Below are 230,686 nucleotides of genomic sequence, written 5' to 3'. Positions count from 1 at the left end.
TAGACAGCATCAATATCTGGGTTTTCAATAACCTCACCGGCATCTGATGTCCAAAAAGGCACATTATGCCGTTTGGCATAGTCTTTTGCTTTTTCGGAGTTACGACGCATAACCATGGTCACTTCAAATCCTTCGGTCATTTGATACGCTGGCACACTTTTCTTTTCTGTAACATCTCCACAGCCAATTACGCCCCAGCGTATGGTTGATTTATTGAAAAAAATATGGGATTCTGTATTCATAGACTAAAAGTACAGAATCCCATAAAATAGAAATAGGCCAAATTAAAAATTAATGGTTGCCCCTATTAAAAAGTTTATCCCTGCCTGTGGATAAAATCCGTTACCTTCAATAGTGGTAATGGTTCCGGGGTTGGAAAAATCATCATCATAGGTAAAAAAGTATCCGTTTGATACAATGTCCGCATCAAGAATATTGTTTACCAAACCAGAAAGCACAATACTTTTAACAAACGAGTTTGTTTCAATAACATACTGAACATTGAAGTCTGTCTGCCAATAACTCTCCAGAATTGAGGCTTCAGAGTCTATATTCCCCATATATTGTTTGCCCACAAATTTTGATAACAGGGATAATTGAAGGTTTTCGTTTGGCAGAAATGAAAGGATATTCCCAGCCACTACATTGGGTGAATATGCGATATTTGTGTTTCCTAAATCCTGAAGAGTTCCATCTCTTTGAAATACAAAATCAATATTTCTATTGTCACTCAATGCAATATTGGGCCGTAAACTGAACTTATCTCCCAATGTAATAGTCGCATCAATCTCCAAGCCCAAACGATAGCTATCTCCAACGTTGGCCCTGAGTGGTGCACCCACATCATTTAGTTCTCCGGTAAGTACCAATTGGTCTTGGTAGCGCATGTAATATAGATTGGTATTTAACTGAAAATCTGGAGAAACATAACGCCATCCCAACTCAAAATCATTCAATCTTTCTGGTTTGGGATTTCCGTTTTCGTAGTCATTCCGGTTGGGTTCCCTATTTGCTACGGCATAGGAAAAATAGAAGTTATTATTAGGATTCATGTTAAAAGTAACACCTGCTTTAGGGTTAAAAAAGTTAAAGGTGTCGTCCACCAAACCGGTATCTTCACCATTGGCTTCATACCCCACGCTCCTATATTGCATATCTGCAAATATGGACCATTTACCATCTAATTTGTAATTGGCCTTAACATAGCCGTTGAAATCCGTTCTCGTAGAATTATCATCGTAATATCTGTCGCCAATAACGCCAGAGTTTGCAAACTGAGTCCAAATTACTTCTCCAAAATGGTCACCTTTATATACATTATACCCACCACCAATAATTAAATCCAAATTTTCCTTCTGGTGATTTAGTGATAGTACGGTTCCATAAAAATCATTGACCAACCATCTTCTTCGGATTAAATCTGTGGTGTTTATCTCTTCTCCGTCAATTGCAAAAGGTTCATATCCATAGGTTTCAAAATCATCATCCTCTCGGAACTGCTCAAAATACCCACGACCTCTTGTATAGTGTAAAGCTATATTGGAGCTCCATGTTGAACTGATTTTCTCATTCCAATGCAACTGAAAATGATCTTGTTTATAGTTGTCCTCTTCTCTATCATAAAATTGGGTAGCTCCATTTTCATCAGTATAGATTCCTGCAGGGTTGAAAGTTCTGTTGGTCCTTAACGTTTCTGCATCAATTCCAAACCAAGATTGGTAGGTGACCTCATGACCACCAAACAATAATGCTTTTATCAATGTATTTTCATCCTTGTACGCTCCTTGAAGAAAATACGATTCCAGTTCTGATGAAGCCCTATCAATATATCCATCAGAGGTAATTCTTGATAGTCTTCCTGAGATTTCAACATGGTCATTAAGCAGGCCTGTGCTAAATTTTAGGTTATTCCTTAAGGTGTTGAAGCTTCCAACGGATGAAGAAATTCTTGCATAGGCTTCATTTGAAAAAGCATCGGTCAATAGATTTAAACTGGCGCCAAAAGCACTGGCACCATTTGTAGATGTGCCAACTCCGCGTTGTAATTGCAAACTTTCGGTAGATGAAGCAAAATCTGGCATATTTACCCAAAAAGTTCCTTGTGATTCAGCATCGTTGTAGGGAACACCATTTATGGTAACGTTAACCCTTGTTGCGTCACTACCACGCACACGAATACTCGTGTAACCAATCCCCGCTCCAGCATCTGATGTTGTAACCACACCAGGTAAAAAGTTCATTAAAACCGGGATGTCCTGACCTAGGTTTCTGGGAGCGATTTCGTCCTTGTCCAAATTGGAAAAGGTAATGGGAAACTCCTTTGTTACCCGAATAGCTTGAACCAACACCTCGTCCAATACAATTTTTTTGCCTTGCAGCGAATCTGTTGGTTTTTCTTGAGCACTTCCAATAAGTGCCAGCCCACAAAGGGCAAAAGTTGTGAATATAGTTTTCATTCGTAAAAATGTTACGAATAAAAGGGGCTATTATTCTTGTTAAAAATTGATTTTTGTTTCAAAAGAAACATAGAAATTCCAAGTGCGCTACGCGCAATCCCTTGGCAGCATTACCCGCCCAGGTTCATTGGGTATAATCTCAGCCTTATTTAAAAAGCACCCCTTTGAGATGGGGCAAATGTAGTTTGCCCTATTCGTTTTTCATAACAAAAAATCAGTTTTTTTAACTTTTGATAAACACCGTAATCCATGTAGGAACTCGTATATAATTGAGTAATACTTTTTTATGTACCCCAAATCAAACAACAGATTTACATTAAAAATCGTAGTCAGCTATCTAGTTTTAGGTTTATTGGCACTTTTGGCGGGCATTTTTATCTATTCCCAATTCAAAAACTACACTTCTTCCCAAAACATAGGGGAAGACAATTTAAAGCTATTGAAAACCAATGCGTTGTTTGCCGAGCTTTATGAAGCAGAAAATTTGTCAAAGCTTGCCACACAGAGCAACAAAACAAAAAATCTTCAGGCCTATGCACGAAAAGTAGACTCCATGGCCAGTATTATAGATACTTTAAAACTATTGACCAGTAATGATAACCAGACCAACAAATTAGATAGTATCCAGAAGTTGTTGCTTCAAAAAGTCTATAACAGTGCCGAACTAAGAAAGTTAAAAGTCCAAAACAGAAATAGTACTTCCATTGATTCGCTACTGAAGACATTTCATAAAATGGAAGTGGATATGGGAAGAATTACCCCTGAAACTTTTGTCCCAAATTTTAATACCCTGCCCTTGGAAACTCAAAAGTCCATTCAAGAATATGTGGCATTCCTCAATAAAAACATCCCTTCAGAATCAGGCAAAAATACTGATTCAAACACTTTAGATTCCATTTTGCAAGTATCCAAATCCTTTTTACAAGAGGCTAAAACAGAAAACCTTAGAATTGAACGCTCCGTAGTTCAAAAGGAACTCGAAATCTATAGAACTGATCTTGAGTTATCACAGAAATTAAGAAGTATAATCTCCTCTCTGGAAAAAGAGATCATACTAAATGCCTATCGGGACAATTTCAACAAACAACAAATCTTAAGAAAAAGCATTTGGTTGGCTGGTGGGGCTGTCTTCCTTGGTCTTCTGGTTGTAATCATCTTTACCTTTTTAATATCAAAGGACTTTTGGCGAATACAGGAGTACCGAAAACAATTGGAAAAAGAGAAAAAATATTCCGAATCCCTTTTAAAGAGCAGGGAACAATTAATTTCAACCGTAAGTCATGATTTAAAGACCCCGTTGAATACAGTCAGTGGCTACGCCGAACTGATGGAGCACAGCGGCCTTAATAACAAACAGCTGACCTATTTAAAAAAAGTGAAATCAGCTTCAGGCTATATGGAAAGCTTGGCGAACGATTTATTGGACTTTTCAAAATTGGAGGTTGGGAAAATTACCATTGAGAAAGTGCCTTTTGTGCTTTATAACCTAATTATTGAAGTTACTTCGCATTTTAAGGAAGTACATTCAAATAAGAGTATTGACCTTATTTTTGAAGTGTCCGAAGTACTAAAAAAACCTATTCTAAGCGACCCTTTTAGAATACGCCAAATACTTACCAATCTAATTGGAAATGCTTTTAAATTCACCTATAAGGGTTTTGTGAAAATAAGCGCTTTTGTAGAAGACAAAGAACACAAACCATATATCAAAATACAGGTGATTGACTCCGGTATTGGAATTGAAATTAAAAACCAGGAGCTTATATTTCAAGAATTTACACAAGCCGAAGATTCAACAGAAAAAAAATATGGGGGTTATGGCTTAGGGCTAACCATCTCCAAAAAACTGACCAAATTATTGGGTGGCACCTTGACTCTGGAAAGTAAGAAAAATAAAGGAAGTACTTTTAAACTTTCATTGCCCTTGGAATTTTCAAATATGCCAATTCCTCTGCAAAATCCATCCATTGATCATTTTAAGCATCAATTATCTGTACTCATTTTTGATGACGATGAAACCATGCTGGAACTGCTCAAGGAAGTCTTGGAGATACACCAAATTACCACTCATACTTTCTCATGTTTCACAGCTTTTGAAAAAACTGCTGATATTTACTATGATATTGTGCTGACCGATATTCAAATGCCAAAAGTAGGTGGGTTCGAGGTACTCCATAAACTAAAAAATGGCGACTTTTCACATTACAAAAATCAGCCGATATTAGCCATGACAGGCCAAAAAGTACTGGGCAAAAGCAAATATCTCTCTGCCGGATTTGTAGAAGTGCTCCAAAAACCTTTTTCCAATAAGCACCTCTTAGATACACTAGCTCATTTTGTAGACTTTTTGCCCGATGCGAACCGGGAAACTGTTACAATTCCAAAAAATAGTTCTTCTGAGTTTAGCACGGATACGGTTGCTTCTTTTGTAGAAAACCCCGAAGCTTTGCGAAGTGTTTTGGAAAGTTTTTTAGAAGAAACCGCAAGGAATATGACATCGCTTTCAGATGGAATAAAAAATAACATTTATAGTGAAGTAAGAAACATTTCGCACAGAATGCTTCCTATGTTTAGGCAACTAAATGTTAGCAAGGCGATTCCAATCTTAGAAAAATTTGAACACATTGCTCCCAATGCTATTGACAAAAAGGATTTTGAATTCCTAAAACATACCGTTTCAAATCTGGAAAAAGAAATTCATGTTTATTTGACTAAACTTCCAGTTGATATTGATTGATTTTGTTATAGAGTGTTTTCCTGGTTATCTGAAGCAATTTGGCTGCCTTACTTTTGTTGAAGTTTGTTTGTTTTAAAGCTTTGATAATTTTTTCTTTCTCATAATTGGATTTAGAAAACTTGGATTCTGATGATACTTCAGAAGTCATACCCAATGTTTTGGGAATTGAACTTCGCATTACCAGATCTCCATCTGAAAACAGTACTGCTCTTTTTATCATATTTTTTAATTCCCTAAGGTTTCCCGGCCATGAATAGTTATGGAAAATTTGTTTTACTTCTTCGGAAAAATCGACGACATTTTTGCTCAGTTCCTTGTTTGCTTTGTCCAAAAAGTAATTGGCAAAGAGCATTAAATCTTCTATCCGTTCCTGTAATGATGGTATCTCAATAGAAAATTCATTCAATCTATGATACAAATCTTCCCTGAACGTTCCTTCCGCAACGGCCTCCAATAGGTTCTCGTTGGTTGCAACAACAATGCGCACATCTACCGAAATCTCCTTTGTTCCTCCAACACGTTTAATTTTTCGTTCTTGTAGGGCTCTAAGCAATTGCACTTGATTTTCGTAAGAGAGATTTCCAATTTCATCTAAAAAAAGAGTGCCTCCATTTGCAGCCTCAAAATGACCTTCTTTATCTTCAACAGCACCCGTAAAACTACCTTTCAGATGCCCAAAGAATTCACTTGTCGCAATCTCTTTTGGTATGGCTCCACAATCCACGGCTACAAAATTATGATTATTTCGATTGCTCTTTTCATGAATAGCTTTGGCAGTAACTTCCTTTCCGGTTCCGCTTTCGCCACTTATTAAAACCGACATATTGGTTGGGGCCACCAAATCAATATATTGTTGCAACTTTTTGGAAACTTCACTGAAACCAACCAAACTATTGGTTTGATCGTTATTTTTAGTTGACCTATCTTTTTGGGGTTCCAAGTCACCCATCTTCCGTTTTACCGCAGGATTCAAGGCATTTTTAATGATTGAAAGAATATTCTCCGGGGTAAAGGGCTTTGAAATATAGTCAAAGGCGCCTTTTTTCATTGCATCAACAGCAGATTTTACCTCAGCATAGCCTGTCATTAAAACTACTTGGGTTTTTGGAGACTTTTCCTTTATATGCGCTAAAAACGAAATTCCATCACCCTTAGGAAGCCTTACATCTGAAAGAATTATATCAAAAAAAGAGGTGCTAAGTTGTTCCTTGGCTTCCTTGATGGTATAACTTATGGAAATATCAAAATTATGCTTGGTCAAAAAGCTCTGGAGCATTTGACAAAAAGCGGTGTCATCCTCAATGATTAAGATTTTGGGCATATCTCAGTATCTAATATACGATACTGAACCAGGATGAGACTTCAAGTGCATTGTAAAATTATCATAAAAAAGAGAGGCCCGCGAACACAGACCTCTCTTCAACCAAACTAACCTAACACGATTTAAAATATGTGTTATATCTCTATCCAGTTTCCTTCAGCATCGGCATATAAGGTACCAGTGGTGCCATCTTCTAATGACACCTCCAATTTGTACTGGTTTGATTCATTTTTATAAGCTTTATCCACAGTTGCCGTTGGATAATCCTTTGCCACAGCACTGGAAATAGCTTCTGGAAGATCGGAAACACTTATTTCCTCAAAATCTTGTACTTCTGTTACTATTGTAGTTTCATCTACTGGTAATTCAGCAGTTTCTTCTTGGGCGAATGCTGTTACACCAACAAAGGATAATACAGTTGCAAAAATCAATTTTCTCATGGTATTCTATTTTAAAATTAAACTTGCTTATCCTTATGAAAATTCGATGCCATTATTTAAATTAATTTTAAATCATTGAAAATCAATTTTTTATGAATTATTACAAATACGGATATTGTGTATTTGTGTGTAAAAGTGAATTTGATTGTATACTTTTTATACAAAAAAGGCTGCCTAAGCAGCCTTTTCACTTTGCCAACATCCAAAATCTTTCTATGGAGCAAAAAGATTTAGATTGATATTGACATAAATGGACAACACCCGGTTAGTGTACGCATAGCATCATCCAAATTATTTTTGTTGCTTCCCTTTATATTTCTTATTCGAATAACATGTCACCAAAAAAATTGATATGAGAAAGGATAGAATACTTACAAGCAAGATTATTTTATAAATCATTTTCTTTATTTCTATTTATTGGACACAACTTTTATTTTTTGGTCACAAAAAAAGGTCGCACTATGTGCGACCTTTTACCAAATCAACCAACCAAAAAAATCTAGGCAACCACACCTAGATGTGCTTTACTATTTTTAAAAAACGAATCACGTCTTTGGTGTTCCGCTTTATTGATAAGACACGGTTTTATTTCTTTGGTCACATTTAAAATTAAAAAAGACCGCAATTGCGGTCTTTTTTAATTTATTTGGTTTTGTTTTTAAGCCTGGTGTGTTGGTTTTAAAAGATCGTTTACCGTTTTAACCGGATTGAACGTTACCAAAGGAACTTCTACAAAAATTGTGTTCCAAAAAGCCATGGCACCATTCCAAAGACCTGGAAGCTCTAAAGCTTTAAGCTCTTTCCCTTCTTTGGTTTTTTCTGTGATAAAGCCCTGCTTAGCATCTACAAAATCCAGTAGATTATACTTTTCCCCTTTATAGTTTCTTATACCACAAATTAAATCGACCGGGTTAAAATGAGTTGAATTTTTTAAGGTTGCCGCTTGTTGTTCATGAGACAAGTCTATTTGTGCAGATTCGATAATCTGAAGTGAAACATTCCCATCCGCATCACTTATCCAAAATGGGCCTCCTCCTGGCTCACCCTCATTTTTTACCATTCCACAAACTCGAATAGGTCTATTTATGCTGTCTTTTAGTATTGAAAGTTGTTCTTCTAAACTTTTGGAAGCATAGCTTCCGGAAAAACGAACGTTCAGTTCGTTTTCAAGAAAGATTTTTATTTCTTCAATCTGTTGGGAAGAAACACTGTCGCTTTCAAGTGTTTTTGCATATTCAAACGCTTTGGTTTGGGCTTTCAACAATACTCCTGCCAACATTTTTTTACTATTGGCAACAGTTTCCAAATTTTCATCGATTACAACATTATCAATATTCTTGATGAAAATAACATCTGCATCCTGATCATTTAAGTTCTCAATCAATGCTCCATGGCCTCCAGGTCTAAAAAGAATGGAGCCATCACTATTTTTAAAGGGATTGTTCTCCATATCCACAGCAATGGTGTCTGTAGATGGTTTTTGATTTGAATATGAAATTTTAAACTCCGTATTGGTAGCTTTAGCAACATTTGGACTTACCGCCAAATGTTCTCTTCTGAACATTTCATCGTGTTGTTCTGATATTGTAAAATGAAGGTTTGCCTCTCCATCTGTTTTGGCATATAGTGCAGCTTCCTTCAAATGTTCTTGAAAAGGTGTTGCACTTGTAGAGCTATATTTATGGAAGGGCAGCAATCCTTTTGGATAGAAACCAAAATTTAATCCATCTGACATTAACATTTCCTGCACAAAAAGATAGGCTTCCTCATCCTTATTTTTAGCTTTTCCCGAAATCCTGTCCATAATTAATTTATAGAAAGGCAATCTGGACATGTTTTCTGTAAACCGTTTAACAGCCTTGTCCCCTGTACGATAAATATACTCCGAAAGTGTTTCTTTTGAAGAGTCATAAGCATCCAAAAAATTAAACATAGCTTTGAACATTCTGGAGGCTGCTCCTGAGGCCGGTACAAACTTCAACAACTCCAATCCACCTCGGAAATTTTCAAAATACTGGATTATTTCATTTTGCTCCTCATTGGAAAATCTCAAGATTCCATCTGAAACTACAGCTGCTTTTACCAGCTTTACAAATGGGATTCCTGCTTTGAATGTTTCAATTTGAGCTGCTACTTTTTCTTTTGAAATTCCTTTTTCTTCAAGTTGTTCCAAATCTTTTTGACTTAGGTCAATCATGTCTTTTTAAGAAGTTTATCAATATGTTTAACTGCGGTTTTGAGCCTTGTCCTTTTATCTCCTTTCAAGATAACAAAATTCCGATTGTACTTTTCCAAAGTGTTTTGAAAATATTCGAACATTTGTTCCCTTTCGTTGGGTTTGTCCCTAAGGTCATCTGCTTCCCATGGAGTATCTATATAGGTCAAGAAATATAAATCGTAAGTGTTCTTTAAAGCATATTTTTCCAAAACTGGATCGCAATGACCAATATAGTATGCCTCGGAATATACTTTGGTTTCCAACAAATCAGTATCACAAATAAGCACATCTGTTGCCTTTTTGGTCAGGTCATTTTCCAGCTTAATTTGACCTTCTGCAATGGGCAACAAATCTTTTGGCTCACAAGTTTTTCGCTCATTGTTCCATTTGTTCTGCAAATATTCACGGGCATATTCAGGTACCCACACAGTATTATATTGTCTTGCCAATTGTTCGGAGAGTGTAGTTTTGCCCGTAGATTCCGGACCAAAAAGAACTACTTTAATAAGGTCTGAGGGCTCTTGCCCAAATTTTTCTTCCATGCTTTATAACCGTAAATAGCAATGAGGGTTAGCAAAAAATATAGCAAAGAGCTAAAAATAAGTCCTTTATACCAATATAAAGGTACAGTTATGATATCGCCTATAATCCAGTATACCCAGTTTTCTAATTTTTTCTTTGCCATTAACCACATACCCACAAAAAAGATAGCTGTGGTAAGCGTATCAACATAGGCGGTCCATGTATCAAACTTGTCAAAAACAAAATACACAAATGACACAAAAGCAATTGCTCCAATGAACAATACAATGGACCATTTTTTCTCTTTAGAAGTGGTTTTTGTAATAGGTACAAAATGGGTTTCGTCCACTTTTCGGGTCCATAGATACCATCCTATAATACTCATAATAAAATAATATGCATTAATCAGCATATCTCCCAAAAGTCCAAACACCAAAAGAATATAAACAAAAATTCCAGTGCCTATTATTCCAGTAGGGAAGACCAAAATATTTTCGCGTTTTGAATACCATACGCTAAGAAGTCCAAAAACAACTCCTATCATTTCCAAAACAATAAGGTGCGTTGGAACACCTTCGTATTGAGCAAAAATCCAATCAAAAATGTGGCTCATATTCGCTTCGGTCCGATTTAACCAATTTCATATACAACAACCCTTTATCCATCAACTCAAAGGCAGCTTCAATCTCGGTGTTCAATACTTGCATAACCTGATTATATTCTCCAAATACTTGGGTGCTTAAGGGATTTTCCAAAACAGTGAGATTAGAGGCTCTGAGCTTTTTAATGAAATTGATGATATGTTCTTCAAAATCATCTTGTAAGGGCGAAAAGGTAAGTTCAACAGATATATTCATGGGCCAGTAGAAATTTTCAAGGCAAAGCTACTAAAAAGCGAGCTGTCACCTACCCATTAATTTAAGTGCATAAGCACAGGTAAATCCTTCAAATTCCAAAAACTCCACATCGTAATGGGATTTCTTTCCTTCATAGAGAATTTCTGCCACGGTTCTCTTGTCGTCAAACGTAAAATCCATGACATGTATGTGCCTCAAAAAACTGAGTCCTTTTTGGGCATAAATTTTATAAAGTGATTCTTTTGCGCCCCAAACCATCGTCAATTTTCTTATTATGGCATCTGTATTGGCCAAGGTTCTATACTCTTGTATCGGAGTGAACTTATAGGCAATTCGAAGGATTTTGTCCCGTTGCATTTCAATATCAATTCCTACCTCATCGGTTTCACTTACAATAATGCCCGTAAAATTGTGCGAATGGGTTATGGAAATATGGTTTCCATCCTTTAAATGTGGTTTACCGGCGGCATCATAAAACAAATCACTATCTGAATATCCCGCTTCGGCCATCAAATGTCTTATACTTAAGAACGCCCTCCTGTGAGCCTCTGATTTCATGCCCTCCATTCGATTTTGACAATGCGATGTGAGCATAATACCTTCGGCGAGTTGATCCTCAGGTTCCGTAACCTTCCAAATATATACGGAAGTAGTGGGTGAAACTGTTATGGTTTTGTAAATGGGCACGACTAAAAGTTAAGTAATTTGTACCTTTGCTGACTATTAAAGCGAAGCTACAAAAGTAAATTAACAAAAAGATATGAGCACTAAAACAATTCCTTATGTACCATTTAAGGTTAAGGATATTTCCCTAGCTGATTGGGGAAGAAAAGAAATTGAACTTGCTGAAGCAGAAATGCCTGGCCTTATGGCATTGCGAAAGGAGTACAAGAATGAACAACCCCTTAAAGGTACTCGAATAGCAGGATGCCTACATATGACCATCCAAACTGCGGTTTTGATTGAAACTCTTGTGGAACTGGGTGCGGATGTAACCTGGAGTTCATGTAATATTTTCTCCACACAAGATCATGCTGCCGCTGCAATAGCCGCTGCGGGAATTCCCGTATATGCGTGGAAAGGAATGAATGAAGAGGAGTTTGACTGGTGTATTGAACAAACTTTGTTCTTTGGTGAAGACAGACAACCCTTAAACATGATTTTGGATGATGGTGGAGATTTGACCAATATGGTTCTAGATCAATATCCTGAATTAGCGGCAGGTATCAAAGGACTTTCTGAAGAAACAACAACCGGAGTGCACCGTTTGTACGAAAGAGTAAAAAACGGAACGCTCCCCATGCCAGCCATCAATGTAAACGACTCTGTTACCAAGTCTAAGTTTGATAACAAGTACGGTTGCAAAGAAAGTGCGGTTGATGCAATACGCCGAGCTACGGATACCATGTTAGCAGGAAAAAAAGTTGTTGTTGCCGGATATGGAGATGTTGGAAAGGGAACTGCAGCTTCTTTTAGAGGTGCCGGTTCCATCGTAACCGTTACTGAAATTGACCCGATTTGTGCATTACAAGCATGTATGGATGGTTATGAAGTAAAGAAACTGGAAACTGTTATTGGCAAAGCCGATGTAATTATTACAACAACAGGAAATAAGGATATTATTCGCGAAGAACACTTCCGTGCCTTAAAGGACAAAGCCATTGTCTGTAATATTGGTCATTTTGATAATGAAATTGATATGGCTTGGTTGAATGGTCAATATGGCCATACGAAGGATGAGATTAAGCCGCAAGTAGATAAATACACTGTTGAAGGCAAGGATATTATCATTTTGGCCGAAGGTCGATTGGTAAACCTCGGGTGTGCTACCGGACATCCTAGTTTTGTGATGAGTAATTCGTTCACTAATCAAACCTTGGCCCAAATAGAACTTTGGAACAACAGTGACAAGTATGGCAATGATGTATATATGCTTCCAAAACATTTGGATGAAAAGGTTGCTAAATTGCACTTGGAACGTTTAGGCGCCGAGCTTACTGAGCTTAAGCCAGATCAAGCCGAATATATTGGTGTAACTGTAGAAGGTCCATATAAACCAGAATATTATAGATACTAAATCTAAATTTGAATGTTTTGGAAAATAAACCCTCACTTATTGTGAGGGTTTATTTTTTGGGGCGATATTTACGTTACTGACAATTGCCATGAATATCATTTTAACTGGAGCTACTGGAACATTAGGTTCTCAAATCCTCTTTTCTTTGCTGGAAAGTAGGTTTGAGCATTTAGAATCCATATCCCTCATTGTCCGCAAAAAAAATACAACTACTCCAGAAGAAAGGATTTCCAAAATGCTGGGCAGTGAGATTTTACCAGAATTTCTAAAAAAGAAAAAAGAAGCAATCCACCGAAAAGTTAGAGTCGTCAATGCAGAAAATATTTTAAGACCTAATACTTTTTTGGACAGTACCAAGAAATATCACTTCATTCATTCTGCTGGGTTTGTAAACTTATCCATTGACCCAAACAGTAAAGAAGAAATATTTAAAGAAAATCTAACGCTGACGCAAAATATCTTTAAAGTATATACCCCATATCTTGCAAAGTTCATTTACATCAGCACCGCATTTTCAATAGGAAAATTGGGCGGTCTTCTTAAAGACAATTACGTTTCTGAAAAGCAGGCATTATATCGAAACTTCTACGAAGCATCCAAGCACGCTGCCGAAAAATATTTGGTAAAAGCAGGTAAAACTTCAGCCATTCCCATACAGATTTTAAGACCAAGTGTATTGGGAGGGAACATTTTTGACAAGCCCAATTTCTTTATTTCAAAATATATGGTCTTTTACTTGTTTGCCAAGTTTTTTCATAAGAGCACTTCATCAGATACAGTAAGGATACAGGCAAACACCGATAGTAAGCTCAATATCATACCAACGGATTATGCCGCAAAAGTAATTGCCAAAGTATTTGACACCCATATTTCTCAATTAAATATTGTTCATTCAACTGGGACAAATATTTTTAATGGCATTACCAAAATCTTGGAAACCGTCAATTTTAAAAGCTTTAAATTGACCCAAGAACTTATGGATACCGCTTCAGAATTTGAGAGTTCTTTAGAGCAGTTTTATTATGAGACAATAGGTGTTCATTTAACACCTTACCTAACTTCAATACCCCAAGAATGGGACACTACGCTTTTAGAAAGTATTTTACCTTTGCCAAAATACAATCTTGAAGAGTATCTGGTAGCTACAGTAGAATTTGCCAAAAGCAATGGGTTTAAGAATCAGCGTTGGTAAAGATTATCGTTTAAGATCAATCTTATTTTCTTAGTTTTAAATGGCATTTTAAACTGTATTATTTTGGCACAAAATTCGAATCAAGACATTAATTATTTCGCGCCACAGTTTGATGAAATTGAAAATTATATCAAACAAAGGGATAAAATTAATCCAAAGGTTTCTAAAGTAGATGTGGCCTGGCATTTGGATCATAGCTTAAAGACCATCAATAGCGTTTACAAAGCTCTTGAAAACTCGAATCCCGATCAGTTTAAACCCAATTTTAGTTTATCACGCTTCTTTATATATGCATGGGGGGATTTTCCCCGGGGCTTTGCCAAAGCCCCAAAGTATGTTTTGCCTCCAGATAATGTTACCCTAAAAAGTTTACAAGCGCAACTGGAGGAGGCTAAGGGAAATCTAAAAAAATTAGAGAACTTAGATGCAAGAACCCATTTTAAACACCCCTATTTTAACTTCATAAACAAAAAACAAAGCAAGCGCTTTATAAAAATCCATACTAGACATCATTTGAGGATTGTCCGGGATATTTTGAAGGAATAATTTACTCAATAATCTTCCTTAAATCATAAAAATAAAAGTTCTTTTCATCGTTCATGGCCACAAAAAGTCCATTTGGAAAAGTACTGTTCAGTGGAACCGTCACCACCTCGCACCCATCTGTTTCCAGCGTGGTTAAATTCACTGCTTTTATAAATGAGTTGTCCTTTCGTGAAAAAATATTGAACTCGCCTTTTTGTTGATTGGAAACTATGATTTGCCCCTCACCATCGGGATAGGTTGTAATGGCAATTCCTTCTATATCCTCTAAAAAGTATTCTCCTCCAAAACATGAAATTTCTACATCTCCCTTACTTGGTTCCGCATGATATTTTCTAATACATACTCCTTCATCTGAATAATATATAAACCCATTTTCATCATCAACCGCAATAGCTTCAATCTCTTTTCGACCACTAAACTTTCCAAATTTCCGAACCAAATTTGCTTTGACCCCTAAACTATCTGCTTGCAATGTATATTGATACAAATAACCAGTACCAGGACCTGTTTTTCTTCCCACAATGGCGTAAATCGTAGAATCCAATGGCGATTTATACAGACTAATGCCCATAGGCAATTTATTTTCAAGTAATTCTTCATCAGAAAATACAGGAACCCCTCCACCATCCATTGGTTTCATGTTTGGAACCGAAAACATTCTGATTTGTTGTTTCTCCCGTTCGGTAAAAACCATAATATCCGTTGTGGTTGAATCGGTTAGTTGAAAACCATACTCTACATCCACATTGTTGGGCCGTTTCATATTTCGGATAGTTTTATCCTCGATTATTTTTCCATTCAAATCAAATGCATAGATGGCTCCATTGGTTTCCTTATCTGTTCCAAAAACAATACTTTTTGATGCATCTGCTGGATTAATCCAAATTGCGGGATCATCAGTATCGTTCAATGTAAATTCTGTAATGATATCTGGTTGAATTGGCGGTAACGTACTTTTTGTATTGCAGGATGTAAAAAATAGCACAATTACAACTAGGGAATAAATAGATCTATACATGTTTTAAAGATAAAATTAGGTTCTTGTTTACCCACGAATTGCGAGTATTATTTTTTGAATAGATCATATTTTAAACCAAAAGTCAATCGTTGACCGTAAAATTCCATCTGTTGTGTACGCTCTTTTACACTCTGAAAATAGCGTAATGGTTGATTGGTGATATTATTTAAATCAGCATAAAAACTAAGGTTGGAATTGATTTGAAACGAAGCGTTAAAATCTACAAAAAGCTGGGTATCATAATACCTGTCTTCAAATTCATTGCCTCCAATTTCATCGATATAGCTATCTGAAAAGTTCACAGATAAACGCGCACTAAATTTCTTGTCCGCATAGGCCAAAGAGCCGTTGAACATGTTTGGAGCTGTATTTGGCAAATCTATGTCCTCACGCTCATCACCATCCTCATTTCTAATCCCATCAGCAGAAGAGGATAAATAGGTATAGTTTACATACAAGCTAAAGTTTCTGGCAAATCCGGGAAGAAAATCCAACTGACGCTGAAATGCAAATTCCAATCCAAATACCGAAGCCCCGTCACCGTTCAAAGGTTGAAAGGTTTCATAACCCGTGGTTCCCGTTCCAAAAGTATCATCTGTTGTCTCTCCCTGGAAGGTATAGATAAAGTTTTCGATATCCTTATAAAAAACTCCTCCAGAAAGCAATCCCACACTCTGAAAATAGTGCTCTGCCATTACATCAAAGTTCATTGAGGTAGTGGGTTCCAAATCTGCGTTACCTAGAATAATTTCGTTGTCTTCATTAATGATTTCAGCCCTTGGAATTAAATCTACATAATTTGGTCTTGCCAACGTATTTGTCCACGCAAATCGTAAAACAGTACTATTGGAGACATCGTATTTGAAGTGTACTCCTGGTAAAATATTGGTGTATGAATTTTCAGCATTTACCTCTTCCACTTCAATACTCTCCTCAATCCCATTATCCTCATCTTCTTCAATAAACGTTAAACTGTTCCCTGTGGACTCCAAATTTGTACTTTCCAAGCGCACACCCGCAAGCACACTAAAATTATCAGACAGTTTTTGGTTTATCATTAAGTAACCCGCAAGAACATTTTCACTTACATCAAAATTTCCAGGTAAAAATTCCTCTGGCAAGGGTTCCCCGTTTACTAAATCCAGGCCTCCCAACCATTCTTCACTGGCAAAAGACCCAATAAGGTATTGGCTACCGGCCAAATAATCTGGATCTGAATAATCTTTTAATGGAGTATTGGCCAATGTTGGAAAATCACCTTCTAAATCAAACTCAAAGAAATTATTGTCCCGCACTTTGGATTTAAATCTTCCACGGGCACCAAATTTTATACTCCCGTCTCCTTGACCAAACAAATCTGATGGCAGTTCGAAATTGACAAAAACGTTGACATCCTCTTCTTCTGTATATTGGTTTTCTTCGGTGATTTCGCTGTATTCAAAACTGTCAAAATCCGAAGCATCACTGGCATCCGCTGCTGAGAATCTTGGGTATCTTGGATTAAAAACATCGTTGCTAATTATATATTCTGATTCAAACTCTGCATATCGTTCGTTCAGTCGCTCTTCTGATGCTTTAGCATAAGAGGTCATCCAATCTACTTTTAGTGAACCCCATAAATGGTCACCCCCCAAGGTGTAATTCTGCATACGTTGGTCCTCCAACCTACGGTTTTTGTTTCTGTTGTTGTCTATTCCTCCTTTGCTTTGGCGTTTAACCGCTACAGGAAATCTTGTTGGCACCCCGTTAGTAATGGTGAAGTCTCCAATCTCTATATCTTCTCCATCTAAAATTTCATGTTCTAATCGAAATCTATTTTCTCTGTCATCTCTCCAATTGTACATGGTCTTTAGGAAAATAGTATTGTTGGCATCAAACTTATAATCCATATTGGCAGAGAAACTTCTTCGTACACGTTGCACCAGATATTCACGTTGTTCATAAACGTTTACATATGGATCTACATCAACCTGCTCTAAAATGGGCTCACCCTCTATATCATCAACTCCAGTATAATATTCAAACTCATCGGTCCATTCAGCCTCAATATTGTCAGAACCAAAGTCATTGTCATTAAAGGAAGCCGAGAGCATCCAACCAAATTTTCCGTTGTCGCTTCTGTCCCCAATTAGAAAAGAACCGTTTAAAATTGCCTTATCAGTAATAAAGTTTATTCCTGAGCCCAGGGTTGTTGATACTCTAAAGCCTTGTGGTGAAGTTCTAGTTATCAAGTTCACTGAACCTCCCAAAGCATCTGCATCCATATCAGGGGTAACTGCCTTGCTAACTTCTATGGTTTGAATCATATCTGCAGGAATCAAATCCATCTGTACATTCCTGTTATCGCCTTCCGCAGATGGAACACGACTCCCATTTAAGGTTACCGAATTCAATTGTGGTGAAAGTCCACGTACAATTATGTTCCTTGCTTCTCCTTGGTCAACCTGCATGGTAATTCCAGGAATTCTTTTAACGGCATCCCCAATATTTGCATCTGGAAATTTACCTATTTGATCCGTTGAAACAACGTTGGTGATATTTAAGTTGTTCTTTTGTGTGTTTAGGGCTTTTGATTGTCCACTTAATCCGTATGCGGTAATCTCAACACCTTGCAATTCCAAACTCTTGGGCTCAATAAAGAATGATACTTCTGTAGTTTCATTTGCGTTAATAGTAACTTCTTTTTCAATATCTGAATAGCCTAAATAAGATACTTTCAAGGTATAAGTGCCCTCAGGAATATCCACTATTGTGAATCTTCCATCAAAATTAGAGATAGCGCCTTTTTCCAAAGAGGTTATCATAATGTTGGCTCCAGGGAGGTAAATTCCGTTTTCATCGGAAATCGTTCCTTGAATATTACCTGTTTGAGCAAGTAAGAATATTGGTGCTAATAGGAGGGTAAAAAGAGGTATTAACTTTTTCATTTTCTAAGTGGTTTATTTAGACCACAAAGAAATTGTTTTAGGCTTCAAAACTGGGTTTACAAAAAATTAAGCTTAGATGAATTTTGTGTTTATTTTGATGTCAATTAAAATTAATTTAACATACAGGAAACAAAAAACCTCGCTAAGAAGCGAGGTTTAAAACAGTATAAAAGCTTTTTCTTAAGCTTCAAAAGGCTCTATGGAAACATATGATTTTCCCCCTGCCTTCTTTTCAAATTTTACAAGGCCATCAACTCTGGCATGCAAAGTGTGGTCTTTTCCTGCGTAAACATTCTCACCAGGATTATGTTTTGTGCCACGTTGCCTAACAATAATGTTACCGGCAACTGCAGCTTGTCCACCAAAAATCTTAACACCTAAACGTTTCGATTCTGATTCTCTACCGTTTTTTGAACTACCTACACCTTTCTTATGTGCCATGATATATAATTTTTAGTTCTTTCTTATTTACTTAAAGCTTCTATTAAATCTGCCTTTTTCATGGAAGAAATACCTGAAATACCTGCAGTTTTGGCCATTTCTTTCAATTCTGCCACTGTTTTAGAGCTCAAATCTTCTGCTACCTTTTTTGGTGCTTCTTTTTTTGGTGCCTCAGCTTTTGCTTTAGGCGCAGCAGCTTTTTTAGGTTCAGCAACTGGCTTTTCTACCTTTGCTTTTGCTGGAGTTGCTTTTTTAGCACCTTTTGCAACAATACCTTCTACAACAATCTCGGTTAACGATTGTCTGTGTCCGTTTTTTACACGGTATCCTTTACGTCTTTTCTTTTTAAAGACGATTACTTTATCACCTTTAAGATGTTTTACTACTTTGGCCTCAACAGCCGCACCTTCTATGACCGGGGCGCCAACAGTAACGTTACCTCCATCATCCAAAAGAAGAACTTTGTCAAAAGTAACTTTTTTACCTTCTTCTGTCTGTAAACGGTGAACGTACACTTTCTGGTCTTTTGCAACTTTAAATTGCTGCCCTGCCATCTCTACAATTGCGTACATAATGCGTTAATTAGATTAATTTATTTGCGCTTTATCAAAATTAGCGGCTGCAAATATACTGCTAAATCCTTAATTAACAAGCATTATTTCATCGTTTCACATACTATTTTTTGAGATTATTGGAGGTTTTAAAGAGCTGCATAAAAGATAGGGTCAAAACCAAAGTGGTTGCAAAACCCATAACGGCCACAGTAAAGAAAACGATTCCTTCAAAATTGGCATAATCCCTTGCCCATACTTTAGAGAGTTCCGCTAAAAAATCAGTATTGAGTTCCGTAGCGTAAAAGGCAAAGAAAATAGTGAACAGCAATGTAGCGACAAATCCCATTGTAATACCTGCCATAAAACCTTTTCCGTAGGAAAAATCCTTGCCGAGCCTAAGCTTGGCATACTTAATAGTTTCATAAATACCAAATCCCGTAACCACTCCATTGAATAAGCTGTAAAATACGTTGGTATGTTTTCCTAAAAGTGAAAGAATCAAAAAATAAGCTATTAGAACTGCACTGGTAACAATTCCAAATCGAATAGGAAGGGTTAGATTTTTCATCTCAACAAATTTTTGGTGGACCTATAATTTACTGAATGTTGATGAATTATGCTATATTTTCTTGTTAAAGACTTGTTTATGTTCTTATAGAACTTTCAAAATTCCCCTATATTCGTGTAACATCGATTAAGGTCGATAGACTGATTCTTTCAAGATATTAATTCAAATACTAATTAAAATGAAAAAACACCTACTCAGTGTTCTTTTCGCACTCGCTTTTGGAAATTTTATTTTAGCCCAGGAAGTTACCTTTGAGGAGTATGATTTGGACAACGGACTTCATGTAATTTTACACCAGGATAATGGAGCACCAGTGGTTACAACTTCAGTGATGTACCATGTTGGAGCCAAAGATGAAAATCCTGAAAAAACAGGATTTGCCCACTTTTTTGAACACTTGCTGTTTGAGGGCACTAAAAATATTGAACGCGGCGAATGGTTTAAAATAGTATCTGCAAATGGCGGAAGCAATAATGCCAATACCACACAAGACAGAACCTACTATTACGAGACCTTTCCATCTAACAATCTGCAGTTGGGACTATGGTTGGAATCTGAGCGCTTGATGCACCCGGTAATCAATCAAATTGGGGTTGATACCCAAAAAGAGGTTGTTCAAGAGGAGCGCCGACTTCGCTATGATAATTCACCCTATGGAAGGTGGAGGGAGCAAATGTTCATCAACCTGTTCAAAAAACACCCTTATCGTTGGCAAACAATTGGTTCTCTTGAGCATTTGGCCAGCGCCACATTGGAAGATTTCAAGGAATTCAATCAAATCTATTACGTGCCCAACAATGCTGTTTTGGTTGTTGCCGGTGATATTGATATTGCTGATACCAAGAAAATGATCCAAGATTATTTTGGCCCAATTCCAAAGGGAGCCGATATCAAACGAAACACATTTACTGAAGATCCTTTGAACGGACCTATAAAAGCAGTTTACCATGATTCAAACATTCAGATTCCTGCTATTTTAATGGGTTATCGTACGCCTTCACAAACCGAAAGAGATGCTTATGTACTTGATATGATTTCGACCTATTTGAGTGATGGAAAGAGTTCAAAGCTATACAAGAAATTGGTTGATGAGAAAAAGATGGCGCTTCAGGTATTTGCCTTTAATGGGTCGCAGGAAGATTACGGTTCATACGTAGTAGGAGGCTTGCCCGTTGGTGAAACTTCATTGGAAGACATTAAAAAGGAAATTGATGAAGAGATTGTAAAAATGCAATCGGAATTAATTTCTGAAAACGATTTTCAAAAGCTACAGAATAAAGCAGAGAACAGTTTTGTAAATTCCAACAGCAGTGTCTCTGGCATAGCCAATTCATTGGCACGTTATTATATGCTTTATGACGATACCAACCTCATCAATTCTGAAATTGATATCTACCGCTCCATAACCCGCGAAGAAATTAAGGAAGTGGCCAATAAATACCTCATCCCAAGTAATAGGGTAGAGCTTGACTACTTACCGGAACAAAAAGAAGCAAACTAAGATGAAAAAGACGTTATTATTTTTGATGTTGTCATTTTTATTTACAGCATCGTACGCACAAATAGATAGGAGCCAACAGCCCAAGCCCGGCCCTGCACCCAAAATAAATTTACAAGAACCCAATACATTTCAGCTTAAAAATGGGCTTAAGGTCATGGTTGTGGAAAACCATAAACTTCCAAGGGTTTCCATTCAATTAACCATTGATAATCCACCTATTTTGGAAGGTGAAAAAGCCGGTGTATCATCCTTGACTTCCAGTTTACTCGGTAACGGATCAAAATCAATTTCTAAAGATGATTTTAACGAAGAAGTAGACTTCCTTGGGGCCAATATCAATTTTGGTTCCCAAAGTGCTTTTGCAAGAAGCCTTTCCAAGTATTTTCCGCGAATATTGGAGTTAATGGCCGATGCCGCTATCAACCCCAACTTTACCCAAGAAGAGTTTGATAAAGAAAGAGATAAGCTTCTCACAGGCTTAAAAGCTCAGGAAAATGATGTCTCTGCCATTGCGGACCGGGTTCAAAGCGCACTCGCCTATGGAAAAAATCACCCAAAAGGTGAATTTACCACAGAAGAAACCGTCAACAATGTAACCTTGTCCGATGTACAGGAATTTTACAGAGATTATTTTGTTCCGGCAAATGCCTATTTAGTTGTTATTGGTGATGTAGAGTTTGATTCGGTAAAAGAACTGGTCACAAAAAGCTTTACACCATGGACAAAGGCAGTACCTCCATCGTTGAGTTATTCCAAACCCCAAGATGCACAGTATACCCAGATTAACTTTGTGGATATGCCAAATGCCGTACAGTCTGAAATTTCTGTGCAAAATTTGGTCAACCTAAAAATGAAGGATGAAGATTACCTAGATGCATTGATTGCCAATCGTATTTTAGGGGGAGGAGCACAAGCACGGTTGTTCCTAAATCTTAGAGAGGATAAAGGATATACTTATGGCTCTTTTTCCGGAATAGGGAACGATAAATATAGCCCAACAACTTTTAGAGCATATGCCAGTGTTAGAAATATGGTGACCGATAGTTCTGTGGTTCAAATTTTGAAAGAAATTGACAAAATCAGTCTTGAAGCAGTTACGGAGGAAGAACTGGCAAATGCAAAAGCCAAATATGTAGGCAATTTTGTGATGGCACTTGAAAAGCCGCAAACCATAGCCAATTATGCACTTAATATTGAAACAGAAGGTTTACCAAAAGATTTTTATAAAACCTATTTGGAGCGCATCAATGCCGTAACCATTGAAGACGTGAAGAAAGCAGCCCAAAAATATTTCTCTTCATCAAATGCGCGAGTTGTGGTGACTGGAAAAGGTAGTGAAGTGATGGAAAATCTTGAGAAAATCAATTTCAAAGGCAAAAAGGTACCCGTATTATATTATGATAAAACGGCAGATAAGACCGAAAAACCGGATTATAATGCCAGCGTTCCAGAAGGAACAACTGTAGAAAGCATTTTAGAAAAATACATTGAAGTCATTGGTGGAAAAGAAAAACTGGAAAGTGTTGAGTCCTATGCCTTATCGGCAGAAGCGGAAATGCAGGGAATGAAGTTAGAGTTGGAGATGAAGAAAACGACCAAAGATCAATTTATGCAAGATGTTAAGGTAATGGGAAATTCTATGCAAAAGCAGGTTCTGGATGGGGACAAAGGTTATATGGTTGCACAAGGACAGCGAAAAGATCTTTCACCAGAGGAAATTGAACGAATTAAGGAAGAATCGGCAGCATTCCCAGAATTAAATTACTTGGTGGCAGGAAATATTTCATTGGAAGGAATTGAGGCAATTGGCGATAAAAAAGCATATAAACTTAATATTACGGACAAAAAATCCTCATTTTATGATATTGAAACTGGGCTCAAATTGCAAGAAGTAAGTACTGAGGAAGTCCAGGGTCAGCAAATGGCCAATACACTACAATTTTCGGACTACAAAGAAGTTTCCGGGATAAAATTCCCATTCAAACTAAATCAAACCATGGGTCCACAAAACTTCGAATTCATTGTAAAAGAGATAAAAGTTAATGAAGGTGTAAGTGCCTCCGACTTTGAATAAACGGAAGATTATTACATAAAAAAGGCGCTTATTTTAAGGGCCTTTTTTTATTATTTAAACATAATATTAGCAAAATAATCGGACCTCTTGTCTTACATTTGTAGCTCAAACCAACTGTTTGAAATCCACGCTCACATATTTTTTTATTCTCTTGTATATTGTTGCAATGCTGCGACCAATCGCCCCTTTGGTGGAATATGTTGTTTATGAAGATTACATTGCAGAATTTCTATGTATCAATAAAGAAAAACAGGAATTGGAATGTAATGGTAAGTGCTATTTAATGGAGCGGTTGAATGAGCAAAGCGACCAGAAACAACAAAATTTACCAAGAATTGCCCTAGAAGAATATCCCATTGGGTTTGTGGAGCTTCTTAGCTTTACAATAGATAATGAGTTGGTTTCTGCTTCATTAAACTTGAATTTCTACAACAACAATTACAGTTTTATCTTTTCATCTTCAGATTTTCATCCCCCCAACAAAGCTTGTTAAATTTTCTATTTCAAAGTTTTTAGAATAAGGAATACCATTCCTTGTTCAAACTATACATTTTATTAAATCATAAAAAAACAAGGATGAAAAAATATTTCATGGCCGTTCTATTCATGGCCACCATTGCAATAACTGCACAAGATGATACTATTGACGAACCAAAATGGTCTGCTGGAAGACCCGATGGCCATGCCCCAATCTCCGTAATGGGAGACCATATGCATGGGAAAGGCGAATGGATGTTCTCTTATCGATATATGTATATGAATATGGACGAATTAAAACAAGGAAGTGATGACGCCTCCTTTGATGATGCTCTAGCGGATTATACGATTACTCCAACCACTATGCCAATGAACATGCATATGTTGGGCGCAATGTACGCCCCAAGCGATAAAATAACCTTGATGGCCATGGCTAATTATTTATCCATGGAAATGGACCACCTTACCCAAACTGGCGGAACATTTACAACTGAGGCCAGCGGTTTTGGAGATATTCAACTTGCCATTTTGTACAAATTCTTCAATAAAAACCAACAAACCATTCACGGTCAGCTAGGTTTTTCCTTACCAACTGGAAGTATAACTGAGAGTGATGTAACACCTGCATCAACTCCAAATGAAGTCGAACTACCTTACCCCATGCAATTGGGCAGCGGTACTTTTGATACCAATTTGGCACTTACCTATTTAGGGCAACGTGAATCGTTTTCTTGGGGGTCACAATTAAAAGGAGTTTTTCGTTTCGGAGAAAATGACAGGGAATATAGATATGGTAATCGATATAGCTTAAATAATTGGTTCGCCGTTAAGGCAAGTAATTGGTTAAGTTTTTCAGCCAGGTTGGAAGGGCTTATTGTTGGAGAAATTGAGGGCGTTGATCCAAACTTAATGCCAATGATGGTCATCACTGCAGACACGAATAACTCCGGTGGAACTTACATCAATTCCGGTATTGGTGCAAATACCTATATTTCAAAAGGAGCACTTAAAAACTTACGCTTTGGTGTTGAATTAGGCTATCCGCTATATCAGGATTTGAACGGTATCCAATTAAAAAACAAAGAAACATTGACACTCGGAGCCCAGTATTCTTTTTAATAAAGGACCACAATTCTTGCAGGGTGCTAAGCACTCTGCAAGAATATCTTATTTTTGAAAAAAGTTTTACTATGAAAACGGTTGCATCATTCCTTATTTGCACTCTAATCTTTATAAGTTTTTCTTGCAAGCAAGAAAAAAAAGCCTCTGACGGACCTACCCAAATGGAACAGGTAATGGCAGTTCATGATGAGGTAATGCCAAAAATGGGCACATTGGGGAAGTTAGTGGGCGAACTTAAAAGTAAGGTGGATACGACTGAAATGGGACAGCAATATGAGGTAGCCATGAAAGACCTGCAAGCTGCCAACAAATCCATGATGGATTGGATGATGGGTTTTGGTGATCGTTTTGATTCTGATGAAATCCTAGACGGGAAAGAACTTACTGAAGAAAAGCAAAAATGGCTTGATGAGGAAGAAGTAAAAGTAAACGCCCTTAAGGAACAGATTAATTCCAGCATTGAAAAAGCGGAATTACTTTTAGCCAAAGAATAGGTCTATTTTTTCCAACGAAGCGTTTCCATTATCCTTCTAATATCTTTTTGTAGATAATCCGCAGCTGGGAGGATGGAATCGTAATTTGGTTTTGCATAGAAGTATAAAGACCCCGTTACAAAATGGTTTATGCTATCGGTTACATAAAATTGTGATTGGGATGCAGCATCTCCGCTAACTTCATAAAACATGCCGTAAACTCCTTCATCAGCATTCACAAAAGGTTGTTCAACAATATTATCTGCTTTCACAACGTGCTCGTAAGATAGTTTTTGGGCATCAATAAGCAATTTTCGTACATTACCATCAACTTTCTTATAGGTAATAAAAATAGACCCTTTCATCATTGGATAATCCAAAACCAGAGAACATGCTTTGTTATCTTTAAGTGTCGACAAATCATTGATTTCAAACGTGTAATCACATTCCGTTTCCAACAACTTATATTCCGCTTTTGGGTAATCTAACCGTAACATTGCATTGGGTTTGGGAAGAACCTCATCCTTACAACTAGTCAAAACAATAAATATACTTAGGTAAATCAACCATTTATACTTCATGGGGCAAAGTAATTTTTATGCGTTTTAATCGCTTCTTATCCAAACTTTCAACTATAAACTGGTAGTTTTTGAACATAACTTTTTCTCCACGTTTTGGAAAACTTCCAGAAATTTCCAGCACAAATCCAGCAATAGTCTCAGATTCTCCTTTTTGATCTTCAAACTCCTCTTCATTTTCTATTTTAACCACACGGTAAAAATCCTTCAAGGTAGTTTTTCCATCAAAAACATAGTTGTAATCGTCCAGTTTGGAAAAAATTAGGTCTTCATCATCAAACTCGTCACTTATATCACCAACAATCTCTTCAATAATATCCTCAAGTGTCACAATTCCAGAAGTTCCTCCATATTCATCCACAACCACAGCCAAATGGTTCTTTTTCTCTTGAAATTCCAACAATAGATCATCCAACTTTTTATTTTCTGGAACAAAATAAGGTTCGCGAATCAACGACATCCAATTAAAACTCTTTCTATCGATATAGGGCAATAAATCCTTTACATATAAAACTCCAAGAACATTATCCATATTCTCCGAAAAAACCGGAATTCTGGAATAGCCATTCTTTTTTATCTCCTCCATCACTTCTGGAAACTTCATTTCCTCATCCAATGCGAAAATATCTATTCGAGGACGCATCACCTGTTTGGTGTCCGTATTTCCAAAAGTTACAATCCCTTCCAAAATCTTCTGTTCCTCCTTTGTGGTATCACCTTCGGAGGCTAATTCAAGGGCCTGAGATAGGTGATCAACACTTAAATTGGATTTCTGCCTTCCTAATTTTTCCTGTAAAAAGGTTGTGGCTGAACTCATGGGTGAGCTCATGGGGGTGGATAGAATATTTAAAAGTTTCAAAGGAACAGCCATGAACTTTGAAAATTGAACCTTATTTCTGTTGGCATAAATTTTAGGTAGAATTTCACCAAACATTAAAATCAAAAACGTAGCAACTATTACTTCAAGGATAAAACGAACAGAAACCACTCCAAATATGGTCTGATCAATTTCTGAAAAAATAGTGTTTCCAATAGAACTGAACAGTAGGACTATTCCAATATTAATAGCATTGTTTGCAATGAGGACAGTGGCCAATAATTTTTTGGGCTTATCTAAAAGTTGGACTATTAGTTTCCCTCTGGAGGTATCCTCTTCCTCAAGTTCGTTCAAATCGGTTTGGGATAGCCCAAACAAGGCTACTTCTGCCCCAGAAATTAGTGCAGAGCAAACCAGAAGAAGTAGCAGCACAATTACTTTTAGGGTAAAAAACCCACTAAAATTTATTAAGAAAATTGCCAAACAATAGGGCTCAGGCTCCAAATTCGTGTTGCTTTAACTAATTTTAGAATGGTAGGTCATCATCCTCTTGCGTCCCGTCAGCAGGTACTGACTCCGCAGGTTTAACGGGCTCGCTTTGCGCCGCTTCATATCCAGGCCCTTGTTGTGCATTTGCCATACTCTCCTTCTTTGTGGATAGGAAAGTGAAATCTTGAACATGAACCTCGGTAGTGTATCGTGTATTACCGTCTTCACCTTGCCATTGTCGGTTTTTCAGTCTTCCTTCCAAATACACCTTATCACCTTTACTCAAGTATTTTTCACAAATTTCGGCAGCCTTATTTCGTATTACAATGTTATGCCAATCCGTATTTGTTACTTTTTCCCCGGTTTGTCTATTGGTATAGGTCTCGTTGGTAGCGACAGGAAATCGTGCAATGCAGTTTCCTCCTTCAAAATAGTGGATTTTCACCTCATCACCTAAATGCCCAATTAGCATTACTTTGTTTAATGTTCCGCTCATAATTCTTTAATTAATCAAAAGTACTAAATTTTAAATGTCTCAATGAATTCTGCAATTAAAACAGGCACCGGAAACGAACCTATTTTTTCCCACGAAACACCCTCTTCGAGTTTGTTTTCTGATTGTAAAATCCAAAAGTTGGTGTATAGGTGTTGATGCGAAAGTTTGTGCACAATTGGTTCTTTATTATATAAAACAATAGAGTTTGAGGCTGGATAATAGTTTTTCTCTTCTAGTTCTTTTTGAAAATTTTCCAAATCAAGACTTTTTTCAGATTCCAAAAGCGGGAACTGATACAGGTTCTGCCAAATTCCCTTTCCTTTTCGCTGTTCTATTAAAGTTCTTTTCCCATTATCCAAAAAAACCAAATAATTAAAATATCTATTCTTGATTTTGGTCTTATTCAATTTTACAGGTAAACTACTTACTTTATTTTCCTGTAGGGCAACACAACTGTCGTTCAGGGGGCACAATAGGCAATAAGGCTTCTTAGGAGCGCATTGAATGGCACCAAATTCCATAATGCCTTGATTATAGTCCCTAATGTTCTCTGAACTCATGACCTTGCGTGCCAAGTCCTTAAAATATTTAATGCCTTCAGTGCTATTTATGGGTAGATCAACCCCAAAATACCTTGACAGCACGCGATACACATTTCCATCCACCACAGGTTCTGGCAAATCAAAACAAATAGAAGCAATTGCACTGGCCGTGTAATCTCCCACTCCTTTTAGGTTTTTTAATTCCTTATATGTATCCGGGAAATTGCCATCATATGCATCTACCACCATTTTTGCCGTGGCGTGTAGGTTTCTTGCCCTTGAATAATAGCCCAACCCTTGCCACAGTTTTAAAACCTTCTCCTCCTTTGCGTTTGCCAAGTCTTGAACGGTTGGGAACGCCTCTAAAAACTTATGGTAATAGGGTGTGCCTTGCGCCACACGTGTTTGTTGCAACATGATTTCTGAAAGCCAAATTTTGTAAGGGTCTTTGGTAGCTCTCCACGGAAGTTCACGTTTGTGTTCGCCATACCATTTCAAAATTTTTTGTGAAAAAGACATGTAAGAAAATACTATTGGTTAAATGTAGCAGTTTATATACTTAAAATTAAAGGCTTTAAGCGAAAGATTAATTTTAATTTTTATATTTGCAAGCCTAAAAAATAAGAAAATAATATTACGAAATGACGAAAGCAGATATTGTAACTAGAATCTCAGAAAAACTAGGTATTGAAAAAGGAGACGTACAAGCAACGGTAGAATCTTTTATGGAGGAGGTAAAATCGTCCTTAGAGAATGGTGATAATGTTTATTTAAGAGGTTTTGGAAGCTTTATCGTTAAGACAAGAGCAGAAAAAACAGGTAGAAACATTTCCAAGAACACTACCATTAAAATTCCTGCACATAATATTCCCGCATTCAAACCTGCAAAAGTGTTTGTAGAGGGCGTTAAAAGCAACGTTCAAGTAAAATAATATAACTAACACAAAAGAAAGAGCCATATGCCGAGTGGTAAAAAAAGAAAAAGACATAAGGTAGCTACCCACAAGCGTAAAAAGCGCAGAAGAGCTAACCGACACAAGAAAAAGTAGTTGTTACAACTACTTTTTCATTTTAAACACATACGTTCTTTGACATACGAGATTCAAAAAAGAATTTCAATCGGTTTGAAAAAAAACCGATTCTATATATTGTTTAATCATTTATCCCAATAACATAAAAGGGATAAATTAAAATCGATTCAGGTGAATAGAGAATTAATTGTTAGATCTAGTCCTGATGCAGTCGATTTTGCCTTACTAAAGGATGGAAAACTTATAGAATTACATAAAGACGAGGATGACAATAACTTTACCGTTGGGGATATTTTCCTAGCCAAGATAAGAAAACCTGTCACCGGCCTTAATGCGGCTTTCGTAAATGTGGGTTATGAAAAAGATGCATTCCTGCACTATCATGACCTAGGTCCGCAGTTGTCCTCCATGTTGCAATTCATAAAAAAAGCAAGAACGGGAAAGCTAAGAGACTATTCCCTTAAAAATTTTCCATTTGAAAAAGATATAGACAAGAATGGCAGTATTAACGAAGTTATTAAAGCCAATCAGTCATTATTGGTACAAATTGTAAAAGAACCCATTTCCACCAAAGGACCAAGAATTAGCTCAGAGCTTTCCATAGCAGGGCGTTATTTGGTCATGGTTCCATTTTCTGACCGTGTTTCCGTATCGCAAAAGATAGGAAGCAAGGAAGAAAAAGACCGGCTTATAAGACTTGTAAAAAGCATAAAGCCCAAAGGATTTGGCGTTATTATACGTACCGTTGCAGAAGGCAAGAAAGTTGCAGAACTGGATAAAGATCTTCAGAATTTGTCATCCAAATGGATAACAATGTGCAAGAAATTGCAAAAAGCACCTCATCCATCCAAAGTACTGGTAGAGCTTAATAGAGCTTCTTCCATTTTAAGAGATGTATTCAACGATTCTTTTACAGGAATTCATGTTGATGATGACACGCTATACAATCAAATAAAGGATTATTTACACGAAATCGCTCCGCAAAAGGAGTCCATTGTAAAGCATTATTCTGGCACGACCCCAATTTTTGAAAAATTTGGGATTGACCGTCAAATAAAAACTTCATTTGGCCGTACCGCCTCAATGAGCAAGGGAGCTTATCTTGTTATAGAACATACAGAAGCACTGCACGTAATTGATGTGAACAGTGGAAACCGTTCCAACAAGGCCAAAAATCAAGAAGACACTGCTTTAGAAGTCAATTTATTGGCAGCATCCGAAATTGCTAGACAGCTCCGGCTTAGAGATATGGGCGGAATTATTGTGATAGATTTCATTGATATGATCAAAGGTGATCACAGAAGAAAGTTATTTGACCACCTAAGAGATGAAATGAAAGACGACCGTGCAAAGCACAAGATTTTGCCTCCCAGTAAATTTGGTTTGGTACAGATTACCAGACAAAGGGTTCGTCCAGAGATGAATATCAAAACAAGTGAAGAAAATCCAAATGGTTCAGGTACCGAAGTTGAAGCTCCTATAGTTTTAATTGATAAAATCAATGTTGATTTAGAGCGAATAATGAAGGGCAACCAAAAGGACAATGGTATAATTTTGAACATACATCCTTTTATTGCAGCCTACCTTACCAAAGGCTTTCCATCACCACAGTTTAAGTGGTTTTTGGAATATAAAAAATGGATTAAAATCCAGCCAAGGGATGCTTACACATACCTTGAATATCGTTTTAAAAACAAAGACGGTAAAACAATTAGATAATACAAAGCGACTTCAGAAATGGAGTCGCTTTTTTTGTTTTTAGTATCTTGGAACAGAAATTATGCAAAGGTAAGTTCATCCCAAAATGAAGAATGATAAAATAACATCACAATCCTCTGATCAGTTAACACAAAGTATAAAAACCATCAAAACAATAGTCGGGATGCTGATTGGAACATCAATTGTGCTTTTGTTCACAGTTCTATATCTCTATTTTTTCAAAAAAAACAGTTCTTCTCTACCTCTTTTGATCGTTACTGTAGTTTCTGCATTTATTGCTATAATTAATCTGAAACAAGCCAGGCTTATGCAGGCCGAGCTAGATTCTCGAAAAAACTCATAACCCATCGCATACTTGAATAATTCTAAAGCCTATAGTGTTACTGAAGCTACCAGAAAACTGGAAAATTATTGTGCCTATCAGGAACGTTGCCATAAAGATGTACTGGAAAAGTTAAGGACTATGCGGATGATTCCCGAAGCAATAGATCAAATCGTCTCCCACTTGATACAGGAAAATTATTTAAATGAGGAACGTTTTGCAAAAAGCTTTGCAAGAGGAAAATTCTCGATTAAAAAATGGGGCAAAAATCGTATCATAAACGAATTGAAACAACGACAAATCTCCAGATTCAACATAAAAACCGCCTTGGCTGAAATAAACGAAGAAACCTATCACAAAACCTTAAGTGAACTTGCAAACAAAAGACTTGCTCAAATCCATGAAACCAACCTTCAAAAAAGAAGGAAGAAGCTCGCGGATTATCTCCTCTATCGTGGTTGGGAAAGTAATTTGGTCTATGAAAAACTAAAGGAATTGATTTAAAGGCTTTACTTCTGAAGCAATAGGCTGTGCGTCCGTGAAATTGCTTTTTCATTTTTCCAATCAATCCACTTTTGTCCCTTTATTTTTCTCATTACCGTATCAAAGTGTCGCATAAAAAAGATATTGAAAACTGCCTTTCCAAAGTTTTTGGGTTTTCGAGCAATTGCTCTAAGGCTCATGGAAAATCCTGGCGCAAGATACTTCATATGGTGCCAATACCCCTCTGGTATATAGAGCAAATTACCATGTTCCAAATTGGCAACATATCCCTTTGCATATTGCAATGCGGGCCATTTATCCAAATCCGGATTTGCAAAATCAATATCCTCCCTAGTAATCAGCGAATGGGGAACCTTATATAGAAATTTGGTCTCTGATTGTGGAAAAAGAATGCATTGCTTCTCTCCTTCAAAATGAAAATGAAAAATATTAGCCAAATCTATATCGTAATGCATGAACGTATGTGAATCCCTTCCACCAAAAAACAACATGGGCAATCCTTTCATGAGTCTAAGTCCAAAATCAGGATATGTAAAGTCTTTTTGAAGTTCAGGCACTTCCTTTATGATATTCCAAAGAAAAATGCGATATTTTGTAGGGCCACTCTTTAGTAAATCTATGTAGTCCCGCATCTTCATTTTTGCATGGGGCTCATTAAAACCTTCATCATGTTTTACTGGTCTATCATCATAAAGAGGAACGGTTTTTTCTCCAGCCAATTCTCTCATATAATCAAGGTTCCATTTGGAATGAGCAGGCCAATCTTCTATAAAACGCTCAATAACAACTGGCTTTTGAGGTTTGAAGTATTTATGCAAAAACTCCTTCTTGGAAAGGGTTTGCTCTCGAGGTATTTGTTCAAGGTTAAGCTTCAAAATTTTAAGGATTTTGAAACAACTAAATTAATAAAAGCTTTTTAAACAGCTTTTAAAGCCCTATTTCTTGGAGACCAAATTAGACTTCTGCTTCGCCTCTTCATTGCGTTCAATTTTATGTGCTGGACGCGACCATTTTGGTTTTTCTCCCAAAGGTTCAAACTGGGAATCAGATGCTTCAACCGTTTTTGGTTGAGAAATTTTTGTAAATGGTTTTTGCGGATTCAACCCTAAAAGTTTGAACATTTCCATATCCTCATTTACATCCGGATTTGGGGTGGTCAATAATTTATCGCCTGCAAAAATAGAGTTGGCTCCTGCAAAGAAACACATAGCTTGTCCTTCCCTACTCATTTCAGTTCTTCCTGCTGATAATCTAACTTGAGTTTCGGGCATTACAATTCTGGTTGTGGCAACCATTCTGAGCATTTCCCAAATAGATATGGGCTCCATCTCCTCCATTGGTGTGCCTTCTACAGCAACCAATGCATTTATGGGCACGGATTCCGGTTGAGGATTTAGGGATGCCAAAGCAACCAACATTCCGGCACGATCTTCCAATTGTTCCCCCATTCCAATGATTCCGCCACTACAAACGGTAACATTACTTTTACGCACGTTGTCTATTGTTTCCAATCGATCTTCAAACGCACGAGTAGAAATTACATCTTTATAATAATCTTCTGAAGTATCCAAGTTATGGTTGTAGGCATACAATCCAGCTTCTGCCAAACGTTTTGCCTGATTCTCTGTCAACATTCCCAATGTACAACACACCTCCATATCCAATTTATTGATGGTACGCACCATCTCCAAAACTTGGTCAAACTCAGGCCCATCCTTTACATTTCTCCATGCAGCTCCCATACAAACTCGTGAACTACCAGATGCTTTTGCACGAAGTGCCTGTGCCTTTACATGTGGAACGGTCATTAAATCATTTCCTTCAATATCTGTATGATAACGGGCAGCTTGAGGGCAATACCCACAATCTTCAGGACAACCTCCCGTTTTTATGGAAAGTAGAGTAGAAACCTGAACCGTATTGGGGTCATGATTTTTGCGATGGATAGTTGCTGCATCATAAAGCAGCTCCATTAGTGGTTTGTTGTAAATGTCAAGGATTTCCTTTTTGGTCCAATTGTGTCTTGTTGTACTCATGTTTCTTGAATATCAAAATCAAAAATAGGTCTTATTCCCAAAATCTTGTAATTATATCCTATTAAAAACAAAAAAGGCCATGATATCCTTCATGGCCTTTTTTAATATCTGATAATTCTATTCTTCTTTTGTATCCTTATCCGGCTTTTTTGTATCTCCTTCTGCCGCATCGTTATCAGGAATTTCTTTTCCTTTTAAATATTCGGGCAGTTGCATTCCTGCCATATTAAACATTTCTTGCAAGGGAGGTACAGATTTGTACATTCCGGATATGAAATTGGCCGTAGAGTTTTTACCATCTTCAGTTTTTGCTCCGGAATCCCAAACGGTAACTTTATCAATCTTAATATTTTTAATCGCCTCGGCTTGTGTTTTAACTAGTTCCGGTAACTTATCGGCCACCAATAATAACACGGCATCTTTAGGACTATCCCCTGCAGCTTTCACAATCCTGTCAAGACCTTCGGCTTGTTTGGTCAATACTTCCAAGATCCCTTGCGCTTCTGCTTGTGCTTTAAAAAGAATGGCATCTGCCTCACCTTTGGCTTTTCTACGGATCATTTCAGCTTCCGCTTCGGCATCAATTTCTACTTTCTTTTTATCTATTTCCGCAGGTACAACAATATCGGCCATTTGTGAGCTACGTTCACGTTCTGCCCTAGCAATCTCTGCATCTTTTTCAGCGGCGTAAGATTCCTCCAATGCTTTGGCCGATTGCACTTTTTCAGCTGCAATAGCAGTTCTTTCTGCCTCGGCTTCTCGCTGTCTTCGTAAAGAATCGGAATTTGCAACATCAATTTTTGCAACATTTTCTCCTTCTACCGCTTTTGCATTGGCTGCAGCCACTTGGGTTCTTTCATCCTGCACAGCATTTGCCTCACCAATAGAACCATCCCTATTTTTCTCTGCAACAGACTTACGTGCTGCATTAATCGCATGAGCAGCAGCTTCTTTACCCAATGCTTCAATATAACCGGACTCGTCAACAATATCGGTGATGTTTACGTTGATAAGTTTTAAACCTACTTTCTTTAATTCTGACTCAACACTCTTTGATATATTGGTCAAAAACTTATCCCTATCAGAGTTAATTTCTTCAATGTCCATGGAAGCTACCACTAAGCGCAACTGACCAAAAATAATTTCCTTGGCCAGATCTTGCACTTCTTGCATTCCTAATCCCAATAACCTCTCTGCTGCATTTTGCATCACCCCAGGTTCGGTAGAAATACCGATTGTAAATCGAGAAGGTACATTTACCCTAATGTTCTGTCTACTCAGTGCATTGGCCAAATCCACTTCAATGGAAATCGGGGTTAAATCCAAAAATTCATAATCTTGAATAACAGGCCAAATAAAGGCCGCACCACCATGAATACATTTGGCTGAATTCCCCGAGCCAACTTTGCCATAAACGACGAGAATACGATCAGAGGGACATCTTTTGTACCTCCTGATAAAGGATATAATTATGATAAAGAAAAAGAGTATTGCAAAGCCAATGGCAAGCAAGGAGGCGCTCCCGCCCAATTGAAGTGGTAGTAGTAACATTTGGTTATTTATTTAAAAGTTCGACAATTAAAATTCCGTTGGCGGTAATTTCCTTAACGCGCACAACATTGCTTTGGATAAGATCATGCTTTTCATCCGTTAAGGCTTCTAGTTCACGTAAAGTGCCTTGAACGTTTATACTTACCTTTCCTATTTTGGACCGATTTGCTCCAATGGTCAAATACACTTCCCCTATTTCATTAAGGGCATTTTTTAATTTTAAGGTTCCGCTGCTTTGTAGTTTGGCCAAATAATAAAAGAGCGCCGCCATAGCGGTCATCATTAAAAGACCACAGAATACAGAAATGCCAACAGTGAGCCCTTTAGAAAGTCCTCCATCTAAACAGGCAATTCCGGACCATCCGAAAATGGTAAAAAATCCCATTAAATTTTTAAAGGACAAGAATTGAAATCCAATACCGCCATCGCCATCTACTTCGGCGTCAACATCACCTCCCATATCATCTGCATCACCTCCAACAATCGTTAAGATTATGAGTACTATAAATATTGCAGAAGAAATTAAAGCAACAAGCCAGTAAATTTTTTCAAAAAGGGTTAAAGCGGTGAACCATTGTTCCATTTAAATAGTTTTTTGTTGGTTAATGAAGATACTATTTTAGGATTGATTTATCCTACTTTGGAAAGTAAAATACTCACAGCATTTCCACCAAAACCTACGGCATTCACCATCACTCTATTTATGGTTTTCGGTATAGTGGTGTAGGTTAGGTAAGGGACTTTTATTAGTTGTTGATGCTGTAACATTAAAACTGCCATTTCAACACTCAACATCCCTGAGGTTCCAAAAGTATGACCTACTTTCCATTTATTGGTAGTCAAAAATGGTGTTTTGTTACAAAAAACTTTTTCAATGGCCTTATATTCTGATAAATCCCCCTTGATTGTTCCGGGTGCATGCATGACTATTGCATCTACTTCCTCTGGTTGTACATGCCCTAAAGCCATTTTCATGGATTCCTGAAAACATTGAGCATCCGTTGAAATTGAAATATTGTGTTCTAGAGGTTCCGTAGCGTACCCTATTCCTTCAATCAGAGCTAAAGCGCTACTTTTTTGTCCTTCTTCCAAACATGCCACTGCTGCCCCCTCCCCCAAAACCATGGAATTTTGTTTTTTGTTTAAGTCCAGCGCTTTGCAGGGGTATTCATCAGAATTTTTGGAATAAATTTTTAATGCCTTCATTTGCGCAATGGTAAAAGGGGTCAATGGAGCTTCGCTTCCTCCAACCAAAAATTTATCCGTCATCCCGCTTTGAATCCATGCAACCCCATTTAGCATTGCATGTAGCGCCGTGGAACAGGTAATGGAATGTGAAATTTCAGGTCCTTTTGATTTAAGATCATGGGCCACCCATGATGATACATTTCCCAAGGTTGTTGTTGGTGATGCAGGGGTCGATACCGAATCGTTTTGCAAAAACTCTTTATGATAGGCTTCAAACAAAGCTGTAGCCCCACGTGACGACCCAAGGTTGATTCCAAAATCAGATGCTGCTTCCCAACCGGCCATTTTGATAGCTTTTCTTGAAGCATAAATTGCATAAAGCACAGTGTTATCCAGGTTTTTGTATTTGTTGTCTGAATTCCTCAACGCTTTTATTTCTTCATGTAACGCATCAGCTAATGCACCCACCCAAACAGGAGCTTTACCTATCTTAGTTTCGCCAAGAAAGTGGGTTTCTTTTTGGTAAGACTTCCAGACTTCTTCAAATGAATTTCCCAGCGGGGAAATGGAAGAAATGGCTGTTATGGAAATAGGTTGTTTAAGCATTATATTTTAAAATGTTTCCAAGGCTAAACGAATTGAGTCATATACTTTTCGCAATTGCTCATCGGTAATTACATAGGGCGGCAGTACATAAATTGTATTTCCAAGAGGGCGAAGGTTTACTCCCTGATCCATGAAAAATTGATATAGTTTATCCCGTAATTTCCCATATCGATTCGTATCCAGATCCAAATCAATTGCCAAAATAACACCCATGCTTCTTGCCTCTCTTACTTTTGGATGGCTTTTTAGCGACGCTACAAATATTCTGTGTTCCTTTTCTATATAAGTTCTTCTTTCTAAAATTTCTTCTGAGTTCAAAAGCTCTAACCCAGCAATAGCTGCTGCACAACCCAAAGGATGGGCACTATATGTGTGTGCGTGAAAAAAACCTTTGGTTACATCTTCGCTTAAAAACGCATCAAAAACTTTTTGCGAGCAACTGGTAATGCTCAGAGGAAACATTCCTGCTGTCAGTGCCTTGCTCAAACATATGATGTCTGGTGTATTCTCTAAATAATCCGAAGCAAAATTTTTCCCAGTCTTACCAAACCCCGTCATAATCTCATCCGCAATACATAAAATCCCTGCTTTCTGACACTTCTTTATTAACTGATCTAGACCTTTTGCAGAATGAAACTTCATTCCAGCCGCTCCCTGAACCAAAGGTTCAAAAACAAATGCCGCACATGAATTGTTTTTATAAATGGCTTCCAACGATTCCAATACCTCATCAATGTTTTCTTCTTGAGGTACCGGTATGCGTTCCACTTTTAACAAAAAATCCTCAAAAGGCCCATTATAGGAGGAAAGCCCAGATGCACTCATAGCTCCAAACGTATCCCCGTGAAACCCATCTTCAAAAGCAATAAGCGTATCTCTCTTTTCACCTTGGTTATGATAATATTGCAATGCCATCTTTATGGCTGCCTCCACCGCAGTAGAACCATTATCATTAAAAAATATCTTTTTTTGATTATCAGGTAAAATTTCCATTAAGCGTTCGGAAAGTTCAACAGCTGGCTTGTGGGTAAAGCCACTGAACATAACAAAATCCAATTGTTGCATTTGTTTGATCAAAGCAGTAACTATTTGCTCGTTACAGTGACCGTACATTGCCGTATACCAAGAAGCTATCCCATCTATATAGGAATTGCCTTCCTCATCCCAAATCAAAGCTCCTTTTGCCTTTACAATACCTAAAGGCGGCGCTGAAGTTTTATGCTGGGTAAGCGGATGCCAAAGGTATTTTTTATCTCTATTAGCTAATTTTTCCAATACAACTGGATTAGTCAAACGCCTCAATTTATCTATCTTGCAAAGATGGGAATTAAAACCTAAAAAAATCAACCTTAAACGTGCTCAAAAAGCTTATTATTTCTCTTACTCCCAACTATAAGGACCTAAACTGGAAAATGGTTTTCTTGATTCTGTTCTTAGTGGCTTTTTTTGTTCGATTTCCTTTCTTTTTCAGGGATTATGTTGATAGAGATGAAAGTACATTTATTATCATGGCGCAGTCTTGGGTAGACGGTCATTTGCCTTACACCCAGCTTTGGGACCTAAAGCCCCCTATCACCTTTTTATTCTTTGCCACCATAATTTCAGTTTTTGGGAAAAGTTTTATTGCCATCCGATTATTCGGAACACTTTTGGTTGCTTTAACTGGCCTGTTTACCTATGGTATTGGAAGATGGACAACTACTAAAAAGGTTAGTTTTTGGTGTGCTATTTTTTGTGTTCTTTTTCAAAGCATGTTTGGAAGTCTGCAAGGAGTAATGTCTGAACATATATGTACATTATTTTTTGTTGTTGGTGTATACATTCTCCTTTCCAAGGAAAACATATTCTGGTATCTTACCACTGGATTCCTTTTTGGGCTTTCTGTAATGTCCAAACTAAACATGGCCTATCCGTTACTTGCCTTAGGTTTATATTTGCTTTGGGGAGTTTTAACCAAACAACATTTTTGGCACAACTTTAAGCGGTTAATTGCTTTGGGTATAGGGTTTATAGTTCTAGTCTTCCTAACTGCTCTTCCCTACTATCTGGAAGGCGAGATAACAACCTGGTGGCAATCTATTTTTAAGGCTCCATTGGCATATTCAAGTTCAAAATACCATTCTCCTTTAAAGACCCTCCCATTCTTTTTGATAACTATAGCTTTCTTTTATTTTTCATATAAAAAACAGCTGTTCAATTATAGATCTGTACCAATTCAAATACTATTGATTGTTTTTTCAGGAGTAATGGTTTCATTTATACAAGCTGGCAAAGTAAATGGACATTATCTCATTCAGTTGTTTCCCTTTATTCTGATTCCAATTGGAATAGCTGTAGGCAAACTTCCGCCGTTTAAGGAAAACTATAAGATCGTTATTATTTTCTTTTTTGTTTTACTTCCTATGGAAGCTTATTTGGAGTACGAAAACATTATTTCCAATAAAATAGAAAAAGGTTCTTTTTTTAATGGTGAAGGCATTGATGTTCCCAACTATATTATTGAAAACAATATGGAGACAAAGAACATTTTTTTTACAGAATACCATATTGGGTATTGGGTGTTGGGCGAAACTCCGCCTACGAAAGCTGCAACACACCCTAGCAGTATTGGTAGAGAGGAACTTTTCCCTTTTATGAACAATCCTAGAAAAACAAGAATAGAGGAACTACGCTATATTTTAGAGGTTTTACAACCAAAAACTATAGTAGCCCGAAAGGGAAGAAGTGCTTTTGATGGAAGAATGGTTGACCTAAACACCTATATGGACAATTATCTGGAACAATATTATACCTTGTCCAAAACCATTGACCGCGGGCTTATTTATCAGCGGTTAGAATGACTCAAGGACGGGGTTGAACTGTTTTGCATACTTTTTCATCACATCTTTATTAAATACTTCCTCTTCATTGATGCGCCCAAGAAAAGTTACGCCCGTTTTCTGCAAAATGATACTTTCTGTTGTTGGATGCTCATCCCCACTAAAAATAATTCCTATTTTAAATCCTTTTTCTTGAAGCTTTTCTATGGTCAAAAGTGAATGGTTAATGCTCCCCAAGTAATGTCGTGAAACAACAATGACCTTATACTCTGATTTTATCAAATCAAACACGGTATCGGTATCATTTAATGGTACCAACAACCCGCCAGCGCCCTCAATGACCAAGTGATTTTCTGTTTCAGGTTCTTTAATTTTATCAATCCCAATAGTTATTCCATCTATTTCTGCGGCAGCATGTGGGCTCATTGGGGTGTTCAATGCATAGCTGTTCTTGTGGATTTTAGTTTGCCCGTTGGAAATTAACTCCTCAACCTTATGACTATCGGAATGTCCCAAATCTCCTGCTTGTACTGGTTTCCAATAATCCGCTTTAAGGGCTTCAACTATTATCGCTGATGCAATAGTCTTCCCAACATCAGTGGATATACCTGTTATAAAAACTTTCATTATAATGGTTTGGTAATAAAGTTACATTGAGCACACTTGTATTTTTTAGGCTCAAAAAAAGGAAAGAGTTTGTAAAATATACTGTTTCTGGAATAATATATCTCAGATTTGGTTGCTTTACAATTGGGACAGACAACGGGATTCCCTTCGTTGTCTGTAGCATAGTTACGTATTGCATCATAAATAGCCTTTGCTCGTTCTTTATCGGTTGAATAAACTTGTAATTTCACTCCACCTATAGCGCCACTAATTAAAGGGTCTGAGTTAATCGTATTCTCGTCTTTTAAAAAAACAGGAATGCCCTCCGCTTCAAGTCTTCCTTTAATGATTTGAACATCTGCAGGGAATTCAAAAGAGCCAAGCGTATGAAATTCTTGCGCCATCATTTTATAAGATTTCTTGTTATTGACAAAACTCGCGATATTTCTTCTTTTGTGTTGTACGAATGCAAACAAAATCGCAATCGTTCTTGTCCAATTTTCACTGTAGGAGAGAGAATTGGTTTTACATCAAAGCCTTCAGCATGCAAATATTTTGAGACTTGCTTTACTTTTTCGTTTCCTGTTAATACCAAGCAATGGATTGCCGAGTCACTCTCAATGAACCCGGCATCCATATTCAAAAGTTGAACCTTTTCTTTAAAGTACTTGATATTTTCCTTTAGTCTTGAACTTTCTTCCTTACCATAAGACTCTAAATACCGATATGCAGACAAAACAGAAGCCACTGCATGTGGTGCAAGTGCTGTTGTATAAATTAAGCTTCGTGCAAAATTGACCAAATAGGTCTTTAAATCATTGTTGCCCAAAACAGCTGCTCCATGGTTTCCCAGAGCTTTCCCAAAAGTGATGATTCTGGCAAAAACGCTTTCTTCCAATCCCAATTGGCTGACCAAATCCTTTCCATTTCCATAGATTCCTGTTGCATGTGCTTCATCCACTATCAAATAACAATTCTTTTTAGTGCACAAATCAGTCAGCGCTTTTAAATCATGGGAATCCCCGTCCATGGAAAAAACAGATTCAGTAACAACGTAAATTTCTGAATCGTTCCTATTTTGACTACGTTCAATATGAACATTAAGGTTATCAATATTGTTATGTTTGAATTTATAACTCTTCGCATTGCTCATTTTAATTCCATCCCTAATACTGGCGTGTACCAATTCATCGTACAAAATGGTATCTCCACGTTGCGGAACTGAGGAAAAAAACCCAATATTGGCATCGTAGCCAGAATTGAATACCAGAGCTGATTGTGAATTGTGATGGGTTACTAAAAAATCTTCCAATTCCCTGTATAAAATATGATTTCCCGTAAGTAGTCTGGAGCCAGCTGCTCCATTTTTATGGAGCTTTCTTTCTTCCAAAAATTCTACAGCTGAATCATGAAATTGGGTTTTTTTTGAAAAGCCCAAATAGTCGTTTGATGAAAAATCAATCAAGCCTTTCGGTTCAGACAATACCCGAAGTGAATCATCTACCTTTCTCTTCTCTAATTTTTGTGCTAGTTTTTTAGGAAACCTGGACATGCTTCAAATGTACTATCTTTATTGAAATTTGATGTTTATGATAGCCTACAAACAAGCATCGACCCAAAAAGAACTTGAGCAAATTCTTGCACTCCAGCAACAGAATCTTCCAAAAAGTCTGTCAAATGCCGAAAAGGAGCAAGAAGGTTTTTTGACCGTAGAACATTCCTATGGAATTCTGGAAGAAATGAATGCCGCTTGCGGGCACATAATTGCTATTGAACATGAAAAAGTTATTGGGTATGCACTCTGCATGCATCCTAAGTTTTGTAATTCCATTGAAGTGCTAAAACCCATGTTCCAAGAAATCAATAAAGTGATAAAAAACAATTGCAATTATATGGTTATGGGTCAAATCTGTGTCTCAAAAGAATATAGGGGCAAAGGTGTATTCAGAGGGTTGTATAAAACCATGAAAGAAAAACTTCCAATGGGTTTTGACACTATAATAACTGAAGTCGATGCTAAAAATCAACGTTCTTTACATGCACATGAAGCTGTTGGTTTTCAGGAGTTAAAGCGTTACTTAATTGATAATAAGGAATGGTCTTTGATTGTACTAAAATAAATTATACCCATTATTATTTCGCTTGTTTGGGAATATTACATCCCATACCGTTCCAAGGAAATTTACCTGCTGGCAAAGCTTCATCAATGGAAATCAAAGGCAGAAAAATTTCAGCATCAGTTGCAACTCCGCTACCTTGTTGGTTAAGACCAAAGATGCTGCGCAGTTGATTAGCTCCGGTATTAGGCACTGTTACTGCCGCATCGACAGCTGCCCTACTTATTTCTTTACGATTTGCATAAATTTCTGCCCATCTTTCCGCAACAGGAATTTTAATAAGTAGTCCTTGGTTGCCGTCACTCATTGGATCTAAGTGCATAGCTTCATCCAAAATATCCGTTACCGCCATTTTATCGTTGATCTCCTTATAATCATATTTCCCATTACCAGTAAAAAGGTTATTGATAAGTTTTAGTTTGGCTCCTTTATTGTAGATACCACCCATATGTCCATAACCAAGCGCATTATTCTCTACTGTAGCTATTAGATTATTATCAAACGCCAATGCATCGCCACCGTAAGATGCTATCGCATCATGCTTCCAGGTAAATAAAGACGTATTGTTCTTAATAGTAAATACTGGGATTTTTGCAGCATCTGAACCTACATAGCCAGTTCTTGCATGAATCCCATAGCCTGTATTGTTTATACAGAAATTATTTTGGATAAGCCCCTTACCGCCTTGGAAAACACGAACAGAAATAGCACCTTCTGTAGGTGCCGTATTCATAACCACACAATTCAATACCGAAATATTTGTGTATGCGCTACCAACAATCACAATTCCACCAGACTCTGGAGATGGGTTTTGTTGCGATTTTGGGCTTGCTTTTCTCCGAATAGCTAAATTTTTATTCTGATGATACCTATTTCTAGGGCCATTGTCAATTATAATACCATCAACAACTATTTCACCGCCCTTGGACTTTTGACCATTACTTTCCCGCTGTTGATCGGTTCTAATATAGATTCTTGGGTCGGTGAGTTTCATATACTCATTAGTTCCAGTAAAAATAGATTTATGTGCATCCCATGGGTCTCTTACGGAAAAAGTAATGTCATAACCTCCGTAAATCTTTACCGGCACATTGATCTCATCAGCACCTCTGCCTCCTTTGCTTAAGTAAATGCCTTCGGCAATATGTATTCTATCGTTTGGTTTTAAATGATGAATGATGTTGCCCAAATCTTTGGCCGGCCTTTCCTTAGTTCCCATTTGCCCAGAGCCAGTATTCTTACTTATATACCAATCCCTCCCTTCGTTTTTAAAATTAGATGAGATGCTTTGTGAGAAGCCCGTATTCAACATGGTAATTACTGCTACAATTAATACGAATTGTTTTTTCATTTTTAAAATTTTATTCCCTGTATTTATATTATTTCCTAATGCAAAATACTATGCATCAGAGAAATAGTCATCAAAGAAATCCTTGACAAGGAAAAATCCATGAAATCATGTAAGAAGTTTACTTGTGTAATTCGTATTCAAGTGCAACACGCACAAGACCTGCAGTGTTTCTGGTCCCTGTCTTAATCAACATATTTCTGCGATGGGTTTCAACAGTCCCAAAACTGATAAAAAGCTTATCGGCAATTTCTTGTGTAGTATGTTCATTCAAAATAAGGTTTAACACCTCTTTTTCGCGTCTAGAGAGTTTTGGAAAAAGTCCATTTGAAGCATTTCCTTTTTTTTTGTCAGATAAGGTATTGATGATTACTTCATTTGAAACATCATCTAGGTACATTTTGCCTTTATACACTGTGCGGATGGCTTCAACAAGCTCATCTTTACCAGCATTTTTCAGCACATAACCCTTGGCTCCATTTCCTAACATCATTTTTATTAAGCTACTTTCCTTATGCATAGTAATGGCAATGATCTTGATATTGGGTATTAGTTTTACCAGACTTTTGCAGGCATCAATACCGTTCATACCTGGCATATTAATATCCAATAAAATAACATCTGGGGCAATTTCTTGCATTGTTTCTAAAGCTACCTCAGCATTTAATGCATGACCAACAACCGCTATTCCATCTTCATCTTTCAGAAGCAATTGAAAGCCTTCAATTACCATTTTATGATCATCTACAATACATACTCGAATCATACTTCTGGTATATTAACAGTTATTGTAGTCCCTTTTCCCAAACTTGAATCCCAATCAATTGTTCCATTTAAGAATTCTACTCTACTATTTATACTTTTTAAACCAACCCCACCGGATTTCATTGCTTTTTCGAATTCGAAACCATCACCATCATCTTCTACAATTAGACTCAATCCCCTATCATTACCAAGAATCTGTATGAGGATGTTTTTTGCGTTGGCATGTTTTCTTATGTTCGAAATAATTTCTTGTATTAATCGGAATAACATGGCTTGTCTTGTTTTAGCCATATCCTCTGGAAACTCTTGAATGTCCAAATCCACGTTGAACCCTTCGCCTATTAAGGTTTCTGCCCTATCTTCTAAAACTGCAGGGAGTCCAGATAATGTAAGTGCATGTGGAATCATATCATGGGAAATACGACGGACCTCCACACAAGCCTCATCAATCAATTCATTTGTCTTTTTGGCGAGATTTAGCTTTTCCAATTTTGTTACCTCATTTTGTATTGCAGAGAAATGTGCTTTGACCGTACTCAATAATCCTCCCAAACCATCGTGCAAATCTTTAGCAATTCGCATCCGTTCTGCTTCCTGTCCTTCAATCATACTACTTAGCGCCAGCAATTTATTTTGTTGTTGTAATTCTATTATTTCTTTATGTTGAATAGCCTCTGTCTGTTCTGCTATTTTTTTATTGGCCCTAATCCTACCTTGGAGCGAGAAGAAAATGGTTATGGCAAATAAAGCCAAACCTATGGCTCCAAATAAAAAGATGTTACGTTGGCGGGTTTGTTCATTTAGTTTTAGCTCGCTAATTTTTAATTCGCTGATTTTCTCATTAACGTCAAATTTTGCTTGCATTTCTTCCATGGCTTCAAGCCGACTCATTTGGTTTAAGGTGTCATTAATATCATAGGCTTTTTTAAGCATTTTATAAGCATCAGCATTTTCACCTAGCTCTTTTTTTATTGAACTCAATCCAATCAATAGTTTTACTTGATCAACTTTGCGACCAAAAGAGGTAGAAATTTCTAGTGCTTTCTCCAAATAGGCCTTCGCTAATTGAAAATCATTTTCAAGGACAGCTATTTCGCTTAGACTTGCCAAGGTGGAGGGTGAATACTGTTGGTCAATATTCTTTTGAAAATAGTTCCAAGCATCACTCAAAGCTTCTTTCGCTTTTGGAATATTGTTTTGATTCAAAAAAATTTGTCCTAAAGAGGTATTACAACTAGCAACATGGTCAGGCCTTCCTAATAGTTGGTATAGATTTTTACTTCTTTGTAAATATTGAGTAGATTTTTCCTTCCTATTCTCAATTTTATTGTAAACTAACCCTAAATTCGTAAGGGTTGCAGCCATCCCGAGACTGTCTTTAAGCTCTTGCTTTAATTTAAGGGATTTAAGATAAATTTCCTCGGCTCGTTTATGCTTGTCTTGAAAGCGGTAAATAATACCAATATTGTTGAGCAACTTTGCAAGATCCTTCTTACTCATTGCCTCTCGCAAATCATAAGCATATAGCTGATTTTCCAAAGATAAATCATAATCACCCATATAACGGTAACATAATCCAAGATTCATATAAAATCTTGCCTGCAGTTCTTGCTCATCCTGTTCCTTGGCCATTTTTAGACCTATATTGTAAAGTGGTATTGCCTTATCGGATTTACCCATAATGTCCAGTGCTATGGCCTTGAATAAGGTCATTTTTGCGATACCTCCGTCATACTCTAATTTTTTGGATAAGGCCAGGCCTTCATTCGCTATTTCTAGCATTTTGGATTGCCTGTTAAGTGAAAGTAGTTTTCTAGCAAGGTCTTCATATCGACCTATTTTTAAAGTATCGTCTGGAACACTTACAATTAAATGAGTGAGACTATCTACTTCCTGTTCCAAACTACTTTGCGCATATGTTTTACCAAAACCAACTAACAAGAAAATACACGCGACAATGAATCCTACCGTTGTGTCTTTACTCATTTCTAACTTGTTATGCGTTAATTTTATGATTGCTGAATAGGTAATTTAATGTTTTATTTTAGATTTATCCCACGTCACTAGAGTAATAAAATCTCTAATCCAATTTATAGCCTTCTATATAATCATTGCTAACATTCATTGAGGTAGTGAGAATAAAAGGCCTTATATAACCATCCGCAAATTTTAGGTGCCCTGAATAATGAAAAAGTTTTTCGTTATTGGGTTTGGTATAAATGCCAAAACCGATTCTTTTGTACTCAATCAAATTGCCATGGGCTTTGTACAAACCATTCATGAATGCCTCTAAATTGCCTGCCAGCTTTGGATTTTGATACCGATCAGCTATATTTTGTACAATACCATTATAGTTCTTTTGAAGTAAGTTTTCAGAAAAATTGGTGAAAATTGCGGCTTGGTCCAAAGCTCTCGATAGTTGTTGTATATCGTATAATGCTTTGTGGGATTCTTCCAGTGAATCTTTTTGTAGTTCTACATTAATAAAGTCATAATCATCCTTTTCATCCTCTGTAAAACTTTCATAGAGCATCAAGGCAATATTAGATGCCGTAATATCTTGCCTTAGGGTATCCAACATTGGGCTATTGGATACTTTAATGTTAAATCTAGAAGTAGTTTTCCCCGCATTAGTTTTGAAACCTTTACTGAAGGAGGTTTCCGTATGGTAATGCTTCGCAATTAAGTCCAATCCTTTTTGTTGATTTTCAGAAGCGCATGAGATCATGGCCAAGGTTAGTATTAAGGTAATGTGTGTTTTCATTTTAAAATTGAATTATACTAGCTAAGAGTGATTTGCATGTATTATAGTGCTAGCAATATGGTTGCCAATTTCTTCTTCCATTGCTTTATAGTCTTTCTTTTTTATTTGCATCATTACGATTGCAAATACAACTCCTCCTATAACAAAAAGGCCCATAAGTAAGATAAAGGGAATCAAAATCCTCAGATCCATCATATTGATATTACCCGCATAAATCAATTTTTGTTTTTTGGTTCCTACTACCACTTGGTTCATCCCATCAATTACCCGAAGCGTTTTTTTATTTAAAGGGGCATACTTTATTTTGTAATTTGGAAAAGCACGCTCTAAATTCTCTTTGAGTTCATTGACCTCTATTTCTCTTTGAATTGCAAGTTCCATGATTGCTTTTATTAGGTTTTTTAGATAAACATACCCTCAGGTGATGAGGGCATGCTTCTAATTTTTAGTTTCTTGTCTTCTTTTTATTACCTGCTCCTAGGCCGGTAGTATTCAACCGCTCTATATTGGCTTTCTTAACTCTGTTTTTTTGCTTATTCACATTAAGAAAACCTTGGGTTTTTATACTGTATTTGAATACATCAAAATTGGTCTCTTTCCCAAGTAGTTTTACTGAAATAGATTTACCATGGGTGTTTCTAATTGTGAACTTTTTTGAACTTAGATTTTTATTGTTTGGAAAAACATAGTTTGGCAAAATGTTGTTTTTTGCCCCTGTTTCTAAATCAAAAGTGCAAATGATTATTTCAGTTTCTAGTCCTCCCTTAAGTTTCTCAATTTCAATCTCTACGCTGTCCCATAAAAGTGGCGCTGTTGTAAACACCCGAACTCCCGCAACAGGTCCAACGCGCACAAGCTTACCCCCTTGGGTAGTTATGGTTTTTAACACTGGTATTTCTCTTGCACCAACTGTTGCCCAAGATTGTCTATTCTCATCAAACACGAATGCATGAAAGTCTTCTGAAAGGTCCGAAATCGCATCAGTAACATCTGAGTCCTGCCCCGCAACAGGAATAAGAGTAAGTGCCTGTTCACCTATTGGATGGGCAATATTATAAGCATATTCCCAGGATTGGACAAAGAAATTTCCAAAACCATCACAACTCATATTTTGAGCATTCATGGCAAAAGTTACTGTTAAAAATAATGCTGCAACTAAATTGTTTTTTGTTCTCATAATTTATTTTTTAAGAATGAATAAAAGTTTTTGAGGGAACCTTTATTGTTTTAATCATTGGCCTGTTGGTAGGTTAAACCTCAGTTTCATTTTATTTTTTTTGTAAAATTTTTGCATCACTTTTTAATAAGAAATAACTGTTTTTGTTTTTTGGACGAGTTACATAGACAACCGGATTGGCCAAAATCCTATTTCTATTGTCCACTATTTTAAAAACAAGAACGTAATTAAGCCCCTTACTTTCTTTGTTCTGAAACTTACTTGCCAATTGTAATTTGTACCCATTTGGATATTTATGAACTACGGCACCTCTTTTTGTTTTATTATAAAATTTAAACAAACGCTCAGCGGTAAAGCCAGAAGACGAAAGTTTTAGCACTTCTGTTGTTGCTTCACCACCATCTGGTTTGTCATCGGTTGGAGGAGCGTCACCTGCTGGCGGATTGTCTTCAGAAGGTGGTTTATCTCCTGTAGGTGGTTTAGGCTCATTTCCTTTTCCACATAGTGTATATTGAGCCGAACCTTCAGCATAGCCACATGGAAACCAATCGGCAAAAATACAAGAGGGGTTCCAACTGTCATCACATCCAGATTCTTCCGCAGCCCTATTCATATCTTTGCCTGTTTCATCCGCAGCATATACGAATCTATCCATCATATCATTATCTGAAGAAATGATATCATCATTATTGCACCAAGCTATAGGAGGGCAACCAGGCTCTGGTATAAAATTTTGTGCGGTGATTATGTTTAACCCAGAAATTAGTGTGATTAATAAGATTGTTTTTTTCATACTAAATAGATATTTTGTTTACAACCGCAATTTAAAGGCAGTTCAAACCAGAATCATCTATCATTTCTATGAGGGTAAAAAAATCTATGAATTCAAGTAGGGGAAATAAAAAAAGCCCAACTCGAAAGAGTTGGGCCTTTATTTTTTGATAACAAAACTGGCTTAATCAGCCAAAACAATTATTTTGTTGTCTTTCATTTCAATTGTTCCGCTGGTAATGGACAGCACAGTCTCGCCATTTGGGCCTTTGGAAAATTTATTTTGAAAATCTTCATCAATGGTAATATCCCCCTGAACCTTAACATCTCCTTTTTGAAGTAAGGAAACCACAGGTGCGTGATTCTGCAACATTTGAAATTCGCCATTTATTCCCGGCACAGTAACAGAGGTTACTTCACCTGCAAATAACGTAGCTTCTGGTGATACAATTTCTAAATACATATCTTAAGCTTCAGCCAACATTTTTTCTCCAGCTTCTATAGCATCTTGGATACTTCCTTTTAGGTTAAAGGCAGATTCTGGCAAGTGATCTAATTCACCATCCATAATCATGTTAAACCCTTTAATTGTATCCTTAATATCTACCAATACCCCAGGGATACCCGTAAATTGCTCGGCAACATGGAACGGTTGAGATAAGAAACGTTGTACCCTTCTTGCTCTACCTACTGCCAGTTTATCTTCTTCTGAAAGTTCTTCCATACCAAGGATAGCGATGATATCTTGAAGCTCTTTATAGCGTTGCAACAACTCTTTTACACGTTGTGCACATGCATAATGCTCTTTTCCTAAAACTTCAGCAGTCAAAATTCTTGAAGTAGAATCCAATGGATCCACCGCAGGATAAATACCTAGCTCAGCAATTTTACGAGAAAGTACCGTAGTAGCATCCAAGTGAGCAAAGGTTGTGGCAGGAGCTGGATCCGTTAAATCATCCGCAGGTACGTATACCGCCTGTACTGATGTAATGGAACCTCTTTTTGTTGATGTAATTCTTTCTTGCATGGCACCCATCTCAGTTGCTAAAGTAGGTTGGTACCCTACCGCTGAAGGCATCCTTCCCAAAAGGGCAGATACTTCTGAACCAGCTTGTGTAAAACGGAAGATGTTATCCACAAAGAAAAGTACATCTTTCCCTTGACCATCTCCAGCACCATCACGGAAATATTCAGCAATTGTCAATCCTGACAAAGCAACACGAGCACGTGCTCCTGGAGGTTCATTCATCTGTCCAAAAACGAAAGTCGCTTTAGACTCTTTCATTGCTTTTTTATCTACTTTGGATAAATCCCATCCACCTTCTTCCATAGAGTGCAAGAAATCATCTCCATATTTGATAATACCCGATTCCAACATCTCACGAAGCAAGTCATTTCCTTCTCTTGTTCTTTCACCAACACCAGCAAATACAGAAAGACCACCGTGTCCTTTTGCAATGTTGTTGATCAATTCCTGAATCAATACGGTCTTACCAACACCCGCACCGCCAAACAATCCAATTTTACCTCCTTTTGCGTAAGGCTCAATCAAATCGATTACTTTGATACCTGTAAAAAGTACTTCGGTAGACGTGGAAAGATCTTCAAACTTTGGAGCTTCTCTGTGAATTGGAAGTCCGTTGTCTCCAGTTTTTGGTAGATTTTCCATCCCATCAATTGCATCTCCAATTACATTGAAAAGACGTCCATAAACATCCTCGCCAATAGGCATTTGAATTGCACTTCCTGTAGCGTGGGCCTCTACTCCTCTGCTTAAACCATCCGTAGAATCCATAGAAATGGTACGAACCGTATTTTCGCCAACATGCGATTGTACTTCCAAAACCAATTTGGAACCATCTGCTTTGTTAATTTCTAGAGAATCATAAATCTTTGGGATTTCTGTTCCCGACTCAAACTCAACGTCAATGACCGGGCCTATAATCTGTGCAACCTTACCTGTAACTTTAGACATTACTGTGTTTATTTTTAATTGAATACGAAGGAAAAAACTGCTTTTTTTCCGGCTGCAAAGATATGTTATCAATCTTAAACAAGAAACTACTTAGCTCTTTTTTTAACCATAAAAAACGCCTTCAAATGAAGGCGTTTTTATAATAGTTATATATTATATAGTTATTGTAACGTTGGTGAATAGTTGGTAGGGTAGTTGCCTACATTGACAAAATTCCCTGATGCTTCAAAATTAGACCCGTATGTAGCATCTATTGCTCTCATGAATTCGTTGGCCAACAAAGCGTAACCTCTTGCCGTTGGGTGAATTCCATCTAAAGAAAATGCACTTCCGGTAACAAGATTTGATGTTAATGTGAAATCTCCACTTGTAATACCACTACTTGCCAATTGATCCAACAAAGCATTAGCGTCTACCAATGCCAAACCAGCTTGGCCAGCAGTCGCTGCAATGATATCATTGAATGCCGCTGTGGCAGTTGCAATCTCTTCTTGTTCACTTGGAAGTAATACCCATTTATCTTCCAGAGGCAAGGTAATTCCTTCAACCGAAAACTGACCTGCCAATTCTTGAGATAAACCTGCCAAAACTAAATTCCCCACTGAAGTTGTATTTACAGTACCTATTACCGCTGAACTTGGTAAAACAAATAAATCATCTGCTGTAGCCTCTCTTGTTTGTCCATATATAGCTCCAAATAGACCTGCAACCGTAGGTGCCGCCGCCGCAGGCAATCCAAATGATTCCACGAAAGCTGGGAATGTTGGGCTTTCAGTCAACACCCCTGCAATTTCTGCCGATAAATCAACCAAGGTTTCATCTTTAATTACAACCTCACTTGCAGCTGTAGATGAAAACTCAATAGATCGTTCCGGAAATCCAAGAAACGTATAGACTTGATTTAGCTGTCCAAAAATTCCATTTAGCGTAGGAATTAAAGGCCCAAAAGATTCACTAGTAGGGTCTAAAGGGTTATGTGGTACCGTTGTAAAATGAGGTATGCTCGTTACATTGGGAATATTGGCCACAACACCTTTTGCTCCTCCTGCCGTAAGTGTAGTAATCAAAGCACCATAAGTACCGTCAAAGCCTACACCGGGATCACCCGATACAGGTGTTAAGGGGTTTGTTCCATCTCCACCCGAAGTAGCGTAGCCTAAAACATCGTTATTTCCTATCCATAAAGAAAAGAAAGTAGGTGATTGTGAAGCTGCCATTTCCAACACACTTATGTTTGGGTTCGTTCCCGTCATCCTAATAAAATATGGATTGGCCAATTCAGCTTCTAGGTTGGCTAAATTACCATACCCTGGCGCCAGTAAATGAAAACTTTTTGCTCCAGGAACACCTAAATTGTTAAATGGCCCCGATGGGTTATTAAGAACTATATCTGTAGTAACAGTAACATCTCCAATTATCGATTCTAAAGAAACTGGTCCTGAGCCTCCAAATACAAGTCTTGGACCTTGAATTCTATTCCCAGCAGCTGCAAGACCTCCTAAATTATCATTTGTCAAGGGCTGAACAAAGGTTCCTCCCCCTGCAAGCGCAAATTTTTGCGACATAATATTTGGAAGTGAAAATGACTGGCTGGCCTGAAAAAGAGCACCATCAGTAAAACCGGCGGTAAGCGAATTTCCCAAGGACACATAATTGCTAAAGTCTACGGAACCTGCAGTTAGTTCCGGCAATTCAACCTGGACTTCATTTTGTGAAGATATATCAACATCTTCCAATTCATTACACGCCACTACAAAAACCGTAGTTAAAGCGAGGACAAAATATTTTGAGTTTTTCATTTTAATCTAAAATTTAGTTGTTGATGGTCCAAGACACATAGTACATTGAACCTATTAAACCAGTTCCAAAAGCAGTAAAATATTCTTCACCGGTCAAGTTGGTTCCCCCAAGTTTGAATGTAGATTTGATACTTGGCACCTCTAGATTGACCTGCGCATCCAAAACATGAAATTCCGGCACAGCACCTTCGGCAAACGTAGCTTCCCAAAAATAGTCGTCACTAAATCTATAGTTTATATTGAAACCGAAATTTTTAAATAATTCCGTATTCCCAAAAGACGCTTTGAACTTGTGCTCAGGTGTATTGAAATTCAACATCACATCTGGATTTGCTTCTCTGTCAAAATCCAGTTTTGTATAGGTATAGCTTCCTCCTAAATCAAAATTACCAAACACCTTAGCAGTTAGCCCCAATGAGGCACCATAGGAGTTGACATCCGCTTCGGAATTGGTGTATGTGCTATATGCTTGAAAATCTCCATTGGAAATAGCAGCAACCGAAAGTGATCCATCACCAACAGTTCCGTAAAAAGGAGCCAACACCACTTCTTGGGAAATAAAGTCTTTGTAACTGTTATAGTAGGTGCTAAAATCAACTACAAGTTTACCAAGTTTTCCCCTATATCCTATTTCAGCAGAAGTTACTTGTTCTGGTTTTACGACGTCAGGGTTTGCTATAACCAAATCAGCCGGATTCCCTGTTTCACCTAGTGTTTCAACTGAAGCTCTGGTATAAGAATTTGTATAAGCAGCTGTTCCAGTTTGGGTTATACTCGTAGGCTGGCCTAAAAGTTGTCCACCCCCACTAATATCAAAATCCCTTGTATATCGCTCTAGGTTTTCAGGAGCGGAACCCACTAGAATGGCACTACCTGCATCCAAGCCTATAAATAAATCTTGTGTGGTTGGATTTCTAAAACCAGTCTGTACAGATGCCCGAACATTATGGTCTCTATTGACTGTAAAACCTGCAGAAAGTCTGGGAGAAAAGAATCCATCGAAAAATTCAGACTTATCATAACGAATTGAACCTGTAAGTTTTAAACTTTTTTCTCCTTGTAAATCGATGGTCTTTTGTATCTGGGAATAGATTCCAAATTCAGAATAGTCTATAGGTCCATCAAGATCCGTGTAAATAGTACCGAAAGAATTTAAGCTGTATTGTCTAAATGAACCTCCAACTTGTATTTCAGCGAAATCTGTCAAGTGGCTAAAATTGTAATTACCATCTGCATGATAGTATTTAGAGGCATCTTTAAATTGTGAACCACTTGTTAGGTCAGGATCTTGAATCACACGATCAAAAGCTGCTTGAAATTCAGGAGATCCCGGTTCAAAACGGCCAGATTCAGCCTGAGCCCTTGCAGCGGCATGCGCTTGCTCTTCGGTAGCACCTCCTAAGGTAGCCTGAACAAATGTTCCTGCATACTCCCCAAACCAAGTATTGTCATCTTTCCAAGAGCGATTTATATTAACTCCAGTAAAAACCATATCGTATGAGTCACCCGCTTTATCTGCAACTACATACCCCCTTAGAAAGAAATTGTCGTTTCTAAACTCAATTTTATGTTGTTGTTGAAAGAACCCATTAATGTTGTAACGGTTGGTACCTTGATAAATAGTTGAACCTGTACCTACCTTACCTACGTAGGATATTTCAAAGTCATTTGCCCAAGGTCTAAAATACAGACCCCAATCTGCCTTAATACTTTCTGCATTATAATTTGTCAGATCGCTTTCATTGTATCCCGTTCTACTAACCTCAACTGATGGGACCAAGGCATTGGCTCCTGCAGGTAAAGCTCCCAATCCTTCTAAGGTAAGCGCTACATCCTTAATATCAATAGAAAAATCATCTCCATAAACATTGACACCATCATAGTCAAGGTCATTAGCTCTGGTACTTCCGGTAATGGCAAAATTATTTTCATCTTTCCCCTGTAAGCTGTTTGCTGCCCAATCTGTACCCTTCAAATAACCGAAATTGACTTTGGCCGCAAATTTATCGCTGAATTTATGTGCTGCTCGTATGCCAACATCGGTATAGGAATTATCTCCAGCGGCTGCTTGGGATGTAATACCCCTTTTTATGGAAACACTTATGCCTTCATAATCAAACGGATTTTTACTACGCATAAATAATATTCCATTAAAGGCATTTGCACCATACAGGGCAGATGAAGCACCGGGTAAAAGTTCTACGCTCAGCACATCCGTTTCAATCATACCCACCAAATTTCCAATAGGGAAATTAAGTGCGGGGGTAGAATTGTCCATTCCATCCACTAACTGCATAAATCTAGTATTGGCAAAAGTTGCAAAACCTCTTGTGTTAACTGACTTAAATGTTAAACTGTTGGTATTTACATCAACTCCTTTTAGATTTTCCAGCCCTCCATAAAAATCAGCAGAAGCTGTATTTTCAATTTCTTTAAGTCCAAAACGTTCTACCGTAACTGGAGACTCAAAGATTCTTTCTGGTGTTCTAGAAGCCGATATTACAACTTCATCCAAAAGTGTAGAGGTCTCACCCAGTGTTATTGACAGTGTTTGGTTGTTAGCTGTTACATCGGCAACAAAATCCGAATAGCCAATAGATGTAAATTGAAGTTTGAAGGGTGGTTGTTCCGAAGTGTTGAATGTGAAATTACCATCAAAATCAGTAGTGGTTCCTTCGGCTTTACCAACCAGCACTACATTGGTCCCTGGAATGGGTTCATTGTTTTCATCAACTACTTTTCCTTGTACTGTTGTCTGCGCATAAGATGCGGCACCGAACAGCATAAGAGAAATGATTATTAGTCTTCTCATTAGCTTTTAATTTGAGTTAAAAAGTTTTAAGTATACGTTAAGTATTGGACGCGGAAGATACATTTTTTTTCATTTGATATCTACAAAAATGAAAAAAATTATGCATGCATAGTATTTTTTTCCTAAAAAAAGGGTGATATAAGTACGATTTTAACAAAAAAAGAGCTAAAATCAATCAATTTATCGTGTTTTTCAGATTTGCTTAGGTCACTCCACGGTAACCGATTTTGCCAAGTTTCGAGGTTGATCCACATTACAACCTCTCATAACGGCAATATGATATGATAACAATTGCAGTGGTATTGTAGTTAATAATGGTGTAAGGCTTTCGGATGTTTCTGGAACCTCAATAACATGATCTGCCAATTCCTTGACGGTTTTGTCTCCTTCTGTAACTATGGCTATGATTCTGCCACTTCTTGATTTAATCTCTTGAATATTGCTGACCACTTTTTCATAATGTCCCTTTTTTGTTGCAATAACAATTACGGGCATTTGCTCATCTATCAAGGCGATTGGGCCATGCTTCATTTCAGCGGCCGGATATCCTTCCGCATGAATGTAGCTTATTTCCTTTAATTTCAATGCTCCTTCCAATGCAACTGGGAAATTGTATCCTCGACCCAGGTACAAACAATTTGTAGAGTCCTTATATATCTCTGAAATTTGTTCCACAATTTCATTTGACAGCAATGCTTTTTCCACTTTAGAAGGAATAGCTTCAAGTTCCGTTAAAAATTCGTGGAATCTAGATTTGGAAAAAACACCTTTTTCATTTGCCAGTTTTAATGCAATTAGCGTAAGTACGGTAATCTGGGTTGTAAATGCTTTAGTGGAAGCCACACCTATTTCAGGTCCTGCGTGGGTATAAGCTCCTGCATGTGTTTCCCTGGCTATGGATGAGCCCACAACATTGCACACCCCAAAAACAAATGCCCCTCTTTCTTTGGCCAATTTTATTGCGGCCAAGGTATCAGCTGTTTCACCAGATTGGGATATTGCGATTAAAACATCATTTTCAGTTATTACAGGATTTCTATACCGGAATTCCGAAGCATATTCAACTTCTACAGGAATTCTTGCCAAATCCTCAAAGATATATTCTGCCACAAGTCCAGCATGCCATGATGTTCCACAGGCAACAATAATTATTCTATTAGCATTTAGGAATTTCTCTAAATTTTGGTCAATTCCAGCCATCCTAATTATACCTTGATCTGCCAAAAGTCTTCCTCTATATGTATCTAAAATTGCTCGTGGCTGCTCATAGATTTCCTTCAGCATAAAATGATCATACCCTCCCTTTTCAATTTCCTCAAGATTTAATTGAAGTTCCAGAATATTGGGATAAGCTATTGCATCATCCTTGATTTTTCGCAATTTAATTTCCTTACCAATACGGATTACCGCCATTTCTTCATCTTCCAAATACACTGCGTTATTGGTAAATTCTATAAATGGTGAAGCATCTGATGCTATAAAATATTCGTTTTCACCAATGCCTATAGCTAAAGGGCTTCCTAGTTTGGCTACTACAATCTCATCAGGTTTATTCTTATCGAAAACAGCTATGGCGTAGGCACCAACAACTTGGTTCAATGCAATTTGAACGGCTTTCCCCAGCTTGACTCCTTCTTTTTTCTTAACCTCTTCTATAAGGTTTACCAATACCTCTGTGTCGGTATCTGACTCAAAAGTATATCCCCTTGTAATCAATGCTTTCTTAATGGCATCATAATTTTCAATAATACCGTTGTGGATTATTACCAAATCACCTGAGTTGGAATAATGTGGATGTGAGTTTACATCATTCGGAACACCGTGTGTTGCCCATCTTGTATGTCCCAGGCCTAATTTTCCTTCTGTAGATATTGTGGCTTCTGCTTTTTTCTTTAAGTCCTCTACTTTTCCTTTTGTTTTGGAAAGATGCGTATTTTCTCCATCAAACAGCACAATTCCTGCGCTATCGTATCCTCGATATTCCAGTCGTTGTAAACCTTTAATTATTATGGGATAAGCATCCCTATGACCAACATAACCAACAATACCGCACATATGAAAGAATTAATTTGTTAAACAATGAGCCAGAATCACAAATTTACAATCTATTGGGGGAAGTAAAAGCAATCTTCTCAGTCCTAAAACGTGAAAAGTTAGCAAGTTGTATTTTTATATTGACTTTTTAATTCGCCTGGGTGTAAAAAATCTCCAATTTTAATTTTTTATCTTCAGCATCAGCTCCCACATTGCTTCCAAAAAGAATAGTGCCTAATGGATTAATATCTGACATAACAGGAGTATCAATCACAGATCCTCCTGCAGCCATTGACTCTGTGACAGCAGTAATACCAATATTTGAAGAAACCCCTAGTGCTAGTGTGGCATTGGACGAATCCCTTACAATAATGTTATTTAAATGTTCGGTGATGCGAATGGTATATTTTAAGCCATTCTCAAAATCATCGTCCACCTCATTAACCTCCTCAAGTATACCGTCATAATTCAAATATTCTCCCAAGGAGGAACCCGAATCGTCAAAATTTTCTGTTGATATATTGTACAATGCTTGATTAGTTTCAGCATTATACAAATAAATACGTGGAGGTTCACTAGTTCCACCAACTGCATCCAAAGCATCCCTGTCCACATAAAAAACCAGATTTGCTTCATTAATAATCCAATTATTGGCTCTAATTTGCTCTATAAATTCTTTACCACGATCTATGTCCGCGTCATCAAAAAGTTTAATCTCGGAATAAGATCCGGCTCCTCCTTTAAGATAAATACGGGATGCGTTTTCACCGGTATCCATGGCAGAAGTAATATCACCAGGATAATTTTCATTAATAAAAGTATTAACTGCATTCCCCCCCGATACTTGAATCAGGCTTAAGGTAAATTCCTCTTCTTCCTGTTCGGTGAAATCATCAGTAGTATCGTCAGTGGTGGCATTATTATTAAAATTGGTGTATTCGTATGTAATGGTAATACTGGCTTGTGTCAAATCCAACAGAAAGAGTAATTCACTATCCTCAATTGAAAAATGCAATCCCCTTAAAAAGTTACTGAAATTAGCTTGATTTAAAAGTTCTGAACTTCCTTCTTTATCCAAAATATTCTCTTGAAAGAAATCCTTATCCAGTTCAACCCTAATACCTGGCAATATTCTGTCTGCTACAGTTTCTGACTCATCAATATCATCTGTATCTGGGTCATCTTCCTCAAAAATAATAGTATCAACATTACTTATGGTCAATGTTGTATCCACCAATACTTGATCCACAAATTCAGGAGAAAAAGATTGTGTCGAAAAATACTCCTGTGCCTCTAGAAAACCAGTATTGGGATCTAAATCGCGCAAAAAATACGTGGATGATTCCACTTTAAATTTAAAAGATGAGCTTCGATCTCCATAAATACTATCCAAACTATATTCTATTGGAAATGTATTAGCAGAAATACCCTCCAGCTCTTCATCGCTAATTGTTCCATCACCATTTGCATCTGGATCCAATGCATCCAAAGGATTCGTGCCCAATATACGTTCTTCATTATCTGTAAGACCATCTTCATCCTCATCCGTACTTGGATCCGTGTCATCATTATCTATACCCTCTTGGACACCATCTGAATCAGAATCTCTTAGTGCTGCTGGAGTCAATTGATAAGGAATATGTAAAAAAACAGATGTTACTGTTTCATTTTCTGGGATAGTATCAGTAGCTCCACTAGTGTCCATTAAATCTTCTACTTGTTGCCTGATATCTCCAAAAATGGGATTTCCTGAGCTGATTACCATCTGAGTTGTAATTTGCGCCTCAGTCCTTCCGTATATTGGATCGTTAAAAATTCCAACTTGATATAGTGGCAACCTATTTGTTTGAACAGCCTCTATCTTCTTGTTATATGCAAAGACATCAAATACTTGCTTGTCCGTGGTAAAAGGATCTCCTGCAACCACTCCTTCTCCAATTGTACCCAACTCCTCTTCGCAAGAAGCAAATATTACGAATAAAGTGCCAACCAAGGCTGACACCATTATATTCCTTGAAAATTTCATGCAATTTATTTTAAAACTTCTGTTGTATAGAAATTTGTGTACGCATCCTCAGCTTCTTGAAGCGAAACATAAGGCAGTACTGGTTTGGAAAGATTGGCAATATGACTCTTTAAGTCCTCTGACACATCTTCCGAGGCTAAAATAATCGCATCGGAATAATCTGCTGCAACTTTTAACAAATTATTATAGTCAGGAGTGGAAAGTGCTGAAATATTTTCTTCGGAAATACCGTCAAAAGCAATTTTATTTATCATTTTACTATCCAGTTCCCCATCATAACCATTATCATAGATTGAAGTAACAATTTTGCTATCAGCAAAAAGAGGCTCGTCCTTATAATATTCACGTAGGTATAGTGGAAGTAAGGATGCCATCCAGCCATGGACATGGATAATATCTGGAGACCAGTTTAATTTCTTTACAGTTTCTACAACTCCCTTTGCAAAAAAGATGGCACGCTCGTCGTTATCAGGAAATAAATTCCCGTCAACATCTGCAAACGTCGCCTTTCTTTTAAAATACTCCTCATTATCTATGAAGTAAACCTGTATGCGTTCCTTTGGGATTGATGCCACTTTTATGATAAGAGGCATATCCATATCATTGATTACCAAGTTCATTCCGGATAAACGGATTACCTCATGCAGTTGATGCCTTCTCTCATTAATATTTCCATACCTTGGCATAAAAATACGTATTTGTCCCCCATTACTATTGACCATTCTTGGTGCTTCGTAAGACATTAAGGAAACTTGATTCTCTGGGAGGTAAGGCACTAGTTCAGAAGATACAAACAATATCTTTTTACCATTCATAAACACTTTCTTTTGCTTATCTGAAAAACGTAGCTGCAAAAGTACAAAAATTATGCCGATTAGCAGTATTTATAGTATTTTTGCACGCTTTTCAATCTATGTATGAAAGTATTTGACCTTAAAAATGAACTTAATCGTTTCTTACAAAAGGAACGGAACAAAAACCATGACATAGGCTTAGTGCCTACCATGGGGGCTTTGCACAAAGGTCATATTTCACTTGTAAAGACTGCTATGTTGGCCAATGATGTGGTTGTGGTGAGTATTTTTGTGAATCCCACTCAATTTGACAAAAAGGATGATCTTGAAAAATATCCTCGAGATATAAAAAAGGACCTTGATCTGTTAAAGAGTGTTTCAGAAAAGATTGTGGTTTTTACTCCAACCGTAGATGAGATTTACGGATCAAGCATAAAGTCACAAACGTATGCGTTTGATGGATTGGACAAAGTCATGGAGGGCGAATTTAGAGAAGGGCATTTTGATGGTGTGGGTACAATAGTTGAGCTATTCCTTAGAACAATTTCCCCAGACAGGGCATACTTTGGCGAAAAGGATTTTCAGCAACTTCAGATTATTAGAAAAATGGTAGATTCCATGAACTTGCCATTTGAAATAATCGGCTGCCCAATTGAACGAGAGCCCAGCGGATTGGCCATGAGTTCACGCAATGAACGTCTTTCAAAAAAGACAAGGACAGAGGCAAGTTTTATTTATAAAACCCTACTAACTGCCAAGACAAAATTTGGCACGGAAAGTGCTTATACCATTAGTGAATGGGTTAAGTCCCAATTTGAAAAAAACACCACATTGGATTTAGAGTATTTTCAAATTACAGATGAAGACACGCTAACCCCAATGCTTAAAAAACAGGTAGATAGAAAATATAGGGCGTTTATTGCCGTTTACGCAGACGACGTTCGTTTAATAGACAACCTAAGATTGAATTAATTAATTTTGCACCATGCAAATAGAAGTTGTAAAGTCTAAAGTTCATAGAGTAAAAGTTACAGGGGCGGACCTAAACTATATAGGTAGCATCACCATTGATGAAGATTTAATGGACGCCGCAAATATTATTCGAGGAGAAAAAGTCCAAATTGTGAACAATAACAACGGTGAACGATTGGAGACTTATGCCATACCCGGTCCTAGAGGTTCGGGAGAACTCACACTTAACGGAGCAGCAGCTCGAAAAGTGGCCGTTGGCGATGTATTAATTCTGATAACCTACGCCTTAATGGACATTGAAGAAGCAAAATCATTCAACCCTGCTTTGGTTTTCCCCAATGAAGAGACCAATCTTTTAAACTAGTTTTGAGCAATTCTCTCAAAAAATTTCTCAAAATTGCAATCCCTATACTCATTGGAGTTGGGCTTGTTTTCTATTCATTTTCCACAACTTCTCCAGAGGACAGAAAAAAGATTCTTGAATCCATACAAAATGCAAATTTACTATGGGTTTTTCTTTCAATCTTTATTGGTATCCTAAGCCATATTTCTAGAGCCATTCGTTGGAACTATCTTTTAGCGCCACTTGGCTATAAGCCAAGGCTAATCAATAATGTACTCATCATTCTAATAAGCTATTTTGCCAACACCTTGGTGCTTAGGTCTGGAGAGTTTTTAAGGGCCACGGCATTGACTACCTATGAAAATGTTCCTTTTGAAAAAGGGTTTGGAACAATTGTTACTGAGCGAATTATTGATGTGATTATGCTCTTGTTGATAATTATTACCGCCCTATTGTTCCAGACCGATGTAATTCTGGGCATTCTTCAAGAAAAAGGAATTGGCCTTGTAGGGTCGCTGATGATTCTAATTGTTGGTGTACTCGGTTTGTTTATAGCCATTCGATTAATAAAAAAATCCACCTCCAAATTGGCAACAAAGATCAAAACATTTCTCAATGGTCTTTTAGATGGGGTGCTTAGCATTTTCAAAATGAAGAACAAAGGAGCTTTTATTTTTCATACGTTTTTTATTTGGGCATGTTATATTGCCATGTTCTGGGTTATTAAATTTACCGTGCCCGAAACCACAGATCTTCCTTTGGGCGCATTTCTTGTTGCATTTGTTGCAGGCGCATTTGCCATGGCGGCCACAAACGGTGGTTTAGGTCTTTTCCCAATTGTGGTTACAGCGGCACTTTCCGTTTATGGAGTGAGCAAAACTTCTGGAGATGCTTATGGCTGGATCATGTGGACAGCACAAACTCTAATGGTGGTTGTTTTTGGTACAATATCCTTCATTGTCTTACCGTTATTGAATAGAAATCGGTAAACCCCTACCCAATAAAACTTGACCAAATGAAAAGATGTCTATTTCTACTGATAGGCCTACTGTGCTTTAATCTTGGCGCCCAAGTAAAAAAAGAAATTTTTGAATCCTTCAAGCTTCAAGAAAGAAGGGGAGTTTCTTATTATTTTCCAGAGGATTATTCCGAAGAAAAAAAATATCCCCTAATTCTGGTTTTGGATGCCGAATATCTTTTTGACATGGTTGTAGCCAATGCTAAATTTTATAGCAGGCACCAGAGAATGCCAGAAGCTATTATAGTAGGTGTAGATCAGGCTGAAGATGACATACGTTGGGAAGATTGCGACTTTGAACAAACCACAGGTCTGCCTACTGAAAAAGGTGCAAAATTTTATGAATTTTTAGGTACAGAGCTCATTCCGTTTTTAGAAACACAATACAGCGTTGCCCCCTTTAAAATGTTCATTGGCTATGATATTACGGCAAATTTTGGAAATTACTTTTTATTTAAGGACAAGTCCCTTTTTAATTCATATCTGAGCATTTCTCCAGTATTGGCTACCGAAATGGAAAGCAGGGTTCCTTCCAGGTTATCAGATTTAAACCAAGAAATCTTTTACAATGTTGTTTTGGAAAAGGAAAAAACCGAGGATAGGCAACGAATCCTTCAAATGAACAATGCCCTTAAATCAATCAGCAAAGAATCATTGCATTATTTTTTTGATGAATATGATGAAGCGGACCATGTTTCCATAGCTGCTTATGGAATTAGTAAGGCGTTTGACAATGTGTTTAAAATATTTAGGCCTATCACCCCAAAAGAATACAAAACCGAAATACTGGCTTCAAACGATCCAGTGTTCAAGTATCTGGAAGACAGGTATGATATGATTGAAAATCTCCTTGGTTTCGAAAAACCAGTGGAATTAAACGACATTATGGCTATTTATGCGGCATGTCTTAAAAAAGAAGATATAGAATCATTAAAGCCGCTGGCTGAACTCTGCAAAAAACAATTTCCAGAGACTATGCTTGGTTTCTATTTTGAAGGTGAGTACTATGAGGAACTTGGAGAGCCCAAAAAAGCATTCAAAACCTTTGAAAAAGCATTCCAAATGGAAGAAATTGACTTTTTGACCAAGGATATGGCACTGGAAAAAATTGATGCCCTTAAAGCAGACTTTGGATATTAGAACATCAAATTTTAGCGGTGGGCATTCTTCTTGCAATCCATCAAAATGAATATCTTTAGCCAAAACCAAAAAGGTTTATGGCCAAAACCAAAACAACTTTTTTCTGTCAAAACTGTGGTACCCAATATCCCAAATGGATTGGACAATGTTCTTCCTGCAAACAATGGAACACGATTGTAGAGGAAGTGGTTCAAAAAGAAGAAAAAAGAACCTGGAAGACCGATTCCAATGCAGTCAAAAAAGTCACAAAACCAGTTCGGATTTCTCAAATATCCAATGAAAAAGAGCTTCGTTTAGATACACAGGATCAAGAATTCAATAGGGTTTTGGGTGGAGGTATTGTTCCTGGCTCCTTGATTTTATTGGGAGGTGAACCAGGAATTGGAAAAAGCACCCTGCTTTTGCAGATTGCCTTAAAACTAGCATACAAAACACTTTACGTTTCTGGAGAAGAAAGTCAAAAACAGATAAAAATGCGGGCTGACCGCATTCATCCAGAGAGTGAAAACTGCTACATACTAACCGAAACCAAAACACAAAACATCTTTCAGCACATAAGTACTGTAGAGCCGGACTTGGTAATTATTGATTCCATCCAAACCTTGCATACGGATTATATTGAATCTGCGGCAGGGAGTATTTCACAAATAAGGGAGAGCACGGCTGAGCTTATCAAATTTGCCAAAGAAAGCAGTACTCCCGTAATTTTGGTAGGCCATATCACCAAAGACGGAGCCATAGCGGGACCCAAGATTTTGGAACATATGGTAGATACCGTATTGCAGTTTGAAGGAGACCGCAATTATGTATACCGAATTCTTCGTTCGCTCAAAAATCGATTTGGTTCAACGGCAGAATTAGGGATTTATGAAATGCAGGGAAGTGGGCTTCGTGAGGTGAACAATCCTTCTGAGGTTCTTATTTCAAAGAATGATCAAGACCTTAGCGGAACTGCTATTGCTTCCACCGTTGAAGGCATGCGTCCATTATTGATAGAAATTCAGGCTTTGGTAAGCACTGCCGTTTATGGCACTCCCCAGCGTTCTGCTACTGGATTTAATGCCAAACGTTTGAATATGCTTTTAGCTGTTCTTGAAAAAAGAGCGGGTTTTAAACTGGCGGCAAAAGATGTTTTTCTCAATATAACTGGGGGAATCTCTGTTGATGACCCCGCCATTGACCTTGCAGTTTTAGCCGCTATCCTGTCTAGCAATTCAGATATTCCCATTGAAAAAGGGGTTTGTTTTGCAGCCGAAGTGGGATTGGCAGGAGAGATACGACCCGTGCAACGGATCGATCAACGTATTCTTGAGGCCGAAAAATTAGGTTTTACCGCTATTTATGTTTCAAAAAATAATAAAATTGGACTAAAGAACACTTCCATCAATGTTCAATTGGTTTCAAAAATTGAGGATGTGGTCAAATCTCTTTTTTGAAAGAAACCAAAAAGAAATCAATCCTTTTCTTCAAGACATGGGCCTGAAGCCATTTTTGATAATTCTGACGTAGAAATTGTCTTTTTGTTACCATTTTTAAGTCTCGATAAAAGATAAGGGAGAAAAGAACCAATAATAAATGTACCTCCAAACAAGAATAAAGTGCTGGCGGACGCAAAAAAATCCCCAAAAGAAAGAATAGAAATAATCAATATTGTAGAAAATGGAAGCGAACATGCAAGAACATTCACTGCAAAATCAATATTAAACGTTGGCTTTTTTTGTTCATCTTTTTCTTCAAGCGAGTTTACCGCACTCATATGGGCAAACGGCCAAAAGCTACAGGAGCTTTGAGGGAATACAACCAGCAATAGGATTAAGGCTGGGGTCAACGCCGGAAAAAATGTTGCAAAAAGCGCCGATAAGCAAAAGGTTATTCCTGCTCTTCGAAATAATAAACTCAGAATAAACCCAAATTCTCCTGATTTTATTTTAACCGCCATTCCAATGAACAACAAAACCAAAGGTGTCATCAAAACTTTTAAGCTCAATACCGTGTTTTGGAGAAACCCCGGCAATGAAGACAAGCTTAATCCAAGTGCTAGAAGCAAAAGGCCAACCACTATTACGATATTAATGGGTTCATTGATCAATGACATGACTAAGCTTCGCATTTTACTTTTGGCAGACACTAAATGGTTCTTTACAGCTCTAAGATGATACCAATGCATGGCTAACATGTACAAAAGAATGAGTCCAAATACCTTGTTTCCAACATCTGCAAGTGCTGCAAGAGCTAAATAATCATCTCCCAGATATACCACAATAAAAGGAAAACAAGATAATCCCGGCGCCAGAGAAGGCAAAAGCATCATTAGCGTTCTTTTTTTGGCATCCTCTTTTTTTGGCAAAGAAATGGCAAGAAAATATTTGGTGGCCAACAACATTAATAAGTTAAAGGTTAGTGCAAGAATTGGAAGGGCCAGTAGGCTTCCCTTTAGTTCAATTTTTAACAACGCAACAAATATAGTTGCAGGCAAAGCGACACTAAGAATAAGTGTTTTTACTCCTTTTAGGTCTTGTTTGACAACTTTTTTTTGAAGTAGCACACCTAACCCTATTATGACTAGGAGTTCCAATGTTTTTTGAAGCGCAAGATTCATTGTAATTAGGTTTGGAAAGGTTTGGTTTGGTTGCATAAGTAATATATAGGATAGCCCAAAGAGCGGAAATTAAATAGTTGCTTTAACATCCAACTCTTGGGCTAACTCTAACAAACTTAAATAAGCACTTTTTCTAAAGCTGCAGTAAACAGCTTCATTTCTTCCATGGTTCCCATACTTACACGGCACCAATTTTTTCCGTTAATTTCAAAGGCACGTACCCCAACTTTTTCTGCGGTCATTTTTTCCAAGAAGGCTTTGCCTTCCATTTCAATTGGGAAGATGATAAAGCTTGTACTTGAAGGAATATACTCGAAACCCATTTTTGTTAGGCTTTTGTAGACGTATTCCCTGCACTCCGCATTAAGTTTTCTAGAAGTATCCTGAAACTCTACATCGTCCATACTCGCTACAGCAGCAAAAATTGAGGTATAGGAAATACCCATTCCTCCACGTGTGATCTTTTGAATTTTTTCCAATGTAGCTTCTTGTGCAACAACATAGCCAACTCTTAATCCAGCCATACCGTGAATTTTGGAAAATGTACGGGCAATTATTACATCCTTACCCTGATTCACAAGAGATACCATGCTCTTCTTTGCGCCATCCTCTAAAAACCCGAGATAGGCCTCATCAACAAACACAGGGACTTTTTCAGAGACTCTGGAACAAAAATCAACCATCTCTTCATGATCGGTCATTGCGCCTGTTGGATTATTGGGATTGCAGATATACACCAACTTAGTTTCAGAATCTATCGCAGCTTCCATGGCTTTTAAATCATGAGCCCAATCCTCTTTACAGGGCACAGCTTTCCAAGTGGCTCCTGTAGCTTCTGCCACTCGTATCAATGACATGTAGGAAGGATCTGCAGATACTACATTGCCCCCTTTCATAAACATTACCATTGCTGTTTTCTCCAACAAATCTGAAGAACCTGGGCCCATCATAATATTCTTGACATCCACCCCCTCTGCATCTGCTATCTTCCCCATAAGGTCAAAAAGCTCAAACCAAGCATATCGATTACCTTTAGTTGCAACTTCTTTCAAGGCAGTTATTGCTTTGGGTGAAGGGCCATATGGATTCTCATTGGCATTCAACTTAGCCGCCAATTCCGGTAATTCCCTGTAATTATCCGGAAGAAATTCCTTAAAAAATGGCGTGTAAATTGCATCACCATTTGCGTCCAACAGTACTGGTGCCTTTGGGGTTTCTCCAAAACTTAAGTGTGGGAGCATAACTGCCCCAGCAGCTGTTAAAGCTCCTCGCTTTAACCAAGCTCGTCTGTCAATTGTTGTTGTTTTCATTGTGCTATATTTAAGATTAAAAAAGTTTAATTTGAATCCACAGGGTCTGCGTTTGCTCCAATATCTCCAGTAGCTACTATAGTATCATCAGATGGACTTAAGCTGATACTTACATGGGCATCTAAAGTTAATATGGAATCATAAAATGCTGTGTCTGAAATGAGAAAAAATTTGTTGTCCGATAATTCTCCCGTGCTTCCATCTACTTCATCCAATGCCAATAGGGTTGTTGTGCCTGCTCCTGCAACTCCATTAATCAACACTGCCGGATGCATAATATCGGCAATGGTGTTGTAGAGAGAAATTTGCACCAAAGTCTGATCTAAATCGGTTTTCCAGAAAACTATTCTTCCATAAACATTCGATCCAGTGGGGTCTGTAGAGTCTATGGTATAAGCGGTAAAAGTTTCTATGGTTCCACCCCCTTCGGCCGTTTCTTGGGCCGATTCCAATCGCTCTATATCACATGAGCTGAAAATTACCATCAACACTGTGAATACGCTTAACTTTTCTATATATGTCTTTATCATGTCTTTTATTTTTTAAATTATCTTGAAATTTTAGAAACTTAATGTTGCTCTTACTAAATAGTTAGCTCCAAGAGATCCTTGTTGGCCATTACCATACAAGTAAAAACCTCTTTCTTCAGACCTATATAAATCAGGATAATTATTAAAAATGTTTTGTCCAGTGAGCGTGAAAGATAAATTCTTTGACGCTGCATAGGTTATTCCCAAATCCGTTGTAAACTGTGCAGAAAAGGTCTGATCGGAATATCCTTGCTCTCCAACATTTGGAAAGTTTTCATCCGTTAAGGTTCCTATTCCATCATCTATTCGAGATATTTCCCCAATATAGTTTCCTCTAAGCATGCCTGACCATTTTCCCAGACTATATGTTGCGGATGCAATAAAATTAGTTGTTGGAACACCTAACTCAAATGAACCTACTACCTGTCGGTCTATATACAGCTCTTCAAGTTCTTGATCGGTCAGTGCAGTATTTAAATCAGGAACGTTGGCTCCTTCAAAAGTTCTTTCGGAAAAGATTGCGGAAAAATTGAGGTTCAGCATTCCTTCGCCAACACGATCTGAATAATTAGCTACGATTTCAACCCCTTTCGTACTAACATCACCACCATTGATTCTAAAACTTGCCAAACCAGCACCAATAATTGGTTCCAATACAGGAGCATCATCCGCGCTAAAGTTCCCCGTTGTAAACAGACGATCCTTAATATCTATTTGATAGGCATCAACACTAAGGTCTAATTTGTCGAACAGTTTTGCCGTGATTCCCAAGGCAAAATTAGTGGACCTTTCTTCTTGTAGCTGTTCTATACCAATTGCTTTTGCCGCCTGGCTGCTATTTGGATATAGTGTTCCATCAAAAGGATCTAAATCTACAAAGAAGGTAAAGGTATGTGAGTAATTCAGTTCTTGCAAGGAGGGAGCTCGGAAGCCATTACTGACAGAACCTCTGATTGCCAAATTATCTGTTAAGGAATAACGTGTAGCAAATTTTCCAGTGAAAACCCCTCCAAAATCTGAGTATTGTTCTGTACGAATTGCTGCACTTACGAACCATTTATCCGTGACATCCAATTCCGCATCCAAATAAAGTCCGGTAACCGAGCGAAACTCGTTTGCTTCGTTTTCTGGGGCAAAACCCCTAAAACATTGGCAGTTTGGACTGTATTGCAATACGGGATAGGAACTAACACCACCATACGGCAATATGAGGGCATCTCCATTTTCGTCTACAATAGGGCTCCCATTTAAACTTTCCAATGGAAAACCGTCTGGCCCAATGAGTGCTTGATCATCTTCCGTAGCCGTAAAAAGCCCTGCATCTCCGGCTTCAAAACTTTCCGGCTGTCCACGATTTATAATGTAGTTTTCTACCCTAAATTCAGCTCCGCCCGCTATGTTAAGACCAGATAAGAAATCGGGAAAGAATCTAGAAATGTCAAAATTGAGCGTATTCTGTGAGAATTTATGAGTCCCCAAATCCATTGTTGTAGGCGATTCTGACTGTAAGCTTGCATTGAATGTATTGAATTGCCCGTACCTTTGGGTATTGGTCCCAAATGTATTACTGAAATCAAAATTCCATTCCCCAAGCATTCCTTCTACTCCGCCTGTGAAAGCCAAATTGGTTTGGGTTATTATCATTTGAGGTCTAAAACCGTTGGGGTAAAGGTCATAATTAAAGCGGTCCGTCTGTGCTGCCCTACGATAAAAACAGCCAAAGCCGTCTGTATTCTTATATCCAAAATCGCCAAAAGAATAAAAAGTTGTTTCGGAATTTTGGGATAGTGGAAGTTCCAAATTGTATGAAACAGAACCTAGCACTGAAACGGGTAAGCCTGCAAAGGTTGAGATATCCCTTGCCGTAAGACCACGAGCTGCCAGTAATCCTGCATCGGTCTGAAGTTCTGCAGCAAGAGCAGCATCACCCGCAGCTTGGGCTGCCAATAATTCAGGGTTGGTAATGATAATATTTCCTTGAGCATCAGTTCTTTCATTGTTCAAATACGAATCACCATATGGGGTAGCACCGCTTATATTTGGACGGATGGCTGCCTCGTTTTGGCGATACATTCCGGCAACGTTAAGATAACCACCACTGTCAAAAGAGACTCCATAATTGACTCCTAGTTGGTGAGTAATACCATCAATTCCGTCAGTATCTTCAAGCAATGCTTGGTCTGATTCGCTAATATTGGAATCACTTAGATCAGGATTGTTATTGGTGTAAAATCCCATTGAATAATTTGCGGTAAATTTATCCGTACCTTTTCTGGTAACAAGGTTAATAACCCCTGCAATGGCGTCTGATCCATATTGAGCCGAAGCTCCGTCCCGTAATACTTCTATTCTGTCAATAGCATCTGGGGTTATAAAATCCATATCTACGGAATTTGCCGTACCCCCTGTTGCTGTGCCAATCAATTGCGCGCCACTATGACGCCTTTTGCCATTTACAAGAACCAAAAGTTGATTGGGACCCAGACCTCTTAACTGTGGTGGGTTAACAGCCGAACTTAAATCACCACCTTGTGATCGCACCGCTGTAAACGAGGGTGCCGAAGCGACCAACATCTGCCCCACATCCAATTGGGGCATATTTATCTGCTGTTTGCTTATACTGATTACATCCACTGGAGATGCGGTTTCCAATTTGGTCCTAGGTTGGCCTCTAGTTCCAACAACAATGGCTTCCTCCAACTGTTCGGCAGATGTCGCCAGCATTGCATCTATGGTTGTTTTTCCTCCTATAGCTATTGTTTTGGTCTCAAAGCCAAGCGAAGAAAAAATCAAGGCGCCATCAGAAGGTGCATCAATAGTATACTTTCCGTCAAAATCCGTTATGGTTCCCTTGGTCGTGCCCTGAACAATAATATTGGCTCCTGGAAGAGGAACACCGGTATCATCTTTAACCGTTCCGGCAACTGTTATTTCTTGGGCAAAAGAAATGATAGTTAAAAATAGTAATGAGGTAGTTAGCAAAAATTTCTTCATAATATTTTGGTTTTAGGTTACACAAGAACCTTCATAATCTCCCTTACCATATATTAATATTGGGGGATATGGTGTTCAAAAAATTAAGTTCCGGAAACTTAAAACGCAATTAGTTTTTGTCTCATAACTAATTGAAACAATATTACTTACAGATTATCATAAAAGAAAATTTGCAATCCTAAGGAAAGCGCATCATAGGCCTAAACAAACTTTAAAAAACTGACGAATTTTTAGTTTTTTTAATTTCTACTGAAAATTAATTGGGTTTTGCCACAATCTTGTAGGACAGTTTTCAATATCATCATAAATGACCTTAAAAGCAGTTTTATCATAATACAATTTTTCAATGCAAAATTTTGATAGATGTTTAGTATTTCATTTTTATTCTTGCAATATTATCATGTGATTTAACTAAACAATGAATTATATTTATCGATGTTGTTAATTACATGATTTATTTCAATTAATGTTTGAACAAAAGATTGTTGCAAAGACTAAATCATGCAGTTGTTCAATTCAAGCTTATGAAAAACAAAATTGACCTCATTGATTTACAGATTATACAACTTCTATCCGAAAATGCACAGATAACCTATACCGAGATTGCCAAAAAACTAATCATTTCCTCTGGGACGGTCCATGCAAGGGTTAAAAAAATGTGGGACCTTGGATTTATTGTGGGATCTACAATGAAACTGAATTATAAGGCCATTGGTTGGGATCTTACCGTGTTTTTAGGGATTCACCTAAAACAGACCAATGCATTTAAAGATGTAATCGAAACACTATTACAAATTCCAGAAGTAGTTAAACTGCATCATATAAGTGGGAAGTATGACATTTTTTTAAAGATACATGCCCGTGATAGTGACCATTATAGAAACATATATCAAAAAAGAATTCTTAGTATTCCAGGAATAAAGGGAATTGAATCTTTTATTTCTTTGGAAGAAAACACCAACAGGCATGTTGATTTTTCAAAATAAGTGCCGAACTATTTTACGGAGCCGGATTCGGAATTTCATTGTGAATGGTTTCAATCCCTTCCAAAACCGCATCAGAAAGTTTAATATCCATACTTTCAATATTCTCCTTGTGTTGCTCCATTGTTGTTACTCTTTGTGTGTGTATTTTTTATGACAACGCTGACATTCCCATTGAGAAGTGGTCTGTTTTGTAGCAGAGGTTGGACTTGCAGAAGAAATAAGATCGGTACAATGCATAGGCCAACTCATTCTTGAAGCCAAAAAGTTGGACTCTTTCTCTGTTTGAGTATCCAAAAGCACCAAGATTGGAGCAAAAAAACCTGAATAAAAATTCAATTTATATCCAAAGTAGAGAATATGATATTCACCGTACTTGCCTAACAAAAAAGTTATTTAACAGGGTGCATTCGAATAACTGTTGAGCGTAGTAAGGAATTTAAACGGTTGTGTCCTATTATCAAAAGTAAGTGCTTTAATCCGTAATTGAGTATAATACAGTCAGTTATAATTATATTCAGTACACTTTTCGGTCAAAAAACCCGTTAAATAATACCAACCCCATTCTATCGTGAAATTTATTTATCTTCTATACTTATTGAAGAAAACAGACTTTAAATTACTATTTCAGCTTATTCAGCATGAAAAAAGTATTTCAAACAATAGTGGATTCAGTATTGTTGGGAGAATGATTCTCTCTTTCATAAAATACGACACTGCCTTTATTAACTATTTTGCCTACGAATTTGAAAATAAGGAATTCAAGGAAATAAAAACTTACGCCAATTCATGGTTCATGTACAAATTTCAAAGGAACATGAACAACGCCAAAATGATAAAATTTTTTAAGACGAAAAGTTTATTTTATGAAAAATTCAAGGATTTTATTTGTCATAAGTATACTATTCTTTCTAAGGATGCTGTCCCGTTTAATATATGGATAGAGAAGAATTCTCCAGAATATCTTATCTGCAAAACAAATAAAGGGCAGTCCGGAGACAAAATTATTAAGGTTAAAGTAAGTGTTTCCGAAACAGGTGAATATCTTCTTGATGGAGTTAAACTTGAAAGCTTCCATAAAAAGCTTCTTAGAAAAAACTTGACTTTAATTGAGGAAGTTATTGAACCACACCCAGTGTTGAAAAGCATCCATCCTGATTCGCTAAATACACTAAGAATAGTAACGCAAGTTGTAAATCCATATCAGGTAGATGTTATTGCGGCTACAATGAAAGCTGGTATAAATCATTCCGTAGTAGATAATAGTGGCAAGGGAGGGGTTGACTGCTCAATTGATATCAACAATGGTAAATTAATTGGGCCATTGTCCGCATTTGACCCTAGAAAGAAAATATCCTTGGGAGACAATCATCCTACAACAAACATGCCAATTGTTGGTATAACCATTCCTCATTGGAAAGAAGCCATAAATACTGTCAAAAAAGCAGCCTTGGTGATTCCTTCGGTAAAATCTGTAGGTTGGGATGTTGCAATAACAAAGGATGGGGCTTTCTTGTTGGAAGGAAACCATAACTGGAGCAGTCTCATACAAAAAGCATTGGGCAAAGGGATAAAAGATATTCTAAATTCTTATAGATTCCCCAGTCAGGGCAAATTAAAAAATCAGGTGCAATAGTTTAATTAAAAAACGTTTTCTCAGGTAAATTTCCATTGGATGATACCCTAAGGCGCTGGATTCGGAATTTCATTGTGAATGGTTTCAATGCCTTCCAAAACCGCATCAGAAAGTTTAATATCCATACTTTCAATATTCTCCTTGAGCTGTTCCATATTGGTAGATCCAATAATGGTACTGGTTAGAAAAGATCTGGTATTTACAAAAGCCAAAGCCATTTGAGCCAAACTCAAGTCATTTTCCATGGCTAATTTTTGATATTTTGCTGTTGCTGCTGTTGCCGTTTCACCCATATATCTATCAAAATGAGGGAAAAGGGTCATCCGTGCTTTTCTTGGTTTAATCTGATCAAGATACTTTCCACTTAAAACTCCAAAAGCTAAAGGTGAATAGGCCAAAAGCCCAATATTTTCGCGCATCGAGATTTCAGAAAGTCCAACTTCAAAAAGTCGGTTAAGTAAGCTGTAAGGATTTTGTATGGTCAACATACGTGGTAAACTTGCATGCACCTTGCTTTCTTCCAGAAAACGCATGGTAGCCCAAGGAGTTTCATTGGAAATCCCAACATGCCGTATCTTGCCTTCAGCAACCAAATCCCTTAGTGTTTCCAGAACTTGGTGAATGTTATCTTCCCATGGATCTATTATATTGGCATTAAAGCCACGATTTCCAAAATAATTGGTGTTTCGCTCGGGCCAATGCAATTGATATAGATCAATATAATCTGTCTGTAGCCGTTGCAAACTTCCTTCTACGGCACTTATTATCGCATCTTTGCTAAATCCAGTGGTTCTAATAAACTTGGTATAATCTCCCCTGCCTGCAATTTTTGATGCCAAAACAACTTTATCGCGGTTGCCCGTTTTTTTAAACCACCTGCCAATAATCTCCTCCGTAACGGCATACAATTCTTTTTTGGCAGGAACAGGATACAATTCAGCAGTATCAAAAAAATTGACTCCCTGCTCAAGAGCATAATCCATTTGTTCATGTCCTTCAGCTTCCGTGTTCTGTCTTCCCCAGGTCATGGTTCCCAAACAAATCTTACTTATCCTAATGTTGGTATGTGGAAGTCGGGTGTATTTCATCAAATCGCATCTAAAACTGGCAAAAGTACCAAATACATAACTGCTTATAACAAATGTTATTTTTCCACTTCCAAAAGAATTGGGCAATGGTCACTGTGTTTGGCATCTGAAAGAATAACGGAACGCTTTAGTCTATCCTTTAAAGACTCGTTCACCATGCCATAGTCCAACCGCCAACCTTTATTGTTAGCCCTGGAATTGGCCCGGTAGCTCCACCATGTATAATTGTGGGGTTCTTCATTAAAATGCCTAAAACTGTCAATAAACCCACTCTTCATAAAATTCCCGATCCATTCCCTTTCCACAGGCAAGAATCCAGAAACGTTTTTGTTGCGGACCGGGTCATGAATATCAATAGCTTCATGGCAAATGTTATAATCCCCGCAAACTATCAGATTGGGGCGTTCCTTTCGCAGCGAATTGGCATATTTTTGAAAATCGGCCATATAGGTGAGCTTAAATTCCAAGCGATCCATATTGGTTCCAGAAGGCAAATACATGCTCATAACGGAGATGTCGCCAAAATCCGCTCTTATATTTCGACCTTCAAAATCCATATAATCGATACCCGTTCCATATTCCACATGGTCGGGCTCTTGCTTGCAAAGCAGCGCTACCCCACTATACCCTTTCTTTTGGGCGCTGAACCAATAATGAAAGTTATAGCCGGCAGCTTCAAACAAAGAGACATCAACCTGTTCTTTCATTGCCTTGGTTTCCTGCAAACAAACAACATCAGGCCCCACGGTCTGCAGCCATTCTATAAAACCCTTGTTCAGTGCGGCCCTAATTCCATTTACATTATATGATATAATCTTCATTTTTAAATTTTCACTAAAAATAACTAATGTACTTGGCTCCTTAAAATTGAAGTATCTCCGTACATAGTTTAAATTTGAATTTTGGAACACTAATTGATTATTTCTGTTGGATTTAAAATTGATATCATGAAAAAAGTACTGTTTTTGGGTTTGATGCTCTCAAATTTTGTTGTCGTTGCCCAGGCATATCCAATATTCAACAACAATAATGAACTAAAGTTCAACGCCGGATTGTTTTTAGTTTCAAGCACAGTTGAAGGTTCTTATGAATATTATTTAAGTGAAGACACCAGTATTGGTGGAACGGTTTATTTTGATAATGACCCAACGGACTACAACGGAAATTTTGGTATAGGACCAAACTTTAGGGCCTATTTTGGATACCAGCCCCGAAGCGGCTTTTTTGCGGAGGCCTTTGGACTCTATTATACGGGTGAGGATGATTCTATGGAAGACCCCCTTGGCGCACGGAACAAAGATTACAGTACACTAGCACTGGGTCTGGGATTGGGAAACAAATGGGCTACTCGAAGTGAAAAATTTACCTTGGAACTCCATGCTGGATTTGGCAGAAATGTTAACCCAGAAGATTTTCAGGAAACGTTTATGTACAGAGCAGGCTTATCCATAGGATTTAGGTTTTAATCTTTACTTTTGGGCTTTAATTTTCTCTGATGACAGCCTTACTATTGATTGACATTCAACTTGGTCTACAAGAATTGGATTTTTATGGTGGAGAACGCAACAACCCGCAGGCAGAAATCAATTGCCAGAAGATTTTGACTGTTTTTCGGAAAAAAGGACTCCCCCTATTCCATATTCAACATTGTTCCACAAATCCTGAATCACCCTTACATCCCTCCAAAAAAGGAAATGCATTTCATCCATTGGTACAACCCAAAGAAGGTGAACCTATAATCCAAAAAAATGTAAACAGTGCTTTTATTGGAACGGATTTGGAAGGCCGACTAAAAAAACAAGGCATTACGGATGTCGTTATTGTAGGGTTGACAACGGAACATTGCGTTTCCACCTCCACAAGAATGGCCTCCAACCTTGGTTTTGCCACTACCTTGATTTCTGATGCCACGGCAGCTTTTAATAAAAAAGGAGTTTTGGGTGAAGCGTTAAGTGCCGAAACTGTGCATCAAGTGGCGCTGGCCAACCTCAATAACGAGTTTGCACAAATACTGGACACAAAAACCTTTTTGAATCAACTCCACAACAATACACCTTAACATATTTAATCCTTCTTCTTACTTTTAACCATTACCTGTACATCTGCATGAAAAGTCTTGTTTCAATTTTAGTTTTGCTTTTTACTTTTCAGCTTGTTGCGCAGGAAATCAAAAAAGATTCCATTACCCGGTTGGATGAGGTAATTCTTATGGAAGATGTAATTGCAAAAAAAGCAGCGGGAATTACTACTTCGTCAACTATTGGCCCCACGAATTTTGAAAAATTCAATCCCATAGACATTGCCTCCGCCATGAATCAGGTTGCAGGGGTGTATGTGCTTTCGGGAGCGTTGAACACCAACCGAATTACCATTCGTGGAGTTGGGGCGAGGACACCATTTGGCACAGACAAACTCAGGTTGTATTTCAATGGTATCCCTGTTACCAATGGAACAGGGTCATCAACCATTGAGGCTTTCGATTTTGAAAATCTAGGGGCTATTGAAATCATAAAAGGACCAAAGGCCACCTCTTTTGGAGCCAATTTGGGCGGAGCCATCATCCTCAATACTAAAAAAAAGCAGGCGGATGAGACCATACTTTCCAATAGTTTTACCTTGGGGTCCTATAAAATGTTGAAGGAAAACCTTTCTTTTCAACATGGAGCGCAAAACTTTGACCTAACTTTTAGTTACAACCATTTTGAAACCGACGGATATCGGCAAAACAACAACTTTGACAGGGATGGATTTTTGTTGAATTCCAACATAAAATTGGGCTCCAAGGGCAGTTTAGGGCTACTTATAAACTATATAGACTACACCGCACAGATTCCCAGCTCCCTACATCAGACAGACTTTGATGAAGACCCTACCCGGGCCGCTTCAAATTGGTTGGCTGCACAGGGTTTTGAGGCCAATAAATATACCTTGGCGGGCATATCGTATTCCCATAATTTTAGTCCAAAACTACAGAACACTACAAGTATTTTTTATTCGTATTTAGATCATTACGAGCCCCGGCCTTTTAATATTTTGGATGAATTTACCAACGGTTTTGGTTTTAGGAGTGTCTTTGAGGGCACTTTGGAAAATGCCCAATATACTTTTGGGGGTGAACTTTATAAGGACGAATACCATTGGAGTACTTTTGAAAATTTGTTCGGTGAGAACAATGGTAATGGCAGCTTGCAAGGAGAAGCATTGAGCAGGAACAGAGAGTTTAGAAGACAGCTGAATCTTTTTGGAACTTTCACCTATCCTTTGTCAAATTCATTCTCTGCACAAGTAGGGTTTAACCTCAACAAAACCAACTACGATTTTAGGGACCTGTTCAACCAGGCAAGTGAAAATACTTCGGCAAAACGGGATTTCGATGCCATTCTTTTGCCAAGTTTTGGACTGCGCTACCAAGTAAAGCATGGGCAACTCTATGCCAATATAAGCCGTGGGTTTTCCAATCCGAGTTTGGAAGAGACCCTTACCCCAGATGGTGTCATCAATCCTGATATTGCACAGGAAAAGGGAACCAATTATGAACTAGGTGCCTCAGTGTACCTTTTAAAAAAGAAATTATTCTTTGATCTAACGGCCTTTCGAATGAACATTAGTAATCTCTTGGTGGCCCAACGTGTGGGTGAAGATCAATTTATTGGAAGAAATGCGGGCCAAACCCGCCATCAAGGTTTGGAACTGGATCTAAAATATGCGTTTCGTATTTTCAAAGCACTACAGGTCTCACCCTATATAAGTTATACGCTAAGCGACCATAGTTTTGTGGATTTTGTGGATGGCGACAATGATTTTTCCGGTAATCCGTTGACCGGTGTTCCCAAAAACCGAATCAGTTCTGGAATGGATTTTAGACATCCCAACGGGCTACAGCTGAACCTTACCCACCAATTTGTGGACAATATTCCGTTGACTGATGCCAATACTTTAGAGAGTGACTCATTCATGGTTTTTAACGCAAAACTGGCATACACGACCACATTGTCTTCCCGTTTTTCCTTGCAACTGAATTTTGGGGCAAACAATGTGTTCAACACCAACTATGCCCAAAGTGTTTTGATCAATGCCGTCGGTTTTGGTGGTGCACAGCCCCGTTATTTTTATCCTGGAAACAACAGAAACTTTTATGGAGGAATACAATTGGAGTACATGCTTTAGACACTAGACCCGTTTAAATTTAAGTTATATTTTTTCCTGTATACCAGAGGTTGTTGCTGTATTTGTGTTATACTGCTTTCTAAAAAAGTGGAAGATAACCCCTGGATATATTTACTTTTTTGGCTAGGTTTATATATCCTAACGTTACCTGCAAGCTGAAAAATGACATCCGAAAGAAAAATAAAAATAGCCGAATCATTCTCAAATAAATATGTCGAGACTGAATTGGATATTGACTTATCTCAAAAAGAGTTCGAGCTTTTAGGCAGAGGGTTTTTTGCAGGAAGTATGGATGAGAAATGGAATATTTTCATTCATAAGGATTCATTATTCTTTGCAAGAAGTTGGACTGACAATTGTATTTATAAAGCTGATTTAGAAATTAGAAGAAGTGGAATAAAACTCAACAATCTAAAAATTACCAAAAATACAGATGAATACAAGGGAACAGATTTAAAGTCGGACACTGACCTCTTTAAAAAATTGCTTCAAATGTATTTGGATAGAGAAGATTTATACATTGACTACAGAGTTAAACTTCCTCTAATTAAATTAACAATAGAGAAATATAGCAAAGAGAATGAATTGAGAAAAAGTATTGGTTCGCAAAGTGTCGAATTAAATCTACAGATTTATAACTCTTTGATAGAATCAAGTTCAGATTATATAACTATAAATGGACTTGAGGAATTGACCTATAACACTAAAAAGTATGACTCAAAATACGAACTGTTAAGTTTGCATATTTCGAATAAAGAAAACCCGAGTGACTCGACAACTTTCTTTTTCAATCAAGAAGGAACTGAATTACTTGGACAGATAATAATAAATAAAAAGCCAGCAAGTAACAATGTCCATAAGTAATTCTTTGTTCTCGCCTACTTTTAATATATCATCCCTAAATAGATGTTAGTGAAAATCGAATTAAAAAAGAAATCTAAATGTTCATTATAAATCTGACTTATAAAACCGAATTGGAAAAAGTTGACCAATTTCTCAACGACCATATTGAATTTTTAAATGAACAATATGAATTGGAACATTTCCTTGCCTCCGGACGAAAAATTCCAAGAACAGGTGGAATAATCTTATCGAATATTGAATCAAAATCAGAATTAGAAAAAATAATTGGAAAAGATCCTTTCAAGAAAAACGGGGTAGCGGATTATGAACTAACTGAATTTGTGCCAAGCAAAACTTGTGACGAATTGAAATTTTTGATTAAATAAACTATAGGAACACACAACAATGCTTAATCGCAATTACAGCGAATTTGATAAATTCCGAATACTCTCGAAATTGCTAAAGTCTACACCAAACTAAAGAATTCGAACTTATAATCTGTGATATGCCATTTTGTGTTTAATGGAAAACTAACATGAAAGAAAGTTTAAAAATTTCAAGACTTCAAAAGAATGATTTAAACTTATTTATAGATCTTATTGAATTATTGAACGAGGTTTTTGAAGAGTCCCACACAGTAGGCTCAAAAGAGCATTTGGAGAAGTTATTGGCCAAACCAGATTTTTATGCAGTTGCGGTATTAAAGAATGATAAAATTATTGGTGGATTGACCGCGTATGAACTAAAAAGATATTATAATGACAAAAGCGAATTATATATTTATGATATAGCCGTAAAAACTGAACTTCATAACCAAGGAATAGGAAAAGAATTAATTAACTTCATAAAAGAGTATTCCACAAAGAATGGAATTGAAACAATTTTTGTTGAGGCACATTCTGAAGATGAGCAGGCTATTAAATTTTACGAATCTACCATAGGTAAAGGTGAAAAGGTTGACCATTTCAATCTTGAAATAAAAACCAAACAAAATAAGATGTAAATAACATCAAAAAGACTATTTATACAAACCGTTAGAGAGCTTATTTGAATCAAGCCTGAAATTTAACAATGAAACCTACTTTAAAAAAAATAATTCACTTTCCTATAGTAAAAATAGTTTTAGGAATTGCAATCTGTCTCGGAGTTCTTATTGGAATTCAAAATTTGGTTACAAAACCCATGGTTTACCATCTTATTGATTATAAGCCAATTGGAGATACCATAATAAATTATTTCTCTGTTATTGTCCTATTAGTAAGCTACTTTTATTTTTTTAAACTATTTGAAAAAAGAGAAATTAAGGAACTTTCCAAAACAAATTTAAAAACAGAATTATTTGGTGGCTTTCTTTTCGGGTTTTTGGTTTTGTCGTTCGTTATTTTAATTCTTTATCTACTCGGCTACTATTCGATTGATGGTATTTCTGACTTATCGTATTTATTGGCCCCATTTTCGTTTTTAGTGCTAGCGGCCTTAATCGAAGAGGTTTTTTTTAGACTGATTATCTATAGAATTATAGAAAAATGGATTGGTACTTATTTGGCTTTGCTATTAATATCCATCATTTTCACAGTCCCACATTTGTTTAATGACAATGTTACCCTATTGTCCATTCTACTATTATTAACCTTTGGATTTGCGCATAGTATTATGTACACCTACACGAAAAGGTTATGGCTCCCTTTTGCATTCCATTTGGGGTGGAACTTTGCACAGCCCTTTTATGGTTCTAACCTCTCTGGAACAGAAGAAGAACATATAATCAATTCAAATTTTGATGGCCCTGTTTTATTAATAGGAAGTGAATTTGGAATAGAAGATTCTATTTTGTCCATAATATTATTGCTTATAGTATGTATTATATTTTTGAGATTATCAATTAGACAGAAGAAAATAGTAAAAAGAAGCCACAACACTATGTAGCCAAAAATTAACGCATATTACCCCATAACTGATAGTCATGCGACATCATTGTAGGGAAGTAGAAGAAGCTGAAATATGGACTGTAAAATAGCAAATACCCCACTTGGAGATATTGAATACAGTTCAATTGGAAAGGGAATGCCCATTTTATTTCTACACGGTGGACATTCAAGTTGTAATGAAACACTTTGCCACAAAGGGTTTAATTTAGAAAAATTCCTATTAATAAATCCTTCCCGACCTGGATACGGCAAAACTCCTATAAATGGAAACCGAACCCCAAAACAAGCAGCCGAATTAATATCGGAATTACTAAATAATTTATCGTTGGACAATGTCATTGTTTATGGTATTTCCGCAGGTGGACTGACCGCAATTGAACTGGCCGCTAATTATCCTGATAAAGTAAGCAAGTTGATTCTTGCATCGGCTATCTCTAAAAAATGGCTCAATAAAAACGAGAAGATCTATAAAACAGCACAAATAATTTTCAATCCGAAAATGGAAAGAATCACCTGGGGCATGGTTACATTCTTTTCCAAAATTCTCCCAAAGATCATAGCCAACAGTTTTTATCCTCAATTTTCAACGTATCCAGCACATGAACTTCGTAGAGAGGATATTGAAGAACTCATTTCGGCCATCAAACATTATCGCTCAAAAAGAGGATTTCTAAATGACATAGACCAAGATATTAGTGAAGACACGATTAAAAAGATAGAGTGCCCAAGCCTTGTAATCCATAGTACATATGACAACAGCGTTTCGTTTGAACATGCAATACATTCCAAAGAGAAAATTCAAAATTCAAGACTAGTTAAATTGGACAATGAATGGGGGCATTTATTTTGGATTGGCAAGGAATCTGAAAAATCCATAAAGGTGACAATAGAATTTATTGAACAATAAAAGCCAGGACCCACACCTCAGATTTCCTTATCATAGTTATACGATTTTACTCTATTTTCGTAGAAATCACGGCACAACGTTTAGTGTAGAACCATGCAATTAGAAATGAAAAGATCACTGTTAATCATATCTCTGTCTTTGATAAGCTTTACTACTAAAGCTCAGGATAGTAATACTTACATACAAAATGATGCAGCCATGTTCAGTAACAGATATATTTTCAATTCAGATGGAACATTCAAACACTTTTTTATCACAGATGATGGACAGGTCTGGTATGGAAGAGGAAATTATTTTAACAAAGGAAAATATAGAACTCTTTATTTCAAAGATGCCGATACTACAATGAATGAATATAATGGCTGGAGGATTCATTATGAAACTAATTTTCAAAGGGTATTGGTGAAGAAGGGGTATGGCTTTAAATCTTTTGAAAAAAACTCGAATACCGGAAAACCCGGAGTAAGATTAAAGAAAACAGCACCTAACTAAACCTAAACTTTCGCAATAAGTTAAAAAATCAAAGAAAATGAACAGCAAAAAGTTATTAATCCCCATGTCTTTGCTTATACTCATCTCAATACGTTGCGGAGAAGTAAAAAAAGACAATCAGAATATTGAAGTAGGTACGTTGATAGACTCTGAAGCAGAGAAAAAAGCAATATTGGAAACATTAAATAATGAAACCAAAGCCGCTTTTGAAAGGGATTACGATGCATGGAAGAAAAAATGGGTTCATGATTCAAACATAACCAAAACCTATATTGACTTCCCTGAAAACAGTTTTTCCGAATCAGTTGGTTGGAACGAAATAAGCCAATTCGTCAAAACCTTTATTGAAGAGCATCCAGAACCGGAACCTATACCAAAATTGTTGGACAAAATTGATGTCCGTCTCTATGAAAACGGGGCTTGGGTTACCTATGAACAACAGGATTCAATACGTGGACGGAAAAGAGAGACTAGACTTATGGAAAAGGTAAATGGAGAATGGAAAATTGCAGGTATGCAAACCACCATTTATGGATTCGATTCTGATAAATAGTAACAGAAAAATCTGTTGCCCGCAAAGTCTACATGCTATGCGTCATTTAAGCCGAATCAAAATTAATAAATGAAATATCGAGAGATATTAAATACAACTGGACACAGACCTTGGAAAATGCCGACTGAAAGTTGGAAATTTTATCAAGAGTGGAATAATGCATTATTTCTTCATTGGCAAGTGGAATTATCTGAATTGAAAAAGTTTGTTCCAAAGGAACTTGAAATTGACCTTTTTGAAGGAAAACCATGGATTTCGGTTGTTGCTTTTACAATGGAAAAGATAAGACCAAAAAACCTGCCTTCTTTTCCACCAATTTCGGATTTTGACGAAATTAATATTCGAACTTATGTAAAGTCCAATAATAAAACCGGAGTTTACTTTTTAAGCATTGAAGGCGGGAAAAATTTGTCATGTAAAATTGCAAAAGGAATTTCTGGACTTCCGTATAGGTTTTCAAAAATCAATCGGACCGAAAAAACATATCAATCCCAAAACCCAGAATTTAATGATAGCCTTGACATTGAGTTTGTAATTGGAAAGGAGCTTAACGAAAAAACGGAATTGGACAAATGGCTAACTGAAAGATATGCTCTTTTCCAAGATACGAACACGTCGATTAGCGAATTTGAGATTCATCATTTGGAATGGCCAATTAATGAAGTTGGCTTGGATACATTAGATTTGAAATATCCAAGGTTTGAAAAATTAATAAAGGATAAACCCATGAAAATTCACTATTCAAAAGGAGTAAAAGTGATAGCCTGGGGGAAAAATAAAAACGCTAAAACTATCCATAACAACGGCTATAAGTAATTGCTTGCTCACGCCTACTTATGAAACTCCTCGCGGCCAGAAAGTTACTGCTGGGCTGAAAAATTAAGATTACGAAACAGATAAGGAATGAAACCGAATCCACAACTAAAAAAATTCATAGAGCCCTATGACACGCAAATTCAAAACTTAACCCTGGAATTGCGAAATTTTATTACAGATTTGGTTCCAGAAGCGAACGAATTGATTTGGGACAATTATAATGCAGTTGCTTTGGCTTACTCGAAATCGGAAAAACTTAAAGATGCTTTTTGTCATATTTCAGTTTACTCTGGGCATGTAAATTTCGGATTTAATCGTGGAGCGGAATTGACAAAGGAAACTGTAAAACTTAATGGTAAAGGAAAGTTGATAAGGCATATTTCTGTCAAGGATTCTCGGTCTTTCCCAAAAGAAGAAATAAAAAATATGATTTGGGAGGCAGTCGGAATTTCTGAAAACTTAAATTATGAGTTGACCGAAAAGAATTCTCAACCAAAAAGCATAGTTATGTCAATCTCCGAAAAGAAAATAAGACCGAACGGAAAAACCAGCAGCTAACAAATTATAACCCCATATAATTCGAAACAAGAACTTTAAATGAAACAAATAAGTGTAATAAATTCCATAGAAGTACCTGAAGGGTTTGAAGAAAAAGCAATAGAAGTGAGGGACATTTACATTGAATATTTTAAGACCAAACCAGGATTTGTTAGCTCAACTTTTTACCGAACAATTAACAAGGAGAACAAATTCAATTTTGTCAATATAGTTGTTTGGGATTCATATGAATCGTTTCAATCCGTTGTAAATACAGGATTTAAGAACGAAGAAGGGTTAAATGATGACAATATGAAAGTCTTAGGAAAAGGCTTCCCACACCCCATAAAAGTTTCTCCGGGTCAATTTGAAATTATAAGAAACGACTAAATCTTTGGTAGCACTGTGTATAACAAATAGGGCGATAGATACTATTTTTAAAGGATTGGGCATATTTGGTAATTGGGGCAAATCTTTTGGATTTGGCAATTAAAGAAAATCGATATGATAAAACCGCTTTCACCACCTTCTTGACAACTTGTAATAAGGAAACAAAATAACACCTCAGATTCCCTTAGCATAGTTATACAATTTTACTATATTTCTGTAGAAATCAATGCAATACATTTTGCACTGAAGTTGGCATTCATTAAAAAAACAAACAGTAATGAGAAAAATACTTTTCATATTATTATTTATTTCAAGTTCAATAATAATCGCTCAAAATGACGAATGGCACATAAGCACGAATGACAATTCTGATTATACCGGAATTGCTATTGCAAATGGTAGAATTGGAATGTTATCATCTTCAAAACCTCTAAAAATAAAGCACATTGTACTAAACAATGTTTATGATGTTGACCCTAACCTCAAAGTAAGTCAAGTTCTTCACGGCATGAATTTTGGAAACCTTGACATGTTTATTGACGGAGAAAAAATTGCAGAAGAAAATATCACCAATTGGCAGCAAACTATGGATATGAAAGATGCCGCTTTAACCACAAGTTTCGACTATAAAGATAAAGCGACAGTTTCTTGTACAGTTTATGCTCTCCGCAATTTACAGTATACAGGATATATAGATATTCGTGTTGAAGCTTTAAAGGAAGTTGATGTAAAAGTTACAGGAAAAATACTAACCCCAAAAGAGTATCAGACCCCAAAAAATACATTTCAAATATTAAAAGATGTGGAAACAACAATGCCAATCTTGCAATCTGTTGCGAAAAGTCCATTTGGAAAACATCTTGTAAGCACATCTGGAACATTCATATGGCATCACATAAACTCCTCCAGAGAACACCAAAGACCTGAATTGAAGCATCAAATCATTTCAGAATATGAAAACACATTATCCTTTGATTACAACATCAAGAAAAATCAGAATCTAAATTTTGCTTGGACCGGTGCTCAATGCACTACCAAAAATTTCTCTGACCCAAAATCAGAATCAGAACGAATGGTAATTTTCAATTTACTGAATTCAAAAGATGTTCTTTTAGCGGGTCATAAAGCTTTATGGGATGAACTTTGGCAAGGAGATATAATTATTGAAGGTGATTTACAATCGCAACAAGATGTACGTTTAGCATTGTACCATTTGTATGCATTTGGTCGCGGAGATTCAGACTTAAGCATTGCTCCAATGGGACTCTCATTACAAACTCCTTATAATGGACATATCTTTTGGGATACAGAATTATGGATGTTTCCACCCTTGCTCTTGCTTAATCAAGACATTGCCCGTTCTTTGGTAAATTATCGTTCTGACAGATTAGAACCTGCTAAGAAACGAGCAATCAATTATGGTTATAAAGGTGCTATGTTTCCTTGGGAGAGTGATGATACTGGAGAAGAGGCTACCCCTCCTTTTGCTCTTACTGGCCCATTTGAACATCACATAACAGCTGATATTGGAATTGCATTTTGGAATTATTACCGCGTCACCCAAAATAAAAAATGGTTGTCCGAAAAAGGATATCCTTTAATGAAGGAAGTAGCGGATTTTTGGGTAAGTCGTGTAACCGCTAACAATAATGGCAGTTACTCCATTAATAATGTTGTTGGTGCAAATGAATTTGCGCCTAATGTAAATGACAATGCTTTTACCAATGGAGCTGCAATTACTGCGCTACAATTTGCAACCAAAGCCGCCAATGAAATTGGTATTGCACCAAACCCAGAGTGGCAGTTGGTATCGGAAAATATTAATATACTGAAATTTGAAGATGGTACGAGTAAAGAGCACGAAAATTACAATGGAGAAATAATTAAACAAGCGGATGTAAATTTACTTTCATTTCCCTTAAATATTGTGGCTGATAAAGAAACAATAGTAAAGGATTTGAAATATTATGAACCAAAATTATCAAAAGAGGGTCCTGCAATGGGTAAATCCATTTTTTCAATTTTGTATGCCAGACAAGGCGATGTAGATAATGCGTACCGACTTTTCAAGGAAAGCTATGTCCCCAACCAACAAGCTCCTTTTGGTGCTTTATCAGAAGTGGCGACATCGAACTTTTCATATTTTGCGACTGGTGCCGGTGGAATGTTACAAAGTGTGCTTTTTGGTTTTGGTGGACTGGAGTTTACCGATAAAGGAATAGTTCAAAAAGATCCTATTCTTCCAAAACAATGGAAATCCCTTACCATAAAAGGTATTGGAACAGATAATAAAATCTACAGAATTGATAGATGAAAAATCATTAAATATGGAAAGGCAAAATGCAAGCAATGTTAAATAATAGCGGTTTAGTTTTAAAATCTAAAGGAATTTAAAATGGTACAACCGCTTTCACAGCCTTCTTGACAACTTGTACTAAGGAAAAAAATGGAAGAGTATAAACCCTGTTTTTCTTGTGGTGCAAAGGCTTTAAATTTTGAAGGGAATTGTCACGAGTACATGCTTTCTTCTCCAGGCTGTTACGAAATGTTTACTGAAGTTTTGGAAAAGGAATATTCTGATTTTAGATATTCAAAAGCCCATCACTATACTGTTGATGCTTATGCAACCCAACATCCAGGAGATGTAACAAATCAAAAGGCAATCAACTCGGTAGGTATTCATTTAGTGAGTTTATATTTCTTATTTGAGAAAAGTATGAATTTGGATTCAGCAGCCGAGTTAAAAATGGCATTTGCCCAATTCAACAAAACCCATAAAATGGTGCAGCCGTTACAAAAGCTAGAAAAATTTAATGGCCTGACCATTTTCGATATTTGGGATAATGAAAAACCAGAACATCATTTTGAACTGTCCAAAATATGGGCAAAAAGTTCGTGGGATGCTTGGGCAAAAGAAAGAATAACCATAGAAAAATGGGCTTTACACTTCCTAGAAGAAACGGGATTCAATATAAAATACTAGACAGAATAACGGCTAAAAGCAATTTGGATTTTGGTGCAAAACCCAAAGTTTGGGTATATTTATAAAGTTCTCCAAATCAAAAAGAATCGGCTAATCGCTTAAACGGAAAAAATTGCGCTTTTATTCCCGAACTGATTATGGCCCTGAACCTTGGCCAAAACATCGAATAGTGACAAAACATGTATATAAAATGAAGGACATACTAATTTCAATCACCTTATTTTTTGCTTTTAGTTTTCAATTACTAGGCCAACAATCAGTGTTTAAAGACTCGATACTAGTTGCTGAACTACAAGAGGATTACAAGATATTAAAAGAAGTGCTTGAAGAATATCACCCTGGTTTATATCGATACCAAGACAGCACGGCGATTGAAAAACATTTCCTAGACCTTGAAAATGAACTAAATAAAAGCTTATCGACTACCGAATTTTATCTTAGCTTATCACGATTTACACGTAAGCTAAAATGCGGACATACCTTCTGCAGCTATTACAACCAACCCAAAATAATTCAAGATAGCATTTTTAACCAAAGTGATAAAGTACCTTTTACGTTTTCTCTTTTTGAAAAACAGATGGTCATTACCAAGAATCTTTCGGGCAATAATTTGTTGAACAAGACTCAAATTATTTCAATTAATGAGGTACCTGTTTCTACGATTATCGATACGCTACTTACCTATGTAAAAGGTGATGGGAGCAATGATGGTAAACGATTAAAGGATTTGGAACTAACCGGTTTGGGGACCTTTGAAGCTTTTGATATTTATTTCCCACTGTTATATCCTCCTATAGATTCCGTTTACAAACTGGAAGCACAAAAAACAGGAAGTGATGAAAGCTTTACTGTTGAAATAAAACTAATTAGCAGAAGTGAAAGGCTAACCCGAATCGAAGAAAACTATGGAAAACAAGCTTCCAATTATGATGAACTTTGGTCTTTTGAAATTTTAGACCCTAAAACCGCTTATTTAAAACTGGGTACTTTCGTAACCTACAAGATGACCCTTGATTGGAAAAAGTTTTTAGCGGATGCTTTTGAAGAAATTGAATCCAAAAACATTCCTAACCTTATCATCGATATTAGAGATAATGAAGGTGGTGACGAAGAGGTAAATCTAGTATTAGCAAATCATCTTGCAAAAAAGACTATTGAGCTCCCTGAGTATAAGGAGCTACTTACTTATGATGTCATTTCTGATGAATTAAAACCATATCTTAAAACTTGGGATAAAAGCTTCTATGATAGAACTGATAAAGTAATCGATTTAAATAATGGGTTTTACACATGGAAAAAAGAGAACACCTCTAAAAAAATTGCTAAAAACGAAAATGCTTTTTCTGGTGATGTGTTCTTGTTAGTGAATGAAGCCAATAGTTCTGCCACCTTTTTTTTAGCTCACTTATTGCAGCAAAATAAAATGGCAACAATTATAGGGACCGAGACTGGAGGAAATCTAAAAGGAACAAATGGAGGAAGTATGTTCTTTTTGAGGTTACCTAACTCTAAAATAGAAATTGATATTCCTTTAATTGGGTATTATCCAACCGTTGAACAGGTTGATAAAGGGTTAGCTCCAGATATTATGGTTAAAAAAACAATTGAAGACCTAATTACAGAAAAAGATATTGAACTCGAAAAAGTATTTGAAATTATTAACAAATAAGAAAAGTACATACATCTACATTAGGCCCTAGACCATGAAAAAGATATTGTTGCTCTTATTTTTATCATTTAATCTTTGTCTTTCCCAGACTGTAGTTCAAAATCTTGATTTGGTCAATGCTGCCCTTGAACTCACAAAACAACAAGTCACCTATGACCCAAGTTATTTTTCCATTGATTATCCCAATGGAGATGTCCCCAGTGACAAAGGTGTCTGTACCGATGTTGTAATCAGGGCGTATCGAAAAACAGGAGTTGACCTTCAAAAATTAGTTCACGAGGACATGAAAGCCAACTTTACAAACTATCCGAAAATTTGGGGCCTTACCTCAACAGATAAAAATATTGACCACAGAAGAGTTCCAAATTTAATGACCTTCTTTAAACATAAAGGGGCCGAAAAACCAATTACAGATAACCCAGAAGATTACTTGCCTGGAGATGTTGTCTGCTGGAACCTTGGCGGCGCTGTTACCCATATTGGTATTGTGGTGAATAAAAAATCCAACAATGGCAACCGGAATCTAATAGTGCACAATATTGGCAGCGGGCAAGTCTTGGAAGATATGCTTTTTGATTTTAAGATTATTGGGCATTATCGCTACAGTACCATTCACTAAACTGAAAAGTAAACGCTATGTCAATTTATCAAAACCTTTCTGAAATAGGAGCGAAATTTATCAAAAAACACAAGCTCTTTAAATATGGGTTTAATCTATCTCCCATGTATCGCAGAAGTACAGGAAGAATTACCCATGTTTCCGAAGATTTGCTAAACATTACCATTAAACTTCCTATAAGCTACAAGAACAAAAATTACGTGAATTCCATTTTTGGGGGCAGTATGTTTTCAGCTGTGGATCCGATACCTATGGTTCAGTTGATGAACCTTCTTGGGAAAGACTTTGTGGTTTGGGACAAATCTGCCGAAATCTTTTTTAAACGTCCTGCTAGAGAACACCTTTATGCCAATTTTACGTATACCTTGGAAGAATTGGATGAAATTAAAAATAGTATTGCCCAACAAAACGAAATGGAGATTATAAAAACTACCGCGCTTACAAATAAGGATAAAACCACTGAATTCTGTAAGGTTCAGAAAACCATTTATATTGCAGATAAATCGTATTATAAAAAGAAAAGAAAAATACTGAGTGAAAAAAACACCTAATTAACAACTATTCAATCCATTAAAAATCAGGACCATATGCATCCTCATAAAACCTCAACGCCCTTTTTATTCTTTTTCGTGCTGCTAATAGGAATCCATTCTTCCTCTTTTGCTCAACAAAGAAAAGCCAATAACAAAGTAGCGCTGAATTTTAACCACCTCTATTTTGTTATTGATTCCACTGCCCTAAATGCCATAAATTCTTCGGATTTTGTGACCGATGAACTTGTTGCTTTGGAAAATAGGACCACTGAGGCAAACGGGCAAACATGGACTGGAACCTATATGTACGGAGATGAAAACTATATTGAATTTTTTGATTCTGCCGGTCTATCTGGTATTTATGGCACAGTACCTAAAGGAGTTGGAGGGATTGCTTTTAGTGTGAACAAAGTTGGGGACTTGAACACGTTAAAGTCGCAATTAGAGAAAACTTATACTTTGGACACATTCACCCGAAAAAGAAACTATGGCAAGAAAATAGTTCCATGGTTTAAATCCCTTAGTGTTAAAGATTCCATTTTTAACAGCAAAACATTACTTACATCATGGGTGATGGAATACAAGAAAGAATACTATTACCACAACGGATTTATACATCAAAATGATTCTCTCCTTCGGAAAAATTATCTGCTTGATTTTGAAGAAAAACGAAAGAACAAAATTGTTAAAAGATTTTCTGGTGTTACCCTAACGCTCAATCAAATAGAGACCCAATTCTATAAAAAATGGTTTAAATCCATTGGCTATGTGGAAACACATCCTAATCAATATGTATCTCCTGAAGGATTTTTGATTAGTATAAAATCCAGAAAACCAAGTAATTCTATGGTTATTGAATCCATCTCTTTTGATACGTCTCAACCAACAAAAGATCAGATACATTATTTTGGTAAGAACGTCTCAATTGAGATAAAAAACAATAAGGGAGTTTTTTGGTTTCTTCAGAACTAATATCAATTAGTCTAAAAATCAAGAATCTTTGAAATTATTTCAACCAATATTTAATACCTACCTCTTTCTCAATAATTTCCTTTACGGCTGGAAGGGCAACACGTTGTTGTTCCATGGTATCCCTATGGCGGATGGTTACGGTTTCATCTTCCAAGGTTTGATGATCAATGGTAATACAAAATGGTGTCCCCACGGCATCTTGACGGCGATAACGACGTCCTACAGCGTCCTTTTCATCATAAATAACGTTGAAGTCCCACTTAAGCTCATCAACCAGTTTTTTGGCCACTTCCGGCAAACCGTCCCTTTTTAAAAGGGGTAGAATAGCGGCTTTGGTAGGTGCCAATACTGCAGGAAGTTTAAGCACAGTTCGCGTGGTGCCATTTTCCAGTTCTTCTTCCTTTAGTGAGTTGGAGAAAACTGCCAAGAACATCCGATCCAGACCAATTGAAGTCTCAAGTACATAAGGGACGTAGCTCTTGTTTTCCTCTGGGTCGAAATACTGTAACTTTTTACCTGAATACTCTTCGTGCTGACTTAAATCGAAGTCGGTACGGGAATGGATTCCTTCCAATTCTTTAAATCCAAAGGGAAATTTAAATTCAATATCTGCTGCCGCATCTGCGTAATGCGCCAATTTTTCATGATCGTGAAAACGGTAGTTATCTTCTCCCATACCAAGAGACAGATGCCATTGCAAACGTTTTTCCTTCCATTTTTCATACCATTCCTTTTGCGTGCCAGGTTTAATGAAAAATTGCATTTCCATTTGTTCAAACTCCCGCATACGGAAGATAAATTGCCTTGCCACGATTTCATTACGGAAGGCCTTTCCAGTTTGTGCTATTCCAAACGGAATTTTCATCCGTCCGGTTTTCTGAACATTCAAAAAGTTCACAAAAATACCTTGGGCTGTTTCTGGCCGTAGATACAAATCCATGGCAGACTCTGCGGAAGCTCCAAGCTTGGTGCCAAACATAAGGTTGAACTGCTTTACATCCGTCCAGTTTTTAGACCCTGAAAGTGGACACGCAATTTCCAATTCTTCAATCAACGCCTTTACATCGGCCAAATCCTCATTTTCCAAAGATTTACCCAATCGCTTTAGGATTCCGTCTGCCTTTGCTTGGTAATCCAGAACGCGTTGATTGGTCTCTAAAAATTGCTTCTTGTCAAAACTGTCCCCAAAGCGTTTGGCAGCCTTGGCAACCTCTTTATCTATTTTTGCTTCAATTTTGGCCACATAATCTTCGACCAAAACATCGGCTCGGTATCTTTTTTTGGAATCTTTGTTGTCAATCAAGGGGTCATTGAAGGCATCCACATGTCCAGATGCTTTCCAAGTGGTAGGGTGCATAAAAATGGCCGCATCAATCCCAACAATATTATCATTGAGTTGAACCATAGCCTGCCACCAATATTCACGAATGTTTTTCTTAAGCTCTGCTCCATTCTGCGCATAGTCATAAACCGCACTTAGCCCATCATAAATCTCACTGGATTGGAACACGTAACCATATTCCTTTGCATGGGAAATTACCTTCTTAAAAATGTCTTCTTGATTTGCCATTCGGCAAAAATAGAATTTTGCCTAAAAAGAAGTGACTTATTTTAGCTGAAATTCGGTTGAAGCAAGTAGTCTTTCGTCCTCAAAAACGTTAAGGGTGTAAATTCCCTCCTCCAATGATGCCTCTGGAACCGTAATAGCATCACAAACACTTATCTCTTTGCCAGTATATATTATTTCTACTTTTTTGCTATAGGTGTTTCCGCTAACTGATATGGTATTGGCATTATCTTCGATCACGGCCATATTTGGATCCAGAAATTGCAGATATAGGACTTTTACATCCCCTCTCTCGTTTGAATCGCTCAAAATAGTGACACAACCTCTTAATTTTTCTATGGTGGAAGCCTTATTGGTTTTTAAGGGTCTTCCTGCTCTCAATCTAAACCCACTACCTTCGGCATCTTGCAGTTTTAGGTAGCTTTTTATTTTTAGTTCTCTACTAAGTTCTTTATTGGTTTCGCGCAATAAAGATTCGGCTTGTTCCATATTGCTTGCCCTTCCCCGTACCTCTTCCAATTGTTTTCGCGTTTCCTCATAACGGTTTGCCAAAAGGCTATTATTGTACCTAAGAAAGTTGTTTTTAAGCTTTAAGCTATCAAACTTTACCTCTAGCATACGAAGCTCCTTTCGAGTTTCTTTCAATTTGGTTATGCTGAAATTTAATCGACCAACAGAATCCAACAATCGCTGGACCTTAAATCTGGAAGTTTGTAGTTCTATATCGTTTACCTCGTTTAGACCGGACAATCTATCCACCTCAGCTTTCATCAAGGTTAAATCCTTTACCAAAAGGGATTTTTCCTGCTCCAAGAATGACATTTGATTCTTAGATTGGGCATAACTATAATAGAAGGCTATTAAAATACCCACAATTACAGCTATCAGCGCTGTAAAAATAATCTTGTAGTTGAAATTATTATCTTGGGCATCCATGGGTTAATAGACTACTATAAAAGCGTAATAAGATTTGATAACAAAAAGGTTGGCTAAGATAATAAACGATATTAACAACATACTATTGCCAGCGGTATGTTTTGGATGTAATGCGCAATTATCCAGAGGAGAACAGGTTCTATGTGTAGTTTGTCGACATGAATTGCCACTCACCGATCATAACTTTTCAGATGAGAATGCTGTTGACCTTATGTTTTATGGGAGATTTCCCATAAAAAAAGCAGCTTCTTTCGCTTTCTTTGCAAAAACGGGTACAGTACAGAACCTTATACACCATTTAAAGTATAAAAATCAGGAACATATTGGAGGTTTTCTTGGAGATTGGTGCGGTGCCTTAGTAAAGAATGAAAAACTACTTCAAACAGTTGATATTGTAATTCCAGTGCCACTTCATCCAAAGAAAGAAAAGAAAAGAGGTTACAATCAAGTGGCCTTATTTGCCCAAAAAATTGCCACCTACATTAATGCGGATTATAGGGACGATATCCTGGTCAAGAAAAGCAATACAAAAACACAGACCAAAAAGGATAGACAATTGCGCTGGGAAAATACAAAAGAAGCTTTTCAATTGAACAATCAACCCTTGGAAACCCATGCCCATATACTTTTGGTTGATGATGTCATAACAACAGGCGCCACTATTGAAGCATGTGCGAAAACCATCTCCCAACTTGAAACTGTAGATATTTCTGTGCTCAGTATTGCCATGGTCCCATAATGGTTAAATTTTATTAATACCTGTTTCCAATTTTTAAATTAGTTGTTTCTTTGTTCCACACTGGTTTATCTTATGATATACTTAAAAAGATTCTTGAGCTTTTTCTTTTTAGCCCTGGCCGGTTTGGCACTTTGGCAATGTGCCAAACGTGGAAACCCAACAGGTGGGGAAAAAGATATTATCCCTCCCAAGCTTACAAAAGCTGAACCTGAAAATTATTCCATCAATTTTAAAGCACAAAAAATACGGTTGTATTTTGATGAGTTGGTTAAACTGGAAGATGCGCAAAACCAATTGATTGTTTCCCCTCCGTTTAAGCACGCTCCGGAAATGAAACCATTGAGCGGTGCCAGCAAATATATTGAGGTGACTATTAAAGACACTTTAAGGGAAAATACAACATACACCCTCAATTTTGGACAAAGTATCGTAGATAACAATGAAGGCAATCCAAACAGCTTTTTTTCCTATGTTTTTTCAACGGGCACCTATATTGATTCCTTAAAAGTATCAGGTGCCGTTAAAGATGCTTTTAATCGAAAAGCTGATGAATATATAAGTGTTATGCTCTATGAACTTGATAGTGCCTACACTGATTCTACCATATACAAAAACCCTCCCAACTATTTAACCAGTACCTCAGATAGTCTTCCCCTTTTTGAACTCAAAAACCTGAAGGCAGGAAACTATGCCATCTTTGCGCTAAAAGATGTAAACAAGAACAACATTTTTGACCAAAGGCAGGACAAAATCGGTTTTTTGCAGGATACGATTTCCATTCCCACAGATTCAATTTATTTATTGAATCTGTTCCAAGAACAGCCCAATTATAGTATTTCTGTACCCAGCTATGTGGCAAAAAACCGGATTCTTTTTGGATATCAGGGAGATAACAGAGATTTCAAAATTGAAACTTTAACTTCACTTCCAGATTCTGTAAAGACTATTGTTTTAAAGGAACGAGAAAAAGATACCCTAAATTATTGGTTGACTCCAACCGACCTGGACTCCATTATTTTTACGGTTACCAATGAAAAGCTTGAAAAAATAGACACATTTACGGTAAAGTCCAGAAAACTGCCTTTGGATTCTTTGCGTCTTGGAACCTCTATTAGTGGTAAAATGAATTTTGAAGATACGTTTAGTGTACTGGCCAATACTCCTCTTAAAAGTTTGGACACTACCAGAATTGGTTTGGTACTCAACGATTCCTTATTAGCTCCATATACCAGCACGTTGGATACAATTGGCAATAAAATTGATTTTGACTTTGCCATTGAACCCAATCAAAACTATCGCTTTTCTTTACTCCCTGGCGCGGTTACTGACTTTTTTGGGGTACAGAATGACACTTTAAATTATAATATATCAACCGGAAGTTATGCCGATTATGGAAATCTGCGTGTTACCATTAATGGTGACATCCGTTTTCCCATGATTGTACAATTAACCGAAGAAAAAGGAGAAGTTAAACGTGAACTCATTGCGGAGCGCCCTGTTACTTTTGAGTTCAATAATCTTGAACCTGGAAAATATAGGGTTCGCGTAGTTTTTGATGATAACGGAAATGGGATTTGGGATACCGGGAATTATCTAAAAAAAATACAACCAGAAAAAATTAGTTATTATCCTGATATTATTGATGTGCGTGCCAATTGGGAATTGGAGCAGACCTTTATCATATCAAATTAAATTCATCTCGATCTTCCAGAAATTTTAGCTTATTCCGAGTTGAATCTATGTCGTTTTTATAAAGTGTGGTACACAAAATTTCTTCCTTTTCCGAATATACCAATTGATTTCCCAACACATCATAAGTGGCTGAATGTCCCGAATATTCATATCCCAATCCATCCAGTCCAATCCTATTTACCCCAATACAATAGGACATATTTTCGATAGCCCGTGCTTTTAACAATGAATCCCAAGCATCTATTCGAGGTTTGGGCCAATTGGCCACATAGATGAGTACGTCGTAATCTTCCACATTTCTGGCCCATACGGGAAAACGAAGATCATAACATATCAATGGACAAATTTTAAACCCTTTGTAGTCAACAATTAATTTGGTGTCACCAGCTTTATAAATTTGGTCTTCACCGGCCAAAGTAAAAGCGTGTTTTTTATCATAGCTTTTATATTTTCCATTTGGATAAACAAAAAAGAGCCTATTAAAATTTTTGTTGTTTTCTGTAAAGACAATGCTGCCAACTATAGCGACTTCTTTTTTCAAAGCTGTTTTTCGCATCCACTCAACCGTATTTATCCCCTCTGATGTATCAATATTCTGGGGATTCATGGTGAAGCCTGTGGAGAACATTTCTGGTAGGATAATTAAGTCTACATCTCCTGAAATTGAATCAATTTTTTTTGAAAAAGCTTCTCTGTTTGATTGAGGGTTTTCCCAAATTAAATGGGATTGAACAAGGGCTATTTTAAGTTTTAGTGACATTCGCCTTAATCAAAATACACTTCATATTCCATGGATTTGGTCAGCTTGAACAAATGCTTCAACTGATCTTCTAAAATCCTATCTGTTGAAAGCTCCGGGAGATTATCCAACGAAAAGAAATCAGCTCCAAGCATATCAAAACCTGCTTTAAGTTCTCCACCAACTATTCGGCAGAGGAAAATTAATTTATAAATATAATAGGGTTCTGGTGGATGCGGATGAACCTGCTTGTCATAAACTGCCAAAAGCCTTACGGCTTCTGTCTTCATTCCTGTTTCCTCCTGAATTTCTTTAACCGCAATTTCGGAAGGGGTATTGCCTATATCCGCCCAACCCCCTGGAATGGTCCATTTACCATCCACACTTTCTTTAGCCATCAAAATTTCGTCCTTATCATTCAACACGAAACCTCTTACGTCTACCTTTGGTGTTGGATAGTCTTTTTCGGGCATAAAAAAATCCTGCAATACTTCAATTGAGGAATCTGCCATGTGGGCCATCAATTTTAAACTTATTTGCTTTAGCTCTTCGTAGCGTTCCCTAGCATAAGGGTCTGCGGCATACACCAAGCCTGTTTCGGAAATAGCTTTTATTTGTTTAATTGTATTGAGTTGTTCCTTTGAATCCATTTAATGGTGATTACCCTTTTGTTTCCAATAATTCTATCATTGCTTTGGCTTCTTGCATTTTGGCATGATCTAAAGCAGTGCTTCCACGCGCATCTTTGGTAGCTTTATCTGCGCCATGCTCTAAGAGCAATTGGGCAATTTCCATACGATTGAATGTAGCGGCGTAAATGAGACAGGTCGCTCCCATGGAGTTGATATGGTTGACATTGGCTCCTGCTTCAATCAAAAGTTTGGCAATATTGGTAAACCCTTTAAAGCAAACACCCATTAAAGCAGTATTTCCCGAGCCGTCTTTTGAATCGATTTTGGCTCCCTTGCCCAACAACAGTTCTGCTATTTGTACATGCCCGTAATAGGTTGCCAAAATTAATGGCGTTGAGCCTCTTTGGTCCACGGTTTCCAGCAATTTCGCGTTAGTATCCAAGAGTTTCCCAACTGCTGAGACATTGCCATTTCTTATTTCATTAAAAAAATCTTCTTTGATGTCCATTTGTCTTGGAAAGGTATAAAAAAACTGTCACAACCTAAGTTGGTTATGACAGTCATATACAATTAATTTTCTTTTTCTACTAGTCTATACGTATAGCTCTAAAATCAAGCTAAATCAAAACGGTCAAGGTTCATTACTTTGTCCCATACGGCAACAAAATCTTTCACAAACTTTTCTTGTGCATCATCACAAGCATAAACCTCAGCGATAGCGCGAAGCTCTGAATTGGAACCAAAAATCAAATCTGCCCGAGTACCCGTCCATTTCATGTTTCCGGTTTTCCTATCTGACCCTTCAAAGACGCTATCATCACTTGAAGTTGCTTTCCAAGCAGTTCCTAAATCAACAAGGTTTGTGAAAAAATCATTTGTCAATGATTCTGTTTTATCCGTAAACACACCGTGTTTTGAATTGTCGAAATTGGTTCCCAAAACACGCATTCCACCCAATAAAACTGTCATTTCAGGTACGGTCAGGGTCATCAATTGAGCCTTGTCTACCAATAATTCCTCCGCAGTCGTGCTAGGATTTCCTTTCACATAATTACGGAAACCGTCTGCCCGTGGCTCAAGAGCCTCAAATGATTCAACATCGGTCTGTTCTTGTGTAGCATCTGTGCGACCAGCGATAAATGGAACTGTGATTTTACTTCCTGCTTTATGGGCAGCTTCTTCAACCGCTGCACATCCTGCCAAAACAATTAAATCTGCAAGAGATACTTTTTTACTACCTGTCCCATTGAATTCTTTTTGAACTGCTTCAAGGGTTTCCAAGGTTTTTGCCAGTTGCTTCGGATTATTTACTTCCCAATCTTTTTGAGGAGCTAACCTAATCCGTGCTCCATTGGCACCACCTCTTTTATCCGAACCTCTAAATGTTGAAGCAGAAGCCCAAGCCGTTGATACCAATTCTGAAATGGATAATCCAGAAGCAAGAACTCTTTTCTTTAAATCGGCAACATCATTTTCATCAATCAATTCATGGTCAACCGCAGGAACAGGGTCTTGCCAAATCAATTCTTCTTGAGGAACTTCGGCCCCCAAATAACAATCCTTGGGTCCCATATCACGATGAGTTAGCTTAAACCAAGCTCGTGAGTAAGCATCTGCAAACTCTTCGGGATTTTCTAAAAAGTGTCTTGATATTTTTTCATATGCTGGATCCATTCGTAGTGAAAGGTCAGTCGTCAACATAAATGGTGCGTGCTTCTTTTCTGGGTCATGGGCATCAGGCACTGTACCAGCTCCTGCACCACCCTTTGGTTTCCATTGATGTGCACCGGCAGGACTTTTTGTCAATTCCCACTCATATCCAAAAAGGTTCTCAAAGAATTTGTGGCTCCATTTTGTTGGAGTATTCGTCCATGCGCCTTCCAAACCACTGGTAATCGTATCTGAGCCTTTTCCTGAACCAAAATTGTTTTTCCATCCCATGCTCTGCATTTCAATGGAAGCCCCAGCTGGCTCAGCTTCAACATATTCCGCATCGCTTGCTGCACCGTGGGTTTTTCCGAATGTATGGCCACCAGCAATTAAGGCAACAGTTTCATAATCGTTCATTGCCATTCTACCAAATGTCTCACGAATATCATGTGCGGCAGCAACAGGATCAGGATTGGCATTTGGTCCTTCTGGATTTACATAAATCAATCCCATATGTGCGGCACCAAGTGGGTTTTCCAAGTCTCCGTCTTTGCTATATCTTTCTTTGTTTCCAAGCCATTCTCCCTCGGAACCCCAATAAATATCTTCTTCTGGCTGCCAAATATCCTTTCGTCCGCCACCAAATCCGAACATCTTTAATCCCATAGACTCGTGTGCAACATTACCTGCTAAAATCAAAAGGTCAGCCCAAGAGATTTTCTTTCCATATTTCTTTTTAATGGGCCAAAGCAACAATCTGGCTTTATCCAAATTTGCATTATCCGGCCAGCTATTCAATGGTGCAAAACGTTGAGCTCCTGTTCCTCCTCCACCTCGTCCATCTGCAATTCGATACGTTCCTGCAGCATGCCATGCCATACGGATAAAGAATGGACCATAGTGCCCATAATCTGCAGGCCACCAGTCTTGACTATCTGTCATCAAATCTGTAAGGTCTTTTTTAACAACATCTAGATTAAGCGACTTAAATTCCTCTTCATAGTCAAACCCTTCATCCATAGGGTCTGTCAAAGTTGAGTGTTGCCTTAGAATATTCAGGTTCAATGCATTTGGCCACCAATCCTTGTTTGTTGTTCCACCACCTGCAGCTTGATTCATTTCTCCGTTCAAAAACGGACATTTAGCGCTTGATTCATTCATATCAAATGAATTTCCATTTGAAGAAGTTGTTTCGTTGTTGCCCATATTAAAATTATTGTTTGTGTCGATTTTTTAACCTCCATAAAATTAAGAAAATCCATAGTTACACTATAGGCAATAAATATTAAAATACTATTAAAACATAAGTATTATCTATTTGATGTGATATTTACAATATGAGGCAAACAATGCCAAAACAACGCCACAATTTGGCAGATATGCCCCTTTTTAGTATCAAAAAAGACACTAACTTTAAATATTTTCAGATAAAAGAATTTTAAACTACGTCCAATTTGCTTACTTATAATCGTCTACTAAATAAATCCTTATAATTCTATAACTAATTTAAAAACTATCACAATGAAAAAATTGATTTTACCAATCGTTGCCTTGATGCTGTTCAGCTTTAGTATTGATAGCGAAAAGCTTACGGATGATGAACGCAAAATGGTCATTCAATATCTTACTGAATCTAGAAATCATATGACAAAGGTGGTGGATGGCCTAACAGATGAACAATTAAATTTTAAACCGGAAGAAGAGGCTTGGTCCATTGCTGAATGTGTTGAGCATCTTGCAATAACTGAAAACGCATTTGGTTCATTCATACAAAAAACCGTGGCTGCTGGTCCAAACCCAGCTTTAAAAGATTCGCTTAAACTCAAGGATGATCAGCTTATGGGAATCATAACGGATAGAAGTAATAGAGTAAAAACTGCTGAACCTTTTGAACCAAGTGGAAAATTTGGTTCATTCGAGGCTACCGTAAAAGCTTATGTAGATAAAAGAAATGAGCATATTGCCTATGTTGAAACGACCGAAGACGATTTAAGGAACCGTTTTAACAGTGATTTGCCCTTCGGAACAGTTGATGGCGTACAGCTTATTATTTTTGCGGCCGGACACACAGAACGCCATGTGCTACAAATGGAAGAAGTAATGGCCCACAAGCTTTTTCCAAAAAAATAATTATGCTCTATTAACAATTATTGGCAAACCCCTTTCTTATTGAAAGGGGTTTATTTTTTACCTTCGTTTTACGTTTAATAAATCGAGAATATGAGAACTTTAAAATCCCTAATGCTGGTTTCAATACTATTGTTGACCGTTTGTGTTACGGCTCAGGATAAGAAGGATAGAAAAATAATGAACGATGCCAAAAAGGCAAAGAAGACCTTGTTGAAAGCGGATAGTGCACTAGAGCGGTTTTTTGAAAACTCTGCAGGGTATGTGCTTTTTCCAAATGTGGGCAAAGGTGGTTTTATAATTGGGGGCGCATCAGGAAATGGTGTACTATATGAAGAAGGTCAGAGCGTAGGAATGGCAAATCTCAAAAAACTTAATGTTGGTTTCCAAGCTGGTGGACAGGCCATTATTGAAATTATCTTTTTTGAGACCCAAGTAGATTTGGAGCGCTTTAAAGAAGGTAAGTTTGAATTTGCTGCCGAGGCATCTGCAGTTGCCCTAAAATCCGGAATTGCCGCTAATGCAAAATATAAGGATGGTGTAGCAGTTTTTGCCTTGCCAAAAGCTGGCTTAATGGCAGACGCATCTGTAGGTGGACAAAAATTTGGGTATAAGCCTTTTTAAGCAAAAACCTATCTTTTTATTGAAGGCTTAAACTCTTCCTTGTTGTTCTGAGATTGGATTTCAACAAGAGTTTTGTAGACCTCATGGAAGTCTTTTAATTTCATATATGAGGCGGATAAGGGAATTGGTTCTTCGCTTTGATTTAGGTAAATATCCAAGGTCAAGTCCGAACTGTACACTTTTATTTCCAAGTCCTTTATATAACTGTACTCCAATTCAATTCCAAAAAAAAGAAACATCCCCTTTTTAAAGATAATCTTATTGTCCTTTAGTCTAAAATATCTGGAAAAGGCATTAAGTATGTAGCCTGCCCACACTACCAACCCTAAAGAACCCAAAAGGCAAACCGTATTTATCCAATCCTCCTTTATTGTTAAGACCCCCAACCTAAATATCACAAAAGCCCCGTACAATTGTGCAATTCCCAAAATCAAAAGGCTATACAGGGGTTTTATCTTTATGGTTTTATCCGATTTAAATGGTGCTATTTTTTTATCTTTCAACAGGTCTAAACTTTTGCGATGATTAATATACTTATAGGTGTTGTCGTTTCTTTTTGGATTTATAAGTTGATAAAAATCATCCAGAATTCAAAAGAATTGAACAGCTTTTCTAGGGAGTGCCAGGATTTGGCCAAAAGAAAGGCAGGTCCTACCTCAGAACAATTTGAGTTAGGGGCTAAAAATTACAAAAGTGCCAATAGAAAAATAACCGTCTCAAAACTGATTTGGTTTTTTATTGAGGTGGGTAGCTTTGTTGGTATCTACTTTATTTTTGTTAAATAATATTCTATCCCGGTCAAAATTGCGCCATTTAATCTCTTAATCCAGGGGAAAAATCTTCCGGGGCATTTTGGGGTTGGTCTATGGTTCCAGCATCTCCCGTATCATTGAAAATAGTCCATTCTCCAAAGGTGTAGTTGGGGTTGCCTTCGATAATTTCTGCGTTCCGAAATGCTCTGCCATCCTCAAATTCATGATTGGTGCCAGAACCATCTTCACCAATAATTCCAAAGACATCTATTACAGTTCCAAAAGGGTCCACCAATTCCAAATTATCATCTCCATTGGAATCTGCTGGGCTGTTTGTGGATACCCCTAAGTCTGGCGCAAAGCCATAGATAAATTCAAATTCAGTTGGGTTAGGTGCTATTACGAATGAGCTTTCCGCAGCAATTACAAATCCTGATAAATCAATAGTGGAACTAACTTCGGTATTCGCGTTTGTATAGCGCCGTAACGTCCATTGGTTCAAATCCAATGGTTCTGATCCTGAATTATACAATTCTAAAAAGCGCGCTCCTGAATTGTTGTTTGGATCTGCCAGTTCTGAAATAAAAACTTTCGTTGAAGTAAATTCCGTGATAATCTCGGGACAGCGTTCATTGCTAAAATCAATATCATCCAAATCCCGGATTACAAGTTGAAAATCATTCCCATCTTTTAGTAAAACTCCTGTAATTGTTCCATTTCCCTCTGGTAAAATATCTTCTTGAAAATCAGAAAAACCGCTATTCAATAAGGTGATTTTATTTTCATTGCAATCCATAAGAGTTCGTTCTGTTTCTTCTGTTTCAACAGCGAAGGACAACCCCAGTTCATCTTCGCTTATTTCAACATCATCAAAACGTACCAATGTATTAACATGAAGGTCAGAAACACTATCAACAGAAATTACTGTTGGTTGCAACAATTCTCCTTCATCGCATGGCAAAAAAATATGTTCGGGCACTTTTAAGGCAGGTAATCTTCCAACGGAAATATTTCCAAACGCTGAAAATGTTCCTCCCAATTTAAAGGTCTCCCCACTTTTTCCCAGATATAACTCCTTTGTCTTAATTAGCAACCTGCTTCCAATTTCGTACACTAAGTGAGAATCCCTTAAATCTATTTCAACCTGTAAACCTTTGGTTGGCTGGACTGGATGATTTTGAACATGAATTACACTAAAAAAATTTCCTGCCCTATCTGAAGAAACAACATACCCCTCAATAATCCAATCTTCATGAATTTGGATTGTCTCTCCTTGATACAAAGCCACTACTTCATCAAAAGTGGCATTCGCTTCCAAACTGTTGGAGCAGCTTTTTGACAATCCATCAAAATCCCTGCTTTTTACACACGAAAAAAGGATAGAACATATTATAATTGCTAAGGGAGTCAGTTTTTTAATCATACTTCTGTATTAAAAGCTTATCGCCAAATTCAAAAAATAGGTTCGCCCAAAGCCATACCAGTATTTGGGGGCAAAGGAAGGTTTTCCACTCAGGTTGTCCTGCCGTAATTGTCCATAGTTCCCGTTTCTGCTCTGCTCATAACCTCCTGTTCTAAAAACTGAATCAAAAGCATTGTTAATACTGGCAAAAGCACTGATATACTTTTTATTTATTAGCCACGATTTGCCTCCAACCAGATTGAGTAGATATATCTTATCCAGGCTTTGCTGTTCTAAAATTTGCGCAACATTTTCATCCGTGGCATCTACAAAGCGTTCACCGGTTTCCGGATCCAATAGAAAGCTCTGGGTGCGGGTAATTGTTGAAATATTGGCATAGTTGTCTGCCAAATAATTGGTAGATGCCCCTATCCACCAATATTTTGGACTCCTGTATTCCAGTCCTAGCGCAAATGCGGTTTGAGGCCCTTGGGCAAGTTTTAGGTCTTTTAATTTAGAAACTCCCAAATCTATAGTCCCTTCGGGGTCAATTAAATCCTCTTCTGCACCAGCAGTGTCAAAATTTATTTGAACAGAAGGGTCGCTTGCATAAACATATGCTCCCAAGTTTCCAACAAAAGATATTTTTACATTTGAAGAAACTTCATATTCCAATCCCAGTTCTATCCCCTTATGAAGTTTGTCCAAATCGGTCACAACTTCTTGTACAAAATCTGACCCGACACCGGAATCCACAAAAAAGAAATTAATATCCGTTGTGTTCTGGAATCTTGTGTAGAACGCACTCAGTCTTCCCGTTAAATCCGGTAAGCGGATAAAATAATTAATATCGATTGTAGTAATGGTTTCATTTTGAATTTTGGGAACTATATTGTTATTCTCTCTTGGATTGATAAATATATTTTGAAGTGTTGGAGGCTTGTTTATAACGGCTCCATTTGCCGTGAACCAATGCCGTCCAGAATAGAAATAACTCAATCCAGCTTTCAATCCAATATTGGAAAATGATACTTTTTCACTCTTGCCCTGAGAATTTTCCAAGAAACGTTCATTTTTGAAAATCCCTTCTCTTTGAAAATTTGAACTTGAAAAAGAAGCAGTTGCAAAACCACTCCATTGATTATAGCTTGCATTAATTTGTCCAAAACCATTGATTTGCGAGACATCCATTCTGTAATGGTAGTTGAATTTCTCATCTTGGGTTTTCATTAAATTTCCTTCCAAATCATTGGCAGTATCGGAAAAGGAGTCAATATCCTCATGGAAATCCGCTCCCAATAAATCATAAATCTCGGCAAAACTATTGGATGTCAATGCTTTATAATTTCCACCAAAACCCAAGTCAAAATGTTCATTCATAGTGTAATTTATATTACTAGACACTGTTATCTGAGTGTCCTTGACCACATCATCATACAAAACATAAGCTGCTTTCCCGGTGTTAAGCGTATTGGAATTGGCGGTATACAATTGCTCCCAATTAATTTGCGAGTTTTCTAGAAATCCTTCTCTTGCCAAATTCGCATTGGTGAAATCTGCCCCAATAGCGCTATTAATGTGATAGCTTGGTAGATACCTATAATAGGTGGGGTCTGGGTTTGGGGCATTGAAATATCCTAACCTACTTCTAGAGGAAGTGCCAAATTGATAGGCAATCCCTGTATTCCAATTTAGTTTTTCAGTTTCTAAAAAGTGGTTCAACATGAACAAGGGCTCAAAAATGTCGCGTTCTCTGGTGTTTCGTATTTCTCCATCTTGATTTCCCCAATAGGGGTTATATCGGTTCCCCATTAAATCAAATACTTCCTCTGTGATAGCCGATGAACGTCCGCGCCTGTTTTTTGCCAAAATAGAGGTCAACGCCAGACTATTATTATTCAATTTATATTCCAAAGAGCCAAAAAAGGAATAGGCATCATACAGCGTACCTTCAATGTAGCCACTCTTTGCCCACCTTCTTGAGGAGGAAAGCGAATAGGCCAATCCATTTTCTTTTAATCCCGAATTGTATGTAGTCATGATTCTACCTCCGTAAGTGCGGTTTGAAACAGAACTGGATAATCGAATGCCAGGACGTAGCCCAGAAGGTCTCGTATCAATATTGGTGTTTCCAAGAATTCCTCCAAACGTATAGGGATTAATAGCCAGACCATTTGTAAATTCTTGGTTTCTAATCACGTCATTTAAGCCTCCCCAATTATTCCATTGAGGTCTACCGTCAAAAAATTTATTCATGGAAATTCCATTAAGCAAAACTTCACCATTGCTGGAGTCATATCCTCTAACTCTAAAAAAAGCTTGTCCAAAATCGAATGCGGCCCTATTCAAAAATATGTCCTTGGTTGATTGTAACAGGCTTAAGGAACCGGATATGGTTTGTTCATCATCAGATAGGTCTCCGTCTGTTAGAGTGATAAGATTGTCTGCCTTTTCCGTAGTGATGTCTTTTTCCAAAACTATCTCTCCAAAATCTATAAATCCAAATTCTAAAATAATTGGGAGTCTTTTGGAAAGGTAATCGGGGGCATTTATGTTTAGAATATGTTCCCCTATTTGTGAAGTCTCCAATGTAAACTTTCCGCTTATATCCGTATTGGATTCAACGGATAAACCATTTATAGCAATAATTGCGTTCGGAATCGTTTTTTTTGTGATTCCATCTTTTATGGTACCAGAAATAATAGTGCTTTGCTGACCATATATAAAGGAAGAACAGCAGAGCACCACAAAGAACAAAGCAGTTCTCATAGGCTTACCTAAGTAGGTTAATAATTATAAATAAGGGGTTATTATCTTACTTTTCGGATTGAAAAGAAGACAATTCTAATTATTTTTGAATTAAAATCAAAGCCCAAATGCATTTTTTACGATACCTACCAATACTAATGTCCATTTCTTTATTTGCCCAATCCCAAAAAACATACAGGGTAAGAACCATAGCTTTTTACAATGTTGAAAATCTTTTTGACACCGTAAACGACACCTTAATTTTTGATGATGAACGCACTCCAGATGGCAGCTATAATTGGACGGATGAGCGCTATGAAAAAAAGATTGAACACATATCAAATGTTCTTTCAAAAATAGGTGGGGAGACGACGGATACATCTCCAGATATCATTGGCTTGTGTGAAGTTGAGAACAAAAATGTAATTAAAGACTTGGTCAATCATCCAAATTTATTGGAAAGGGATTATGGAATTGTCCATTTTGATTCTCCTGACGAACGCGGAATTGATGTCGCACTACTTTATAAAAAAGCTTCTTACCTACCATCATCATTCAAAAGCCATAGGTTATTGCTTTTTGATGAGATGGGGCAACGAAATTATACCCGAGATCAACTCGTGGTAGGTGGATTGTTGGACGATGAGGAATTTTATTTTATAGTTAACCATTGGCCATCAAGAAGGGGCGGAGCAAGCAAAAGTGCACCTAATAGACTTAGGGCCGCGTTTTTGAACAAACGTATCATTGATTCCATTCAAAAACTTAACATTGATGCAAAAATTATAAGTATGGGAGACCTTAATGATGATCCCAGGGATGATAGTTTAAAAAAAGTTCTGAAAACCATTGGCAAAGAAAATCAATTGGATAGTTTACGTCTTTTTAACCCAATGGAAAAACTACATAAAAAAGGACTCGGGTCTTTGGCTTATAGGGATAAATGGAACCTTTTTGACCAATTCTTTATGACTTCCAATTTAATCGGCAAAAGCAAAGAGTACTATTCGTATTGGAAAGCTGGTATATATGCACCTTCTAAAATTAGAACCATAAAAGGAAAGTATAAAGGGTATCCATTTAGAACATACTCAGGAAGCAATTACACCGGTGGTTATAGCGACCACTTCCCGGTGTATTTATATTTGGTAAGAGAGGTAGAGTAATCAGATTACCACTTGATTAGGTAATGTCCACTGTTAGTTAAACCATTGCCCCCAAGGAATACGGCTTAAAATTAAAAGTAGACCCAGACCATAAAAAATCGCAATACTTTTAAATTTTGCGACACTTTCAAGCTTTTTCTTGTGCCTAGACCAACCAATGGTAATCAATACAATAGCTATAATATTGATAAAGGGGTGCTCCACAGCCAATAGCCGTGCAGGAGCATTCAGCCCTCCCATGCCCAGAGTCTGTATTGCCTTTAATCCATTTGCCGATACAAAGTATAGTATGAGACCTAATACTAACTGAATATGGCTCAAAATCAACGCAAAAAGACTTATCCTAAAATCTTTTTCAAAACGAAATTCTTTCTTTCCCAACCAACCAGCAAGTGCATTAAAAACTGCTAAAATTAAAATGGCCAATACAATGTAGGCCAAATATGAATGTACGTTTTGTAAAATTTGCATAACGAAGTTTTAAAGTTTAAATGTAACTGATTTTTAGATATAAAAAAACCCCGCAATTGCGGGGTTTTCTATCTAAACTATTCTTTTCACAAATTAAAAATCGTAACGAAGTGTAACGTTCCATGTTCTACCCCAACCAAAGAACCCTTGGTTAGATACTGCAATACCATCATAAGTTTCATCACCCGCCTCAGCAAATGTAGCTGTAGTCAGTCTAGAAATGTATTCCGTATCCAGAACATTATTTATGTTGGCTCTAATTTTTAGCTGTTTTGATTTATCGGCACCTACTGGCGCTCTAAAAGTAACTCCTGCATCTAAAATGCTAAATGATGGCAACTCTAAGTTCTCTTTTATGGCACCAACATCTGAATATAAATTGTCATAGTATCTAAAATCAGAATCAATCGAAACCATTTCACAGATTCTATATACAAGTCCAAGACCTCCTGAAAGTTGTGCAGCTCCTCCAACTTTACCGCCATCAACATCCTCTGTTTCCGTGCTTAAAACGTTTCGCTCTTCATCCGTAACTTGAGTTACAACCTCACCGTCATAAATCCAATCTCCCACAGAAGCAAAACCATTTATTGAAAAATCTTGCGTTGGTCTTAATTTAAAATCTACCTCAACACCAGAATGTAATTGTGATGTTCCAAAATTACTTTCAAATGTTACCACATCATCTACGACATCTGAGCTTGTAACAACCCTATCTTTCCAAGAGGTTCTGTACAAGTTAACTGTAGCAGAAAACATAGGGCTGCTGAAAGCATATCCTGCTTCCAGTCCTAGAATCTTTTCGTTTTCAGTTAATGGATTTACTTGATTAGTGAAATTCAAGTAGATATTGTCATGATAGGGCTGACGGTTGTAGAAACCAGTGTTGACATAAAAACTATGAGCCTGAGATGGTCTATAGCTAAAGCCAGCTTTAGCATTATATCCTAAATTATTTACTTTTTCTGAATCTACCCCATCTGTAATTCCAGCTGGAATTGGTTCATCTGTACCTTGCGGCGAAGTGCCATCAATCAATGCTTGATCCGCATATTGAAAAATATCAAATCTTTGGTGGTACTGGTTAGAAATCGATCCTTGGAAAAAGGCAGAAAAAGTATCTGTAGCATACTCCAACTGGGTAAATAATCCCCCATAAGAAATACGCTCCTCATTATTATATGCTATTTTTTGCTCGGTATCATAAGTGTCAAATGCAGCGGCCCATCCTGAAGGTCTAAAACTTTCTGTAGCTGTAACAAATTTATATGTTCCAAAACCTCCATATGTCTCATGATTGTTATTTTGATCTCTCAATCGAATATTTTCTGTCCAAGAATTTAAGCCATGAAAATCTGAAACTACCCTGAAATGTTTCCCATAATAGGTTCTTAAATCATAACCTATGTTCCAGGTAAGATTATCAGAAAGTTTCTTTTCTAAGTTTGTAATTAGACCATACCAACTGTGTAGATTCATTGAAGCACGAGTTACATATGCATCTTCCGAACCAAAATAAACCCCAGCTCCATCCGTAACTTGAGCATTTTGAGCATAAATAGCATCGTAATCTATTCGACCTTCAGCGGTTCTTATTCTATTACCCCTGTTACCTGTTCCACCACCATTACCCCATGAGGCGTAAAGCACAGTAGAAAGGTTGGTGGTTGAATTAATGTTCCAGTCCCAGTTAAAGTTAGCAACAGGTTTATGATAGAAATTTCTTCTTTCCGTCATATATTCTCCATTGTATGTACCCCAGTTGTTGTTGTAACGTACACCATATTCCAGATAATCCTCTATTGGTTTGGTAAAATTCTGATCGTGGAACTGAGGAGCACCAGTAATCAAAAAGTTGAAGTTATGGCTGTCATTAGGCCTATATCCAGCAGAGATAAAATACGTCTGACCTTCACCAAAGTTTCCTTCATTATACCCATCACCTTGCCAGTGCGAAAGCATAACGCTTAAACCCCATCCTTTCTCTGAGATTCCTGTATTATACCCTGCACTTGTTTTTATGTAATTATTATTGGCAACTGTTGAATACCCAAATCCTCCTTCGCTCATCTCAGTAGATTTGGTAACAAAGTTTACGGTACCCCCTACGGAAGAAATAGCCAATTTTGAAGACCCTAAACCTCGTTGAATTTGCACACCAGATGCTATGTCATTTAATCCAGACCAGTTTGACCAATACATTAAACCATCTTCCATACCATTTATTGGTTGCCCATTTAAAAGGAAAGCTGTGTTATCCTGATCAAAACCACGAACCCTCATGTTCGTGTCCCCAAAACCACCGGCTTGACCGGAAACATATACTGAAGGTGTGTTAACCAATGTCATAGTAACATCTTGCGTTCCTATCTTCTCCTGAATGATTCTTACGGGGACGGAAGAAACTGCAATTGGAGTTTGTCTATCGTTAGCTAAGTCAATAATACCAGTACCCACAACGACTATACCTTCTAATTCCTCAGCATCCGCACTTAAAGAAATAGTGCCTAAACTTCCTGCAGAGCTAAAAGAAATAGTTTTTGTGCTGAATCCGATGTAAGAAATTACAAGCGAACCTGTTGTTTCAGATACTTCAATTGAAAAGTTACCATCAAAATCTGTAGTAGTACCATTATTTGTACCCCTAACCATAATGCTGGCCCCCGGAAGCGGAACTCCCAATTCCCCGTCTACAACCGTTCCGGTAATTGTTCCTTGTGAAAATGCCGTTGCGGACACCAAAATTGCCACAAAAGCTAAGTAAATTTGTTTCATTTTCGTAGTGTTTAAATTGTTTAATTAGCGATGCAAATGTGCTGTATTTTTCACACATCCTTATTAAGCTAAAGTTAAATGAGATTAGTTTTGTTAACGCGAATTTAACAAATAAAATGAACTGACAAACAACTACTTAATATATCTCCCGAAGAATATTGACCTGTTAATTTACCTCTTAAAAAATTGCAAAAGATTGTGTGTAGAACTGTCGTGTTTGCTTATTTCGGAATTTTCAATGTCTGTAAGAATATTCTTGGCCAACTGTTTTCCAAGTTCCACGCCCCATTGATCATAACTGAAGATGTTCCAAACCATTCCCTGAACAAAAATCTTATGTTCATATAGGGCAATCAGTGAACCAAGGGTCTTTGGTGTAAGTTTTTCTATCAAAAATGTATTGGTAGGATTATTTCCTTCAAAAATCTTAAAAGGCACTAATGACTTTATTTGCTCGGCTGTTAATCCCTGTGCTTTCAATTCTTCCTCTACTTCCTCCTTTTTCTTTCCATTCATCAAGGCCTCCGTTTGTGCAAAAAAATTGGCCATAAGCTTGTTATGGTGATCTCCTTCTCCATGTAAGGATTCTTTGAAACCAATAAAATCCGTTGGAATTAGTTTGGTTCCCTGATGAATCAACTGAAAAAATGCGTGCTGAGAATTTGTTCCAGGTTCTCCCCAAATAATGGTGCCTGTTTCATAATTTGTTGGATTTCCCGACCTATCCCGGCTTTTACCATTACTTTCCATGATGCCCTGCTGCAAGTAGGCTGAAAATCTACTTAAATATTGGGTGTATGGAATTATAGCCTCAGTTTCCGCGCCAAAAAAGTTATTGTACCAAACACTTAGAAGTGCTAAAATAACGGGGATATTTTCCGAAAACGGAGTCTCCTTAAAATGTACGTCCATCTCATTCGCTCCCGATAGCAGCTCGTCAAAATTTTCGTATCCCACTGATAATGCAATTGAAAGTCCAACTGCACTCCAAAGCGAAAAACGACCTCCTACCCAGTCCCACATTGGAAAGACATTGTCCTCTGCTATTCCAAATTCTTTGATTTTTTGGGTATTTGTAGAAACTGCCACGAAATGCTTCGCGATATCCGTTTGTGAGGCATGGCTTAAAAACCATTTTTTAATGGTAAGTGCATTACTCAACGTCTCCTGCGTAGTAAAGGTTTTGGATACCACAACGAATAGCGTAGTCTCTGGATCCAGATTCTTAAGTATTTCATGAACATGGTCGCCATCTACATTGCTCACAAAGTGCATTCTTAAATGATTCTTGTAGAATTTTAATCCTTCAGTGACCATTGCAGGGCCTAAATCAGAGCCCCCTATTCCAATATTTACAACATCCGTAAAGGTTTTATTAGTATATCCTTTTCTATCTCCTGAAATTACAGATTCTGAAAAAGTTTTTATTTTTCCCTTGACTTCATAAACCTCATCTACAATGTTTATGCCTTCCAAATTGACCTCATCTCCCTCTTTGGCTCTTAAGGCTGTATGTAAAACCGCCCTTCCTTCAGTTTGATTGATCAATTCCCCTCCAAAGTAACTTGAGATAGCTTCTTTTAATCTCACCTCATCCGCCAATTCCAATAACAGCGATTTTGTTTCTTCGGTTATCCTGTTCTTTGAATAATCAACCAAAAAATCGTTCCAAAGCAATGAGAATTTTTTCCCCCGTTCAGCATCGGAAGAAAATAAGTCCCTTAAATGAAGGTCTTTGGTTTCTTTAAAATGTGTTGTAAGTTTTTCCCAAGCTTTAGTTGTGGTAGGATTGATTTTGGGTAAGGTCATTTTATTGGTTGAGCGTTATGAGATTTTCCTCTGGTTCTGGTTCTGCAAATGGTTTGGCATATTCTATACAATCCAATTGTGCCTTAAGCGGTTCCACATATTGAACATAATCTGTTCTTAAAGAGTCCACAATGGGTTCTGCTGATGGTAATTTTTCACGCAAAGGGTCTACTTGTCTTCCATTCTTCCAAAAGCGATAGCATACGTGTGGGCCGCCTGTATTTCCGGTCATTCCAACCCAGCCAATAACATCGCCCTGCCTCACGAATTCACCTCTTTTCACTTTCTGTTTTTTCATATGCAAATACTGCGTGCTATACGTTCCATTGTGCCTTATCTTTACATAACGGCCATTTCCTCCTCTTCGGGTTGACTCAGAAACCGTTCCATCAGCCGTGGCTATTATGGGAGTTCCTACTGGCGCAGCATAATCAGTTCCTTTATGCGGCCTTACTTTATATCCGTAATAGGCTATCCTGCGTTTCAGGTTATATCTAGATGATAAACGATATCCAAATTTAATTGGAGCCCTTAAAAAGGTGCTTCTTAAATTATTGGCATCCTGATCGTAATAGTCTAAAATGTTCTTAAGTGAATCCGTTACATAGGGGAATGCATATATTGGTTTTCCCTTATGTTCGAAAAAAGCCGCTTTTATAGGACCACGACCTGCATATAGAGTGTCATTGATAAACCGTTCATCATAGATAACCTTGAACTTGTCTCCTTTTTCAAGTCTGAAAAAGTCAATGGTCCAGGCATAGATTTCCGAAAGATCGATGGTCACATTATAATCTACCCCCAAACTATCAAGTGTTTGGGAAAGACTGCTGTTTATTATACCTCCCACTTCTCGCTCAACATATTTTACATCCTTTTTGCTCTTATAGGCCTTTACACTGTCCCTTAAATCCACAACAGTATAATTAATGCGGTCATTTTCGTAAATAAAAATCTCTGCAATCTCTGATGTATCTTTGGATTTTAGAATTAAATAGGGCTTCCCAACCATAATCTTCCTTACATCGAAAGTGTCTTTATAGTTTTCTGAAATTGTTGCTATTTTGGGATAGTCTACTTTATTTTTTAGCATTAATTCCCCAAAACTGTCTCCCCATTTTACAGTATCCTGTACTACTTTAAACTCATCAAGATTAAAGCCAAAATGCTTTACAACTGGCACTTCAACAGTCTCTTGCGCCATTTCCTTTGGCGGTTCTACTTTTTCATCTTTGCAAGACACCAAAACTACCAGTGCCAAGATTGCCCCAAAAAATCTTTGCATTTCTATAATTTACTTTTTAGCCGGATTAAAAATATGGTCCACCCACTGTTTTCCCCAATCATCCAACTCTTTTTCTGAATACAAAGTTGGGAAAAATATTATTTTTTGAAAACTAGGAGGTAAATAGTCTTTCCAATTGGTGCCTCCAGTGGCATCAACTTCCTTATTATCCTTAGCCAAATACCTGTATGCCGAACCCATGTGCATCAATGGCCAATTTACATTTGCGTTTATATCCAAGTCCTTTAATGACTTTATTAATTCTTTGTCCTCCTTTAATTTTTTGGGAAGTTGTAGGTATTTGTGGTAAATGGTACTTTGTTTTACTTGGTTTGCTATTCTAAGTAATCTTGGGGTATACCTAAACTCAAACTGTTTTAGCGTTAAGGTTTTTTCTCCTGTAGATAAATCTGTTGCTCCTTTTTTCCAATAGATATTTTCAAACAGTTCCTCGATGCTGTTTTCTGATGAAAAAGATTCCCTCCCTGTTTGATGAACCAAGTTTTCTAAAGGTGTTGCGTAAACCTCAATCATTCTATATTGAGCTGATTGAAATCCGCTGGATGGGAGCAAAGCCATACGATATCGTAAAAATTGCTCTCGCTCCATACCTTTTATCATAATACTAAAGGATGATATAAGTGCTTTGAAATAGCTGTTTATCCTTCTGACTTTTTCTATAAAAAATTGAAGGTCTTGGGATTTATCTTCAACTATTTGCTTTTGTTCGTGTAAAATCAGTTTAAAGTAAAGTTCCGTAATCTGATGGTACATGATGAAGATTTCCTCATCTGGAAAATGTGTGCGAGGCACTTGTATGCTCAGCAATGTATCTAAATGGATATAATCCCAATAGGTAAGGTACTTTTGGTATAGAAGCCCATCAAGGTATGAACTTAAGTCCTGCCCTGAATTTTTAAACTTTTCTTCAAGCTTATTGATTTGGGACTCAATTCGCTCATCATTCTTCATTCAAACTATCTCATTATTATTTTAAACTGGTTTCTGAGTCCGTTATAGGCTTCCAAATCTGCTTTTAATGATCCAACGGCCAAATCCGCTTTAATGCGTACAGGAATTTTATTTAAATCATTGGATACCCAAAGGGTAAGGCTTTCATTTTCTTTAAAAACACGGCCAGATTGAACCAAAGGCCTAAATTTAAGACATTCTACCTTTCCAAACTTGGTTCGTATAACTTCTTTTCCCAAAAATTTAAGTTTGAATTTGTAAATTCCATCATCATCAAACAGCATATCCATATCAATCGACTTCCCCACTTCAAACTCATCAAGTGAGTAACTATTTCTTAAATGATATGAGGCCGACAATAAATCTTGGATATCGTCATGTACGGGAATATTAAATTCCTTGCCATTCTTGTTATCCGTTAAAATTGCCTTGTCCTCATTATGGTAAAAATCTATTTCAATGTCCTTGGTATACCCTCCCTCGTTTATTTTTCGAATAAACCGGTATGGTTTCCCATCGTTTCTGCCAAAATAACTCTCATAGGTATCGTCTACCTTGAAAAAGATACTGGCAAAACCCGTTGTTTTTCCTCTACCAACCACATGGTACACAGGGATACTATCAATAGAATCTTTGCTAAGATTTAAAGTCGCATAGCTAGCATTGAGAAATCCGTAATGTATCCTAAATTTTAGCCATTCGCCTGCTTTAAAAGCTGGATGGGTTTTTTGTGCAATGCCCGGCAATGCAATGAAGAAAAAAACAATGATACAAAACTTTTTCATGGCTTCTTGTATTGACATAAAAGTACTAAAATCACTTTATGTGTCTATTAGTTAACAATTACATAAACAAAAGTTATTCCAAAATATTATATAAAAAAAAGCCCAGTCTTGTAACTGGGCTTTTCCTAAATAACCAACCAAACTTTAAATTATGAAAAACCAATACTTAAAGTTATAAGGGAACCACCCCTTATGTTTTGTAAAGATACATCAAGGTTTTGTAGGAAAATAAGTTTTTAACGGACTTTAACTATCCTTTTCTACTATTTACACTAATTTGGGAAATAGTTAAGAAAACCCGTAAAAAAATGAGGGTTTTTGTCTAATTGAAAGTGAACAAAGCCCGTTTTTTAATTGGGTTTTTTAAGCAGCACTAAATTCTTGTATGCTATTGCAACCAACAACCATTCTGTTCTTCCTTAAAACCAATACCCTATGCTGAAGAAAAAATTGCTATTGTCAATTTCAGGTGTCCAGGAATAATAGATTTGAATTGGGCCTAAAAAAGACTCAAAACCATAGCCTAAACCATAACCGGAAAAGCTTGGTTCAGCAAACCATTCGCCCGTACGGAACAAGTCATCAGCTACATTGGCAAAATTTGCAGAAAATAAAAAGTGGTTTTTTGGTGCAAACTCATAGTCCAGTTTACCATATGCTTTTACAAAACTGTTCCCTGGAAGACTTAAAAAATCGTATCCAAAAAATGGGATAAAATTATTTACAAAGTCATTCCCAAACCCTCCAAGCACAAAATCGAATGAAGTTATACCAGAGGTTCCCAATTTAAAACCTCCCTCACCTTCCAACTGAAGGCTTAGGTTGTGAAATAATGGAAGTACGGTCCCCAACCTAGCTTTTCCTATTGAAAATTCCTTGAAGTTTTCGTTAAAATCCGATGAGAATAAATAAAGGTGAAAATCACTATCAAAAAATATCCCTTTTGTAGGAAAATATTTGTCATCATAGGTGTCCAATGTAATTTTTCCATACGTACTGAAGTAACTGGAATTCTCAAAGAAAGTACGTTCGGAAGCTGTTGGCACAAAAGCGGTTTCACTTTCCTCAATCAATTCATTAAGGGTTCTTGTGCTATATCGTAAAAGTTTGTGCTCGGCTCCAAGAGTTATGGCAAATTCTTCTCGCCATACAGTTTGCAAATATACCTGGTTGGTAAGGTCCGTAACATCTAAGTTTATCTCTCGTATATTTGGGTCATTGGGCGCGTTGAAGTTTGTGCGAATCAATTCAAAGTCTATTTCCTCATCAAAATCTGTAAACTTGGAATTAATGCCAAAACTCCAATATAATCCTTTGTCCAAATAATATTGCATATTATATCGAATATGGTCTCCAAGAATAAAATCAAAGGATGCCACATCATCTTTTAGCAAAAAATTCTTTTTGGTAAAATTGATCAAGGCAGCACTTTTATATAAATCATCATAATGGGCAGACATCTTTAAAAACATTTTTGTGGGGTCCTCTTTCAATTTCAATATTAGATCCGTACCCAATCCATTTGAGGTAAGTTCATACCTAATCGTTTTAAAGTTTCCAGTTGCTGACAAGTTGTTGATGCCCTGTTTTAATTTATTAAATGAAATTTTTTCAGCCAGGTTAAACCTCAACTTTCCCTTTATATAGCCTCTGGTATACCTGTCATTACCCTTAATGATTAATCTATTTATGGTTAAACTATCTGCTATTGAAACCGCATCTTTACCTATTGGCGAAGCATTTTGGTTTTTGGCAATTTCCTGTAGTTCTATTATTTTTTTGTATGCTGCTTTCTCACCGCTTTCAACAATCTCACTTCCTTTATCAAAATCAATTACAGAAAAATCATCAATATCAGGCCTTATATAGATTTCGGTTTTTTCTACTTTCTCCTTCATATCGCTTACCGTTCTATAATTGTTGATTTGAAGAAGAATCTCCGTAGCGGATGATAAGGATTCACGAGTTGCCAACCCATGTTGTACATCTACACCAATAATTAGATTTGCACCAATTTTTTTTAGTTCGTCAATTGGGTAGTTGTTGACCACACCTCCATCTATTAAGATTTCACCCTCAATTTCTGTAGGTTCAAATAATGAAGGAAATGTGCCACTTGCCATTATTGCTTCCGGAAGGTATCCGTTATCCAAAAGCACTTGTTCTCCTGTTTCTACATTTGTGGCAATGCATAAAAAGGGAATGGGCAGTCTTTTAAAATCTTGAATGTCCTTTACATGAAAAAGAAGTCTCACCAGTTCATTGTAGATATTCTGTCCTCCTGAAATTGCCTGTGGAAATGTGACATTAAAATTTGTAAAGGGAAGACCTAGGGCATAACGCTCTGAATCTTCTTTCTCATAAAAGGTTTTGGCTCCCCGGGGTACATTATCTTGAATTAAACTTGAAAAATCGGTTACCCTAAAAATGGAATCCAATTCTTGAGCAGAATATCCCGAGGCATAAAGCGCACCAACTATTGCTCCCATGCTAGTCCCCCCAATATAGTCTATTTTCACCCCAGCTTCTTCAATAACCTTAAGCGCACCAATATGGGCCAAGCCCTTAGCTCCACCTCCACTTAAAACGAGGCCTATTTTTCGTGATTCTTTTTGATCTGTAGTTTGGGATATGCCCAAAACACCAAAAAAAACGAAAATCAGTAAGGCTAAAATGTTCTTCATTTGTTTTTGTTAATGAAAGGATTTATAGACTTTTTTTGCCTTTGCCATACCTATAGATTTAGCTAAACTCTCAATGGTTGCTTCTTTAATACGTTTAACCGACTTATAGTTTTTCAACAACTGTTCTGCTGTCTTTTCACCAATTCCCTCGATGCTTTCCAATTCAGAATTTATAGCTCCCTTACTTCTTTTGTTTCTATGATGGGTGATGCCAAATCTATGGGCTTCATTTCTAAGCTGCTGAATTATTTTTAAAGTTTCCGATTTTTTATCCAGATACAATGGAATTGGATCTTCGGGAAAATAAATCTCTTCTAATCTTTTGGCAATTCCAATTATGGCAATCTTTCCGCGCAACCCTAAAATATCCAAACTTTTTAGAGAGGCCGACAATTGACCCTTGCCACCATCAATAACAATTAGCTGTGGCAATGGCTCATCTTCATTGAGTAGTCGTTTGTACCTTCTAAAAACCACTTCCTCCATACTTGCAAAATCATCAGGGCCTTCTACGGTCTTTATATTGAAATGCCGATAATCCTTTTTATAGGGCTTTCCATTTCTAAATACTACACAAGCAGCTACTGGATTACTGCCCTGTATGTTGGAATTATCAAAACATTCAATATGAGTTGGTTCTTCCGAAAGTCGCAAATCCGCCTTCATTTGAGCCATAATTCGTTTGGTGTGTCTATCAGGATCGGTAATCTTTATTTGTTTGAACCTATCTTGTCTAAAAAAACGGGCATTGCGTTCTGAAAGTTCCAAAATTCTTCTTTTGTCTCCCAATTTTGGCAAAGTGACTTTAAGGTTTTCTTCAACGGATACTGGAAATGGTAAATAAATTTCTTTGGACTCTGACTTAAATCGCTGTCTAATCTCGGTAATGGCCAACTGCAACAATTCTTCATCCGTTTCTTCAAGTTTCTTTTTAATTTCCAAGGTATGTGATCTGGTAATTGAACCGTGTGAAAGCTGTAAAAAATTTACATATCCATGGGATTCATCAGAAATAATGGTAAACACATCTACATTGTTGATTTTTGGATTGACCACTGTGGATTTAACCTGATAGTTTTCCAATATTTCTATCTTGTCTTTTATCCTTTGTGCTTTTTCAAACTCCATGTTACTCGCCAACTCTTTCATCTGCGATTTGAAGAATTGTAATGAACTTTTAAAGTTTCCCTTTATAATCTCTCTAATATCTTCTATTTGTTTATGATATTCCTCTTCTTTTTGTAATCCTTCGCATGGTCCCAAACAATTCCCCAAATGATACTCCAAACACACTTTGTACTTTCCAGATGAAATCTTTTCTTCCGAAAGGTCATAATTACATGTTCGTAAGGGGTATAGACTTTTAACCAGATCTAGCAAAGTTCTCACAGTCTTCATACTGGTATATGGGCCATAATATTCAGAACCATCCTTGATTAATTTGCGTGTAGGAAAAATTCTTGGAAAACGTTCTTTTTTAATGCAAATCCAAGGATAGGATTTATCATCTTTTAAAAGAACATTATATCTGGGCAGAAGTTTTTTTATGAGATTATTTTCCAAAAGCAGCGCATCCGACTCTGTGGCTACCACAATATGTTTAACGGAATGTATTTTTTTAACCAATACCCTGGTTTTGCCATACTCCTGCTTTTTGTTGAAATATGAAGCCACCCTTTTTCTAAGATTTTTTGCCTTCCCAACGTATAGAATTTTATCCTCCGCATCAAAGAACTGATATACACCCGGGTCGTTGGGTAAAACGCTTATCTGAACATTGATGGATGATGTAGTGGACATATTACTTCCGAAAAATTGACGCTAGAACAAAAATAAGTTTTAATACCTGTGTTTTTAATTAAAATTGACCAACAAAGCACCTTAGCTAATTTAAAAGAAGGGTTCAGCACAGTGGAATCACTTCTTTTTGCAGTTTTCAAATTATTAATTTTGACTCTTTTTTTTGATTTTTTCCAAAAAAGGGAAGTTTAAATTTGAGAAAATGAAAGTTCCATATGTGGATTTTGACAAAAAGAAAGATACTTAACCTACTCTATTAAACTTTTTCTTACAAATCCACTTTTTTACTCAAAAACACTATATTGTTCATTTTCAGATATTTATGAAAAATGAATTGTTATTTTCATCATAAGTTATTAGCAAATTTGTTAAACTGTTGCTAAAAATGATGCGTTTCATCGATAAAAGGTGCATTTCATGGTGAATTTTTCAATTCTTTTACCTACATTTAACCATATCAAAAACAAATCGATGGAAAATTATGTTATCGTTTTGGGAATGTACTTGATTTTGATGCTTTTCTTCAAAATCTTTTTTTCTGTTTCAACCAGAGAATAAAAAAATAAGTTTCCCCAAGACAACCACCTCAAAAACTTTCAACACTAGATGTTGAAGCATGAACTAAGAAAAAAATATAAAAATTTGAGAGACGAGTTTAACTCTTCGGAAATCTCAAATTACAGTATACTTTTATCAAATCATGTCCTCCAAATCCCTATATGGGATTTTTTTTATTTCCACCTTTTTCTAAGTATTGAAGAAAACAAAGAAGTTGATACCCTTCCAATTATGACGCTTCTTCAAGGGAAAGATAAAAATGTTGTTATCCCTAAGATTACTGGTGAAAATTCAATGAAAAACTATCTATTGACCGATAACACAACTTTCAAGAAAAATAAGTGGCAAATTCCAGAACCCGTGGATGGCATTAAGATTCCAGAGAACCAAGTAGATGTTGTTTTTGTTCCATTGCTAGCTTTTGATGGAAAAGGGAATCGTGTTGGCTATGGAAAAGGCTATTACGATACGTTCTTGCTGAAATGTAGACCCGAAACCATTAAAATTGGACTTTCCCTCTTCGAAGCTGAGGAAAGCATCAGTGACATTCACAAAAACGATGTAAAATTGGATTACTGTATTACCCCAAAAAGGGTTTATAAATTTTAATCTTCTGTTGGCTTGTCCTGTTTTGGAAAGGCTTTTTTGTTGAATACAATCAATATTCCCACACCAGTGCTGATTGCCGTATCCGCAATATTAAAAACCGGTTCAAAAAAACGAAAACGACTCCCACCAACAGAAGGCACCCATTCTGGCCATGTGGCATCTATCAATGGAAAGTAAAGCATATCAACTACTTTTCCATAAAACAGTTTTCCGTAAGGTTCGTCAGAAAACAGTGTTGCAACTTGGCTATTGCTGTGATCAAAAATCATCCCGTAAAAAACAGAATCGATGATGTTTCCCATTGCTCCTGCAAATATGAGGGAAACTGCCAAAATCAAAGTTTTGGGGGATTGTTTCTTTATGATATCCCATAACCAATACCCGATTCCAAAAATGGCGAAAAGTCTAAAAATAGTTAGAACCAACTTTCCAACAGATTCCGATATGGGAAGCAAATCACTAAGTTTGGTACCCCATGCTGCTCCTTCATTTTCTATAAACAATATCTTAAACCAACTAAAAACTTCAAAAGGTTCCCCAAGGAAAAAATGGGTTTTTACGTAAACTTTACTTATTTGATCTATAAGCAAGACCAATACAATGATTATGAGGGACTTCTTTAAATTCATGTCTTTAAAACAGATTGCGCAAAAGTATGGATATTATTTCGTTTTCCTTAGATTGATATTTCCTTCAATCGTCTTCAAACTATATTGGTTTTGTCCTTGTGGGATATACTCTTTTACAACTTTACCATAAGTGCTTTCTGCCATTATATTCCCATTATCAGTTACAAGCAAAATATTACCTTTTTGAGTGGTTACCTCAACCCTATCGCCTACATTATCAATGGAGCAATTTCCATCCAATAGTTTCACCTTTAAATTTTCATAGTTCCCCTTCATTATTATATTGCTATTTGTGCCATAAACAAAAACGCGCTTGTCATTTGGAACTGTTACATTCAGTTTAATGGAAATTATCTTATGGGCGCTCAACTTATCATTTGGGTTGTTAAAGTTTGGCTGAAATCCTGCACTTATCAAAACCGTAGTTTTATTTTCTTCTATTGTAATTACCAAATCCTTGGAATATTCGCCTTCAATCTCAGCCTCAATATGTATTTCATTCGTATTGACTGTATTAAGATTAACTTGGTAACAGTATTGGGAATTTATTTGAATAGACGATATACTATTGTTTACAAAAGCCTTCTTCACCAATTTTTGGCCTTGAAGATTCAGCAAGCAGAAAAAGCTTAAAACAAAAAGTGTCCCTTTCATAAACAAAAAAACGCCTTGCGGCGTTCTTATTATTTCTGCATGTTTTTTGCCTCTATGCTTAAGGTAGCATGCGGAACTAATTTTAATCGTTCCTTATTGATTAACTTTCCTGTTACGCGGCAAATACCATAGGTTTTGTTCTCTATTCTAAGCAATGCATTCTTTAAATCCCTTATGAATTTTTCTTGGCGAATTGCCAACTGTGTATTGGCCTCCTTACTCATGGTAGCGGAACCCTCCTCAAAAGCTTTAAATGTTGGTGAGGTATCATCTGTACCATTATTGCCATCATTCATGTATGCACTTTTAAGTAGCTCTAAATGTTGGTTGGCCTTATCTATTTTTTCTTCAATTAACTTTCTAAACTCTCCTAGATCTTTATCCGAGTATCTTACTTTTAAATCTTGTGCCATGTTCTAATGTTTTTGGATAAACAATTTTGTATTTACTTCATCAAAGGCAATAGCTATACCTTTATCTAATTTTTCCTCAAAATTCAGTTCAGCGGTCAAGGTTTCTGTTTTAATATAATCTTCATTACTGGAAACCGCACTTTCCACAAAACCGTCTTTCAATATTTTTATATCTATTCTATCAGTAACTTCAAACCCAGATTCCTTTCTAAGGTTTTGAATTCTATTTACAAGTTCTCTTGCAATGCCCTCTTTTCTTAGGTTTTCGTCTATGGTTACATCCAAAGCTACTGTTAACGCGCCAGAACTTGCTACCAACCAACCTTCAATATCTTGTGAGCTGATGTCCACATCAGTTAACTGTAAAATAATACTTTTATTTTCCAAAGCAAGCATTAATTCGCCTTCTCGCTCAATTTTTTGGATATCCTCTTGACCCAACTGATTTACAGCAGCAGCAATAGCCTTCATGTCCTTCCCAAATCTTGGCCCCAAAACCTTAAAATTAGGTTTGATTTGTTTCACCAAAATTCCTGAAGCATCGTCAAGCAACTCTATTTCTTTTACGTTTACTTCTGATTTTATTAAATCTGAAACCGCTCCAATATCTGCTTTCTGTTCATCATCCAAAATAGGAATCATTATTTTTTGCAATGGCTGACGCACCTTGATCTTTTCTTTTTGGCGAATGGACAAGACCAAAGAGGAAATTTTTTGCGCCAACTGCATTTTGCGTTCCAATTTCTTGTTGATTATTCCTTGATTAGAAACTGGAAAATCTGCTAAATGAACACTTTCAAAACCCTCTTTTTTTGTTGTAGCATCTAAATCCTTGTACAACCGATCCATAAAAAAGGGGGCAATAGGAGCCGATAATTTTGCTACGGTGGACAAGCAAGTGTATAATGTTTGATATGCGGAGATTTTATCCTGTTGGTAATCTCCCTTCCAGAAACGTCTTCTACATAGTCTCACATACCAGTTGCTCAAGTTTTCTTGCACAAAGTCAGAAATCATTCGAGCCGCTTTTGTCGCCTCATAATCATCGTAGGTTTCATCTACTTTTTGAATCAGTGAATGCAGTTCCGATAAAATCCATTGATCTATTTCTGGCCTATCTTTTAATGCAATGTCTGCCTCTGAATAATCAAACTCATCAATGTTGGCATATAATGCCATGAAGGAATAGGTATTATAAAGTGTGCCGAAAAATTTCCGTTTCACTTCAACAATTCCATCCATATCAAATTTCAAATTGTCCCATGGATTTGCATTGGAAATCATATACCAACGCGTGGCATCCGCTCCGTGTTCCGGAAGCACTTTAAACGGATCAACGGCATTCCCCAAACGCTTGGACATCTTCTTTCCTTCCTTGTCCAACACCAATCCGTTCGATACTACATTCTTATAGGAAACGGTATCGAAAACCATAGTGGCAATGGCATGCAAGGTATAGAACCACCCTCTTGTCTGGTCTACTCCTTCTGCAATAAAGTTTGCTGGGAATGCAACACCACCATCAATTAGCTCTTTATTTTCAAACGGGTAATGCCATTGTGCATAAGGCATGGAGCCACTATCAAACCAAACATCAATTAAATCAGATTCCCTTTTCATGGGTTTTCTCGATGGGGATACCAAAGTAATCTGATCTACAATATTTTTATGTAAATCGATTTTATCATAGTTGGATTCACTATTGTCTCCTACAATAAAATCTTCGAAAAGGTCTTTTTCAAGGACTCCTGCTTCAACAGCTTTTTCCATTTCGGACTTCAATTCCGCTACAGATCCAATCATCATTTCTTCCTTCCCATCCTCAGTGCGCCAAATAGGGAGTGGAATTCCCCAATAACGGGAACGGGAAAGGTTCCAATCGTTGGCATTGGCCAACCAGTTTCCAAATCGACCCTCACCAGTGGCTTTTGGCTTCCAGTTGATGCTTTGGTTCAACTCGAACATACGGTCTTTAACATCCGTAACCTTGATAAACCAAGAATCCAATGGATAGTATAAAATCGGCTTGTCCGTACGCCAGCAGTTTGGGTAACTGTGCACATACTTCTCTACCTTAAATGCCTTGTTCTCTTCTTTTAGTTTGATGGCAATTTCAACGTCAACAGACTTCTCTGGAATCGCATCATCTGCATAGTATTCGTTCTTCACGTACTTGCCCGCAAATTCTCCAAGTTCTGGTCTAAACCTTCCCTGTAAATCGACTAACGGAACTGGATTGTTGTTTTCATCCAACACCAACATTGGTGGAACTGCAGGTTTTGCTTGTTTTGCCACCAAGGCATCATCAGCACCAAAAGTGGGCGCGGTATGTACTATTCCAGTTCCATCTTCTGTGGTAACAAAATCTCCTGCTATAACCCTGTAAGCATTTTCTGGATTTTGATACGGTTGGGTATATGGAAGCAATTGTTCATATTGAATTCCCAGCAAATCTTCGCCTTTGCATTCCGCAGCAATCAAGAATGGTATTTTCTTATTTTCTTTAGAAAAACTGGAAAGCACCGAAACATCATCAGTTTCTTCAAACTTTCCTCCAAATTGTTTCCCTACTAAATTTTTGGCAAGAATTACATGTGTCGGTTGAAACGTGTATTGATTATAAGTAGCTACTACTACATAATCAATTTTTGATCCAACGGTTAACGCTGTATTACTGGGGAGTGTCCAAGGAGTAGTTGTCCAAGCCAAAAAGTGCAAATGGTCAAACTTTTTTAAGAACTCAGGCAATGTGCTTTCAACAGCCTTAAATTGAGCTGTAACAGTTGTGTCCGTAACATCCTGATACGTTCCAGGTTGATTCAACTCGTGGGAACTTAATCCCGTACCCGCCTTTGGCGAATACGGTTGAATGGTATATCCTTTATAGATAAGGCCTTTATCATAAATCTGTTTTAGCAACCACCAAACAGATTCCATATATTTAGGTTTATAGGTAATGTATGGGTCATCCATATCTACCCAATAGCCTATTTTCTCGGTCATTTCATTCCAGACATCTGTATAGCGCATGACCGCTTTTTTACAGGCTGCGTTATATTCTTCTACTGAAATCTTTTTGCCAATATCTTCCTTGGTAATACCAAGCTCTTTCTCTACACCAATTTCAATAGGTAATCCATGGGTGTCCCATCCAGCTTTTCGTTTTACCTGATATCCCTTCATGGTTTTATACCTCGGAAAGATATCCTTGATGGTACGCGCCATTACATGGTGAATTCCAGGCATTCCGTTTGCAGAAGGTGGCCCTTCGTAAAACACGTAGCTTTCTTTCCCCGCTCTGGTGGAAATACTTTTTTCAAAAATTTGATTGTCCTTCCAAAAGTTCAAAACTTCTTCCGATACTTTGGGTAAATTCAATCCTTTATATTCCGCAAACTTCATATTTTCTCCTACTTCTTCTAGAATTCCAAGTTTGCAAAATTAAAAATTTAGATGGAATTATTGCCTTACAAATCATGTATTTGAATTTCCTTAACCTGCTTAACCTAAATATGATACCCCATGAATCCCCATTTCCTCCAAAATCCATATCTTAACGGAATTAACACTAAACCATATTATATGAAAAAAGTAGTAATTACAGTAATTGCATTGTCTTTGTCGATATCTACAATGATGTCATGCAAAGAAGCCGCTGACAAGGCCAAAGCAGCAACCGAAGAAGCGGCAGATTCCCTTGAAGAAGCTGGTGATGACCTAAAAGAGGCAGCAGAGGATGCCAAAGAGGCTATGGAAGAAGCCGGTGAGGAAATGAAAGAGGCCGGAAGCCAGGCATTGGACAGTATTAAAAAGGCTGGTGAAGAGACCATGGACAAAGCCAAAGAAATGGGTGAAAATGCAAAAGATGCTGCTAATGAAACCGCTGACGACCTTAAAAAGGTTGCAGAGGATGCCAAGGATAAATTAGATCATTAATTTCTTTTACCTTAAAACAAAAGGGCTTGGAAATTTCCAAGCCCTTTTGTTTTTAAAAACTATATCCCAAGCCCAATATGAGATTGATTCCAGGAGCAATAATTCCAGAGGAATAGGTCCTGTACCTTTGATCAGTAAAATTTTCTAAACTTAATGTTGTTTTTAAAGCGTTGGATATTTGATATTGAGACCTAAAGTTAAGGGTGTGCCAGGAAGGGGAAAATGGATTGCCATTGGTATCTGTGGCATAAATATAATCTTTGCTCTGTTCTGACAATGCCAAATCATCATTACTGATTTCCCCATTATAGTTCAAAAACAAATCTGCCTTTAGTTTCTGATCTTGCCAAACCAAATGAACATCACCAAAGGTGGGTGCAACATGCCTTGCAGCAGAATCAACACCACTATCATCTTCTTCTATTCCTTCGGTAAGGGTTAAATTTGAAGAAAGGGACCAATTCTCATTAAAAAAGGCTTCCAAACCAAACTCAAAACCATATACATATGCTTTTGCAGCATTTTGAATTGCTTGAACATTACTTAATTCGCCTTTGTATAAAATTTCAGTTTCTCCATTAAACTCAAAATCCCGTCTCACCAATGCATCTACCAAATAGCTATAAAAAGTTGCTCCTTTTAAAACCAGCTTGTTTTTAATATTCTTTCTAAAACCCAATTCTCCGTTGTATGCATATTCAGGTTCCAAATTGGGGTTTGGAACTACAACGGACCCGGGTTCTGAATCAAATATTTTTCCTATATCATCTATATTAGGCGCCCTAAAACCTGTGGAACCATTCAATGTAATTTGAAAATCTGCTTTTGGAAACCAACTAAAACCAACACTTCCAGTAAACGCTCCGGTTATAATATCGGCTTCATCAAAAGGAAATGGGTAATAGGTGGTGTCAAATTGGGCATCAACCCAAACTTGACTATAACGAACCCCAGATAACAATGTAAAATTTGGTTTTAATTTATACTCCCCATTAATATACGCCGCCATTGTTTGCCAAGTGGATCCATCTGGGTAACGCGATGCAGCTCCTGAAATCACATTGGTTTCAATATTTTCTAGACTTCCTTCTGAATTTACTTTGTTGAAAATATACTCAGCCCCATAATATAAGCGTAAATCTCCTATTTTTTTGTTTTCAAAATCAAGATTAATGGATAGGGCATCCACTTTTTCTTGGGTTGTGTATCGTTCTGGTTCTTGAAAATCCCTATTGTTCCTACTTTCTTGAAAATGTTGATATGCGGTAGTTAATTTTACCCCGTCATAAAACTTGCTCTTTCCTTTTTTGGTGATTTGAAAATTTCCCATGAACCATTTTTGTGGTCCATAGAACCACTCTGCCGAACGTAACCCATCTCCTTCGTCATTGGGCCTAATCAATCTGTCATATCGTGAATAATCCGACGTTTCTGAGTAATAAAGGCCTAAATCATAGTTCCAAGTGTTATTTGGTTTATACGTGAATTTTTGTAAAAAGTTGATTTGGTCATAACCTGTTGTTACCTGCTTTCTTGGATCGGAATTGGTTACTAGCACATCCCTATTATCTTCCCTAATAACATAGTTATTCCTCAAATACGAGTCTCTTCCATTTTTACCCATGGCCAAATCATTGAAGTTATTGTATGTGAAACTGGTATGTGAAGCCCATTTCTGCTGTCCGAAATTAAAATCTACATGGGAGGTGCTTTCATTGTTTGCAGAGGAAAATCTATAGTTCACATTTCCAGAAAATGTAAGACTATCGGTAAAAGAGAAACGAGGTTTGTGGGTAAAAAAGTTCATTACCCCACCAATGGCATCACTTCCATAAATTACGGATCCGGGACCAAAAATAACCTCAGTGTTTTTGATAGTGAAAGGATCAATGGAAATCACGTTTTGAATATTTCCTCCCCTAAAAATGGCATTGTTCATGCGGACCCCATCAACGGAAAGTAACAATCTGTTCGTGGCAAAACCCCTAATCATGGGGCTACCACCTCCCAACTGGCTTTTTTGCACAAACACTTTCCCACTGGTCTGCAACAAATCTGCAGCAGTTTGTGGAGCTGTAAATGATATGGAACGGGCATTAATTGACTCTATTTTTTGGGGAATGTCCTTCTTTTGCTGTTCCCACTTGGAAACCGACATCACCACCTCCATTAGTTCTTCTGGTTTTAAAGTTAGGTAAACTCGGTTACCCTTTTTGGTTAATCTTGCCTTTGTTGTAGTGAAGACTTCGTAGCTAATGTGTTTAAAAATAATCTTCTCGTTCCTCGAAAAAACAGCTAGATCACTTTTACCGTTAAAGTCGGATACCGCCGTTTTGGATTTATCTTTATTGTATAGGGCTACGTTGGCCACAGGGTTGCCTGTATCAGCATCCAGAACCGTAATTTCTTGAGCAAAAACAGTTAAGGAGAACAGTAAGAAAAAGAGGATGAGACCTGTGTTGCGCATACTACTCAAATACTGCATTTAAGACCGCTAAGGACTTGGGCTTTCTAAATCCGTGCAAATGTAATTCAAAATAAAGAATGACCATTTTTAAAAGTTCTTGTCGGTGAGGCTTGTTGATTTGTATTGTTTTAAGTGCATCAAAATTTATGCCCAAAAAGTGTTTGAAATTTTTTAAATGCTCCCCTTCTATTTGTAGGTTCAACGTGGGCGTCATACTAAAACTACCTTCCAATAAATCAAAATACGGCGCATTTTGAAACGATGTGTCAGGATAAAATCCCAAATATTTGGTAAGGTTAATTAAAAAAAGTAGATGAAAATTTGAAATTGAACTGTCCTCGTCCAACCAAAACAACGCATATTCCAAATAGTTGAACAAGCTCATATCCTGTTCTTGTTCTTGAATACTGTTTGACAACATTTCGGCCAAAAAAAGTACCATACTATTTTTTATAATGTCTGTGTGAAGGGATTTATATGGACTTGCAACCTTAACCTCTTTTATACTTTCCAATGTTCCCTTGTTTCTATGGTTGGCAACAATTTCCAACTGCATCAATGGAAGAAAATAGGCTGCTTTAACCTTACCTCTTTTCGATGTCAACACTCCTTTCAACAAGTATGATTTTAATCCATCAGAAGCTGTATATGCCTTAACAATGAGACTTGTATCGCCATATTTTAAAGAAGAGAGCACAATAGCTTTTGTGGTAACTTGCATAGGTACGGCGTTCTACAGCAAAGGTTCTCTACCCTTTTGCATAAGGATAAACCTGCAAAAAGTAGGTTTGGGAAGAATCAACTGGAAAAACTGGAGTGGAGCTGTTTGATTCTGGTTTTAGAATAGGCATATTCCACATCTTCGTTTTCGTAGTAGATTTGCCTTGATTATTATTTCCTTCCAAGATAGGTTTTATATGACCTTGGTTTTTTGATTCCGTAACCAAGGCGTCACCCGAATAAAATTGTGGATATGATTTTTGGTTGAATGGAAGTTGAGAGCTCTTTTGCCCCATCAATGGAAGGGCAAAACAAAAGGTCAATACTATAAAAACATATCTCATTGCAACAACATATGGATTAAAGATATTAATTTTTAAAACAAAAATGAGGTGAAAATAACTTCCACCTCATTGTAATTGATTGATTCAAATAAAATTTATATCACCCCTTGCGCAAGCATGGCATCAGCTACTTTTACAAAACCGGCAATATTTGCACCTTTTACATAGTTGCAATATCCATTCGCTTCTTTCCCATATTCAATACAGGAGTCATGAATATCTTCCATAATTCCTTTCAATCTCTCGTCCACTTCTTCACGAGTCCAGCTAATACGCAACGAGTTTTGCGACATCTCCAATCCAGAGGTGGCAACTCCTCCTGCGTTAGATGCTTTTCCGGGGGCAAACAAAATTTGAGCTTCATGAAAAGCATGAATGGCTTCAGGGGTAGAAGGCATATTTGCGCCTTCTGCAACCGCAACACAACCATTCTTTATCAGCGTGGCCGCATCATCACCATTTAACTCATTTTGGGTAGCGCAGGGTAAAGCCACATCGCACGGGACTTCCCAAGGTGTTTTTCCTTTATGATATTCCGCGGAAGAGTATTTATCAGCATATTCTGAAATCCTTCCTCTTCGGTTATTTTTCAAATCCATCACAAAGGCTAATTTTTCCTCGTCAATTCCATCTTTATCAAACACGTATCCACCAGAATCTGAAAGTGTAAATACTTTACCACCAAGGTGCATTACTTTTTCAGCAGCATATTGGGCCACATTCCCTGAACCCGAAATCACAACTTTTTTTCCTTTAAAGGATTCCCCTTTCATCCTCAGCATGCTATCCGCAAAATAAACCGTCCCATAGCCGGTAGCTTCAGGGCGAATCAAAGAACCTCCCCAAGAACGGCCTTTACCGGTCAATACGCCTGTGAACTCATTTCTGATTTTTTTGTACATTCCGAAAAGGAAGCCTATTTCGCGTGCGCCTACTCCAATATCGCCGGCCGGAACGTCAGTGTTTGGACCAATATGTCTATTTAATTCCAACATAAAGGCATGGCAAAAACGCATTACCTCATCATCGGATTTCCCCTTGGGATCAAAATCCGAACCTCCTTTACCTCCGCCCATGGGCAAGGTTGTCAAGCTATTCTTGAAAACCTGCTCAAAAGCTAAGAACTTTAGCACACTGGCATTTACCGTTGGATGAAACCGAAGGCCCCCTTTATAAGGTCCAATAGCAGAATTCATTTGAATTCGGTATCCCCGGTTTACATGTATTTCCCCATCATCATCAACCCAAGCCACTCGGAACGAAATCAACCGTTCTGGCTCTACCATCCTTAAAAGGATGTTTTTCCCATGATAGATGTCGTTTTTTACAATGTAAGGTATTACGGTTTCTGCTACCTCTTGTACCGCTTGGATGAATTCTGGTTCGTGACCATTTCTGGCTACTACCTCATCCATAAATGCTTTAATTTTTGCTTCCATAGAACGGATTACTAGTTTTGGTCCAAAGGACTTAGTTTAGAATTAGTTTTAACGAATTATGAATTTGAGGGCAAAAATATATTATTTCAATAATTTTGCAGTCTATTTTTTATAAATTATTCAAAAACTGATAATTGAGATAGGCTTTTAACATATCTATTGAAAAATCTTTTGTTTTTCCCATTTCTAGACTTCGAAACGTAACTTTTTCTTGAATTTGGCAATTATTCTTCATCCTATCGCCTGATCCAAGTCCGCTATTAAATCATCTACATCCTCTATTCCCACACTAAGTCTTATTAGTGAGTCCACAACACCACTTTTTTCCCGTTCTTCTTTGGGAATGCTGGCATGGGTCATACTTGCAGGATGCCCTGCCAAACTTTCTACACCACCAAGAGACTCAGCAAGGGTGAACACTTCTAATTTTTCTACAATTTTAATTGCCTCTTCATAACTGCTCCCCTCGGGAACAAATGAAATCATACCTCCAAAGTCGTCCATCTGGCTTTTGGCAACATCATGGTTGGGATGGGTTTCAAACCCAGGCCAGTATACTTTTTCAATTTTTGGGTGTTTTACAAGATATTCAGCTATTGCTCTCCCATTTTCACAATGCCGTTGCATACGTACGTGCAACGTTTTAATTCCACGTAGCGTTAAAAAACTATCCATCGGCCCACAAACGGCACCACTTGCATTCTGAATGAAATACAATTTATCAGCTAGCTCCTTGTCCTTAACTGCTAAAGCCCCAACAACAACATCACTATGTCCACCTAAATATTTAGTTGCAGAATGCATAACAATGTCCGCTCCCAAATCCAATGGACGTTGCAAGTATGGAGTGGCAAATGTATTATCCACCGCCAATAATAGATTGTTCTTTTTGGCAAGTTCGGAAACTGCTTTTATGTCTATTACATTCATCATTGGGTTGGTAGGTGTTTCAACCCAAATCAGTTTTGTTTTCGTATTTACATGCTCACGTATACTTTCTATACTTTGCATTCCAACAAAATGGAATTTAATCCCATACTTCTCAAAAATCTGTTTGAAGATTCTATAGCTCCCACCATATAAATCGTTGGTAGAAATTACCTCATCCCCAGGATTTAGAAGTTTTATTACTGCATCCATGGCAGAAAGTCCACTTGCAAATGCTAATCCATACGTTCCATTTTCAATACTCGCCAAGGCGTTTTCCAAAGCGGTTCGCGTAGGATTGGCACTTCTGGAATATTCAAATCCTTGATGTCCTCCCGGTGTGGTTTGGGCATAGGTAGAAGTTTGATAAATTGGTGGCATCACTGCACCATATGCCTTATCTGGCTGCTGGCCACCGTGAATGGTTTTACTATTGAATCTTAAATCTTTCTTGCTCATTTTGTCTTAATCTACATACAAATGTATTGTTATCTTTTGGAGTAATCAACGAAGTCTTATTTTTGGTAAATCCAAAAGCCCCATCTTATGAAAACTCCTTTTAAGGTAATTTTGTTTTTATTGCTCACCATTGGTTGTGAAAATGAGGATAAACTTACTTTTGAGCCTTACGAAATAGACGAAGGTGCCTGCGGCAATTGCCCTCAAATTGAAATATCCATTCCAAAAGCTCTGGACAAAACCAGACTTGCAAAAACCATAAACACGACTTTGGAAGAAGAGATTATTGCCTTGTTGTCTTTTGATGAAGAAAAGGAAATCGTTTCTATGGAGGATGCTGTGTACTCGTTTACCAATAGTTATAGAGAGCTTATAAATAGATTTCCTGATGAAACAATTGGTTGGGAGGCAAAAGTAAATAGCGAAGTTATCTACGAGGATAAAAATACCATAAGCCTGGTATTCAATACATATACATTTACCGGGGGTGCACATGGTTATGGATCAACCACATTTTTGAATTTTGATAAGTTGAAAGAAATGGAGGTTGAAAATTGGGAGCTTTTTACAAATACAGAAGGTTTTGAGAAGTTTGCGGAAACCAAGTTTAGGATTCAGGAAGCAATTCCGCAGGATGAAAATATCAACACCACGGGCTTTATGTTTGACGGCGACGTTTTTCATTTAGCAGAAAATATTGGATATACACCAGATGGTATTCAGTTAATATACAATCAATATGAGATTGCGTCTTATGCGGATGGGCCAATTATATTGACCCTACCATATGCCGAAGCAAATAAATATTTGAAAAGAAAAGTAAGGCTTTAGTTCTTCTACAATACACATACTTTTAAATAGAAAATAAAAAACATATCTATTTTTTTAGATATGTAAATATTTAAATTATATTTGTACTATGGATATTGTTGAAATAAGCAAAGTATTGTCAAATAAAACTAGGGTTAATATTCTAAAATGGCTAAAAAATCCTGAGCTAAATTTTCCGCCACACAAAGACATTGACCATTTTAATGATGGTGTTTGTGTAGGATACATTCAGGACAAAACTGGGCTGTCGCAATCTACCATTTCCACATATCTAAATTCTATGCAAAATGCAAATTTGGTCATTCCAACGAGACATGGAAAATGGACATATTATAAAAGAAACGAAGAAGTAATTGAAGCATATGTGGAGTCATTAAAAACCGATTTATAAATTTTTTAGACAAACAAATCGATAATTAGCGAAATATAAATTTGAATAACTATGGAACATTGTTTGGATTGTGGTTGTATCAATCATGCTGAGCTAACGCAAAATACACAAAGTACTTTTGCAAAGAACATTAAAAAAATTCTTGCGTCCATTCGGATCATAGGCGCAGAAGACATGTCAAAATTTAAATAAAAAACTATGAAAACAATAGGTTTAATAGGGGGAATGAGTTGGGAATCCTCAAAAATATATTATCAATATATAAATGAAATTGTCAAAGAGCGGTTGGGCGGTTCCCATTCGGCAAAGAGTGTTCTTTCCTCGGTTGATTTTGCCGAAATTGAACGTTTCTCATTCTCGGGAGAATGGGATGAGATAGGGAAACTTATGGAGGAACAGGCCAAAAATTTGAAAAGTGCCGGGTCTGATTTTATTATTCTTTGCACCAATACAATTCATCTGGTCAGTGATGCCATTACCAATGCCGTTGATATCCCATTTTTACATATCGCAAACGCTACGGGCGAAGCTATTAAAAGTAAAGGTTTAAAGAAAGTGGCACTGTTGGGCACGAAGTTCACTATGGAAAAAGACTTTTACACAAAAATCTTGGAAGAACAATATGGTTTGCAGGTTTTAATTCCAAATGAAGAGGACAGGGATACACTTCAGTCAATCATTTATAATCAGCTTGTGAAAGGTATTTTCACTGAGGAATCCAAGGAAATTTGCCTGGATATCATTAAAAAAATGGAAGCTCAGGGGGCAGAAGGCGCAATTTTAGGTTGCACGGAATTGCCTATACTGATTCCGGAAAAGGAAGTGAGTCTTCCAACCTTCGATACCACAAAAATACATGCACAAAAGGCAGTTGATTTTGCTTTAAACTAAATCTCTTGGAAAATAATGAAAATACTTATAGTTGGAGGTAACGGAACCATCGGCAAAAAGGTAACCTCATATTTTAAAGAAGGCCACAAGGTCGTTGTGGCGAGCAAAAGCACCGGTTCTATTATAGTAGATATCACGGATAGTAATTCAATAAGGACAATGTTTGAAAAAACAGGAAAATTGGATGCTATTATCTGTATTGCCGGAGAAGCCAAATGGGATTATTTTAGTGAGCTTTCAGAAGAAGATTATTATATCGGGTTTAAAAGCAAGCTCATGGGACAGGTAAATTTAGTGAGGATTGGTCAACACTATCTGAACAAAAAAGGCTCGATTACCTTGACTACCGGAATTTTAGCAGATGACCCCGTAATAAAAACAGCCAGTGCTGCTATGGTGAACGGAGCAATTCATAGCTTTGCACAAGCAGTTGCCCTTGAAATGGAAAATGGTATCAGAATCAACGTGGTTTCATCAGGAATGGTAGAAGATGCCTATGAAAAGTACAAGGATTATTTTCCAGGACATAACCCAGTTCCAATGAACAAGGTAATTGCTGGTTATGCTCGAAGTGTCTTGGGTAAGGATAATGGAAAAATCATAAGAATTTACGAATAGCATTTAAAATCAATCGATGAAAAAAATATACCATTTAGGGAGTTGCTCCACTTGCATCCGAATTTTAAAAGAGTTGCAACCACTCGATGGAGTAGTGTTACAAGAAATAAAAACAGAGGCCATTACAAAAGAGCAAATTGAAGAAATGGCCGCAATGTCAGGAAGTTATGAATCCCTATTTAGTAAACGGGCTATGTTGTTCCGCCAAAGAGGATTGCATGAACAAAAATTGTCTGAGGATGATTATAAAAATCTAATTCTAGATCACTACACATTCTTAAAACGACCCGTTACAATTGTTGACCAGCAAATATTTGTGGGGAATTCAAAAAAAATAGTCCAAGCGGCCAAAGAGGCACTACATTCATGAGCAAACGAACATTGGCATTGTTGGCTGCCTTGGGGGCCACCACTATTTATGGCATTAACCATACCGTTGCCAAAGGGGTTATGCCCACCTATGTCCAACCCTTCGGATTTATTCTGTTGCGGGTTGTGGGTGCAGCCATTTTATTTTGGGGAATTTCATTTTTTGGGCCTAAAGAAAAAATCGAGAAAAAAGATTGGGGGCGTATCTTGGTTTGTGCCATTTTGGGAATGGTCATAAATATGCTTGCCTTCTTTAAAGGACTTCAACTTTCCACGCCTATCAATAGTTCTGTTTTAATAACCATAACCCCTATAATTGTAGTTGTATTATCCGCTTTTTTCTTGAGTGAAAAAATAACCTTGAACAAAGGACTTGGCATCTTATTAGGATTTGTGGGAGCTGTAGCCTTGATACTTTTTGGAGCAGAAATACGCCAAGATGCGCCAAATATTCCTCTGGGAAACTTTCTATTTCTTGTAAATGCTACCTCCTATGGAGCTTACCTTATTGTGGTTAAAAAATTGATTGAAAAATATCATCCGTTTACATTAATGAAATGGTTGTTTACTATTGCAATTATTATTAATCTCCCCATTACGCTGCCCGAATTTTTAGAAATACAATGGTCAACTATGCCTGTATGGGTATATGCAACAATCGCGTTTGTAATTATTGGTACCACATTTATGACCTACCTTTTTAATGCGTTCGCGCTTTCAGAATTAAAGGCGTCAACCGTTGGGGCCTTTGTATATGTACAGCCATTATTTGGAATCATCTTTGCATTATTTTCCGGCAAGGATCAATTGACATTAGTCAAAATTATTGCTACGGCTTTGGTCTTATTTGGAGTATACCTTGCAAGCAAAAAACCTAAGCCAAGTACTTAAGGTTTCTACTTTATCTTACTTATTTCATTCTTGGTGAATTGAAACGGATTTTTGCTGGAATCATGCCCTTGGGCGCACAAGGCTGTGCTTTTTTGCATGGATTAGTTATAACCGGATCTTTTAAAGTTAGAGTAATCAACTTTGAAAAGTCTGCTGAGTTAAAGCCCTTGTTCGCCCATGAGAATAACTTTTTGGATTGGTATGAAAGATGGTTGGATGAAGTTATAACGGGCAAACTCATTTCAAATACACCCAGTTGGTTTGGTTATGCAAAGAAAAACAGAGGCTAGCAAAATATCCATTCTTACAAAATCTATCCGGCTGATGAAGCTGATGTTTTTTAACTGATTTGGACAATTCATCAATTTATAAATGTGAACTGTCAATTCATAAGCCAGTTATTTTTAGGGTTACTTTATAATTGCTCTATCAATATAATCTAATTATGGATAGAGTAAAATTTCTTCTGTTTATTGTGTTGGTAGCTTTTAGTTGTGGAAAAGATGAACCCAAAGATCAGGATGTACTTATAAACACCTTAATAGGAACATGGAGGTTTGAAGATTCAACAGACAACTTTTCTTATGAATTGAAATTCAATGAAAACTTGACAGGAAACAGGATAGATTCTGAAGGAGATGATGACAATTTCACTTATACCTTTACAGATAAAAAAATCAACTTCACAAGTGGTTTTCCAAGTGGAGAATATGATTATTCCATTGCAAATGGGAAATTAATGCTGTTTGGGGATACTTTGACAAAACAACCCTAGCAGCAATTTATTTACTCATGTTAAATCCTTGGGGATTTGAACATGCTTTCTAGTATCTGCCTTGGTCAAGATTTTAAAGTCGGTTGCCTTCTCCATTTTGTTAAATGCATCCATAAATAGCTGAGGTAGGGCCATTAATTTACGTTCCTTTAGATCCATCCAAGCACCCATCATTTCACAACGGGCAAAATTTTTGCCATCAGTATCGTAAAAATCATGCTGAAATTCGAAGAACATTCCATCCGCGCTCATCCCCTTAAAACCAAGTGAAACTTTTACAGGTTTTCCAGGGAAAACTTCTTTAAAGTAGTACATATGTTCGTAAAAGACCACCGGCCCAATACTATACTGCTCCATAGATTTTTGGTTAAATCCCAATTGTCCAAGATAGGCCATACGTGTATGACTCATAAAATTAATGTAAGCCGAATTGGCTAAATGGCGATTTGCATCCAAATCGCTCCATCGTATCTCAAATTCCTTAAAAAACATAGTCCGTTATTTGTTATGCGTGCATAATAATTGTAAAATTACCATAGTTTTCAAAACTGATTCCAATCAAAAGCCATAATTAGCCTTATTTTTAATGATACTTTAACATAAACAAATGAGCCACAAAGCCGAATTCATCAAAGACCTTTCCCTACCTGCTGTTGCAGCACCCATGTTTCTAATTTCCGGGCCCAAGCTTGTGGTTGAATGCTGTAAAAATGGAATCGTTGGTACTTTTCCGGCTTTGAACCAGCGCACGAGCGAAGGTTTTGAAGAATGGCTCATCCAAATAAAATCTGAGTTGCAGGAGTTTGAGGAAGAAACAGGTAAAAAGCCAGCTCCATTTGGGGTCAATCTCATTGTTCATCCTACAAACCCTAGACTGGAAGCTGATGTAAAACTTTGTATGAAGCACAAAGTCCCCTTGGTCATTACCTCTTTAGGAGCAGTTAGCATGGTTGTAGATGCCATACATAGTTATGGTGGCTTGGTTTTTCATGACATCATTAAAAAAAGACATGCCGAAAAAGCTTCTGAAGCTGGTGTTGATGGGCTCATCCTTGTAGCAGCTGGTGCCGGGGGCCATGCGGGCAACATAAACCCCATGAGTTTGATTGCCGAAGTAAAAAAAATCTTCAAAAAAACCATTTTGCTTTCTGGATGCATTAGTACGGGTCAGGATATTGCATCAGCTATGCAAATGGGTGCAGACTTGGCCTATATGGGAACACGCTTTATAAATTCTGAAGAAAGCAAAGCTCCTGAAGAATACCGAAAAATGATTATTGATGCCGGTGCAAGCGATGTTGTTTATACAGCGGCTATCTCTGGTGTACATGCGAATTTTTTAGCACCAAGTTTACAAGCAGCCGGAATTACCCAAGAAGATCTTAAAAAAGACCATAAAATTGATTTTGGCAAAGAACTGGATACAGAAGCCAAAGCTTGGAAAACCATTTGGTCCGCAGGGCAGGGTGTAACCACAATTGAAAATGTAATGCCAGTTTCTGAACTTGTAGAAACTTTAAAATCAGAATTTAAAGAAGCTATCGAGGAGCAAGCAAAACTATTAGAAACGTATCCTAAGGAATAGTAAAAACTAAGCTTCTATAGCTGTTGTATTCTTTAAATCTGCCAAAAATTGATGAACTTGGCTCACGCACATTGATCCTTCCCCTACTGCAGATGCAACGCGTTTTACAGACCCTTTTCTCACATCGCCCACAGCGAAAAATCCAGGAATACTGGTTTCCAAAGATTGAGGCTCTCTTCCACTATAAATAGAACACTTATGTAGTTCTTCTTGTTTTATTCCGGGACCCGTGCATATAAACCCTTTATCGTCTGTTGCTACTAACCCTTGTAGCCATTCCGTGCATGGCCTGGCGCCAATAAAAGTGAACAGATTTGTAATGTCTTTCGGTGTTTTTTCTCCCTTTTTATTTTCTAAAACCAAAGACTCCAAATGATATCGACCATATAACTCTTTTACTTGGGTATTTAGATGTACAAATATATTTTCTGCTGCTTCAATGCGCTGTACTAAATAGTCGCTCATTTTCGCACCCAAATCCCCTCCCCGTAATATTACATGTACTTCTTTAGCATGATTGGCAAGAAACAATGCCGCCTGTCCTGCTGAGTTTCCTCCACCAACTACGCCTACCAACTCATTTTTACAGGCTGATGCATTCATTCCAGTTGCTGAATAATACACCCCGCTTCCTTCAAATTTTTCAATGTTATCAATTGGCAAACTACGGTAATTTGCACCCGTTGCTGCCATAATGGCTTTGGTCTTTATGGTTTTATCATTGGTTGCATAAAGAATAAAATGACTCCCCGTATGCTCTATCTTTTCCGCTTTATGTGGAATAGAAATATTGCACCCAAACTTTTGAGCTTGCACATAAGCTTTGTTTGCCAAGTCACTCCCAGAAATTCCCGTGGGAAAACCTAAATAATTTTCAATTTTTGAGCTCTTCCCCGCTTGTCCACCTGGTGCTTTACTATCAATAGTAACCACACTTAACCCTTCTGAAGCGGCATAGACACTTCCTGCCAATCCTGCCGGTCCAGCGCCTATGACCAAAAGGTCAAAAACCTTATCCTCAAAATCCATTAAGACTCCCGAGTAACGTGCCAGTTGCTCCAGTGAAGGATTTGGACACACTTTAGCTTCACTATTGATCAGAAAAGGCAAATCTTCTTTAGAAAGATTAAAGTTCTCTAAAAGCTCGAGGGCGGATTCTGATACATCAACATCCAAAAAGTTATACCAGATATGGTTTTTATCCATAAAATCCCGGATAGCATACGTTTCTTTTGAGTTACCGGAACCAACAAGTTTAATTCCACCTGTAAACTCTGTTAGTACGGTTTCTTGGCGAAGCAAAAATGCATTTAATAATACATCGCTAATATCACTATGTCTTGCTATAGCTTCTTTCAGCTTTTTTGGAGCAATCCGAAGTACACTCGTGTCTCCTTTGGTAATGGCATGAAATTGTGCTCCACGGTTAGAAAGCATCCCACTATCCCCAGTAAATTCATTCTTTTGATGTGCTACGATAACTGCATTATCATTATAAGGGTCTTCAATAGAAACCTCACCATCTAAAACCACAAAAAAATCATACTGTAAATCTCCAAGCGTAAATATTTTTGCCTCTGATGGGTGATTCTCGACTTCTCCATAGGCCTTTAGAATCCTTATTTGTCTTTGGGTAAGTTCTGGAAAACGAGGATCTTTCATTTTTTAATATTTAGCGATTGATTCATGAACGTAACACCACATTCAATTTTCATTGGGTTCTGGGGAACTAACAACGGTATGATTATGAGAATTGGCATGTTTACTTGCATATTTTTTGAGCGACTATCACAACATGAGGTTATTCCACATTCTTGCCATTCGTATCCATTATCTTTTTTCACTTTAGAAATAACCTGAAGATGCTCACATTTTGCCCGCTTAACTCCATTACTTAAAAATACGATAAACTTTACTTTCAAATTTTAAGCCAATGACAAATATGAAAGATTTAAGTATTTTTAGAACATAATCAACCAACATGTACATCAAAAGAAATATTAGTTGGAACATCATTATAAGATATGCTTGGAAAAATCTTATTTTTTTCACGCTCTACGCCGGAGTTATCTTTTATCTCTATCATTCATTGGATTGGAAGCATATTGATATCCCTTTTCAGCCGCTTTCCGTAATTGGTATTGCAGTTGCTTTTTATATTGGATTTAAAAACAGCCAGAGCTACGATCGTTTTTGGGAAGGGCGAAAAATTTGGGGTGGAATTGTAAACTATTCCCGTACCTGGGCCAATAACGTACTTAGTTATGTTGAGAATGACAGAGATGCACAAATTATATTGATTTACAGGCATTTGGCTTGGATAAATGCACTGCGAATCCAGCTAAGACAACCTTCCAGTTTTTCAATTCGGGAAAATAGGGCTGTGGAACGTTTGTTTGATAGACACGGCGAACGAAATCCTGTTTGTAATGGAATGGATATGTTCTTATCCCCAGAGGAAGTTGACGGACTGGAAAATAGAAAAAACGTTGCCACTCATATCATAAAAAAACAGGGGCTACATCTAAAAAAGCTGTTGAAAGAAGAAAAAATAACAGAATTCGATAAGCAAATTTTCCATAATAATCTTGAGGAAATGTACAACCTACAGGGCAAGTGCGAACGTATAAAAAATACACCATTCCCAAGGCAATACGCATATTTCAGTACTCTCTTTACCTGGATTTTTGTTTTATTGCTTCCTTTTGGCCTATTAAATGTATTTGAAACCCAACTCAGTGAACTGAACAATGGACACAACTGGTGGTACATTGTTTTAATGATTTTCTTTTCCGTCCTGATCTCTTGGATGTTCGTTACCATGGAAAAAGTGGGAAGCAATAGCGAAGACCCATTTGAGGGTCGCATCAATGATGTGCCCATGACCGCTTTATGCAGAACCATTGAAATTGATTTAAGAGATATGCTGGATGAAAAAAATCTGCCAGAAAAGATAAAACCCCAGCACAATATTTTGTATTAATGCCCCAGGTTTCTTCAAGCTATAATCCCCCTCTTTTCTTTAGAAATGGACATTTTTCGACAGTTTATGCAGGCCTTGTTAGAAAAGTACATGGGATTATGCAAAAAAGGGAACGACTTGTATTGCCTGATGGAGATTTTTTAGATTTGGATTGGAGTAAATCCAACACCTCAACACAAAAGTTGGTCATTCTGCTCCACGGACTTGAAGGCGATGCACAACGCCCGTACATTACAGGAAGTGCCAAACTGTTTAACCAAAAAAGATTTGATACCTGTGCCATTAACTTCCGAGGGTGTAGCGGAGAATCGAATCTAAAATATAGGTCCTACCATTCTGGGGCAACGGAAGATTTAGTGGAAGTTTTGAACCATCTTCTCAATAACAACAACTATTCAGAAATTTATTTAAAAGGATTCAGTCTGGGTGGAAATTTGTTACTTAATTATTTAGGTGAAGGAAATCAGGTGCCAAATGAAGTTAAGGGAGCCGTTGCTATTTCTGTGCCATGCAATCTGCAAGATTCATGTTTGGAATTGTTGAAGCCCAAGAATATATTATACGCCAACCGGTTTAAAAAAAACCTCATTGCCAAGCTTAAACAGAAGCAACTTCTGTTTCCTGAGCTTTTATCGGATACTGATATTGCTTGCATTAAAACCCTAAAAGATTTTGACGATATTTATACAAGCAAGGCGCATAATTTTAAAGATGCATTGGACTACTATGCGCAATGCAGTTCCAAACAGTTTTTGCCTAACATAAACATTCCAAGCCTTATCATTAATGCAAAGAATGATTCTTTTTTGGGAAATGAATGCTATCCGTTCCACGAAGCAGAAAAACATAGGAACATTTATTTGGAGGCTCCCAGTTATGGAGGGCATGTTGGTTTTTGGGGAAAAAACAATACCACCTATACAGAAACAAGGGCTTTGGAATTCTTTACTTCCAACTAAATCGATTTCGGACCCCTATTGATTAAAGCTTAACAAAATCAAAGGAAAATTCGTCGCTAATTAACTATCTTAGTAGCTGCAAATACATCAAATTACAAAGAGCTAAACAAAATGAAAAAACTATTCCTATTCTTGGCATTGGGTGCCTTTCTAGCAAGCTGTGGTGGAAAAAAAGAAGAGAAAAAAGAAGGTTTTGAGGTAAGTAGAACCAAAACCGAAGAGAAAAAAGCACAAACTACTGAAGGTGTGCCAGTAGATTTGACCAACAAAGGAATTGGCCCAATAAAATCAGTTTCCTTTGCTGATGAAATTGACACTGAAATGGCAGCACGTGGTGAAGCTAAATTCAATGCTATCTGTGTAGCATGTCATATGGTGGATCAGCGAATGATAGGCCCTGCAATGGAGGGTGTATACGAACGCCGGAGCCCAGAATGGGTTATGAACATGATTCTGAATCCTGACAAGATGCTTCGTGAAGATCCCATTGCCAAAGCCTTATTAAAGGAATATAACAATGCTATAATGCTCAATCAAAATTTGAGCGAAGCAGAAGCTCGTGATTTGGCTGAGTATTTACGTACGCTGTAAAACATATCGTTCTATGGTATATGGATTGGTGTTGCTGCGCTAGCTCAAAATCAATTATTATGAAAAAGATGTCATTGGTTATCCTTGCCCTAGGACTCTGTGCTTCAATCCAAGCCCAAACCCTGTTGGGAGCATGGGAAAGTACAGGAACTGACAAAGAAGGTCAACAAATCAAAAACGTGGTTATATTCTCCGAAGGGCATCAAGTTTCCACTTGGTTCGATGTTAAGACAGGAGCTTTTATGGATACGAATGGGGGCGAATGGTTTCTTAATGGCAGTACTATTACCGAAACTGTTGAATTTGATACCAAATCCCCTGAAAGGGTTGGTACCCAAATATCTTTTGAAATTGATTTATCTGAAAACAAATTGAAAACTAAAGATTCCAATCGGATTTGGACACGTATCGATAATGGCACTCCGGGACTGCTTTCCGGTGCATGGATAATGTCCGGCAGAAAACGAAATGGCGAACTTCAATCACGGGATACCAGTCGTCCTAGAAAAACGATGAAAATTTTATCTGGAACCCGTTTTCAATGGATTGCATATAATACCGAAACAAAACAATTTATGGGTACTGGCGGAGGGAGCTACACCACGATTGATGGAAAGTACACGGAGAATATAGAGTTCTTTTCAAAAGATGATTCTAGAGTTGGGGCTAGTCTTGAGTATAATTTTGAATTAAAAGATGACGATTGGCACCATTCTGGTTTAAGTAGCAAGGGACAGCCAATCTATGAGGTTTGGAGTAAGCGAAAATCAATGAAATAGGCTAGTATCATCATTAATTGATAGCATATGAGAGTTTTAATTTTTTTACTTTTTCCATTCTTTCTTCTTGCCCAAGAAACCACCCCAAAAACTGACCAATATTTTGTTGCGCTGTACACGGTTGGGGAAAATTGGGATGCTGAAAAATCCCCTGGGGAACAACACTATTTTAAGGAGCATTCCAGTTTTTTGTCCCAATTACGAAAGGATTCGGTAATTGTAACTGGAGCGCGCTATAGTGACACGGGCATGTTGGTTTTAAAGGCAAAGGATTTTAAAACGATTAACGACATGTTACAACAAGACCTTGCCATCCAAAACAAACTTTTTACATTAGAAATACATGCTTATGCACCTTTTTACAAAGGATGCATCGAATAATTCCTATTTTATGAAAAACCTTTTAGTACTATCAATATTTATTTTAGCAAGTAATCTTCAAGCACAACATATGGAACTCCCCTATCATCAAATCCCAGATTATCCTGAAGATTATGGTTCTGGAAATGTAGTGGCCAGAATGATAGATGGTCTTGGCTTTAGATTCTACTGGGCCACAGAAGGATTGACCCAAAAAGATTTGGATTATAAGGTGTCCGAAGATGGGAGAACCATTTTTGAAACACTTCAACACATCTATGGCATGTCTGAAATGATCAAGAACGCTCCCGAATCCAAACCCAATGTTCGTCCCATGAATCTTTCAGAGCTTACCTATAAAGACTTGCGAGAAGGGACATTAAAAAATCTTCAAGCGGCAAGCCAAGCAATGGCTGGTGCAACTGCTGACGATTTTAAAGATTTTAAGGTCATTTTTCAACGCGGAGAAAATCAAACTCCATACCCCTATTGGAACATGATCAATGGAATGTTATCCGATTGTATCTATCATGCAGGCCAAATTACCATGATGCGGAGAGCTTCCGGTAATCCCATCAATCCTAAAGTGAGTGTTTTTAATGGTAGATTGAGAGAATAGCCCACCATAACGCTTTGTAACAAAAAGCTTTTTCCTGCTACCTATAATTAAACCTAGAAAATTATGGGATTCGCAAGTCACTCAGTATTGGCATCAAAGCAAAATCGTTCATTGCTTCGTAAGAGACAAAGTTATAGTGATATTCGAGAGACTTATGAAGGTTTTACAAATGATGCAAAACTCCACTTTAAAGAACTTACTCCTTTTGAGCAGAAGAAAATTAGGGACAAGATCATAGCCCAAGCAAAAAAGGACAGGTTGCAGGAAATATTTGTATACCTTCTTTCTCTATTCCTTGTAGGCCTCTTAGTATTTGAAGGGTATATGCTTCTTTCGAACTAAACCTTGTCCACAACCACTTTATAGGTTGGGTCTTCCAACATATTAACCTCAATAATATCTTCAGCATTTTTTAATAAGCGGATACAATCTTTGCTCAAATGTCGTAGATGTACTTTCTTGCCTGCTTTGGCGTAGCGTTCGGTAATCTTGTTCAAAGCTTCAATACCGGACATATCGGCTACACGGCTTTCTTGAAAATCAATGATTACCTCACTTGGGTCATTTTGAACATCAAATTTTTCAGCAAATAATGTAGTAGAGCCAAAGAATAAAGGACCATAAATTTCATAATGCTTTACCCCATTTTCATCTGTATGTTTTCTGGCCCGAATACGTTTTGCATTCTCCCAGGAATATGCCAATGCAGAAATAATAACTCCCAATAAAACCGCCACGGCAAGATTATGGGTAATTGCCGTAATCAAAGTCACCAAAACCATTACGATGACATCTGAATTTGGCATTTTCCGAAAGGTTTTAAAACTAGCCCATTCAAACGTTCCAATGGCGACCATAAACATTAATCCAACTAAAGCCGCCATGGGTAATTGCTCAATCAAGCTACTGCCAAACATGATAAATACCAATAACATTACTGCTGCAGTAATTCCAGAAAGTCGTGCTCGTGCCCCTGACGAAGTGTTGATCAAACTCTGTCCGATCATAGCACAACCGCCCATACCTGATAAGAATCCAGATAAAATATTAGCGGTGCCCTGGGCAACACATTCTTTGTTTCCACTACCGCGGGTTTCCGTTATTTCATCAATAATATTAAGGGTCAATAAACTTTCAATCAAACCAACTCCTGCTACAATACCTGCATATGGAATTATGATTAAAAACGTTTCCCAGGTCAAGGGAATGTTTGGAATGGACAGGGGAGGAAAACCTCCTTTGATACTTTCTCCTTCTTGAATAGTATCAGCTACAGTGAGTGTGTCAACTCCAAAACCAATAACAATTGCTGAAACAACAATAATGGCCAATAAGGATGAAGGAACAGCCTTTGTAATTTTTGGAAAGCCCCAGATAATGAGCATGGTCAATAGGGTTAAGCCCAACATGGTATACAGGGAAGTTCCAGACAACAGTACGTCTGTTCCTTTTTGATAAAAATTAGGAAACTGGGCCATGAAAATAATAATGGCCAACCCATTTACAAATCCGAACATTACTGGATGTGGTACAAGGCGTATAAATTTTCCCAAACGGAGTAGTCCTGCCAAAATTTGAATGACTCCGGCAATGATGACCGTGGCAAAAACATAGTTCAAAATAGTCGTAGGTTCTATTCCAGGAAAAGTACGTTTAAGCTCTAAAATCAAGCCGACAAAAATAACCGCAACCGCACCCGTAGCACCAGAAATCATTCCGGGACGTCCTCCAAGGATTGAGGTTACCAACGCCAAAACGAAAGCGGCATACAAACCGGTTAAAGGTGAGAACCCCGGAATCAGTGCAAAAGCAATTGCTTCGGGTACGAGCGCCAAGGCTACTGTAAGACCGGATAAAACTTCGGTACGATAGTTCACCTTTTGGGAAAAGTCAAAAAGATTTAGATATTTTTTCATCTCCTGATTTTAAGGGCGCAAAAATACCATAAATCCTTGGCTTGACACCATATACGCAAAGAATTAAAGATTATATAATTAATATGTGGAGAATTGCAAAATTCTTAACTGCCTTATATGTGATTTTGAAATCTATAAAAAGAGCCGCCCCAAGCTAAATGCTTGAGGCGGCTCCAACTAAATAACCAACCAAAAAACTTGTCTATATAGTCGAACACTAAAGTTCTTCCTTACATTTTTCTTTGTCTTGTAACGTTCATTACAGAATTTTTAACTTTTGAACGTTTTTTACCTGTTTTACTTCCAGATTTTAAATATTGAATGTATCCTCTACCTGTAAATTCATATATCGTTCCGCTGTCAACATGATACAGTTCAATAGTACTATCATTAATAACGTAGAGCTCAAAATAATCATTGCCCAAAAAGTCATAATCCAGTGTTAAAGTTTTCAATGTCTCATCGTTTGCGACATCAAAAACTTCAAAATCGCCTTCATAATCCCATTGTATGTTTGAAATTGGGATTCCACTACCATCAATTGAAGACCTAAAAAATTCACCATTGTCCCCAGATAAAAATTGAAGATAATTTTCATCATCAAACTCATTTATAGCACCTACCTCGCTGGTAAAGGTTTTTTCCCAAATTTCATATTCCTGTAAAAAGTAGTTGATGTTGTCATAAAAAACCATGTCATAATCAAAATTAGAACGCTGGTACCCTCTCAATATATAGGATGTTTTGGAACGGGAATCGTACAGTTCCAATGTGCTATTATTTACCGCAAATACCTCTAACAACCATAGGTTATCAATATCATGGTTTATCTCAACCGCTCCATTCAATGTGGCATATGAACCTACATCTATTCCCAAACCATTTCCGGTTTTACCAATACCAACCATATTGTTATTGGCATATACGACTCCACGGTCAAAGGAAATTGTAAATGCACTTTGTAAAAAAGGTACCTCACCATTTCCCCTTGTTTCATTTATATCAATGTACCATAAATCATAGGCTTCCAATACCAATGCTGTATTATATGACGATTCTTCTATAAAATCATCTTCAAATACAACTTCAGTGTAACATGAGCTGGCCAAAAGACCTATAAATACAATTCCGAATAGTAGTTTTCCAATTTTCATACTTCTGGTTTTTCAATTCAATACTCATAAACCAAGCACCATGCCAAAAAACATAAGTTATTGATATTCAGAATTTAACAATCTAATTGTTAGAATGTTTAGTTTTACATTTTAATTCTTGTAAATGGGTGACAAACTTAGATTTGGTATTTTAGGAGGAGGTAGTTGGGGAACGGCGTTGGTAAAGATGCTTTCTGAAAATCTAGAAGACATAGCCTGGTATATGCGAAGCGAATCCGCTATTGCACATTTGCATCATGAAGGCAATAATCCCAATTACTTAAGTTCCGTTCAGTTTGATGTTTCAAAGCTTGAACTAAGTAATGACATTAACCATATTGTTGCATCTTCCGATATTCTCATTTTTGCAATCCCATCGGCTTTTTTAGAAAGTGAGCTAGGCGGACTTACAGTTCCCTTGGCCAACAAAATAATCTTTTCTGCTATTAAAGGAATTGTTCCAGAAAGTGGATTGATTGTTGGGGAACACTTTCATGAACATTATAAAATCCCGTTCAAAAATATTGGGGTCATTACAGGCCCATGCCACGCAGAGGAGGTGGCTTTGGAACGTCTATCCTATCTCACCATTGCGTGTGCCGATGAGTCAAAAGCAGAATTGGTGGCCAATGAGTTGAAAAGCCATTATATCAGAACAAAAATTTCTGATGATATTATTGGCACCGAGTACGCAGCCATGCTGAAAAACATTTATGCCATTGCTGCAGGTATTGCCCATGGATTGGGTTATGGAGATAACTTTCAGAGCGTATTGATGAGCAATGCAATACGGGAAATGAAGCGATTTATAGATAGTGTTTACAAAATGAAGCGCAATATTAATAATTCGGCTTATTTGGGAGATTTATTGGTAACAGGCTACTCAACTTTTAGCCGTAACCGTATGTTTGGTAATATGATTGGTAAGGGGTATACCGTAAAAAGCGCCATGATGGAAATGAATATGGTTGCCGAAGGTTATTATGCGACCAAAAGTGCACATCTTTTACATGAAAAGAACGAGAAGAAATCCAAAACACCAATAATAAATGCGGTATACCAAGTGCTTTATCAAGAAAAAAATCCAAAAAAAGTTTTTAGAAAATTAACCGAAAGGCTGGATTAGATTCAATGTAGCAACACCTCATCCGAAATGCTTTTTCCTCTTGGAATGGCATTATCCTGAATATCAATGGTCATGGCATCGTATGATTTTATATATGCTTTATTCACTATATAGGATTTGTGAACGCGCCTAAAATTATCCGGCAACTCCTTGAGTGTGCCCTTAATACTCCCATAGCTTGTTATTTTTGATTTATCTACCAAATGATAGGTAACATAATTCCCCAAGCCTTCTACAAAAAGTATGTTCTTTAGGGGAACACGATGTGTTCTTCGGTTGGACCTAATTTCCAAGATTTCACTTTCTAAACTTTTGTTCTTGTCATGCTCAAGGGACCAGAGTTGAAACAACTTGATTCCAAGAATTAACAAGGTGGTTGTGTTAATCAAAATGATTGCTTTTACCAACGACATAATATTGAACAGTCCCGTAGTTGAATCATTCAACAATAATTCCTCATAAAACAAGTGGATAAAAACGCGTTGTAGTATTCCTCCAAGAAGCATTGTCAATCCATATCCAATAAAAAAACTTCTAAACTTTCTTTTAAGCAAAAATCGCGGAAGCAAAAAATAAATAGTGACGTACACAGCCAAAATCCGAATTGGCAATAAGACAAACTCCAAATAAAAAGAAGCCAAATACCCTTCCTCGCCAACCCAAATCAATCCAAATAGCAGATAGTACAATACCCAAAAAACACTATGGGTAGCTATTCTTGAATTAAAGAGATAAAAGCTATTTGTGGATTGCATGAATATTAAATCATTGTACGAGCCCTGTTGACATAAAAAACAAGTGCCTATGTATAAATTATCCTCCAGCTAAAAATAGGCAATCTAATTTTAAAGAAAACTTAAATCCATATTGATGAAACTTAAAAATAGATTCTTGTTCTTTTGTCTTATTCTTCTTTTTTCAATTCCAAGTTCACAATCACAATACCTTACCAGAAGAAGCTCTTGGGAAGCAAAAATAAGTAGTCCAAAGGCGGGTGTTCCAGGTGCGCAGATTGTAGAGATAACGAAAAACAGCCCGCTTGCAAAGGCAGGATTTATGCCCAATGATATTATCATAGAAGTGAATAATGTTCTATTAAAAGACGAAGAGGCTTGGAGTGATGTTTCTTATGGCCTACGAGCAAGTGTCGATATAAAAATCAAAGCACTACGGGACACTCAAATTGTTGAAGCCAATGTAAGGTTCAATCCATTGGGCAAGGAAAAGCACGAAGGAATCGATACTTTTTACGAAGAGGTCACGAGCACCTATGGAATTACGCAAAGAACCATTATCACCAAACCTAAAAAATCTGGAAAACAGCCTGCAATTGTTTTAATTGGTGGACTAAGCTGTTCAAGTATTGAAACTTATAAAGGGCGAAGAGGTAACAATTGGGGGCAAACCATCAAGGATTTGGTGGAAAAGTCGGGAATGGTCGTAATGCGCATTGAAAAACCCGGCGTAGGTGATAGTGAAGGTGATTGTAGTACTTCAGATTTTTTAATGGATTTGGAGGGATATAGGTCAGCCATTAAAAATTTGAAGTCAAAACCTTATGTTGATACATCGAGAATTATCGTTTACGGCTCCAGCATGGGAAGTGCCTTAGCGCCGCTGCTGGCCAACGAATTTGAATTGGCCGGGGTTATTTCTGATGGCACCTTCTTTAAAACATGGTATGAGCATATGCTGGAAATTGAAAGAAGAATTCTTCAGTTTCAAGACAATACGGAATCGCAAATCGTTGAAAAAATGAACAACTTTTATATTCCTCTTTATCACGGAATGTTGATTCAAAAGAAAACCTATCAAGAAGTGGTTAATGAATATCCTGCACTTGCCGAATACAATTATCATTCCGCAGCACATATGTATGGAAGGCCTGTTCAATATTATCAGCAGTTACAGGATTTTGATTTAGCAGGGCAATGGGAGAAACTAAAAGTTCCCGTAAGAATTTTAAGGGGAGCCCACGATTGGATAATGTCATCTTTCGATAACAAAATGATTATTGAAGTCTTAAAAAGAAATGGGCACCAAGACCACTTACTACATGAATATCCGGGTTTGGACCATTGGAACACTATACATGAAAGTCCAAAAAACTCCTTTGAGGGAAAAGAGGGCAAATGGGATGAGGGTACAATTAACCTGATTATTGGTTGGGCACAAGAAATGGCAGGATTATAAAACTAGACGCGCTCCAATGAAAAACTGGAGTGCGATTCCAATTCTTCCTCCATTTTCTCCTTAAAAAATTCAAGTTGGGCAGTATCATACCCAAATGCTTTCTTGAATTCTTCTTGGATGGGCTCCATATAATTTCGGATGCTGTCAATATCAAAATATAATCTTCCCGTTCTTCTGATAAAGAAATCCATTGGGTTCAAAACCATTTCATGGGCAATGGCAAATTGTGCTTCGGCACGAAGCATTCTAAGATAAACATCCTTGTTCCGTAATGCGGCATAGTTTTCTAAAATAGCTTCGGTTTGTTTTCCATAATTGGTGACCAAATACCATGCATCATATTCCGAAAATCCATCTTCCTTAATCCGGTCAAAAACCTCACTGATGTATTTTTTTACGTGCTTATATTTTTTAAAATCACTTCCACAAAGTGGAATTTTATCCGTGGTACATTCTGGGATTTTTGTACCATCATCTTCCTCCATTTTCCTGGCAATTCTGTTGACAACACGTTCAGCCATCTTGCGATATCCCGTTAACTTCCCTCCTGCTATACTGAAAAGCCCTGTGTCCGAGGTGAAAATTTCATCCTTTCGGGAAAGTTCTGAAGCTGATTTTCCTTCTTCATGAATCAAGGGCCTCAACCCAGCCCATGAAGAAATAATATCTTCCATTTCCAAATTGATGCTCGGAAACATATTGTTGACTGCTGAAATCAGATAAATAGCATCGGCCAAATCAGTTTTGATATTATCCTTATCCAAGTTAAAATTGGTATCCGTAGTTCCAACATACGTAATTTTCCCCCTTGGAATGGCAAACATCATTCGGCCATCAGGAACATCAAAATACACCGATTGTTTTACCGGAAGTTTTTCCCTTGGAAACACTAAATGAACTCCCTTGGTCAAGTGCAGTCGTTTTCCCTTTTTAGAATTGTTTAGGCTTCGTAATTCATCAACCCACGGTCCCGCAGCGCTAATTACATATTTTGATTTGATGTTGAACTCATCCCCTAAAACCTCATCCTTTACTTTTACCCCTGCTACTTTTTCGTCAGTATAAATGAAATCTGTAACCTTGGCATAGTTCAACGCCTTAGCGCCAAATTGCAAACTGGTTTTTATATTTTCAATGGTCAATCTTGCGTCATCTGTCCTATATTCTGCATAGTACCCCGCTCCATTCAATATTTTTTTTGGCAAAAGCGGTTCCAGTTTTAATGCTTCTTTTTTCTCCAACATCTGCCGTTTGTCATCCCCTGTCACTTGGGCAAGGATGTCGTATACTTTTAGACCAATGGAAGTCAACCATTTACCGTAAGAACCTCCTTCAATCAAGGGAAGCAACATTTTTTCAGGAAGGACCAAATGCGGTGCCAACTTATGTACAATGGCTCTTTCCGAACCTACTTCTTTTACCAACCAAAAATCAAACTGTTTGAGATATCTAAGCCCTCCGTGAATTAATTTGGTTGATTTGCTACTGGTTCCGGATGCAAAATCTCCTTTTTCCAACAAGGCAACTTTCATTCCCCTTGAGGCTGCGTCCAAGGCAATTCCACCACCAGTAATTCCACCACCGATGACAACCAAGTCGAATGTCTCTTGGGAAAGTTCTTGAATGGTTTTCTTCCTATTCAAGTTTGAAAATTCAACAATCTCTTTCATCTTATAGCGATTAGTTAAAGGAGCAAACATCAAAATTACATAAAATGTAAACGTTTACAATGTAAAAGAAATTAAGTTTATATTAAATCTGATAATCTGGCTAATCTCTTTCAAAGGATTTGTTATATGGTAACCTATTCAACTTCCAAGTTCGCGCCTCAGCTGAAGTTATTGAATATATTTTTTTTCTAAAAAGTATCCTACCAACGCCTCCTTCATCAAAACGGACTGCTCCCCGGCTTTTAATGGGGGTAATTGTTCCTTTACGATATAGTGGGGCCAACCATCCTCGTCAAAAAAATCAAAATCATAATACCCATAAGGCTCCAATAACCTACAAATGGCGATATGCATTAAATTGACTTTTTCATCTTTTTTGAAGTCCCTTTTAAAATTGCCAAGTTCCTGTACCCCCACCAAATAGATAATGCCATCCATTTCCAATGGGTCTCCATCAGAAAATTGATTGGACAATTTTTCCACCAATAATTCCCATCTTTCCTTAAGTTTATCGTCTCTTGACATGTCATTTTTTAGGAGCTTCAAAGGTACAAATCAATATCCTATATTTGTTAAAAACCCATTTATGAGCTTTTTAGATATTGTTATTGGGATATTGTTGGTTTGGGGACTATATAAAGGTTTAAAAAATGGATTGTTTGTAGAAATAGCCTCCCTATTGGCTTTGATTGCAGGAATCTACGGCGCCATACACTTCTCCTATATTGCTGGCAACTATCTTGCGGAAAACCTTAACTGGAACGAACAATATCTAAAAATAACTGCTTTTCTGATTACATTTTTTGCAATTGTACTCTTGGTAAATTTTGCTGGTAAATTCCTGACTAAAATAGCGGACTTTGCGATGTTGGGCATTTTGAACAAGATTGCCGGAGGTGTCTTTGGAATGCTTAAGGTTGCTATTATCGTTGGGGCCCTTTTGATATTCTTTGAACGCCTTACATCTTCTTTTGACTTTGTGGGAGATGACACGAAGAGCACTTCCATCTTTTATGAACCCGTAAAGGAAATTGGTGCTTTTGTTTTTAGCCTTGTCCTTGAAAGCGAAAAGGAAAATTCTGAAGAAGCTGAAAACTAAGTCCTGTTCAAAATCCTTTAAAAGGGCATTTTTCTTCGATAAAAGGAAACTACTGCCAGACCCTATTTGACCCAGTTTAGTTCAATTTTGCAACTCATCGGATTAATCCGTAATCATATGGATATTTTCTGGCAGACCTGTTGTCTGAAAGTAGTTTAGCAATAGAACTATAGGAGATTTTTAGAACCAATCTCCACAATTACCCCCGAAAATGAAAAAATTATTTTACGCTTTATGGATTATTGCTTCGGCAATTGGAGTAAGCATGTGCAGTAAGACTTCTTCCCTTGAAGAGGAACAAATTATTACCGAATCACTTTTTGAAGGCGAAAAAGTTGTTGTTGATCCAGTTCAAATGGAAAAAGATCTTTTTGATTTAGTAAATGACTATAGGGTTTCAGTTGGGTCTTCCAAATTGCAATCAAGTCCAACATCATACAAGTATGCCGAAGCGCACAATAATTACATGATATCAAAAAATAAATTGAGTCATGACAACTTTGAATCAAGAGCATCAGGTATAGCATCCGAAATAAATGCTGTAGATGTAAGTGAAAATGTAGCACGATTTTATAGCACTGCAGAACTTACTCTTGATGGTTGGTTAAAGAGTGCATCACACAAAGAAGCCATTGAAGGTGAATATACCCATACTACCTTGAGTGTTCAGTTGGATAAAGAAGGTTTGCCTTACTTCACGCAAATTTTTATGAAAGTTCAATAAATAAGTTTTATTAGGTTACACTAAATAAGTGTTTGATAAGACCTGTGCTTTGCACGGGTCTTTTTTGTTAAACCCTATGCTGCAACAAAGGTTTTTTATACCTTTCTAAAAACTTTTGCAATGGCAATAAAGGCTCCTTTTAACCTAAATAAATGGATAGAAGAAAACCGCGACACCCTAAAGCCCCCTGTTGGCAATAGAAATCTGTACAAAGAAGCAGGTGATTATATTGTAATGATTGTAGCTGGGCCTAATGCTCGCAAAGACTATCATTATAACGAAACCGAGGAGCTCTTTTATCAATTAGAAGGGAGCATTGAAGTACATATACAGGAGGATGGACAAAAAAAGACAATGAAACTTGGTCCAGGAGATATGTATCTTCATCCTGCAAAAGTACCACACTCCCCTGTTCGACACGCTGGATCTATCGGTCTTGTTGTAGAGAGAAAAAGAGCAGATATGAATGTGGATGATGGCCTGCTATGGTTTTGCGACAGTTGTAACCATAAACTTTATGAAGCCTATTTTACCCTGAATGATATTGAAAAGGACTTTTTAAGTCACTTTAAACATTTTTATAGTTCCGAAGACTTACGCACATGTAACAACTGCGGAACAGTAATGCCAGTTGATGAACGATTTATAGCAAAAGATTGAATTATGATTATAGCCGCTAAACTTATTATCCTGATTGTTGCCATTTTACATTTCTATTTTTTATGGTTAGAGATGTTTGCATGGACCACGAAAGCAAAAAAAGTCTTCCGAAATTTTCCCGAACATTTGTTTGAACCCACCAAAAGTATGGCAGCCAACCAAGGGCTGTATAACGGATTTTTAGCAGCTGGCCTTGTTTGGTCACTTCTGATCCAAGACACATTATGGCAAATTTATGTTGGCCTATTTTTTCTTGGGTGTGTTACCCTGGCAGGAATCTATGGGGCAATTTCTGTATCAAAGAAAATATTCATGGTACAAGCACTTCCGGCACTCATAGGAATTCTATTGCTCCTGTTGCACAATTTCATTTGATAAATCTTTGCATTCTCCATCAGTATTATTATTTGTAATTTTGAAAAAATATAACAATTAACTCATCAAAAGTTATAAATGTCAAAAATTGCAGAAAACTTTCGTATACATGAAGCCCTAAAACAACTAGGGTTAGCCCAAATAAATGATGGTACATCTACCGGCTCAAAGAATTTTGGTTCTGGAGAAACAATTTCCTCCTATTCTCCTGTAGATGGGGCACTTATTGGTAAAGTTACAACCACCTCAAAAGCAGATTTTGAAAATGTCATGGAAGCCGCTACTTCAGCATTTAAAGATTGGCGTTTAATGCCTGCTCCCCAGAGAGGCGAAATTGTAAGACAGTTTGGTGAAAAACTTCGTGAATTAAAAGAACCTCTTGGGAAATTGGTTTCCTATGAAATGGGAAAATCCTATCAAGAAGGGTTGGGTGAAGTTCAGGAAATGATTGATATCTGTGATTTTGCTGTAGGTCTATCAAGACAATTGCACGGATTGACCATGCATTCTGAACGACCTGGACATAGAATGTATGAACAATACCATCCATTAGGCGTTGTTGGTATTATCTCTGCCTTTAATTTTCCAGTAGCTGTATGGGCATGGAACACAGCCCTTGCCTGGGTCTGTGGAGATGTTTGTGTTTGGAAACCATCGGAAAAAACGCCAATGTGTGGAGTAGCCTGTCAAAATATAATAGTTCAAGTTTTAAAAGAGAACCATTTGCCAGAAGGCATTTCCTGTCTTATCAATGGAGATTACAAAGTGGGAGAAATGATGACCTCTGATAATAGAATTCCATTGGTATCGGCTACGGGATCTATCCGTATGGGAAAAATTGTGGCCCAAGCCGTTGCCGCAAGACTTGGAAAATCACTCTTAGAACTCGGTGGAAACAATGCCATCATAGTTACTCCAGATGCGGATATAAAAATGACGGTTATTGGAGCGGTATTTGGTGCAGTGGGTACAGCTGGTCAACGTTGCACTTCAACTCGCCGACTTATTGTACATGAATCCATCTACAATCAGGTAAAAGATGCCATCGTTTCTGCTTATGAACAACTTAAAATCGGAAATCCTTTGGATGAAACCAATCATGTGGGCCCCTTGATTGATAGTGACGCCGTAAAAATGTACGAGGCAGCATTGAAAGAAGCTAAAAATGAAGGCGGGAAAATTTTGGTTGAAGGCGGCGTTTTAAGCGGTGATGGTTATGAAAGTAGTTGCTATGTAAAACCTGCAATTGTTGAGGCAAACAACTCATTCAAGATTGTTCAGGAAGAGACTTTTGCACCAATTTTATATGTATTAAAATATTCTGGAGATGTTGAAAATGCCATAGCTCAACAAAATGGAGTTGTGCAAGGCTTATCTTCGGCCATAATGACAAATAACTTGAGAGAAGCTGAACATTTTTTATCTTCCTCAGGCAGTGATTGTGGCATTGCAAATGTGAACATAGGTACCTCAGGAGCGGAAATTGGTGGTGCCTTTGGTGGCGAGAAAGAAACAGGAGGAGGACGTGAAAGTGGTTCGGATGCCTGGAAAATCTATATGAGAAGACAGACAAACACCATTAATTATACCACAGAACTTCCCTTGGCTCAAGGCATAAAATTTGATTTATAAAAAAAAGAGCCGATTCTCGATGAACATAGAATCGGCATTCTTTAAACCAACTTAACTAACTCAAATTTAAATTTAACCCTATTTCAATGCCGGAACCTCGTCGGGAGAAATAGGGTTACTTACCTAATATATACCCCTAAGTTCCTTATAATTTCCATTCTTTTTAAAGCTTATATTATAACTGGTTAAGAAAATTGTATGGTTGGTATTTTTTATTGCATTTTCTGTTTTCAAAAATATATAAGGATTCTATTTTTTTCTAATCTCCTCAGATTCTTAGGGTTAAATCCCAAATTTTAGCGTTTTTTTAATATTTTGGTGTTCTAAACACTAACAATATTTACTAATGACAAGAAAGACCACCTATTTTCTGGGAATACTTGCTGTAATTATTATTGGTACGTTTCTCTATCTAAACCTTTGTAGTGAATGTAAGATTTCACAAAATAGTGTAAACGTAATTCAAGATGAAACAGTACCTATCATCCCATCAGTCGATCCAACATCCTATCCTTTTTCGGTAAGTGACGGGGATTATTCGCTTGAGGTTAATGACAACTTTAACTTTAACCATTCCAATCCATCTTTTTTAATGCCTATTTCAAACAAATTAAAAGATGGTATTTCTAACTTAGAGGGCTATCTAAGCGCCAACACCGCAAAGATCCTCAACATCACAGGTTTTTATGCACCTGATGAAGAAAACCATACTGCCTATCCCAATCTTGGATTGGCAAGGGCAAATTCGGTTAAAAACCATCTTATTTCCAGTGGAATTCCATCAGCCCAAATTAATACAATGGGAAAAGTGATGGAAGACATGATTCCAGATGAAACTGTTTTCTTAGGACCAATTTCTTATGGTATTTCAAAAGAAGCAGAAGATGTTGATGAACAATTAAAAGCACTTTATGAGAAAATAAAGGACAATCCTTTGGTGCTATATTTCCAAACTGGAGAAGCAGCTATCAGTCTTACTGCCGAACAAAGACAAAAAATCGCTGACATTTCCAGCTACCTAGATAAGGTTGATGGAGCTGTTTGTAATGTTGTAGGGCATACCGATAATACTGGAGTAAGGGCAACGAATATTCAACTTGGTCAGGAAAGAGCAGATTTTGTAAAGGGATATCTTATCTCAAATGGAATTGCTAAATCTAAAATAAGTACATCCTCCCAAGGACCGGATTCTCCAATTGCCTCGAATGACACCGAAGAAGGAAGAGCCAAGAACAGGAGGACAATTGTAACACTAAACTAATTATATAACCATTAATTTACTACTATGAATTTTGAAAATCTAAATATCTGGTGCTGGATCATTCCTGCACTTGTTGGAATAATTTCAGGTATTCTGGGATACCTCATTGGAAAAGGCAAGGACTCAACATATGTTGATAATTCAGAAGAACTTAAAGCTCTTGAAGAAAAAAATGAAAAATTAAAAGCTGATTTAGAGGCTTGTCAGAAAAAAATCAAAACAGTTGGTTCAACTTCAAAAAGTAAAAGCGCAGCTTCTTTAGCCGCTGCCGCACCTGCCGCCATAGCTTTTGACGCGAATGCCGCAAAAGTTGCTTTCGGGAAAAAAATTAAGCAGGACGACCTTAAGGTTGTTGAGGGAATTGGGCCTAAAATTGAAGGGCTTTTCCATAATTTCGGAATCAAGACCTGGAAGGCTCTTTCAGAAACTTCTGTGGATAAATGCCAAGAAGTCCTTAATTCTGGTGGGGATCGCTACCGAATCCATGACCCTGCCTCATGGCCTATGCAATCTAAAATGGCCTATGAGGGTGCTTGGAAAAAATTAATCAAATGGCAGGATGAACACAAAGGAGGTAAATTCTAATTTTGTGGTTAAATTATTATAAAAAAAGACCGGCTGTTTGCCGGTCTTTTTTTATAGCATTCCATTTGCCTCAACCCATTTAAACTTATATTGTTCTTGGCCAAACTTCATCCGTTCAGAAATTCGTTGAAGCCTATCTGGAAGTTTCATTAAATAATCGCGGGCTTTTTCAGCTTGTTCTGAAAGACCACGTAAGTTGCCGACTTCCCAATATTCATTCAATTTTTTCAAAATATCAATATAATCCTGAGCTGTATAAACTCCCAGTCGTTGTGCACAATCTGAAAACTGTTCAAAGGCAGTTCCAATACTCTCCCCTGATTCCCTTAAAAAATGGGCCGGCATAACAATCTTTTTTTTCATCATATCGGCAAAAGCTTCTATCATTCCATTGGGATCTTGTCCTAAAATGGTCTTTACAAATTCCCGATACGCCAAATGATGCCGCATTTCATCTCCCGCAATAATAGTACACATTTTTCCGAGTAGTACATTTCCTTTTTGACGTGCCATTTTTCCAACACGTTTATGGGAAATATTAGTGGCCAGTTCTTGAAATGTAGTGTAGACAAAATTTTTGTACGGATCTCTATCCGTTCCAATATCAAAACCGTCTGAAATTAAATGTTGTGTTGTCATTTCAATTTCCCGCATATTAACACGTCCAGATAAATACAGATATTTGTTCAGCACATCGCCATGTCTATTTTCTTCTGCGGTCCAAGCTCTTACCCATTTGCTCCAACCATTTTCTTTTCCACTGTGTTGATCAACTCCCTCAACATCCATCAACCAAGATTCGTAAGTAGGCAAAGCTTCTTCAGTTATAGTATCGGCTACAAGGGTAACCCAAAAATCATATCCCAGTTCTTTTGCCTCCTCCCGGATCTGTTCCGTTTCACTAAAAAAGTTATCACTTTGTGGGTCTGGTAAAAAATCACTCGGTTGCCATATTTCCTCTATAGGTATAAGAAATGAGTCCATGAATCCCTTTACTTGTGGTTCTATGGCCTGCATTACTTCTAACCGAATATTTTTCAACGACATATTTCTATTTTTTTGATAAAGGTCTCCATTATTATTTAATAAAAAGCTGTATTCTGTTAGTTTCTGCCTTTTTCTCCAGGATAAAGTAAATGCACGGGGTCACTTTGCCAAAACTCCTTTGTTTCTACATCCATTATGGTCAAAGCTCCCTTGAATGCTGCCCCTGTATCAACATTCCAAACATTTGCTCCCTTTTCTGGAGGCACCACACTCGTTTTTGATAGTGGTGTGTGGCCAATGAAAACCTCTCTATAATGTGTAAGCCTTTTTGGGAAACTGGTGTCTGTTATTGTCAAGTTTGGATCAATTGCCTTGGCAAGTTCCCAAAGTGTTCTATCCCAATAAAACAATTGATCAAAATATTCATGCTCAACGCCTTTTAAATTAGTATAGCCCGCATGCAGATAAAGTCTATTTTTTTTATCGAGATGGTAGTTCTCAAGATTGGCATAAAAATCCAGATGGTGCTCCCAATTTTCTCGATTTGCACTCAAATATGAATCTCGAGTGGCCGTTCCTCCATGTGCTAACCATTGGGGGTTTTCTTTCTTGGTCAATAACCATTCCTTACAAAGTTCATCGTGATTTCCACGGATAAAAGTACACTTGTATTGTTGTTTTAAGGCAATCAAAAAGTCTACGGTTTCAACAGCTGTGCTCCAAGAATCCACATAATCTCCTAAAAAAATGAGATCGTCATCTTGGTTAACTTCGGCACGAATCAAAAGTTGTTCCAAAGCTTTTAATCCTGAATGGACATCACCTATCACTAAGGTTCTCATGCGGTAAATTTTGAGCAATTATACACAACAAATGTATCACCGCATTAAAAATCCACGTAAAGTTTAAATTATAGTTTTTGTTGTTGGGCCTCAAGACAATTTTGGGTTTTATTTAATACCTCATTTCGTCGATCTTTGTAGGAATAATTTAACAATCCATTGGATTTTTGTTATATTGAAAGGCTAATTCATTTAATCTCAACCTTATGAAAAAATCTCTACTCACTAAACAGTTTTTCCTAATTTTTTCTGCTTTTTTCCTCTTTTTTTCAGGGATTCAAGCGCAAAACTTAAAAAAGACCCATGATGATGCTCCGCAAAAAGGACAAGATCTATACAAAAAATCAAAAATTTATGATAGTAAAAAAGGCCCTGTAGGCGTTACCCCAATGGCTGTTGGAGATCGCGCTTTAGATCGGCTTGCTTACGAATTTAGACAGGTTCAAGATCCTTTTACCCATCAAATTCCAGATAATATTCGCTTAAAAGAAGCCGCTTTTTCTGAGAAAATCGATTCCACAGATATTCAACAAGAAATGGCAAAAACCTATGGTGGGGAAGCTTCTAAAAAGAACTATTTCTATTTCAGGGAAAGAGGACCCGTTAACGTTGGCGGAAGAACAAGAGCTTTGGCAATTGATCGTAGAAATGAAAACATTATTTTGGCTGGAGGTGTTTCAGGGGGACTCTGGCGCTCTACTAATGCTGGGGAAACTTGGAAACGAGTTACCCGAAAATGGCAAAACCCCAGTATTACGGCTATAGTCCAAGATCCGAGAAAATCAAGACAAAATATTTGGTACTACGCATCAGGTGAACGTTATGGAAATTCCGCCGGTGCGCCTGGAGCATTTTATCAAGGATCAGGTATTTACAAGTCCTATAATAATGGTAGAAGCTGGTTTAGAATGCGAAACACTTCTGATAATGATGTTACCTCGATTACTTCTTTTGATTTGATAAACAGTATAGCCGTGCATCCTGCAAATGGTGATGTGTACACCGCCACTTTTGATGGTTTGTTTAAATCGGAGGATGGGGCAAGATCTTTTGAAGAAGTCCTACCCAGCGGATTTGACAGTCAAACAGAAGTTATAATAACCCCTAACGGAACCATTTACGGAACCGTAGATATTTTTGGCGGTGAAAATGCCGGCTTTTTTACTTCTCAGGACGGTGAAACCTGGACGAACATTACACCAGCTGGTTTGTTTCCGTCTTTCGGAAGAACAGTCATGGCATATGACCCTTCTGATGAAAACCGTGTATATTTTTTCTCTTATGACCTTAGTGATGCTGGTGAGGCATTCCTATGGAGATATCAAGCTGATGCTGAAACCCCAGAAGAACAATGGGTAGATTTAACCACAAATCTTCCCACTAATATCGGTGGCGTGGCAGGAGACCTAAATCTTCAAGGTGCATACAATATGACTATAAAGGTACATCCCACAAATCAAGACTTGGTATTTCTTGGCGGAACCAACCTGTATAGATCCGAAACTGGATTTACCACCCCTACTGGTTTTGAGGGTTGGATTGGTGGTTATACTATTTTTAGTGATAGTTTTGCGCTTTATCCCAATCACCATCCCGATCAACACAATCTTCTTTTTTTACCTTCAAACCCTAACAAAGTCATTTCAGCCAATGATGGTGGTGTACAGGTAACTGAAGATATCTCCATTAATACAGAACCGGTAAGCTGGACATCCTTGAACAACGGGTATATTACCACACAGCCATATGCTATAGCCATAGATCCAGAAGGAAACACGCAAGATGTTGTGGCTGGGTTTCAAGACAATGGAACATGGTTTACGAATTCAACGAACGAAGATGACCCATGGGAAGAAGACTTTGGTGGTGACGGTACGTACAATGCAATAGCAGATGGCGGCCTTACCCGATACGTTTCTGCCCAGTTCGGAGTTGTATTCCGATTTAATTTTAATGAAGACGGAGAATTCATCTCATTTACCAGAGTGCAACCTTCGGGTGCAAGTGGTTTTGACTTTGTAGCTCCTTTTGTGCTAGACCCTAACAATGACAATGTTATGTATATGCCAGCGGGCGACCGTATGTGGCGCAATAACAATTTGGATGAAATTCCCCTATTTTCCAATGCCCCTACATCTGTGAATTGGGTAGAGCAAACCCAAACGGCAACTCCTGATGGCTCTCTCATTACCGGATTGGATGTGTCTAAATATCCAGTGGCCAATAGGCTCTATTATGGAACTTCTAGTGGTATGATATTTAAAGTGGAAAATGCAAACATAGATGACCAGCCCGCTGTGGATATTTCTTCCGGAAAAGGACTTCCTGAAGGGAACATCAACCAAATATATGTAGATCCAAATAACGCTGATCGAGTTTTTGCAGTATTCTCCAACTATAATATCCAAAGTCTTTTTATGAGCAAGGATGCAGGAGAGACCTGGGAAAACATTAGTGGTAATTTGGAAGAAAATGCGGATGGAACCGGAAATGGCCCATCTGTGAGATGGTTTTCCATAAGTGGTAATAACAATATCTATTTTGTTGGAACAAGTACGGGACTATACGCATCATTTTACTTGAATGGAAATCGCACACGTTGGTATAGAGAGCCTGCCATTGTTGGTGATGTTGTGGTGCCTCAAGTTAGAACAAGAGCAGATGGATTTGTCGCTGTTGCAGCTCACGGGAATGGAGTATACAATGCTAGATTTTATGCCTCTAAATCTCCTGAAGCCCGACTAAGTACAGCCTATTTGTTACCAGATTTGTTACTTCCGCTGAATAGTCCTGACAAAGAGGTAAATGTACAAGACTTATTTGTTAGCAGCTCAAAGCGGCCGATTTCCGTTGAATTGACCAACTCAAATCCTGATTTGGTGACTGCGGTATTAGATGGAGATATTATCACCCTTTCCTTTGCACCGGATGCTGAAGGCTCTGCGGCAATCGGACTAATTGCAACATCTGGAAAGGAGCAAGTTTCTGAAGGGTTTACAGTTACACTCACTGAGTTTCCTATTTACGAACAAAACGACGCTGTTAGCAGTAGTTTGCCATCCCAGTTAATTCCCGATTTTGGAGGTGCACTTATTCAATCTGCTGATGATTTTATAATCCCAGAAGGCAGTCAATGGACCTTAAGTAACATTACGGCATTTGGTGCTGCAAATAACAGTCCGTCCTTAACTAGCGCAACAGTGACCATTTTTGAAAATAATGGTGGAGTCCCTGGTAATGTGGTTTATAGTAGTGGTGCCATTGCTCCCGCTTCAGCGGCGGCTGATACAAACATAAGTTTAGATCTTCCAGAGCCGGTGGTATTGGGGTCAGGGACCTATTGGCTTTCGGTTTATACCAATTTAGATTTCTTCCCTAATGAGACACAATGGTTCTGGCTAACGCAAATCGGATTGATTGGAAATGAGAGCATTTTCAGGGATACTGCAAACTTATTCGGGATTGGTGCCGTGGACTGGACCCCGTCAAGTCTTGTTTTTGGAGGTGCTCCAGAAGATTTAGTGTTTCAAATTTTTGGAACCGTTGATATTGAATCTGCCGGGGATACAGCAGTTGAAATTGCCCCTGTTGGAACTGGAGGTGAAATTCCACAGAACCTTGCTAGTATAGAAACTGAAGTAATTACGGCAGTTTGGCCCAACCCTTCTACCAACGAATTCTATTTTGCTTTAAAAGATGCACAAGATACCATGGTAAACACTCAGATATTCAATATTCTTGGACAAAAAGTGTTTGAAACTGATGGAACGAATAGTTCCAAGCCTATAATTTGGAATGCTTCCAATAGTCCAGCAGGTGTTTATTTTGTTAAAATCACCGGTGCCAATACCAATGAGAATTTTAAAATCGTAAAAAAATAATCTTAAGGCAAAAACCTTAAAAAGGCGCGAATTAATCGCGCCTTTTTTATAACATCTGCATCACTAATTTATTCGTATATATCTAAAAACAAAATATTTATGAAACCCATTATTCTTTTAGTGTTTTTTCTTTTGGGCAATTCATGCAATGAAGCAGATCAAGTACCGTCTTCGGAAACGTCTCAAAATGAAGAGGCGAGCCCAAATGAAAATATTGGATTGGACCAACAGTTATTGGGACCTAATGAAATCATCTTCAAAATCAAAGTTCTTGGAACATCACAGGATAATAAGAACATTTGTGGAACTACCAAACCGAATATATACCAAATGGAAGTTATGGAGGTTATGGAGTTGGGAAGTAGTTTAAACCAAAAGATATCCAAACAACAACAAATGAGTGTTACCTTTCTTTTCGATCCCGGTCAATTGGAAAATGACATGATTTTGGAAGCCAAAGCAAAAGAAAGTCTATGCCCAGATGCTTCAACAACTTATTTTACTGTTATTGGACATAAAATTATCGAATAACAACTTTTTATCCTTACATTAAATTACCTTATATTCAATCCTAGGTATGAAGAAAGTATTTTGTGTAGGAGAATTACTTATAGATTTTGTTGCTGAAAAACAGGGCAATGACCTTTCCAAGGCAACTGAGTTTAGCAAAAAAGCTGGCGGTGCCCCTGCAAACGTGGCCTGCGCAATATCCAAACTAGGAGGAAAGGGAGTTTTTGTTGGAAGTGTGGGGAAAGATCCTTTCGGTAGTTTTTTGCTCAATGTCCTTAAAAAGGAAGGGGTAGATATTTCTCTAGCACAAGTATCCGATACGTTCACTACCCTTGCCTTTGTTTCTTTGGCCGAAGACGGGGAGCGTGATTTCGTTTTTAGTAGGGGAGCGGATAAAGAATTGATTTACGACCCTGCTCTTAAGAAGAATTTTCATGGCAATATACTACATCTTGGTGCTGCCACAGCCCTACTTGGTGGTTCCTTGGAAAAAGCCTATGCCAAATATTTGTTTGATGGGCTCATTAAGGAAATGTTCATAAGCTTTGACCCAAATTTTAGAGGTGATCTTTGGAAGGATAATGAACAAGAGTTCATTAAAAAGTGCATGCCATTTATTGAAAAATCGCATTTATGTAAATTTAGTCTGGAAGAAGCACAGCTACTATCTGGTAAAACTGATATGTATGAAGCTTGTGATATTTTACACGAAATTGGTGCAGAGATTATAACCATTACTCTTGGTAAAGAAGGCACATTGGTTAGCTCAGAAAATTTCAAAAAAATAGTCCCAAGTATAATTGTCAAACCTGTTGATACCACAGGTGCTGGAGATGCCTTTATTGGTTGTTTGCTATATCAAATTGCAAATCTGGATAGTTTTAACCAAGTTTTTGAAGACAATAACCTATTATTGAGTATGGTGCAAAAAGCCAACAAAGCTGGAGCTATCACCACTACTAATTATGGCGCCATTATAGCGTTGCCTACAAAAGCACAGCTAGAAGGTTAGGTTAACTGTTTTGCTGAAAAGCTAATTATACCTTACTTTTCTAAGGATTCGCAAGGATTCCTTGAGCGAACCATAAATTCTTTCATTTGCTGCTTTCAACAATGGCCGGGCATGTTCCATCTGTTCTTTTGCTTCTTCAAATCCATTTAAATAACATATAAGATACGTTGCGGGCAAATGCGTTAAATCAGTTTGATCGGCTTTTGTCAATGAAATTCCCTTTTCCAGTTTTTGTAAAAGGGAGTTATTGGTATTGAATACGTGGTGCAACGTTTTTTTATCGTACTGAGGTGGTTCAAAAAGTAACTCACTATTTATAGTGTATTTTCCATTATCAGAAAATGTAATGATCATTTGTTCCAATGGAAAATAATTTTGTTGTGAGCCCAATCCAAGCTGTACATATTCCAAGGTGCTAAATGAATGTTCGTCATAGGTAATTGTAATTTCGTCCAACGCGGAATAAAATAGTTTTACTTGCTCATTGATCAATTCGATATCCACCCTAGAATAATAGGTCTTGTTGTTTACTTTTTTCTTGTTTCCGGCCCAACAGACCACAAACTGTTCTTTGAACACTTTATAATTACTAGTTAAATCTGCATGTCTATTGTTGATGAAGTTCATGACCGCATCCAAGGTCAATTCAATATTATTTCGGGCATGCTGTTCTATCGTAGCAACCGCTTTGGAATTAATGTCCTTTAGCTCAATATCAAAAGCCTTGGGAAGGCTAATACTACCCTCACGAAAGAATACCGCTCCCCCATAATATTTCCATATATTTTTTCTGAGCGCACAAACTTTTCCATTTGATTTTATGGTAACCAAACCCACTACCTTACCTTCAGGTAAATGCGGAAATGGAATGTTTTCGTAAGAAATAATCGGTGGGTTGTCCAAATAGGCATTCACCAAGTTCTGAATCTTGCTATCGTCAAAGAAATCGACACCGACTATTCTATTGTCTTCATCCTCAACACCAATAACAATAAAAGAGTTGTTCTTGGGATTACTGTTTGCCAAAGCGCAAACATGTTTTAGAAACTTTGCCTTTCCTTCTTTCTCGCCAATGGCTATGAACCTCTTTTTGTCATAAAAACTATTCTCATCATTATGCGCTAAAAGGTTTTTTACCAGCAGGCGTTTATTAATCATAGTTGTCTTTTCACAATAGTGCTGCTTGCCTGAGCGGTTGGCATTACCACCAAATCAGCAATGTTCACATGATAGGGTCTTGTAATTGCAAAATGAATGATATCAGCAATATCTTCAGGTTTTAAGGGTTGAAATCCATCATATACCTTATTGGCTTTATCGGAATCTCCCTTAAAGCGTACCTCACTAAACTCAGTTTCAACCAATCCTGGGTTTACCGCCCCAACTCGGATTCCATGTGCGTTTAAATCTATCCGCATTCCTTTATTAATAGCATCCACAGCATGCTTGCTTGCACAATACACATTACCTTTGGGGTACACTTCCTTCCCAGCTGTGGACCCAATATTTATGATATGCCCCGATTGGCGTTCCACCATTTGAGGAATAATTGCCTTTGAAACGTAAAGCAGTCCTTTTACATTGATATCCATCATGGCATCCCAATCTTCCAAACTACCTTGGTCAATGGTGTCCAAACCATGAGCGTTACCGGCGTTATTGATCAAAACATCAATTTGGGAAAAAGAATCGGGTAGGTTGTCAATAGCGTTCAAAACAACATTTTTGTCCCGCACATCAAAATTCAATGTATGCACTTTAGTAATCTTGGAAAGTTCTTCTTGAAGCTCATCAAGTCTTTCCTGTCTTCGTCCAGAAATAATTAAATTAAATCCATTGTTCCCCAGTAGCTCTGCAGTAGCTTTTCCTATTCCACTGGTTGCCCCCGTAATCAATGCCGTTTTCTTATCTTGCATTTTACTTGTTTCCGTTTTATCGTTGCCTTAAATGGCAACTTGACCAAAAAATAATTCCCTTTTTCCATTTCCGGAATATTAAACCATATATTGCGAATGGAATGAAAGTATAAAAATAAACCCTTAAATACTTCATAAAACTAGGGCTTTACAGATTTTTTTAACCATAAATTAACAGACAGATTTTAAATTAATTTTCATTTTGCGCCTTTAGAGAAACTACAATCAATAACTCATAACAATAAAAGATTATATGGAAGAAAACACTACTATTGATATTAGTGCTGTGAATGAGAAAATTGCCAAGGAAAGTGCGTTCATTGATTTACTTATACTGGAAATGAACAAGTCCATTGTTGGTCAAAAACACATGGTGGAAAGACTCCTTATTGGATTATTGGGCCAGGGTCATATCTTATTGGAAGGTGTTCCAGGACTTGCAAAAACTTTGGCCATAAACACTCTTGCAAAAGCCGTTAAAGGAGCTTTTAGCAGGATTCAATTTACTCCAGACCTTTTACCTGCGGATGTTGTTGGTACAATGATTTATAACATGAAGGAAAATGATTTTTCCATTAAAAAAGGTCCCATTTTTGCCAATTTTGTTTTGGCAGATGAAATAAACAGGGCTCCCGCAAAAGTGCAATCGGCCTTGCTTGAGGCTATGCAGGAGAAACAGGTGACCATTGGAGATGAAACTTTTAAGTTGGATGCTCCCTTTCTGGTAATGGCTACCCAAAATCCGGTTGAACAAGAAGGAACATACCCTTTACCAGAAGCGCAAGTGGATCGTTTTATGCTAAAAACAGTCATTGACTATCCAAAACTCAATGAGGAACAGCTCATTATGCGCCAGAACCTAAGTGGATCAAATGAGCCTATAAAACCCGTGGTGACCTTAAAACAAATTTTAAGTGCGCAACAAGCGGTGCGTGAGGTCTACATGGATGAAAAAATAGAAAAGTACATTTTGGATTTGGTGTTTGCCACACGATATCCAGAAAAATATAACCTTGAAAACCTAAAGCCCCTAATCAGTTTTGGCGCTTCCCCAAGAGGGAGTATCAATTTGGCCAATGCCTCCAAATGCTACGCATTTATCAAAAGAAGAGGTTATGTTGTTCCTGAAGATGTTAGGGCCGTAGTTCACGATGTGCTTAGACATCGTATAGGAATAACGTATGAAGCCGAAGCCGAAAACATCACATCTGAAGAAATCATAAACAAGATTGTCAACGAGGTAGAAGTACCATAGAAAAGTTAATCGTTGGCAGTAGATGGTGTCTTCAACAAACAACCTACCATCACTGAATACTAATAGCAGAACGCTGTTTACTTGCAGATGGATACAAAAGAACTACTTAAAAAAGTACGGAAAATTGAAATAAAGACAAGGCGTCTTTCCGACCATATTTTTGGTGGGGAATATCATTCTACCTTTAAAGGTAGAGGTATGACCTTTAGCGAAGTGCGTCAATATCAATTTGGCGATGATGTTAGAAGTATTGACTGGAATGTAACTGCTCGTTATAATGAACCCTACATAAAGGTTTTTGAGGAAGAACGGGAACTGACAATGATGTTGATGGTTGATGTAAGTGGCTCCGAACTTTTTGGAACCACCAACCAGTTCAAGAAAGAAGTAATTACTGAAATCTCCGCAACCCTGGCTTTCTCCGCTTTACAGAACAATGATAAAGTTGGCGTAATCCTTTTTTCTGATGAGGTTGAGTTATTTATTCCGCCCAAAAAAGGAAAAAGTCATGTCCTGCGTATCATTCGGGAACTATTGGAATTTTCACCCAAAAGTCGCGAGACCAATATCGCAGAGGCCTTAAAGTTCCTAACCAATGTGATGAAGAAAAAAGCCATTGTCTTTATGCTGTCAGATTTCATTGCCGATGATTATGACAACACGCTTAAAATTGTTGGCAACAAACACGATGTGACTGGTATAAGGGTTTTTGACGAACGTGAAGAATCCATTCCAAATTTGGGGATGGTACAAATGCAGGATGCTGAAACAGGAACATTACAATTGATAAATACACGGTCAAAAAAAGTACGTAGTGCGTATGGGCAATTTCACAAGGACAAGGTGGAATACTTTTCAGATTCATTTACCAAATCTGGTTGTGGAGTTATTCATTGCCGAGTAGATGAAAGCTACGTGAAAAAATTGTTGGGTTACTTTAAACGAAGAGGATAATGCAAGTTGAAATTTTAAAGCCAGAAGCTAAACATCTTGCTTCGCTGTTGAAGCGAGTGGTCTTGTTTTGTCTTTTGATTTCACCTCTTGTGGGATTTTCACAAAACGAATCAAAGGTTTCTTCAGAAATTGATACTACGGCAATTAAAATTGGGGAGCAAATTCAATACAAAATCACAGTAGAAACAGACTCCCTGAATGTTGTTCATTTTCCCGAAGGCCAAACATTTTCACCATTGGAAACTGTTGAGGCCATAATGATGGATACGGTTAAAAATAAAAATAAGGTAATCCTTCAAAAAGTTTATGCACTTACTCAATTTGATAGCGGCGCCTATACCATTCCCTCGCAACGAATAGCTATAAACGAACAACCTTTTTTCACAGACTCCTTTCAAGTAAAAGTTGCAGATGTTGTAGTTGATACCACCAAACAAAAGATGTTTGACATAAAACCTTTGATTGAAGTTGAAAAAAGCTATGCCAAGATTTGGAAAATTTTACTTTGGATAGTAATCGGTCTAATAATTATTGGAGGACTGGTCTACTGGTTCTTCTTACGAAAAAAACCGTTGACAGAGGAAGAAAAGGTGGCATTGTTGCCTCCCTATGATCGTGCACTTCTGGAGCTAAAAAAGTTGGAAAATTCCAAATATCTAATTCAGGACGAGTACAAAAAATATTACTCTGAGCTTACAGATATTGTACGATCTTATTTGGAAGAAGACGTTCATGTTTCTGCTTTGGAAAGCACAACAGGGCAATTGATTGCCAAACTTGAAATGCTCAAAGATGCTGGAGAATTGAAACTTGATGACGAAACCTTAACTCAGTTTCAGAACATATTGCAGACTGCGGATTTAGTCAAATTTGCAAAGTCCAAACCATCAACCTCAATTGCGGAACAGGACAGAAAATTAGTGGAGCAAATTGTAGTAAAGACACATGACGCCTTGCCGGAACCCACCGAGGAAGAACTGCTTCAAACCGAAGAATATTTAGAGGAACTTGCCAAGAAAAAACAGCGTAAAAAAATCTATTGGGCAGCCGCTATTTTTGTGGGAGTTTTATTTTTAGGAACAGGATTGTCAATTGCATACTATGGCTTCAAAGAAGTTAGGGATTCCGTTTTTGGACATCCCACCAAAGAACTTTTGGAAGGCGAATGGATTTCTAGTTCATATGGCTATCCCCCAATAGAAATAGAGACTCCAGATGTGCTGATTCGCCAGGAAGTGGATTTACCAGCAGAAACCCAAGAATTGATTAAAGAACTACAAACTTTCTCCTATGGAAGTTATGTAGGGGTGTTTTCTGTTGCTACCAGTTCGGTGACCTATAAAGAAGAGACCGATCCAAACTTTGATGCTGCAATTACGAATACCTTGGGCGCATTTGAAAGTTTAGGTGTAAAAAATATTATTACCAAACAAGAGGAGTTCGCTACAAAATCTGGTGTAAAAGGGTTAAAAACATACGGCACAGGGAATTTAAAGAGTCCTGTGAGCAATGAATCCAAAAAAGCAAAGTACGCCATCCTATCTTTTGGAGGAAAAGGTTTTATGCAACAAATAGTGATCACTTGGGAAGATGGTGATGATTATGCCGAAAAAATAGTGAGTAGAATATTGAGCACCTTAGACGTAAAAACCCAGACCTAATGTTTGAAAATATAGAATTTGCAAATCCTCAGTTCTTTTGGTTGCTTCTTTTGCTTCCATTGGCTTTGCTATGGTATTTTTTCAAACGTAGGGAAGAAATAGCATCCTTAAGAATTTCAAGTATCAAGGGGTTTACGGTTTCCAGTCTGGCTTCCAAGCTAAAACCAATACTTTTTGCAATTCGTCTTTTGGCTTTGGCAGCAATAATCACCGCTTTGGCCAGACCACAAACAGAAGATATCTCTACAAGAACAAAGACTACCAAAGGAATTGATATTGTAATGGCGATTGATGTTTCGTCCAGTATGTTGGCCAGAGACCTCAAACCCAATAGACTTTTGGCACTTAAGGAGGTAGCCGGTGACTTCATCAAACAACGTCCCAATGATCGTATTGGTCTGGTGGGATATGCCGCGGAGAGCTATACCAAAACCCCCATTACAAGTGACAAGTCCATTGTTTTGGCTGCACTAAGGGAAATTACCTATGGGGAACTGGAAGATGGCACGGCAATAGGCATGGGTTTGGCAACATCCGTAAACAGATTAAAGGAAAGCAAGGCCATAAGCAAAGTCATTATTCTCCTTACGGACGGAGTAAACAATTCTGGTTTTATTGAACCAAAAACGGCTGCGGACCTTGCGGCCGAATTTGGGATAAAAACCTATACCATTGGCTTAGGCACCAATGGCAACGCATTATCTCCAGTAGCCTATAATAGGGATGGAACTTACAGATATGGAATGCGACAGGTTGAAATTGATGAAAATTTGCTTAAAGAAATTGCAACGGTTACAGGCGGGAAATACTTCCGTGCCACTAATAATGAATCGTTGGAAGATATCTATGACGAAATCAATAAACTGGAAAAAACAGAAATAGAAGAATTCAAATACTACAAATACGAAGAAAAATTTAGACCCTTAATATTATTGGCAGGGGCATTGCTCTTACTAGAGTGGGCGTTGCGCAACTCAATTTTTAAAAGTTTTATTTAGAGAAGAATGATTCAACTTGATGAAAAAATATATTTCTACCTTCTGGCCATTATTCCAGTAATGGTCCTTGCCTTTTTCTTTCTTCAAGTATGGAAAAAAAGAACCCAGCGTCAATTTGCAGATGTAAAACTTTTAAATCGTATGGCTCCGAACAAGTCCAGATTAAAATCGGCTTTGAAACTGATTTTTCTTTTGTTGGGGCTTACTTTTTTAATCTTGGGGCTTGTAAATCCCAAAATTGGAACAAAACTTGAAACCGTAAAACGTGAGGGCGTGGATATCGTTTTCGCATTGGATGTTTCCAAAAGTATGCTGGCAGAAGATATTGCCCCAAACCGATTAGAGAAAGCAAAAAGATTGATTTCCGAAATCATCAATCAACTGGCCAGTGACCGCATTGGAATCATTGCATACGCCGGTCAAGCATACCCACAATTACCAATTACCACTGACTACGGAGCAGCAAAAATGTTCCTGCAAAGTATGAACACCAACATGCTATCATCACAAGGGACAGCAATTAATGCGGCCATAGATTTGGCAAGCACCTATTATGATGATTCGGAACAGACCAACAGGGTTCTATTTATTGTTTCAGATGGAGAAGATCATTCGGAACGCTCTACCATTGATGCCGTAGAGAATGCAACACAAAGTGGCATCCGAATTTTTACCATTGGTGTTGGAAAACCAAAAGGAGCACCAATTCCCATCAAAAAAAATGGCATTGTTGAAAGCTTGAAGAAAGACAACCAAGGAGAAGTTGTCATTACAAAACTTAATGAAGACGTCTTAACCGAAATTGCAAGTGAGGGCAATGGAGAATATATTGATGGTTCCAATACGGGAAAAGCCGTAGAATATATTAAGGAACAATTAAACCAGATGGATAAAAAAGAGTTTGAAGCCAAACAGTTCGCCGAGTATAAAGACCAATTTCAGTGGTTCTTGGGTATAGGGCTTTTATTTTTATTTTTGGATATTTTCCTTTTGGATAGAAAAACAAAATGGTTGAAAAAACTTAATCTTTTTAATGAACATGACGATGTATAAGATGAGGTTATTGTTGGGTCTAACTTTTTTTATTGGGCTTAACGCACAAGCACAGGAAGAAACAAAAGCGTTGAAGGAAGCGGAAAAAGCGCTTACTGCCTCAACAAACCTTACCTGGGAAGCAAACAAGCAACTCACTGCCAATGATTTTCTCATGGCAGAATCTGACTATCGAAGAGCCATTTCCAAAAGCGATAAAAATGCAACAGCTCCATTCAATTTAGGTACCGCTTATTACAATAGGGAAAGTTTTGGTGAAGCTTTTGGCCGTTTTAAACAAGCGGGGGAAAAAGCTTCTTCAAAAACGGACAAACACAAGTCCTTTCACAATATGGGCAATGTGTTCATGAAGAGCAAAGAATACGAAAAAGCTGTTGAAGCTTATAAAGAGGCATTGCGCAACAATCCTACAGATGAAGAGACACGTTACAACCTTGCCTTAGCCAAAGAAATGCTAAAAAAGCAACAAGACGAACAAAAAAACGACGAAAACCAAGACAACAAGGACAATCAAGATCAGGAAGACCAAAAGGATAAAAACAAGGATCAGAACGACGAGGGGGAGAACGAAAAAAATGATGAAGGAGAGCAAAATGAAGATGAAAACAAGGATAAGGGTGATGAAGGAGATAATGGGGAAAATAAGCCTGAAGAAAATAAAGAAGGTGAAGGGGATGAAAAGAAGGAACAAGAAAAGAAGCCTAATGAAGGGAACCAACCTGAAGAACAAAAACAACAGCCAAGACCAAACCAGCTTTCAAAACAGCAAATTCAAAACTTGTTAGAGGCAATGCAAAATGAAGAAAAGAAGGTGCAGGAAAAAATGGAAGCCAAAAAAGTAAAGGGTAAGAAAATAAAAAATGAGAAGGATTGGTAATGTTTAAATCAAAAAGCATTTTAGTGGCTTTGTACATATTCCTTTTTATGGGGCTTTCCATCTATGCCCAAGAAGGGGAGGTTACTTTTGAGATGAAACTTAGCAAGGAAAAACTTGGCATAAATGAACGTCTTAGGGTAGAGTTTGCAATGAATAAGGATGGAGATAATTTTAGTGCTCCATCTTTTGAAGGTTTCAAAGTGGTAATGGGGCCTTCACAATCCATAAGTTCTTCTTGGATTAATGGTAAACGAAGTTTTTCCAAATCCTATTCTTATATCTTGGTTCCTACGGCAAGAGGAAAGTTTACCATAAACCAAGCAACTATTGAAATAAGTGGTGAGACCTATAAAACCCTCCCAAAAACGGTTGAAGTAACTGCCGCTGTAGATAAACCTAGTGATCAAAAAACCGTGGATGATGTTGCAGACGAGAATCTCCACCTTGTAGCCGAAGTTTCAAAGGGCAGTCCATATCTCAATGAAGCGGTAAGTGTAGTATATAAACTGTATGTAAGCCCAAATATCAGTGTTACCAATTATCGTCCATTGGACAATCCCAAATACAACAATTTTTGGAGTCAGGATATTCCAGTAACAAAACATTCTGCCCAAAATGGCACGTACCAAGGCAAACCCTATCGCTATGTTATCCTAAAAAGAGTTGTGCTATATCCACAGCGATCAGGGAATTTAGAAATTGAACCGCTTTCCTTAGAAGTATTTGTTGATGTCCCAACCAATAGAAGAGACTTTTTTGGAGGTCGCATATATACACAAACAAGCAAAACGGTTTCAGCGGGTAAACGAACATTGAATGTAAAAGCTTTGCCTGAAGCAGGGAAGCCAGTAAATTTTAGTGGAGCAGTAGGTGATTTTAAATTTTCTGTCACCGCTAGCAAAACCCAATTGAATGCATCAGAATCGCTTCAAGCTAAAGTAGAAGTATCTGGAAAAGGGAATCTAAAACTTTTTCAATTGCCGGAACCTGAACTTCCAAGTGCTTTGGAAGTTTACGAACCAGAATTTGATGAAAGTGTACGAACAAGCAGTTCTGGAATGGAAGGCAAAGTAGCTAATAATTATACCATTGTTCCTTCGTTTAGGGGTAAATATCCAATCCCTAGTATTTCCTTTAGTTATTTCAATCCAAAGACCTCAAGATACGTCACCCTTAATTCTGAAGAAATCAATATTGAAGTATTGGAAGGGCCTGTAAATTCATCTTCGTCCAGTATTGCCAATTCATCAAACAACAAACAATTTGTGGTGCCTACTGGAAAGCAGTTCCATTTTATTAAATTGACGCCTAACCTCAACAAAATAGGAACCAATTATTTCTTTGGCTCCACTAAATTTTATCTCTTTTTGTTTGCTCCCTTGTTGTTGATACCAATTGCAGTATTCTCATTTAAGAAAAGAGAGGCAATTGCTAGTGATGCGGTTGGAAATAAAATAAAATTGGCCAACAAGCTTGCCAAAAAATACCTTTCAACATCTAAAAAAGAACTGGGCAATAAGGAGGCATTCTATGTTGCCCTTGAAAAGGGGCTCCATAATTACTTAAAAGCAAAATTGAAGATTGAGACCTCTGAATTCAGTAAAGAAAAAATTACGTCTATTCTTGCTGAAAAAGGAGTAAATGAAGATGATAGTACTGGTTTTATTGGTCTTCTTAAGAATTGTGAAATGGCTCGCTACAGCCCATTTTCGGATGTGCAAATGCAAAATGATTACGAAAAAGCTAGCGAGGTAATCTCTAAATTGGATAAGCAATTATGAGCATAAAAAAAATATCCTTTCTAATTTGTTTGTTTGTTTTCACCTCTGGAATTTCCCAGAATAGTGCTCTTTTTTCAAGGGCAACCGAAAATTACAACAAAGGAGAATATTCAAAAGCAATTGAAAATTATCAGCAAATCCTTAAAAATGGGGAGCACTCTGCAGAACTATATTTTAACTTGGGAAATTGCCATTATAAGTTAAATGCTATTGGTCCCAGCATCTATTATTATGAAAAAGCATTGCTTTTAAAGCCAAGTGATAGTGAAATAGTAAACAATCTGGCCTATGCCCAGAACATGCGATTGGATGCGGTTGAAGAAATGCCCAAAACGGAAATTGCCCAACTGTACAGCGACTTTGTAAATTTTCTCTCTTTTGATCAATGGGCATATATAGCAATCGCATTCATCTTTTTGTTTGTTTTAGCGTATTTGTCCTACTTCTTCTTGCGTTTTGCCACTCAGAAGCGTATTGCATTCATAACTAGCATACTATCACTCATTCTTGGTGCTCTAAGCATTTTGATTGCGTATCTTCAATATCAGGAATTCAAAAATGATAGCCCTGCCATTATTTATAGTCAGGAAGTTAAAATTACTTCCGAGCCCAATAACAATAGTGAAATTGTATTTACACTGCATGAAGGAACCAAAGTGAACGTCCTTGATAAGCTAAATGATTGGAGAAAAATTAAGCTTACAGATGGGCAAACTGGATGGTTACTGGATGAAAATATTAGGCTGCTAAAGGATTTTTAAAATTTATTTAAGAAAAATTAATAGCTTTACTATTATTTTTACCTTAAAACAAGCAAGGTGTTAAAAACGATAGCCTTTCCATTAATCGCAATAATGCTAATATTTTCCATATTGGCTCCTTCTGTTTTGCCCCTATTGGACAAGGACTACGATATGTTTGTTTTTTTGGATAATAGTGAGGAAGAAAAAAGCAAAGAGAAGGAGTCAGAAAAGAAGTTTGATGAAAAAGACATGTTCTATACTAATTCCCTAGTATCAAACTGTGATTACTTTCAAAATCAATCTCAAAATTACGCTATCTATATAAATTTCAGTTCAGATTTTAAAGCTGATATTCTTCTCCCCCCTCCTCGTAAATTGGCGTAACTTCAATATCTTAAGTTTAATTAATTTTCAACTGCCTTCAACAAAATTTATCCTTTGAAGGCTAAATCTTATTTTTATGTTCAAGTATATAAAAAATGACTTGCCTGCAAGTATTGTGGTTTTCTTTGTGGCACTGCCACTCTGTTTGGGAATTGCACTTGCGAGTGGAGCTCCTTTGTTTTCTGGATTAATTGCAGGAATTGTTGGAGGTATTATTGTTGGAGCGCTCAGTGGCTCCCAAATAGGTGTAAGTGGTCCGGCTGCGGGCCTTGCAGCTATTGTTCTTACCGCTATTGGCACTTTGGGAGGCTTTGAAAATTTTTTGGTAGCCGTAGTTCTTGGAGGATTAATACAAATCATCTTCAGTATTTTAAAGGCCGGGGTGATAGCCTATTATTTTCCGTCATCTGTTATTAAAGGAATGTTGACAGGTATTGGGATAATTATAATCCTAAAACAGATTCCCCACTTTTTTGGCTATGATTCCGATCCAGAAGGGGATTTTTCATTCTTTCAGGTCGATGGCGAAAATACATTTAGTGAAATCATAAACACCTTTAATTTTATAAGTCCTGGTGCAACCCTTATAGCCGTTGCAGCTCTGTTTATTCTTATTTTGTGGGATAAGGTGCTGAGTAAGAAATCAAAAATATTTCAATTGGTACAAGGTCCTTTGGTTGCTGTTGTCGTTGGAATATTGTACTATATTTTTACAAAAGACAATGCATCACTTTCCATTTCCAATGATCATCTGGTAAGCGTCCCTATTCCGGATAGCATTCAGTCTTTCGGAACACTTTTAAGTTTTCCAAACTTCGCCGTAATAGGGAATCCGGAAATTTGGATTACCGCCTTTACCATTGCTTTGGTTGCCAGTTTAGAAACCCTTCTTTGCGTTGAAGCTACTGATAAGTTGGATCCCCATAAAAGAACTACCCCAACAAATAAGGAACTTTTGGCACAGGGAGTTGGCAATAGTATTTCTGGAATGCTCGGTGGTTTGCCAGTTACCCAAGTTATTGTGCGTAGTTCCGCAAACATTCAATCCGGCGGAAGAACAAAAGCTTCTGCAATTATTCATGGCTTTTTCCTGTTGATTTCAGTTATGCTTATTCCCAAACTACTCAACATGATTCCTCTATCCGTCTTGGCGGCAATCCTTTTTATAGTAGGATATAAATTGGCCAAACCAGGATTATTTAAAAAAATGTACAATTTGGGTTGGAAACAATTTGTCCCTTTTGTGGTTACCGTATTGGGAATTGTATTTACCGATTTGCTTATTGGAATAGGTATGGGACTGGCGGTTGGTATTGTTGTAATCTTGATAAAAAGTTATCAAAATTCGCATTTCCTTCATATTGAAGATAAAAGCAACGGGGCCCATAAAATAAAAATGACCTTCGCCGAAGAAGTAACCTTCTTTAATAAAGGAGCCATTCTTAAGGAATTAGACAGTCTTCCCGAAAATTCATATCTTGAATTGGATGTTAGGAAGACGCGATTTTTAGATAACGACATCATTGAAATCCTTGAAGATTTCTCTGAAAAAGCAAGAAATAAAAATATTGGGATAAAGCTTGTTTCCGAAAGGGGTGTGGTTGAAAATCCAGAGAGTTATATTAAATTTTTCAAATTAGATATTAATCGACATAAAAATCTAGCACATGATAACACAGACTAAAGAAACACAAGCAGCTTTAAATCCCAATGCGGCATGGGAACTTTTAAAAGAAGGCAACAAACGTTTTGTGGATCAAAATCAAACGGATAGAAACCTCTTGACCCAAGTTGTTGAAACAACAACAGGACAGTATCCTTTTGCGACTATTTTGGGCTGTATAGACTCCCGTGTCTCCGCAGAACTCATATTTGATCAAGGAGTTGGTGATATTTTTAGTGCTCGTGTAGCTGGTAATATTGTCAATGAAGATATTCTTGGAAGCATGGAATTTGCCTGTAAATTGGCTGGCACCAAAATAATAGTGGTGTTGGGACATACAAGTTGCGGTGCTGTAAAAGGAGCATGTGACGATGCCAAAATGGGAAACTTAACGGAGCTTCTTAGCAAAATAAGACCTGCCGTGAAAGCTGTTTCAGAACCTGCCGATGCTGCTGAACGTACATCTAAAAATATTGATTTTGTGAACGCTGTTGCGGAAAAAAATGTGCGGATGACCATTGATAACATTAGAAACCAAAGTCCTGTCCTAAAAGAGATGGAAGACAATGGAGAAATACTTATTGTTGGAGGTATGTATGATATTTCTAATGGAAAGGTCAGTTATATGTAAAACACTTATCAATTATAATTTTAAAAGGCCTATGTTTAACATTTCATTGGCCTTTTTTAGTTTCGCAAAATTGCTATCTTGACAGCAATACTTCTATAATAACCGATCAGCAATGTTTAAACATTTTAGAGGAGATTTATTTGGTGGCATTACTGCTGGTATAGTAGCCTTGCCACTGGCACTTGCATTTGGAGTAAGTTCCGGTCTTGGCCCCAGTGCAGGATTATATGGAGCAATCTTTATTAGTTTTTTTGCTGCACTTTTTGGAGGGACAAACACTCAAATATCTGGACCTACAGCTCCAATGACTGCTGTAAGTATGGTTGTTATTGCCGGTATTGTTGCTATAAATGATGGCGATATAGAAAAAGCCCTCCCAGCAATTCTCACCATATTTCTTTTAGCCGGTATTATGCAGATAGGCCTTGGGTTGTTGGGACTGGGTAAGTACATAAAATATATTCCCTATCCGGTAGTTTCAGGGTTTATGACAGCCATTGGTGTTATCATTCTAGTAACCCAAATTCTTCCTGCCATAGGTTATTATCCTAAAGAGGATGAAGAGTATGTAAGTCGATTTATGGCAGATGCCGAGGAAGAAATCTTAGAAAATATTCTCAAGGAAGAAGCTGGAGAAGGAATTTTGGTTCTTGAAGATTTTGAAGAAACCATAAAAAGAGCCGAACAAATTACACCAGCAGATATGCAAAAAGAAGCTAAAACTTTGGCTGCAAAAGATGCCTCTGGGGTGGTGGGGACTTTCAAAGTATTGCCAAGAGCACTAAAAAAGATTAATTGGCTGGAATTGACATTGGCATTGGCCACTATTTTTATTATCTATGGTTTTAAACGAATTACAACGGCCGTTCCAAGTACTTTAGTTGCTTTGGTAGTGGTTTCTGGTGTTGCATACGGATTTGGAATCAATTATCGTCCAATTGAGGAAATCCCCAGTGGATTGCCCATCCCAAATTTGGAAATTTTCACACAGTTTAAAATTAGCTCCATTGCCCCATATATTTTTACTGCGCTCACACTATCTCTTCTTGGCGCCATTGATTCCCTGCTAACATCAGTAGTTGCGGATAATATGACCCAAACCAAACACAAGCCAAATAAAGAATTGGTGGGGCAAGGAATTGGTAATAGTGTAGCTGCTCTTTTTGGAGGTATTCCTGGGGCGGGAGCCACGATTAGAACAGTGGTGAATATTAATTCAGGTGGTAAAACCAGATTATCTGGCATGATTGCAGGAATTCTGTTATTAATTATACTATTGGCCCTTGGTCCTGTGGCATCCCAAATTCCAGCAGCGGTTTTGGCAGGTATATTGGTAACAGTCGGAATCGGTGTAATGGACTACAAAGGATTAAAAGCCATTCCCTATCTTCCAAAAGATATAAAACTAGGACCCGTTAAATTAAGTTCCGAAGTTATCATCATGTTATCCGTAATGGTGCTTTCTTCCACATGGAACTTGGTATATGCCGTGGGCATTGGATTGGTCTTTGCATCGTTGATGTTTATGAAAAAAATGGGTGATCTAACTGCAAAACGGTCAGATGTAAAACCATTGACACAAGAAAAGGCATGGGCCGATGAAAAAGACTTTCCAAACAATTTGGCACAGGAAGTTTTTATAAAGCATGTTAAAGGCCCTTTGTTCTTTGGTTCAACCAGCGAATTTCAGCAGCTTGCAAATCAAATTCCAGATACAGCATCTGCAGTTATAATTAGGATGGGGCGTATGCAGTATATGGATCAATCGGGATTATACGCCATGGAAGATGTTCTTCAAGATTTAAAAAACAGGGATGTACATGTTTTACTTGTAAACGTTCTGGATCAACCCAAATACATGATGGAGCGAATTGACATTATCCCAGATTTGATTCCAACAAAACATATTTTTGATGATTTTAAAAGTTGCATGGCCTGGGTAGAACTCAACATAAAAGATGAATTCTCCAATTAAATGTGCAACGGTAGGTGTTCACCTTATGATTGCCTATATATTCAAGGACAAATCACTAAATTTGTTGGCCAATAAATTGTGCCAACAGCTATGATTGAAACCATAAAGGAGCATATTAAAGAGATAGAGCAATTCGTTTCGACCTCCAAAGATGAAATAGAAACTTTCCGAATAAAATATTTAGGAAAGAAAGGTCTTTTGAATGACTTCTTCGGAGCGTTTAAAAATGTCCCTAATCATCAAAAAAAAGAATTTGGTCAGGTAGTCAATCAGCTTAAAGCTGCAGCCGCGAACAAAGTAACTGTCTTAAAACAAGCTCTTGAAAATACTACAGACACCAAAGGGCAGTATGGGGATTTAACCAGACCTGGTGAACCTATTGAAATAGGTGCAAGACATCCCATTTCCATAGTAAAAAATAAAATTATTGATATTTTTTCCAGGATTGGATTTAATGTTTCAGAAGGCCCCGAAATTGAAGATGATTGGCACAACTTTACAGCTTTGAACTTACCAGAATACCATCCTGCGCGAGATATGCAGGATACATTCTTTGTTCAAACAGATCCAGATATCTTGTTGCGAACCCATACCTCTTCTGTACAGGTGCGATATATGGAAAGTAATAAGCCTCCTATTCGTACCATTTCGCCAGGAAGAGTTTATCGAAATGAAGCTATTTCGGCAAGATCTCATTGTTTTTTTCATCAAGTAGAAGGTTTATATGTTGATAAGGATGTTTCCTTTGCCGATTTGAAACAAACATTGCAATATTTTACTTCTGAAATGTTTGGAAAATCAAAGATTAGATTGCGCCCCTCCTATTTCCCATTTACAGAGCCAAGTGCCGAGGTGGATGTATATTGGGGCCTTGAAACCGAGACGGATTATCGCATGACAAAAGGCACTGGCTGGCTCGAGATTATGGGATGTGGTATGGTTGATCCCAATGTTCTACAAAATTGTGATATAGACCCAGAGGTCTATTCAGGTTTTGCTTTTGGTATGGGTATTGATCGTATTGCACTTTTGTTACATCAAATCTCAGACATACGACTATTGAGCGAGAACGACATTCGCTTTTTAGACCAATTCAAAGGTGCTCTTTAGCAGAAGTATATGCAATCAGCCATAAAACTATTGCATCCAAAAAAGCTAGTTGGGGTATCTCTTAGTATGAATTTATTGGCCGACCGAACCGGCGAGCTTTGGGGCAGCCTTATGCCCAGAGTGCATGAAATTAAGAACAGGGCTACCTCAGATTTGATATCAATGCAAGTATACGACCCATCATATTTTACGGGTTTTGACCCAAAAAAAGGGTTCACGAAGTGGGCGGTTGCAGAAGTGACCAATTTTGATACTGTTCCAAATGAAATGAATCACTTTACTCTTGAAGGAGGTATGTATGCAGTGTTTTTTTATAAAGGTCCCAGCCAAGACAAAAGTATATTTCAATATATTTTTACGAAATGGCTCCCCAACTCAGAATATCTATTGGATAATAGACCTCACTTTGAAGTTTTAGGAAGTAGGTATAGGAGCAATGACCCAAATTCAGAAGAAGAAATTTGGATTCCGGTAAGGGAAAAATAATACTTTATATCAATGCTTTTTCCATTGATTATAGGGTTGGTTAGATAGTTGTGAATTATAATACTTCACTTCACCGGTAACTTCTTTTCCTAGCCAATCAGGTTTTTTAAAAACCTCATCTTCGTGGTCTAATTCTATCTCTGCAACAATCAGTCCTTTGTTCTCTCCTAAAAATTCGTCCACCTCATAACTATGTTTTCCAACCGGCACCTCATACCGAATCTTTTCCAGAATAATGGGCTCACATAAATCGATAAGGTTAGTTGCTTCGGCTACAGATATTTCAGTTTCCCATTCAAATCGTGTTGTGCCAGATTCATTGCTCATTCCTTTTATGGTCAAAAATCCCTGCTCTCCTTTAATTCTTACCCTAACCGTTCGCTCAGAATGGGTATTTAAAAACCCTTGTACAATTCGTGTTTGGGATTTTGCCCCATCTTTATAAGCATTTGATTTTACCAAAAACTTACGTTCAATTTCCAAGTGTTCCATCAAACTAAATATAGCCTAAATTTGGGTATGGATTTGGATTTTCCTTTACGAAAAATCATACATGTGGATATGGATGCATTCTATGCTTCTGTAGAGCAACATGATAATCCTGAACTTAAAGGAAAACCTGTTGCTGTGGGCGGAGGGTCAAAACGCGGCGTTGTTTCTGCTGCTAGTTATGAGGCTCGAAAATTTGGTGTTCGCAGTGCCATGGCAGGATACATTGCCAGAAGAAATTGCCCAGATTTAATTTTTGTAAAACCCCGGTATGATCGGTACAAAGAAATTTCACAGCAGGTACGCGCAATATTTTTTGAGTATACTGATTTGGTAGAGCCACTTTCATTGGATGAAGCTTATCTTGATGTAACCGAAAACAAAAAGGGAAACCCCTCCGCAACGCTTGTCGCTAAAGAAATTCGACAAAAGATTTTAGACAAAACAGGATTGACAGCTTCTGCTGGAATTTCCATCAATAAATTTATTGCCAAAGTTGCCAGTGACTATAATAAGCCTAATGGACAAAAAACTGTAAATCCGGAAGAGGTTATTCAATTCTTGGAAGAACTGGATATTAGAAAGTTCTACGGAGTTGGAAAAGTGACCGCTGAAAAAATGTACAAACTTGGCATTTTTACAGGAAAGGATTTGAAGCAAAAATCCCTGGAATTTCTGGACAGTAACTTTGGCAAAAGTGGCAAATATTATTATTCTGTTGTTCGTGGTATTCATAATAGTGCCGTTAAACCACATAGAATTCCAAAATCTGTCGGTGCGGAGCGCACTTTTTTTGAAAATCTGAGCAGTGAAATTTTTATGTTGGAAAAACTGGAAAATATTGCAAACGAACTTGAAAGACGACTCCAAAAATCCAAGATTGCAGGAAAAACACTCACCTTAAAAATAAAGTATAGCGATTTTACACTCCAGACTAGGAGCAAAACACTTCCATATTTCATTTCCACCAAAGAACTGATTTTAGATACGGCCAAGGAATTATTATATCAATCCAACTTGGAAAATTCTGTACGTCTCTTAGGTATTTCCTTGGCAAACCTCAACACCGAGAAAAAAAAAGAAGAACCAAAAAAAGAATCTGTTTCCGTACAGCTCGAATTTGATTTTTAATTACATTCCAAATCAATCAAACCCCTTTACGTTTGTCCAAAAACTAAAATTATACTGCTTCTACAGAAAAAACGGTCAATGCCCAAATAATAATAGAAGAGAAGAAGATTCCAAGTGCGTTGGCGAAAAATGCCTTCTTTTTTTCAATTTTAAGAAGATACGATGCAATACTACCAGCATATACCCCCGTACCTGGCAAGGGAATCATAACGAATAGCACTAAGCCAAAAAAACCAAATTTTTTAATTTTTCCTGCCGATCCTATCTTTGCCCTTTTGGCAACATAGATTGCCGATTTTTTATAGAAACGCCATTTTATCAAATAACGGTTAATGTTCTCAAGAAAGAACATCATTAAAGGAAAAACCAAAAGATTGGCGAGAAAACAGGCAATAAGGACTACATAACTATTTAAGCCTCTCATAATCCCATAAGGTATTCCCAATTTAGATTCACCAAAAGGGGATAAACTCCAAAGCATGGCAGTTAATAAGTCTAATATCACAGCATCATTTAGATTGCTAAGCTAGTCATGAAAATGCTCTAATCCATACTATAATACGCTAAATTATAATTAAAACTCCCTGCTTAATATATTAGAATTAAACTACGGATTATTTAAATATTAACTCCCTCTAATACAGGTGTTTAAATTTACGTTTTTATGAAAAATAGACAGACCTGTCTTTTCTTATATTTGTGTCATGGGGGAAATCACAACACACAATAAAATAATCACTTCAGCAAGTAACCTTTTTTATACCAACGGATATAATTCAACGGGAATCAATGAAATTATTTATAAATCTGGTATAGCAAAAGCTACGCTGTACAGCCATTTTAAATCCAAGGAAGACATTTGTATAGCTTATCTACAAAAGCGCCACGATAGTTTCTTGGAATCCTTAAAAAGTTATGTTTCCAAGAGGAAAAAAGGGAGAAATCAGTTGTTGGCCATCTTTGACCTTTTACGGGATATGTACCGTGAGGAAGATTTTCAGGGTTGTTGGGCTCTTAAAACTTTGGGTGAACTCTCGCCAAAACAGAAAAAACTATTGGCCCTTATCCAAAAGCATAAAAAAGAGCTATTGCTCTATTTGGGAGAAGTTGTAGGTGATAATATTATCAATATCTCCAAGGCTGAAACCGAAAAAATATCTGGCGGAATCTATCTTTTGTATGATAGTGCCATTACCGAAAGTCATTTGTTCAAAAATGATTGGCCCATCTATATGGCTAGAAGCATAGCACCATTACTTTTTGCCAATTCTGAAGTAGTACAATAAAAAGAGCCCCTTCAAAATTGAAGGGGCTCTTTTTATTTATATAACACTTTTTATTATTTTACAATCAGGGTGTTATCCGTTGATGTAGGGTTTAAAGGGCAGAAATACACGTATTCTCCTTTTTCCAATTTAGTTGGTTTTGAAGTTTGTGAAGTTCCTGTTTTTACCGCTTGGGTAACATAAGCTGTCTGGATATGGTTTTCAGGCTTACTAATGTCTTTCCCTTTTTTAACCAACACAAAACCTACTTCATGCCCTACTCCATTGTTCGTAATGTCAAAAACATACGTTCCTTCAGAAACGGTAATTTGTTTTTGTGTAAACTCTCCAGAAGTTTGCTCCAAAGACAATGTCCTGACCGGTACATCCTTCATCATTTTATCCTGTGCGTTTACAGAAAACACTGTTCCAACGGCTAATACTAAAATTGCAATTGTTTTTTTCATTTTATGAATTTTAAATTTATAATGGTTTATTAATTATGCTTCTACTGTTTCCAATGGTTGCGCTATTGGAAAATCAACTGGAATCTCAGTTGTATTATTTATATAATTGGAAATAGTCTTATCACCAACCAACACTATTACATCAATCAAATTTTCCTTAGTCCAACCAGCTGCAAAGAAATTATCCAAAATGGCGGCATCAGTAGCACCTCTATTTTCAGTGATATTTTTAGCTAAACGTGCAAGTGCATCCAATTTGTCATCAAATGATGCACCACCAGCTCTCAATTCTAATATCTGATCTTCGGTGAACCCGTTCATTTTGCTAATAGCGGTATGTGCAGATAAACAATAAATACAGTTGTTTACTTCACTTACTGCCAAATTCACTACTTCTTTCTCTTTTGTTTTTAATGAAGTCTTGGCGTTTGAAAGATTTAAATAATTCCCCAATGCATTTTCTGAATGTGCATAGGTGGCGAAAAGGTTTGGAACAAAGCCTACTGCTTTTTCCAGACTGTCAAAAATTGCCTGATTTGCGGTACTTACTTCTTCTCTTTTAGGTACATTAAATATGCTCATAATTCTATTTTCTTTAATTGTTATGTGGGTTAAAATTTCTTTACAAACGGTCTTTCAGCATCACAATAAAAATCATGGTGATGTTTTTGTTCACAATGCGTTTGTGGTATAACAGCCTGTGTATCTGCCTTCTTAGAAGTTCTAAATATCTCTATAAGGTTAAAAATTGATTTTTCTACTATATTCATCTTTACCGACTTTTAATTACAATGCAAAGATGTAGTGAAAATGAAGGGTAGTGTTAGTAATAATTTCCCGACTGCTTGCCCAAGTTTCCCTTAAGCAGAAATAAGTAGATTTTCTCGGTATTCCGAAGGTGTTTTTTTGGTCATTTTTTTAAAAAAACGACTAAAATGTGCTGGATCATTAAATCCTAGATCAAAAGCGATTTCCTGATTTTGCTTATCTGTAAAATGAATAAGTCTTTTTGCTTCCAAGGTCAAACGTTCCAAGATAATCTGTTGTGGAGACCTTTGGTTATAAATTGAAAAAAGGTTAGAAAGTGTTTTGGGTGATTTGAAAAGCATTTCAGCATAATCACTCACCTTTCTTTTCGTCTTGTAATGAATATCCACCAAATAATTGAATTTTCTTATGGTATCTATTTGATCATTGTTCAATTCCTTAACAATCAGTTGTTCCTTGGCCAAACGGGTACTCATGATTATCAATCTTTTCAGAAGCATTTGAAGCATATCACCTTGAATATTATCTGGCGTAGAGAACTCTTCCAAAAAAACCTCAAACCATATATTAAATTTTCGTAATTGGTCCTCTGGAATAGAAATTATCGGTAAATCCTGTGTTCCAAAAAAGAGAATGCCATTGCAAGAAACTTCAGTATCGTGATCAGAAATACAATAGAACTCTCTATTAAAAAGGATGGCCGAAATTGGCAAGTCGGTTTTAGTAAAGGAAACATTTTGCAAATAGGTGACCGTTACTATTTGATTCGGCATAAGTTCTAAAACCATATCATCTACAACAAATTCTATGGGTTTATCATTCCTATTCCATAAAAATTTAATGGTGTTGGAAGTTATAGAGAAACGATCATTATCTCTTTTAATATCATCTGTTAAACCCAAAATTGCCCCCAATTTGGGGTCTTTGTATTCGTACCTCATTAAGTTTTACTCTTCCGGTTATTCTAGCAAAACAGCCATTTTATTGAGTTTAGTCCCCTTATTTTGTTGATACTTACATCTGTTTTAAAACCTGTTTCAAAGGATTTCTTAAACAAGAGTGTTAATGTGCCCGTACAATTTTAACACTTTTGAAACTTTTCTTAGTATTGACTATGGAAAAGACGAAGTTTTATGATGAAGCGATAAATAATTTCTATCGCGATAAAGCATTGAATAGCTACCCGATAAGCTCAATGGATATTTTTGTACAACATTTTAGTAGGGTGTGTAAAAACTTAGAGGATATAAAAAATCTAAGTGGTCTGGCGCAAAAAGAAAAGTGGCAAACCGATTTCCTGTTCAAAAATGAAATCATGGATAACGAGCATACTGTTGTGGTCACAGACTCCAACCTTACTATTGTCTACGCTTCTCAAAATATGTTTAAAATGAATGGTTATATGCCGTCTGAAGTTGTGGGCAAAAATCCAAAAATGTTCCAAGGCAAGGGAACCTGTAAAGAAACCACAAAACAGGTTTCAAATGCCATTAAACGTCATCAGCCCTTTGAAGTTGTATTGTTGAATTATAGAAAAGATGGTACTCGATACAATTGTTGGATTAAGGGTACTCCCATATTTGACAACAAGAACAGATTTGTCAATTTTATAGCTTTTGAAAAAGAGGTAGCATAAGTTCTTTATTAAAAACTACAGGTTTCTATTTCAGTAACGCGTAAAGTATTCACCATTCCCTTGTCCTTTATGGGCATTGCTGCAAGACTGATAAGCATATCCCCCACATCCAAAAATCCTTTTTTACATGCAATTTGGTTCACGTCTTCAATGGTTTCGTCTGTAGACACATATCTATCATAATAGAATGCCTTTACGCCCCATAGCAAATTAAGCTGCGTTAGAATTCTTTTGTTGGATGTAAAAACAAGTATATGGGCACTAGGTCTCCATGCTGATATTTGAAACGCTGTATATCCACTATTCGTTAAAGTTGAAATAGCTTTTGCTTGAATTTCATTTGCCATTGTAGCAGCATGATAGCAGACAGATTTTGTAATATATCTTTTTGTTCGAATATGAGGAGGTGTTTGTGGCACATTTATTAAGCTAGATCCCTCCACACTCATTAAAATACTCGACATTTTCTCGATTACTTCAACGGGATAATTCCCTACAGAAGTTTCCCCTGAAAGCATTACAGCATCTGCCCCATCCATTACAGAGTTTGCCACATCGTTAACCTCTGCCCGTGTTGGGGTTAGGCTTGTAATCATGGTTTCCATCATCTGTGTGGCTATAATCACTGGAATCCTTGCCTTTTTGGCACGCAGCACCAATTTTTTCTGGATAAGTGGAACCTCATGTGCTGGAACTTCTACCCCCAAATCGCCTCTTGCAACCATTAATCCATCACAATATGCCACTATTTTATCAATATTTTCAACAGCTTCCGGCTTTTCAATTTTAGCGATGATAGGAATCTTATGTTCCGTATGCTTGTTGATAAGATTTTTCAAATCTATTAGATCTTCGCTATGACGAACAAAGGAAAGAGCCATCCAATCAACATTTTGGGAAATGGCAAATATGGCGTCTTTGATATCTTTCTCCGTTAAGGCCGGCAATGAAATATCGGTATTGGGAAGATTTACTCCCTTTTTTGATTTTAAAGGACCCCCTTGTATGACAGTGGCTTTAACCTCATCCTTTCCATTAGTGGATTTTACTTCGAAAATCAATTTTCCATCATCCAATAAAATACGTTCTCCAGGTTTTACATCTTGGGGAAACGTTTGGTAATTCATGTAAACCCGCTTCGCACTTCCTTCAAAAGGTTCTCCGGTAGCAAAAGTAATCTCATCTCCAGGAGCTACAACTGCTTCACCACCCATAACTCCTACCCTAAGTTTTGGACCTTGAAGGTCTCCAAGAATTGAGGTGTTAAATCCCAGTTCTTCATTTAAATCCCGTATCATTTGAATACGTTGAGCTACATCATCATGAGAAGCATGTGAAAAGTTTATTCTAAAAACATCCACACCCGCTTCCATCATTTTTTTTAGCACTTCCCTTTTACTGGTGGCTGGACCAAGAGTTGCTACAATTTTTGTCTTCTTTCTAGTTGGCATTGCTAAAAGATTAAGTTTCTTTTTGATTTTAAGGTTCTTGTTTCCACTGGATAAGCAGTGATAACACCAGAAATGGAATTAATAAATTTTACGTGGTTCTGAATAAGGGTCTCATCTTCTCCATCAATCTTCAAAAAATAATCCACTTCTTTTCGCTCTTTGATTAAATGATTTGTGCTTAAAGAAGTATTGTTTCCGAATAGACCCTCAGAACGTATTGGTATTTCCACGGTACATTTGTTGGAAATGAGAACCCATGAGGTATCACTTATACCATCATCCCACACGAATGTAGAAAATGATAGATTTTGGTTCACTTCCAAATCTTTCCCACTTCGTCTTAAATGTAAACCACAATTAAAATTTATAGCATAGGTAATGGCATAATCTTCCAAACTGCTATGTATTGCAATAAGCTGAAAATTATCGTCATAAAAGTCTATTGATATTTTGTGTGTGGTTGACATGGCTATAACACGAAATGTAAATATAAACCTAATACGCTTCTCCGCCTAGTTGAAATAAAACAATACGGTCTTGGAACCTTACGAAAACGTTAGAGTTTACTTTTATTTAAAGTTGTTGGCTTTCAATTTTGCTCTGTAATGCAAAGTATGCTCTTCTGGAGGCTTTTTCTTCTGCCTTTTTTTTGGAGGTAGCCCTTGCCTTTGCCATCATTTTATCAGCAATGGTCAGCTTCACTGCAAAATGCTTTAATTCATCTTTCCCGGTGTCCTCATAAACACTATAATTGAATGTCTTTTTTTGTTTTTGACACCATTCTATAACCAAACTTTTATAACTGATGACCCTCCCTTCCAATTGTTCAATGTCAACATAGGGCTCTATGACTCGATCATTGATAAACTTCTCACAATAGGGGTAACCTTTGTCCAAATAAATTGCTCCCACCAAGGCTTCAAAAACATTTCCATGAATGTTTTCCCCAAAATGTGATTTGGGAATCCTACTTTCCACAAATCGAAGAAGGTCCAAATCTTTTCCCAATTCATTTAAGTGTTTACGGCTTACAATCTTGGAGCGCATCTTGGTCAAATATCCTTCATCTCCCTCTGGGACCTCACTGTATAAGTGTTTTGAAATTATTGTTCCCAACATGGCATCCCCTAAGAATTCAAGGCGCTCATAATTCATAGGATTCCCATCCGCATCCCTTTTATTTACGGAACGGTGCAAAAAGGCTTTTTTATAAATTTCTATGTCTTTGGGCTTAAAGCCTAAAATTCTTTTTATTCCCAAAAAAAAATCCCCATCCATTTTAGGAGGGGAATTGAATATTTTGGTAGAAAATTTCATCTGCTATAAAACTACTCTATTTTTTTGAACAAAACACATGCGTTGTGACCTCCAAAACCAAAGGTGTTACTCATGGCTATATTCACTTCTCGCTCTTGCGCCTTATTTAAGGTCAAGTTAAGCGATGCATCTATATTTTCATCTACCGTACCATGGTTTATGGTAGGTGGAACAATACTATTTTCCATTGCCAATATGGAAGCGATGGCTTCAATGGCTCCTGCAGCACCCAATAAGTGACCGGTCATGGATTTTGTAGAATTGATATTGATATTCTTGGCGTGATCTCCAAAAACTTTGGAAATGGCTTTAAGTTCGGCCACATCTCCTAAAGGTGTGGAAGTTCCATGAGTATTTATATGGTCAACATCTTCTGGTTTCAGTCCTGCATTTTCCAAGCAATTCTTCATTACTTCAACAACACCAATACCTTCTGGGTGTGGAGCGGTCATGTGGTGTGCATCGCTTGACAATCCTCCACCTAAAACTTCAGCGTATATTTTTGCACCCCTAGCTTTGGCATGCTCATATTCTTCCAAAATCAAAGCCCCTGCGCCTTCTCCTAAAACAAACCCATCCCTGGTTCCATCAAAAGGTCTTGAAGCTGTTTCCGGACTTTCGTTTCTGGTAGATAATGCATGCATGGCATTAAAACCGCCCATTCCAGCAATAGTAACCGCTGCTTCACTTCCACCTGTAACAATGACATCACAATATCCTAAACGAATCGAGTTTAGCGCATCGAACATAGCGTTTGCAGAAGATGCACATGCAGAGACCGTTGTGTAATTTGGCCCCATGAATCCGTGCTTTATGGAAATATTGGCTGGTGCTATATCTGCAATCATTTTTGGAATAAAGAATGGATTAAACCTTGGTGTTCCATCTCCATCAGCAAAGTTTAAAACTTCTTGCTGAAAAGTTTCCAGCCCTCCAATTCCTGCTCCCCAAATAACGCCTACCCGTAATTTATTTATCTCATCCAAGTTAATTCCAGAATGCGCTATAGCTTCATCTGAAGAAACCAACGCATATTGAGCAAACCTATCCAGCTTCCTCGCAAACTTTCTATCAAAAAAGTCTTCTGGGTTATAGTCTTTGAGTTCACAGGCAAATTTGGTCTTGAACTTTTCCGTATCAAAATAGGTTATGGGCGCACAACCACTTTTACCGTTCTTTAGTCCTTCCCAATAAGCCTCTAAATTGTTCCCAATGGGTGTTAACGCACCCATTCCGGTAACTACTACTCGCTTTAACTGCATTGAACTATTTTTTAACCTTTAGAACCTAAATTAAAAAAAAATTATCCATGTGATGATCATCACATGGATAATTTAAAATCTTTAGTAAGAAATCATAAGATTACTTAGCTTCTTCTATATAGCTTATGGCCTGGCCAACAGTTGCAATGTTTTCTGCCTGATCATCAGGAATTTGAATGTCAAATTCTTTTTCAAACTCCATGATAAGTTCAACAGTATCCAAGGAATCCGCGCCTAAATCATTGGTAAAGCTAGCTTCCGCTACTACTTCATTTTCATCTACACCTAGTTTATCAACGATGATAGCTTTTACTCTTGATGCAATGTCTGACATAATTATTTCGGTTTTAAAAATTTAATCGTTGGCAAAAATATAAAACTTTGGATTAAATACACCATTTGTCGATAAAATGTGCTTCAAATTAAACATCTTATGTTCCAGTATATTACTTTAGCCCTATAAAATAGGCTCACAATCAATCATAGAAGTCCCAAAATGAAACGAATCGTAATCCTAGCCTCGGGCAGTGGTTCTAATGCAGAAAATATCATTTCTTTTTTTAAAGATGATAGTCGGGTTCATGTTTCCGCAGTACTTACCAACAAAAAAAATGCTGCAGTATTGGAGCGTTGCGAAAGATTAAAAGTCCCTGCTTTTTATTTTAACCGAACTGCTTTTTCCGATTCTGATGGTGTAATCCAGCTGCTTACCTCCCTAAATCCCGATTTAATTGTTTTAGCAGGGTTTTTATGGAAAATCCCTACTTCTTTATTAAATGTTTTCCCGAATAACATTATTAACATACATCCTGCATTGCTTCCCAAATATGGTGGAAAGGGCATGTACGGTTCCAAAGTCCATCAATCCGTAAAAGACAATGCTGATTCTGAAACAGGCATTACCATTCACTACGTAAACCAAAATTATGATGAAGGTGCTATTATCTTTCAGGCCAAAACAAAGGTTGCACCATCTGATGATGCAAATTCCATAGCTGAAAAGGTGCATCAATTGGAATATGAACATTTTCCTAAGGTGATTGAAAAACTTCTTTTGAAAGATGGGGACTAAGCGAAAGTTTTATGTTGTTTGGAAAGGTAAGCACCCCGGTATTTATGAATCGTGGGATGATTGTAAAGCACAAATAAAAGGTTTCAAGGGGGCACAGTATAAATCTTTTCAGGACTTTGCAGAAGCCAAAAAGGCTTTCAACAGTAATTATTTAGAGTATAAGGGGAAATCCAAAGGCAAAAAAGAACTGTCAGCAGAGGAATTATTGAAAATTGGGGAACCAAATTACAACTCTATTTCGGTAGATGCCGCTTCAAGTGGCAACCCTGGAAAAATGGAATACCAAGGGGTGGATACCAAAACCAAAAAAAAACTATTCAAACAAGGCCCTTTTGAAGAAGGAACTAATAATATAGGAGAGTTCTTAGCTCTTGTGCACGGGCTGGCTTTTCTTAAAAACAACAAGAGCACACGTGTTCTTTATTCCGATTCCAGAATTGCAATGGGTTGGGTACGAAAGAAAAAATGTGGTACCAAGTTGAAAAAAAATTCAAAAAACAAAACACTTTTTGAACTCATTCAACGTGCCGAGGAGTGGTTAAACCAAAATACATACGATACCCCAATTGCCAAATGGGAGACCAAGGCATGGGGAGAAATTCCTGCGGATTTTGGAAGAAAGTAGGTTAGATTTTGCACAATTGAATCCTCTTTCCCTTAATTGTATTATCTGTTGTGCTAAATGGAATATGTAAGTGTATATTTGCACCAAAATTACATGAATGGGCAAATTGCTTATTGTTGGGAGTATGGCTTTCGACGAAATTGAAACTCCTTTTGGCAAGACAGGTAAGATTTTGGGAGGTGCGGCCACATTTATAAGCTTGGCAGCAAATCAGTTTAAAGTAGATTCCGCTGTAGTTTCTGTTGTTGGGGAGGATTTTCCCCAAGATTATCTAGATATATTAACAGACCGAAACATAGATATCACCGGTGTTGATATAGTAAAAGGAGGTAAGACTTTTTATTGGAAGGGAAAATACCATAATGACCTAAACTCTAGGGACACCCTTGTTACCGAACTTAATACCTTGGGTGATTTTAATCCTATTGTTCCAGAAAACTTCAAAGATGCCGATGTGGTTATGCTCGGAAATTTACATCCAAGTATCCAAATGGGTGTAATTAACCAAATGAAAGAACGACCGAAACTCATCATTTTAGATACCATGAATTTTTGGATGGACAATACATGGGAAGAGTTAATCGACGTAATAAAGCATATTGACATAATTACAATTAATGATGAAGAAGCTCGCCAATTGACGAGTGAGTATTCATTGGTGAAAGCTGCTGCCAAAATACAGCAAATGGGGCCTAAATATGTAGTTATCAAAAAAGGTGAACATGGAGCCCTTTTATTTCATAATGAACATGTTTTCTTTGCTCCCGCACTTCCTTTAGAGGAAGTTTTTGATCCAACCGGGGCAGGAGATACATTTGCAGGTGGATTTGCAGGGTATTTGGCACAGACTAAAAATCTTTCTTTTGAAAGTATAAAGAACGCCATTATCCATGGTTCTAATCTAGCTTCATTTTGCGTGGAGCGTTTTGGAACAGAACGAATGTTGGAACTTCAAAAGGATGAGGTTGACAAACGTTTATTACAGTTTAAGGAATTGACACAATTCAATATTGAATTAACATAAATATCTGCCCTGAACTATTTTAGGGCTTTTTTATTTTATTTAGTTATGAGTGATGCGATTAAGCACGAATGCGGAATATCACTGATCCGTTTGCTTAAACCTCTGGAGTACTACAAAGAAAAATATGGTACAGCTTTCTATGGCGTAAACAAAATGTACCTGATGATGGAAAAACAGCACAATAGAGGTCAAGATGGTGCTGGTTTCGCAAGTATAAAACTAGATATGGATCCTGGTGAGCGCTACATGAGTAGAGTGCGTTCTGCAAAACAGCAACCTATACAGGACATATTCGCACAGATCAATGATCGTATCAACACTTCACTTGATCAGCATCCAGAATATTTGGACAATGTAGCTTTTCAAAAAAAGAACATTCCCTATATAGGTGAATTATTGATGGGACATGTTAGATATGGCACTTTTGGAAAAAATAGTATCGAAAGCGTTCATCCTTTTTTAAGACAAAACAATTGGATGCACCGAAACCTTATCGTTGCAGGTAATTTTAATTTGACCAATGTTGATGAACTTTTCAACAACCTTATTACGTTAGGGCAGCACCCAAAGGAAATGGCGGATACTGTTACCGTGATGGAAAAAATTGGACATTTTTTAGACGATGCCGTTGCCAAACTTTACAAACAAATAAAAAAAGAAGGGTATAATAAAAGAGAAGCCTCTCCTTTAATAGCAGAGCGACTGAATGTTGCAAAAATTTTGACCAAGGCTTCCAAGAATTGGGATGGTGGCTATACCATTGGTGGTTTGTTGGGGCATGGTGATGCTTTTGTGGTACGTGATCCAGCAGGAATTCGTCCCGCCTATTATTACAAAGATGATGAGGTTGTGGTTGTGGCATCAGAAAGACCGGTAATTCAAACTGTTTTCAATATTAAATATGAACAGGTACAGGAATTAGATCCCGGACATGCACTTATTATCAAGAAAAAAGGAACTGTTCATTTAGAGGAAATACTTGAACCAACAGAACGTAAAGCATGTTCTTTTGAACGTATCTATTTTTCTAGAGGTAGCGATAAAGAAATCTACCAAGAGCGCAAAATGTTGGGGAAAATGGTCTTTCCCCAAATTTTAAAATCCATTGATGATGATTTGGCGAATACGGTATTTTCCTTTATTCCCAATACTGCCGAAACTTCCTTTTTTGGAATGGTAAAAGAAGCGCAAAACTATCTCAACAAAAGAAAGGAAGAGCAAATTTTAGCATTGGGTCCAAAAATTACCGGTGAAGAACTTCATAAGATTCTCGAAGTTAGGCCCCGAATAGAAAAAGTAGCTATCAAGGATGCCAAGCTTCGTACTTTTATTACCCAAGACAGTAGTAGAGATGATCTTGTGGCCCATGTATATGATATTTCATATGGTTCGGTAGAAGAAAACGATAACCTGGTTATTATTGATGATAGTATTGTTCGTGGGACAACCTTAAAAAAGAGCATCCTTAAAATTCTTGATAGGTTATCTCCAAAAAAGATAATAGTGGTCTCCTCAGCTCCACAAATTAGATATCCCGATTGTTATGGTATAGATATGGCCAAATTAGAGGATTTTGTTGCTTTTAAAGCGGCCCAGGCATTGCATGAAGAAAATGGGACAACTTCAAAAATTAAAGAGATTTACGAAAAATGTCTAGCCCAAACTGGCTCCAAGGATAAAGAGGTCGTGAATTACGTAAAAGAATTTTATGCCCCGTTCACTGCAAACCAAATTTCAAAGAAAATAGCTCAGCTGCTCAGTCCAAAAGGAATCAATGCCGAGGTGGATATCATTTATCAAAGTATTGAAAGTTTGCATGAAGCCTGTCCTAAAAATTTAGGTGACTGGTATTTCACAGGCAACTACCCAACTCCCGGTGGAAACAGAGTGGTAAATAGGGCCTTCATAAATTTCTATGAAGGAAAGAACCAAAGGGCGTATTAATTTTATGGTATCTAAATTAAAGTTAATGTGTGCATTTCATCGATGAAATATGCATGTTGCCGTGTTTTTGTTTTCTGGGTAGAAGTCAAAACTACTTTAGCAATGCCATAGCATAAGTAGGTTAAGTTCATGGTAAGATTTGGGGCAAAAAAGGTGGAAGCTATTCCACCTTTTTTATTTTCAGGTAATCCAACAACTCCAGTCTGTAATCCTTTTCTTTAACAATAGTACTCGCTATCAACAAGTCTGCCTGTTCAACCCAATTAATAGGGTTTCATCTAAAAGCTTTTTCAATACGTGTCTCCTTGACGTACATTTGGAGGACCATAGCATAAGTAGGTTAAGTTCATGGTAAGATTTGGGGAAAAAAGGCGGAGAAATCTCCGCCTTTTTTATTTTTCAGTAGTCCCGCAACCTCATCCCGTAATCCTTTTCTTTAACAATAGTACTCGCTCTCCACAAGTATGGCGGTTCAACCCAATTAATAGGGTTTCATCTAAAAGCTTTTTCAATACGTGCCTCCTTGACGTACATTTGGAGGACCATAGCATAAGTAGGTTAAGTTCATGGTAAGATTTGGGGAAAGAAGGCGGAGAAATCTCCGCCTTCTTTATATTTGAGCCCCAAGGATTTACCAAATTTCCGCACTGTATTATCTGTAATTTTCTTTTGAAGAATCAAAAAAAGCCTCAAAAACTTTTGTTATTTCTCACAATACCAGTAATTTAGTTTTGCCATAGCATAAGTAGGTTAAGTTTATGGTAAGATTTGGGACGAAAAGGGTGAGGGCTTCCTCACCCTTTTCTATTTATGCCTATTGATTAAATAAAAAAGGTCCAGCACACAATTGTGTGCTGGACCTTTTTTGGTCTCTGGAAATGGTCTAACTATTTTCCAGATTCATAATTTTCAGAAACCTTATCCCAATTAATTACATTAAAGAAAGCTGATACATAATCAGGTCTTCTATTCTGATAATTCAAATAATATGCATGTTCCCAAACATCCAATCCTAAAATTGGGTGCCCATCGCATCCTGTTCCCGGCATTATGGGATTATCTTGATTGGGTGTTGAGCATACTTCAACTTTACCCCCTTTTTGTACACAAAGCCATGCCCATCCAGAGCCAAACCTTGTACCCGCTGCTGCGCTAAACTTTTCTTTAAACGCATCAAAAGAACCAAAAGCCTCATCGATGGCCGCAGCCAATGCTCCACTTGGGCTTCCTCCTCCATTTGGGGACATTACTTCCCAAAATAAGGAATGGTTATAAAACCCGCCTCCATTATTCCTTACGGCTCCATTAGATATATCCAAATTTGATAAAATGTCAAGGATTTCCTTTCCTTCTAAATCTGTTCCTGCAATTGCACCATTCAATTTGGTTGTATATCCGTTATGGTGCTTTGTATGATGGATTTCCATCGTTCTTGCGTCTATGTGTGGCTCTAAAGCATCATATGCATAGGGCAATTTTGGTAATTCAAAAGCCATATTTGTATTGTTTTTAAGTTATTAATGATTCCTGTAAAAATACGGTTTTAAGATATATATTCATGCAATTCCGTATTAAGTTCAGGTTGGTAATCCGTAATTTGCAAGAAAAACTTTTTGGAGGTTTCCAGCTTTAAAATATACAGCGCATCCGCAGGTTCTGGCAAAACATATACTTTGACCAAGGAATACCTTAAGTTATTGCTCTCCAACGATTCTCCGATTAAGTTTCGACAAATATTGGCCATCACCTTCACCAACAAGGCTGTTGGGGAAATGAAAACCCGAATTTTGGATAATCTTTTCCTTTTTGGCAACACAACAGATTCTAAAAATCAGAACACATTATTCCATGAAATTTGCCAAGACCTTTCAATAAATGCCGAACAACTACAACAACGTTCCAAGCTCGTCCTTAAACGAATTTTACACAACTACTCTTTTTTTGAGGTTTCTACAATTGATAAGTTCAATCATAAGATAATAAAGACATTTGCCAGAGATCTTCAGCTTTCACAAAATTTTGAGGTAGAACTGGATATTGAACTTCTTTTGGAAGAAGCTGTGGCCCAATTATTGGAAAGGGCTGGAACAGATAAGGAACTTACCAACGTTCTCCTTGCTTTCTCCTTGGAAAAAATAGATGATAATAAAAGCTGGAATATTTCATATGATCTTGTGGAAATTGGAAAACTTCTTTTTCAGGAAAACCATTCTGGATATGTAGAAAAACTACTGTCAAAATCGATAACGGATTTTCAGCAAATTCAAAAGAAAATTTTATTACAAATAAAGGAGATTGAAAAGACTGTTGGTATTGAAGCACAGAAAGTAATTCAGGAAATTGAAAATCAAGGATTCCTTTTTGCTGATTTTCCAAGACAGACCCTTCCCAACCATTTCAAAAAAATAATTGATGGCGAATTTGGAACTAAAATTCTCTATGGCAACAAGCTTGAAAACAGCCTGATTGAAAATACCATTCTAAAATCTGGTGATAAAAGGGACACTAGCCATTTATGTAGCTACGTTTTGGATAGTTTTTTATTTATCAAAAAAAACCTTTATAACCGAGCTTATCTTAAAAACATATACGGCAATATAGTTCCCTTAACTGTTTTGAATGAAATAGCCAAAGAAATCAAGAACATTGAAATTGAAAAGGATATCATCCCCATTTCGTCATTAAATTCTTTGCTTTCAAAAGAGATAAAAAATCAACCCGTTCCCTTTATTTATGAGCGAATGGGTGAAAAATATCGACACTATTTTATTGATGAATTTCAAGATACTTCTCAAATGCAATGGGAAAACCTGATTCCTTTAATAGGAAATGCTTTGGAAGGTGAGAATGAAAAAAACGAACAAGGGTCTTTATTTTTAGTCGGTGATGTAAAACAGGCAATTTATAGATGGCGAGGCGGTAGAGCGGAACAATTTCTTAATCTCTTAAACTTAAAATCACACCCTTTTGCGGTTGAACCTTCTATTAACTCATTAGTTACAAATTGGAGGAGTTACAGTGAAATTGTAGAATTCAATAATAGCTTTTTTGGTTTAACAGCCCCATTTTTAAAAAACGAAGACTACAAAAGCCTTTTTTTAGAAGGTAGTAATCAAAAAATTAATGCAAGACTAGGTGGTTTTGTCTCCATGTCTTTTTTGAACAAGGACGTGGACGACAAAAAAGAAGCTTATTGCACCAAGGTTTTAGACGCAATCAATCAACTTACTTCTAAAAAAATTACGTATTCCGATATCTGCATTTTGGTGCGGGATAATAGCAAAGGGATGCTGCTTGCTAATTTTCTATCAGAAAACCAGATTCCTATTATTTCCTCAGATTCCTTGTTACTTAGTGGCAATGAAAAAGTAGTTTTCCTTATTTCGCTTCTTACCTTTATTGAAAATTTAAATGATAAAGAAGCAAGCTTTCAGGTTTTGTCCTACTTGGCTGATGATGAAAACGAAAAACATAATTTTATCTCTTCCAACCTCGTTGGATTGGAAAATTTGCTTTCGGAAAAATATGACTTCGACATACAAAAATTAAAAGGGTCAACTGTACTTACAATTTTGGAAACCGCAATAGCCCAATTTGATCTTGCTAATGACGCCGAAGCTTATCTTACTTTTCTTATGGACGAAGTATTGGTTCTAGAAAAAAAGAAAGATCCTGGCATACACTCTTTTTTAAACTATTGGGAGCAGAAAAAAAATTCACTTTCAATTACCGCACCAGATAGCATTAATGCAGTCAAAATTATGACTATTCACAAAGCAAAGGGTCTTGAGTTCCCTTTTGTTATTTTTCCCTTTGCCAATGCAATAATTGATGATAAGCGTAAGAAAAAGAAATCTTGGGTTGTTTCCACAGAAGCAGAAGACAAGTTAGGACTGGAAGAGTTTCTCATTGACACGAAACAAGAAATGTTACTTTACAATGAATTTGCCGCCAACACCTATGCCCGAGAAGCAGAAAAAACTGAATTGGATTCACTGAATGTTCTCTATGTTGCATTGACCCGCGCAAAAAAAGGCCTCTATATCATTTCGGAAAAAGTTAAGGACTTTGTTTCATTGGCAAATGCCAACTCCTATTCAGATTTGTTTCAACATTACCTTGATCAAAAAGGAATCCAAAAAAATGAACAGGAGGTATATTCTTTTGGAGAATTATTGGAGAATTCTGGAACATCTCAGCGTCAAACAATCCCCAGTGGTTCTATTCCATATATAATAAGGCCCAAAGAAAGTTCAGGTTTTACCATTTCAACAAAATCAAGCCGCTTATGGGACGATGAGAAAAGAGAGGCCATTGAAATGGGCAATTTGATTCATTTTGTTTTGAGTCATATTAAAACAGCGGATGATGTTCCGAAAGTTCTTGCAAATCTTCAATCTTTAGGTCACTTCCAAAAAGATTCGGAACCTCTTATCAAACAAAAAGTATATGGTGTGGTAAACCATCCAAAATTACAGCAGTATTTCTCGGATAGATTTCAAGTTTTGAACGAAAAAGAAATTCTTACGGTCAATGGAAAATCCTTACGCCCAGATCGAATTGTAATTCACGATAAGGAAGCAACTGTGATTGACTATAAAACAGGAAAGCCATCCCCCATTTATAAGCAACAAATTATGGAATATGCAGATGTGCTAAAAGAGATGGATTTCACAATTAAACATGCAATAATTGTCTATATTGACCGCAAAATAAATCCCGTTTTTCTATAAATTAAAACTATGTACGGTAAGATAAAAGAACACCTCACACAAGAATTGGATGCCATTAAGGAAGCAGGCTTATTTAAAAAAGAGCGAATCATAACTTCTCCCCAAGATGCGGTCATTAAAATTTCCTCAGGACAGGAGGTGATCAATTTTTGCGCAAACAATTATTTAGGGTTATCCTCTCACCCTAAAGTAATACAAGCTGCAAAAGATGCATTGGATTCACATGGTTTTGGTATGTCTTCGGTCCGATTTATTTGTGGTACCCAGGATATCCACAAGGAACTGGAAGAAAAAATAGCTGCATTTTATGGTACTGAGGATACCATTCTATATGCTGCCGCTTTTGATGCCAATGGAGGAGTTTTTGAGCCCTTATTGACAGCAGAAGATGCCATAATCTCAGATTCCCTGAACCACGCATCAATAATTGATGGTGTTCGTTTGTGCAAGGCCAAGAGGTATCGCTATGCCAATAATGATATGGCCGATTTGGAAGTGCAACTAAAACAAGCTCAAAAAGACGGAGCAAGATTTAAAATCATTGTTACTGATGGTGTTTTTTCTATGGATGGGCTTTTGGCCCCATTGGATAAAATTTGCGATTTGGCGGATACGCATGATGCCCTTGTTATGATTGATGAATGTCATTCCGCAGGATTCATCGGTGAAACCGGAAGAGGTACACTTGAAGAAAAAGGAGTTATGAATCGAATTGATATAATCACTGGCACATTGGGAAAGGCTCTAGGCGGTGCCATGGGTGGATATACAACAGGTAAAAAGGAAATTATAGAAATGCTCCGGCAAAGATCCAGACCCTATTTATTCTCAAATTCCCTGGCCCCAGCAATAGTAGGAGCTTCAATTAAGGTTTTTGAGATGCTGGATAATGATACTTCGTTGAGGGATAAGCTTCAATACAACACCGAATATTTCAAAAATGGAATGAAAAAAGCTGGTTTCGACATTATAGATGGAGACTCTGCCATTGTTCCCGTAATGTTATACGATGCCAAGCTCTCCCAAAAAATGGCAGATATGCTATTGACTGAAGGTATATATGTAATAGGATTCTTTTATCCTGTGGTGCCAAAAGGCAAGGCACGGATAAGGGTGCAACTGTCCGCAGCCCATGAAACGGAACATTTAAACCAAGCAATAAAGGCATTCATTAAGGTTGGAAAAGCGCTTAAAATCGTTTAAGTGCTTTAAATAATCCATGTAATGCGTTAAAAAAAATGAAAAATTGATTTTGTTAATAGTTCCTAACAACTTACATTTGCAGCTGATAAACACTTAAACTTAAAATTTTGAGCATGAAACATCTTAGCAAATTATTGGTTGTTGCCCTAGTTTTTATGGGAGTTAACAACATACAAGCGCAAGACGAGAATAATCCATGGCAGATTAGTTTTGGAGTAAACGCAATAGACGTTTATCCAACTAACGATGAAAACAACCCGTTTTCAAGTACTACATTATTCGATGAGTACTTCAACGTTACTGACCACTGGAACATCTTGCCTTCTGTTTCTTACGTAGGCGTATCCAAATATGTTGGTAGCGGTTTCTCTGTAGGAGCAAGAGGTTCTTTAAATAGAATTGAAAAGCTAGGTGATACATCTGTTGATGACCTTTCTCACTATGCAATAGATGGTACTATTAAATATAACTTTCTTAAAAACACAACTATTGACCCATTTGCTGAAATAGGTGGTGGTTATACTTGGGTTGATGAGATTGGTGCCGGTACTGCAAATGCAGGTATTGGTGTTAACATCTGGTTCTCAGAGAACATAGGCCTTACTGTACAAACTCAGTATAAGCACGCTTTTGAGGATTATTTAGTTAAGCATTTCCAACATATGGCTGGTATTAGCATCAAGTTTGGTGGTACTGACACTGACGGTGATGGTATTTACGACAAAGACGATGCTTGTCCAGAAGTTGCTGGCTTAGAAGCTTTCAACGGTTGTCCTGATGCTGATGGCGATGGAATAGAAGATAGCAAAGATAGCTGTCCTAACGAAGCTGGTTCTAAAGAAATGAACGGTTGTCCTGATGCTGATGGTGACGGTATCGCTGATAAGGATGATGCTTGTCCTAGTGAAGCTGGTCTTCCTGCTCTAGCTGGATGTCCTGATGCTGATGGTGATGGTGTAGCTGATAAAGATGATGATTGTCCTAGCGAAGCAGGTCCTGCTGAAAACAAAGGATGCCCATGGCCAGATAAAGACGGTGATAGTGTTCTTGACAAAGATGATCAGTGTCCAGATGTTGCTGGTACAGTTGCAAACAACGGTTGCCCAGAAGTAACTGAAGAAGTTCAAAAACAATTGAACGACTATGCAAGAACTATCTTGTTTGATACTGGTAGATCTTCGATTAAAGCAGAATCTACTTCTGTAATGGTTGATATCATCACTATATTGAATGAGTACCCTAATGCTAAGTTCTCAGTTGAAGGACACACTGATAGTGTTGGTGGAGCAACAACAAACCAAAAACTCTCTGAGTCAAGAGCTAACTCTGTAAGAGACTTCTTGATAGACAAAGGTGTTGGTGCTAGCAGATTGACTGCTGTTGGATACGGTGAAGACAAGCCAATCGCAACTAACAATACTAGAGCTGGAAGAGCTCAAAACAGAAGAGTTGAAATCAACTTGGTAAAATAATGAAATAGAAATTCAGTTTTCTTTTCAAAAAAGGCTCCGCAAATGCGGAGCCTTTTTTATTTTTAGTCCATGCAGCAAAGCTTTCTAGAATACGTTTTAGACGATTTACAAAAAAAAGGAACCCTAATTAGCTCCTGCACCTTTATACTTCCCAGCAAACGATCGGGTACATTTTTAAAAAAATACATTTCAGAAACACTTACCCAGAACACGTTCAGTCCAGAAATTTTATCCATTGAAGATTTTGTTCAGCAAATTTCTGGAATATCTTCCGTCCCATCAATAGACTTGCTATTGACACTTTTTAAAACGTATAGAGCTTCTAAAATAAAAACCCATGACGATTTTTCTGCTTTTTTAAAATGGGGACAGACCTTATTACAAGACTTTAATGAGATTGATAGGTGCCTTATCCCTTCAGATGACATTTTAAACTACCTATCTGCCATTAAAGAGATGAATCATTGGTCATTACAAAAAGAGAAGACTGAGCTAGTTGAAAACTACTTGCAGCTGTGGAACAACTTAAAATCTCTTTATGACTCTTTCACATCAACCCTACTATCGCAAAAAAAAGGGTATCAAGGACTTATTTATAGAATTGCCGTTGAAAACCTTACCAGCTACCATCCCCAAGAGAAAAACCCAATTATATTTATCGGGTTCAATGCTCTGAATACAGCAGAATCACATATCATAAAGTATTTTTTAAAAGACAAAAAGAACACTATTTATTGGGATATTGATTCTCACTTTCTCAATGACCCCATTCATGATGCCGGGCTCTTTATCAGGAATTTTAAAAAAGATTGGGCTTACTATGCTGATCAAGACTTAAATGGTGTCCACTCCAGCTTTTTGTCTCCTAAAAAAATTACTATAACTGGCGTCCCAAAAAATATATCACAAGCCAAATATGTTGGCAAACTATTACAAGATCTAGCTACTAGCTCTGATTCAAAAGTAAAAGACACTGCCCTTGTTTTGGCCGATGAGACACTCTTAAACCCAATTCTACAAGGAATTCCGGCAGAAGTAAATCAGGTAAATATTACAATGGGCGTTCCCCTAAATAAAACTGTTCTCTATTCTTTTTTCCTATCCTTTCTTGACCTTCATATATCAAAAACAGAAAATGGTTGGTTTTACAAAGGGGTGCTTGAGTTTACGTCCAATCCATACAGTACTAAAATTTCAACACATGAAGAAGTGGATATTCTACATAGGGTTTCCAAAGATATTAAAGCACATAATTGGATCTATATCAACACACAAAACTTATCTCCCTATTCCGAATCGCAACCTATACTTAAAATCTTATTTCCCCAAAACAACACTGCTCCTATTCAATGGATAAATAACTGTTTACAGCTTCTTAAGATCTTGAAAGAAATTTTTCAATACGAAAAGAACACATTGGAATTAGAGTACCTGTATCAATTCTACACCATTTTCAATCAACTAAAACAGCATTTAGGCACATTGGATTTTATTGCCGATCTAAAATCCCTAAAAAACTTCTTTAAACAATTAGCATCAATAGAAACATTGGATTTTATTGGAGAACCTCTGTCCGGCCTACAAGTTATGGGGATGTTGGAAAGTCGAAATTTAGATTTTGATACCGTTATCCTCACCTCAGTCAACGAAGGAATTCTTCCATCAGGAAAATCTGGTAATTCATTTATTCCTTTTGATGTTAAACGAGACTATGGCCTTCCTACCTACAAGGAAAAAGATGCCATTTATACCTATCATTTTTATAGGCTGATACAGCGCGCCAAAAATGTATATCTCATATACAATACAGAACCTGATGTTCTGGAAGGCGGCGAAAAAAGCAGGCTTATCAACCAACTTCTTACAGATAGTGCTATCAATAAATACATTACACACACAATAGCGACTCCGAAAGTAAAAATAACCCCTGAACAACTCTCCGAAATAACTAAAGGCTCTAAACTCCTTCAAGACATCCAGGATTTTGCTAAAAATGGTTTTTCACCTACCTCATTAACCAATTACATCAGAAATCCCATAGAATTTTACAAAAGAAATATTCTGCAAATAAACAATTTAAATGAGGTGGAAGAGACCATAGCGGCCAATACATTCGGCACTATCGTACATGATAGTTTGGAACAATTGTATCTTCCATTGGTAGGTGCTATTTTAACAATAGATAATGTTTCAGTTTTAGCCAAAAAAATTCCTAAAGTAGTAAAGGGGAACTTTTATAATCACTTGCCTGGTATCAACTTAACAAAAGGCAAATATCTCTTGGTATTCAATGTTATTATAAAATACCTGGAAAACTTTGTTGCTTTAGAGTTGAAACAACTTAAAAAACATCAGATTAAAGTTTTAGAGCTTGAAAAAAAACATACGATGCAATTACGCATTGAGGAGTTAGATTTTCCAATACAACTCAAAGGAACCATAGATCGAGTTGATGAAGTAGATGGCATCATAAGAATTGTTGATTATAAAACCGGAAGAGTAGAGCCTAGAAATGTAAAGCTCAAAGATTGGGAAACGTTAATAACCGATTACGACAAAAGCAAAGCTTTTCAGCTATTGTGCTATGCTCTCTTATATTCACAAAAACATCCGGTTAACAATCTTACAGCTGGAATATACTCATTTAAGAACCTAAAGCAGAGATTTTTGCCCTTCTCCGTAAATGACGAAATAATAACCAATGATACACTTAAAACCTTTGAATCTTATTTGGAGCAATTAATCTTGGATATATGTAATCCAACTAAGCCATTTGTAGAAAAAAGGGTTTGACTATTTTAAATCCGGTCTTGTAGGACGAACCTCAATCTTGCTAGGCAATGTTCTTGGGTGCATTTGTAATAAATCCACAACAAGTTTTCCGATATCTTCAACTTGAATTTTCCAAGAATCTTTTTCGGAAGGTTCATTATTGTTAAAATGTGTTGCAACCGAGCCTGGCATAATAGTAGTTACCTTTATATTATGCTTTCTTAAATCCAGCATTACCGCTTGGGTAAAGCCAACTACCCCAAACTTTGTGGCATTATATCCCGCTCCCTGGGCAAAAAAATTAGTTCCAGCCAAGCTGGCCACCGTCATGTAGTATCCTTCAGATTTTTTTAAAGCTTCAACAGATGCTTTTAAAGTATGGAAAACACCATTTAAATTAGTATTGATCATTTGGTGCCATTTTGTTTCATCCAATTCATCGACAGGTGCAAAATGTCCAACGCCTGCATTCGCCAAAACAACATCCAACTGTCCCCATTTTTCTAAAATTTTCTGAATTGCCAATTTTTCATCCTCAAGTACGGTAACGTCTGATACCAAGCCCAGAACAACAGTATTATCGCCCAATACTTTAGCAGCTTCTTTAACTTTCTCTAAGTTTCTTCCACTTATGGCCACCTTCATACCTTGTTTCAATAAGTTTTGGGCTATTCCAAACCCAATTCCTTTGGTTCCACCTGTTATGTATGCTACTTTTCCCTTTAAATCCATCGTAATCCTATTTATTGTTTTTTAATTAATTGCCTCTTCTCTCAACTAAACGTTTTCTTAATTCTACCACTAGGTCAACATTGGTAGAAGCAATATTCTGAGTCTCCTTTTCTTTCGTGCTGTGGTCATATAGTTCAACCTCACCATTCTCGTGCTGGATAAATCTATACTTTTCCGTTCGAATTGTTCTTGCGGAACTCGTATATGCAATTGCTATATGTCCGGGTGATTGTGGATATTCTAAAATTGGAGCCAATGAAGTTCCCTGCGTGAAACCCGGTATTTTCAAACCGGTTAAATCACAAAGGGTTGGGAATATGTCAAGGGTTTCCACAACTGCGTTGCTTTTCACTCCTTCATTATTCATTTCTGGATCATAAATAATCAATGGAGAACGCAATGATTCTTCAAACAGGCTATGTTTTCCCCAGATACTATGCTCACCCAAATGCCACCCATGGTCTCCCCATAAAACAACAATCGTGTTCTTATCAGCACCGGTCTCTTTCAATTTGTTTAAAATATCCCCCACCTGCTTATCTGCATAACTGACACATGCAGCATAGTGCCTTCTCAATTCCATTGCAAACTGTTGGTCTTCTCTTGGGTCTTTCCCCCAACGATTGTACTTCATAAACTCGCCAGACTCATGCCACGTCGTCTTACCTTGAGGTTTTTCTGGATGGGAAATAGGCGGAAATTCAATATCGTTATAGAGATCCAAATACTTTTTTGGTGCCCCAAAAGGAAGGTGAGGTTTGATAAGCCCTATGGCTAAAAAAAAGGGTTTGGTACCCGTTGCCAATTTTTCGAGTTGAGTTAGACCTTCGCTGACTATTAATCCGTCTGGATAAATTTCATCTGGACCCTCCTCAGCTTCTAAAACATCATGTTCACTGGCAACTTCTCTAATATTTCCATTTGCCAATCCGTGCATTGCCCCTTTTGGAGTTTTCCAGGAACCCACAGGCATCAGGTGTCTATTCCAAGCATTCGGCATTTCTGGTATTGAATCACTGTCCCAATTTGTGCCTCCCCGCCCACCTGGGTGGTGTGAAACTTTCCCAACTGAAACGGTAGTATAGCCATTCTGACGAAACCATTCTGGCATACTTGGGGGGACATTTTTAGCTGATTTCTCCATTTGTTTTGCCCTGAGAAAAATTGCATCATTGTTCGCCGTCCCGTAAAGACCCGTCAGCAAAGTATATCTAGATGGGCCACAACTTGGTGCGTTGACATAATGATGAGAAAATGGCCGCCCCATAGCCGCTAATCCATCAATATGTGGAGATTTAATGTAGTTTGCCCCAAAAGAATTCAGTTCTGGACGCAAATCATCAATACAAATCAGTAAAATGTTTTTTGGTTGATCGACAATTTCTTGACAGCTTGCAGCCCAGTATAAAACAGAAAACCCTAACAGCACTATACATTGTTTCAAATTCATACCACTTATTACTTACTTATTAAATCTCCATGTACATTAAACTTATTCCGTAGCTAATCTAAAAAGAATAAAATAGAGAATGTTGTTTGCGGAGCTGTTTCGCTTTTAATCATTCTTTTTATTGATTTGAGAACACCTAAAGAAAGAATATTACCATTTAACCAGAAGCTGGGATAAATCAACTTTTAGGTAGTTTCAGAGAAATATGGGTTCTTGCATTTTCACCTTTAAAGTCATCCATCAAACACCAAAAGGCTTTTAATTTTATGGGGTTTAAAGTTTAAAAACTTTTTGTAAAGTCAGGATATCTGAAATAAAATAAAATATTTAAATTGCAATAAATAACCTTTTGAAACAAAAAAACTTATATAATCCTTCAAAATGAAAAAAGAATTTAATTTTGGTGAAGAAAAAATAGATGCACATGTTCATTTTAATGGTTTGAGGGATGATTTAATTCGATATGGAATTGAGAATGGTTTCAACTTTCTTTCCATTAATACAGACATCCCTTTTTTTCCCTCTATTGACGAGCAAGAAAAAGTAATCCTTAAATTAAAAAAAGAATATCCAAGCCATATAAATTACGCAACTACTTTTTCATGCAAGAATTGGGGGAATTCCACTTGGCTGCAAGAAAGTCTAGACAGAATTAAAAAATCCTTGGACCAAGGGGCTATCGGAGTTAAAATATGGAAGAACATTGGCATGTCTTTAAAAGACGAAGCCGATAATTTTGTTTTGGTGGACCATGCATCTTTTGACCCAATTTATGACTTTCTATCACAAAACAACATTCCATTGTTGGGGCATATTGGTGAACCAAAAAATTGCTGGTTGCCACTTGATAAAATGACGGTGGATCAAGACCGAAAATATTTTGCGGAACATCCTGAGTTCCATATGTACCGTCTTCCTCATTTTCCTGATTATTTAGATCATATTAATGCTAGGGATACTATGTTATCCAAACATCCAAATCTTCATTTTGTAGGGTTACACCTATCCAGTCAGGAATGGGAAACAAACGAAGTAGCCAAGTTTTTAGATACCTATCCAAATACAATGGTTGATTTAGCAGAAAGAATCTGTCATTTACAACATCAAGCTGTTACAGATTGGAAGAAAGTTCATGATTTCATGATAAAATACCAAGACAGAATTATTTATGGTTCAGATGTAATTGATAATCTAAGCTTATCAGAAGATGAATTGATTTCTTATATGGACGGCCGCTATAATATGCATTGGAACTTCTTCACCAAAGATGAAGCAATGTCGGCTCCAAAAGTATCTTCTGGCTTTAACGGATTGGGTTTGCCGATGCAAGTGGTCCGAAAAATTTATACAGGAAACGCTTCTGGTTTTTATAGCATTTAATTCCGCTCCGTCCTTATTTTACAGAATGTTTACTTTTATTTTAGACCATAGCCTATATAGTAGCAGCCCTGACACTAACATTATGATGGTCAAGATAACAGCCGTTTTATAATTTCCATAAATCCAATTCCCTGTGGCAAAGAGGCATCCATAAACCAAAACACAACCTAGTAACATTGCAAGAATACCCGAGGGTACCGACCATGGTTCTTCATCCACTTGTATCTGCTGATTTTTGTCCCGAATTTTCTTCCATCCAGGGCCACCAGGAGTAGTTTTTTTATAAAAACTAACCAGTACCTCTTCGGATTCAGGCCGGGTGAGAAAAGTAACCCCCACCCATATAATGGTAGTACTCAAAACTATCAAAAGATACTTGCTCCATTCTGGGAAAAAAGCGCCATCATTCAGAAACAATGGGTCTTCAAACTGCCAAAAAACTATTGAAATAATCCCGGAAGCGAACATGGCAACAATTTCGCTCCAAGCATTAATTCTCCACCAAAACCATCTAAGGATAAAAATTAAACCTGTACCCGCACCAAACATGATAATTATATCAAATAATTGTGTGGCATTGTTGAGGGTCAACGCAAAAAATCCGCTTAATACCATTAATATAACTGTCGAAATTCTCCCTACATTCACCAACTCTTTTTCAGAGGCTTTTTTATTTACTTGTTGTTTGTAAAAATCATTAACAATGTATGAGGAGCCCCAATTTAAATGTGTTGAAATGGTTGACATGTAAGCTGCTCCCAATGATGCCAATACAATTCCCAATAAACCTGATGGAAGTTTTGTCAACATTGCAGAATAAGCAAGATCATTCTTTAAAATACTTTCTTCCACGTTTGGAAATGCTTGGCGTATACTATCTAAATCTGGATAAACAACCAATGATGCCAACGCTACCAATATCCATGGCCATGGTCGTAATGCATAATGTAAAAGATTAAAAAAGAATGTAGCTCCCATAGCATGGTTTTCATTTTTGGCCGCAAGCATACGTTGGGCAATATATCCGCCGCCACCGGGTTCACCACCAGGGTACCATGCACTCCACCATTGTACCGCCAACGGTATAATCAATAATGTGATTAGGCTCTCTTTATTTGAAAGATCGGGAAGGATGGACATTTTTTCTTTAACCCTGCTATTGCTCAGAACATTCGATAGACCTCCGACTTCTGGAATATTGACCAAATAGATTGCAGCACCAATAGCACCAAACATGGCAACAAAAAATAAAACAAAGTCGGTATAAACAACTCCACGAAAGCCTCCTATAGCACTAAAAATGACCGTAACTACGCCACCAATAAGGACTGTTTGTATAGGTGTTAAACCAAGCATAACCTGTCCAATTTTTATTGTTGCCAATGTAACGGCGGACATGATCATCACATTGAACAGAACACCTAAATAAAGTGATCTAAAACCTCTTAAAAAATGTGCCGGTCTGCCACCATAGCGTAGGTCGTAAAATTCCATATCAGTGGCAACATTAGATTTTCGCCATAGCTTGGCATATACGAAAACCGTGAGCAGCCCCGTAAGTAAAAAAGCCCACCAACTCCAATTCCCAGATACTCCATCAGTACGGACAAAGTCTGTTACCAAATTTGGGGTGTCCGTAGAAAACGTAGTGGCAACCATAGAAAAACCCAACAACCACCAAGGCATATTCCTGCCCGACAAAAAATATTCTGAAGTGTTCTTTCCTGATCTTTTGGAAACATAAATCCCAATGAATAGGACCAAGGCCAAAAAACCAAATATTATTATATAATCGATTGCTTTTAAAACCACCATAGTTTTGACGAAATTTATTGAAAACGAAGTATTAGTAGAACTGATGGAATGTATACATGATTCCTAGTAAGAATCTTTAATCCATTCATAGGGTTGACGCTTTAACCATTCACCCCTTGTAAAATCTGGAAAGTCCTGTGGCTCTCCATTATTTTCTATGGAAACTTCCGATAGAGGAGTTATGGCGCTCCATGCTGCCGCATCATATGCATCCATAGGCGGAGCAATATTTTGCTTTGCAGATTCCACAAAGGCGTTCAACACAAAAAAGTCCATCCCACCATGACCTGCACTTTCAGCATAATCTCCATATTTTTTCCATAAAGGATGGTCATGCTCTTCCAACCATTTAGTTGCTTCATCCCAGGTATGTGGTTCCGATTCCCCTTCAATATAGATTCTGTTCCCATCTACTTCCCATAAACCGTTCGCTCCCTGAACTCTAAACCCAAGCGAGTATGGCCTAGGCAAATTACAATCGTGGGTAACTATAATGGTTTCCCCCTCTGCTGTTTCTATAGTAGAAGTAATCACATCGCCCTGTTTGAACTTTACTTTTGCATTGGGGTGGTCTTTTCCTCCATGTTTTACGATGTGGTTATGCAATCCTATGCCCTTAGTAGCATTAGAAGTAAGCGAAACAAAGCGGTTCCCCCTATTGATATCTGCCATGGCTGCAATTGGACCTATTCCATGGGTTGGATAAACATCCGCGTTCCTCTTTACGGAATGTAATGTTCGCCATTTTGCCTCGGACGTAGCTTTTTCACCAAACTCCACGCCACCGCCATAGGGCTGTTTTCCATTATTAAATTTCACTTCCCTTAAATCATGTTGATACCCACATCTATAATGCACGAGCTCCCCAAAAATGTTCTTCCGTACCATATTCAGAATTGCCATAACATCTCTGCGGTAATTGACATTCTCAAGAATCATCATGTGGATTCCTGTTTGCTCATGGGTGTTCACAAGATCCCAGCATTCTTCCAACGTATTGGCTGCAGATACCTCTACGCCAGCATATTTTCCTGCCATCATAGCATCTTTGGTCATACGCGTGTGCCATAGCCATGGTGTGGAAATGATAACTGCATCAACTTCTTTTAAAGCTAGGAGGTTTCTGTAATCGTATTCTCCCTTATTGAAAACCTTTGGTTTTATAGCCTTTGCATTTTCAATTGCTTTCAATGATACGTCTATACGAACGGGGTCAATATCACAAATAGCAGTAATATTTACATCTTTTCGTAACAGTAGGTTTTCTAGATGATGGGTTCCTCTTAAACCCACACCAATCATACCTATGTTCAACTTGTCCAGTGAACTTGTATTAAAATATCCATGTGTTAGATGAGGAGCTAAAGCGATTCCTGTTCCTAAAACTGATGTTCTTTTAATGAATTTCCTTCGTGTGCTCATATTGAATGCTAACGTTTTAAACCGTGTCCTTTATTTTGGGGAAACTTGAACCAACAAAAACTTTTTAAACTTTGCGTTTATCGTTGGGTCACTTACTGAAACCTCACCCATATCCACTCCATCAAAATAGTTTTCTACGGTATAGTTTTGTCCTTCTGACAATCCTCTGAGTTCAATAGGGCCATCCCATTTATCAGCATAAAAGCCATAATACAATGCTTCCCCTTTTTTAATGACATGTGTTTCTGGTTTGTCGTATCCAATATCATAGAGATTTCCCAAATAAGGTTCTTTGGACAACATTTTCTCGTTATATAAGTTGAACCATTTTTTCCAAACCTTTTCTTTTTGGGGGGTTAGCAAAAAGCTATCTGACGCTTCTGGATTATCTTTAGGCCAAGTGAATTTAGTGCCCAAAACTGCACCAATACCAAAGGAACTGGCAAAATCGCTTGCATTATCACTAAGCTCAACATGATCGCCATAGTAAGCCGTGTTTGGTACAAGGGCCTTGTATGTTTTGCCTTTATGCCGTATTTGCCAACTAGATAACGGATCGGATGAAACCGCTTGGTTCATAGATGCCATATTATAGTAGGACATACACGTACCACAGGGACAATTCTCAACAACCGCATTAGGTTTTATGCTTCTAGCTTCATCATAAATCATTTGAAAGAAATCAGGTATCCCTTCCACAGCTTCTTCTGGACTATCCAGACTATGGTCTGGCCCAACAGCATTCATATGTTGACCGTCCATTTTAAGACCATCAAACCCCCATTCATTCATAAATAAATCAATGGTGTTTTTTGTATGCTTTATTGTTTCCTGTTTTGTAGGGGAAAGATAATAGGCATCCCACCATGTTATAAATTGTGGCGATTCATCGTCATTGAAAACCCTCATTTCCGGGTATTCTTTTAATATAGTACTGTGTGGGTCGGCAGCCAAGGGAGTCCACCAAATTTTTGCTTTTAATCCGTAATCATGAATTTTATCTACAAGATTTTTGATTTCTATATTCCCTTTTGGAAATTTATCTGGATGCGCATCCCAATCACCTTCCGCAATTTGAAAACCATCATCCAAAACAGCCCATTTTATGCCAAGTTCCTTTACTTTGGGCAAGGTGTTCACAATTTCATCCAAAGTAAACTGCCTCTCATACCCCCAAGCACACCAAATAGCCTCAAAAGCGGCTTCCTCGGTCTCCACTATTTCTATTCCTTTGGCCTGCATTATGTTTGAATACATTGAAAGATTGGTATAGTAATCCCCTTTTGAAACTGACACAAAAGTTTCGAGCGTTTCCAAGCTCTCCCCAGCATTAAACCAAGTACGTTCTTCAAAGTTTTTTGATACACCAATACCAACACTGTTTTCCTTTTTAGGTATTTCCGTTGGAAGGCTTACTTGTTTGGGGGTAAGGGCCAAGTGCCCAACGGCTATATTAACATCCGTTCTCCAAATTGAGGCTACTGGAATTCCACCGCCATAATCGGTATCGTTCATCCCCATAAAGTTTTTTTTGTAATACCCAGGTTGTAAAGGAACTATCCAATCACTTCGGCTACTTGAAGAGCTTCCTTGAAATGCCCAGAAAGGAGGGTTATCTCCTTGGGAAGTAATCTTATAGGAATTATTGGTCCATTGGTCCACAAAAACATCATCATTGGAAGTATTGGTGTAAGTAACTTTAGTGGAAATAAGGTTTGGAAAATCATCATACACCACTACTTCAAGTGTTTTAGAAATCTGTAGGTTATTTGAATCATATTTTCCTAAAACAGTCCATTTTTTTCCAGATATGTCCCCTTTTAGTTTTTCCTCTGAAAAGTTTTCGAAAGTGAAAGAGTCAAGTAAAATTCGACCTATGACAAGTTGTTCGGAAGGTTGAAAGTCTTCCATAATAGGTTTAACATTTCCCAATTTAACAGTCAACTTGGTGTGTAGTTGATTGTTTATTTCAAATGTCACATCACCATTATCAATTTGTAATACAGATTCTTTTTTGTTCTGTGCTTTACATGACCCGCACAACAAAAGCAGCATACAGCATAAAGCGGATAAATTTTCAATTAGTGATTTTCTTCGCATTTTCATAGTATAGTTTTTTTAAGACAGTGTCACTCAAACCCAATCCATGTAAAGGCCAATGGTAGTTGAAGAAACTCTTTTCATAAAAGTGCTCATCTTCGGTTTCCAATATTCTAAATGTGGTTTTATACATTTTAGAATCAAAACCCATATCGGTACCGTATATTAGTTTGTCTTGATTTTTCTCGTAAAAAGTTTTTGTGTAACGGGGAATTGGAGCGGTCTCACCGTATCTGGCAGAGATATCGGCATAGAGGTTATCATATTTGCTTAAAAGCGCTCCAATGATATTCAGGTCGTAGCTGCAATTAGCAAAATGACACGCTATAAATGTAGTGTTGGGATTTGCTTTAACAGCATTCTCCAGAGTTTTAATCAAGTCTGCATGCAATAATATGTCTTTTTTTAAGGTATCTATTTTCCATTTTCCGGCATTCATCAGTCCATCATTGTGTCTATCAATAGGCCCGTACATCCAATAAGGTTCTGCAACATGTATGTTGATTGGCATACCCAGTTTCCCACATTTTTTTATGAGGGGTTTCATCCGTTCATCATCAATATGCATTCCATAGGCTGGTGTAGGTTTGGAATACAACAATCCCTCTCCCTTATCCCCGAGTTCTCCCACTCCACGGGCACCCAATTTATAACAACGTTCCAATTCCCTTACAGCTTTCTTACTCCATCCTTTTTCATTATATCCCGTAAAATCAAATCCGCACCAAACTTCAAAACGGCCATTGTATTTAGAGTAGATATTGTAAATACTATCAAAAGATTTTCCTGTTTGGTAGGTTAAAATGGTTGTTTTTTCAATTCCAAATTTGTCCATTGTTCTTACCCATTCCATAATCTCATCTGCGGTCTGGGCATAGGGATGGGAATGCATGTCCAACACTGGAAATTTTGCTTTCTCAATCTTGGTCACGGGTATTTTATATATAGACCTTGGACTGTAATTTTTAAGAAGTAAGGTATCTTCTTGAGCATTTCCAATGGAAACCATTAGAAGAAGTAACGACAGGAAGACTTCTTTTTTGTACATCTTAATTAAAATTGATTACCCGTAATTTGGCAGATACCAAATCTATTGCCTGAGCTGTTGCTTTTGGGAAAACTTCGCGCAAATCAATGTTGTCCGTGTTCTTAAATTCATGCTGCAAGCTTTTCATGAAGATATTTTTAATCTCTGTAGCTAGGTTGATCTTGGTAATACCTTGTTGAATGGCAGCTTGCAATTGTTCATCAGGTATTCCAGAGCTCCCATGCAATACTAGGGCTGCCGGCGTTACTTTATTTATCTGCTCTATTAAATCTATTTGTAATTTGGGTGCCTCTTTATAAAAACCATGTGCTGAACCAACAGCAATGGCAAGTGCATTTACACCCGTGGATTCAACAAATTCTTTGGCTTCATCGGGTTGGGTATAAATCATTTTTTGATCCTGACCCAATTTTGAAATATATCCCAACTCTGCTTCAACGTTAATGTCAAAGCTTTCAGCATATTTCACGATATCATGCGAAATCTTTACATTTTCCCCAAACGGTTTTTCGCTGGCATCTATCATTACGGAATCAAATCCGACATCTATACATTGTTTGACCAAGGTCACGTCCTGTCCATGATCAAGATGTAGCCAAGCTTTGACCCCAAATTGTTCAATTGCAGCCTTGGCCAATGATTTGGCCACCTTTAACCCCATATATTTTATGGAGCTCTCCGATAGTTGCAAAATAATTTCAGATTCAGATTGCTTAGCCGCTGTGAGCACCGCCGATAGCGTCTCAAAATTGTAAAAATTAGTAGCAAGTAATGCTTTGCCGTTCTCTTTGTTATAGGTTAGTTTTTGTTTTAATCTCATAGGTTATAAGAAAACTTTGTCTTAGCTGTTTTTTTTATGGCTTCAATATCTTCAAAAGCAGAAGTGCCTCCAGATGCAGTTGTATTGATGGCGCCTGTAATATTGCCTATTTCCAAGCATTGTTTTAAATCCTTACCTTCTAAAAAAGAGGAAATAAAACCTGCATCGAAACTGTCACCTGCACCAATACAATCCGCTACGTCTTTATTCAAGAAAGCTGGCATGGTTATGAATTGTTCTTCACTATTGGGATTCCAAAGATGGGCACCTTTTGCTCCATCTTTAATAACAATGATGTTTGAAAAAGATTTCACTTTTTCGATACCTGAAGCTATGGTTTCACAACCTGTAATTAGTTTGAATTCTTCAGCGTTGGGCAGAAAAACGTCAATATGTGGTAAAAGCTCTTCTAGATTTATATCCCATAACTCCGAGGGATCCCATTGAGGGTCCATTGAGGTTGTAAGGCCTAATTTTTTTGCCCTCTTGAAAAGTTTGACGACATTCTTTAAAATTCCGGTCTGTAAAAAAATGGAGCTTAGGTGTAAATGTGTTGCGGTTTTCAAGATATCATTGGTGACCTCTTCTTCGTAAAGATGTTCCATGGCCCCAGGAAATGTAACATTTGCCCTATCCATGTCATAGTTCATGACCATTGTCAAACCTGTTTGGTACTCTTCTGAACTGATAACAAAATCAGTGTTTACTTTTTTACGCCCAAGGGATTCTTTGATCAAGGTTGAAAATGTATCATTTCCAATTTTGCCCAAAAAAGCTACGCTTGTACCTAAAGAACTTAGGTTACTTGCAAATATGGCTGAACTGCTTCCCAGTGTTATATTGAGATGTTTTGACAAAATTTCTTTCCCTATTTCTGGAAAACCCTGAATCTTGTCAAGGATAATATCAACATTAAGCTCTCCAACCACTAAAACATCATAGTTCTTCATAAATAAAAATCAAACCACTTCTAAAGTTCTTTCTTGTAAAATATCATTTAAATTGATCAAATTGAACTTATAAAAATATTTATCCATTGCCCTTTCGATATGCGCCAAAAGAATCTGCTCTGCTTTTACACCATTATTTTCTAGATTTTCATAGAGTTCCACCCTGCATGCGACCACCTCATGATTTTGCCAAATATACCGGCATCCTGTCTTAATCAACCACTCTTGTCTTTCAAAAGAGTTTTTATAAAAATCATCTGAATTTTCACCTTCGCTCAACCATTTCCTCCATCTTCCAGAATCTATAACCGCATTCCAAAGTGACTTTTTAATGTTAGAAAGCTTTGCAACTTTGTTTTCATTATGCAACTGCTTTTCAATCTCTTCCAATTCCATAAGACCTTCATACTCGCGTTCAGTAAATTCCGGGCCAACATTTGCACCTCCCATTCCAGATTTAGGATACGCTTCTGGATTGGTAACGTTATCTGAATAATGTCCTTTTATAACACTTCCATATTCTGCCGCGATACCGACAATAGTTTTTGCGACTTCGGGGTCAAATTCTGTGGTATGCAGATCTGTTCCTACTTTTCCAACTACAAAGCATGGCCATACATCTGTAAGGCCCTCTCTCTGTAGACCTGTCTTTAAAAGTTCAAAGAATTTAGTGAAAACAGTGAGGTCTACCAGACCACCATGCACTTCTTCAGTACCTACTTCATATGCTATCTTAGGGAAATCATTTCTTGTTCTATATGTTTCACAATGAGTGATAAGCTCTACCGTTCTTGCCGCTACTGTTTCAATAGCAATAATCTCACCTTTTGGTAATGTAGTATCTATAGTGGGATCAACATGGATTAAATCATATCCAGCTTCGATTGCCGCTTCAAAAGTAGCCTTAACTTCTGTCATGGTCTGTTCATAATTGAGACCCTCCTTTCTGTGACGGTCTTTAAGCCAAGGTCCACCATGGTCAATGGCAATAATAACAGGCGTTTTTAAATTGATGGATTTGGCATACTGTCTAATCTTATTTACAAATTGTCTGGGGGTAAAACCCGTATAGCCACCATCCAAATCTACTTGATTAAGTGTGGTTGCAAATTTTATTGGGGCATTGCATCTTTTAGCTGAATTCAAAGAAGCTTTCATTACCGCAATTGAATTTGGGCAAGCTGCAAAAATTGTCCTATTTATATTGGTCTCTTTTGCAAGTTTTTTGTTTTCCCTCAATATATAATCCAATAAGGATATGTTTTCTGCTTTTGCCGCAGATCTTAAATCTGTATTCATTGTTTTAACATTAATTGACCAAAAGTTCAACGGAAATAAACTAAACAAAGAATTCCGAATGTTGGCTTACAATACTATTAATATAAAAGTTTTACAAAACTAAGAATAATATATATCTTACAAAACCTTTCTTTAATAATAATTTATCTTTCTTATTGTTTCATTATTCTAAAGATTACATAAAATAATTTTAATTACGCAATAAACATTTGCTTCATAATCCATGCATATAACTGGAATAAAAGGACTGTATGGATAGTAATGGCAAGCTCATCCAAGAGCTATTTGCTGTTTTATAAAACACTAGCACAAAGCATTTTAACAATACTTTACTTAAAAAATAATCCTACAGGCTTAAATTAATTTCAGTAAAATTTTGAAGAAACCTTTCCACACTTACAACAAATTGAAAGGATAAAATAGTTTGTGAAATAAATTTTTCATTATAAAATTGAAAAATAAGTTTGTGAAAGAAAAAAATATTATATAGTTTTGTTAACATAAAATTATAAAACAAATATCTTTTAATTACTTTTTTTTAACTAACTAATCTCTAGTATGACAAACAAAAAATTACTCACGGCATTCATTGCGCTAATTTTTATGGTCGCAGGATATGCCCAGCAAAAGACCGTAACCGGTACCGTCACTATTGACGGCGAACCACTACCAGGGGTCAATGTAGTAGTTAAGGGCACATCCAATGGTGTCTCCACCAATTTTGACGGAAACTACTCAATCAATATAAATGATTCAGATACTGTTTTGATATTTTCATACCTCGGTTTTGAAACTCAGGAAGCATCTATTGATGGGCGCACTGTTGTTAACGTAGTGATGGTTGAAAGCGCCGAAAGCCTGGATGAAGTTGTAGTAGTAGGTTACGGAACCCAAAGCAAAAAAGATTTAACCGGTGCCGTTGAAACTTTATCTTCAGAAGAAATAACAAGAAACCCAACTACTTCTCTGGATCAAGCACTAGGTGGGCAAGTTGCTGGTGTATTCATTGCGAATAGAGGCGGTGACGCAGCTGCTCCTATTAATGTAAGGATACGTGGTGTGGGGACTACAGGAAACAATCAGCCTTTATTTGTTGTTGATGGTATTCCTTTAGTTCAAACTACAAATCAAACGGTAAATACGGGGTCTAACACAGAAAGTAACCCTTTAGCTACGTTAAACCCGAATGACATTGAATCCATAAATGTTTTAAAAGATGCATCTGCCGCTGCAATTTATGGAGCCAGAGCAGCCAACGGAGTTGTTATTATAACAACTAAAAGAGGTAAAGCAGGTGAGACAAAGGTTACATATGATGTTTATACCACAATTGCAGAAAGAAGAGGTGACTTTGATGTTCTTAACACAGAACAATACATAGAATACCAAGGGCTCTTGGGTACTGATTTAAGTCAATATAGTGGGAATCCAACCTATGACTGGCAAGATGCTGTTTTTAGAACTGGAATTACTCAAAACCATAACATCTCTGTTAGTGGTGGTACAGAAAATGCAAATTATAGTGTTTCGGCAGGATATATTGATCAAAAAGGTATTCAATTGGCTCAAAATTTTGAAAGATATACGTTCTCAGCCAACTCTGATATTAAAGTTGGGAAGCGTTTAAAGTTTGGAGAGTCATTGACCATTGGTTTGGCTGATAGATTGGTGCAATCAGAACCTGGTGCGCAAGCCGCATTTACAGCTGCTCGGAATGCACCCTTTATTCCAATCTTTGATCCAAACGGCCCTCTTGGCTATTCCGTGATTGACGATACTACAGCCAGTGGACTTCTTTTTACAGATGCATCTAACCAAATTGTGGCATTGAATGATCTTCAAGCCAATGAGACAAGGGTTAAAACCAGCAGAATATTGGGAAGTATCTATGGAGAACTGGAAATAATTAAAGGATTGAAGTATAGATTCACAGCTGGTCTTGACTACCAAGTAGGAGAAGGACAATGGTATCAAGACTTGTATAATTTTGGGGTTGGGAATGACAACGCTACCTTTTCTAGTTTATTGGTAAAAGAGAGGCCAATAGAAAAAACGGTTAACATTTCTAATATCTTAACCTATGATACTAGTTTTGGAAAGCATACATTTTCATTCTTGGTAGGACATGAAGAAACTGATTTTACTTTTACCAAAGTCAGAGGACAGGCAGGTAACTTGTTAAATTCTTCTGTTCTATTCGTTAATACCGGTGAAACTTCTTCTGTCAATGAAGAGGGAGATCAATGGGCAATACGGGGTTATTTAGGGAGAATAAATTACAACTATGACAGTAAATATTTATTGACGGTTAACTTAAGGCGAGATGAAACCTCTAGATTCTCACAAGATAATAGAGCAGATTATTTTCCATCTTTTGCGCTAGGTTGGAGAGCTAGTGAAGAATCATTTTTAAATGATTCCGAATGGCTTGACAATTTAAAGGTCAGAGCCTCATGGGGTCAAGCGGGAAATCAATTTACAGGTGCTAATTTTGCTTATTTAAGCCAACTCATCTTTACGCCTGCATATGTTATAGGTGATGACCAAACGGTAACTATTGCACCTACTTCAATTGTTTTTGCAAATGAAGATTTGAAATGGGAAAAGAGTAATCAAACGAACATTGGTATTGATATGACCGTTCTTAATAATAGTTTAGATTTGAGTATTGACTATTACAGAAAGGTTACCAAAGATATTTTAGTGGGAGTAACATTCCCAACTGTTACTGGTTTTGCTTTACCCACCGATGTTAACCTTGGACAAGTATTAAATACTGGATTGGAGTTCTCAGCAAACTATTCAAATTCTATTGGTGAAGATTTCAAATATGGGATTTCAGCAAACCTATCAACACTTAAAAATGAAGTTCTTGATTTGGACGACAATATTATCCTAGCAGGTGCTTTCGGAAGTAATGTAAGTAGAACCATTGTAGGTGAGCCTATTGGACATTTCTTTGGTTATCAAACCGATGGCCTCTACCAGACTGATGCGGAAGCAGCAGCAGCATTACCAGACGAGCAGGCCTTTGGAACCACTGGTGCAGGGGATGTTCGTTTTGTAGATGTAAATGGGGATGGGGAAATTACTCCTGAAGATAGAACAAAAATTGGCAGTCCAATACCAACATACTATTATGGGTTAACTCTAACTGCTGGATATAAGAACTTTGATGCATCAATATTCTTCCAAGGTGTTGGCGGAAATGAAATCTATAATCAAACTAGACAAAATTTTGAGACTATGTTAGGTCAAGGAAATGCTACTACTAGTATTTTAAATAGATGGACTGGGGAAGGCACAAGCAACTCCTTCCCAAGGTTAGATCCTTCAAATGCCAATAACAATGCCCGTTTTTCAGATCGTTGGGTAGAAAGTGGGGCTTATACTCGTCTAAAAAATATACAAATAGGGTATAACTTTGATAGCGAATGGCTTACCAAAATATCCAATGGATTTATTTCCAATGCTAGACTATATCTAGGAGCGCAAAATATTGCAGTATTCACTAAGTATTCAGGTCTAGATCCTGAGGTTACCAGAGCATTCAGCTTTCAAAAAGGAGAAAATACATTGTCTACCGGTATTGATGATGGATATGCACCTCCTGCTCCAACAACAGTTCAATTAGGCGCAAGGATAACTTTTTAACTAACTCAAAAAAATAGTAATATGAAAATTATAAATTTTATTTCAGGGCGGTTTAGGGTTTATGGCTTGTCCCTGTTTACACTGCTTCTTTTTACGGAGTGTAACGACTTGGATTTACAGCCACTGGATGCCGTAATTGAAGAAAACTTTTTTAACACGGAAAATGATTTTAAGGGAGCTACCCTTGCATCCTATTCCTCTATGCAAAGTTTATATGCGACAACTGCAGAAAACTTGTTCGCGGTAAATGAATGGTGGAAACTTACAATAATGACCGAGGATAATGTTACATCAGATCCTTTTAATATTGATTTGTTGAACTATAGCAATTTTCGTGTCTTTCCAACAACGACCGCTTTTCCATTCATTTATACCATTGTATACCAAGGTGTTCATAGAGCAAACAAAGTTCTTCAAAAACTAGAGGATGAGAATGAGCTCACAGCTGAGGAAAAAACACAATATGAGGCTGAAGCAAAATTTTTAAGGGCATGGTTTCATTTTCAAAGTTTCAAAATATGGGGAGGTTATGCACCGCTTTCACTAGCAGTTGTAGATGACCTTAATAATGCAGCATTACCAAATTCTACACCAGCAGAGACAATCTCTGCAATTTTAGCAGATTTTCAATTTGCAGCAGACAACCTGCCAGAATCTTGGGATAGCCAAAACACAGGGAGAGCAACAGCATGGGCCGCTACAGCATATTTGGGGAAAACACATTTGTATAATGGTGATTTATCCGCTGCGCAGCCATTTTTTCAAGATGTGTATGATAATGGTCCTTATTCCTTAATGGCTGATTATGCATCTGTTTTTGATTATGATTTTGAAAACAATCAGGAATCGATTTTTGAAATACAATTTGCCTCTAACTCTGATGATAATGGTTGGGTATTAGATGATTTCCATACTGAAAACTTTAAGGCATCACAAGGATATCATAGAGGAGCAGATCAAGATACCTCCAATGGGTCTTTATATGAACCAAGTGTAGATTACGTAAACAGCTCTGATCCAGATGATCCTAGATTGTCAACCAATATATATAGAGAAGGAGACACTTATTATGGCTTTGGATTTGATTTTGTTCTTGGAGATATAACTGCTGAGACAGGTTCTACAGGCTATTTGATTAAAAAATATAGAGGTGAAAATATTGCCAAAATGGCTCCACTCAATTTTGTTGTTGACTATAACAATGAACGGATTTTCAGATTTGCAGACCTAATATTAATGTATGCAGAAACTTTGATTGAGTCAGATCCAACATTAGCCACCCAATTGATAAATGAAGTACGCTTAAGATCATTCCCAGCTGCTACAGCAGTTCCAGCTGGTTTAAGTACAGCCGACCTTACAGATGCACTTCGTTTGGAAAGAAGATTGGAATTGGCTTTTGAAGGTCATCGATATTTTGATTTAGTACGATGGGGTATTGCACAAGAGACGTTTGACGCCTTAGACACAGCAGAAATAGAAAATACCTGGGACACTCAGACTGCCAATGGTATTTTCCCATTACCACAAACAGAAATTGACCGAAGCGGTGGTGTTTTATCACAAATTGACGGATTATAATAATAGTTTTTTGAGTTAGTAGTTTAATTTTTTTTCAAAGTTAATTGACAGGCACCCTCTAAAGTATTATATCTTTAAGGGTGCTCCGTTTTTATATCAATTTTGACATAATGTTGGTATTAATCATAAAAATATGTTTCAATAGTCTACAGATGAAAGATGCTATCAACAATACTAAAATTTGTGTCTTTTTGATTGGCCTTCTAATCTGTTCCTGTGAACCAAAAGATTCAGGACCTACAGTATTTACGCTGTTGGGTTCTGAAAAAACAAGTATTGATTTTGAAAACAGGTTGACCTCATCGGATT

210 protein-coding genes (2 of these 210 cut by a window edge) are annotated in these 230,686 nt (G+C 37.3%); 105 read left to right on the top strand and 105 right to left on the bottom strand.

Features of this window, described 5'->3' with window-relative positions; all coding sequences use genetic code 11:
* Together AAY42_RS14240 and AAY42_RS14235 are read right to left on the bottom strand one after the other, a co-directional pair.
* Nucleotides 1–242: the start of a Gfo/Idh/MocA family protein gene (locus AAY42_RS14240; protein WP_055396387.1), read on the bottom strand. 760 nt of this gene lie to the left of the window's left edge; the window shows 242 of its 1,002 coding nt (coding positions 1–242); the start codon lies at nt 240–242; its stop codon lies beyond the left edge, outside the window.
* Nucleotides 243–284: 42 nt separating this feature from the next.
* Entirely contained in the window at nt 285–2,456 is a 2,172-nt protein-coding gene (locus tag AAY42_RS14235; protein WP_055396385.1) for a TonB-dependent receptor, read from the bottom strand.
* 286 nt (nt 2,457–2,742) lie between these two features.
* On the opposite strand from AAY42_RS14235, the gene AAY42_RS14230 reads away from it, so the two are divergent.
* Nucleotides 2,743–5,193 (top strand): hybrid sensor histidine kinase/response regulator, encoded by a 2,451-nt coding sequence (locus AAY42_RS14230; RefSeq protein ID WP_055396383.1) that lies wholly within the window; start codon nt 2,743–2,745, stop codon nt 5,191–5,193.
* Here AAY42_RS14230 and AAY42_RS14225 read toward each other — a convergent pair.
* The 7 genes from AAY42_RS14225 to AAY42_RS14195 all read right to left on the bottom strand — a co-directional run bounded on the left by AAY42_RS14225 (nt 5,168) and on the right by AAY42_RS14195 (nt 11,238).
* Nucleotides 5,168–6,514 carry a sigma-54-dependent transcriptional regulator gene (locus AAY42_RS14225; protein WP_055396381.1) on the bottom strand — a complete coding sequence of 449 codons (1,347 nt, stop codon included), beginning with the start codon at nt 6,512–6,514 and terminating at the stop codon, nt 5,168–5,170. The genes AAY42_RS14230 and AAY42_RS14225 overlap by 26 nt on opposite strands.
* Before the next feature lie 134 nt (nt 6,515–6,648).
* A complete protein-coding gene (locus AAY42_RS14220; RefSeq protein ID WP_055396379.1) occupies nt 6,649–6,954 on the bottom strand; it encodes a hypothetical protein in 306 nt (101 codons plus the stop codon).
* A gap of 658 nt (nt 6,955–7,612) precedes the next feature.
* A complete protein-coding gene (locus tag AAY42_RS14215) occupies nt 7,613–9,151 on the bottom strand; it encodes a DUF4301 family protein (RefSeq protein ID WP_055396377.1) in 1,539 nt (512 codons plus the stop codon).
* A complete protein-coding gene (locus AAY42_RS14210; RefSeq protein WP_055396375.1) occupies nt 9,148–9,714 on the bottom strand; it encodes an AAA family ATPase in 567 nt (188 codons plus the stop codon). Before AAY42_RS14210 ends, AAY42_RS14215 begins: the two co-directional genes overlap by 4 nt.
* Nucleotides 9,669–10,307, bottom strand: a complete 639-nt coding sequence (gene pnuC, locus AAY42_RS14205) for a nicotinamide riboside transporter PnuC (RefSeq protein WP_055396373.1) — start codon at nt 10,305–10,307, stop codon at nt 9,669–9,671. Before pnuC ends, AAY42_RS14210 begins: the two co-directional genes overlap by 46 nt.
* The gene (locus AAY42_RS14200; RefSeq protein WP_055396371.1) at nt 10,291–10,551 is read right to left on the bottom strand and encodes a hypothetical protein; all 261 of its coding nucleotides are present in this window, start codon (nt 10,549–10,551) and stop codon (nt 10,291–10,293) included. Before AAY42_RS14200 ends, pnuC begins: the two co-directional genes overlap by 17 nt.
* Nucleotides 10,552–10,596: 45 nt before the next feature.
* A complete protein-coding gene (locus AAY42_RS14195) occupies nt 10,597–11,238 on the bottom strand; it encodes a 4'-phosphopantetheinyl transferase family protein (RefSeq protein ID WP_055396369.1) in 642 nt (213 codons plus the stop codon).
* A gap of 73 nt (nt 11,239–11,311) precedes the next feature.
* Between AAY42_RS14195 and ahcY the strand changes: the two genes are divergently transcribed.
* The 3 genes from ahcY (at nt 11,312) to AAY42_RS14180 (ending at nt 14,366) form a co-directional block, all read left to right on the top strand.
* A complete protein-coding gene (gene ahcY / locus AAY42_RS14190; RefSeq protein WP_055396367.1) occupies nt 11,312–12,628 on the top strand; it encodes an adenosylhomocysteinase in 1,317 nt (438 codons plus the stop codon).
* A gap of 88 nt (nt 12,629–12,716) precedes the next feature.
* The gene (locus AAY42_RS14185) at nt 12,717–13,820 is read left to right on the top strand and encodes an SDR family oxidoreductase (RefSeq protein ID WP_055396365.1); all 1,104 of its coding nucleotides are present in this window, start codon (nt 12,717–12,719) and stop codon (nt 13,818–13,820) included.
* A 63-nt stretch (nt 13,821–13,883) separates the two neighbouring features.
* Nucleotides 13,884–14,366 (top strand): hypothetical protein, encoded by a 483-nt coding sequence (locus AAY42_RS14180; protein ID WP_055396363.1) that lies wholly within the window; start codon nt 13,884–13,886, stop codon nt 14,364–14,366.
* Nucleotide 14,367: 1 nt separating this feature from the next.
* Here the strand turns inward: AAY42_RS14180 and AAY42_RS14175 are convergent, their stop codons facing one another.
* The 5 genes from AAY42_RS14175 to AAY42_RS14155 all read right to left on the bottom strand — a co-directional run bounded on the left by AAY42_RS14175 (nt 14,368) and on the right by AAY42_RS14155 (nt 19,874).
* Nucleotides 14,368–15,384, bottom strand: coding sequence for a phytase (locus tag AAY42_RS14175; RefSeq protein WP_055396361.1), 1,017 nt, complete (start codon nt 15,382–15,384; stop codon nt 14,368–14,370).
* 47 nt (nt 15,385–15,431) lie between these two features.
* Nucleotides 15,432–18,311 (bottom strand): TonB-dependent receptor, encoded by a 2,880-nt coding sequence (locus tag AAY42_RS14170; protein WP_055396359.1) that lies wholly within the window; start codon nt 18,309–18,311, stop codon nt 15,432–15,434.
* Between the two features lie 180 nt (nt 18,312–18,491).
* On the bottom strand, nt 18,492–18,752 hold the full coding sequence (rpmA, locus tag AAY42_RS14165) for a 50S ribosomal protein L27 (RefSeq protein WP_055396357.1): 261 nt from the start codon (nt 18,750–18,752) through the stop codon (nt 18,492–18,494).
* A 23-nt stretch (nt 18,753–18,775) separates the two neighbouring features.
* Nucleotides 18,776–19,324, bottom strand: a complete 549-nt coding sequence (gene rplU / locus AAY42_RS14160) for a 50S ribosomal protein L21 (protein ID WP_055396355.1) — start codon at nt 19,322–19,324, stop codon at nt 18,776–18,778.
* Between the two features lie 103 nt (nt 19,325–19,427).
* Complete coding sequence (locus AAY42_RS14155) at nt 19,428–19,874, bottom strand: DUF4199 domain-containing protein (RefSeq protein WP_055396353.1); 447 nt, start codon at nt 19,872–19,874, stop codon at nt 19,428–19,430.
* A 178-nt stretch (nt 19,875–20,052) separates the two neighbouring features.
* Between AAY42_RS14155 and AAY42_RS14150 the strand changes: the two genes are divergently transcribed.
* The 5 genes from AAY42_RS14150 to AAY42_RS14130 all read left to right on the top strand — a co-directional run bounded on the left by AAY42_RS14150 (nt 20,053) and on the right by AAY42_RS14130 (nt 25,542).
* Nucleotides 20,053–21,375, top strand: a complete 1,323-nt coding sequence (locus tag AAY42_RS14150; protein ID WP_055396351.1) for a M16 family metallopeptidase — start codon at nt 20,053–20,055, stop codon at nt 21,373–21,375.
* Nucleotide 21,376: 1 nt separating this feature from the next.
* Nucleotides 21,377–23,449, top strand: a complete 2,073-nt coding sequence (locus AAY42_RS14145; RefSeq protein ID WP_055396349.1) for a M16 family metallopeptidase — start codon at nt 21,377–21,379, stop codon at nt 23,447–23,449.
* A gap of 166 nt (nt 23,450–23,615) precedes the next feature.
* Nucleotides 23,616–23,942 (top strand): hypothetical protein, encoded by a 327-nt coding sequence (locus AAY42_RS14140; RefSeq protein WP_082433590.1) that lies wholly within the window; start codon nt 23,616–23,618, stop codon nt 23,940–23,942.
* An 83-nt stretch (nt 23,943–24,025) separates the two neighbouring features.
* Complete coding sequence (locus AAY42_RS14135) at nt 24,026–25,045, top strand: transporter family protein (RefSeq protein ID WP_055396347.1); 1,020 nt, start codon at nt 24,026–24,028, stop codon at nt 25,043–25,045.
* A 71-nt stretch (nt 25,046–25,116) separates the two neighbouring features.
* Nucleotides 25,117–25,542, top strand: a complete 426-nt coding sequence (locus tag AAY42_RS14130; RefSeq protein WP_055396345.1) for a hypothetical protein — start codon at nt 25,117–25,119, stop codon at nt 25,540–25,542.
* 2 nt (nt 25,543–25,544) lie between these two features.
* Here the strand turns inward: AAY42_RS14130 and gldD are convergent, their stop codons facing one another.
* The 4 genes from gldD to mutY are packed head-to-tail and all read right to left on the bottom strand — an operon-like array spanning nt 25,545 to nt 28,962.
* Nucleotides 25,545–26,102 carry a gliding motility lipoprotein GldD gene (gene gldD, locus AAY42_RS14125; protein ID WP_055396343.1) on the bottom strand — a complete coding sequence of 186 codons (558 nt, stop codon included), beginning with the start codon at nt 26,100–26,102 and terminating at the stop codon, nt 25,545–25,547.
* The gene (locus tag AAY42_RS14120; protein WP_055396341.1) at nt 26,092–27,420 is read right to left on the bottom strand and encodes a gliding motility-associated protein GldE; all 1,329 of its coding nucleotides are present in this window, start codon (nt 27,418–27,420) and stop codon (nt 26,092–26,094) included. Before AAY42_RS14120 ends, gldD begins: the two co-directional genes overlap by 11 nt.
* Before the next feature lie 22 nt (nt 27,421–27,442).
* Nucleotides 27,443–27,901 carry a single-stranded DNA-binding protein gene (locus AAY42_RS14115; RefSeq protein ID WP_055396339.1) on the bottom strand — a complete coding sequence of 153 codons (459 nt, stop codon included), beginning with the start codon at nt 27,899–27,901 and terminating at the stop codon, nt 27,443–27,445.
* A 23-nt stretch (nt 27,902–27,924) separates the two neighbouring features.
* Nucleotides 27,925–28,962, bottom strand: a complete 1,038-nt coding sequence (mutY, locus tag AAY42_RS14110) for an A/G-specific adenine glycosylase (protein WP_055396337.1) — start codon at nt 28,960–28,962, stop codon at nt 27,925–27,927.
* Between the two features lie 122 nt (nt 28,963–29,084).
* On the opposite strand from mutY, the gene AAY42_RS14105 reads away from it, so the two are divergent.
* From AAY42_RS14105 to AAY42_RS14090, 3 genes are all read left to right on the top strand, one after another.
* The gene (locus AAY42_RS14105) at nt 29,085–29,375 is read left to right on the top strand and encodes an HU family DNA-binding protein (protein ID WP_055396335.1); all 291 of its coding nucleotides are present in this window, start codon (nt 29,085–29,087) and stop codon (nt 29,373–29,375) included.
* Nucleotides 29,376–29,645: 270 nt separating this feature from the next.
* Complete coding sequence (locus tag AAY42_RS14100; RefSeq protein WP_055396333.1) at nt 29,646–31,193, top strand: Rne/Rng family ribonuclease; 1,548 nt, start codon at nt 29,646–29,648, stop codon at nt 31,191–31,193.
* 355 nt (nt 31,194–31,548) lie between these two features.
* On the top strand, nt 31,549–32,019 hold the full coding sequence (locus AAY42_RS14090) for a regulatory protein RecX (RefSeq protein ID WP_055396328.1): 471 nt from the start codon (nt 31,549–31,551) through the stop codon (nt 32,017–32,019).
* Nucleotides 32,020–32,024: 5 nt separating this feature from the next.
* Here AAY42_RS14090 and AAY42_RS14085 read toward each other — a convergent pair whose 3' ends face one another.
* The 6 genes from AAY42_RS14085 to bioA all read right to left on the bottom strand — a co-directional run bounded on the left by AAY42_RS14085 (nt 32,025) and on the right by bioA (nt 38,675).
* Nucleotides 32,025–32,894, bottom strand: coding sequence for a cupin-like domain-containing protein (locus tag AAY42_RS14085; protein ID WP_055396326.1), 870 nt, complete (start codon nt 32,892–32,894; stop codon nt 32,025–32,027).
* Between the two features lie 60 nt (nt 32,895–32,954).
* The gene (gene bioB, locus AAY42_RS14080) at nt 32,955–34,055 is read right to left on the bottom strand and encodes a biotin synthase BioB (RefSeq protein WP_055396324.1); all 1,101 of its coding nucleotides are present in this window, start codon (nt 34,053–34,055) and stop codon (nt 32,955–32,957) included.
* Nucleotides 34,056–34,172: 117 nt separating this feature from the next.
* Nucleotides 34,173–35,606 carry a flotillin family protein gene (locus AAY42_RS14075; protein ID WP_055396322.1) on the bottom strand — a complete coding sequence of 478 codons (1,434 nt, stop codon included), beginning with the start codon at nt 35,604–35,606 and terminating at the stop codon, nt 34,173–34,175.
* Between the two features lie 4 nt (nt 35,607–35,610).
* Nucleotides 35,611–36,189, bottom strand: a complete 579-nt coding sequence (locus AAY42_RS14070; RefSeq protein ID WP_055396320.1) for a hypothetical protein — start codon at nt 36,187–36,189, stop codon at nt 35,611–35,613.
* Nucleotides 36,190–36,236: 47 nt separating this feature from the next.
* Nucleotides 36,237–37,400: a beta-ketoacyl synthase N-terminal-like domain-containing protein gene (locus AAY42_RS14065; RefSeq protein ID WP_055396318.1), complete on the bottom strand. Its 1,164-nt coding sequence runs from the start codon at nt 37,398–37,400 to the stop codon at nt 36,237–36,239.
* 6 nt (nt 37,401–37,406) lie between these two features.
* The gene (gene bioA / locus AAY42_RS14060) at nt 37,407–38,675 is read right to left on the bottom strand and encodes an adenosylmethionine--8-amino-7-oxononanoate transaminase (protein ID WP_055397948.1); all 1,269 of its coding nucleotides are present in this window, start codon (nt 38,673–38,675) and stop codon (nt 37,407–37,409) included.
* 80 nt (nt 38,676–38,755) lie between these two features.
* Between bioA and AAY42_RS14055 the strand changes: the two genes are divergently transcribed.
* Entirely contained in the window at nt 38,756–40,240 is a 1,485-nt protein-coding gene (locus tag AAY42_RS14055; protein WP_055396316.1) for an ArnT family glycosyltransferase, read from the top strand.
* On the opposite strand, the gene bioD is transcribed toward AAY42_RS14055, so the two are convergent.
* Genes bioD through AAY42_RS14040 form a run of 3 tightly spaced genes read right to left on the bottom strand, consistent with a single transcriptional unit; the run spans nt 40,232 to nt 42,377 of the window.
* Nucleotides 40,232–40,846 (bottom strand): dethiobiotin synthase, encoded by a 615-nt coding sequence (gene bioD / locus AAY42_RS14050; protein ID WP_055396314.1) that lies wholly within the window; start codon nt 40,844–40,846, stop codon nt 40,232–40,234. The two genes, AAY42_RS14055 and bioD, sit on opposite strands and share 9 nt — an antisense overlap.
* Nucleotides 40,846–41,232, bottom strand: coding sequence for a putative signal transducing protein (locus tag AAY42_RS14045; protein ID WP_245625623.1), 387 nt, complete (start codon nt 41,230–41,232; stop codon nt 40,846–40,848). The genes bioD and AAY42_RS14045 overlap by 1 nt, the downstream gene beginning before the upstream one ends.
* A complete protein-coding gene (locus AAY42_RS14040) occupies nt 41,229–42,377 on the bottom strand; it encodes an aminotransferase class I/II-fold pyridoxal phosphate-dependent enzyme (RefSeq protein WP_055396312.1) in 1,149 nt (382 codons plus the stop codon). The genes AAY42_RS14045 and AAY42_RS14040 overlap by 4 nt, the downstream gene beginning before the upstream one ends.
* Nucleotides 42,378–42,414: 37 nt before the next feature.
* Here AAY42_RS14040 and AAY42_RS14035 point away from each other — a divergent pair, with 37 nt between their 5' ends.
* On the top strand, nt 42,415–42,945 hold the full coding sequence (locus AAY42_RS14035; protein ID WP_055396309.1) for a GNAT family N-acetyltransferase: 531 nt from the start codon (nt 42,415–42,417) through the stop codon (nt 42,943–42,945).
* A 13-nt stretch (nt 42,946–42,958) separates the two neighbouring features.
* Here the strand turns inward: AAY42_RS14035 and AAY42_RS14030 are convergent, their stop codons facing one another.
* The 14 genes from AAY42_RS14030 to AAY42_RS13965 all read right to left on the bottom strand — a co-directional run bounded on the left by AAY42_RS14030 (nt 42,959) and on the right by AAY42_RS13965 (nt 61,228).
* Complete coding sequence (locus AAY42_RS14030) at nt 42,959–44,293, bottom strand: hypothetical protein (protein ID WP_055396307.1); 1,335 nt, start codon at nt 44,291–44,293, stop codon at nt 42,959–42,961.
* Between the two features lie 118 nt (nt 44,294–44,411).
* Nucleotides 44,412–45,056 (bottom strand): response regulator transcription factor, encoded by a 645-nt coding sequence (locus tag AAY42_RS14025; protein WP_055396306.1) that lies wholly within the window; start codon nt 45,054–45,056, stop codon nt 44,412–44,414.
* Nucleotides 45,053–47,041, bottom strand: a complete 1,989-nt coding sequence (locus AAY42_RS14020) for a tetratricopeptide repeat-containing sensor histidine kinase (protein ID WP_082433451.1) — start codon at nt 47,039–47,041, stop codon at nt 45,053–45,055. The genes AAY42_RS14025 and AAY42_RS14020 overlap by 4 nt, the downstream gene beginning before the upstream one ends.
* Nucleotides 47,042–47,135: 94 nt before the next feature.
* Entirely contained in the window at nt 47,136–47,819 is a 684-nt protein-coding gene (locus AAY42_RS14015; protein WP_055396301.1) for a hypothetical protein, read from the bottom strand.
* A 21-nt stretch (nt 47,820–47,840) separates the two neighbouring features.
* On the bottom strand, nt 47,841–48,200 hold the full coding sequence (locus tag AAY42_RS14010) for a hypothetical protein (protein ID WP_055396299.1): 360 nt from the start codon (nt 48,198–48,200) through the stop codon (nt 47,841–47,843).
* Nucleotides 48,201–48,264: 64 nt separating this feature from the next.
* Nucleotides 48,265–48,996, bottom strand: coding sequence for a hypothetical protein (locus tag AAY42_RS14005; protein ID WP_055396296.1), 732 nt, complete (start codon nt 48,994–48,996; stop codon nt 48,265–48,267).
* Nucleotides 48,997–49,087: 91 nt separating this feature from the next.
* Nucleotides 49,088–49,789, bottom strand: a complete 702-nt coding sequence (locus AAY42_RS14000) for a hypothetical protein (protein ID WP_055396294.1) — start codon at nt 49,787–49,789, stop codon at nt 49,088–49,090.
* Between the two features lie 162 nt (nt 49,790–49,951).
* Nucleotides 49,952–50,230, bottom strand: coding sequence for a F0F1 ATP synthase subunit delta/epsilon (locus AAY42_RS13995; RefSeq protein ID WP_055396292.1), 279 nt, complete (start codon nt 50,228–50,230; stop codon nt 49,952–49,954).
* A 3-nt stretch (nt 50,231–50,233) separates the two neighbouring features.
* The gene (gene atpD, locus AAY42_RS13990) at nt 50,234–51,742 is read right to left on the bottom strand and encodes a F0F1 ATP synthase subunit beta (protein WP_055396290.1); all 1,509 of its coding nucleotides are present in this window, start codon (nt 51,740–51,742) and stop codon (nt 50,234–50,236) included.
* 161 nt (nt 51,743–51,903) lie between these two features.
* Entirely contained in the window at nt 51,904–53,541 is a 1,638-nt protein-coding gene (locus AAY42_RS13985) for an SGNH/GDSL hydrolase family protein (protein ID WP_055396288.1), read from the bottom strand.
* A 13-nt stretch (nt 53,542–53,554) separates the two neighbouring features.
* Complete coding sequence (locus AAY42_RS13980; RefSeq protein WP_055396286.1) at nt 53,555–56,353, bottom strand: TonB-dependent receptor; 2,799 nt, start codon at nt 56,351–56,353, stop codon at nt 53,555–53,557.
* A 207-nt stretch (nt 56,354–56,560) separates the two neighbouring features.
* Nucleotides 56,561–58,408 carry a glutamine--fructose-6-phosphate transaminase (isomerizing) gene (gene glmS / locus AAY42_RS13975; RefSeq protein WP_055396284.1) on the bottom strand — a complete coding sequence of 616 codons (1,848 nt, stop codon included), beginning with the start codon at nt 58,406–58,408 and terminating at the stop codon, nt 56,561–56,563.
* 127 nt (nt 58,409–58,535) lie between these two features.
* A complete protein-coding gene (locus AAY42_RS13970) occupies nt 58,536–60,413 on the bottom strand; it encodes a DUF4270 family protein (RefSeq protein WP_055396281.1) in 1,878 nt (625 codons plus the stop codon).
* Between the two features lie 5 nt (nt 60,414–60,418).
* Nucleotides 60,419–61,228, bottom strand: coding sequence for a glycogen/starch synthase (locus AAY42_RS13965; protein WP_055396279.1), 810 nt, complete (start codon nt 61,226–61,228; stop codon nt 60,419–60,421).
* Nucleotides 61,229–61,330: 102 nt separating this feature from the next.
* Between AAY42_RS13965 and panC the strand changes: the two genes are divergently transcribed.
* The 5 genes from panC to radA all read left to right on the top strand — a co-directional run bounded on the left by panC (nt 61,331) and on the right by radA (nt 66,116).
* Nucleotides 61,331–62,179 carry a pantoate--beta-alanine ligase gene (gene panC / locus AAY42_RS13960; RefSeq protein WP_055396277.1) on the top strand — a complete coding sequence of 283 codons (849 nt, stop codon included), beginning with the start codon at nt 61,331–61,333 and terminating at the stop codon, nt 62,177–62,179.
* 13 nt (nt 62,180–62,192) lie between these two features.
* Nucleotides 62,193–62,543, top strand: coding sequence for an aspartate 1-decarboxylase (gene panD / locus AAY42_RS13955; protein ID WP_055396275.1), 351 nt, complete (start codon nt 62,193–62,195; stop codon nt 62,541–62,543).
* Nucleotides 62,544–62,545: 2 nt separating this feature from the next.
* The gene (locus AAY42_RS13950; RefSeq protein WP_055396273.1) at nt 62,546–63,511 is read left to right on the top strand and encodes a lysylphosphatidylglycerol synthase transmembrane domain-containing protein; all 966 of its coding nucleotides are present in this window, start codon (nt 62,546–62,548) and stop codon (nt 63,509–63,511) included.
* Between the two features lie 26 nt (nt 63,512–63,537).
* Nucleotides 63,538–64,680: an alpha/beta hydrolase gene (locus tag AAY42_RS13945; protein ID WP_055396271.1), complete on the top strand. Its 1,143-nt coding sequence runs from the start codon at nt 63,538–63,540 to the stop codon at nt 64,678–64,680.
* Between the two features lie 77 nt (nt 64,681–64,757).
* Nucleotides 64,758–66,116 (top strand): DNA repair protein RadA, encoded by a 1,359-nt coding sequence (gene radA, locus AAY42_RS13940; protein ID WP_055396269.1) that lies wholly within the window; start codon nt 64,758–64,760, stop codon nt 66,114–66,116.
* Between the two features lie 17 nt (nt 66,117–66,133).
* Here radA and AAY42_RS13935 read toward each other — a convergent pair whose 3' ends face one another.
* From AAY42_RS13935 to AAY42_RS13920, 4 genes are all read right to left on the bottom strand, one after another.
* Nucleotides 66,134–67,279: an AEC family transporter gene (locus AAY42_RS13935; RefSeq protein WP_055397945.1), complete on the bottom strand. Its 1,146-nt coding sequence runs from the start codon at nt 67,277–67,279 to the stop codon at nt 66,134–66,136.
* Nucleotides 67,280–67,395: 116 nt separating this feature from the next.
* Nucleotides 67,396–68,589 carry a pyridoxal phosphate-dependent aminotransferase gene (locus AAY42_RS13930; protein WP_055396267.1) on the bottom strand — a complete coding sequence of 398 codons (1,194 nt, stop codon included), beginning with the start codon at nt 68,587–68,589 and terminating at the stop codon, nt 67,396–67,398.
* A 26-nt stretch (nt 68,590–68,615) separates the two neighbouring features.
* Nucleotides 68,616–69,119 (bottom strand): hypothetical protein, encoded by a 504-nt coding sequence (locus AAY42_RS13925; RefSeq protein WP_055396265.1) that lies wholly within the window; start codon nt 69,117–69,119, stop codon nt 68,616–68,618.
* A 30-nt stretch (nt 69,120–69,149) separates the two neighbouring features.
* Nucleotides 69,150–72,113: a TonB-dependent receptor gene (locus tag AAY42_RS13920; protein WP_055396263.1), complete on the bottom strand. Its 2,964-nt coding sequence runs from the start codon at nt 72,111–72,113 to the stop codon at nt 69,150–69,152.
* A gap of 524 nt (nt 72,114–72,637) precedes the next feature.
* On the opposite strand from AAY42_RS13920, the gene AAY42_RS13915 reads away from it, so the two are divergent.
* A complete protein-coding gene (locus AAY42_RS13915) occupies nt 72,638–73,099 on the top strand; it encodes an Lrp/AsnC family transcriptional regulator (RefSeq protein ID WP_139063741.1) in 462 nt (153 codons plus the stop codon).
* A gap of 126 nt (nt 73,100–73,225) precedes the next feature.
* Here the strand turns inward: AAY42_RS13915 and AAY42_RS13910 are convergent, their stop codons facing one another.
* Nucleotides 73,226–73,483 carry a hypothetical protein gene (locus AAY42_RS13910; RefSeq protein ID WP_055396259.1) on the bottom strand — a complete coding sequence of 86 codons (258 nt, stop codon included), beginning with the start codon at nt 73,481–73,483 and terminating at the stop codon, nt 73,226–73,228.
* Between the two features lie 184 nt (nt 73,484–73,667).
* Here AAY42_RS13910 and AAY42_RS13905 point away from each other — a divergent pair, with 184 nt between their 5' ends.
* Complete coding sequence (locus AAY42_RS13905; protein WP_139063740.1) at nt 73,668–74,732, top strand: sugar-transfer associated ATP-grasp domain-containing protein; 1,065 nt, start codon at nt 73,668–73,670, stop codon at nt 74,730–74,732.
* A 47-nt stretch (nt 74,733–74,779) separates the two neighbouring features.
* On the opposite strand, the gene AAY42_RS13900 is transcribed toward AAY42_RS13905, so the two are convergent.
* Entirely contained in the window at nt 74,780–75,820 is a 1,041-nt protein-coding gene (locus AAY42_RS13900) for an aldo/keto reductase (protein WP_055397943.1), read from the bottom strand.
* Nucleotides 75,821–75,876: 56 nt separating this feature from the next.
* On the bottom strand, nt 75,877–76,641 hold the full coding sequence (locus AAY42_RS13895) for an exodeoxyribonuclease III (protein WP_055396256.1): 765 nt from the start codon (nt 76,639–76,641) through the stop codon (nt 75,877–75,879).
* 126 nt (nt 76,642–76,767) lie between these two features.
* On the opposite strand from AAY42_RS13895, the gene AAY42_RS13890 reads away from it, so the two are divergent.
* The 19 genes from AAY42_RS13890 (at nt 76,768) to AAY42_RS13800 (ending at nt 93,229) form a co-directional block, all read left to right on the top strand.
* Complete coding sequence (locus AAY42_RS13890) at nt 76,768–77,286, top strand: hypothetical protein (RefSeq protein ID WP_055397941.1); 519 nt, start codon at nt 76,768–76,770, stop codon at nt 77,284–77,286.
* Nucleotides 77,287–77,315: 29 nt separating this feature from the next.
* On the top strand, nt 77,316–77,879 hold the full coding sequence (locus AAY42_RS13885; RefSeq protein ID WP_055396254.1) for a cysteine hydrolase family protein: 564 nt from the start codon (nt 77,316–77,318) through the stop codon (nt 77,877–77,879).
* Between the two features lie 47 nt (nt 77,880–77,926).
* Entirely contained in the window at nt 77,927–79,987 is a 2,061-nt protein-coding gene (locus tag AAY42_RS13880; RefSeq protein ID WP_055396252.1) for a TonB-dependent receptor family protein, read from the top strand.
* Nucleotides 79,988–80,149: 162 nt separating this feature from the next.
* Nucleotides 80,150–80,851, top strand: coding sequence for a hypothetical protein (locus AAY42_RS13875; protein WP_055396249.1), 702 nt, complete (start codon nt 80,150–80,152; stop codon nt 80,849–80,851).
* A 77-nt stretch (nt 80,852–80,928) separates the two neighbouring features.
* Nucleotides 80,929–81,216, top strand: a complete 288-nt coding sequence (locus AAY42_RS13870) for a YciI family protein (RefSeq protein ID WP_055396246.1) — start codon at nt 80,929–80,931, stop codon at nt 81,214–81,216.
* Nucleotides 81,217–81,365: 149 nt separating this feature from the next.
* On the top strand, nt 81,366–81,833 hold the full coding sequence (locus AAY42_RS13865) for a GNAT family N-acetyltransferase (RefSeq protein ID WP_055396244.1): 468 nt from the start codon (nt 81,366–81,368) through the stop codon (nt 81,831–81,833).
* Nucleotides 81,834–82,012: 179 nt separating this feature from the next.
* Complete coding sequence (locus tag AAY42_RS13860) at nt 82,013–82,756, top strand: CPBP family intramembrane glutamic endopeptidase (protein ID WP_175288771.1); 744 nt, start codon at nt 82,013–82,015, stop codon at nt 82,754–82,756.
* Between the two features lie 75 nt (nt 82,757–82,831).
* Nucleotides 82,832–83,665 carry an alpha/beta fold hydrolase gene (locus AAY42_RS13855; RefSeq protein ID WP_055396239.1) on the top strand — a complete coding sequence of 278 codons (834 nt, stop codon included), beginning with the start codon at nt 82,832–82,834 and terminating at the stop codon, nt 83,663–83,665.
* A 105-nt stretch (nt 83,666–83,770) separates the two neighbouring features.
* Nucleotides 83,771–84,157, top strand: a complete 387-nt coding sequence (locus AAY42_RS13850; protein ID WP_139063739.1) for a hypothetical protein — start codon at nt 83,771–83,773, stop codon at nt 84,155–84,157.
* Between the two features lie 37 nt (nt 84,158–84,194).
* On the top strand, nt 84,195–84,710 hold the full coding sequence (locus tag AAY42_RS13845) for a hypothetical protein (protein ID WP_055396235.1): 516 nt from the start codon (nt 84,195–84,197) through the stop codon (nt 84,708–84,710).
* Between the two features lie 69 nt (nt 84,711–84,779).
* Entirely contained in the window at nt 84,780–85,526 is a 747-nt protein-coding gene (locus AAY42_RS13840) for a YqjF family protein (protein ID WP_055396233.1), read from the top strand.
* Between the two features lie 87 nt (nt 85,527–85,613).
* A complete protein-coding gene (locus tag AAY42_RS13835; RefSeq protein WP_055396231.1) occupies nt 85,614–86,084 on the top strand; it encodes a DUF1801 domain-containing protein in 471 nt (156 codons plus the stop codon).
* Nucleotides 86,085–86,123: 39 nt separating this feature from the next.
* Nucleotides 86,124–86,453: an antibiotic biosynthesis monooxygenase family protein gene (locus AAY42_RS13830; protein WP_055396229.1), complete on the top strand. Its 330-nt coding sequence runs from the start codon at nt 86,124–86,126 to the stop codon at nt 86,451–86,453.
* 277 nt (nt 86,454–86,730) lie between these two features.
* Complete coding sequence (locus AAY42_RS13825; RefSeq protein ID WP_055396227.1) at nt 86,731–88,767, top strand: glycosyl hydrolase family 95 catalytic domain-containing protein; 2,037 nt, start codon at nt 86,731–86,733, stop codon at nt 88,765–88,767.
* Between the two features lie 132 nt (nt 88,768–88,899).
* Nucleotides 88,900–89,436: a DUF5946 family protein gene (locus tag AAY42_RS13820; protein ID WP_139063738.1), complete on the top strand. Its 537-nt coding sequence runs from the start codon at nt 88,900–88,902 to the stop codon at nt 89,434–89,436.
* A 190-nt stretch (nt 89,437–89,626) separates the two neighbouring features.
* Nucleotides 89,627–91,105: a S41 family peptidase gene (locus AAY42_RS13815; protein ID WP_082433449.1), complete on the top strand. Its 1,479-nt coding sequence runs from the start codon at nt 89,627–89,629 to the stop codon at nt 91,103–91,105.
* A 34-nt stretch (nt 91,106–91,139) separates the two neighbouring features.
* Nucleotides 91,140–91,724: a DUF1287 domain-containing protein gene (locus tag AAY42_RS13810; protein WP_055396221.1), complete on the top strand. Its 585-nt coding sequence runs from the start codon at nt 91,140–91,142 to the stop codon at nt 91,722–91,724.
* A gap of 17 nt (nt 91,725–91,741) precedes the next feature.
* Nucleotides 91,742–92,275 carry a DUF4442 domain-containing protein gene (locus AAY42_RS13805; protein ID WP_055396219.1) on the top strand — a complete coding sequence of 178 codons (534 nt, stop codon included), beginning with the start codon at nt 91,742–91,744 and terminating at the stop codon, nt 92,273–92,275.
* Between the two features lie 36 nt (nt 92,276–92,311).
* Nucleotides 92,312–93,229, top strand: coding sequence for a DUF5829 family protein (locus AAY42_RS13800; protein WP_055396217.1), 918 nt, complete (start codon nt 92,312–92,314; stop codon nt 93,227–93,229).
* Between the two features lie 34 nt (nt 93,230–93,263).
* Here the strand turns inward: AAY42_RS13800 and AAY42_RS13795 are convergent, their stop codons facing one another.
* Together AAY42_RS13795 and AAY42_RS13790 are read right to left on the bottom strand one after the other, a co-directional pair.
* Nucleotides 93,264–94,799 carry a glycine--tRNA ligase gene (locus AAY42_RS13795; protein ID WP_055396215.1) on the bottom strand — a complete coding sequence of 512 codons (1,536 nt, stop codon included), beginning with the start codon at nt 94,797–94,799 and terminating at the stop codon, nt 93,264–93,266.
* Between the two features lie 36 nt (nt 94,800–94,835).
* A complete protein-coding gene (locus tag AAY42_RS13790; RefSeq protein WP_055396213.1) occupies nt 94,836–95,732 on the bottom strand; it encodes an AAA family ATPase in 897 nt (298 codons plus the stop codon).
* Between the two features lie 49 nt (nt 95,733–95,781).
* Between AAY42_RS13790 and AAY42_RS13785 the strand changes: the two genes are divergently transcribed.
* Nucleotides 95,782–96,471, top strand: a complete 690-nt coding sequence (locus AAY42_RS13785; protein ID WP_245625622.1) for a ComF family protein — start codon at nt 95,782–95,784, stop codon at nt 96,469–96,471.
* Between the two features lie 72 nt (nt 96,472–96,543).
* Nucleotides 96,544–98,163 (top strand): Ig-like domain-containing protein, encoded by a 1,620-nt coding sequence (locus AAY42_RS13780; protein WP_055396211.1) that lies wholly within the window; start codon nt 96,544–96,546, stop codon nt 98,161–98,163.
* On the opposite strand, the gene AAY42_RS13775 is transcribed toward AAY42_RS13780, so the two are convergent.
* From AAY42_RS13775 to katG, 4 genes are all read right to left on the bottom strand, one after another.
* Nucleotides 98,150–98,923 (bottom strand): nitrilase family protein, encoded by a 774-nt coding sequence (locus AAY42_RS13775; RefSeq protein WP_055396209.1) that lies wholly within the window; start codon nt 98,921–98,923, stop codon nt 98,150–98,152. The genes AAY42_RS13780 and AAY42_RS13775 overlap by 14 nt on opposite strands.
* A 5-nt stretch (nt 98,924–98,928) precedes the next feature.
* Nucleotides 98,929–99,552: an NUDIX hydrolase gene (locus AAY42_RS13770; protein WP_055396207.1), complete on the bottom strand. Its 624-nt coding sequence runs from the start codon at nt 99,550–99,552 to the stop codon at nt 98,929–98,931.
* Between the two features lie 10 nt (nt 99,553–99,562).
* Nucleotides 99,563–100,042 carry an ankyrin repeat domain-containing protein gene (locus tag AAY42_RS13765; protein ID WP_055396205.1) on the bottom strand — a complete coding sequence of 160 codons (480 nt, stop codon included), beginning with the start codon at nt 100,040–100,042 and terminating at the stop codon, nt 99,563–99,565.
* A gap of 104 nt (nt 100,043–100,146) precedes the next feature.
* On the bottom strand, nt 100,147–102,390 hold the full coding sequence (katG, locus tag AAY42_RS13760) for a catalase/peroxidase HPI (protein WP_055396203.1): 2,244 nt from the start codon (nt 102,388–102,390) through the stop codon (nt 100,147–100,149).
* A gap of 315 nt (nt 102,391–102,705) precedes the next feature.
* On the opposite strand from katG, the gene AAY42_RS13755 reads away from it, so the two are divergent.
* Nucleotides 102,706–103,314: a DinB family protein gene (locus tag AAY42_RS13755; RefSeq protein ID WP_055396201.1), complete on the top strand. Its 609-nt coding sequence runs from the start codon at nt 102,706–102,708 to the stop codon at nt 103,312–103,314.
* Nucleotides 103,315–103,404: 90 nt separating this feature from the next.
* On the top strand, nt 103,405–103,935 hold the full coding sequence (locus AAY42_RS13750) for a lipid-binding SYLF domain-containing protein (protein ID WP_055396199.1): 531 nt from the start codon (nt 103,405–103,407) through the stop codon (nt 103,933–103,935).
* 8 nt (nt 103,936–103,943) lie between these two features.
* On the opposite strand, the gene AAY42_RS13745 is transcribed toward AAY42_RS13750, so the two are convergent.
* A complete protein-coding gene (locus AAY42_RS13745; RefSeq protein ID WP_055396197.1) occupies nt 103,944–104,438 on the bottom strand; it encodes a hypothetical protein in 495 nt (164 codons plus the stop codon).
* A gap of 18 nt (nt 104,439–104,456) precedes the next feature.
* Here AAY42_RS13745 and AAY42_RS13740 point away from each other — a divergent pair, with 18 nt between their 5' ends.
* On the top strand, nt 104,457–104,720 hold the full coding sequence (locus tag AAY42_RS13740) for a hypothetical protein (protein WP_055396195.1): 264 nt from the start codon (nt 104,457–104,459) through the stop codon (nt 104,718–104,720).
* 28 nt (nt 104,721–104,748) lie between these two features.
* Here AAY42_RS13740 and AAY42_RS13735 read toward each other — a convergent pair whose 3' ends face one another.
* Together AAY42_RS13735 and AAY42_RS13730 are read right to left on the bottom strand one after the other, a co-directional pair.
* Nucleotides 104,749–106,110, bottom strand: coding sequence for a DUF5689 domain-containing protein (locus AAY42_RS13735; RefSeq protein WP_055396193.1), 1,362 nt, complete (start codon nt 106,108–106,110; stop codon nt 104,749–104,751).
* A gap of 9 nt (nt 106,111–106,119) precedes the next feature.
* Nucleotides 106,120–108,858 carry a peptidase associated/transthyretin-like domain-containing protein gene (locus tag AAY42_RS13730; RefSeq protein ID WP_055396192.1) on the bottom strand — a complete coding sequence of 913 codons (2,739 nt, stop codon included), beginning with the start codon at nt 108,856–108,858 and terminating at the stop codon, nt 106,120–106,122.
* A 137-nt stretch (nt 108,859–108,995) separates the two neighbouring features.
* Here AAY42_RS13730 and AAY42_RS13725 point away from each other — a divergent pair, with 137 nt between their 5' ends.
* Complete coding sequence (locus tag AAY42_RS13725) at nt 108,996–110,003, top strand: endonuclease/exonuclease/phosphatase family protein (protein WP_245625621.1); 1,008 nt, start codon at nt 108,996–108,998, stop codon at nt 110,001–110,003.
* Between the two features lie 33 nt (nt 110,004–110,036).
* On the opposite strand, the gene AAY42_RS13720 is transcribed toward AAY42_RS13725, so the two are convergent.
* The 8 genes from AAY42_RS13720 to uvrC all read right to left on the bottom strand — a co-directional run bounded on the left by AAY42_RS13720 (nt 110,037) and on the right by uvrC (nt 122,584).
* The gene (locus AAY42_RS13720; protein WP_055396188.1) at nt 110,037–110,474 is read right to left on the bottom strand and encodes a hypothetical protein; all 438 of its coding nucleotides are present in this window, start codon (nt 110,472–110,474) and stop codon (nt 110,037–110,039) included.
* A gap of 93 nt (nt 110,475–110,567) precedes the next feature.
* Nucleotides 110,568–113,249: a TonB-dependent receptor gene (locus tag AAY42_RS13715; RefSeq protein WP_055396186.1), complete on the bottom strand. Its 2,682-nt coding sequence runs from the start codon at nt 113,247–113,249 to the stop codon at nt 110,568–110,570.
* A 171-nt stretch (nt 113,250–113,420) separates the two neighbouring features.
* Nucleotides 113,421–115,058 carry a glucose-6-phosphate isomerase gene (gene pgi, locus AAY42_RS13710; protein ID WP_055396184.1) on the bottom strand — a complete coding sequence of 546 codons (1,638 nt, stop codon included), beginning with the start codon at nt 115,056–115,058 and terminating at the stop codon, nt 113,421–113,423.
* A gap of 1 nt (nt 115,059) precedes the next feature.
* On the bottom strand, nt 115,060–116,343 hold the full coding sequence (locus tag AAY42_RS13705; protein WP_055396182.1) for a peptidoglycan DD-metalloendopeptidase family protein: 1,284 nt from the start codon (nt 116,341–116,343) through the stop codon (nt 115,060–115,062).
* Nucleotides 116,344–116,352: 9 nt separating this feature from the next.
* Nucleotides 116,353–117,315, bottom strand: a complete 963-nt coding sequence (locus AAY42_RS13700; RefSeq protein WP_055396181.1) for a tryptophan 2,3-dioxygenase family protein — start codon at nt 117,313–117,315, stop codon at nt 116,353–116,355.
* Nucleotides 117,316–117,320: 5 nt separating this feature from the next.
* Nucleotides 117,321–118,100, bottom strand: coding sequence for a DUF3108 domain-containing protein (locus AAY42_RS13695; protein ID WP_055397937.1), 780 nt, complete (start codon nt 118,098–118,100; stop codon nt 117,321–117,323).
* 419 nt (nt 118,101–118,519) lie between these two features.
* Nucleotides 118,520–120,784, bottom strand: a complete 2,265-nt coding sequence (locus tag AAY42_RS13690; RefSeq protein WP_055396179.1) for a patatin-like phospholipase family protein — start codon at nt 120,782–120,784, stop codon at nt 118,520–118,522.
* 9 nt (nt 120,785–120,793) lie between these two features.
* Entirely contained in the window at nt 120,794–122,584 is a 1,791-nt protein-coding gene (uvrC, locus tag AAY42_RS13685; protein ID WP_055396177.1) for an excinuclease ABC subunit UvrC, read from the bottom strand.
* 606 nt (nt 122,585–123,190) lie between these two features.
* Here uvrC and AAY42_RS13680 point away from each other — a divergent pair.
* Nucleotides 123,191–123,751 (top strand): 5-formyltetrahydrofolate cyclo-ligase, encoded by a 561-nt coding sequence (locus AAY42_RS13680; RefSeq protein ID WP_055396174.1) that lies wholly within the window; start codon nt 123,191–123,193, stop codon nt 123,749–123,751.
* Here AAY42_RS13680 and AAY42_RS13675 read toward each other — a convergent pair.
* The 4 genes from AAY42_RS13675 to ileS are packed head-to-tail and all read right to left on the bottom strand — an operon-like array spanning nt 123,748 to nt 128,849.
* Nucleotides 123,748–124,380 (bottom strand): lipoprotein signal peptidase, encoded by a 633-nt coding sequence (locus AAY42_RS13675; protein ID WP_055396172.1) that lies wholly within the window; start codon nt 124,378–124,380, stop codon nt 123,748–123,750. The two genes, AAY42_RS13680 and AAY42_RS13675, sit on opposite strands and share 4 nt — an antisense overlap.
* Nucleotides 124,381–124,413: 33 nt before the next feature.
* Nucleotides 124,414–125,034, bottom strand: coding sequence for a DUF4097 family beta strand repeat-containing protein (locus tag AAY42_RS13670; RefSeq protein ID WP_055396170.1), 621 nt, complete (start codon nt 125,032–125,034; stop codon nt 124,414–124,416).
* A gap of 29 nt (nt 125,035–125,063) precedes the next feature.
* Entirely contained in the window at nt 125,064–125,447 is a 384-nt protein-coding gene (locus tag AAY42_RS13665; RefSeq protein WP_055396168.1) for a TraR/DksA family transcriptional regulator, read from the bottom strand.
* Between the two features lie 3 nt (nt 125,448–125,450).
* The gene (ileS, locus tag AAY42_RS13660; RefSeq protein ID WP_055396166.1) at nt 125,451–128,849 is read right to left on the bottom strand and encodes an isoleucine--tRNA ligase; all 3,399 of its coding nucleotides are present in this window, start codon (nt 128,847–128,849) and stop codon (nt 125,451–125,453) included.
* A gap of 180 nt (nt 128,850–129,029) precedes the next feature.
* Here ileS and AAY42_RS13655 point away from each other — a divergent pair, with 180 nt between their 5' ends.
* Nucleotides 129,030–129,383 carry a hypothetical protein gene (locus AAY42_RS13655; RefSeq protein WP_139063737.1) on the top strand — a complete coding sequence of 118 codons (354 nt, stop codon included), beginning with the start codon at nt 129,030–129,032 and terminating at the stop codon, nt 129,381–129,383.
* 52 nt (nt 129,384–129,435) lie between these two features.
* On the opposite strand, the gene AAY42_RS13650 is transcribed toward AAY42_RS13655, so the two are convergent.
* The 5 genes from AAY42_RS13650 to AAY42_RS13630 all read right to left on the bottom strand — a co-directional run bounded on the left by AAY42_RS13650 (nt 129,436) and on the right by AAY42_RS13630 (nt 135,739).
* Nucleotides 129,436–131,868, bottom strand: a complete 2,433-nt coding sequence (locus AAY42_RS13650; protein ID WP_055396162.1) for a TonB-dependent receptor — start codon at nt 131,866–131,868, stop codon at nt 129,436–129,438.
* On the bottom strand, nt 131,852–132,571 hold the full coding sequence (gene recO, locus AAY42_RS13645) for a DNA repair protein RecO (protein ID WP_055396159.1): 720 nt from the start codon (nt 132,569–132,571) through the stop codon (nt 131,852–131,854). Before recO ends, AAY42_RS13650 begins: the two co-directional genes overlap by 17 nt.
* Before the next feature lie 28 nt (nt 132,572–132,599).
* Nucleotides 132,600–132,914 carry a hypothetical protein gene (locus AAY42_RS13640; RefSeq protein WP_055396157.1) on the bottom strand — a complete coding sequence of 105 codons (315 nt, stop codon included), beginning with the start codon at nt 132,912–132,914 and terminating at the stop codon, nt 132,600–132,602.
* A 95-nt stretch (nt 132,915–133,009) separates the two neighbouring features.
* Complete coding sequence (gene gdhA / locus AAY42_RS13635; protein ID WP_055396155.1) at nt 133,010–134,353, bottom strand: NADP-specific glutamate dehydrogenase; 1,344 nt, start codon at nt 134,351–134,353, stop codon at nt 133,010–133,012.
* Nucleotides 134,354–134,584: 231 nt separating this feature from the next.
* A complete protein-coding gene (locus AAY42_RS13630) occupies nt 134,585–135,739 on the bottom strand; it encodes a cystathionine gamma-synthase (RefSeq protein ID WP_055396153.1) in 1,155 nt (384 codons plus the stop codon).
* A gap of 87 nt (nt 135,740–135,826) precedes the next feature.
* Between AAY42_RS13630 and AAY42_RS13625 the strand changes: the two genes are divergently transcribed.
* The 8 genes from AAY42_RS13625 to AAY42_RS13590 all read left to right on the top strand — a co-directional run bounded on the left by AAY42_RS13625 (nt 135,827) and on the right by AAY42_RS13590 (nt 140,505).
* Nucleotides 135,827–136,570 (top strand): DUF3298 and DUF4163 domain-containing protein, encoded by a 744-nt coding sequence (locus AAY42_RS13625; protein ID WP_055396151.1) that lies wholly within the window; start codon nt 135,827–135,829, stop codon nt 136,568–136,570.
* 88 nt (nt 136,571–136,658) lie between these two features.
* Nucleotides 136,659–136,961 carry an ArsR/SmtB family transcription factor gene (locus AAY42_RS13620; RefSeq protein WP_055396149.1) on the top strand — a complete coding sequence of 101 codons (303 nt, stop codon included), beginning with the start codon at nt 136,659–136,661 and terminating at the stop codon, nt 136,959–136,961.
* Nucleotides 136,962–137,159: 198 nt separating this feature from the next.
* The gene (locus AAY42_RS13615; RefSeq protein WP_055396147.1) at nt 137,160–137,852 is read left to right on the top strand and encodes an aspartate/glutamate racemase family protein; all 693 of its coding nucleotides are present in this window, start codon (nt 137,160–137,162) and stop codon (nt 137,850–137,852) included.
* Between the two features lie 15 nt (nt 137,853–137,867).
* Nucleotides 137,868–138,470, top strand: a complete 603-nt coding sequence (locus AAY42_RS13610; RefSeq protein ID WP_055396145.1) for a short chain dehydrogenase — start codon at nt 137,868–137,870, stop codon at nt 138,468–138,470.
* A gap of 16 nt (nt 138,471–138,486) precedes the next feature.
* A complete protein-coding gene (locus AAY42_RS13605) occupies nt 138,487–138,840 on the top strand; it encodes an arsenate reductase family protein (RefSeq protein ID WP_055396142.1) in 354 nt (117 codons plus the stop codon).
* The gene (locus AAY42_RS13600) at nt 138,837–139,730 is read left to right on the top strand and encodes a DMT family transporter (protein ID WP_055396140.1); all 894 of its coding nucleotides are present in this window, start codon (nt 138,837–138,839) and stop codon (nt 139,728–139,730) included. Before AAY42_RS13605 ends, AAY42_RS13600 begins: the two co-directional genes overlap by 4 nt.
* Nucleotides 139,731–139,768: 38 nt before the next feature.
* Nucleotides 139,769–140,020: a hypothetical protein gene (locus tag AAY42_RS13595; protein ID WP_139063736.1), complete on the top strand. Its 252-nt coding sequence runs from the start codon at nt 139,769–139,771 to the stop codon at nt 140,018–140,020.
* 155 nt (nt 140,021–140,175) lie between these two features.
* Nucleotides 140,176–140,505 (top strand): hypothetical protein, encoded by a 330-nt coding sequence (locus AAY42_RS13590; RefSeq protein WP_055396136.1) that lies wholly within the window; start codon nt 140,176–140,178, stop codon nt 140,503–140,505.
* A 15-nt stretch (nt 140,506–140,520) separates the two neighbouring features.
* Here AAY42_RS13590 and AAY42_RS13585 read toward each other — a convergent pair whose 3' ends face one another.
* Entirely contained in the window at nt 140,521–140,997 is a 477-nt protein-coding gene (locus AAY42_RS13585; RefSeq protein ID WP_055396134.1) for an acyl-CoA thioesterase, read from the bottom strand.
* A gap of 115 nt (nt 140,998–141,112) precedes the next feature.
* On the opposite strand from AAY42_RS13585, the gene AAY42_RS13580 reads away from it, so the two are divergent.
* The gene (locus AAY42_RS13580) at nt 141,113–142,090 is read left to right on the top strand and encodes an NAD(P)H-dependent flavin oxidoreductase (protein WP_055396132.1); all 978 of its coding nucleotides are present in this window, start codon (nt 141,113–141,115) and stop codon (nt 142,088–142,090) included.
* A gap of 6 nt (nt 142,091–142,096) precedes the next feature.
* Here AAY42_RS13580 and AAY42_RS13575 read toward each other — a convergent pair whose 3' ends face one another.
* Entirely contained in the window at nt 142,097–143,752 is a 1,656-nt protein-coding gene (locus AAY42_RS13575) for an FAD-dependent oxidoreductase (protein ID WP_055396130.1), read from the bottom strand.
* Nucleotides 143,753–144,071: 319 nt separating this feature from the next.
* On the opposite strand from AAY42_RS13575, the gene AAY42_RS13565 reads away from it, so the two are divergent.
* From AAY42_RS13565 to AAY42_RS13535, 7 genes are all read left to right on the top strand, one after another.
* Nucleotides 144,072–145,073: a bestrophin family protein gene (locus AAY42_RS13565; protein ID WP_055396126.1), complete on the top strand. Its 1,002-nt coding sequence runs from the start codon at nt 144,072–144,074 to the stop codon at nt 145,071–145,073.
* Nucleotides 145,073–146,032: a YheT family hydrolase gene (locus AAY42_RS13560; RefSeq protein WP_055396124.1), complete on the top strand. Its 960-nt coding sequence runs from the start codon at nt 145,073–145,075 to the stop codon at nt 146,030–146,032. The genes AAY42_RS13565 and AAY42_RS13560 overlap by 1 nt, the downstream gene beginning before the upstream one ends.
* 111 nt (nt 146,033–146,143) lie before the next feature.
* Nucleotides 146,144–146,623, top strand: a complete 480-nt coding sequence (locus AAY42_RS13555) for a c-type cytochrome (protein ID WP_055396122.1) — start codon at nt 146,144–146,146, stop codon at nt 146,621–146,623.
* A 59-nt stretch (nt 146,624–146,682) separates the two neighbouring features.
* A complete protein-coding gene (locus AAY42_RS13550) occupies nt 146,683–147,402 on the top strand; it encodes a hypothetical protein (RefSeq protein ID WP_055396120.1) in 720 nt (239 codons plus the stop codon).
* Nucleotides 147,403–147,429: 27 nt separating this feature from the next.
* On the top strand, nt 147,430–147,783 hold the full coding sequence (locus AAY42_RS13545; protein WP_055396118.1) for a hypothetical protein: 354 nt from the start codon (nt 147,430–147,432) through the stop codon (nt 147,781–147,783).
* Nucleotides 147,784–147,793: 10 nt separating this feature from the next.
* Nucleotides 147,794–148,381, top strand: a complete 588-nt coding sequence (locus AAY42_RS13540; RefSeq protein WP_139063735.1) for a DinB family protein — start codon at nt 147,794–147,796, stop codon at nt 148,379–148,381.
* 63 nt (nt 148,382–148,444) lie between these two features.
* Nucleotides 148,445–148,723: a hypothetical protein gene (locus AAY42_RS13535; protein WP_055396115.1), complete on the top strand. Its 279-nt coding sequence runs from the start codon at nt 148,445–148,447 to the stop codon at nt 148,721–148,723.
* Here the strand turns inward: AAY42_RS13535 and AAY42_RS13530 are convergent.
* Together AAY42_RS13530 and AAY42_RS13525 are read right to left on the bottom strand one after the other, a co-directional pair.
* Nucleotides 148,720–150,297 (bottom strand): SulP family inorganic anion transporter, encoded by a 1,578-nt coding sequence (locus tag AAY42_RS13530; protein ID WP_055396112.1) that lies wholly within the window; start codon nt 150,295–150,297, stop codon nt 148,720–148,722. The two genes, AAY42_RS13535 and AAY42_RS13530, sit on opposite strands and share 4 nt — an antisense overlap.
* Nucleotides 150,298–150,527: 230 nt before the next feature.
* Complete coding sequence (locus AAY42_RS13525; RefSeq protein ID WP_055396110.1) at nt 150,528–151,451, bottom strand: hypothetical protein; 924 nt, start codon at nt 151,449–151,451, stop codon at nt 150,528–150,530.
* A gap of 124 nt (nt 151,452–151,575) precedes the next feature.
* Between AAY42_RS13525 and AAY42_RS13520 the strand changes: the two genes are divergently transcribed.
* Nucleotides 151,576–152,577 (top strand): NAD(P)H-dependent glycerol-3-phosphate dehydrogenase, encoded by a 1,002-nt coding sequence (locus AAY42_RS13520; protein ID WP_055396108.1) that lies wholly within the window; start codon nt 151,576–151,578, stop codon nt 152,575–152,577.
* 2 nt (nt 152,578–152,579) lie between these two features.
* Here the strand turns inward: AAY42_RS13520 and AAY42_RS13515 are convergent, their stop codons facing one another.
* Complete coding sequence (locus AAY42_RS13515; protein ID WP_055396106.1) at nt 152,580–153,332, bottom strand: LytR/AlgR family response regulator transcription factor; 753 nt, start codon at nt 153,330–153,332, stop codon at nt 152,580–152,582.
* Between the two features lie 115 nt (nt 153,333–153,447).
* Between AAY42_RS13515 and AAY42_RS13510 the strand changes: the two genes are divergently transcribed.
* On the top strand, nt 153,448–154,770 hold the full coding sequence (locus AAY42_RS13510) for a serine aminopeptidase domain-containing protein (protein WP_055396104.1): 1,323 nt from the start codon (nt 153,448–153,450) through the stop codon (nt 154,768–154,770).
* Between the two features lie 2 nt (nt 154,771–154,772).
* Here the strand turns inward: AAY42_RS13510 and AAY42_RS13505 are convergent, their stop codons facing one another.
* Together AAY42_RS13505 and AAY42_RS13500 are read right to left on the bottom strand one after the other, a co-directional pair.
* Entirely contained in the window at nt 154,773–156,440 is a 1,668-nt protein-coding gene (locus AAY42_RS13505) for a glycerol-3-phosphate dehydrogenase/oxidase (RefSeq protein ID WP_055396102.1), read from the bottom strand.
* A gap of 168 nt (nt 156,441–156,608) precedes the next feature.
* The gene (locus AAY42_RS13500) at nt 156,609–156,965 is read right to left on the bottom strand and encodes a hypothetical protein (RefSeq protein WP_055396100.1); all 357 of its coding nucleotides are present in this window, start codon (nt 156,963–156,965) and stop codon (nt 156,609–156,611) included.
* Nucleotides 156,966–157,026: 61 nt separating this feature from the next.
* Between AAY42_RS13500 and AAY42_RS13495 the strand changes: the two genes are divergently transcribed.
* The 7 genes from AAY42_RS13495 (at nt 157,027) to AAY42_RS13465 (ending at nt 162,776) form a co-directional block, all read left to right on the top strand.
* Nucleotides 157,027–157,539, top strand: a complete 513-nt coding sequence (locus AAY42_RS13495; RefSeq protein ID WP_055397935.1) for a CvpA family protein — start codon at nt 157,027–157,029, stop codon at nt 157,537–157,539.
* Between the two features lie 211 nt (nt 157,540–157,750).
* The gene (locus tag AAY42_RS13490) at nt 157,751–158,263 is read left to right on the top strand and encodes a CAP domain-containing protein (protein WP_055396097.1); all 513 of its coding nucleotides are present in this window, start codon (nt 157,751–157,753) and stop codon (nt 158,261–158,263) included.
* A gap of 120 nt (nt 158,264–158,383) precedes the next feature.
* Nucleotides 158,384–158,923, top strand: a complete 540-nt coding sequence (locus tag AAY42_RS13485) for a 3-hydroxyanthranilate 3,4-dioxygenase (RefSeq protein WP_055396095.1) — start codon at nt 158,384–158,386, stop codon at nt 158,921–158,923.
* A gap of 3 nt (nt 158,924–158,926) precedes the next feature.
* Nucleotides 158,927–159,298, top strand: a complete 372-nt coding sequence (locus AAY42_RS13480) for a DUF1304 domain-containing protein (protein ID WP_055396093.1) — start codon at nt 158,927–158,929, stop codon at nt 159,296–159,298.
* A 78-nt stretch (nt 159,299–159,376) separates the two neighbouring features.
* Nucleotides 159,377–160,930, top strand: a complete 1,554-nt coding sequence (gene amaB, locus AAY42_RS13475; RefSeq protein WP_055396091.1) for an L-piperidine-6-carboxylate dehydrogenase — start codon at nt 159,377–159,379, stop codon at nt 160,928–160,930.
* 346 nt (nt 160,931–161,276) lie between these two features.
* On the top strand, nt 161,277–162,191 hold the full coding sequence (locus AAY42_RS13470; RefSeq protein ID WP_055396089.1) for an OmpA family protein: 915 nt from the start codon (nt 161,277–161,279) through the stop codon (nt 162,189–162,191).
* 24 nt (nt 162,192–162,215) lie between these two features.
* Complete coding sequence (locus tag AAY42_RS13465; RefSeq protein WP_055396087.1) at nt 162,216–162,776, top strand: hypothetical protein; 561 nt, start codon at nt 162,216–162,218, stop codon at nt 162,774–162,776.
* A 51-nt stretch (nt 162,777–162,827) separates the two neighbouring features.
* Here AAY42_RS13465 and AAY42_RS13460 read toward each other — a convergent pair whose 3' ends face one another.
* Both AAY42_RS13460 and AAY42_RS13455 read right to left on the bottom strand, forming a co-directional pair.
* Nucleotides 162,828–163,823: an acyl-ACP desaturase gene (locus tag AAY42_RS13460; RefSeq protein WP_055396085.1), complete on the bottom strand. Its 996-nt coding sequence runs from the start codon at nt 163,821–163,823 to the stop codon at nt 162,828–162,830.
* 56 nt (nt 163,824–163,879) lie between these two features.
* On the bottom strand, nt 163,880–164,605 hold the full coding sequence (locus AAY42_RS13455) for a metallophosphoesterase (RefSeq protein ID WP_055396083.1): 726 nt from the start codon (nt 164,603–164,605) through the stop codon (nt 163,880–163,882).
* Between the two features lie 206 nt (nt 164,606–164,811).
* Between AAY42_RS13455 and AAY42_RS13450 the strand changes: the two genes are divergently transcribed.
* The 3 genes from AAY42_RS13450 (at nt 164,812) to AAY42_RS13440 (ending at nt 170,008) form a co-directional block, all read left to right on the top strand.
* On the top strand, nt 164,812–168,486 hold the full coding sequence (locus tag AAY42_RS13450; protein ID WP_055396081.1) for a T9SS type A sorting domain-containing protein: 3,675 nt from the start codon (nt 164,812–164,814) through the stop codon (nt 168,484–168,486).
* Nucleotides 168,487–168,585: 99 nt separating this feature from the next.
* On the top strand, nt 168,586–169,017 hold the full coding sequence (locus AAY42_RS13445; protein WP_055396079.1) for a hypothetical protein: 432 nt from the start codon (nt 168,586–168,588) through the stop codon (nt 169,015–169,017).
* A gap of 46 nt (nt 169,018–169,063) precedes the next feature.
* Nucleotides 169,064–170,008, top strand: coding sequence for a carbohydrate kinase family protein (locus tag AAY42_RS13440; RefSeq protein ID WP_055396076.1), 945 nt, complete (start codon nt 169,064–169,066; stop codon nt 170,006–170,008).
* 21 nt (nt 170,009–170,029) lie between these two features.
* Here AAY42_RS13440 and AAY42_RS13435 read toward each other — a convergent pair whose 3' ends face one another.
* Both AAY42_RS13435 and AAY42_RS13430 read right to left on the bottom strand, forming a co-directional pair.
* The gene (locus tag AAY42_RS13435; protein ID WP_055396074.1) at nt 170,030–171,166 is read right to left on the bottom strand and encodes an ATP-binding protein; all 1,137 of its coding nucleotides are present in this window, start codon (nt 171,164–171,166) and stop codon (nt 170,030–170,032) included.
* A complete protein-coding gene (locus AAY42_RS13430) occupies nt 171,163–171,924 on the bottom strand; it encodes an SDR family NAD(P)-dependent oxidoreductase (protein WP_055396072.1) in 762 nt (253 codons plus the stop codon). Before AAY42_RS13430 ends, AAY42_RS13435 begins: the two co-directional genes overlap by 4 nt.
* Nucleotides 171,925–172,177: 253 nt before the next feature.
* Between AAY42_RS13430 and AAY42_RS13425 the strand changes: the two genes are divergently transcribed.
* The 14 genes from AAY42_RS13425 to AAY42_RS13360 all read left to right on the top strand — a co-directional run bounded on the left by AAY42_RS13425 (nt 172,178) and on the right by AAY42_RS13360 (nt 187,495).
* On the top strand, nt 172,178–173,179 hold the full coding sequence (locus tag AAY42_RS13425; RefSeq protein WP_055396069.1) for an AAA family ATPase: 1,002 nt from the start codon (nt 172,178–172,180) through the stop codon (nt 173,177–173,179).
* An 87-nt stretch (nt 173,180–173,266) separates the two neighbouring features.
* Entirely contained in the window at nt 173,267–174,133 is an 867-nt protein-coding gene (locus AAY42_RS13420; protein ID WP_055396067.1) for a DUF58 domain-containing protein, read from the top strand.
* On the top strand, nt 174,133–175,794 hold the full coding sequence (locus tag AAY42_RS13415; protein ID WP_055396065.1) for a BatD family protein: 1,662 nt from the start codon (nt 174,133–174,135) through the stop codon (nt 175,792–175,794). The genes AAY42_RS13420 and AAY42_RS13415 overlap by 1 nt, the downstream gene beginning before the upstream one ends.
* Nucleotides 175,794–176,792 carry a vWA domain-containing protein gene (locus AAY42_RS13410; RefSeq protein ID WP_055396063.1) on the top strand — a complete coding sequence of 333 codons (999 nt, stop codon included), beginning with the start codon at nt 175,794–175,796 and terminating at the stop codon, nt 176,790–176,792. Before AAY42_RS13415 ends, AAY42_RS13410 begins: the two co-directional genes overlap by 1 nt.
* Before the next feature lie 6 nt (nt 176,793–176,798).
* Nucleotides 176,799–177,845: a VWA domain-containing protein gene (locus tag AAY42_RS13405; RefSeq protein ID WP_055396062.1), complete on the top strand. Its 1,047-nt coding sequence runs from the start codon at nt 176,799–176,801 to the stop codon at nt 177,843–177,845.
* Nucleotide 177,846: 1 nt separating this feature from the next.
* On the top strand, nt 177,847–178,722 hold the full coding sequence (locus AAY42_RS13400) for a tetratricopeptide repeat protein (protein WP_055396060.1): 876 nt from the start codon (nt 177,847–177,849) through the stop codon (nt 178,720–178,722).
* Complete coding sequence (locus AAY42_RS13395; protein WP_055396058.1) at nt 178,722–180,503, top strand: BatD family protein; 1,782 nt, start codon at nt 178,722–178,724, stop codon at nt 180,501–180,503. Before AAY42_RS13400 ends, AAY42_RS13395 begins: the two co-directional genes overlap by 1 nt.
* The gene (locus AAY42_RS13390) at nt 180,500–181,264 is read left to right on the top strand and encodes a tetratricopeptide repeat protein (protein WP_082433445.1); all 765 of its coding nucleotides are present in this window, start codon (nt 180,500–180,502) and stop codon (nt 181,262–181,264) included. Before AAY42_RS13395 ends, AAY42_RS13390 begins: the two co-directional genes overlap by 4 nt.
* 57 nt (nt 181,265–181,321) lie before the next feature.
* Nucleotides 181,322–181,630 (top strand): hypothetical protein, encoded by a 309-nt coding sequence (locus AAY42_RS13385; protein ID WP_139063734.1) that lies wholly within the window; start codon nt 181,322–181,324, stop codon nt 181,628–181,630.
* A gap of 76 nt (nt 181,631–181,706) precedes the next feature.
* Nucleotides 181,707–183,314, top strand: coding sequence for a SulP family inorganic anion transporter (locus AAY42_RS13380; RefSeq protein WP_055396053.1), 1,608 nt, complete (start codon nt 181,707–181,709; stop codon nt 183,312–183,314).
* The gene (locus AAY42_RS13375; protein WP_055396051.1) at nt 183,298–183,924 is read left to right on the top strand and encodes a carbonic anhydrase family protein; all 627 of its coding nucleotides are present in this window, start codon (nt 183,298–183,300) and stop codon (nt 183,922–183,924) included. Before AAY42_RS13380 ends, AAY42_RS13375 begins: the two co-directional genes overlap by 17 nt.
* Nucleotides 183,925–184,036: 112 nt before the next feature.
* Entirely contained in the window at nt 184,037–185,899 is a 1,863-nt protein-coding gene (locus tag AAY42_RS13370) for a SulP family inorganic anion transporter (protein WP_055396049.1), read from the top strand.
* Between the two features lie 90 nt (nt 185,900–185,989).
* Complete coding sequence (pheS, locus tag AAY42_RS13365; RefSeq protein WP_055396047.1) at nt 185,990–187,009, top strand: phenylalanine--tRNA ligase subunit alpha; 1,020 nt, start codon at nt 185,990–185,992, stop codon at nt 187,007–187,009.
* Nucleotides 187,010–187,018: 9 nt separating this feature from the next.
* Entirely contained in the window at nt 187,019–187,495 is a 477-nt protein-coding gene (locus tag AAY42_RS13360) for a GyrI-like domain-containing protein (RefSeq protein ID WP_055396045.1), read from the top strand.
* 9 nt (nt 187,496–187,504) lie between these two features.
* On the opposite strand, the gene AAY42_RS13355 is transcribed toward AAY42_RS13360, so the two are convergent.
* Nucleotides 187,505–187,987, bottom strand: a complete 483-nt coding sequence (locus AAY42_RS13355) for a CYTH domain-containing protein (protein WP_055396043.1) — start codon at nt 187,985–187,987, stop codon at nt 187,505–187,507.
* Nucleotides 187,988–188,014: 27 nt separating this feature from the next.
* Here AAY42_RS13355 and dinB point away from each other — a divergent pair, with 27 nt between their 5' ends.
* Nucleotides 188,015–189,115: a DNA polymerase IV gene (gene dinB / locus AAY42_RS13350; RefSeq protein WP_055396041.1), complete on the top strand. Its 1,101-nt coding sequence runs from the start codon at nt 188,015–188,017 to the stop codon at nt 189,113–189,115.
* A gap of 49 nt (nt 189,116–189,164) precedes the next feature.
* Here dinB and AAY42_RS13345 read toward each other — a convergent pair whose 3' ends face one another.
* Nucleotides 189,165–189,596 (bottom strand): COG2426 family protein, encoded by a 432-nt coding sequence (locus AAY42_RS13345; RefSeq protein WP_417935086.1) that lies wholly within the window; start codon nt 189,594–189,596, stop codon nt 189,165–189,167.
* Nucleotides 189,597–189,819: 223 nt separating this feature from the next.
* Between AAY42_RS13345 and AAY42_RS13340 the strand changes: the two genes are divergently transcribed.
* Nucleotides 189,820–190,401, top strand: a complete 582-nt coding sequence (locus AAY42_RS13340) for a TetR/AcrR family transcriptional regulator (RefSeq protein ID WP_055396037.1) — start codon at nt 189,820–189,822, stop codon at nt 190,399–190,401.
* Nucleotides 190,402–190,454: 53 nt separating this feature from the next.
* Here AAY42_RS13340 and AAY42_RS13335 read toward each other — a convergent pair whose 3' ends face one another.
* The 3 genes from AAY42_RS13335 to AAY42_RS13325 form a co-directional block, all read right to left on the bottom strand.
* On the bottom strand, nt 190,455–190,847 hold the full coding sequence (locus tag AAY42_RS13335) for a plastocyanin/azurin family copper-binding protein (RefSeq protein ID WP_055396035.1): 393 nt from the start codon (nt 190,845–190,847) through the stop codon (nt 190,455–190,457).
* A gap of 33 nt (nt 190,848–190,880) precedes the next feature.
* Nucleotides 190,881–191,429, bottom strand: coding sequence for a carboxymuconolactone decarboxylase family protein (locus AAY42_RS13330; protein WP_055396034.1), 549 nt, complete (start codon nt 191,427–191,429; stop codon nt 190,881–190,883).
* Between the two features lie 278 nt (nt 191,430–191,707).
* Complete coding sequence (locus AAY42_RS13325; RefSeq protein WP_055396032.1) at nt 191,708–192,556, bottom strand: helix-turn-helix domain-containing protein; 849 nt, start codon at nt 192,554–192,556, stop codon at nt 191,708–191,710.
* 173 nt (nt 192,557–192,729) lie between these two features.
* Between AAY42_RS13325 and AAY42_RS13320 the strand changes: the two genes are divergently transcribed.
* Entirely contained in the window at nt 192,730–193,251 is a 522-nt protein-coding gene (locus tag AAY42_RS13320) for a PAS domain-containing protein (protein ID WP_055396030.1), read from the top strand.
* A gap of 8 nt (nt 193,252–193,259) precedes the next feature.
* On the opposite strand, the gene pyk is transcribed toward AAY42_RS13320, so the two are convergent.
* The 5 genes from pyk to AAY42_RS13295 all read right to left on the bottom strand — a co-directional run bounded on the left by pyk (nt 193,260) and on the right by AAY42_RS13295 (nt 197,615).
* Complete coding sequence (gene pyk, locus AAY42_RS13315) at nt 193,260–194,702, bottom strand: pyruvate kinase (RefSeq protein ID WP_055396028.1); 1,443 nt, start codon at nt 194,700–194,702, stop codon at nt 193,260–193,262.
* A 2-nt stretch (nt 194,703–194,704) separates the two neighbouring features.
* Complete coding sequence (locus AAY42_RS13310) at nt 194,705–195,169, bottom strand: IPExxxVDY family protein (RefSeq protein WP_055396026.1); 465 nt, start codon at nt 195,167–195,169, stop codon at nt 194,705–194,707.
* Between the two features lie 106 nt (nt 195,170–195,275).
* Entirely contained in the window at nt 195,276–196,019 is a 744-nt protein-coding gene (rnc, locus tag AAY42_RS13305; protein WP_055396023.1) for a ribonuclease III, read from the bottom strand.
* Between the two features lie 11 nt (nt 196,020–196,030).
* Nucleotides 196,031–197,281: a beta-ketoacyl-ACP synthase II gene (fabF, locus tag AAY42_RS13300; protein WP_055396021.1), complete on the bottom strand. Its 1,251-nt coding sequence runs from the start codon at nt 197,279–197,281 to the stop codon at nt 196,031–196,033.
* Between the two features lie 100 nt (nt 197,282–197,381).
* A complete protein-coding gene (locus AAY42_RS13295; protein WP_009778413.1) occupies nt 197,382–197,615 on the bottom strand; it encodes an acyl carrier protein in 234 nt (77 codons plus the stop codon).
* Between the two features lie 162 nt (nt 197,616–197,777).
* Here AAY42_RS13295 and purN point away from each other — a divergent pair, with 162 nt between their 5' ends.
* The 4 genes from purN (at nt 197,778) to AAY42_RS13275 (ending at nt 201,946) form a co-directional block, all read left to right on the top strand.
* Nucleotides 197,778–198,353: a phosphoribosylglycinamide formyltransferase gene (gene purN, locus AAY42_RS13290; RefSeq protein ID WP_055396019.1), complete on the top strand. Its 576-nt coding sequence runs from the start codon at nt 197,778–197,780 to the stop codon at nt 198,351–198,353.
* Entirely contained in the window at nt 198,343–198,978 is a 636-nt protein-coding gene (locus AAY42_RS13285; RefSeq protein ID WP_055396017.1) for a ribonuclease H1 domain-containing protein, read from the top strand. Before purN ends, AAY42_RS13285 begins: the two co-directional genes overlap by 11 nt.
* Nucleotides 198,979–199,075: 97 nt before the next feature.
* The gene (locus tag AAY42_RS13280; RefSeq protein WP_055396015.1) at nt 199,076–200,002 is read left to right on the top strand and encodes a PfkB family carbohydrate kinase; all 927 of its coding nucleotides are present in this window, start codon (nt 199,076–199,078) and stop codon (nt 200,000–200,002) included.
* Between the two features lie 45 nt (nt 200,003–200,047).
* Nucleotides 200,048–201,946 carry an amidophosphoribosyltransferase gene (locus tag AAY42_RS13275; protein ID WP_055396012.1) on the top strand — a complete coding sequence of 633 codons (1,899 nt, stop codon included), beginning with the start codon at nt 200,048–200,050 and terminating at the stop codon, nt 201,944–201,946.
* A gap of 887 nt (nt 201,947–202,833) precedes the next feature.
* On the opposite strand, the gene AAY42_RS13270 is transcribed toward AAY42_RS13275, so the two are convergent.
* The gene (locus AAY42_RS13270) at nt 202,834–203,442 is read right to left on the bottom strand and encodes a superoxide dismutase (protein ID WP_055396010.1); all 609 of its coding nucleotides are present in this window, start codon (nt 203,440–203,442) and stop codon (nt 202,834–202,836) included.
* A gap of 117 nt (nt 203,443–203,559) precedes the next feature.
* On the opposite strand from AAY42_RS13270, the gene AAY42_RS13265 reads away from it, so the two are divergent.
* From AAY42_RS13265 to AAY42_RS13250, 4 genes are all read left to right on the top strand, one after another.
* Entirely contained in the window at nt 203,560–206,679 is a 3,120-nt protein-coding gene (locus tag AAY42_RS13265; RefSeq protein ID WP_055396008.1) for a UvrD-helicase domain-containing protein, read from the top strand.
* Nucleotides 206,680–206,688: 9 nt separating this feature from the next.
* Nucleotides 206,689–207,882 (top strand): glycine C-acetyltransferase, encoded by a 1,194-nt coding sequence (kbl, locus tag AAY42_RS13260; RefSeq protein WP_055396006.1) that lies wholly within the window; start codon nt 206,689–206,691, stop codon nt 207,880–207,882.
* A 113-nt stretch (nt 207,883–207,995) separates the two neighbouring features.
* Complete coding sequence (locus AAY42_RS13255; protein ID WP_055396004.1) at nt 207,996–209,354, top strand: OmpA family protein; 1,359 nt, start codon at nt 207,996–207,998, stop codon at nt 209,352–209,354.
* 69 nt (nt 209,355–209,423) lie between these two features.
* Nucleotides 209,424–212,147, top strand: coding sequence for a PD-(D/E)XK nuclease family protein (locus tag AAY42_RS13250; RefSeq protein WP_055396002.1), 2,724 nt, complete (start codon nt 209,424–209,426; stop codon nt 212,145–212,147).
* Here the strand turns inward: AAY42_RS13250 and AAY42_RS13245 are convergent, their stop codons facing one another.
* Together AAY42_RS13245 and AAY42_RS13240 are read right to left on the bottom strand one after the other, a co-directional pair.
* Nucleotides 212,148–212,858 (bottom strand): SDR family oxidoreductase, encoded by a 711-nt coding sequence (locus AAY42_RS13245; RefSeq protein WP_055396000.1) that lies wholly within the window; start codon nt 212,856–212,858, stop codon nt 212,148–212,150.
* Between the two features lie 25 nt (nt 212,859–212,883).
* The gene (locus tag AAY42_RS13240; protein WP_055395998.1) at nt 212,884–214,308 is read right to left on the bottom strand and encodes a sulfatase; all 1,425 of its coding nucleotides are present in this window, start codon (nt 214,306–214,308) and stop codon (nt 212,884–212,886) included.
* Between the two features lie 381 nt (nt 214,309–214,689).
* Between AAY42_RS13240 and AAY42_RS13235 the strand changes: the two genes are divergently transcribed.
* Nucleotides 214,690–215,688 carry an amidohydrolase family protein gene (locus tag AAY42_RS13235; RefSeq protein ID WP_055395996.1) on the top strand — a complete coding sequence of 333 codons (999 nt, stop codon included), beginning with the start codon at nt 214,690–214,692 and terminating at the stop codon, nt 215,686–215,688.
* Nucleotides 215,689–215,706: 18 nt separating this feature from the next.
* Here AAY42_RS13235 and AAY42_RS13230 read toward each other — a convergent pair whose 3' ends face one another.
* The 7 genes from AAY42_RS13230 to AAY42_RS13200 form a co-directional block, all read right to left on the bottom strand.
* Nucleotides 215,707–217,503 carry a sodium:solute symporter family protein gene (locus AAY42_RS13230; protein WP_055395994.1) on the bottom strand — a complete coding sequence of 599 codons (1,797 nt, stop codon included), beginning with the start codon at nt 217,501–217,503 and terminating at the stop codon, nt 215,707–215,709.
* Nucleotides 217,504–217,566: 63 nt separating this feature from the next.
* On the bottom strand, nt 217,567–218,925 hold the full coding sequence (locus AAY42_RS13225; protein WP_055395992.1) for a Gfo/Idh/MocA family protein: 1,359 nt from the start codon (nt 218,923–218,925) through the stop codon (nt 217,567–217,569).
* Nucleotides 218,926–218,955: 30 nt separating this feature from the next.
* Nucleotides 218,956–221,031, bottom strand: coding sequence for a glycoside hydrolase family 36 protein (locus AAY42_RS13220; RefSeq protein ID WP_082433443.1), 2,076 nt, complete (start codon nt 221,029–221,031; stop codon nt 218,956–218,958).
* Nucleotides 221,003–222,073 (bottom strand): amidohydrolase family protein, encoded by a 1,071-nt coding sequence (locus AAY42_RS13215; protein ID WP_055395988.1) that lies wholly within the window; start codon nt 222,071–222,073, stop codon nt 221,003–221,005. Before AAY42_RS13215 ends, AAY42_RS13220 begins: the two co-directional genes overlap by 29 nt.
* Before the next feature lies 1 nt (nt 222,074).
* On the bottom strand, nt 222,075–222,893 hold the full coding sequence (locus AAY42_RS13210) for a class II fructose-bisphosphate aldolase (protein WP_055395986.1): 819 nt from the start codon (nt 222,891–222,893) through the stop codon (nt 222,075–222,077).
* Nucleotides 222,890–223,843, bottom strand: coding sequence for a carbohydrate kinase family protein (locus AAY42_RS13205; protein ID WP_055395984.1), 954 nt, complete (start codon nt 223,841–223,843; stop codon nt 222,890–222,892). Before AAY42_RS13205 ends, AAY42_RS13210 begins: the two co-directional genes overlap by 4 nt.
* A gap of 9 nt (nt 223,844–223,852) precedes the next feature.
* Nucleotides 223,853–225,142 carry a class II D-tagatose-bisphosphate aldolase non-catalytic subunit gene (locus AAY42_RS13200; protein WP_055395982.1) on the bottom strand — a complete coding sequence of 430 codons (1,290 nt, stop codon included), beginning with the start codon at nt 225,140–225,142 and terminating at the stop codon, nt 223,853–223,855.
* A 558-nt stretch (nt 225,143–225,700) separates the two neighbouring features.
* On the opposite strand from AAY42_RS13200, the gene AAY42_RS13195 reads away from it, so the two are divergent.
* From AAY42_RS13195 to AAY42_RS13185, 3 genes are all read left to right on the top strand, one after another.
* Entirely contained in the window at nt 225,701–228,796 is a 3,096-nt protein-coding gene (locus tag AAY42_RS13195; protein WP_055395979.1) for a SusC/RagA family TonB-linked outer membrane protein, read from the top strand.
* Nucleotides 228,797–228,817: 21 nt separating this feature from the next.
* A complete protein-coding gene (locus AAY42_RS13190; RefSeq protein ID WP_055395977.1) occupies nt 228,818–230,377 on the top strand; it encodes a RagB/SusD family nutrient uptake outer membrane protein in 1,560 nt (519 codons plus the stop codon).
* Nucleotides 230,378–230,529: 152 nt separating this feature from the next.
* On the top strand, nt 230,530–230,686 hold the start of the coding sequence (locus AAY42_RS13185; RefSeq protein WP_175288770.1) for a VCBS repeat-containing protein. Its footprint extends 3,353 nt past the window's final position; 157 of the gene's 3,510 nt are visible here — the first part of the coding sequence; the start codon lies at nt 230,530–230,532; its stop codon lies off the right edge, out of view.

This window comes from Flagellimonas eckloniae (assembly GCF_001413955.1).
GTDB lineage: Bacteria > Bacteroidota > Bacteroidia > Flavobacteriales > Flavobacteriaceae > Flagellimonas > Flagellimonas eckloniae.
This window is presented reverse-complemented; position numbering and strand designations above follow the sequence as displayed.

Bases quoted from the DNA above. Each gene is read 5' to 3' on its own strand.
- AAY42_RS13860 (WP_175288771.1), top strand. From the start codon at position 82,013: ATGGTTTACCATCTTATTGATTATAAGCCAATTGGAGATACCATAATA.
- AAY42_RS13795 (WP_055396215.1), bottom strand. From the start codon at position 94,799: ATGGCAAATCAAGAAGACATTTTTAAGAAGGTAATTTCCCATGCAAAG.
- AAY42_RS13725 (WP_245625621.1), top strand. From the start codon at position 108,996: ATGTCCATTTCTTTATTTGCCCAATCCCAAAAAACATACAGGGTAAGA.
- AAY42_RS13205 (WP_055395984.1), bottom strand. From the start codon at position 223,843: ATGAAGAACTATGATGTTTTAGTGGTTGGAGAGCTTAATGTTGATATT.
- AAY42_RS13495 (WP_055397935.1), top strand. From the start codon at position 157,027: ATGAGCTTTTTAGATATTGTTATTGGGATATTGTTGGTTTGGGGACTA.
- AAY42_RS13285 (WP_055396017.1), top strand. From the start codon at position 198,343: ATGGGGACTAAGCGAAAGTTTTATGTTGTTTGGAAAGGTAAGCACCCC.
- AAY42_RS13485 (WP_055396095.1), top strand. From the start codon at position 158,384: ATGGCAATAAAGGCTCCTTTTAACCTAAATAAATGGATAGAAGAAAAC.
- AAY42_RS13755 (WP_055396201.1), top strand. From the start codon at position 102,706: ATGAAAAAATTGATTTTACCAATCGTTGCCTTGATGCTGTTCAGCTTT.
- AAY42_RS13580 (WP_055396132.1), top strand. From the start codon at position 141,113: ATGAGCCACAAAGCCGAATTCATCAAAGACCTTTCCCTACCTGCTGTT.
- AAY42_RS13530 (WP_055396112.1), bottom strand. From the start codon at position 150,297: ATGAAAAAATATCTAAATCTTTTTGACTTTTCCCAAAAGGTGAACTAT.
- AAY42_RS13335 (WP_055396035.1), bottom strand. From the start codon at position 190,847: ATGAAAAAAACAATTGCAATTTTAGTATTAGCCGTTGGAACAGTGTTT.
- AAY42_RS13565 (WP_055396126.1), top strand. From the start codon at position 144,072: ATGTACATCAAAAGAAATATTAGTTGGAACATCATTATAAGATATGCT.
- AAY42_RS13590 (WP_055396136.1), top strand. From the start codon at position 140,176: ATGGATAGAGTAAAATTTCTTCTGTTTATTGTGTTGGTAGCTTTTAGT.
- AAY42_RS13520 (WP_055396108.1), top strand. From the start codon at position 151,576: ATGGGTGACAAACTTAGATTTGGTATTTTAGGAGGAGGTAGTTGGGGA.
- AAY42_RS13215 (WP_055395988.1), bottom strand. From the start codon at position 222,073: ATGTACAAAAAAGAAGTCTTCCTGTCGTTACTTCTTCTAATGGTTTCC.
- AAY42_RS14135 (WP_055396347.1), top strand. From the start codon at position 24,026: ATGAAAAAATATTTCATGGCCGTTCTATTCATGGCCACCATTGCAATA.
- AAY42_RS13675 (WP_055396172.1), bottom strand. From the start codon at position 124,380: ATGAATTTAAAGAAGTCCCTCATAATCATTGTATTGGTCTTGCTTATA.
- AAY42_RS13505 (WP_055396102.1), bottom strand. From the start codon at position 156,440: ATGAAAGAGATTGTTGAATTTTCAAACTTGAATAGGAAGAAAACCATT.
- glmS (WP_055396284.1), bottom strand. From the start codon at position 58,408: ATGTGCGGTATTGTTGGTTATGTTGGTCATAGGGATGCTTATCCCATA.
- AAY42_RS13395 (WP_055396058.1), top strand. From the start codon at position 178,722: ATGTTTAAATCAAAAAGCATTTTAGTGGCTTTGTACATATTCCTTTTT.
- rpmA (WP_055396357.1), bottom strand. From the start codon at position 18,752: ATGGCACATAAGAAAGGTGTAGGTAGTTCAAAAAACGGTAGAGAATCA.
- AAY42_RS13275 (WP_055396012.1), top strand. From the start codon at position 200,048: ATGAGTGATGCGATTAAGCACGAATGCGGAATATCACTGATCCGTTTG.
- AAY42_RS14215 (WP_055396377.1), bottom strand. From the start codon at position 9,151: ATGATTGACCTAAGTCAAAAAGATTTGGAACAACTTGAAGAAAAAGGA.
- AAY42_RS13340 (WP_055396037.1), top strand. From the start codon at position 189,820: ATGGGGGAAATCACAACACACAATAAAATAATCACTTCAGCAAGTAAC.
- AAY42_RS14145 (WP_055396349.1), top strand. From the start codon at position 21,377: ATGAAAAAGACGTTATTATTTTTGATGTTGTCATTTTTATTTACAGCA.
- AAY42_RS14070 (WP_055396320.1), bottom strand. From the start codon at position 36,189: ATGGAACAATGGTTCACCGCTTTAACCCTTTTTGAAAAAATTTACTGG.
- radA (WP_055396269.1), top strand. From the start codon at position 64,758: ATGGCCAAAACCAAAACAACTTTTTTCTGTCAAAACTGTGGTACCCAA.
- AAY42_RS14225 (WP_055396381.1), bottom strand. From the start codon at position 6,514: ATGCCCAAAATCTTAATCATTGAGGATGACACCGCTTTTTGTCAAATG.
- AAY42_RS13825 (WP_055396227.1), top strand. From the start codon at position 86,731: ATGAGAAAAATACTTTTCATATTATTATTTATTTCAAGTTCAATAATA.
- AAY42_RS13970 (WP_055396281.1), bottom strand. From the start codon at position 60,413: ATGAAATTTTCAAGGAATATAATGGTGTCAGCCTTGGTTGGCACTTTA.
- uvrC (WP_055396177.1), bottom strand. From the start codon at position 122,584: ATGTCCACTACATCATCCATCAATGTTCAGATAAGCGTTTTACCCAAC.
- AAY42_RS13600 (WP_055396140.1), top strand. From the start codon at position 138,837: ATGAGCAAACGAACATTGGCATTGTTGGCTGCCTTGGGGGCCACCACT.
- AAY42_RS13555 (WP_055396122.1), top strand. From the start codon at position 146,144: ATGAAAAAACTATTCCTATTCTTGGCATTGGGTGCCTTTCTAGCAAGC.
- AAY42_RS13730 (WP_055396192.1), bottom strand. From the start codon at position 108,858: ATGAGAACTGCTTTGTTCTTTGTGGTGCTCTGCTGTTCTTCCTTTATA.
- AAY42_RS13225 (WP_055395992.1), bottom strand. From the start codon at position 218,925: ATGAGCACACGAAGGAAATTCATTAAAAGAACATCAGTTTTAGGAACA.
- AAY42_RS13255 (WP_055396004.1), top strand. From the start codon at position 207,996: ATGAAACATCTTAGCAAATTATTGGTTGTTGCCCTAGTTTTTATGGGA.
- AAY42_RS13210 (WP_055395986.1), bottom strand. From the start codon at position 222,893: ATGAGATTAAAACAAAAACTAACCTATAACAAAGAGAACGGCAAAGCA.
- rplU (WP_055396355.1), bottom strand. From the start codon at position 19,324: ATGTACGCAATTGTAGAGATGGCAGGGCAGCAATTTAAAGTTGCAAAA.
- AAY42_RS13625 (WP_055396151.1), top strand. From the start codon at position 135,827: ATGAAAACTCCTTTTAAGGTAATTTTGTTTTTATTGCTCACCATTGGT.
- AAY42_RS13655 (WP_139063737.1), top strand. From the start codon at position 129,030: ATGAAAAAAGTAGTAATTACAGTAATTGCATTGTCTTTGTCGATATCT.
- AAY42_RS13345 (WP_417935086.1), bottom strand. From the start codon at position 189,596: ATGCTTTGGAGTTTATCCCCTTTTGGTGAATCTAAATTGGGAATACCT.
- AAY42_RS13835 (WP_055396231.1), top strand. From the start codon at position 85,614: ATGAAACCGAATCCACAACTAAAAAAATTCATAGAGCCCTATGACACG.
- fabF (WP_055396021.1), bottom strand. From the start codon at position 197,281: ATGCAGTTAAAGCGAGTAGTAGTTACCGGAATGGGTGCGTTAACACCC.
- AAY42_RS13820 (WP_139063738.1), top strand. From the start codon at position 88,900: ATGGAAGAGTATAAACCCTGTTTTTCTTGTGGTGCAAAGGCTTTAAAT.
- AAY42_RS13615 (WP_055396147.1), top strand. From the start codon at position 137,160: ATGAAAACAATAGGTTTAATAGGGGGAATGAGTTGGGAATCCTCAAAA.
- AAY42_RS14000 (WP_055396294.1), bottom strand. From the start codon at position 49,789: ATGAAAAAAACAATCTTATTAATCACACTAATTTCTGGGTTAAACATA.
- AAY42_RS13405 (WP_055396062.1), top strand. From the start codon at position 176,799: ATGATTCAACTTGATGAAAAAATATATTTCTACCTTCTGGCCATTATT.
- AAY42_RS13500 (WP_055396100.1), bottom strand. From the start codon at position 156,965: ATGTCAAGAGACGATAAACTTAAGGAAAGATGGGAATTATTGGTGGAA.
- AAY42_RS13460 (WP_055396085.1), bottom strand. From the start codon at position 163,823: ATGTCGTTGAAAAATATTCGGTTAGAAGTAATGCAGGCCATAGAACCA.
- AAY42_RS13855 (WP_055396239.1), top strand. From the start codon at position 82,832: ATGGACTGTAAAATAGCAAATACCCCACTTGGAGATATTGAATACAGT.
- AAY42_RS13980 (WP_055396286.1), bottom strand. From the start codon at position 56,353: ATGAGAAGACTAATAATCATTTCTCTTATGCTGTTCGGTGCCGCATCT.
- atpD (WP_055396290.1), bottom strand. From the start codon at position 51,742: ATGTCTAAAGTTACAGGTAAGGTTGCACAGATTATAGGCCCGGTCATT.
- AAY42_RS14140 (WP_082433590.1), top strand. From the start codon at position 23,616: ATGCTGCGACCAATCGCCCCTTTGGTGGAATATGTTGTTTATGAAGAT.
- AAY42_RS14005 (WP_055396296.1), bottom strand. From the start codon at position 48,996: ATGAGAACAAAAAACAATTTAGTTGCAGCATTATTTTTAACAGTAACT.
- AAY42_RS14030 (WP_055396307.1), bottom strand. From the start codon at position 44,293: ATGAAAAAACAATTCGTATTAATTGTAGCAGTAATTACCATGTTGAAT.
- AAY42_RS13630 (WP_055396153.1), bottom strand. From the start codon at position 135,739: ATGAGCAAGAAAGATTTAAGATTCAATAGTAAAACCATTCACGGTGGC.
- AAY42_RS14130 (WP_055396345.1), top strand. From the start codon at position 25,117: ATGAAAACGGTTGCATCATTCCTTATTTGCACTCTAATCTTTATAAGT.
- AAY42_RS13915 (WP_139063741.1), top strand. From the start codon at position 72,638: ATGAAAAACAAAATTGACCTCATTGATTTACAGATTATACAACTTCTA.
- AAY42_RS13280 (WP_055396015.1), top strand. From the start codon at position 199,076: ATGGGCAAATTGCTTATTGTTGGGAGTATGGCTTTCGACGAAATTGAA.
- AAY42_RS13900 (WP_055397943.1), bottom strand. From the start codon at position 75,820: ATGAAATACACCCGACTTCCACATACCAACATTAGGATAAGTAAGATT.
- AAY42_RS13415 (WP_055396065.1), top strand. From the start codon at position 174,133: ATGCAAGTTGAAATTTTAAAGCCAGAAGCTAAACATCTTGCTTCGCTG.
- AAY42_RS13700 (WP_055396181.1), bottom strand. From the start codon at position 117,315: ATGAAGAATGATGAGCGAATTGAGTCCCAAATCAATAAGCTTGAAGAA.
- AAY42_RS13190 (WP_055395977.1), top strand. From the start codon at position 228,818: ATGAAAATTATAAATTTTATTTCAGGGCGGTTTAGGGTTTATGGCTTG.
- kbl (WP_055396006.1), top strand. From the start codon at position 206,689: ATGTACGGTAAGATAAAAGAACACCTCACACAAGAATTGGATGCCATT.
- AAY42_RS14155 (WP_055396353.1), bottom strand. From the start codon at position 19,874: ATGAAAAATCTAACCCTTCCTATTCGATTTGGAATTGTTACCAGTGCA.
- AAY42_RS13800 (WP_055396217.1), top strand. From the start codon at position 92,312: ATGCATCCTCATAAAACCTCAACGCCCTTTTTATTCTTTTTCGTGCTG.
- AAY42_RS13885 (WP_055396254.1), top strand. From the start codon at position 77,316: ATGACAGCCTTACTATTGATTGACATTCAACTTGGTCTACAAGAATTG.
- AAY42_RS13400 (WP_055396060.1), top strand. From the start codon at position 177,847: ATGAGGTTATTGTTGGGTCTAACTTTTTTTATTGGGCTTAACGCACAA.
- AAY42_RS13370 (WP_055396049.1), top strand. From the start codon at position 184,037: ATGTTTAAACATTTTAGAGGAGATTTATTTGGTGGCATTACTGCTGGT.
- AAY42_RS13840 (WP_055396233.1), top strand. From the start codon at position 84,780: ATGAAATATCGAGAGATATTAAATACAACTGGACACAGACCTTGGAAA.
- AAY42_RS13750 (WP_055396199.1), top strand. From the start codon at position 103,405: ATGAGAACTTTAAAATCCCTAATGCTGGTTTCAATACTATTGTTGACC.
- purN (WP_055396019.1), top strand. From the start codon at position 197,778: ATGAAACGAATCGTAATCCTAGCCTCGGGCAGTGGTTCTAATGCAGAA.
- AAY42_RS14185 (WP_055396365.1), top strand. From the start codon at position 12,717: ATGAATATCATTTTAACTGGAGCTACTGGAACATTAGGTTCTCAAATC.
- AAY42_RS14235 (WP_055396385.1), bottom strand. From the start codon at position 2,456: ATGAAAACTATATTCACAACTTTTGCCCTTTGTGGGCTGGCACTTATT.
- AAY42_RS13410 (WP_055396063.1), top strand. From the start codon at position 175,794: ATGTTTGAAAATATAGAATTTGCAAATCCTCAGTTCTTTTGGTTGCTT.
- AAY42_RS14220 (WP_055396379.1), bottom strand. From the start codon at position 6,954: ATGAGAAAATTGATTTTTGCAACTGTATTATCCTTTGTTGGTGTAACA.
- katG (WP_055396203.1), bottom strand. From the start codon at position 102,390: ATGGGCAACAACGAAACAACTTCTTCAAATGGAAATTCATTTGATATG.
- AAY42_RS13380 (WP_055396053.1), top strand. From the start codon at position 181,707: ATGTTCAAGTATATAAAAAATGACTTGCCTGCAAGTATTGTGGTTTTC.
- gdhA (WP_055396155.1), bottom strand. From the start codon at position 134,353: ATGGAAGCAAAAATTAAAGCATTTATGGATGAGGTAGTAGCCAGAAAT.
- AAY42_RS13985 (WP_055396288.1), bottom strand. From the start codon at position 53,541: ATGAAAAACTCAAAATATTTTGTCCTCGCTTTAACTACGGTTTTTGTA.
- rnc (WP_055396023.1), bottom strand. From the start codon at position 196,019: ATGAAATTTTCTACCAAAATATTCAATTCCCCTCCTAAAATGGATGGG.
- AAY42_RS13845 (WP_055396235.1), top strand. From the start codon at position 84,195: ATGAACAGCAAAAAGTTATTAATCCCCATGTCTTTGCTTATACTCATC.
- AAY42_RS14170 (WP_055396359.1), bottom strand. From the start codon at position 18,311: ATGAAAAAGTTAATACCTCTTTTTACCCTCCTATTAGCACCAATATTC.
- AAY42_RS13810 (WP_055396221.1), top strand. From the start codon at position 91,140: ATGAAAAAGATATTGTTGCTCTTATTTTTATCATTTAATCTTTGTCTT.
- AAY42_RS14045 (WP_245625623.1), bottom strand. From the start codon at position 41,232: ATGATGGCGCAAGAATTTCATACGCTTGGCTCTTTTGAATTCCCTGCA.
- bioD (WP_055396314.1), bottom strand. From the start codon at position 40,846: ATGAAAGTTTTTATAACAGGTATATCCACTGATGTTGGGAAGACTATT.
- AAY42_RS13815 (WP_082433449.1), top strand. From the start codon at position 89,627: ATGAAGGACATACTAATTTCAATCACCTTATTTTTTGCTTTTAGTTTT.
- AAY42_RS13420 (WP_055396067.1), top strand. From the start codon at position 173,267: ATGGATACAAAAGAACTACTTAAAAAAGTACGGAAAATTGAAATAAAG.
- AAY42_RS13295 (WP_009778413.1), bottom strand. From the start codon at position 197,615: ATGTCAGACATTGCATCAAGAGTAAAAGCTATCATCGTTGATAAACTA.
- AAY42_RS13515 (WP_055396106.1), bottom strand. From the start codon at position 153,332: ATGCAATCCACAAATAGCTTTTATCTCTTTAATTCAAGAATAGCTACC.
- ileS (WP_055396166.1), bottom strand. From the start codon at position 128,849: ATGAAGTTTGCGGAATATAAAGGATTGAATTTACCCAAAGTATCGGAA.
- AAY42_RS13240 (WP_055395998.1), bottom strand. From the start codon at position 214,308: ATGAATTTGAAACAATGTATAGTGCTGTTAGGGTTTTCTGTTTTATAC.
- AAY42_RS13715 (WP_055396186.1), bottom strand. From the start codon at position 113,249: ATGAAACAAATTTACTTAGCTTTTGTGGCAATTTTGGTGTCCGCAACG.
- AAY42_RS13585 (WP_055396134.1), bottom strand. From the start codon at position 140,997: ATGTTTTTTAAGGAATTTGAGATACGATGGAGCGATTTGGATGCAAAT.
- AAY42_RS13640 (WP_055396157.1), bottom strand. From the start codon at position 132,914: ATGAGATATGTTTTTATAGTATTGACCTTTTGTTTTGCCCTTCCATTG.
- AAY42_RS14150 (WP_055396351.1), top strand. From the start codon at position 20,053: ATGAAAAAACACCTACTCAGTGTTCTTTTCGCACTCGCTTTTGGAAAT.
- AAY42_RS13435 (WP_055396074.1), bottom strand. From the start codon at position 171,166: ATGATTAATAAACGCCTGCTGGTAAAAAACCTTTTAGCGCATAATGAT.
- AAY42_RS14065 (WP_055396318.1), bottom strand. From the start codon at position 37,400: ATGCTTAAACAACCTATTTCCATAACAGCCATTTCTTCCATTTCCCCG.
- panD (WP_055396275.1), top strand. From the start codon at position 62,193: ATGCAAATAGAAGTTGTAAAGTCTAAAGTTCATAGAGTAAAAGTTACA.
- AAY42_RS13780 (WP_055396211.1), top strand. From the start codon at position 96,544: ATGATATACTTAAAAAGATTCTTGAGCTTTTTCTTTTTAGCCCTGGCC.
- AAY42_RS13310 (WP_055396026.1), bottom strand. From the start codon at position 195,169: ATGTCAACCACACACAAAATATCAATAGACTTTTATGACGATAATTTT.
- pheS (WP_055396047.1), top strand. From the start codon at position 185,990: ATGATTGAAACCATAAAGGAGCATATTAAAGAGATAGAGCAATTCGTT.
- AAY42_RS14020 (WP_082433451.1), bottom strand. From the start codon at position 47,041: ATGAGTAAAGACACAACGGTAGGATTCATTGTCGCGTGTATTTTCTTG.
- AAY42_RS13195 (WP_055395979.1), top strand. From the start codon at position 225,701: ATGACAAACAAAAAATTACTCACGGCATTCATTGCGCTAATTTTTATG.
- AAY42_RS13535 (WP_055396115.1), top strand. From the start codon at position 148,445: ATGGGATTCGCAAGTCACTCAGTATTGGCATCAAAGCAAAATCGTTCA.
- AAY42_RS13575 (WP_055396130.1), bottom strand. From the start codon at position 143,752: ATGAAAGATCCTCGTTTTCCAGAACTTACCCAAAGACAAATAAGGATT.
- pnuC (WP_055396373.1), bottom strand. From the start codon at position 10,307: ATGAGCCACATTTTTGATTGGATTTTTGCTCAATACGAAGGTGTTCCA.
- AAY42_RS13770 (WP_055396207.1), bottom strand. From the start codon at position 99,552: ATGGATTCAAAGGAACAACTCAATACAATTAAACAAATAAAAGCTATT.
- AAY42_RS13665 (WP_055396168.1), bottom strand. From the start codon at position 125,447: ATGGCACAAGATTTAAAAGTAAGATACTCGGATAAAGATCTAGGAGAG.
- AAY42_RS13355 (WP_055396043.1), bottom strand. From the start codon at position 187,987: ATGGAACACTTGGAAATTGAACGTAAGTTTTTGGTAAAATCAAATGCT.
- AAY42_RS14015 (WP_055396301.1), bottom strand. From the start codon at position 47,819: ATGAAAACACACATTACCTTAATACTAACCTTGGCCATGATCTCATGC.
- AAY42_RS13490 (WP_055396097.1), top strand. From the start codon at position 157,751: ATGAAAAAATTATTTTACGCTTTATGGATTATTGCTTCGGCAATTGGA.
- AAY42_RS13245 (WP_055396000.1), bottom strand. From the start codon at position 212,858: ATGGATTTAAAGGGAAAAGTAGCATACATAACAGGTGGAACCAAAGGA.
- AAY42_RS13480 (WP_055396093.1), top strand. From the start codon at position 158,927: ATGATTATAGCCGCTAAACTTATTATCCTGATTGTTGCCATTTTACAT.
- AAY42_RS13545 (WP_055396118.1), top strand. From the start codon at position 147,430: ATGAGAGTTTTAATTTTTTTACTTTTTCCATTCTTTCTTCTTGCCCAA.
- AAY42_RS13935 (WP_055397945.1), bottom strand. From the start codon at position 67,279: ATGAATCTTGCGCTTCAAAAAACATTGGAACTCCTAGTCATAATAGGG.
- AAY42_RS13850 (WP_139063739.1), top strand. From the start codon at position 83,771: ATGAAAAGATCACTGTTAATCATATCTCTGTCTTTGATAAGCTTTACT.
- AAY42_RS13560 (WP_055396124.1), top strand. From the start codon at position 145,073: ATGCCCCAGGTTTCTTCAAGCTATAATCCCCCTCTTTTCTTTAGAAAT.
- AAY42_RS13925 (WP_055396265.1), bottom strand. From the start codon at position 69,119: ATGATAAAGACATATATAGAAAAGTTAAGCGTATTCACAGTGTTGATG.
- AAY42_RS13525 (WP_055396110.1), bottom strand. From the start codon at position 151,451: ATGAAAATTGGAAAACTACTATTCGGAATTGTATTTATAGGTCTTTTG.
- AAY42_RS13235 (WP_055395996.1), top strand. From the start codon at position 214,690: ATGAAAAAAGAATTTAATTTTGGTGAAGAAAAAATAGATGCACATGTT.
- AAY42_RS13920 (WP_055396263.1), bottom strand. From the start codon at position 72,113: ATGAAGAAATTTTTGCTAACTACCTCATTACTATTTTTAACTATCATT.
- AAY42_RS13360 (WP_055396045.1), top strand. From the start codon at position 187,019: ATGCAATCAGCCATAAAACTATTGCATCCAAAAAAGCTAGTTGGGGTA.
- AAY42_RS13320 (WP_055396030.1), top strand. From the start codon at position 192,730: ATGGAAAAGACGAAGTTTTATGATGAAGCGATAAATAATTTCTATCGC.
- AAY42_RS13695 (WP_055397937.1), bottom strand. From the start codon at position 118,100: ATGAAAAAGTTTTGTATCATTGTTTTTTTCTTCATTGCATTGCCGGGC.
- AAY42_RS14075 (WP_055396322.1), bottom strand. From the start codon at position 35,606: ATGTTACTACTACCACTTCAATTGGGCGGGAGCGCCTCCTTGCTTGCC.
- AAY42_RS14175 (WP_055396361.1), bottom strand. From the start codon at position 15,384: ATGTATAGATCTATTTATTCCCTAGTTGTAATTGTGCTATTTTTTACA.
- AAY42_RS13375 (WP_055396051.1), top strand. From the start codon at position 183,298: ATGATAACACAGACTAAAGAAACACAAGCAGCTTTAAATCCCAATGCG.
- AAY42_RS13870 (WP_055396246.1), top strand. From the start codon at position 80,929: ATGTTCATTATAAATCTGACTTATAAAACCGAATTGGAAAAAGTTGAC.
- AAY42_RS13220 (WP_082433443.1), bottom strand. From the start codon at position 221,031: ATGAAAATGCGAAGAAAATCACTAATTGAAAATTTATCCGCTTTATGC.
- AAY42_RS13680 (WP_055396174.1), top strand. From the start codon at position 123,191: ATGTTGAAGCATGAACTAAGAAAAAAATATAAAAATTTGAGAGACGAG.
- AAY42_RS13455 (WP_055396083.1), bottom strand. From the start codon at position 164,605: ATGAGAACCTTAGTGATAGGTGATGTCCATTCAGGATTAAAAGCTTTG.
- AAY42_RS13330 (WP_055396034.1), bottom strand. From the start codon at position 191,429: ATGAGCATATTTAATGTACCTAAAAGAGAAGAAGTAAGTACCGCAAAT.
- AAY42_RS13440 (WP_055396076.1), top strand. From the start codon at position 169,064: ATGAAGAAAGTATTTTGTGTAGGAGAATTACTTATAGATTTTGTTGCT.
- AAY42_RS13890 (WP_055397941.1), top strand. From the start codon at position 76,768: ATGAAAAAAGTACTGTTTTTGGGTTTGATGCTCTCAAATTTTGTTGTC.
- AAY42_RS13200 (WP_055395982.1), bottom strand. From the start codon at position 225,142: ATGAATACAGATTTAAGATCTGCGGCAAAAGCAGAAAACATATCCTTA.
- AAY42_RS14010 (WP_055396299.1), bottom strand. From the start codon at position 48,200: ATGGAACTTGCAATTCAAAGAGAAATAGAGGTCAATGAACTCAAAGAG.
- AAY42_RS13690 (WP_055396179.1), bottom strand. From the start codon at position 120,784: ATGAAGAACATTTTAGCCTTACTGATTTTCGTTTTTTTTGGTGTTTTG.
- AAY42_RS13620 (WP_055396149.1), top strand. From the start codon at position 136,659: ATGGATATTGTTGAAATAAGCAAAGTATTGTCAAATAAAACTAGGGTT.
- AAY42_RS13450 (WP_055396081.1), top strand. From the start codon at position 164,812: ATGAAAAAATCTCTACTCACTAAACAGTTTTTCCTAATTTTTTCTGCT.
- AAY42_RS13735 (WP_055396193.1), bottom strand. From the start codon at position 106,110: ATGATTAAAAAACTGACTCCCTTAGCAATTATAATATGTTCTATCCTT.
- AAY42_RS13775 (WP_055396209.1), bottom strand. From the start codon at position 98,923: ATGTCACTAAAACTTAAAATAGCCCTTGTTCAATCCCATTTAATTTGG.
- AAY42_RS13805 (WP_055396219.1), top strand. From the start codon at position 91,742: ATGTCAATTTATCAAAACCTTTCTGAAATAGGAGCGAAATTTATCAAA.
- dinB (WP_055396041.1), top strand. From the start codon at position 188,015: ATGGATTTGGATTTTCCTTTACGAAAAATCATACATGTGGATATGGAT.
- AAY42_RS14105 (WP_055396335.1), top strand. From the start codon at position 29,085: ATGACGAAAGCAGATATTGTAACTAGAATCTCAGAAAAACTAGGTATT.
- AAY42_RS13425 (WP_055396069.1), top strand. From the start codon at position 172,178: ATGGAAGAAAACACTACTATTGATATTAGTGCTGTGAATGAGAAAATT.
- AAY42_RS13945 (WP_055396271.1), top strand. From the start codon at position 63,538: ATGAAAAGATGTCTATTTCTACTGATAGGCCTACTGTGCTTTAATCTT.
- AAY42_RS13610 (WP_055396145.1), top strand. From the start codon at position 137,868: ATGAAAATACTTATAGTTGGAGGTAACGGAACCATCGGCAAAAAGGTA.
- amaB (WP_055396091.1), top strand. From the start codon at position 159,377: ATGTCAAAAATTGCAGAAAACTTTCGTATACATGAAGCCCTAAAACAA.
- AAY42_RS13830 (WP_055396229.1), top strand. From the start codon at position 86,124: ATGAAACAAATAAGTGTAATAAATTCCATAGAAGTACCTGAAGGGTTT.
- AAY42_RS13465 (WP_055396087.1), top strand. From the start codon at position 162,216: ATGAATTTTGAAAATCTAAATATCTGGTGCTGGATCATTCCTGCACTT.
- AAY42_RS14035 (WP_055396309.1), top strand. From the start codon at position 42,415: ATGATAGCCTACAAACAAGCATCGACCCAAAAAGAACTTGAGCAAATT.
- AAY42_RS14115 (WP_055396339.1), bottom strand. From the start codon at position 27,901: ATGAGCGGAACATTAAACAAAGTAATGCTAATTGGGCATTTAGGTGAT.
- gldD (WP_055396343.1), bottom strand. From the start codon at position 26,102: ATGAAGTATAAATGGTTGATTTACCTAAGTATATTTATTGTTTTGACT.
- ahcY (WP_055396367.1), top strand. From the start codon at position 11,312: ATGAGCACTAAAACAATTCCTTATGTACCATTTAAGGTTAAGGATATT.
- AAY42_RS13720 (WP_055396188.1), bottom strand. From the start codon at position 110,474: ATGCAAATTTTACAAAACGTACATTCATATTTGGCCTACATTGTATTG.
- AAY42_RS13510 (WP_055396104.1), top strand. From the start codon at position 153,448: ATGAAACTTAAAAATAGATTCTTGTTCTTTTGTCTTATTCTTCTTTTT.
- AAY42_RS13930 (WP_055396267.1), bottom strand. From the start codon at position 68,589: ATGAAAACAACAACAATTGACAGACGAGCTTGGTTAAAGCGAGGAGCT.
- AAY42_RS13875 (WP_055396249.1), top strand. From the start codon at position 80,150: ATGACATCCGAAAGAAAAATAAAAATAGCCGAATCATTCTCAAATAAA.
- AAY42_RS13390 (WP_082433445.1), top strand. From the start codon at position 180,500: ATGAGCATAAAAAAAATATCCTTTCTAATTTGTTTGTTTGTTTTCACC.
- AAY42_RS13470 (WP_055396089.1), top strand. From the start codon at position 161,277: ATGACAAGAAAGACCACCTATTTTCTGGGAATACTTGCTGTAATTATT.
- AAY42_RS13230 (WP_055395994.1), bottom strand. From the start codon at position 217,503: ATGGTGGTTTTAAAAGCAATCGATTATATAATAATATTTGGTTTTTTG.
- AAY42_RS13865 (WP_055396244.1), top strand. From the start codon at position 81,366: ATGAAAGAAAGTTTAAAAATTTCAAGACTTCAAAAGAATGATTTAAAC.
- AAY42_RS13765 (WP_055396205.1), bottom strand. From the start codon at position 100,042: ATGGACATCAAAGAAGATTTTTTTAATGAAATAAGAAATGGCAATGTC.
- recO (WP_055396159.1), bottom strand. From the start codon at position 132,571: ATGCAAGTTACCACAAAAGCTATTGTGCTCTCTTCTTTAAAATATGGC.
- AAY42_RS13670 (WP_055396170.1), bottom strand. From the start codon at position 125,034: ATGAAAGGGACACTTTTTGTTTTAAGCTTTTTCTGCTTGCTGAATCTT.
- bioB (WP_055396324.1), bottom strand. From the start codon at position 34,055: ATGAGTACAACAAGACACAATTGGACCAAAAAGGAAATCCTTGACATT.
- AAY42_RS13740 (WP_055396195.1), top strand. From the start codon at position 104,457: ATGATTAATATACTTATAGGTGTTGTCGTTTCTTTTTGGATTTATAAG.
- AAY42_RS13550 (WP_055396120.1), top strand. From the start codon at position 146,683: ATGAAAAAGATGTCATTGGTTATCCTTGCCCTAGGACTCTGTGCTTCA.
- AAY42_RS13650 (WP_055396162.1), bottom strand. From the start codon at position 131,868: ATGCAGTATTTGAGTAGTATGCGCAACACAGGTCTCATCCTCTTTTTC.
- panC (WP_055396277.1), top strand. From the start codon at position 61,331: ATGAAAGTATTTGACCTTAAAAATGAACTTAATCGTTTCTTACAAAAG.
- AAY42_RS13540 (WP_139063735.1), top strand. From the start codon at position 147,794: ATGAAAAACCTTTTAGTACTATCAATATTTATTTTAGCAAGTAATCTT.
- AAY42_RS14025 (WP_055396306.1), bottom strand. From the start codon at position 45,056: ATGATTCGAGTATGTATTGTAGATGATCATAAAATGGTAATTGAAGGC.
- AAY42_RS13995 (WP_055396292.1), bottom strand. From the start codon at position 50,230: ATGTATTTAGAAATTGTATCACCAGAAGCTACGTTATTTGCAGGTGAA.
- mutY (WP_055396337.1), bottom strand. From the start codon at position 28,962: ATGTCTTTTTCACAAAAAATTTTGAAATGGTATGGCGAACACAAACGT.
- AAY42_RS13445 (WP_055396079.1), top strand. From the start codon at position 168,586: ATGAAACCCATTATTCTTTTAGTGTTTTTTCTTTTGGGCAATTCATGC.
- AAY42_RS14230 (WP_055396383.1), top strand. From the start codon at position 2,743: ATGTACCCCAAATCAAACAACAGATTTACATTAAAAATCGTAGTCAGC.
- AAY42_RS13880 (WP_055396252.1), top strand. From the start codon at position 77,927: ATGAAAAGTCTTGTTTCAATTTTAGTTTTGCTTTTTACTTTTCAGCTT.
- AAY42_RS13705 (WP_055396182.1), bottom strand. From the start codon at position 116,343: ATGCAAAGATTTTTTGGGGCAATCTTGGCACTGGTAGTTTTGGTGTCT.
- AAY42_RS13965 (WP_055396279.1), bottom strand. From the start codon at position 61,228: ATGAATGGTAAAAAGATATTGTTTGTATCTTCTGAACTAGTGCCTTAC.
- AAY42_RS13250 (WP_055396002.1), top strand. From the start codon at position 209,424: ATGCAGCAAAGCTTTCTAGAATACGTTTTAGACGATTTACAAAAAAAA.
- AAY42_RS14200 (WP_055396371.1), bottom strand. From the start codon at position 10,551: ATGAATATATCTGTTGAACTTACCTTTTCGCCCTTACAAGATGATTTT.
- pgi (WP_055396184.1), bottom strand. From the start codon at position 115,058: ATGACCTTACCCAAAATCAATCCTACCACAACTAAAGCTTGGGAAAAA.
- pyk (WP_055396028.1), bottom strand. From the start codon at position 194,702: ATGCCAACTAGAAAGAAGACAAAAATTGTAGCAACTCTTGGTCCAGCC.
- AAY42_RS13790 (WP_055396213.1), bottom strand. From the start codon at position 95,732: ATGGATGCCCAAGATAATAATTTCAACTACAAGATTATTTTTACAGCG.
- AAY42_RS13270 (WP_055396010.1), bottom strand. From the start codon at position 203,442: ATGGCTTTTGAATTACCAAAATTGCCCTATGCATATGATGCTTTAGAG.
- AAY42_RS13430 (WP_055396072.1), bottom strand. From the start codon at position 171,924: ATGCAAGATAAGAAAACGGCATTGATTACGGGGGCAACCAGTGGAATA.
- AAY42_RS13325 (WP_055396032.1), bottom strand. From the start codon at position 192,556: ATGAGGTACGAATACAAAGACCCCAAATTGGGGGCAATTTTGGGTTTA.
- AAY42_RS13895 (WP_055396256.1), bottom strand. From the start codon at position 76,641: ATGAAGATTATATCATATAATGTAAATGGAATTAGGGCCGCACTGAAC.
- AAY42_RS14040 (WP_055396312.1), bottom strand. From the start codon at position 42,377: ATGTCCAGGTTTCCTAAAAAACTAGCACAAAAATTAGAGAAGAGAAAG.
- AAY42_RS13605 (WP_055396142.1), top strand. From the start codon at position 138,487: ATGAAAAAAATATACCATTTAGGGAGTTGCTCCACTTGCATCCGAATT.
- AAY42_RS14210 (WP_055396375.1), bottom strand. From the start codon at position 9,714: ATGGAAGAAAAATTTGGGCAAGAGCCCTCAGACCTTATTAAAGTAGTT.